At 63.0% G+C, this 224,882-nt stretch carries 221 protein-coding genes, 1 tRNA gene and 2 pseudogenes (1 of these 224 only partly in view); 106 read left to right on the forward strand and 118 right to left on the reverse strand.

Translation table 11 applies throughout. The features are described from left to right. Positions 1-945, forward strand: the 3' portion of a protein-coding gene (gene cysD / locus G6N78_RS00980; protein ID WP_165214705.1) for a sulfate adenylyltransferase subunit CysD. The gene continues 12 nt to the left of window position 1, outside the view; 945 of the gene's 957 nt are visible here — the last part of the coding sequence; its start codon lies off the left edge, out of view; its stop codon occupies positions 943-945. Further along, a complete protein-coding gene (gene cysN / locus G6N78_RS00985; protein ID WP_165214708.1) occupies positions 945-2,447 on the forward strand; it encodes a sulfate adenylyltransferase subunit CysN in 1,503 nt (500 codons plus the stop codon). The genes cysD and cysN overlap by 1 nt, the downstream gene beginning before the upstream one ends. A 75-nt stretch (positions 2,448-2,522) precedes the next feature. Here cysN and G6N78_RS00990 read toward each other — a convergent pair whose 3' ends face one another. Both G6N78_RS00990 and G6N78_RS00995 read right to left on the reverse strand, forming a co-directional pair. Then, positions 2,523-3,491: a LacI family DNA-binding transcriptional regulator gene (locus tag G6N78_RS00990; protein ID WP_234905846.1), complete on the reverse strand. Its 969-nt coding sequence runs from the start codon at positions 3,489-3,491 to the stop codon at positions 2,523-2,525. A 98-nt stretch (positions 3,492-3,589) separates the two neighbouring features. Continuing rightward, on the reverse strand, positions 3,590-4,000 hold the full coding sequence (locus G6N78_RS00995; protein WP_165214713.1) for a hypothetical protein: 411 nt from the start codon (positions 3,998-4,000) through the stop codon (positions 3,590-3,592). Between G6N78_RS00995 and G6N78_RS01000 the strand changes: the two genes are divergently transcribed. Beyond that, positions 3,969-4,322: a hypothetical protein gene (locus G6N78_RS01000; RefSeq protein WP_165214716.1), complete on the forward strand. Its 354-nt coding sequence runs from the start codon at positions 3,969-3,971 to the stop codon at positions 4,320-4,322. The genes G6N78_RS00995 and G6N78_RS01000 overlap by 32 nt on opposite strands. Positions 4,323-4,577: 255 nt before the next feature. On the opposite strand, the gene G6N78_RS01005 is transcribed toward G6N78_RS01000, so the two are convergent. Both G6N78_RS01005 and G6N78_RS01010 read right to left on the reverse strand, forming a co-directional pair. After that, entirely contained in the window at positions 4,578-4,895 is a 318-nt protein-coding gene (locus tag G6N78_RS01005) for a hypothetical protein (RefSeq protein WP_165214719.1), read from the reverse strand. 165 nt (positions 4,896-5,060) lie between these two features. After that, positions 5,061-5,135 (reverse strand) — tRNA-Gln (locus G6N78_RS01010). Between the two features lie 175 nt (positions 5,136-5,310). Between G6N78_RS01010 and G6N78_RS01015 the strand changes: the two genes are divergently transcribed. Both G6N78_RS01015 and G6N78_RS01020 read left to right on the forward strand, forming a co-directional pair. Continuing rightward, the gene (locus G6N78_RS01015; RefSeq protein ID WP_165214722.1) at positions 5,311-5,610 is read left to right on the forward strand and encodes a cupin domain-containing protein; all 300 of its coding nucleotides are present in this window, start codon (positions 5,311-5,313) and stop codon (positions 5,608-5,610) included. 62 nt (positions 5,611-5,672) lie between these two features. After that, positions 5,673-6,593 carry an MBL fold metallo-hydrolase gene (locus G6N78_RS01020; RefSeq protein ID WP_165214725.1) on the forward strand — a complete coding sequence of 307 codons (921 nt, stop codon included), beginning with the start codon at positions 5,673-5,675 and terminating at the stop codon, positions 6,591-6,593. Positions 6,594-6,629: 36 nt separating this feature from the next. Here the strand turns inward: G6N78_RS01020 and G6N78_RS01025 are convergent, their stop codons facing one another. Then, on the reverse strand, positions 6,630-7,559 hold the full coding sequence (locus G6N78_RS01025; protein ID WP_165214728.1) for a DUF1499 domain-containing protein: 930 nt from the start codon (positions 7,557-7,559) through the stop codon (positions 6,630-6,632). Positions 7,560-7,700: 141 nt separating this feature from the next. Between G6N78_RS01025 and G6N78_RS01030 the strand changes: the two genes are divergently transcribed. Beyond that, on the forward strand, positions 7,701-7,976 hold the full coding sequence (locus tag G6N78_RS01030; RefSeq protein WP_206531592.1) for a hypothetical protein: 276 nt from the start codon (positions 7,701-7,703) through the stop codon (positions 7,974-7,976). 30 nt (positions 7,977-8,006) lie between these two features. Then, a complete protein-coding gene (locus G6N78_RS01035; protein ID WP_165214731.1) occupies positions 8,007-9,056 on the forward strand; it encodes a glycosyltransferase family 4 protein in 1,050 nt (349 codons plus the stop codon). A 7-nt stretch (positions 9,057-9,063) separates the two neighbouring features. Here G6N78_RS01035 and ppdK read toward each other — a convergent pair whose 3' ends face one another. From ppdK to G6N78_RS01070, 7 genes are all read right to left on the reverse strand, one after another. Next, positions 9,064-11,739 (reverse strand): pyruvate, phosphate dikinase, encoded by a 2,676-nt coding sequence (gene ppdK / locus G6N78_RS01040; RefSeq protein ID WP_165214734.1) that lies wholly within the window; start codon positions 11,737-11,739, stop codon positions 9,064-9,066. A 600-nt stretch (positions 11,740-12,339) separates the two neighbouring features. Next, positions 12,340-12,753 (reverse strand): Ivy family c-type lysozyme inhibitor, encoded by a 414-nt coding sequence (locus tag G6N78_RS01045; protein ID WP_165214737.1) that lies wholly within the window; start codon positions 12,751-12,753, stop codon positions 12,340-12,342. A gap of 83 nt (positions 12,754-12,836) precedes the next feature. After that, positions 12,837-16,298, reverse strand: a complete 3,462-nt coding sequence (locus G6N78_RS01050; protein WP_165214740.1) for a chromosome segregation SMC family protein — start codon at positions 16,296-16,298, stop codon at positions 12,837-12,839. Between the two features lie 105 nt (positions 16,299-16,403). Then, on the reverse strand, positions 16,404-17,108 hold the full coding sequence (locus tag G6N78_RS01055; protein ID WP_165214743.1) for a DsbA family protein: 705 nt from the start codon (positions 17,106-17,108) through the stop codon (positions 16,404-16,406). Between the two features lie 144 nt (positions 17,109-17,252). After that, positions 17,253-17,756: a DUF721 domain-containing protein gene (locus G6N78_RS01060; RefSeq protein WP_165214746.1), complete on the reverse strand. Its 504-nt coding sequence runs from the start codon at positions 17,754-17,756 to the stop codon at positions 17,253-17,255. A 2-nt stretch (positions 17,757-17,758) separates the two neighbouring features. After that, a complete protein-coding gene (locus G6N78_RS01065; protein WP_165214749.1) occupies positions 17,759-18,973 on the reverse strand; it encodes an O-antigen ligase family protein in 1,215 nt (404 codons plus the stop codon). A 96-nt stretch (positions 18,974-19,069) separates the two neighbouring features. Further along, positions 19,070-19,822: a glycosyltransferase family 25 protein gene (locus G6N78_RS01070; RefSeq protein ID WP_165214752.1), complete on the reverse strand. Its 753-nt coding sequence runs from the start codon at positions 19,820-19,822 to the stop codon at positions 19,070-19,072. Between the two features lie 39 nt (positions 19,823-19,861). Between G6N78_RS01070 and mutY the strand changes: the two genes are divergently transcribed. The 3 genes from mutY to G6N78_RS01085 are packed head-to-tail and all read left to right on the forward strand — an operon-like array spanning position 19,862 to position 21,910. Continuing rightward, the gene (mutY, locus tag G6N78_RS01075; protein ID WP_234905847.1) at positions 19,862-20,956 is read left to right on the forward strand and encodes an A/G-specific adenine glycosylase; all 1,095 of its coding nucleotides are present in this window, start codon (positions 19,862-19,864) and stop codon (positions 20,954-20,956) included. 32 nt (positions 20,957-20,988) lie between these two features. Then, a complete protein-coding gene (locus tag G6N78_RS01080) occupies positions 20,989-21,603 on the forward strand; it encodes an HAD family hydrolase (protein ID WP_165214755.1) in 615 nt (204 codons plus the stop codon). A gap of 13 nt (positions 21,604-21,616) precedes the next feature. Next, entirely contained in the window at positions 21,617-21,910 is a 294-nt protein-coding gene (locus G6N78_RS01085; protein ID WP_165214758.1) for a putative quinol monooxygenase, read from the forward strand. A 228-nt stretch (positions 21,911-22,138) separates the two neighbouring features. Here the strand turns inward: G6N78_RS01085 and G6N78_RS01090 are convergent, their stop codons facing one another. Beyond that, a complete protein-coding gene (locus G6N78_RS01090; RefSeq protein WP_165214761.1) occupies positions 22,139-23,275 on the reverse strand; it encodes a site-specific DNA-methyltransferase in 1,137 nt (378 codons plus the stop codon). A gap of 146 nt (positions 23,276-23,421) precedes the next feature. Here G6N78_RS01090 and G6N78_RS01095 point away from each other — a divergent pair, with 146 nt between their 5' ends. Next, positions 23,422-23,718 (forward strand): nucleotidyltransferase family protein, encoded by a 297-nt coding sequence (locus G6N78_RS01095; RefSeq protein WP_165221109.1) that lies wholly within the window; start codon positions 23,422-23,424, stop codon positions 23,716-23,718. A 33-nt stretch (positions 23,719-23,751) separates the two neighbouring features. On the opposite strand, the pseudogene G6N78_RS01100 reads toward G6N78_RS01095, so the two are convergent. Both G6N78_RS01100 and G6N78_RS01105 read right to left on the reverse strand, forming a co-directional pair. Continuing rightward, positions 23,752-24,081 (reverse strand): annotated as a pseudogene (locus G6N78_RS01100) (antibiotic biosynthesis monooxygenase family protein); the annotation flags it as partial. After that, positions 24,078-24,407, reverse strand: coding sequence for an NIPSNAP family protein (locus G6N78_RS01105; RefSeq protein ID WP_165214764.1), 330 nt, complete (start codon positions 24,405-24,407; stop codon positions 24,078-24,080). The pseudogene G6N78_RS01100 and the gene G6N78_RS01105, both read right to left, overlap by 4 nt. Positions 24,408-24,480: 73 nt before the next feature. On the opposite strand from G6N78_RS01105, the gene G6N78_RS01110 reads away from it, so the two are divergent. Together G6N78_RS01110 and G6N78_RS01115 are read left to right on the forward strand one after the other, a co-directional pair. After that, on the forward strand, positions 24,481-25,173 hold the full coding sequence (locus G6N78_RS01110) for an ArsR/SmtB family transcription factor (RefSeq protein ID WP_165214767.1): 693 nt from the start codon (positions 24,481-24,483) through the stop codon (positions 25,171-25,173). A gap of 72 nt (positions 25,174-25,245) precedes the next feature. Next, a complete protein-coding gene (locus G6N78_RS01115; protein WP_165214770.1) occupies positions 25,246-25,935 on the forward strand; it encodes an HAD family hydrolase in 690 nt (229 codons plus the stop codon). A 144-nt stretch (positions 25,936-26,079) separates the two neighbouring features. Here G6N78_RS01115 and G6N78_RS01120 read toward each other — a convergent pair whose 3' ends face one another. Then, complete coding sequence (locus tag G6N78_RS01120) at positions 26,080-26,649, reverse strand: PilZ domain-containing protein (RefSeq protein ID WP_234905848.1); 570 nt, start codon at positions 26,647-26,649, stop codon at positions 26,080-26,082. 215 nt (positions 26,650-26,864) lie between these two features. Here G6N78_RS01120 and thrC point away from each other — a divergent pair, with 215 nt between their 5' ends. From thrC to G6N78_RS01140, 4 genes are read left to right on the forward strand one after another with little or no spacing between them, the layout of a single operon-like run. After that, the gene (thrC, locus tag G6N78_RS01125) at positions 26,865-28,271 is read left to right on the forward strand and encodes a threonine synthase (protein WP_206531626.1); all 1,407 of its coding nucleotides are present in this window, start codon (positions 26,865-26,867) and stop codon (positions 28,269-28,271) included. 29 nt (positions 28,272-28,300) lie between these two features. Then, positions 28,301-29,599, forward strand: a complete 1,299-nt coding sequence (locus G6N78_RS01130; RefSeq protein ID WP_165214777.1) for a M16 family metallopeptidase — start codon at positions 28,301-28,303, stop codon at positions 29,597-29,599. Positions 29,600-29,657: 58 nt separating this feature from the next. Further along, positions 29,658-30,281: a GNAT family N-acetyltransferase gene (locus G6N78_RS01135; protein ID WP_165214780.1), complete on the forward strand. Its 624-nt coding sequence runs from the start codon at positions 29,658-29,660 to the stop codon at positions 30,279-30,281. Then, positions 30,278-33,184 (forward strand): EAL domain-containing protein, encoded by a 2,907-nt coding sequence (locus tag G6N78_RS01140; protein ID WP_165214783.1) that lies wholly within the window; start codon positions 30,278-30,280, stop codon positions 33,182-33,184. Before G6N78_RS01135 ends, G6N78_RS01140 begins: the two co-directional genes overlap by 4 nt. Before the next feature lie 24 nt (positions 33,185-33,208). Here G6N78_RS01140 and G6N78_RS01145 read toward each other — a convergent pair whose 3' ends face one another. From G6N78_RS01145 to G6N78_RS01155, 3 genes are all read right to left on the reverse strand, one after another. Then, a complete protein-coding gene (locus G6N78_RS01145) occupies positions 33,209-34,270 on the reverse strand; it encodes a zinc-binding metallopeptidase family protein (protein ID WP_165214786.1) in 1,062 nt (353 codons plus the stop codon). 111 nt (positions 34,271-34,381) lie between these two features. Then, on the reverse strand, positions 34,382-34,573 hold the full coding sequence (locus G6N78_RS01150; RefSeq protein WP_165214789.1) for a CsbD family protein: 192 nt from the start codon (positions 34,571-34,573) through the stop codon (positions 34,382-34,384). Between the two features lie 82 nt (positions 34,574-34,655). Continuing rightward, entirely contained in the window at positions 34,656-35,276 is a 621-nt protein-coding gene (locus G6N78_RS01155) for a YqgE/AlgH family protein (protein ID WP_165214793.1), read from the reverse strand. A 162-nt stretch (positions 35,277-35,438) separates the two neighbouring features. On the opposite strand from G6N78_RS01155, the gene G6N78_RS01160 reads away from it, so the two are divergent. The 7 genes from G6N78_RS01160 to G6N78_RS01185 all read left to right on the forward strand — a co-directional run bounded on the left by G6N78_RS01160 (position 35,439) and on the right by G6N78_RS01185 (position 41,980). Then, positions 35,439-36,290, forward strand: coding sequence for a protein-disulfide reductase DsbD domain-containing protein (locus G6N78_RS01160; RefSeq protein WP_234905849.1), 852 nt, complete (start codon positions 35,439-35,441; stop codon positions 36,288-36,290). A gap of 58 nt (positions 36,291-36,348) precedes the next feature. Continuing rightward, the gene (locus tag G6N78_RS01165; protein ID WP_165214796.1) at positions 36,349-36,834 is read left to right on the forward strand and encodes a peroxiredoxin; all 486 of its coding nucleotides are present in this window, start codon (positions 36,349-36,351) and stop codon (positions 36,832-36,834) included. Positions 36,835-37,143: 309 nt separating this feature from the next. Next, the gene (locus tag G6N78_RS01170; RefSeq protein ID WP_165214799.1) at positions 37,144-39,075 is read left to right on the forward strand and encodes a methyl-accepting chemotaxis protein; all 1,932 of its coding nucleotides are present in this window, start codon (positions 37,144-37,146) and stop codon (positions 39,073-39,075) included. 235 nt (positions 39,076-39,310) lie between these two features. Continuing rightward, the gene (locus G6N78_RS25915; protein WP_272955620.1) at positions 39,311-39,433 is read left to right on the forward strand and encodes a hypothetical protein; all 123 of its coding nucleotides are present in this window, start codon (positions 39,311-39,313) and stop codon (positions 39,431-39,433) included. A 20-nt stretch (positions 39,434-39,453) separates the two neighbouring features. Continuing rightward, positions 39,454-40,194, forward strand: a complete 741-nt coding sequence (locus tag G6N78_RS01175) for a metal ABC transporter ATP-binding protein (protein ID WP_165214802.1) — start codon at positions 39,454-39,456, stop codon at positions 40,192-40,194. After that, entirely contained in the window at positions 40,191-41,063 is an 873-nt protein-coding gene (locus tag G6N78_RS01180) for a metal ABC transporter permease (protein ID WP_165214805.1), read from the forward strand. Before G6N78_RS01175 ends, G6N78_RS01180 begins: the two co-directional genes overlap by 4 nt. Before the next feature lie 17 nt (positions 41,064-41,080). After that, complete coding sequence (locus G6N78_RS01185) at positions 41,081-41,980, forward strand: metal ABC transporter substrate-binding protein (RefSeq protein WP_165214808.1); 900 nt, start codon at positions 41,081-41,083, stop codon at positions 41,978-41,980. A gap of 218 nt (positions 41,981-42,198) precedes the next feature. Here G6N78_RS01185 and G6N78_RS01190 read toward each other — a convergent pair whose 3' ends face one another. From G6N78_RS01190 to coxB, 15 genes are all read right to left on the reverse strand, one after another. Then, positions 42,199-42,507, reverse strand: a complete 309-nt coding sequence (locus G6N78_RS01190; protein WP_165214811.1) for a Dabb family protein — start codon at positions 42,505-42,507, stop codon at positions 42,199-42,201. A gap of 46 nt (positions 42,508-42,553) precedes the next feature. Continuing rightward, a complete protein-coding gene (rnhA, locus tag G6N78_RS01195) occupies positions 42,554-43,000 on the reverse strand; it encodes a ribonuclease HI (protein ID WP_165214814.1) in 447 nt (148 codons plus the stop codon). Then, entirely contained in the window at positions 42,997-43,968 is a 972-nt protein-coding gene (locus G6N78_RS01200) for a homoserine kinase (protein WP_165214817.1), read from the reverse strand. The genes rnhA and G6N78_RS01200 overlap by 4 nt, the downstream gene beginning before the upstream one ends. Before the next feature lie 189 nt (positions 43,969-44,157). Next, positions 44,158-44,559 (reverse strand): type II toxin-antitoxin system HicB family antitoxin, encoded by a 402-nt coding sequence (locus tag G6N78_RS01205; RefSeq protein WP_165214820.1) that lies wholly within the window; start codon positions 44,557-44,559, stop codon positions 44,158-44,160. A 4-nt stretch (positions 44,560-44,563) separates the two neighbouring features. Then, on the reverse strand, positions 44,564-44,752 hold the full coding sequence (locus G6N78_RS01210; protein ID WP_165214823.1) for a type II toxin-antitoxin system HicA family toxin: 189 nt from the start codon (positions 44,750-44,752) through the stop codon (positions 44,564-44,566). Between the two features lie 111 nt (positions 44,753-44,863). Further along, positions 44,864-45,868 carry a 4-hydroxy-3-methylbut-2-enyl diphosphate reductase gene (ispH, locus tag G6N78_RS01215; protein ID WP_165214826.1) on the reverse strand — a complete coding sequence of 335 codons (1,005 nt, stop codon included), beginning with the start codon at positions 45,866-45,868 and terminating at the stop codon, positions 44,864-44,866. Between the two features lie 4 nt (positions 45,869-45,872). Continuing rightward, entirely contained in the window at positions 45,873-46,238 is a 366-nt protein-coding gene (locus tag G6N78_RS01220) for a DUF1304 domain-containing protein (protein ID WP_165214829.1), read from the reverse strand. A 50-nt stretch (positions 46,239-46,288) separates the two neighbouring features. Continuing rightward, positions 46,289-47,008 (reverse strand): SURF1 family protein, encoded by a 720-nt coding sequence (locus G6N78_RS01225; protein WP_234905850.1) that lies wholly within the window; start codon positions 47,006-47,008, stop codon positions 46,289-46,291. A gap of 13 nt (positions 47,009-47,021) precedes the next feature. After that, positions 47,022-47,405, reverse strand: a complete 384-nt coding sequence (locus G6N78_RS01230; RefSeq protein ID WP_165214835.1) for a DUF983 domain-containing protein — start codon at positions 47,403-47,405, stop codon at positions 47,022-47,024. Positions 47,406-47,514: 109 nt separating this feature from the next. Continuing rightward, positions 47,515-48,390 carry a cytochrome c oxidase subunit 3 gene (locus tag G6N78_RS01235; RefSeq protein WP_165214838.1) on the reverse strand — a complete coding sequence of 292 codons (876 nt, stop codon included), beginning with the start codon at positions 48,388-48,390 and terminating at the stop codon, positions 47,515-47,517. Between the two features lie 62 nt (positions 48,391-48,452). Beyond that, entirely contained in the window at positions 48,453-49,076 is a 624-nt protein-coding gene (locus G6N78_RS01240; protein WP_165214841.1) for a cytochrome c oxidase assembly protein, read from the reverse strand. A gap of 21 nt (positions 49,077-49,097) precedes the next feature. Further along, positions 49,098-49,235 (reverse strand): cytochrome c oxidase system small membrane protein, encoded by a 138-nt coding sequence (locus G6N78_RS01245; protein WP_165214843.1) that lies wholly within the window; start codon positions 49,233-49,235, stop codon positions 49,098-49,100. Then, complete coding sequence (locus G6N78_RS01250; protein WP_165214846.1) at positions 49,232-50,188, reverse strand: heme o synthase; 957 nt, start codon at positions 50,186-50,188, stop codon at positions 49,232-49,234. Before G6N78_RS01250 ends, G6N78_RS01245 begins: the two co-directional genes overlap by 4 nt. 67 nt (positions 50,189-50,255) lie before the next feature. Then, a complete protein-coding gene (ctaD, locus tag G6N78_RS01255) occupies positions 50,256-51,950 on the reverse strand; it encodes a cytochrome c oxidase subunit I (RefSeq protein WP_165214849.1) in 1,695 nt (564 codons plus the stop codon). Between the two features lie 15 nt (positions 51,951-51,965). Beyond that, positions 51,966-52,844, reverse strand: a complete 879-nt coding sequence (gene coxB, locus G6N78_RS01260) for a cytochrome c oxidase subunit II (RefSeq protein ID WP_165214852.1) — start codon at positions 52,842-52,844, stop codon at positions 51,966-51,968. Positions 52,845-53,142: 298 nt separating this feature from the next. Here coxB and G6N78_RS01265 point away from each other — a divergent pair, with 298 nt between their 5' ends. From G6N78_RS01265 to G6N78_RS01275, 3 genes are all read left to right on the forward strand, one after another. Then, positions 53,143-53,745, forward strand: a complete 603-nt coding sequence (locus G6N78_RS01265; RefSeq protein ID WP_234905851.1) for an invasion associated locus B family protein — start codon at positions 53,143-53,145, stop codon at positions 53,743-53,745. Positions 53,746-53,836: 91 nt separating this feature from the next. Beyond that, positions 53,837-55,252, forward strand: coding sequence for a metalloprotease TldD (gene tldD / locus G6N78_RS01270; protein ID WP_165214855.1), 1,416 nt, complete (start codon positions 53,837-53,839; stop codon positions 55,250-55,252). Positions 55,253-55,561: 309 nt separating this feature from the next. After that, positions 55,562-56,248, forward strand: a complete 687-nt coding sequence (locus tag G6N78_RS01275) for an HAD family hydrolase (RefSeq protein ID WP_234905852.1) — start codon at positions 55,562-55,564, stop codon at positions 56,246-56,248. A gap of 11 nt (positions 56,249-56,259) precedes the next feature. Here the strand turns inward: G6N78_RS01275 and G6N78_RS01280 are convergent, their stop codons facing one another. After that, positions 56,260-56,679 (reverse strand): type II toxin-antitoxin system HicB family antitoxin, encoded by a 420-nt coding sequence (locus G6N78_RS01280; protein WP_165214858.1) that lies wholly within the window; start codon positions 56,677-56,679, stop codon positions 56,260-56,262. A 20-nt stretch (positions 56,680-56,699) separates the two neighbouring features. Continuing rightward, a complete protein-coding gene (locus G6N78_RS01285) occupies positions 56,700-56,804 on the reverse strand; it encodes a type II toxin-antitoxin system HicA family toxin (RefSeq protein ID WP_306416210.1) in 105 nt (34 codons plus the stop codon). A 248-nt stretch (positions 56,805-57,052) separates the two neighbouring features. Here G6N78_RS01285 and G6N78_RS01290 point away from each other — a divergent pair, with 248 nt between their 5' ends. Both G6N78_RS01290 and G6N78_RS01295 read left to right on the forward strand, forming a co-directional pair. After that, entirely contained in the window at positions 57,053-57,304 is a 252-nt protein-coding gene (locus G6N78_RS01290; RefSeq protein WP_165214861.1) for an AbrB/MazE/SpoVT family DNA-binding domain-containing protein, read from the forward strand. Next, positions 57,301-57,699 carry a type II toxin-antitoxin system VapC family toxin gene (locus G6N78_RS01295; RefSeq protein WP_165214864.1) on the forward strand — a complete coding sequence of 133 codons (399 nt, stop codon included), beginning with the start codon at positions 57,301-57,303 and terminating at the stop codon, positions 57,697-57,699. The genes G6N78_RS01290 and G6N78_RS01295 overlap by 4 nt, the downstream gene beginning before the upstream one ends. A gap of 6 nt (positions 57,700-57,705) precedes the next feature. Here G6N78_RS01295 and G6N78_RS01300 read toward each other — a convergent pair whose 3' ends face one another. Further along, positions 57,706-58,008 carry a MazG nucleotide pyrophosphohydrolase domain-containing protein gene (locus G6N78_RS01300; RefSeq protein ID WP_165221124.1) on the reverse strand — a complete coding sequence of 101 codons (303 nt, stop codon included), beginning with the start codon at positions 58,006-58,008 and terminating at the stop codon, positions 57,706-57,708. A gap of 162 nt (positions 58,009-58,170) precedes the next feature. On the opposite strand from G6N78_RS01300, the gene G6N78_RS01305 reads away from it, so the two are divergent. Both G6N78_RS01305 and G6N78_RS01310 read left to right on the forward strand, forming a co-directional pair. Next, on the forward strand, positions 58,171-58,962 hold the full coding sequence (locus G6N78_RS01305) for a sulfite exporter TauE/SafE family protein (RefSeq protein ID WP_165214867.1): 792 nt from the start codon (positions 58,171-58,173) through the stop codon (positions 58,960-58,962). Between the two features lie 92 nt (positions 58,963-59,054). After that, the gene (locus tag G6N78_RS01310; RefSeq protein ID WP_165214869.1) at positions 59,055-60,110 is read left to right on the forward strand and encodes a polysaccharide deacetylase family protein; all 1,056 of its coding nucleotides are present in this window, start codon (positions 59,055-59,057) and stop codon (positions 60,108-60,110) included. Between the two features lie 21 nt (positions 60,111-60,131). Here the strand turns inward: G6N78_RS01310 and pdxH are convergent, their stop codons facing one another. Next, complete coding sequence (gene pdxH / locus G6N78_RS01315) at positions 60,132-60,752, reverse strand: pyridoxamine 5'-phosphate oxidase (RefSeq protein WP_165214872.1); 621 nt, start codon at positions 60,750-60,752, stop codon at positions 60,132-60,134. Between the two features lie 71 nt (positions 60,753-60,823). Here pdxH and G6N78_RS01320 point away from each other — a divergent pair, with 71 nt between their 5' ends. The 4 genes from G6N78_RS01320 (at position 60,824) to G6N78_RS01335 (ending at position 64,212) form a co-directional block, all read left to right on the forward strand. Then, positions 60,824-61,273, forward strand: coding sequence for an RT0821/Lpp0805 family surface protein (locus tag G6N78_RS01320; protein WP_234905854.1), 450 nt, complete (start codon positions 60,824-60,826; stop codon positions 61,271-61,273). 211 nt (positions 61,274-61,484) lie between these two features. Beyond that, entirely contained in the window at positions 61,485-62,639 is a 1,155-nt protein-coding gene (locus G6N78_RS01325) for a J domain-containing protein (protein ID WP_165214875.1), read from the forward strand. 131 nt (positions 62,640-62,770) lie between these two features. Continuing rightward, positions 62,771-63,589 carry an enoyl-ACP reductase FabI gene (gene fabI / locus G6N78_RS01330; RefSeq protein ID WP_165214878.1) on the forward strand — a complete coding sequence of 273 codons (819 nt, stop codon included), beginning with the start codon at positions 62,771-62,773 and terminating at the stop codon, positions 63,587-63,589. A 26-nt stretch (positions 63,590-63,615) separates the two neighbouring features. Beyond that, positions 63,616-64,212, forward strand: a complete 597-nt coding sequence (locus G6N78_RS01335; RefSeq protein WP_165214881.1) for a histidine phosphatase family protein — start codon at positions 63,616-63,618, stop codon at positions 64,210-64,212. Positions 64,213-64,228: 16 nt separating this feature from the next. On the opposite strand, the gene G6N78_RS01340 is transcribed toward G6N78_RS01335, so the two are convergent. Continuing rightward, positions 64,229-64,489: a DUF1344 domain-containing protein gene (locus G6N78_RS01340; RefSeq protein ID WP_165214884.1), complete on the reverse strand. Its 261-nt coding sequence runs from the start codon at positions 64,487-64,489 to the stop codon at positions 64,229-64,231. 405 nt (positions 64,490-64,894) lie between these two features. Between G6N78_RS01340 and G6N78_RS01345 the strand changes: the two genes are divergently transcribed. The 3 genes from G6N78_RS01345 (at position 64,895) to ribB (ending at position 70,843) form a co-directional block, all read left to right on the forward strand. Then, positions 64,895-68,482: a bifunctional diguanylate cyclase/phosphodiesterase gene (locus G6N78_RS01345; protein WP_165214887.1), complete on the forward strand. Its 3,588-nt coding sequence runs from the start codon at positions 64,895-64,897 to the stop codon at positions 68,480-68,482. 136 nt (positions 68,483-68,618) lie between these two features. Continuing rightward, a complete protein-coding gene (aroC, locus tag G6N78_RS01350; protein ID WP_165214890.1) occupies positions 68,619-69,716 on the forward strand; it encodes a chorismate synthase in 1,098 nt (365 codons plus the stop codon). A 26-nt stretch (positions 69,717-69,742) separates the two neighbouring features. Then, the gene (gene ribB / locus G6N78_RS01355; RefSeq protein ID WP_165214893.1) at positions 69,743-70,843 is read left to right on the forward strand and encodes a 3,4-dihydroxy-2-butanone-4-phosphate synthase; all 1,101 of its coding nucleotides are present in this window, start codon (positions 69,743-69,745) and stop codon (positions 70,841-70,843) included. A 9-nt stretch (positions 70,844-70,852) separates the two neighbouring features. Here ribB and G6N78_RS01360 read toward each other — a convergent pair whose 3' ends face one another. The 5 genes from G6N78_RS01360 to G6N78_RS01380 form a co-directional block, all read right to left on the reverse strand. Further along, positions 70,853-71,551 carry an RES family NAD+ phosphorylase gene (locus tag G6N78_RS01360; protein ID WP_165214896.1) on the reverse strand — a complete coding sequence of 233 codons (699 nt, stop codon included), beginning with the start codon at positions 71,549-71,551 and terminating at the stop codon, positions 70,853-70,855. Next, positions 71,552-71,986 (reverse strand): antitoxin Xre-like helix-turn-helix domain-containing protein, encoded by a 435-nt coding sequence (locus tag G6N78_RS01365; protein WP_165214899.1) that lies wholly within the window; start codon positions 71,984-71,986, stop codon positions 71,552-71,554. It lies immediately after the preceding gene. Positions 71,987-72,060: 74 nt separating this feature from the next. Continuing rightward, positions 72,061-72,522: a DUF5680 domain-containing protein gene (locus G6N78_RS01370; protein WP_165214901.1), complete on the reverse strand. Its 462-nt coding sequence runs from the start codon at positions 72,520-72,522 to the stop codon at positions 72,061-72,063. Positions 72,523-72,535: 13 nt separating this feature from the next. Beyond that, positions 72,536-72,955 carry a GNAT family N-acetyltransferase gene (locus G6N78_RS01375; protein ID WP_234905855.1) on the reverse strand — a complete coding sequence of 140 codons (420 nt, stop codon included), beginning with the start codon at positions 72,953-72,955 and terminating at the stop codon, positions 72,536-72,538. Positions 72,956-72,977: 22 nt separating this feature from the next. Continuing rightward, positions 72,978-74,165, reverse strand: a complete 1,188-nt coding sequence (locus G6N78_RS01380; RefSeq protein WP_165214906.1) for a winged helix-turn-helix domain-containing protein — start codon at positions 74,163-74,165, stop codon at positions 72,978-72,980. Between the two features lie 211 nt (positions 74,166-74,376). Between G6N78_RS01380 and G6N78_RS01385 the strand changes: the two genes are divergently transcribed. The 7 genes from G6N78_RS01385 to G6N78_RS01415 all read left to right on the forward strand — a co-directional run bounded on the left by G6N78_RS01385 (position 74,377) and on the right by G6N78_RS01415 (position 78,549). After that, entirely contained in the window at positions 74,377-74,850 is a 474-nt protein-coding gene (locus G6N78_RS01385; RefSeq protein ID WP_165214909.1) for a hypothetical protein, read from the forward strand. A 106-nt stretch (positions 74,851-74,956) separates the two neighbouring features. Continuing rightward, positions 74,957-75,637: an energy-coupling factor ABC transporter ATP-binding protein gene (locus G6N78_RS01390; protein ID WP_165214911.1), complete on the forward strand. Its 681-nt coding sequence runs from the start codon at positions 74,957-74,959 to the stop codon at positions 75,635-75,637. Beyond that, the gene (locus tag G6N78_RS01395) at positions 75,631-76,236 is read left to right on the forward strand and encodes an energy-coupling factor transporter transmembrane component T family protein (protein ID WP_206531593.1); all 606 of its coding nucleotides are present in this window, start codon (positions 75,631-75,633) and stop codon (positions 76,234-76,236) included. Before G6N78_RS01390 ends, G6N78_RS01395 begins: the two co-directional genes overlap by 7 nt. 39 nt (positions 76,237-76,275) lie before the next feature. Beyond that, positions 76,276-76,839, forward strand: a complete 564-nt coding sequence (locus G6N78_RS01400; RefSeq protein WP_165214913.1) for a biotin transporter BioY — start codon at positions 76,276-76,278, stop codon at positions 76,837-76,839. A 229-nt stretch (positions 76,840-77,068) separates the two neighbouring features. Beyond that, complete coding sequence (locus G6N78_RS01405; protein WP_165214916.1) at positions 77,069-77,296, forward strand: hypothetical protein; 228 nt, start codon at positions 77,069-77,071, stop codon at positions 77,294-77,296. A gap of 44 nt (positions 77,297-77,340) precedes the next feature. Further along, entirely contained in the window at positions 77,341-77,568 is a 228-nt protein-coding gene (locus G6N78_RS01410) for a hypothetical protein (RefSeq protein WP_165214919.1), read from the forward strand. An 87-nt stretch (positions 77,569-77,655) separates the two neighbouring features. After that, positions 77,656-78,549 carry an SAM-dependent methyltransferase gene (locus G6N78_RS01415; protein WP_206531594.1) on the forward strand — a complete coding sequence of 298 codons (894 nt, stop codon included), beginning with the start codon at positions 77,656-77,658 and terminating at the stop codon, positions 78,547-78,549. A 21-nt stretch (positions 78,550-78,570) separates the two neighbouring features. On the opposite strand, the gene G6N78_RS01420 is transcribed toward G6N78_RS01415, so the two are convergent. Beyond that, the gene (locus G6N78_RS01420; RefSeq protein ID WP_165214921.1) at positions 78,571-78,963 is read right to left on the reverse strand and encodes an acyl-CoA thioesterase; all 393 of its coding nucleotides are present in this window, start codon (positions 78,961-78,963) and stop codon (positions 78,571-78,573) included. Between the two features lie 161 nt (positions 78,964-79,124). On the opposite strand from G6N78_RS01420, the gene G6N78_RS01425 reads away from it, so the two are divergent. From G6N78_RS01425 to G6N78_RS25920, 3 genes are read left to right on the forward strand one after another with little or no spacing between them, the layout of a single operon-like run. Beyond that, a complete protein-coding gene (locus G6N78_RS01425; RefSeq protein WP_165214924.1) occupies positions 79,125-80,060 on the forward strand; it encodes a histone deacetylase family protein in 936 nt (311 codons plus the stop codon). 2 nt (positions 80,061-80,062) lie between these two features. Next, a complete protein-coding gene (locus tag G6N78_RS01430) occupies positions 80,063-80,317 on the forward strand; it encodes an exodeoxyribonuclease VII small subunit (protein ID WP_165214926.1) in 255 nt (84 codons plus the stop codon). 37 nt (positions 80,318-80,354) lie between these two features. After that, positions 80,355-80,480 carry a hypothetical protein gene (locus G6N78_RS25920; protein ID WP_272955622.1) on the forward strand — a complete coding sequence of 42 codons (126 nt, stop codon included), beginning with the start codon at positions 80,355-80,357 and terminating at the stop codon, positions 80,478-80,480. 9 nt (positions 80,481-80,489) lie between these two features. Here G6N78_RS25920 and G6N78_RS01435 read toward each other — a convergent pair whose 3' ends face one another. Then, entirely contained in the window at positions 80,490-81,749 is a 1,260-nt protein-coding gene (locus G6N78_RS01435) for an ROK family protein (protein WP_165221136.1), read from the reverse strand. 184 nt (positions 81,750-81,933) lie between these two features. On the opposite strand from G6N78_RS01435, the gene xylF reads away from it, so the two are divergent. From xylF to G6N78_RS01465, 6 genes are all read left to right on the forward strand, one after another. After that, on the forward strand, positions 81,934-82,974 hold the full coding sequence (xylF, locus tag G6N78_RS01440) for a D-xylose ABC transporter substrate-binding protein (protein ID WP_165214949.1): 1,041 nt from the start codon (positions 81,934-81,936) through the stop codon (positions 82,972-82,974). Between the two features lie 98 nt (positions 82,975-83,072). Further along, positions 83,073-84,383 (forward strand): sugar ABC transporter permease, encoded by a 1,311-nt coding sequence (locus G6N78_RS01445; RefSeq protein WP_165214951.1) that lies wholly within the window; start codon positions 83,073-83,075, stop codon positions 84,381-84,383. A gap of 11 nt (positions 84,384-84,394) precedes the next feature. After that, on the forward strand, positions 84,395-85,180 hold the full coding sequence (locus G6N78_RS01450; protein WP_165214954.1) for an ATP-binding cassette domain-containing protein: 786 nt from the start codon (positions 84,395-84,397) through the stop codon (positions 85,178-85,180). Between the two features lie 142 nt (positions 85,181-85,322). Beyond that, positions 85,323-86,282 carry a TAXI family TRAP transporter solute-binding subunit gene (locus G6N78_RS01455; protein ID WP_165214955.1) on the forward strand — a complete coding sequence of 320 codons (960 nt, stop codon included), beginning with the start codon at positions 85,323-85,325 and terminating at the stop codon, positions 86,280-86,282. Positions 86,283-86,569: 287 nt separating this feature from the next. After that, a complete protein-coding gene (locus tag G6N78_RS01460; protein ID WP_165214958.1) occupies positions 86,570-88,687 on the forward strand; it encodes a TRAP transporter permease in 2,118 nt (705 codons plus the stop codon). Next, on the forward strand, positions 88,684-89,043 hold the full coding sequence (locus G6N78_RS01465) for a DUF1850 domain-containing protein (protein WP_165214960.1): 360 nt from the start codon (positions 88,684-88,686) through the stop codon (positions 89,041-89,043). The genes G6N78_RS01460 and G6N78_RS01465 overlap by 4 nt, the downstream gene beginning before the upstream one ends. A 2-nt stretch (positions 89,044-89,045) precedes the next feature. Here the strand turns inward: G6N78_RS01465 and G6N78_RS01470 are convergent, their stop codons facing one another. The 3 genes from G6N78_RS01470 to G6N78_RS01480 form a co-directional block, all read right to left on the reverse strand. Further along, on the reverse strand, positions 89,046-89,513 hold the full coding sequence (locus G6N78_RS01470; RefSeq protein WP_165214963.1) for a hypothetical protein: 468 nt from the start codon (positions 89,511-89,513) through the stop codon (positions 89,046-89,048). Between the two features lie 82 nt (positions 89,514-89,595). Then, positions 89,596-90,504, reverse strand: coding sequence for a homocysteine S-methyltransferase family protein (locus G6N78_RS01475; RefSeq protein ID WP_165214965.1), 909 nt, complete (start codon positions 90,502-90,504; stop codon positions 89,596-89,598). Between the two features lie 110 nt (positions 90,505-90,614). Beyond that, positions 90,615-92,738, reverse strand: coding sequence for a DEAD/DEAH box helicase (locus G6N78_RS01480; protein WP_165214967.1), 2,124 nt, complete (start codon positions 92,736-92,738; stop codon positions 90,615-90,617). A gap of 219 nt (positions 92,739-92,957) precedes the next feature. Here G6N78_RS01480 and G6N78_RS01485 point away from each other — a divergent pair, with 219 nt between their 5' ends. From G6N78_RS01485 to G6N78_RS01495, 3 genes are all read left to right on the forward strand, one after another. After that, on the forward strand, positions 92,958-93,875 hold the full coding sequence (locus G6N78_RS01485; protein WP_165214969.1) for a pirin family protein: 918 nt from the start codon (positions 92,958-92,960) through the stop codon (positions 93,873-93,875). Positions 93,876-93,983: 108 nt separating this feature from the next. Continuing rightward, positions 93,984-95,900, forward strand: coding sequence for a 1-deoxy-D-xylulose-5-phosphate synthase (dxs, locus tag G6N78_RS01490; RefSeq protein ID WP_165214972.1), 1,917 nt, complete (start codon positions 93,984-93,986; stop codon positions 95,898-95,900). Between the two features lie 234 nt (positions 95,901-96,134). Further along, on the forward strand, positions 96,135-97,433 hold the full coding sequence (locus tag G6N78_RS01495; RefSeq protein WP_165214974.1) for an ImmA/IrrE family metallo-endopeptidase: 1,299 nt from the start codon (positions 96,135-96,137) through the stop codon (positions 97,431-97,433). Positions 97,434-97,774: 341 nt separating this feature from the next. Here G6N78_RS01495 and G6N78_RS01500 read toward each other — a convergent pair whose 3' ends face one another. Both G6N78_RS01500 and G6N78_RS01505 read right to left on the reverse strand, forming a co-directional pair. Then, positions 97,775-98,782, reverse strand: coding sequence for a DUF4424 domain-containing protein (locus tag G6N78_RS01500; protein ID WP_165214977.1), 1,008 nt, complete (start codon positions 98,780-98,782; stop codon positions 97,775-97,777). Between the two features lie 123 nt (positions 98,783-98,905). Further along, a complete protein-coding gene (locus G6N78_RS01505) occupies positions 98,906-100,984 on the reverse strand; it encodes a methyl-accepting chemotaxis protein (RefSeq protein ID WP_165214979.1) in 2,079 nt (692 codons plus the stop codon). 228 nt (positions 100,985-101,212) lie between these two features. Between G6N78_RS01505 and G6N78_RS01510 the strand changes: the two genes are divergently transcribed. Next, positions 101,213-101,995 carry a TlyA family RNA methyltransferase gene (locus G6N78_RS01510; RefSeq protein ID WP_165214982.1) on the forward strand — a complete coding sequence of 261 codons (783 nt, stop codon included), beginning with the start codon at positions 101,213-101,215 and terminating at the stop codon, positions 101,993-101,995. After that, on the forward strand, positions 101,992-103,239 hold the full coding sequence (locus G6N78_RS01515; protein WP_165214984.1) for a class I SAM-dependent RNA methyltransferase: 1,248 nt from the start codon (positions 101,992-101,994) through the stop codon (positions 103,237-103,239). Before G6N78_RS01510 ends, G6N78_RS01515 begins: the two co-directional genes overlap by 4 nt. 26 nt (positions 103,240-103,265) lie before the next feature. On the opposite strand, the gene G6N78_RS01520 is transcribed toward G6N78_RS01515, so the two are convergent. The 3 genes from G6N78_RS01520 to G6N78_RS01530 all read right to left on the reverse strand — a co-directional run bounded on the left by G6N78_RS01520 (position 103,266) and on the right by G6N78_RS01530 (position 106,344). Next, a complete protein-coding gene (locus tag G6N78_RS01520; RefSeq protein WP_165214987.1) occupies positions 103,266-103,523 on the reverse strand; it encodes a hypothetical protein in 258 nt (85 codons plus the stop codon). Between the two features lie 90 nt (positions 103,524-103,613). Further along, positions 103,614-104,375 (reverse strand): crotonase/enoyl-CoA hydratase family protein, encoded by a 762-nt coding sequence (locus tag G6N78_RS01525; protein ID WP_165214989.1) that lies wholly within the window; start codon positions 104,373-104,375, stop codon positions 103,614-103,616. Between the two features lie 190 nt (positions 104,376-104,565). After that, positions 104,566-106,344: an acyl-CoA dehydrogenase gene (locus G6N78_RS01530; protein ID WP_165214992.1), complete on the reverse strand. Its 1,779-nt coding sequence runs from the start codon at positions 106,342-106,344 to the stop codon at positions 104,566-104,568. A gap of 237 nt (positions 106,345-106,581) precedes the next feature. Between G6N78_RS01530 and G6N78_RS01535 the strand changes: the two genes are divergently transcribed. Beyond that, positions 106,582-108,489, forward strand: a complete 1,908-nt coding sequence (locus G6N78_RS01535; protein ID WP_165214994.1) for a PhoX family protein — start codon at positions 106,582-106,584, stop codon at positions 108,487-108,489. Between the two features lie 139 nt (positions 108,490-108,628). After that, positions 108,629-109,627, forward strand: a complete 999-nt coding sequence (locus tag G6N78_RS01540; RefSeq protein WP_165214997.1) for a transporter — start codon at positions 108,629-108,631, stop codon at positions 109,625-109,627. Positions 109,628-109,704: 77 nt separating this feature from the next. On the opposite strand, the gene G6N78_RS01545 is transcribed toward G6N78_RS01540, so the two are convergent. The 4 genes from G6N78_RS01545 to G6N78_RS01560 all read right to left on the reverse strand — a co-directional run bounded on the left by G6N78_RS01545 (position 109,705) and on the right by G6N78_RS01560 (position 113,323). Continuing rightward, positions 109,705-110,166: a BA14K family protein gene (locus tag G6N78_RS01545; protein WP_165214999.1), complete on the reverse strand. Its 462-nt coding sequence runs from the start codon at positions 110,164-110,166 to the stop codon at positions 109,705-109,707. Between the two features lie 208 nt (positions 110,167-110,374). Then, a complete protein-coding gene (locus G6N78_RS01550) occupies positions 110,375-110,863 on the reverse strand; it encodes a BA14K family protein (protein ID WP_165215002.1) in 489 nt (162 codons plus the stop codon). Between the two features lie 128 nt (positions 110,864-110,991). Continuing rightward, the gene (locus tag G6N78_RS01555; protein WP_165215004.1) at positions 110,992-112,074 is read right to left on the reverse strand and encodes an FAD-binding oxidoreductase; all 1,083 of its coding nucleotides are present in this window, start codon (positions 112,072-112,074) and stop codon (positions 110,992-110,994) included. A gap of 4 nt (positions 112,075-112,078) precedes the next feature. Continuing rightward, on the reverse strand, positions 112,079-113,323 hold the full coding sequence (locus tag G6N78_RS01560) for an aromatic ring-hydroxylating oxygenase subunit alpha (protein WP_165215007.1): 1,245 nt from the start codon (positions 113,321-113,323) through the stop codon (positions 112,079-112,081). 480 nt (positions 113,324-113,803) lie between these two features. Here G6N78_RS01560 and G6N78_RS01565 point away from each other — a divergent pair, with 480 nt between their 5' ends. From G6N78_RS01565 to G6N78_RS01575, 3 genes are all read left to right on the forward strand, one after another. Beyond that, positions 113,804-114,415, forward strand: coding sequence for a DUF6656 family protein (locus G6N78_RS01565; protein ID WP_165215009.1), 612 nt, complete (start codon positions 113,804-113,806; stop codon positions 114,413-114,415). Between the two features lie 64 nt (positions 114,416-114,479). After that, positions 114,480-115,460, forward strand: coding sequence for an L-threonylcarbamoyladenylate synthase (locus G6N78_RS01570; protein WP_165215012.1), 981 nt, complete (start codon positions 114,480-114,482; stop codon positions 115,458-115,460). 40 nt (positions 115,461-115,500) lie between these two features. Continuing rightward, positions 115,501-116,934, forward strand: coding sequence for an FAD-binding oxidoreductase (locus tag G6N78_RS01575; RefSeq protein WP_165215014.1), 1,434 nt, complete (start codon positions 115,501-115,503; stop codon positions 116,932-116,934). An 8-nt stretch (positions 116,935-116,942) separates the two neighbouring features. Here the strand turns inward: G6N78_RS01575 and G6N78_RS01580 are convergent, their stop codons facing one another. After that, positions 116,943-119,243: a DUF1217 domain-containing protein gene (locus tag G6N78_RS01580; protein WP_165215017.1), complete on the reverse strand. Its 2,301-nt coding sequence runs from the start codon at positions 119,241-119,243 to the stop codon at positions 116,943-116,945. A 338-nt stretch (positions 119,244-119,581) separates the two neighbouring features. Here G6N78_RS01580 and G6N78_RS01585 point away from each other — a divergent pair, with 338 nt between their 5' ends. Beyond that, positions 119,582-120,148, forward strand: coding sequence for a DUF6101 family protein (locus G6N78_RS01585; protein WP_165215019.1), 567 nt, complete (start codon positions 119,582-119,584; stop codon positions 120,146-120,148). A gap of 101 nt (positions 120,149-120,249) precedes the next feature. Here the strand turns inward: G6N78_RS01585 and ubiA are convergent, their stop codons facing one another. The 3 genes from ubiA to G6N78_RS01600 form a co-directional block, all read right to left on the reverse strand. Beyond that, positions 120,250-121,209, reverse strand: coding sequence for a 4-hydroxybenzoate octaprenyltransferase (ubiA, locus tag G6N78_RS01590; RefSeq protein ID WP_165215022.1), 960 nt, complete (start codon positions 121,207-121,209; stop codon positions 120,250-120,252). A gap of 89 nt (positions 121,210-121,298) precedes the next feature. Continuing rightward, on the reverse strand, positions 121,299-122,555 hold the full coding sequence (locus G6N78_RS01595; RefSeq protein WP_165215024.1) for a cyclopropane fatty acid synthase: 1,257 nt from the start codon (positions 122,553-122,555) through the stop codon (positions 121,299-121,301). Between the two features lie 153 nt (positions 122,556-122,708). Next, complete coding sequence (locus G6N78_RS01600; protein WP_165215027.1) at positions 122,709-125,039, reverse strand: Tex family protein; 2,331 nt, start codon at positions 125,037-125,039, stop codon at positions 122,709-122,711. Positions 125,040-125,465: 426 nt separating this feature from the next. Here G6N78_RS01600 and purD point away from each other — a divergent pair, with 426 nt between their 5' ends. The 3 genes from purD to G6N78_RS01615 all read left to right on the forward strand — a co-directional run bounded on the left by purD (position 125,466) and on the right by G6N78_RS01615 (position 129,412). Continuing rightward, the gene (gene purD / locus G6N78_RS01605; RefSeq protein WP_165215030.1) at positions 125,466-126,731 is read left to right on the forward strand and encodes a phosphoribosylamine--glycine ligase; all 1,266 of its coding nucleotides are present in this window, start codon (positions 125,466-125,468) and stop codon (positions 126,729-126,731) included. Between the two features lie 122 nt (positions 126,732-126,853). Then, positions 126,854-127,345 carry a plant virulence effector HPE1-like domain-containing protein gene (locus G6N78_RS01610; RefSeq protein WP_165215032.1) on the forward strand — a complete coding sequence of 164 codons (492 nt, stop codon included), beginning with the start codon at positions 126,854-126,856 and terminating at the stop codon, positions 127,343-127,345. Positions 127,346-127,582: 237 nt separating this feature from the next. Then, the gene (locus G6N78_RS01615) at positions 127,583-129,412 is read left to right on the forward strand and encodes a methyl-accepting chemotaxis protein (protein ID WP_165215035.1); all 1,830 of its coding nucleotides are present in this window, start codon (positions 127,583-127,585) and stop codon (positions 129,410-129,412) included. 57 nt (positions 129,413-129,469) lie between these two features. Here the strand turns inward: G6N78_RS01615 and G6N78_RS01620 are convergent, their stop codons facing one another. From G6N78_RS01620 to G6N78_RS01650, 7 genes are all read right to left on the reverse strand, one after another. Continuing rightward, positions 129,470-129,958: a 2-thiouracil desulfurase family protein gene (locus G6N78_RS01620; RefSeq protein ID WP_165215037.1), complete on the reverse strand. Its 489-nt coding sequence runs from the start codon at positions 129,956-129,958 to the stop codon at positions 129,470-129,472. A gap of 4 nt (positions 129,959-129,962) precedes the next feature. Further along, entirely contained in the window at positions 129,963-130,262 is a 300-nt protein-coding gene (locus G6N78_RS01625; protein ID WP_165215040.1) for a type II toxin-antitoxin system RelE/ParE family toxin, read from the reverse strand. Beyond that, the gene (locus G6N78_RS01630) at positions 130,255-130,506 is read right to left on the reverse strand and encodes a type II toxin-antitoxin system ParD family antitoxin (RefSeq protein WP_165215042.1); all 252 of its coding nucleotides are present in this window, start codon (positions 130,504-130,506) and stop codon (positions 130,255-130,257) included. Before G6N78_RS01630 ends, G6N78_RS01625 begins: the two co-directional genes overlap by 8 nt. A gap of 102 nt (positions 130,507-130,608) precedes the next feature. Next, positions 130,609-133,179: a glycine--tRNA ligase subunit beta gene (gene glyS / locus G6N78_RS01635; protein ID WP_165215045.1), complete on the reverse strand. Its 2,571-nt coding sequence runs from the start codon at positions 133,177-133,179 to the stop codon at positions 130,609-130,611. Between the two features lie 161 nt (positions 133,180-133,340). Continuing rightward, positions 133,341-135,284 (reverse strand): DUF2207 domain-containing protein, encoded by a 1,944-nt coding sequence (locus G6N78_RS01640; RefSeq protein ID WP_165215047.1) that lies wholly within the window; start codon positions 135,282-135,284, stop codon positions 133,341-133,343. Positions 135,285-135,288: 4 nt separating this feature from the next. After that, positions 135,289-136,545 carry a 3-phosphoshikimate 1-carboxyvinyltransferase gene (locus G6N78_RS01645; RefSeq protein WP_165215050.1) on the reverse strand — a complete coding sequence of 419 codons (1,257 nt, stop codon included), beginning with the start codon at positions 136,543-136,545 and terminating at the stop codon, positions 135,289-135,291. Between the two features lie 38 nt (positions 136,546-136,583). Then, positions 136,584-137,135 carry a LemA family protein gene (locus tag G6N78_RS01650; protein ID WP_165215052.1) on the reverse strand — a complete coding sequence of 184 codons (552 nt, stop codon included), beginning with the start codon at positions 137,133-137,135 and terminating at the stop codon, positions 136,584-136,586. A gap of 202 nt (positions 137,136-137,337) precedes the next feature. Between G6N78_RS01650 and G6N78_RS01655 the strand changes: the two genes are divergently transcribed. Both G6N78_RS01655 and G6N78_RS01660 read left to right on the forward strand, forming a co-directional pair. Further along, complete coding sequence (locus tag G6N78_RS01655) at positions 137,338-139,362, forward strand: sensor histidine kinase (RefSeq protein WP_165215055.1); 2,025 nt, start codon at positions 137,338-137,340, stop codon at positions 139,360-139,362. A gap of 36 nt (positions 139,363-139,398) precedes the next feature. Further along, on the forward strand, positions 139,399-139,800 hold the full coding sequence (locus tag G6N78_RS01660) for a response regulator (RefSeq protein WP_165215057.1): 402 nt from the start codon (positions 139,399-139,401) through the stop codon (positions 139,798-139,800). Positions 139,801-139,821: 21 nt separating this feature from the next. On the opposite strand, the gene G6N78_RS01665 is transcribed toward G6N78_RS01660, so the two are convergent. Then, positions 139,822-140,757 (reverse strand): glycine--tRNA ligase subunit alpha, encoded by a 936-nt coding sequence (locus tag G6N78_RS01665; RefSeq protein ID WP_165221139.1) that lies wholly within the window; start codon positions 140,755-140,757, stop codon positions 139,822-139,824. Positions 140,758-140,874: 117 nt separating this feature from the next. Beyond that, positions 140,875-142,137 carry a flagellin N-terminal helical domain-containing protein gene (locus tag G6N78_RS01670; protein WP_165215060.1) on the reverse strand — a complete coding sequence of 421 codons (1,263 nt, stop codon included), beginning with the start codon at positions 142,135-142,137 and terminating at the stop codon, positions 140,875-140,877. Between the two features lie 308 nt (positions 142,138-142,445). On the opposite strand from G6N78_RS01670, the gene G6N78_RS01675 reads away from it, so the two are divergent. Next, on the forward strand, positions 142,446-142,847 hold the full coding sequence (locus tag G6N78_RS01675; protein WP_165215062.1) for a thioredoxin family protein: 402 nt from the start codon (positions 142,446-142,448) through the stop codon (positions 142,845-142,847). 3 nt (positions 142,848-142,850) lie between these two features. Beyond that, complete coding sequence (locus tag G6N78_RS01680; RefSeq protein ID WP_165215065.1) at positions 142,851-143,570, forward strand: cytochrome c biogenesis CcdA family protein; 720 nt, start codon at positions 142,851-142,853, stop codon at positions 143,568-143,570. Between the two features lie 125 nt (positions 143,571-143,695). Here G6N78_RS01680 and G6N78_RS01685 read toward each other — a convergent pair whose 3' ends face one another. The 4 genes from G6N78_RS01685 to G6N78_RS01700 form a co-directional block, all read right to left on the reverse strand. Continuing rightward, positions 143,696-143,899: a hypothetical protein gene (locus G6N78_RS01685; protein ID WP_165215068.1), complete on the reverse strand. Its 204-nt coding sequence runs from the start codon at positions 143,897-143,899 to the stop codon at positions 143,696-143,698. A gap of 12 nt (positions 143,900-143,911) precedes the next feature. Next, positions 143,912-144,778, reverse strand: coding sequence for a S49 family peptidase (locus G6N78_RS01690; RefSeq protein ID WP_165215071.1), 867 nt, complete (start codon positions 144,776-144,778; stop codon positions 143,912-143,914). 118 nt (positions 144,779-144,896) lie between these two features. Beyond that, a complete protein-coding gene (locus G6N78_RS01695) occupies positions 144,897-145,673 on the reverse strand; it encodes a tRNA1(Val) (adenine(37)-N6)-methyltransferase (RefSeq protein ID WP_165215074.1) in 777 nt (258 codons plus the stop codon). After that, positions 145,666-145,896, reverse strand: a complete 231-nt coding sequence (locus G6N78_RS01700) for a putative signal transducing protein (protein WP_165215076.1) — start codon at positions 145,894-145,896, stop codon at positions 145,666-145,668. Before G6N78_RS01700 ends, G6N78_RS01695 begins: the two co-directional genes overlap by 8 nt. 106 nt (positions 145,897-146,002) lie before the next feature. On the opposite strand from G6N78_RS01700, the gene G6N78_RS01705 reads away from it, so the two are divergent. From G6N78_RS01705 to moaB, 4 genes and pseudogenes are all read left to right on the forward strand, one after another. Continuing rightward, on the forward strand, positions 146,003-147,019 hold the full coding sequence (locus tag G6N78_RS01705) for a polyprenyl synthetase family protein (RefSeq protein ID WP_165215079.1): 1,017 nt from the start codon (positions 146,003-146,005) through the stop codon (positions 147,017-147,019). 143 nt (positions 147,020-147,162) lie between these two features. After that, positions 147,163-148,968, forward strand: a pseudogene (locus G6N78_RS01710) (tetratricopeptide repeat protein); the annotation flags it as partial. 210 nt (positions 148,969-149,178) lie between these two features. Beyond that, positions 149,179-150,057 (forward strand): 4-(cytidine 5'-diphospho)-2-C-methyl-D-erythritol kinase, encoded by an 879-nt coding sequence (locus tag G6N78_RS01715; RefSeq protein WP_165215084.1) that lies wholly within the window; start codon positions 149,179-149,181, stop codon positions 150,055-150,057. Continuing rightward, a complete protein-coding gene (gene moaB / locus G6N78_RS01720; protein WP_165215086.1) occupies positions 150,057-150,608 on the forward strand; it encodes a molybdenum cofactor biosynthesis protein B in 552 nt (183 codons plus the stop codon). Before G6N78_RS01715 ends, moaB begins: the two co-directional genes overlap by 1 nt. A 7-nt stretch (positions 150,609-150,615) precedes the next feature. On the opposite strand, the gene G6N78_RS01725 is transcribed toward moaB, so the two are convergent. Further along, complete coding sequence (locus G6N78_RS01725; protein ID WP_165215089.1) at positions 150,616-151,128, reverse strand: glycosyl transferase; 513 nt, start codon at positions 151,126-151,128, stop codon at positions 150,616-150,618. Between the two features lie 130 nt (positions 151,129-151,258). On the opposite strand from G6N78_RS01725, the gene G6N78_RS01730 reads away from it, so the two are divergent. Both G6N78_RS01730 and rnhB read left to right on the forward strand, forming a co-directional pair. After that, the gene (locus G6N78_RS01730) at positions 151,259-152,416 is read left to right on the forward strand and encodes a PA0069 family radical SAM protein (RefSeq protein WP_165215091.1); all 1,158 of its coding nucleotides are present in this window, start codon (positions 151,259-151,261) and stop codon (positions 152,414-152,416) included. Positions 152,417-152,595: 179 nt separating this feature from the next. Beyond that, positions 152,596-153,249, forward strand: coding sequence for a ribonuclease HII (gene rnhB / locus G6N78_RS01735; protein ID WP_165215094.1), 654 nt, complete (start codon positions 152,596-152,598; stop codon positions 153,247-153,249). Between the two features lie 120 nt (positions 153,250-153,369). Here the strand turns inward: rnhB and G6N78_RS01740 are convergent, their stop codons facing one another. The 11 genes from G6N78_RS01740 to G6N78_RS01790 all read right to left on the reverse strand — a co-directional run bounded on the left by G6N78_RS01740 (position 153,370) and on the right by G6N78_RS01790 (position 163,892). After that, entirely contained in the window at positions 153,370-153,855 is a 486-nt protein-coding gene (locus G6N78_RS01740) for a F0F1 ATP synthase subunit B (protein ID WP_165215096.1), read from the reverse strand. A gap of 5 nt (positions 153,856-153,860) precedes the next feature. Then, the gene (locus tag G6N78_RS01745) at positions 153,861-154,469 is read right to left on the reverse strand and encodes a F0F1 ATP synthase subunit B (protein ID WP_165215099.1); all 609 of its coding nucleotides are present in this window, start codon (positions 154,467-154,469) and stop codon (positions 153,861-153,863) included. Positions 154,470-154,551: 82 nt separating this feature from the next. Then, a complete protein-coding gene (locus tag G6N78_RS01750; protein ID WP_010026583.1) occupies positions 154,552-154,779 on the reverse strand; it encodes a F0F1 ATP synthase subunit C in 228 nt (75 codons plus the stop codon). Between the two features lie 67 nt (positions 154,780-154,846). Continuing rightward, complete coding sequence (locus G6N78_RS01755; protein WP_165215101.1) at positions 154,847-155,599, reverse strand: F0F1 ATP synthase subunit A; 753 nt, start codon at positions 155,597-155,599, stop codon at positions 154,847-154,849. 79 nt (positions 155,600-155,678) lie between these two features. Beyond that, entirely contained in the window at positions 155,679-156,035 is a 357-nt protein-coding gene (locus tag G6N78_RS01760; protein ID WP_165215104.1) for an AtpZ/AtpI family protein, read from the reverse strand. A 230-nt stretch (positions 156,036-156,265) separates the two neighbouring features. Continuing rightward, positions 156,266-157,399, reverse strand: a complete 1,134-nt coding sequence (locus tag G6N78_RS01765; RefSeq protein ID WP_165215106.1) for a cell wall hydrolase — start codon at positions 157,397-157,399, stop codon at positions 156,266-156,268. Positions 157,400-157,545: 146 nt separating this feature from the next. Beyond that, the gene (locus G6N78_RS01770; RefSeq protein WP_165215109.1) at positions 157,546-159,459 is read right to left on the reverse strand and encodes a potassium transporter Kup; all 1,914 of its coding nucleotides are present in this window, start codon (positions 159,457-159,459) and stop codon (positions 157,546-157,548) included. 17 nt (positions 159,460-159,476) lie between these two features. Continuing rightward, positions 159,477-160,448 carry a magnesium transporter CorA family protein gene (locus G6N78_RS01775; RefSeq protein WP_165215111.1) on the reverse strand — a complete coding sequence of 324 codons (972 nt, stop codon included), beginning with the start codon at positions 160,446-160,448 and terminating at the stop codon, positions 159,477-159,479. Positions 160,449-160,593: 145 nt separating this feature from the next. Continuing rightward, a complete protein-coding gene (locus G6N78_RS01780) occupies positions 160,594-161,757 on the reverse strand; it encodes an Mrp/NBP35 family ATP-binding protein (protein ID WP_165215114.1) in 1,164 nt (387 codons plus the stop codon). A 409-nt stretch (positions 161,758-162,166) separates the two neighbouring features. Continuing rightward, positions 162,167-162,889 carry a helix-turn-helix transcriptional regulator gene (locus tag G6N78_RS01785; protein ID WP_165215116.1) on the reverse strand — a complete coding sequence of 241 codons (723 nt, stop codon included), beginning with the start codon at positions 162,887-162,889 and terminating at the stop codon, positions 162,167-162,169. Between the two features lie 169 nt (positions 162,890-163,058). Continuing rightward, on the reverse strand, positions 163,059-163,892 hold the full coding sequence (locus G6N78_RS01790) for an IclR family transcriptional regulator (RefSeq protein ID WP_165215119.1): 834 nt from the start codon (positions 163,890-163,892) through the stop codon (positions 163,059-163,061). A gap of 104 nt (positions 163,893-163,996) precedes the next feature. Here G6N78_RS01790 and G6N78_RS01795 point away from each other — a divergent pair, with 104 nt between their 5' ends. The 5 genes from G6N78_RS01795 to G6N78_RS01815 all read left to right on the forward strand — a co-directional run bounded on the left by G6N78_RS01795 (position 163,997) and on the right by G6N78_RS01815 (position 168,035). Next, entirely contained in the window at positions 163,997-164,767 is a 771-nt protein-coding gene (locus G6N78_RS01795; protein WP_234905857.1) for an SDR family NAD(P)-dependent oxidoreductase, read from the forward strand. Beyond that, positions 164,768-165,691 carry a 2-dehydro-3-deoxygalactonokinase gene (locus G6N78_RS01800; protein WP_165215124.1) on the forward strand — a complete coding sequence of 308 codons (924 nt, stop codon included), beginning with the start codon at positions 164,768-164,770 and terminating at the stop codon, positions 165,689-165,691. It begins immediately after the preceding gene. A gap of 5 nt (positions 165,692-165,696) precedes the next feature. Then, positions 165,697-166,335, forward strand: a complete 639-nt coding sequence (locus G6N78_RS01805) for a 2-dehydro-3-deoxy-6-phosphogalactonate aldolase (protein WP_165215126.1) — start codon at positions 165,697-165,699, stop codon at positions 166,333-166,335. Next, positions 166,332-167,219: an SMP-30/gluconolactonase/LRE family protein gene (locus G6N78_RS01810; RefSeq protein ID WP_165215128.1), complete on the forward strand. Its 888-nt coding sequence runs from the start codon at positions 166,332-166,334 to the stop codon at positions 167,217-167,219. The genes G6N78_RS01805 and G6N78_RS01810 overlap by 4 nt, the downstream gene beginning before the upstream one ends. Before the next feature lie 195 nt (positions 167,220-167,414). Further along, positions 167,415-168,035 (forward strand): PRC-barrel domain-containing protein, encoded by a 621-nt coding sequence (locus G6N78_RS01815; protein ID WP_165215130.1) that lies wholly within the window; start codon positions 167,415-167,417, stop codon positions 168,033-168,035. Positions 168,036-168,128: 93 nt separating this feature from the next. Here the strand turns inward: G6N78_RS01815 and G6N78_RS01820 are convergent, their stop codons facing one another. Then, positions 168,129-169,490 carry a putative bifunctional diguanylate cyclase/phosphodiesterase gene (locus G6N78_RS01820; protein ID WP_165215132.1) on the reverse strand — a complete coding sequence of 454 codons (1,362 nt, stop codon included), beginning with the start codon at positions 169,488-169,490 and terminating at the stop codon, positions 168,129-168,131. Between the two features lie 82 nt (positions 169,491-169,572). Then, positions 169,573-171,255: a response regulator gene (locus G6N78_RS01825; protein ID WP_165215134.1), complete on the reverse strand. Its 1,683-nt coding sequence runs from the start codon at positions 171,253-171,255 to the stop codon at positions 169,573-169,575. Positions 171,256-171,546: 291 nt separating this feature from the next. On the opposite strand from G6N78_RS01825, the gene mutL reads away from it, so the two are divergent. Both mutL and G6N78_RS01835 read left to right on the forward strand, forming a co-directional pair. After that, positions 171,547-173,394 (forward strand): DNA mismatch repair endonuclease MutL, encoded by a 1,848-nt coding sequence (gene mutL, locus G6N78_RS01830; RefSeq protein ID WP_165215135.1) that lies wholly within the window; start codon positions 171,547-171,549, stop codon positions 173,392-173,394. A gap of 94 nt (positions 173,395-173,488) precedes the next feature. Continuing rightward, positions 173,489-173,722: a DUF2093 domain-containing protein gene (locus G6N78_RS01835; RefSeq protein WP_165215138.1), complete on the forward strand. Its 234-nt coding sequence runs from the start codon at positions 173,489-173,491 to the stop codon at positions 173,720-173,722. Positions 173,723-173,729: 7 nt separating this feature from the next. Here the strand turns inward: G6N78_RS01835 and lpxK are convergent, their stop codons facing one another. The 6 genes from lpxK to G6N78_RS01865 all read right to left on the reverse strand — a co-directional run bounded on the left by lpxK (position 173,730) and on the right by G6N78_RS01865 (position 179,456). After that, positions 173,730-174,770 (reverse strand): tetraacyldisaccharide 4'-kinase, encoded by a 1,041-nt coding sequence (lpxK, locus tag G6N78_RS01840; protein ID WP_165221142.1) that lies wholly within the window; start codon positions 174,768-174,770, stop codon positions 173,730-173,732. 77 nt (positions 174,771-174,847) lie between these two features. After that, positions 174,848-175,576 (reverse strand): HAD family hydrolase, encoded by a 729-nt coding sequence (locus G6N78_RS01845; protein ID WP_165215140.1) that lies wholly within the window; start codon positions 175,574-175,576, stop codon positions 174,848-174,850. Continuing rightward, entirely contained in the window at positions 175,576-176,862 is a 1,287-nt protein-coding gene (waaA, locus tag G6N78_RS01850; protein WP_234905858.1) for a lipid IV(A) 3-deoxy-D-manno-octulosonic acid transferase, read from the reverse strand. Before waaA ends, G6N78_RS01845 begins: the two co-directional genes overlap by 1 nt. A 145-nt stretch (positions 176,863-177,007) precedes the next feature. After that, positions 177,008-177,247, reverse strand: a complete 240-nt coding sequence (locus G6N78_RS01855) for a DUF4170 domain-containing protein (protein WP_165215145.1) — start codon at positions 177,245-177,247, stop codon at positions 177,008-177,010. Between the two features lie 59 nt (positions 177,248-177,306). Further along, a complete protein-coding gene (locus G6N78_RS01860; protein WP_165221145.1) occupies positions 177,307-178,098 on the reverse strand; it encodes a 3'(2'),5'-bisphosphate nucleotidase CysQ in 792 nt (263 codons plus the stop codon). Positions 178,099-178,109: 11 nt separating this feature from the next. Beyond that, entirely contained in the window at positions 178,110-179,456 is a 1,347-nt protein-coding gene (locus G6N78_RS01865; protein ID WP_165215148.1) for a TldD/PmbA family protein, read from the reverse strand. 102 nt (positions 179,457-179,558) lie between these two features. Here G6N78_RS01865 and G6N78_RS01870 point away from each other — a divergent pair, with 102 nt between their 5' ends. Next, positions 179,559-181,361: a monovalent cation:proton antiporter-2 (CPA2) family protein gene (locus tag G6N78_RS01870; protein ID WP_165215150.1), complete on the forward strand. Its 1,803-nt coding sequence runs from the start codon at positions 179,559-179,561 to the stop codon at positions 181,359-181,361. 11 nt (positions 181,362-181,372) lie between these two features. Here the strand turns inward: G6N78_RS01870 and G6N78_RS01875 are convergent, their stop codons facing one another. The 3 genes from G6N78_RS01875 to G6N78_RS01885 are packed head-to-tail and all read right to left on the reverse strand — an operon-like array spanning position 181,373 to position 184,866. Then, positions 181,373-182,257 (reverse strand): patatin-like phospholipase family protein, encoded by an 885-nt coding sequence (locus tag G6N78_RS01875; RefSeq protein WP_165215153.1) that lies wholly within the window; start codon positions 182,255-182,257, stop codon positions 181,373-181,375. Positions 182,258-182,268: 11 nt separating this feature from the next. Continuing rightward, positions 182,269-182,829, reverse strand: a complete 561-nt coding sequence (rsmD, locus tag G6N78_RS01880; RefSeq protein ID WP_165215155.1) for a 16S rRNA (guanine(966)-N(2))-methyltransferase RsmD — start codon at positions 182,827-182,829, stop codon at positions 182,269-182,271. 6 nt (positions 182,830-182,835) lie between these two features. Beyond that, positions 182,836-184,866 (reverse strand): pseudouridine synthase, encoded by a 2,031-nt coding sequence (locus tag G6N78_RS01885; RefSeq protein WP_165215158.1) that lies wholly within the window; start codon positions 184,864-184,866, stop codon positions 182,836-182,838. A gap of 158 nt (positions 184,867-185,024) precedes the next feature. On the opposite strand from G6N78_RS01885, the gene G6N78_RS01890 reads away from it, so the two are divergent. Then, on the forward strand, positions 185,025-185,477 hold the full coding sequence (locus tag G6N78_RS01890) for a nucleoside deaminase (protein WP_165215160.1): 453 nt from the start codon (positions 185,025-185,027) through the stop codon (positions 185,475-185,477). A gap of 6 nt (positions 185,478-185,483) precedes the next feature. On the opposite strand, the gene G6N78_RS01895 is transcribed toward G6N78_RS01890, so the two are convergent. Together G6N78_RS01895 and ileS are read right to left on the reverse strand one after the other, a co-directional pair. Beyond that, the gene (locus tag G6N78_RS01895) at positions 185,484-186,113 is read right to left on the reverse strand and encodes a hypothetical protein (RefSeq protein WP_165215163.1); all 630 of its coding nucleotides are present in this window, start codon (positions 186,111-186,113) and stop codon (positions 185,484-185,486) included. A 131-nt stretch (positions 186,114-186,244) separates the two neighbouring features. After that, a complete protein-coding gene (gene ileS, locus G6N78_RS01900) occupies positions 186,245-189,205 on the reverse strand; it encodes an isoleucine--tRNA ligase (protein ID WP_165215166.1) in 2,961 nt (986 codons plus the stop codon). Between the two features lie 170 nt (positions 189,206-189,375). On the opposite strand from ileS, the gene G6N78_RS01905 reads away from it, so the two are divergent. After that, positions 189,376-189,999, forward strand: coding sequence for a DUF1902 domain-containing protein (locus tag G6N78_RS01905; RefSeq protein ID WP_165215168.1), 624 nt, complete (start codon positions 189,376-189,378; stop codon positions 189,997-189,999). A 25-nt stretch (positions 190,000-190,024) separates the two neighbouring features. On the opposite strand, the gene G6N78_RS01910 is transcribed toward G6N78_RS01905, so the two are convergent. The 3 genes from G6N78_RS01910 to chrA all read right to left on the reverse strand — a co-directional run bounded on the left by G6N78_RS01910 (position 190,025) and on the right by chrA (position 193,340). Next, on the reverse strand, positions 190,025-191,005 hold the full coding sequence (locus tag G6N78_RS01910) for a bifunctional riboflavin kinase/FAD synthetase (protein WP_165215171.1): 981 nt from the start codon (positions 191,003-191,005) through the stop codon (positions 190,025-190,027). A gap of 13 nt (positions 191,006-191,018) precedes the next feature. Further along, positions 191,019-191,867, reverse strand: coding sequence for a TIGR01459 family HAD-type hydrolase (locus tag G6N78_RS01915; RefSeq protein ID WP_165221148.1), 849 nt, complete (start codon positions 191,865-191,867; stop codon positions 191,019-191,021). Between the two features lie 102 nt (positions 191,868-191,969). Continuing rightward, the gene (chrA, locus tag G6N78_RS01920) at positions 191,970-193,340 is read right to left on the reverse strand and encodes a chromate efflux transporter (protein ID WP_165215173.1); all 1,371 of its coding nucleotides are present in this window, start codon (positions 193,338-193,340) and stop codon (positions 191,970-191,972) included. Between the two features lie 139 nt (positions 193,341-193,479). On the opposite strand from chrA, the gene groES reads away from it, so the two are divergent. From groES to G6N78_RS01935, 3 genes are all read left to right on the forward strand, one after another. Then, positions 193,480-193,776, forward strand: a complete 297-nt coding sequence (gene groES / locus G6N78_RS01925) for a co-chaperone GroES (RefSeq protein WP_165215176.1) — start codon at positions 193,480-193,482, stop codon at positions 193,774-193,776. A 69-nt stretch (positions 193,777-193,845) separates the two neighbouring features. Continuing rightward, positions 193,846-195,486, forward strand: a complete 1,641-nt coding sequence (gene groL / locus G6N78_RS01930; RefSeq protein ID WP_165215178.1) for a chaperonin GroEL — start codon at positions 193,846-193,848, stop codon at positions 195,484-195,486. Positions 195,487-195,595: 109 nt separating this feature from the next. Then, complete coding sequence (locus tag G6N78_RS01935) at positions 195,596-196,624, forward strand: alpha/beta hydrolase family protein (protein ID WP_165215181.1); 1,029 nt, start codon at positions 195,596-195,598, stop codon at positions 196,622-196,624. 50 nt (positions 196,625-196,674) lie between these two features. On the opposite strand, the gene G6N78_RS01940 is transcribed toward G6N78_RS01935, so the two are convergent. Then, positions 196,675-196,989, reverse strand: coding sequence for a hypothetical protein (locus G6N78_RS01940; protein ID WP_165215184.1), 315 nt, complete (start codon positions 196,987-196,989; stop codon positions 196,675-196,677). 246 nt (positions 196,990-197,235) lie between these two features. Between G6N78_RS01940 and G6N78_RS01945 the strand changes: the two genes are divergently transcribed. Continuing rightward, positions 197,236-197,685: a DoxX family protein gene (locus tag G6N78_RS01945; RefSeq protein WP_165215186.1), complete on the forward strand. Its 450-nt coding sequence runs from the start codon at positions 197,236-197,238 to the stop codon at positions 197,683-197,685. A 332-nt stretch (positions 197,686-198,017) separates the two neighbouring features. On the opposite strand, the gene hisG is transcribed toward G6N78_RS01945, so the two are convergent. The 3 genes from hisG to hisS form a co-directional block, all read right to left on the reverse strand. Next, positions 198,018-198,713, reverse strand: a complete 696-nt coding sequence (hisG, locus tag G6N78_RS01950) for an ATP phosphoribosyltransferase (protein ID WP_165215189.1) — start codon at positions 198,711-198,713, stop codon at positions 198,018-198,020. Beyond that, the gene (locus G6N78_RS01955; RefSeq protein ID WP_165215191.1) at positions 198,710-199,834 is read right to left on the reverse strand and encodes an ATP phosphoribosyltransferase regulatory subunit; all 1,125 of its coding nucleotides are present in this window, start codon (positions 199,832-199,834) and stop codon (positions 198,710-198,712) included. Before G6N78_RS01955 ends, hisG begins: the two co-directional genes overlap by 4 nt. 189 nt (positions 199,835-200,023) lie before the next feature. Beyond that, positions 200,024-201,625 (reverse strand): histidine--tRNA ligase, encoded by a 1,602-nt coding sequence (gene hisS, locus G6N78_RS01960; RefSeq protein WP_165215194.1) that lies wholly within the window; start codon positions 201,623-201,625, stop codon positions 200,024-200,026. 147 nt (positions 201,626-201,772) lie between these two features. Here hisS and G6N78_RS01965 point away from each other — a divergent pair, with 147 nt between their 5' ends. The 6 genes from G6N78_RS01965 to G6N78_RS01990 all read left to right on the forward strand — a co-directional run bounded on the left by G6N78_RS01965 (position 201,773) and on the right by G6N78_RS01990 (position 205,249). Continuing rightward, positions 201,773-201,952: a hypothetical protein gene (locus tag G6N78_RS01965; RefSeq protein ID WP_165215196.1), complete on the forward strand. Its 180-nt coding sequence runs from the start codon at positions 201,773-201,775 to the stop codon at positions 201,950-201,952. A gap of 146 nt (positions 201,953-202,098) precedes the next feature. Next, positions 202,099-202,854 (forward strand): hypothetical protein, encoded by a 756-nt coding sequence (locus tag G6N78_RS01970; protein WP_165215198.1) that lies wholly within the window; start codon positions 202,099-202,101, stop codon positions 202,852-202,854. Between the two features lie 38 nt (positions 202,855-202,892). Beyond that, the gene (locus tag G6N78_RS01975; protein ID WP_165215200.1) at positions 202,893-203,315 is read left to right on the forward strand and encodes a hypothetical protein; all 423 of its coding nucleotides are present in this window, start codon (positions 202,893-202,895) and stop codon (positions 203,313-203,315) included. Between the two features lie 48 nt (positions 203,316-203,363). Then, positions 203,364-203,771, forward strand: coding sequence for a CopM family metallochaperone (gene copM / locus G6N78_RS01980; protein ID WP_165215203.1), 408 nt, complete (start codon positions 203,364-203,366; stop codon positions 203,769-203,771). A gap of 96 nt (positions 203,772-203,867) precedes the next feature. Continuing rightward, positions 203,868-204,584 carry an HAD family hydrolase gene (locus G6N78_RS01985; protein ID WP_165215205.1) on the forward strand — a complete coding sequence of 239 codons (717 nt, stop codon included), beginning with the start codon at positions 203,868-203,870 and terminating at the stop codon, positions 204,582-204,584. Then, complete coding sequence (locus G6N78_RS01990; protein WP_165215208.1) at positions 204,584-205,249, forward strand: DNA-3-methyladenine glycosylase I; 666 nt, start codon at positions 204,584-204,586, stop codon at positions 205,247-205,249. Before G6N78_RS01985 ends, G6N78_RS01990 begins: the two co-directional genes overlap by 1 nt. 10 nt (positions 205,250-205,259) lie before the next feature. Here the strand turns inward: G6N78_RS01990 and G6N78_RS01995 are convergent, their stop codons facing one another. Next, complete coding sequence (locus tag G6N78_RS01995) at positions 205,260-205,889, reverse strand: DNA-3-methyladenine glycosylase I (protein ID WP_165215210.1); 630 nt, start codon at positions 205,887-205,889, stop codon at positions 205,260-205,262. Positions 205,890-206,110: 221 nt separating this feature from the next. Between G6N78_RS01995 and G6N78_RS02000 the strand changes: the two genes are divergently transcribed. Continuing rightward, positions 206,111-206,935, forward strand: a complete 825-nt coding sequence (locus tag G6N78_RS02000; protein WP_165215213.1) for a L,D-transpeptidase family protein — start codon at positions 206,111-206,113, stop codon at positions 206,933-206,935. 120 nt (positions 206,936-207,055) lie between these two features. Then, positions 207,056-207,745 (forward strand): L,D-transpeptidase, encoded by a 690-nt coding sequence (locus G6N78_RS02005; RefSeq protein WP_370691470.1) that lies wholly within the window; start codon positions 207,056-207,058, stop codon positions 207,743-207,745. Between the two features lie 176 nt (positions 207,746-207,921). Here the strand turns inward: G6N78_RS02005 and glcF are convergent, their stop codons facing one another. From glcF to G6N78_RS02020, 3 genes are read right to left on the reverse strand one after another with little or no spacing between them, the layout of a single operon-like run. Then, positions 207,922-209,211: a glycolate oxidase subunit GlcF gene (gene glcF / locus G6N78_RS02010; RefSeq protein WP_165215216.1), complete on the reverse strand. Its 1,290-nt coding sequence runs from the start codon at positions 209,209-209,211 to the stop codon at positions 207,922-207,924. A gap of 3 nt (positions 209,212-209,214) precedes the next feature. Beyond that, positions 209,215-210,423, reverse strand: a complete 1,209-nt coding sequence (locus G6N78_RS02015) for an FAD-binding protein (protein WP_165215218.1) — start codon at positions 210,421-210,423, stop codon at positions 209,215-209,217. Beyond that, positions 210,420-211,859: an FAD-binding oxidoreductase gene (locus G6N78_RS02020; protein ID WP_165215221.1), complete on the reverse strand. Its 1,440-nt coding sequence runs from the start codon at positions 211,857-211,859 to the stop codon at positions 210,420-210,422. The genes G6N78_RS02015 and G6N78_RS02020 overlap by 4 nt, the downstream gene beginning before the upstream one ends. 261 nt (positions 211,860-212,120) lie before the next feature. On the opposite strand from G6N78_RS02020, the gene G6N78_RS02025 reads away from it, so the two are divergent. The 5 genes from G6N78_RS02025 (at position 212,121) to G6N78_RS02045 (ending at position 217,475) form a co-directional block, all read left to right on the forward strand. Further along, on the forward strand, positions 212,121-212,624 hold the full coding sequence (locus G6N78_RS02025) for an NUDIX hydrolase (RefSeq protein ID WP_234905859.1): 504 nt from the start codon (positions 212,121-212,123) through the stop codon (positions 212,622-212,624). A gap of 72 nt (positions 212,625-212,696) precedes the next feature. Next, positions 212,697-214,238, forward strand: a complete 1,542-nt coding sequence (locus tag G6N78_RS02030) for an inorganic phosphate transporter (RefSeq protein WP_234905860.1) — start codon at positions 212,697-212,699, stop codon at positions 214,236-214,238. 21 nt (positions 214,239-214,259) lie between these two features. After that, positions 214,260-214,997, forward strand: a complete 738-nt coding sequence (locus G6N78_RS02035) for a 16S rRNA (uracil(1498)-N(3))-methyltransferase (protein WP_165215224.1) — start codon at positions 214,260-214,262, stop codon at positions 214,995-214,997. Positions 214,998-215,125: 128 nt separating this feature from the next. Continuing rightward, positions 215,126-216,499, forward strand: coding sequence for a glutamate--cysteine ligase (locus G6N78_RS02040; RefSeq protein ID WP_165215226.1), 1,374 nt, complete (start codon positions 215,126-215,128; stop codon positions 216,497-216,499). A gap of 97 nt (positions 216,500-216,596) precedes the next feature. After that, positions 216,597-217,475 (forward strand): DUF937 domain-containing protein, encoded by an 879-nt coding sequence (locus tag G6N78_RS02045; protein WP_165215229.1) that lies wholly within the window; start codon positions 216,597-216,599, stop codon positions 217,473-217,475. A 91-nt stretch (positions 217,476-217,566) separates the two neighbouring features. On the opposite strand, the gene G6N78_RS02050 is transcribed toward G6N78_RS02045, so the two are convergent. Then, the gene (locus G6N78_RS02050; RefSeq protein WP_165215231.1) at positions 217,567-217,866 is read right to left on the reverse strand and encodes a YjiS-like domain-containing protein; all 300 of its coding nucleotides are present in this window, start codon (positions 217,864-217,866) and stop codon (positions 217,567-217,569) included. A 183-nt stretch (positions 217,867-218,049) separates the two neighbouring features. On the opposite strand from G6N78_RS02050, the gene G6N78_RS02055 reads away from it, so the two are divergent. Next, a complete protein-coding gene (locus G6N78_RS02055; RefSeq protein ID WP_165215234.1) occupies positions 218,050-219,003 on the forward strand; it encodes a LysR substrate-binding domain-containing protein in 954 nt (317 codons plus the stop codon). Positions 219,004-219,077: 74 nt separating this feature from the next. Here G6N78_RS02055 and G6N78_RS02060 read toward each other — a convergent pair whose 3' ends face one another. The 6 genes from G6N78_RS02060 to G6N78_RS02085 all read right to left on the reverse strand — a co-directional run bounded on the left by G6N78_RS02060 (position 219,078) and on the right by G6N78_RS02085 (position 224,807). Next, complete coding sequence (locus tag G6N78_RS02060; RefSeq protein WP_165215237.1) at positions 219,078-220,535, reverse strand: methyl-accepting chemotaxis protein; 1,458 nt, start codon at positions 220,533-220,535, stop codon at positions 219,078-219,080. Between the two features lie 118 nt (positions 220,536-220,653). Further along, positions 220,654-221,436, reverse strand: coding sequence for a 3-hydroxybutyrate dehydrogenase (locus tag G6N78_RS02065; protein WP_165215239.1), 783 nt, complete (start codon positions 221,434-221,436; stop codon positions 220,654-220,656). Between the two features lie 17 nt (positions 221,437-221,453). Continuing rightward, on the reverse strand, positions 221,454-222,617 hold the full coding sequence (locus G6N78_RS02070; RefSeq protein WP_165215242.1) for a patatin-like phospholipase family protein: 1,164 nt from the start codon (positions 222,615-222,617) through the stop codon (positions 221,454-221,456). 166 nt (positions 222,618-222,783) lie between these two features. Beyond that, entirely contained in the window at positions 222,784-223,812 is a 1,029-nt protein-coding gene (gene adhP / locus G6N78_RS02075; protein WP_165215245.1) for an alcohol dehydrogenase AdhP, read from the reverse strand. A 144-nt stretch (positions 223,813-223,956) separates the two neighbouring features. After that, positions 223,957-224,373 carry an MAPEG family protein gene (locus G6N78_RS02080; protein ID WP_165221160.1) on the reverse strand — a complete coding sequence of 139 codons (417 nt, stop codon included), beginning with the start codon at positions 224,371-224,373 and terminating at the stop codon, positions 223,957-223,959. Positions 224,374-224,444: 71 nt separating this feature from the next. Continuing rightward, positions 224,445-224,807, reverse strand: a complete 363-nt coding sequence (locus tag G6N78_RS02085; RefSeq protein ID WP_306416204.1) for a hypothetical protein — start codon at positions 224,805-224,807, stop codon at positions 224,445-224,447. Between the last annotated feature and the right edge of the window lie 75 nt (positions 224,808-224,882).

Below are 224,882 nucleotides of genomic sequence, written 5' to 3' on the forward strand. Positions count from 1 at the left end.
AACTCTGAATTCGACCCGCACCGGAACGACCCGGCCGTCAAGCCGCCGCTTGATCCGCACCTGAAGGCGCTGGAGAACGAGGCGATCCACATCTTCCGCGAGGTGGCGGCCGAGTTCGAGAACCCGGTGATGCTCTATTCGATCGGCAAGGATTCGTCCGTGCTGCTGCATCTGGCGCGCAAGGCCTTTTATCCTGGCCGCGTGCCCTTCCCTCTGCTGCACATCGACACCGGCTGGAAATTCCCCGAAATGATCGCGTTTCGCGACGAGATGGCGGAAAAGTTCGATCTCGACCTCGTCGTCTACACCAATCCGCGCGGTGCCACCGAAGGCATCTCGCCCTTCACCCACGGCTCCGCCTACCACACCGACGTGATGAAGACGGAGGCCCTTCGCCAGGCGCTCGACGCCGGCAAGTATGATGCGGCCTTCGGCGGTGCGCGGCGCGACGAGGAAGCCTCCCGCGCCAAGGAACGCATCTATTCCTTCCGCACGCCCGACCACACATGGGACCCGCGCAACCAGCGCCCGGAACTGTGGAACCTCTATAACGGTATGGTCCGCCGCGGCGAGAGCGTGCGCGCCTTCCCGCTGTCCAACTGGACGGAAGTCGATATCTGGCGCTACATCCAGGCGGAAAACATTCCTCTGCCGCCGCTCTACTATGCCAAGACGCGCAAGTTCGTGGAGCGCGACGGCATGCTGATGTGGGCGGAAGACCCGCGCTTCCAGGCGCTGCCCGGCGAGCAGGTGCAGGAAGGCCTGCTTCGGTTCCGCACGCTCGGCTGCTGGCCGCTGACCGGCGGCATCCGCTCCACCGCGGCGACCCTGGATGAGGTGATCGCCGAACTCGAAATCGCCACCGTCTCCGAACGCCAGGGCCGCGCCATCGACCGCGACCAGGCCGGATCGATGGAAAAGAAGAAGCGCGAAGGATATTTCTGATGACTGCTCCCTCCACCATCGCCGCCCAACATGATGTCAGCAATGACGTCAGCAACGTCGTGCCGATCACCGATGCGGTGAAGGCGGTGCGCGACACCCGGCCGCTGCGCCTCATCACCTGCGGTTCCGTCGATGACGGCAAGTCGACCCTGATCGGCCGGCTGCTCTGGGATACCAAGGCCGTGAAGGAAGACCAGGCGGCCGCCCTTTCGCGTGACAGCGGCAAGCAGAACGACCTCGGCCTGCCCGATTTCGCCCTTTTGCTCGACGGCCTGCAGGCCGAGCGCGAACAGGGCATCACCATCGATGTTGCCTATCGCTATTTCTCGACCGACCGCCGCTCCTTCATCGTCGCCGACACGCCCGGCCACGAACAATATACCCGCAACATGGCGACCGGCGCCTCGACCGCCGATCTCGCCGTGCTTCTGGTCGATGCGCGCTCCGGCCTCTTGGAACAGACGCGCCGGCACGCCACGATCGCCTCGCTGATGGGCATCAAGCAGTTCGTGCTGGCGGTCAACAAGTTCGACCTGGTCGCCTACGATAAGGCGGTCTTCGAAAAGATCTCGCATGATTTCAAGGAGCTGGCGCTGTCGCTTGGAGTGCGCCAGGTCACCGCCATCCCGATGTCGGCGCTGAAGGGTGAAAACGTCGTCTATGACGGCCGCGCCACGATGCCCTGGTATGAGGGCCCGACGCTGGTCGAGACGCTGGAGCTTGCCACTACCCGTACGGCGGCCGCCGGCGGTTTCCGCCTGCCGGTGCAGCGCGTCTCGCGCCCCGGCGAGAGTTTTCGCGGCTATCAGGGCACGGTGGCCGGTGGTTCGATCAAGCCGGGCGATTCCGTCGCCATCCTGCCCTCCGGCATGGTCGCCAACGTCAAGCAGATCGTCACCTTCGACCTGGTGCGCAATGCCGCCGTTGCGGGGGATGCCATCACGCTGGTGCTCGATCGCCAGGTGGACGTATCGCGCGGCGACATGATCGTTTCGCTCGATGCCCAGCCGATGACCGGCGTCTCTTTCGATGCACAGCTGGTGGCGCTGCAGCCGGGTGGCATCGAACCCGGCAAGCGCTACTGGCTGAAGGCAGGCTCCCGCCGCCAGCGCGTCACCGTGCAGCCGGTCTCGCAGCTCGATCTTGCCACCGCCAAGTGGAAGAACCATGCCGATGCCCTGCCGATGAATGCGATCGGCAAGGTGCGCCTCTCCTTCGACGAGGCGGCGATTTTCGACGCCTACGATCAGAACCGCAACACCGGAGCCTTCATCCTGATCGATCCGGACACGCTGAACACGGTGGCCGGCGGCATGGTCAGCGCCAAGCGGTCCGATCTCGGCGGCATTCACCGCGATCAGCAGCGGGTTCTTCTGTCGCTGCCGGCGGACCTCGCCGACGACCTGATGGCGACCGAACTGTTTGCCGCCCGCCGCGACGAGGCGGAGGTGCGCCGGGTGACATCCGCCAGGGCCGCCGAACTGTTCGGAGACATCGAATAATCCCTCCCGGGAGCAAAAGCCGGCGGCCTTCCGACGGAGGCGGCCGGCTTTTCGTTGTCGCCCCCGACGCAAGGATCAGGCGGGAATCCGACGCGTGGTTTTGCGTTCGATCAGCTCGAAACCGAGGTCGATCGTCTGGCGCTCCATGCGCTTGCCGGAGGCGGCGCGGATCATCAGGTCCGCCGAGCGGTAGCCCATCTCGAAGAGCGGCGTGCGGATGGTCGTCAGCGGCGGCTCCATCACCGAGGCGAAATCGAGATCGTTGTAGCCGCAGATGCCGAGATCTTCCGGCACGCGTTTGCCCATGCGCTGCGCTTCGAACAGCACGCCGAGCGCGATATCGTCGTTCTGGCAGAAAACGGCATCGATGTCCGGAACGGCCTTCAAGGCACGGCGCAGCAGCCGGCAGCCCATCTGGGTGCTGGTCGCGGCGTTTTCGTACTGGATCAGCGCCAGCTCGAAGAGGCCCGCCTCCTGCATCACCCGGCTGAAGCCTTCGATGCGGCGGCGGCTGCGCTCATCCGGCGAGCCGCCGAGGATGGCGATCCGGCGATAACCGCAGGCCAGCAGATGACGGGTGGCCGCCGCAGCCGCTTCGATATGGTTGAGCGCAATCGCCGTTCCGGCCGTTTCAAGGCCGACATCCACCACCTGCACGACCGGACAGGCGGCACGTTGCAGCAGTTGCGAGACCGCCTCGCGCCCTTCCATGCCGCCGAGCACGATGCCGGCCGTGTTTTGCGACAGGAGGAGCCGCACCTGGCGCTTCTCCTCCTCGATGCAGTTGTGGGTGTTGGCGTACTGGATGCGGAAGCTGGTATCGCGCACACGCTCTTCCACGCCCTGCATGAACCCGAGGAAGGCACGGTTGGTCAGCGAAGCAACCAGCACGCCGAAGGTCGAGTTGTGCCGGCTGGCGAGTGCCCGGGCCGCCTGGTCCGGCACGTAATCCATCTCTTCGATGATCTTGAGAATGCGGCTTCGCAGCTCAGCGGAAACTTTTTCGGGCTCACGCAGGACGCGGGATACGGTGATGGCGCTCACGCCTGCTTTGCTGGCTACATCGTGCAGCGTTGTCCGTTCGCCCCGCCCTCGTCTCAATCGCACCTACCCTTCAGCCCTGTTTTCGCGTGTCATGGTGATCATGAAAGCCGCCACCTCAACCAGGAGACTAAAGAGCAGCTCTCTTGCAGTCTATGGCAGCATAACCCGTCTTTGGAAGAAGTATAGCTGACTTTGGAAGCATTGGCCAAGCGGATGCTTGCCGACCACATTGCCGGCACAGTGGCGCCGTTGCTGCGCGGCCCGTGTTGCGTGGCAATGGGCTGCACGATAGCCGGTTGTGGCTGCGACAACAGTGTTACAATTTTTTTCGCCGGCGTGGCGCACCCCACTCGCGAAGATGCGGTGACTTCTGCTAGTGCGATGGTGCGGCGCACATCTTTCTCATCAGACGGGCGCGGCATTCGTTTCACGCGGTCAAAGGCCGCGATTTCCTCCAGGAAGGGCTTTGCAGATATCATGAACACCCGCTTGATTGCATTGGCGGCCATGGCCGGTCTCGTCTCGGGATGCACGACCACGGGCCCGGCATCCAACCCGATCGAAATGCGCTGGAACGGCAAGTCCGCCGGCGCGTTCTTTGCCCGCTACGCTCCGCCCTACAGCGACAGCCGGACCGGTTCGGAAACCGTCTACAACTGGCGCGGCGGTTTCAACCGCATCAAGACGAAGGACGGCCGCACGCTGAACGTGAGCTGCGCGGCGCAGCTCGTGACCGGCGAAGACTACCGCATCCGCTCCATCCGCATCGTCGCCGACCGGCCGGGCGCCAACGGCCCGAGCTATTGCGAGGAACTGTTGACGGCGGAGTGAGGCGGCGAGCGCCTGCCTTTCCCTAATCGTCACCGCAGGAACTGCCGCGATGGGCGGTTCTTGCGGGGAGATAGATCTCAGCGGTCACCGAAGCCGAGCCTCTTTCGGCCCTATCCCACACTCCACCGCGTGGTTGTCCTCGAACAAGCGATGCACGCAGAACCGCAGATGAGAGCGCATACGCGGGACAAGCGACCTTGTTGACCGCGATCCCTGTGGACAAGCCACTTCGGCTTGCCATGCGCCCTGTTCATGTCATGAGCCTAAGAACTGTAAAACATACTTGGCTGCGAAGAATGCAAGGACTGGACTTATGAACGCTGCCCATGCGAACGCATTAATGCTACCATCACTGCGACCGGTGATGATCTTTGTTAGCCCGCCAGCAAGCAACGCCATGCCTGCACCGATTACGATAGCAGCAGCGAACATGCCGACGATGATTAGAAGTGCGTGCTGCCACCACGGCAGATGAACTGCAGTGCTTGAGAACCAATTGTAATAGGCCAACCCGGCGAACCAGCCCACAATCGTCATCTTTGCTGCTTTAGTGTTGACGCTATCGACGTCCAAGATGATCGCCCTCGGTATCATCGCACCTCAACTCAATCTCGCATATTCTTACGGATTCGCAACGGAGAACCAGGCGACAAATGCCATCTATATAGCATCCATAAAGTGTAACACTAAGTGTTTTCTAACGTTATCGAAGCATCTGACTTTATCGAGAAAACCTCATGGCTGGGGCGCCTGGATTCGAACCAGGGGATGGCGGTACCAAAAACCGCTGCCTTACCGCTTGGCTACGCCCCACCAGAGACCGAGGGGTTATGCGACGCACCGGCCCCTCGAATGCGCTCTGCGTTTAGCAAAGCTGCCTGCACCTCACAATCTCTAAGTTTTCACTTGTGACAGTTTTTTGTGGCATCCGCGGGCGTGCGTGTTACGTCTTGCAGCGCAGACCAAAACACACAGAGACGAGATCCGCATGAGCCAGTTCCGTGCCCGTCCGCCTGCCGTTCCCACCACGCTCGTCGATGATGCCGTGGTGCGCATCATCCGCTGGGATTTCGAACCCGGGGCCGATACCGGCGTTCACACCCATGGCCTGGGTTACGTGGTCGTGCCGATGACCGATTGCGATTTCCTGATCGAAGAGGAAGACGGGACCGAACGGCGGGCAAAGATCGAAAAGGGCGCCGCCTATCGCCGCGAGGCGGGCACGACGCACAACGTGGTGAATGGCGGCTCGGCTGCAATGTCGTTCATCGAAATCGAATACAAATGACCCGTCCGTGTCCCGCACAAGCTTTGCGGGATGTCCGACGGCCTTGAGACGAGTGTGATGCCATGCGTGCTGCCCCCGATTTCGACCTTGCCTTCGAACCCGCGCATGGCGAGGCGGTACCGCTGGCCAGGGGTGTCTGGCGGGTGACCTGCAACAACCCCTCGCCCTTTACCTTTCACGGCACGAATTCCTACATTGTCGGGCAAGGCCGCGAGGTTGCCGTCATTGATCCGGGTCCGGACGATGACGCGCATTTCGAGGCGCTGATGCGGGCGCTGAAGGGCAAGGTGGTCAGTCATATCCTGATCAGCCATACGCACCGCGACCACTCGCCGCTGGCAAAACGGCTCCAGGCGGAAACCGGGGCGTTGACGGTAGCGGAAGGTCCGCACCGGGCCTCGCGTCCGCTGCACGAGGGCGAAGCCAATCCCTTCACCGAAAGCTGCGATTACGATTTCCGCGCCGACATCACGCTCAACGACGGCGCATCCGTGGAGGGCGATGGCTGGCGCCTCACCGGCATTCACACGCCCGGCCATGCGGCCAATCACACCGCCTTTGCGCTGGAAGGGACCGGCATCCTGTTTTCCGCCGATCACGTGATGGCCTGGGCGACGACGATCGTCGCGCCGCCGGATGGCTCCATGGCGGATTTCATGGGATCGGTCGACAAGCTGATTGCCCGCGAGGGCGAGGACAGGATCTTCTTTCCCGGCCATGGCGGGCCGGTGACCGATCCGCCGGCGTTTCTGCGCGGCCTTCGCACGCACAGGCGCATGCGCGAGCGGGCGATTTTCGAGCGGGTGAAGGCGGGCGATGCCGAGATCGACGCCATGGTGAAGGCGATCTACGCCCGAACCGACCCGCGGCTACACCCGGCAGCGGCGCTCTCCGTGCTGGCGCATCTGGAGGACCTGGTCGAGCGCGGCGAGATCGTCAGCGACGGCCCGCCCGGCTTGCTCAGCCAGTACCGCGTGGCGTAAGCAGCCAGCGGGTCATCTCGGTCGACGCATCCCGTACTATTGCTTGGCAATGCCCAGCATTTCGGCGTCCAGCGCCCGCAGGAAACCTTCCGCAAGCCCGGCACCGAAGCCGAGATCGTGGGCGCCGTAGCGGGCCGCAATCCGCAGATCGACGAGCGTCGTTTCCTCCTCCTCGCGCAGGCGCACCACCACATCGAAGGGAAGCCCGAGCGCAAATGTGCGGGTCGAGCCCTGCAGCAGCACATCGGACGGGGTTTCCAGGGCGGCGATCGCCACCTTTCGGTCGGGGCGCGGCAGGGGAACGGGCACGATCGCTGGCAGAGGCGTCGCCGACAGGGCACCGGCAGCGTCTTCGACCTGCGCGGCCGCCTGCACCTGGCGTTCTGCCGCCTTTTCCGCCCGCGCGATCGGACTGTCGCCCTGCGGCCGCAGATCCATGCGCTCGGCCTTGGCCACCTTCATCACCGCCTCGTAGATCCGGTCAGGCGCACCCTCGTAGCGGCGCCCGGAGAGCGCCGGATAGGCGGTCTTCTGCGTCTGCCGCTCCAGGGAGGTGACGAACATCGGACGTTTCAGCCAGATCTGGTCCGCCTGCGGCTGACGGACCCAGGTCGGCGGATCGGCCAGATCCGTCGTCAGGTCGAACAGCCGCGGCGTGGTCTCGAAACGCCAGAGGCAGAAGCCGACGAGCAGCAGCGGCGGCAGCGCGAGAAACAGCGCGCCGGCCGCAGCGACCCCGCCCCTCGCGCCAATCGCCCAAAGCTGCATCAGCCCGCGCAGGGCCAGAGGCACGCTGACAGCCGCGATGGCGGCCGAGAGAAGCACCAGGGCGGCGAGTTGCGGCGTCGGCAAGGGCCCGAACCGATGGGCGGCAACGGCAATGATGAGCAGCAGGAAGGCCGCGAGCGCCAGCCGGCGGGCCATGAAGGCTGCGGACGAAACGGGTCTGACGAAGCGGACGGCCATGTGTATCGGACTTGCCCCAGTCTCAGCGGTCGGCAGGTTTCTTCGGCGAAGGCGCGCGCGTGCCGATTTTTTGACTTGCCTTGCCGTTCCTCTTTTACGACATGCGGTATCCGTCGTCACCCTTGCGGGAGGAACCGCCTCATGAATATTTCACGCAACGCCGTTCTCTTGGGCATGGCCGTGCTGGCGGGCTTCCTGTCCGGCTGCCAGACGATGACACCGGAGGAACGGCGCGCCGCCGACACGCGCACCTGCATGGGTTACGGCTTCAAGCCGAATACCGATGGCATGGCCCAGTGCCTGCTGCAGCTCGACCTTGACCGGCGCGCCGACATGCGCGCCTTCGAGGCACGGTCGGCAGCCATGTGGAACCAGCCGGTGATCCTGGAACGGCGCGTGGTCGTAGAGCGGCAATAGCAGCTCTTCGCCATTCCAGGACGCCTTCCTTTGCCCGCTCCCATCGTGTTTCTTGCCAGCGCCGATTACGCGCGCCGCACCGGCGGCTATGTCTACAACATGCACCTGCTCGAGGCGCTGAAACGCCAGGGCGCCCGCATCGACATGCTGATGCTGGAGACGGGTTTTCCGACGGTGTCGCAGGCCGAACGCCGCTGGCTGCTGGAGGCGCTGAGGGGCCTGCCGGAGGATACGGTGCTGCTCACCGATCACATCTATCTCTGCGACCTGGCGGAGGTCTTCGCCGCCCTCCCCCTGCCCGTGGTCTCGATCTTCCATCATTCGCTGGTGGAGGAACAGGGTGACCCTTCGGATGACAGGGCGCTGATGCTGCGGCAGGCGGAAGGGCAGGCCATCGCCCGCTCTGCCGGCCTTCTCGTGACATCGGACGAGACGGGGCGGTACGTCGCCCGGCATTATGGCGCAAGCGCCGACAAGGTGCGCGTCGCGGTCCCCGGCAACAGGATCGTGCCGCGGGTCGCCGTCGGCACACGGCCCGCGCCGCTGTCGATCCTCTCCGTCGGGGCAATCATTCCGCGCAAGCGGTATGATTACATGCTGGCTGTCGCGACGCATCTGAAGGATCTCGACTGGCGCTGGCACATCGCCGGCGATCCGGAGCGTTATCCGGAGCATGCGGCGGCTCTCAAGGCGCAGGCCGACGCTGCCGGCCTTGCGGATCGTTTCGTCTTTCTAGGCGACGTGGCGGATGACGATTTGGAAGACCTGTTCCAGTCAAGCGACCTCTACGTCGCAACCTCGGCCTACGAAGGCTATGGCATGGCAGTGGCGGAAGCCTTCCGGCATGGCATGCCGGTGGTGACGACCGCCTCGGGAGCCGTCTCCACCTGGGCGGCCGGCGGCATGCTGGCTGCTCCCGCCGATGATGCGGCCGGCATGGCCGACCTCATCCGCCCGCTGCTGTCGGACCGCGCCCGCCTGCAGGCGCTCGCCGACCGCGCCTGGCGTTTTGGCAAGACGCTGCCGAGTTGGGAGGAGACATTTGACGGGATTGGGGAGTGGCTGGCCAAACCCAGCTGATGTCGTCTCAACTCCCCCGCCGCCGCTCGTCGATGGCCGCCTGTGCCGCGGCGAGTCGCGCGATGGGCACGCGGAAAGGGGAGCAGGAGACGTAGTCGAGCCCGACTTCCTCGCAGAAGCGGATGGAGGCCGGGTCGCCGCCGTGTTCGCCGCAGATGCCGAGCTTGAGGCTGGGTCTCGTCTTGCGGCCGCGTTCGGCGGCGATGCGGATCAGTTCGCCGACGCCATCGAAATCCAGCGAGATGAAGGGGTCATGCACGATGATGCCCTTGCGCTGATAGGTGGGGATGAAACTTGCCGCATCGTCGCGCGAAATCCCGAAGGTGGTCTGTGTCAGGTCATTGGTGCCGAAGGAGAAGAAATCCGCCGTTTCGGCAATCACATGGGCGCGGATTGCCGCGCGCGGCAGTTCGATCATCGTGCCGGCGAGGAAACCGATCTGCATGCCGGTCTCGGCGGAGACATCGGCCGCCACCTTGTCGATGCAGGCCTTCACGTAATCGAGTTCGGAGCGCAGGCCGACGAGCGGCACCATGATCTCCAGTTCGACCGCTTCACCGGTTTCGCGTGCGGCAGCAGCCGCCGCCTCGAAGATGGCGCGCGCCTGCATTTCGGCGATTTCCGGATAGGAGATCGCCAGGCGGCAGCCGCGATGGCCGAGCATCGGGTTGAACTCGTGCAGCGCCTCGACCCGGCGCGACAGTTGCGCCGGCTCCATCTCCATCGCTGCCGCCACCTCGATGATCTCCTCCTGGCTCTTCGGCAGGAATTCGTGCAGCGGCGGATCGAGCAGGCGGATCGTCACGGGCAAGCCCGACATGATGGTGAAGAGTTCGGTGAAATCCGAGCGCTGCATGGGTAAAAGCTTGTCGAGCGCCGCGCGCCGCCCCGCCTCGTCTTCGGCGAGGATCATCTCGCGCATCACATGGATGCGGCCGCCCTCGAAGAACATGTGTTCGGTGCGGCAAAGACCGATGCCTTCGGCGCCGAAGGAACGGGCGGCGCGGGCGTCGGCCGGCGTATCGGCATTGGTGCGCACCGTCATGCGACGCGCCTTGTCCGCCCACTGCATCAGCCGGCCGAAATCGCCGGAAAGTTCCGGCTGGATCATCGGCACGTCGCCCTTCAGCAGATGGCCGGAGGAGCCGTCGACCGTGACGATCTCGCCGCGCTTCAGCGTGAACCCGGGGCCGATCAGAAGTTCGTTGCGCATATCGACGCGCAGCGCCCCGGCGCCGACGACGCAGGGGATGCCCATGCCGCGCGCGACGACGGCGGCGTGGCTCGTCATGCCGCCGCGCGTCGTCAGGATCGCTTCAGCCACATGCATGCCGTGAATGTCTTCCGGGCTGGTCTCGATGCGGATCAGCACGACCTTGCGGCCTTCCGCTTCGGCGGCCACCGCATCTTCGGCGGTGAAGACGATTTCGCCGGATGCCGCCCCCGGCGAGGCGGGAAGGCCGGAGCCAAGCACCGTGCGCTCGACCCGCGGATCGATGGTCGGGTGCAGCAACTGGTCGAGCGACGGCGGCTCGATGCGGCAGATCGCCTCCTCTTCGGAAATCACGCCCTCATCCACCAGATCGACGGCGATCTTCATCGCCGCGCGCGTGGTCCGCTTGCCGGAGCGGGTCTGCAGCATCCACAGCTTGCCGCGTTCGACGGTGAATTCCACGTCCTGCATGTCGCCGTAATGGGCTTCCAGCCGCGTGCAGATCGCCTTGAACTCGGCAAAGGTCTCCGGCATCAGCTTTTCGAGCGAGGGCTTTTCCGAACCCGCGGCAAGCCTGCCCTCCTCCGTCAGCGATTGCGGCGTGCGGATGCCGGCGACCACATCCTCGCCTTGCGCGTTGATAAGGAATTCGCCGTAGAGGCTCTTCTCCCCGGTCGAGGGGTTGCGGGTGAAGGCAACGCCGGTGGCCGACGAGGAACCCAGATTGCCGAACACCATGGCCTGCACATTGACCGCCGTTCCCCAGTCATGCGGGATGCGGTGCAGCGTGCGATAGGTGACCGCGCGGGCATTGTTCCAGCTGGAAAAGACGGCGGCAATCGCCCGCCACAGCTGCACCCCGGCATCCTGCGGGAATTCCTCGTCCAGCTCCTCGGCGATCACCTGCTTGTAGAGGGAAACGACATGCTGCCATTCGACGGCGGAGAGTTCGGTGTCGTAATCATGGCCGAGGCGGGATTTTTCATCCTCCAGGATCTCTTCGAAGATCTCGTGGTCGAGGCCCATGACGACATCGCCGTACATCTGGATGAACCGGCGGTAGCTGTCCCAGGCAAAGCGCGCATCGCCGGCATCGTGGCCCAGCGCCTGGACCGTCTCGTCATTGAGGCCGAGATTGAGCACCGTATCCATCATGCCGGGCATGGAGGCGCGGGCGCCGGAGCGCACGGAGAGGAGCAGCGGATGGGCGGAGCCGCCGAAGGTGCGGCCGGTCAGCCGCTCCATCTCGGCGATTCCATCGAGAACCTGCCCCTTCAGATCGTCAGGCAGCTGCTTGCCGGAGGAAAAATAGGCAAGGCAGGCATCGGCGGTGATGGTCAGGCCCGGCGGCACCGGCAGGCCAAGCGAAGCCATTTCGGCAAGGTTTGCTCCCTTGCCGCCCAACAGCGCGACATCGGATGCCCGCCCCTCCGCCTCTCCGCCACCAAAGCGGTAGACCCATTTCGTCATCGTTCTCCTCCACCGAGCATAACTGCTTCTTGTTTTCTCAAGCATTTACAGGAGTTGAAGGCCCTTGAAAACCGGGGGTGTGCAGGATGATGCTGCAATGCAACAAAATTGCGGCACTTTCTCTGACGGAACGGCTGCGGGATGGAGGCGATGCGGACATGCTGGCGATCCATAAATGGGATCTGGAGAGCGTTCCGCCTGGAACGGCCTTATGAATATTTGCAGCCTGAGCGGGTAATTGCGCGTGGCCACAGGGAGGGTTCATCAAGATGATAACAGGCTTTGCGGGGCCGCCTGCTCCGGCCCCGCAAAGCCTTCCGGCAGGTACAGGAACCCTGCCGGGGGGTGCGAAACGCGCATACGCCAGAAAGAAACAGACGTATGGTTGTTGCGTAGCACAACATTCTGAGCTTCGATAGCAGTCATAATAGGGGGACAAGAAATTATAGGCACCCCTCAAAAGGGGTAGGGACGCGCGAAATTCCGCCAAAAATCCTGCTTTATCAAGCCATCGCCACCATCAGCTTCGTCGTTGACACCTGTCGTCGTATGACATGGCAGCATTGGGCTCAAAGCCGCAGCATGTCGCGACGTCGCGGCCTACAGTCCTTCCCGTCGCAATTGAGATAGCGCCTCGGCTGAAGGGTTGCCGAGCACAACTTCTCCGAGAATTTTGTCTGCCGCACGCAGTGCGACCACCTTGCCATCGGGCAGAAACAGAACCCGCATGTGGCTGTCAGGGCATTGCTTGGCAAGGCAGGCGGCAAAAAGCTCCATTGCCGTTCCATCAACGATGACGGCTTGCGAGGCACCCGAGACGTAGCGCGGCCGGGACAGCATGTTGCGGACCCAGGAGGGCAAACCCCGTTCCCCCTGCAGCAGCTGGCGCAGGCTCTGTTCGTGCGCCGTCGAGGAGGAGATCACCTCCTGCAGGAAACGGCCGGACTTTGCCTCCGCCGCAAACACCTGGAGCGGAAGGAGCAAAAGGAAAGCAAGGAGAAGGCGGGCGATCATGATGTTGCTCCCATGTCTTCCAAAGCGGGCGTGCATCGCGCTCGGGGCTGACGAGCCACGGGAGGCTGGGCACAAATACCGGCTCAGCTTGCCTCGCGCAGCAGTTCCGCGGTCTGCAGGTCGACGGAGACCAGCTGGGACACGCCCTGCTCCGCCATGGTCACCCCGAACAGCCGGTTCATCCGAGCCATGGTGATGGGGTTATGGGTGATGATGACGAACCGGGTTTCGGTCGAGGCCGCCATTTCGTCCATCAGGTTACAATAACGTTCGACATTGTGGTCGTCGAGCGGCGCGTCCACTTCGTCCAGCACGCAGATCGGCGCGGGATTGGTCAGGAACACCGCAAAGATCAGCGCCATGGCCGTCAGCGCCTGCTCGCCGCCGGACAGAAGCGTCATGGTCTGCGGCTTCTTGCCCGGCGGGCGGGCGAGGATTTCCAGCCCGGCTTCCAGCGGATCGTCGCTTTCGATCAGCTGCAATTCGGCGGTCCCGCCGTTGAAGAGGTGGGTGAACAGGCGCTGGAACTGCGCATTCACCACATCGAAGGCGGCGATCAGCCGCTCGCGTCCCTCGCGGTTGAGGCTCTGGATGGCAGAGCGCAGCTTCTTGATCGCATCGATGATGTCGTCGCGTTCCTTGATAAGGCTCGCGAGCTTTTCCGACAGCTCCTTCTGCTCCTCGTCGGCGCGCAGGTTGACGGCGCCCAGCCGCTCGCGCTCGATCTTCAGCCGGTCGACCTCCCGCTCCACCTGGACCGTATCGGGAAGCGCGGCACCCGGCTGGATGCCGGCATGACGGAACACGTCGTGCGGTTCGACGGAGAGCGCCTGACGGATGGCGTTTTCCGCATCGTGGCGGCGTTCTGCGGCAGACACCAGGCGTTCTTCGGCGCGGCCGCGCTTTTCGCGGGCTTCCGCCAGTTCGGCGAGTGCCGTTGCTGCCAGCCGGTCGGCCTCGCGCTGGCGCGTCTCCGCTTCAGCCAGACGATCGGCGGCCTCGCGCCGCGCTTCGTCCGCCTTCTGCAGTTCATTCAGCAAAGCGCGGCGTTTGTCCTCGAACTCCTCCGGTGCCTGATCGAGCTCGGCCACCTCGTCGCGGGCCTCTTCCTCACGCTCGCGCAGGGTGGCGATATGATCCTCGGCGCTCGCCGCACGGGCGACCCAGGTGCCGCGCTCCTGCGCGATGGCCGAGAGGCGGCGGCGCCGTGCATCCATCTCCCGCGACAATCCCTCGAAACGGGCACGCGCCTCCGCCAGTTCGGCGCGGTCGGTTGCCACCGCCATCTGCTGCGCGGCAAGCCGCCGATCGACATCCGAAAGGTCCGGCGCCTCGTCCAACTCGGCACGGGCGGTCTCGGCCTGTTCGTCGAGTTCCTCGCCCTGCCCGCGCAACTGATCCAGCGCGCTCTCGACAGCGGCGCGGCGGCGCATCAGGTCGCCGGCAGCCCGTTCGGCCTGGGAAAGTGCCTCGCGCGCATCCGACAGCGTGCGGGTGAGAATGCGGCTGCGCTCGCGCGCCTCGGCAAGGTTCGCTTCCTCGGCGCGGATCACCTCGCCGGCATCCGCCAGCAGGCTTTCGGCCTCCGACAGGATGATGCGGGCCTCGTCGATTTCGGCCTCCAACTCGGACAATCGGTTCTTCTGGGCAAGACGTAGGGCCGCCGCAGACGGCGCTTCCGAGCCGGTGACGTGGCCATCCCAGCGATAGACAGCACCGTCCTTCGTCACCAGCCGCTGGCCGGGCTTCAGTTGCGGCATCATTCGCTGAGCGTCGGCGGGCTCGATAATGCCGATCTGCCGCAGGGCCCGGTTGAGCTCCGGCGGCGCTGTCACATGGGCCGAGAGCGGCAGGACGCCAGCGGGAAGCGCCGGGTCGTCACGCCCGTCGCCATTTTTCAACCAGTGGGCCGGTGCCGAATTGTCGAGCGGGCTGTCGAGATCATCGCCCAGCGCCGCGCCAAGGGCTGCCTCAAACCCACGATCGACGCGGATCATCTCCGCAACCGGGGCGAAGCTGCCGCTCGCCGCGCCCGTTGCCAGCATCTTGCGGATGGTGCGGGCTTCCGTCTCAAGACCGTTCAGGCTGGCACGCGCGGCCTCCACCGGGCGGCGGGCCTCGATCTCGCGGGTGCGGGCGTCCGCCAGCCGCTCCTCGATCGCCTCGATCACCAGGGCCGCGTCCTCCAGCGCGCTTTCGGCCGCCTCGACCGCCTCGCGGCGCTCCTCCGGATCGGCAAGGCCCGCGAGCTTCTCGGTCAGGGCCTCGACCTCGCTCTCCGCCTCCGACAGCTGCCGGTCGAGGCGAAGACGGCGATCGGCAAGATCGCGGATCGTGCGGTCCAGCTGGGCGCGGTTTGCCGCCGCTTCCGCCCGCTCGGCGGTCACGGTGGCGAACTGGCGTTCACTTTCAGCCAGTTTGGCGGCGGCCACGTCAAAGGCGGTCTTGGTCTCGTCGGCTTCCTCGCCGGACTGGTCGAGCAGCGCGCGAAGCTCCTCCTCCTCCCCATCAAGCCGTGCCAGCACATCGGCATTGTCGGCCATCAGCTGTTCTTCGCGGCGAATATCCTCGCCCAGCTGGGCCAGCCGGCGCATCAGGTCGTCGCGGCGCCGCGACAGACGGTCGGCTTCGTCGTCGAGCTGGCTGCGGGCGATCTGCAGGCGCTGAAGGGCGGCACCGGCCTTGGCTTCGGCCTCGCGCAGTTCCGGCAGTTTCAGGCTGGCGATGCCTTGCGCCTTGGCCGCTTCCATCTGCGCCTGCGCCTTTTCCGCGACCAGAGAGGTGACGGCATTGAGCGCCATCGCCGCCTCGTTCTCCGCCTCGCGGGCCTGGACGTAACGAATATGCAGAAGCAGCGCTTCCCGCTGGCGGATATCGGCGGACAGCATCTTGAAGCGGTTCGCCTGGCGTGCCTGGCGTTTCAGGCTCTCGATCTGGCTTTCCAGCTGTGCGGTGATGTCTTCCAGGCGTTCCAGATTGGTTTCAGCGGCGCGCAGGCGAAGCTCCGCCTCGTGGCGGCGCGAATGCAGGCCGGAAATGCCGGCAGCCTCTTCCAGCAACTGGCGCCGCGCCTGGGGCTTGGCCTGGATCAGCTCGCCGATCCGCCCCTGCCCGACCATGGAGGGCGAGCGGGCACCGGTGGAAGCATCGGCGAACAGAAGCTGCACATCCTTGGCGCGCGCCTCCTTGCCATTGATGCGGTAGACAGACCCCTGCTCCCGCTCGATGCGGCGCGAAACCTGGATCTCGTCGCTGTCGTTGAAGGCGGCGGGCGCCGACCGGTCGGTATTATCAAGGAACAGCGCAACTTCCGCCGTATTACGCGCCGGGCGGTTGCCGGAACCGGAGAAGATCACGTCGTCCATGCCGGAGGCGCGCATGTTCTTGTAAGAGTTTTCCCCCATCACCCAGCGCAGCGCTTCGACGAGGTTCGACTTGCCGCAGCCGTTTGGGCCGACGACGCCGGTCAGGCCCGGTTCGATGATGAATTCGGTCTGTTCGACGAAGGACTTGAAGCCGGTGAGGCGCAGCTTGTTGAACTTCATGCGCATTGCCTCATGAGAGGCAGGCCAGCAGCCACGCCGTCAGCGGGCAGCAAAAAGGGCGCGCAGTAACGCCGCACGCCCTCATCCATTGCGGAAACGGTCGTCTCAGAGCATGCTGTCGATAAGGGCAGACATGGCTTCAACCGACATGTCTCCAGAATAGCGGTTGCCGTTGATCAGGAAGGTGGGCGTCGAATTCACGCCAAACTCCTCGGCGCCCCGCTTCATCGTGGCGTTCACATCATCGAGAAGCTTCTGGTTCGTCAAGCAGGCGGTGAAGCTCTCCTGTGTAAAACCAGCGAGTTTCGACTGCTGCAGCAAGGCCGCGCGGACATTGCCATCGGCCGGAGCCGCCCAGGCGCGCTGCTGCTTGAAGAGCATCGAGACCATGGCGTAATATTCCTTGGAGCCGGCAAGCTGCTTCGGGTCGGACGGATTGCAACGGGCCAGCATGAAGGCGGCCGTCGCGACCGGATCGAACGGGAACTCGCGCAGGATGAAGCGCACCTTGCCGGTGTCGATATATTTCGTCTTGATCGGATCGAAGGTCGTGGCGTGGAAATGAGCGCAATGCGGGCAGGTCATCGACATGTATTCGACGATCGTCACCGGCGCCTTCTCATCCCCGATCGACATTTCCGGCAGCGGACCCGGCTGCAGGACCTTGTCCATATCGACCTTGCCGGCGGATTCCGGCTTTTCCTGCGCGAAGGCTTCGGAGACCTGGCCGAGCAGCGTGAGGCTGAAGGCAGAGGCTGCGACACCGCCAAGAAGCTGGCGCCTGGAGATTGTCAACGCATTCATCGGCATTGGGACACCCATTGTTCAGAAATAAGCAGTTTCATGGTCAACTTCCGTATCGTGCCGTTAGGTGGAGAACAAGCACCAGCACGAAGGGTTTTCTCAAACAATCGTGACACGCGGAAGATGAACGGCGGCTGAGCAGCCGGTCCGTTACGGGCGGCGGCGCGCGCCCGGCTGCATGACCGCCGTGCCCAGACGCTCGACCGCCTTCTTCAGCGCCTCGTTCTCGATGCCGTCCATCATGTCGTGCAGGCGCCGCGCGGCGTCCCCCCGCAAGGGTTGCGGCTTTCGGCGTGACTTGACCGGCGCGGAGACCGGCTTCTGCACGATGCGCACCTGGCGAACAGCCGGAAAACCGAAAAAACCGTTGATCCGCTCGATCAGTTCGCCCTGGGCATGACTGAGAAACAGCGCACGCGCGCCCTCGCAGGCAATCGTCAGCGTGCCGGGCTGGTGGCCGCTCGGCCCCTCGCTGCCATCCCGGCGCGGCCAGGCGATCTTTTCCGGTCGCGTGCAATCGGCAAAATCCTCGCCGGCGATCTCGTCCCAGGAGCCGAGGAGCGCCGTGGTGATCCCGGCCCGGCGCGCCAGGACCGGGTCCATGATGCCGTTGGCGATCTCCGCGATCTGCAGTGGAACGCGCGGCTTTGCCATGGTCAGACCTTTCTTTCCGCCGTCAGCGTCAGCATGTTCCAGCGGCGGAACTGCGCCATGTGGCAGCCGAAGAACAGCATGCTCGTGGACAGGCACAACTCATGATAGAACGGATCGTGCAGCAGGCCAAACGTGGCCACGCTGCCATAAAAATAGACGGCGCAGCGGCGAATGCTCCCCTGCGATGTCTGGCGAAACACGGTCAGCAGAAGAGCGGTCGGGATCGCAAACAAAAGCACCAGGCCAACGACGCCGTTAGCCAGCAGTTCCTGAAGCACGAAATTATGCACGTGTTTGAAGCCGTCGATCATGCCGGCATGACTGCCGGCCTCGACCTTCATCAGGGCGAACATGTCCATCAGGCCGACGCCGGTAAAGGGGTGCTGCTTGATCACCGCGAGCGCCGAGGCCCACATGGTCAGACGGATATCCCCCGATTCCATGTTGTAGGTATTGGCGCCGGCCACATAATATTCGTAGACGCTATAAAAGCGGTCGATGAGCATGTCCTGCACCGGCGGCAACAGAAGCAGGGCGCCCATGCCGATCAGCAAGGCGGCATAACTGCGGTTGCGCACACGGGGCCGCCAGCCGAGGCTCCAGAAGAAGAATTCGGCGACGAACAGCACCGGCACCAGGATCAGGACCGCCCGCGTTTCGGTCAGGAAGATCGGGAAGCTGGCAAGCGCGATATACTGCAGGCCGTTCGGCAGGAAGCGCGGCGGCTGATCGAGACGGATCGTTGCGACAATCGCGCCCAAGAGAACCAGAAGCGCCACGATCGCAGCATTGCCGCCACCGCTGTAACGTTCCAGATCATGCCCGTGATACATCAACATGCCGAACGCGACGGCAAAGGCCGCAAGACTGCCGATGCGGGTGCTCAGCACGAAGGTTCTGAGCGGCCGGCGCACGAGACAGAGGCCGGGTCCGATGAAGGTTGCGCCGAACAGCAGAAGCATGAAACCGAGCTGACGGTTCCCCGTCTCGAGTTCACCCCGCATGGCAATCAGGAAGATCGACCAGGCACAATAGAGAACGACGACGCCATAAGCGGACAGCACGTAGGAGCGGGTTCGGCGCGGATTTGAGAAGACCACATAGAGGCCGCAGATCGCAAAGAAGCTCGCAATCCCGACAGGTCCCGGCAGATAGAGCGGAAACATGATGCCAGCAAGCCCGAGCACCCAAAGGTCTATCCGCCGGCGCGCAAGCATAAATCTCCTGAACGACATCATCAAACTCATCTGACCTTTTAATTCCTGCAAGAACACTCGAATCCCGGTCCGGTGGACCGGGTCAAAAACCGAGGTCTATCTGAGGAAGGCGTAAATTGCACGCCTGAACGCTTCAGCGACGCGAAACATATGGGTCGGCATCTTCTTCAGTCCGCGCAGCTTCAATCCGCGGTAATCCGCCCGGCTGGCAATCAGCGTCTCGTTGCGCAGCGCCCCGAAATCGATGATGTTATGCTCCGTCGTATAGACCGGCACACCGTGATCCCAGGAGCGCTCCAGCGCACTGTCGAGCGGCAGCGACTGCGGCAGCATGCGCTCCGCCAACCGCGCGGCGGCCTTGGCGGTCAAAAGATAACAGGCGGACGAGCCCTGCGGCCCGAAGCGTGACAGTCCGATGCGATCGCCCATGGCGCTGGTGAAGCGGTGCCGGAAGGCGACCGTGCGATGGTTGACCAACTTGACGACACAATCATCCGGCACGGCCTGCAGAATGGCCGCAGCCCGCTGCATCAGGTCCCGGCTAAGCGCCACATCATCCTCGATGACGAGCGCGGCCTTGCTGCCGCTTGCGACGAGATGATCGAACGCATTGATATGGCTGCGGTAACAGCCATATTCACCGGCCATCATCGGGCGGCCGTTGCGATTGCGGAAGAGATCGAGATCGACATCCGCCCAGTCATCCTGCGCAACCTGGCTGCCATCGACACCCTTGACCCGTTCCAGCGTGATGCCGAGTTCCGCCGCCTGCCCCTCGATCAACTGGCGTCGTGCCGCCGCGCGCTCGATATTAATGAGGAGGACCGGCAATTCCATCTCTACTGCCATTGGCTTCAACGTCACCGCGCTCTATCACTGGGGCCGACCATGACCCATTCTCCTGACCCGATGCTTGCACAGCCCCGCCTCTCCGAGACCCTGCTTTCCTGGTATGACCGGCACCATCGGGAACTCCCGTGGCGGGTGACACCGCGCGAGCGGGAGGCGGGTAGACGGGCCGAGCCATACCACGTCTGGCTTTCGGAAGTGATGCTCCAGCAGACAACGGTGCAGGCGGTCAAGCCCTATTTCCGTAAATTCCTCGATACCTGGCCCACCGTCAACGATCTGGCAGCCGCTCCGGTGGACGATGTCATGGCGGCCTGGGCGGGGCTCGGCTACTACGCCCGCGCCCGCAACCTGAAGAAATGCGCCGAGGCGGTGGCGGCGGAGCATGGCGGCATCTTTCCCGATACCGAAGACGGCCTGCGCTCGCTGCCGGGCATCGGCGATTATACGGCCGCCGCCGTGGCCGCCATCGCGTTTGACCGTCCGGCCGCCGTGATGGACGGCAATGTGGAGCGCGTCATCTCCAGGCTCTACGCGATCGATGCGCCGCTGCCGGGGTCGAAGCCCCTGATGAAGGCGAAGGTGCGGGATCTGACGCCCAGCGAGCGACCCGGCGACTTTGCGCAGGCGATGATGGATCTCGGCGCCACGATCTGCACGCCCAAACGCCCGGCCTGCGCGCTCTGTCCCTTCCGCGACGACTGTCTGGCGCTTTTGACCGACGAGCCGGAGCGTTTTCCGGTCAAGGCGGCAAAGAAGGAGAAGCCGGTGCGACTGGGCGCAGCCTTCGTGGCTGTGACGACAGACGGCGCCGTGCTCCTGCGTCGCCGCCCGGCATCCGGCCTGCTCGGCGGCATGACCGAGGTGCCGACGACCGACTGGACCTCCCGTGTCGATGGTGGCACGACGAGCGGGCATGCGCCCTTTGTCGCGGACTGGCAGACCTGCGGCGTGGTGACCCATGTCTTTACCCATTTCGAACTGCGATTGAGCGTGTTCCGTACGCAGGTAGAGGAACCGGAGAAGGTGGAGGGATGGTGGGAGCCGGTTGCGACGCTGGAGAGCCAGGCGCTGCCGACGGTCATGAAAAAAGTCATTACCCAAGCCCTTCCACTGGCATTCAAATCGATTTAAATCGACACAACATCTGAGGAGAGGACTGTTTTATGACCATTGAGATCAAGCACATCGTCTTCGATATCGGCAAGGTGCTGATCCATTACGACCCGAACATTCCCTTCAGCCGTATCATTCCGGACGAGGACGAACGCCGCTGGTTCTTCCAGAACGTCTGCACCCATGACTGGAACCTGGAGCAGGATCGCGGGCGCGCCTGGCCGGAGGCCGAAGCGCTGTTGATCAAAGAATACCCGGACCAGGAGGAGCGGATCCGCGCCTTCCGCAAACACTGGCACGAAATGGTGCCGCACGCCTACGACGAGAGCGTCGCGATCATGGAAGGGCTGATCGAGGCGGGGCACGACGTGACCATGCTGACGAATTTTGCCGCCGACACCTTCAAGCGTGCCCGCGAGATGTATCCCTTCCTGAACCGTACGCGCGGTGTCACGGTGTCCGGCGAGGTTTTTCTCATCAAGCCGGTTGTCGAGATCTACCATAAGCATACGCAGGATTTCGGCCTCGATCCCACGCATACGCTGTTCATCGACGATACGGCGGTGAACGTGGAGGGTGCCCGCGCGGCGGGCTGGCAGGCCGTACAGTTTACCGATGCCGCAACCTTGCGCCGCGATCTTGGCGCCTACGGCATCACAGTGTGAAGCGGAGGACAGCATGGCAGACGACAAGATCTATCTCGACGGACATATCGACGTTCCCTCGAGCCGACTGGAGGCGGTTCTCGCCGCACTGCCGGAGCATATCCGGCTGACGCGGGCCGAACCCGGATGCCTGAAGTTCGAGATCTCGCCCAGCAAGACGGTCGCCGGACGACTGATCGTTTCGGAAATCTTCATCGACGAAGCGGCCTTCGAAGCGCACCAGGCGCGCAACCGCGCCTCCGACTGGTTCCGCGTCACCGCCGGCATCGAGCGGCACTTCCGCATCCGAACCGGGGATGATGCCTGACCCGACCAGAAAAAATTGACGCCCGGATCTTCAGCAAGATCCGGGCGTCATATCCCTCTTCGGGACTGGAGAAAGGACCGAAAAAGGAAGCTCATCGACGGCGGCGGTGGATCATTGTCTCCGTGCAATGAGGAATGCCATTCCAATGTCATGCTGGCCAATGTCATGCTGGCCAAAATCACGCCGGACGGGGCGACCGTTCGCCCCTCCCCGATGTGAGACCTGCCTTCAATCGAGCGCCGCCATGTCCTTGCGCACAAGCGCGCGCAGGGCATCGATCGGCTTCAGAGCGCCTTCTTCCTCGAAATGCCAGAAGGTCCAGCCGTTGCAGGTATCAAAGCCCTGCACCTTTGCGCCGACCCGGTGGATCGATCCCGCCTCGCCGCCCGAGACCAGCGTGCCATCGGCGCGCACGATGGCGCTGACCTTTCGCTTGGCATCCGTCAGCACCTGGCCGGGCTTGACCATGCCGCTTTCCACCAGCGTGTTGAAAGCCACCCGCGGTTCTGCCTTCTTGCCGGAGAGCACGGTGAGTTCCACCTTGCCGAGCGGCTCGACGGCGGCAATGCGGGCAGACGCCGCATCGATGTAATCCTGTTCGCGCTCGATACCGACGAAGTTGCGACCAAGCCGCTTGGCCACCGCACCCGTGGTGCCGGAGCCGAAGAAGGGATCGAGGATGATATCGCCCGGCTTTGTGGAGGCCATGATGATGCGGGCGAGCAGGGCTTCGGGCTTCTGCGTCGGATGGATCTTCTTGCCACCGTCATCCTTCAGCCGCTCATGGCCGCTGCAGATCGGAAACAGCCAGTCGGAGCGCATCTGCACGTCGTCGTTTGACGCCTTCAGCGCATCATAATTGAAAGTGTAGGACTTTGCCTTCGCATCGCGGCTCGCCCAGATCAGCGTCTCATGGGCGTTCTGGAACCGGCGGCCCTTGAAGTTCGGCATCGGGTTCGTCTTGCGCCAAACGACATCGTTCAGCAGCCAGAAGCGCAGGTCCTGCAGCATCGAGCCGACGCGGAAGATGTTGTGGTAGGAGCCGATCACCCAGATCGTGCCGTTCGGCTTCAGGACGCGGCGGCAGGCCAGCAGCCAGGCGCGGGTGAAGGCATCATAGGCCTGGAAGCTTTCGAACTGGTCCCATTCGTCATCGACCGCATCGACCAGCGACTGGTCCGGACGGTGGAGCATGCCGCCAAGCTGCAGATTGTAGGGCGGATCGGCAAAGATCACGTCGACCGACTGGTCGGGAAGCGCGTCGAGGGCGGCAACGCAATCGCCCTTGATGATGGTATTCAGCCAGGTGTCGGGACGAAACTGAGCCTGGGACTTCAGATCCTGAAGCGGAAGAACGGATGCCATCTGATACTCGCTGAACGCTGACTCGGGAACACTGTTTACAGACTGTTATGGTTACCCAGTTTGGTTACCAAAGCCTGAAGAGCAGCCGGAAAGTGTGCGAAATAATCGCGATGGAAAGAACAACCGGTCCGTATTAGATTAACGGCATGAGGAAAGATGACGCGATCAGACAGTTGACGGAACGGGCCGACGCCATCCGGGCGCTCGGCGCGACATCGCTTTACCTGTTCGGCTCCGTCGTGCGTGACGAGGCGAAGGAGACGAGCGACCTCGACCTGTTCATCGATTATGATCCGAAGTCTCGCTTCAACGCACTTGACCTGGTTGGGATCAAGCTTTTCCTCGAAGAGGAATTGCTGCTGGACGTTGACGTCACCACTCGCGATAGTCTGCATCCGATCCTCAAAGATCGGATCCTCGCCTCCGCCGAGCAGATTTTCTGATGGCGAGAGACATCCGTATTTCCCGAGTTCATCTCGGCTCTCCACCGGCGCCTCGTCGCGCTCGAACATGCCGTAATCGCGCAGCACATGGCCGATGCGCAGGCGGTAGTCCGCGAAGATCGACGCCCGCCCTGCCCTTTGCGCCGCGCGGTGCGCCTCGACATTCCGCCAGGCCTTGACCGCCTCCTCGTCGCGCCAGAAGGAGAGCGACAGCAACTTGCCGCGCAGGGTGAGGCTCTCGAAGCGTTCGATCGAGATGAAGCCGTCGATCTTTTCCAGTTCGCAGCGCAGTTCGCCGGCGAGATCGAGATAGCGGTGGCGTTCGCCCATATAGGGCACCACCTCGAAGATAACGGCGATCATGGCGACACCTTCGGGCCGTGCGGCAGTGATACGTTGCGCAGGAAAATCCGGTCTTCCTTGAGGATGAAGCGCTCTCGGCTGGCAAAGGCATAGTTTTCGCGCCCGAGCGGATCTTCGGCAAGGCGGGCGCGATAGGCCTCGTAGGCGGCGAGGCTTTCGATGGAATAGACGCCGTAAGCGGTGGTGGAAGACCCCTCGTGCGGGGCGAAATAGCCGATGAGATTGGCCCCGCAGCGGGGAATAGCCTGGCCCCAGGCTTTGGCGTAGTCGCAGAACTGGCTCTTCTTGAAAGGGTCGATCTCGTAGCGGATGAAGCAGGTGATCATCGGTCTCTCTCCGGTTTCGGTGATCGCAGAGTGTACTATTGCAGAGCATCGATGCTTCGGTTACGATCGAAGTATGAAAGAAGGACCCGACATTGCCCGCATCGCCACGCTGATCGGCGATCCTGCCCGCGCCAACATGCTGACGGCCCTGATGGGCGGCCAGGCGCTGACCGCAACCGAACTTGCGGCAAGCGCCGGCGTGACGCTGGCAACGACAAGCGCGCATCTCTCCAAGCTGGAGGATGGAGGCCTTCTCATCCAGCGCCGCCAGGGGCGCCATCGATACTTCGCGCTGGCGGACCATGCGGTGGCCACCCTGCTGGAGGACCTGGCCGGCCTTGCCGCGACACGCGGCCATCTGCGCCATCGCCCCGGCCCGAAGGATCCGGCGCTGCGCCAGGCCCGCATCTGCTACGATCACCTGGCCGGCGATTACGGCGTGCGGATCCTCGACAGCCTCATGACACGCGGCGCGATCATCGCGTTCGAGGACACGCTGACCTTGACGGACCTTGGCCGGCAATTCGTCTGCGACATGGGCATCGACGTGGAGGCAACGCCGCGCCGGCCGCTCTGCCGGGCCTGCCTCGACTGGAGCGAGCGCCGTTCCCATCTGGGCGGCTCGCTCGGCAAGGCGATTTTCGCGCACATGCTCGCGAAGGGCTGGGCGAAACGCGACCCGGACAGCCGCGCCATCCGCTTCACCCGCGAGGGGACCCGCCGCTTTCTCGCCCTTTTCCCGGTCGAGAACGTCGACGCCGCCTGATTGTTATCAGAGCCCGTCTCGTGTAGGTCAGGCGCACTCCCCTTCCAAGACGTGACGAAAGAGCCTTTCTCCATGAGCGAATTCGACCTCATCATCTTCGACTGCGACGGCGTTCTGGTCGATTCCGAAATCATCGCCGCGCAGGTGGAATCCCGCCTCCTGACGGAAGCCGGCTATCCGATCAGCGTGGAAGAGATGGGCGAACGCTTTGCCGGCATGACCTGGAAGAACATCCTGCTTGCGATCGAGAAGGAGGTCGACATTCCGCTGTCCGCCTCATTGATCGACAAGTCGGAAAAGCTGCTCGATGCCAGGCTGGAGCGGGACGTGAAGGTGATCGAGGGCGTGAAGCTTGCGCTCTCCAGGATCACCACACAGGCCTGCATCTGCTCGAATTCATCAAGCCAGCGGCTCGACATGATGCTGACCAAGGTCGGCCTGAAGCCCTATTTCGCGCCGCACATCTTTTCGGCAAAAGATCTGGGACCCGACAAGGTCAAGCCGCGTCCGGACATTTTCCTGCACGCGATCGACACCTTCAAGGTGCATGCGTCCCGCACCGTGGTGATCGAGGATTCCGTACACGGCATTCACGGCGCGGTCGCCGCCGGCTGCCGGGTGATCGGCTTTACCGGCGCCTCGCACACCTATCCGAGTCATGCCGACCGCCTGACCGATGCCGGCGCCGAAACGGTGATAGCCCGCATGAGCGATTTGCCTGCGACGATTGCGGCGCTGGGGCAATGGGCGGGGGCTGTGTGAGGGGTAGCGGCTTCGCCACTGATAAAGCGGTGCCTTCACCTCTTTGCAGGCACCCTTCCATCCTTCAGGCATAACGGGCACACACTGAGGCCTGAAACCGCAGACACCTGTTCAGTGGCGTTTCCTGATGCCTGAAGAGACCGATCAGCGCGGGCGGCGTGTCGTCTTCTTGGCCGCCATGTCCTCGAAGCCGAGGCGCACGCGGGTGAAACGCGAGACGCCGCCGACGGTGTTGGGGATCGATACGTCGTTCTTGGCGAAGATGAACTGGGTCGAGCCTTCCGGCGGGACATCGATATTGAACTGCGTGGTCTGCGAATAGATCGCCTTGTCGCCTTCGAGCACTTCGACCACCACCGGCACCTTTGTCGGGCCGGGCTTGCCGGCCGGACCGAGCACGATGCGGCCCTGGGCCATCACGGTGATCGTCAGCGTCGTCTCGTTGGCCGTGCAGGCGCGCGTCGCATCGCCGAGAGAGGCGCGGTAGATGAGCTTCTCCGGATCCTCCTTGGCATTGCCGGCATAGGTGCTGCGGATGGCGGTATCGTCGCGCATCACCACATCCGGGCAATAGGCCTGCACCACCGGAGTTGCCGGCGGCTGGGCCGCCTGCTGGCCGATGTTCAGGCCGGCAACAGGTGAAGCGGAGTTGCAGCCGGCAAGAACTGCGAGAAGCGACAGCGGGAGAAACTTGAGCGACAACTTGCCAGACACGTGACTGCGACCCTTTTCTTCTGAACGGTCCCTGAATACTCATTCCGGGCTTTCACCGCAAATTCCGATGGTCTATACCAGCGGCGCACGGAAAAATCGATTGGCATTGCAGCTGAAATTTGTCCAGGCGGAACGATATCCTCCAGACGTCGATGACGCAAAGGTGGGCAGCGCTCCGAGGGACCGGCGGCGGGGCCAGCACAGTTCGTCTTGGGATACGCATCTTGGATTACATTTCGACACGCGGCGATGCGCCGGCCTTGAACTTTCGCGACGCACTTCTCGCCGGCCTCGCCACGGATGGCGGCCTTTACCTGCCCCGCGAATGGCCAACCCTGTCCAAGAAGCAAATCCGCGGCATGCGCGGCAAGACCTATCAGGAGATCGCCTTCCAGGTGATCTCGCTCTTCGTCGATGGAGAAATTCCAGACGAGGATCTGCGCCGGATGATCGACGAGGCCTATGCGACCTTCCGCCACCCGGCGGTCGTGCCGCTGGTGCAGACCGGCCCGAACGATTTCGTGCTCGAACTCTTCCACGGCACGACGCTCGCCTTCAAGGACGTGGCGATGCAGCTGCTTGCCCGCCTGATGGACTATGTGCTTGCCGAGCGCGGCGAACGCGCCACCATCGTCGGCGCCACCTCGGGTGATACCGGCGGGGCGGCGATCGATGCCTTCGGCGGTCGTGAACGCACCGACGTGTTCATCCTCTTCCCGCATGGCAAGGTCTCGCCGGTGCAGCAGCGCCAGATGACGACATCCGGCCACGCCAACGTGCATGCGCTGGCGCTGAAGGGCAATTTCGACGACTGCCAGGATCTGGTGAAGGCGATGTTCAACGACGTCGCCTTCCGCGACAGCGTCAAGCTTTCCGGCGTCAACTCGATCAACTGGGCCCGCATCATGGCGCAGGTGGTCTATTATTTCTCCGCAGCCGTTGCGCTGGGCAGCCCGGACCGCAAGGTCTCGTTCACGGTCCCGACCGGCAATTTCGGCGATATTTTCGCCGGTTACGTCGCCAAGCGCATGGGCCTGCCGATCGAACGGCTGGTGATCGCCACCAATGACAACGACATCCTGGCCCGCACGCTGAAGACCGGCCGCTACGAGATGAAGTCGGTCATTGCCACCACCTCGCCATCGATGGACATCCAGATCTCGTCCAACTTCGAACGGCTGCTGTTCGAGGCCTATGGCCGCGATCCCGCCGCCGTGCGCTCCGCCATGTCCGGGCTTCGCCAATCCGGCGCCTTCGAAATCCAGGCGGAGCCGCTGAAGGCGATCCGTAAGGAATTCCGCGCCGGCCGCGCGACGCAAAAGCAGGTAGCCCAGACGATCCGCGAGACGCTGGCAGAAACCGGTTATCTGCTCGATCCGCACACGGCGACCGGCGTTTTCGTTGCGAAAAAGCATGCCAAACCAACGAGCCCGATGGTGACGCTGGCCACCGCCCACCCGGCCAAGTTCCCGGCTTCGGTAGAATCCGCTTGCGGAATTCATCCGGCGCTTCCATCATGGCTCGCTGATCTGATGAGCAGGGAGGAGCGCTACGATCTGTTGGAGGCTGAGCTTAAGGCGGTCGAAACTTTCATCGGCCAGCATGCCCGCGCAAAAGCTTGAACAGGCATCGAGTGCCGGAAAGACCGACAATGAATGTTGAAATCACCCGGCTTGCCTCCGGGTTGACCGTCGTGACTCAGAACATGCCGCATCTGGAGAGTGTGGCGCTTGGTGTCTGGATCAAGTCGGGTTCGCGCAATGAAACGACCGAGGAGCATGGCATTGCCCACCTCCTCGAGCACATGGCCTTCAAGGGCACCGCGCGCCGCAGCGCCCGCGACATTGCCGAAGAGATCGAGAATGTCGGCGGCGAGCTGAATGCCGCCACCTCGACGGAAACCACGTCCTATTACGCGCGCGTCCTCAAAGACCACGTGCCGCTCGCCATCGACATCCTCGCCGACATCCTGACGGAATCGGCCTTTGACGAGGATGAGCTGCAGCGCGAAAAGCACGTGATCCTGCAGGAAATCGGTGCTGCCAACGACACGCCCGACGATGTCGTCTTCGATCGTTTCTCCGAAGTCGCCTATCGCGGCCAGACGATCGGCCGGGCGATCCTCGGCACGCCGGAGACGGTGCAGTCGTTCACGCCGGACCAGATCCGCGGATATCTGTCGCGCAACTACACGACCGATCGGATGTTCATCGTCGCCGCCGGCGCCGTGGACCACGACACGCTGGTCAAACAGGTCGAGGAGCGTTTCGCGCTCTTGCCGCTGCAGCCTTCTGCACCGCCCGTTTTCGAGGCGGCACGGTATCTCGGCGGCGAAGTGCGCGAGACGCGCGACCTCATGGATACGCAGTTGCTCCTCGGTTTCGAGGGCAAGGCGTATCACATGCGTGACTTCTACTGCTCGCAGATCCTTGCCAACATTCTCGGCGGCGGCATGTCCTCGCGCCTCTTCCAGGAGGTGCGCGAGCATCGCGGGCTCTGCTATTCGGTCTATGCCTTCCACTGGGGCTTTTCCGATACCGGCATTTTCGGCATTCATGCGGCAACCGGCGGCGAAGACCTGCCGGAACTCGTCCCGGTCATCCTGGACGAGCTGCGCAAGTCGTCCGAGGTCATCCACCAGCAGGAAATCGACCGCGCCCGGGCGCAGATCCGCGCCCAGCTGTTGATGGGTCAGGAAAGCCCTGCCGCCCGCGCCGGCCAGATCGCCCGTCAGATGATCCTCTACGGTCGCATCATCCCGAACCAGGAGATGATGGAACGGCTGGCGGGAATCACCACGCAGCGCCTGACCGATCTTGCCGGGCGGCTGTTTTTCGATACAGTTCCCACTCTGTCCGCCATTGGCCCGGTCGAAAAGCTGGCGCCCCTGTCGGACATCACGGCGGCACTCTCAATGCCGGGTTACAAGACGCAGAAGGCTCTCGGCTGAGCGCGGGTTTCCGCTCCGTTCAGCCTAGTCGCTTCGGACGGAGCGGAATGTTCTCAGCATGACGAGGTCGGTCTTTCGGTTTTTATCGCGTCAGCCGGATACGCCGGAACTGTACGGGGATCACCACCTCCTGCGCCTGCCGCGTTATTCCGACTATCGCCCGTGGTTTGCGGTGCGCGCCGAAAGCCGCGCCTTTCTGCAGCCGTGGGAGCCGACCTGGCGGCATGACGAACTGACGGAGGCCTCCTTCCGGGCCCGGGTGACCCGCAATTCACAGGAATTCTCCTCCGGCCTTGCCGTGCCGATGTTTCTCTTCCGCCGCGACGACATGGCGCTGCTCGGCGGCATTACCATCGGTTATATCCGCCGTGGCGCAGCCCAGAGCTGCATGATCGGCTACTGGATGGGCGAACGACATGCGGGCCAAGGTCATATGTTTGCCGCACTCCGGCTTGTAGTGCCTTATGTGTTTTCCGGGCTTCAGTTGCACCGTATCGAGGCAGCCTGTATTCCGGACAATTGGAAGAGCATACGGCTTTTGCAGAAGGCCGGCTTCGAGCGGGAAGGTCTGTTGCGCAAATATCTGAAAATCAACGGCGAATGGCGGGATCACATTCTCTATTCGCTGCTTGCGGGAGACGAGATGAGCGAGAGTGCGGACAAGGTGCGGACCGAACGATGACGATGGCCCGCTCCTTTATCGCGCTCGCCTGCAGCCGGCTGTCCGTGTTGCTGGCGCTTGTCATCCTGTCTCTGTCCACAGGTCAGGCGATGGCTTTCGAGCCGGTAAAAATCTCGCGCGACGACACCGCGCTGGATCTCACGGCGACCACCGACATCTATACCAATCAGGGCGAGGCCTTTCAGGTCTCGACCGCTGCCGGTGCCGATGGCATCCGCCGGCGCATCGAAGTGCGCGCCAGCACGCCCGGCCACCAGGGTGACTGGGCGGTCTTTGCGCTCGCCAACGTCTCCGAGGAGCAGCTCGAGCGCGTCATCGTCGCACCGCATTTCCGGCTGGTGGATTCCAAGCTGATCTGGCCGGATCTCGGCTCGCAGCGGATCAATGCCATCACGCCGTCGGAAGGTTTTGCGCTCGATCGCGTGTCGAGCCCGGATGCGGACGTCTTCCGCATCACGATCAATCCTGGCGCCGTCGTCACCTTCGTCGCCGAACTGACGACACCGGAGCTGCCGCAGCTCTATCTCTGGCAGCCGGATGCCTACAAGGATACCGTCAACTCCTTCACGCTCTATCGCGGCATCGTGCTCGGCATTGCCGGCCTGCTGGCGGTGTTCCTCACCATCCTGTTCGTCGTCAAGGGCACCTCGATGCTGCCGGCGGCGGCCGCGCTTGCCTGGGCAGTGCTTGCCTATATCTGCGTCGATTTCGGTTTTCTGGAAAAGCTGATCAGCATCACCTCCGGTGACGAGCGGGTGTGGCGTGCCTGTGCGGAAGTGGCGCTGGCCTCCTCGCTCAACATCTTCCTGTTTGCCTATCTCAACCTCAACCGTTGGCATGTGCATCTCGGTTACGCCACCTTCGCCTGGGTGATCGGGCTCGGCCTCCTCTTCGGGGTGGGCATCTACGACCCGTCGATTGCGTCCGGCATCGCCCGCATCTCGCTGGCGCTGACGGCGACCGCCGGCATCGTGTTGATCATCTATCTCGGCTTCAACCGCTACGACCGGGCGATCCTGCTGGTGCCGTCCTGGACGCTGATCCTCGTCTGGCTGTTCGGCGGCTGGCTGACGGTGACGGGCCAGCTCGACAACGACATTGTGCAGCCGGCACTCGGCGGCGGGCTGGTGCTGATCGTCCTCCTCATCGGCTTTACCGTGATGCAGCACGCCTTTGCCGGCGGTGCCTACCAGCAGGGCCTGTTCTCCGACCTGGAGCGTCAGTCGCTGGCGCTGATGGGCAGCGGCGATACGGTCTGGGACTGGGACGTGGCGCGCGACCGGCTGGTGACGACGCCCGACATCTCGCTGCGGCTGGGTCTTCAGCCGGGTTCCATGCACGGGCCGGTGCGCAACTGGCTGCCGCGCCTGCACCCGGACGACCGCGACCGCTTCAAGGCGACGCTCGACGTGCTGCTCGAACAGCGCAAGGGCCGGCTGAACCACGAATTCCGCATCCGCGCCGAAGACGGGCATTTCCACTGGCTGCAGATCCGGGCACGGCCCGTGCTCGGCTCGAACGGCGAGATCATCCGCTGCGTCGGCACCATCATCGACGTGACGGAACCGAAGAATTCCGTCGAGCGGCTGCTGTCGGATGCGCTGCACGACAATCTGACGGGCCTGCCCAACCGGCAGCTTTTCCTCGACCGCCTACAGGCCGTTCTCTCCATCGCCGCAGTCTCCGACAGTGTTCGTCCGACGGTGATGGCGATCGACATCGATCGCTACAAGCAGGTCAACGACGTGCTGGGCATTGCCGCCGGCGACAATATCCTGATTGCGCTGACGCGCCGCCTGCGCCGTCTCCTCAAGCCACAGGACACGCTGGCCCGCATTTCCGGCGACCAGTTCGGCCTCATCCTCGCCTCCGAGCGGGATCCGGCCAAGGTCGCGGATTTTGCCGAAGCGGTTGCGCAGGCCATTCGCGTGCCGATCAACTTCGCCAATCGCGAGGTGATCTTGACCGCTTCCATCGGGCTTTGCTCCTGGGTGGACCAGCAGGAGAGCGCAGCTGGATTGCTGAGCGATGCGGAGCTTGCGATGTATCGCGCCAAGCGCGGCGGCGGCAATCGGGTCGAACCCTTCCGTCCGGCCTTCCGCACCAATGGCGTGCCGGACCGCCTGCAGATCGAGACCGAACTGCGCCGCGCCATCGAGCGCAAGGAACTCTCGCTCGCCTATCAGCCGATCATCCGCCTGACCGACGGCGAGATTGCCGGCTTCGAGGCGCTGATGCGCTGGGAACACCCCAAACGCGGCACGATCCCGCCGAGCGAGTTCATCCCGATCGCCGAGGCCTGCGACCTGATCGAGCCGCTCGGCATGTTCGCGCTGGAATGCGCGACGGCCGATCTCATCAGCTGGGAAAAGCAGACGGGCGAAATCCCGATCTTCGTCTCGGTCAACCTGTCCAGCGCGCAGCTTTTGAACGCCGATCTCTTCAACGAGATCCGCTCGCTGCTTTCCCGCACCCAGTGCGATCCCGCCCGGCTGAAGCTGGAACTGACGGAATCCATGATGGTGGAAAATCCGGAGCAGGCGCGGCTCATCCTCTCGAAGCTGCGCGATCTCGGCATCAGCCTGGCGCTTGACGATTTCGGCACCGGCTATTCCTCGCTCGGCCACCTGACGCAGCTGCCGTTCGACACGATCAAGCTCGACAAGAGCCTGGTAACGGATACCTCCGATCGAGGGCTGGTTCTCTTGCGCTCGGTGATCGCCATGTCGCGGGCGATGGACATGGCGATCGTCGCGGAAGGCATCGAGACCGACGAGGATGCGGCGGCGCTCGTCAAGATGGGCTGCCAGTTCGGCCAGAGCTATCTCTTCGGCACGCCGATGCCGACGGACGCGGTGCAGCGGCTGCTGAAGGAGCGGTTTCCGCTGACCAAGCGGGCCTGACGTCGCGCGCGGTTCCGCCGCTCCTCACACCTTCCCGTGGACCACGCTGTGGATAAACTCCAGCTTGGTCACGACGGCGGGCGTCAGGATGAACGGGTAGAGATCCGGAACGCCCAGCGAGCGGTGGATGCTGTTCAGCGCTACGCTGAAGGGCACCCAGGCATCGACCAACTGCTCCGCATTGCGCGCCCTGTAGGGGTCAAACCGCACCTCGGATGTCAGGTCATCATGGCCGCGCGGATCGACCACCATGCCAAAGGCGCGCGCCGTCTCCAGCGTGTCGACGATGTGGATATAGTGGGCGAAACATTCGGCAAAATCCTCCCAGGGGTGGGAGGCGGCATAGGTGCTGATGAAATGCTCCTGCCAGTCGGGCGGCGGGCCTTCTTCGTAATTGCGCTTCAGCGCCTCGCCGTAATCGGCCCGTTCATCGCCGAACATTGCCCGGAACGGCTCCAGCCGATCCAGGTCACGCACCAGCTTGTCCCAGATGTAATGGCCGGTCTCGTGACGGAAATGGCCGAGCATGGTGCGATAGGGTTCGCTCATCGACACACGCACCTGCTCGCGCGTCACGTCGTCGGCTTCCGCCGCACGGATGGCAATCAGGCCGTCCTCGTGGCCGGTCATGGCGGGAACCACGGTGCCGTCCGGCTTCACCTCGTCCACCAGGAAATCGAAGACCAGGCCGCCGTCGGGATCCTCGTTGCGCGTGGTGCGCGGCAGGTTCCACTTCAGCAGGGAATAAAACAGATGCCGCTGCGCCTGGCTGATGCGGCGCCACTGCGACAGCCCCTCATCCGTTGCGGCATCCGGCACGAGGCGGTTGTGGCGGCAGGCGACGCAGAAGGTTTCCGTTCCTTCCGCCGGCACCGTCCAGTTGCAGATGTCGTTCGCCTCGTTGGCGCAGAGGCGCACCACATGCTCGGGCGCCGCCATCAGGTGCCATTCACCCGCCTGCCCCTCCGAAAGCGCATGCATGGCAAGCCTTTCCGGCACGAAGGCCAGCCGCTGGCCGCAATTGACGCAGGTGCGGTTGTCGAAATGGATGGTCTGGCCGCAATGATCACATTCGTAGAGGCGCATGGCATGATCCGCAAAGAGAGTTCGACATAAAAAGAGGGTTCGACATACAGAAAACCTGCCCCGCCGAAACGGCGGAACAGGCTCTCGAGGGAATGGTACCGGTGACTGGTCTCAGGCGCGATCGACGACGTTCTTCACGCCTTCCTTCGCTTCGCCCTTGGCATGCTGCATCTTGCCCTTGGCTTCCTGGCTATGACCATCGGCTTCCATGGAACGGTTGTCGGTGGCATCACCCACAGCCTGCTTCGCCTTGCCAGCCATTTCGTTGGCCTTGCCGGTCACCTTGTCGCTCATGCTACCCATGGTGTTTCTCCCTTGGCTTGGCGCTGCTTCGTGCAGCGTCTTCGGGAGGTTAACGCGGCACACCGTATCCGGTTCCTTGCGATCAGGCGTGACCTGCCTCGGTGGAGAGCATTTCCGGTCGCACGCCGAGAAGTGCCAGCGCGCGCTCGTATTTCAAATCGAGCGCGCGGTCGAAGATGAGTTCCTCGGAGGCGGGGCAGTTCAACCAGCCATTGGCGCCGATTTCGCTTTCCAGCTGGCCGGGGCCCCAGCCGGCATAGCCGAGCAGCATGGTGGCCCGGCGCGGTCCACGGCCATCGCAGATCGCCCGCACGATATCGAGCGTTGCGGTCATAGAGATGTCGTCGCTGACCGGGATGCTGCTTTCGCTGACATAATCATCCGAATGCAGCACGAAACCGCGTCCGGTTTCCACCGGTCCGCCGCTCAAGATCGGGAAGTCGCGCGTGGCGCCGGGCAGCATGATGGCTTCCGGCTGGTCCACCAGCTTCAGATGCAGCAGGATCTCGGTAAACGAGATGGACTGCGGGCGGTTGATGACGAAGCCCATCGCGCCGGCCGGCGAATGGGCGCAGATATAGACCACCGACCGGGCGAAATTGCCGTCCTGCATGCCGGGCATGGCAATCAGGAACTGGCCGTCCAGAAAACCGCGTTCGCGCGTGTTCAGATCGCGCTTATCCGTGAGTGTCGAAAATGACATCGTGCCTCCTGTTCCGGTAGGCCCGGCCCTCGGGCGGGCGGCTTTCCTGGAAAGCCTTCTTCAACGAAGATGGGGCAGTGTCTCTCATCAATCAACCGAAAATGATCTCGGCCCTGCGCTTGTGACTGGCCGCTGTTGAAAGGATGACTTAAAAAACCGCCCATGTTCAATTCTACTCCATTCTCTTTGGCCTGCCGACGCAGGGCTGCCGGTCTTGCCGCTCTGGCCGCCTCGCTCAGCCTGCTTGCCGGAACCGCTGACGCTGCGATGAGCCGTTGGGCGGAGAACGAGGGCGGGCGCATGCGAATCATCGCGCTTGCGCCGGAGGCGGACGGAACCGTGCAGGGCGCCCTGCAGATCGAGCCGAAGGACGGCTGGATCACCTATTGGAAGGAACCGGGCGAAGCGGGCATTCCGCCGCAGATCACGCTCTCGCCCGGGCATGGCATCACGCTGAAGGACATTTCCTTCCCGGTGCCGAAACCCTTCGAGACCGGCAATATCCGCGATCTCGGTTACGACCATCCGGTGACCCTGCCGTTTACGCTGACGCTTGCCGACCCGTCGCAGCCGCTGAAGCTCAACGCCTCGGCCTTCATCGGGCTCTGCCGCAATATCTGCATTCCCTTTCAGGCCGAATTCGAGCTGGAACTGTCCACGGCCAGGGGCCTGCCGCTCGAAGAGAACCTGATCCTCGACAAGGCGGCGCGCAGCCTTCCCGAACGGCCCACCCCGGATTTCGCCATTGCGCGGCACGGCCTGAGCGACGACCTGAAGACTCTGACGCTTGCGGTAAAACTGCCGCAAGCCTCCGAAGCGCCGAAGATCTACGTGGCGGGTCCGGACGGACATGTGCTGTTCGACCAGGAAAACGCGCGCAGGACCGGCGGCCTCTATGAGGTGGAGATGCCGGTCGGCAAGCTGCCGAAGGGCTATGATCCCAAGGGAAAGAGCTGGGACATCCTGGTGGTGGCGGGCAGCCGCGCCATGGAAACCTCGCTTGCCTTCGATTGACGCCGCTCTATAGTCGCGACGGAATTTTCGAACCACTTGTTCCATTAGGGAGATGAACATGACGATTGCCGTTGGCGATAGCCTGCCTGCTGCCACCTTCAAGGAAAAGACTGCAGACGGCCCGGTGGAAGTAACGACCGACGCCCTGTTCAAGGGCAAGAAGGTGGTGCTGTTTGCGGTGCCGGGCGCCTTTACCCCTACCTGCACGATGAACCACCTGCCGGGTTACCTGGAGAACCGGGATGCGCTTCTGGAGCGCGGCGTGGATGATATCGCCGTGGTTGCCGTCAACGACATGTTCGTGATGGGCGCCTGGGCGGAAAAGAGCGGCGGCATGGGCAAGATCCACTTCCTCTCCGATTGGGATGCCTCCTTCACCAAAGCGCTCGGCCTCGAGATCGACATTTCCGCCGCCGGACTTGGCGTGCGCTCCAAGCGCTATTCCATGCTGGTGGAAGACGGCGTGGTGAAGTCTCTGAACCTCGAGGAAAATCCGGGCCAGGCCACCGTTTCGGGTGCGGCCGCCATGCTGGAACAGCTCTGATCTGTTTCGTCGCACAACCGACGTCGAAAAGCGGTCCAGAGGGGCCGCTTTTTTTGTTTTCGAGCACCGAACATTCCAAGCAGAGCCTTTTTCTGCTTCGGGCCATTGAGCCCAAGATGTTTCATCTCGGGCTTACTTATCAATTAACTAATTATCGAAATTTTAGCCCTACATCTTGGGAGTCTAATGGAAAGCGTGCATCAGGCGCGCTTGACCATGGCGGTGATGGCCACTTTAGCCTCACGTGAACTGCATCCCAGGCAATGAATGCTTTCGGTTGCGCACCGCATTCAACATGAGGATGTTCCCATGAAGCATGTTCCCATTGTCGGGAAGTTCCTGATCATCATGATCACCTTCGGTCTGATGACGCTTGCGCTATCGATGTACGAAAGCCGGCAACTCTATACCGTGGACGAAGCCTATAGCGGCCTGCTTGACGAAGAGAGCACGGCAGCACTTTACCTGGCGCGGTCCAACCGCAGCCTGCAGGCCGTTCGTGCGACCATCGCCGAACTGATGATGGCCGATACCCCGGATCTCAAAGCCCGGGCAGAAGAAGGCCTGAAGGATGCACAGGCGGGTTTTGCAAAGTTCATGGACCAGGTGACCAAGGCCATGAACAAGCGTGCCGATCTGGTCCAATTGAAGACCGACGGTCTGAAGATATTCACCGACACTTGCGGAGCCGCCGTTGCCGCCGGTCGCAGCGCAACCTCGCCTGACGGTCTCCAGGCCGCGCAGAAGATCTATCGCGACACATGTCAGCCCGCCTTTTCCGCCATGTCGCCCCGCTTCACGGCGGTGACCACGGAAATGGTGGAGGCTGCCGCCAAGACGAGCAACGAACTGACGGAACATGTCGATGGCACCGCCAAGCAGACGATCCTCAGCGTTCTCATTGCCCTCGCTATCGTTCTGACCGCCGGCTTCCTGGCCATCCGCAGCTGGCTCGTGACACCGCTGCGCACCATGAGCGACACGATGAAGACGCTGGCGAACGGCGACCTCTCCGCTGTCGTCAATGGCACGGACCGTCGCGACGAAGTCGGCATCATGGCCAAGGCCGTGCAGATCTTCAAGGACAACGGCCTGCGCACGCGCGAGCTGGAACAGGAGGCGGAAGCCAATCGCGGCAAGAGCGAGGCCGAGCAGGCGCGCGCCGCAGAAGCCGAACGGCGCCGGGCGGCCGAGATGGCAAAGGCCACCTCCGGTCTTGCCGAAGGCCTGAAACACCTCTCCTCCGGCGACCTGACCTTCCGCCTCAACGAGCCCTTCGCCAGCGACTTCGAAGCGCTGCGGGCGGACTTCAACGCGGCGGTCAAACAGCTGGCCGACAGTCTGCGCTCGGTCGCAACGGCCACCGGATCGATCGACAGCGGCGCGCGTGAAATCAGCCAGAGCGCCGAAGACCTGTCGAAGCGCACCGAACAACAGGCGGCATCGCTTGAGGAAACCGCAGCCGCTCTCGATCAGATCACAACCAATGTGACGAACGCCTCCAAGCGGACGGAGGAAGCACGTCATGTGGCGATCGAGGCCAACAAGTCGGCCCGCCGCTCCGGCGAAGTCGTCTCCAATGCCGTCTCGGCGATGCAGCGCATCGAGCAGTCCTCCAACCAGATCTCCTCGATCATCGGCGTGATCGATGAAATCGCCTTCCAGACGAACCTGCTGGCGCTGAATGCCGGCGTGGAAGCGGCGCGTGCCGGGGAAGCCGGCAAGGGCTTTGCCGTCGTCGCGCAGGAAGTGCGCGAGCTGGCCCAGCGGTCTGCCCAGGCCGCCAAGGAGATCAAGGACCTCATCCGCAACTCCGTCGATGAAGTCTCGACCGGCGTGACGCTGGTGCAGGAGACCGGCGCCGTGCTGAAGGTGATCGAAGAGCAGGTCGTTGCCATCAATACGCAGCTCGATGCGATTGCCACGTCCGCCCGCGAACAGTCCGTGGGGCTGGCCGAGGTCAATACCGCCGTCAACCAGATGGACCAGACCACCCAGCAGAATGCGGCCATGGTGGAGGAATCCACCGCCGCCAGTTCTTCGCTCGCCGGCGAAGTCCGCAAGCTGCGCGAGATCATCGGCGAGTTCCGCATCGGCGGTTCGGAGGCGGGCTTCTCCGGCAGGCCCGAGGTGGCGAGAGCCAGCCATGCGCCTGCCGCCTCGCCGGCACGCCGCATGATGGCGAAGGTCGCCGGTGCCATGGGTGGCGGTGCGGCCGCGGAAAGCTGGGAAGAATTCTAAGAGCGCCCCCTCTTCACCGTCCTTGCGAAAGCGGTCCTTCGGGGCCGCTTTTTCGTTGGGGCGTCTGATCACCCCTGTCATCTCTTTGACGTGGAGCCTGCGAGTGCTTGCCGCATGGCGTCGAGTGGCTGCAGGCCTTACTGCACATCGCGCACAGCGCCCATCCAGCCTTGCCTTCTTGTCGCCGTATTCGTTATAACATAACCGTTATAGAGTTACACAACGAAAGCCCGCCATGCTCCGCTCCCCTCCCTCCTTCAGCCTGCTGCAGCAGGCGGCGCTGATCCGCGTGGCCGCCGCGCTTGTTCTGATCGCCGGCCTTTGGGCGGCGATTGCCTGGGCGGTCGCCTTGCCATGATACGGGAGATGAGTGGCATCATGAGCACGCCTGCCCTTTCCCTGCATGACCTGACGGTGACCTATGACCGGCATCCGGCGGTGCATCACCTCTCGGGAACGCTTACCACCGGCAGCCTGACGGCGATTGCCGGGCCGAACGGGGCGGGCAAATCCACGCTGCTGAAGGCGATCGTCGGCGAGCTTCGGCCTGCGGAAGGCCGGATCGAATACGCCTTTTCGCCACGCGACATCGGCTATCTGCCGCAGGCGGCCGAGATCAACCGGCGTTTTCCGATCAACGTGCTGGATACGGTGCTGCTCGGTGACTGGCACCGGAGCGGCGCCCTTGGCCGGATATCCTCGACCGCCCGCGATCAGGCCCGCGAGGCGCTGTCCGCGGTCGGGCTGGAGGGTTTCGAAAAACGACCGATCGGCTCGCTATCCGCCGGCCAGTTCCAGCGCGTGCTGTTTGCACGGCTTCTCTTGCAGAATGCCCGGCTGATCCTGCTCGACGAGCCGTTTACCGCGATCGATGCCCGCACCACGCATGACCTGCTCGAGATCGTGGCCCGCTGGCATGGCGAGGGCCGCACCGTGGTGGCGGTGCTGCATGACTTCGACCAGGTGCGCACGCATTTCCCGCAGACCCTATTGATCGCCCGCGAACTGATCGGCTGGGGACCGACCGAGGAGGTGATGGCACCGGCCAATCTCCTGAAGGCACGCGCCATGGCCGAGCGCTGGGACGATACCGCCGGCATTTGCGAGACGGCGGCATGACCCTCTACGACCTCTTTCTCGCCCCGCTTGCCGATTACGGTTTCATGCGCCGGGCGCTCGTCGCGTGCCTCTGCCTGTCCCTCGGCTGCGGGCCGATCGGCGTCTTCCTGATGATGCGGCGCATGAGCCTGATGGGCGACGCCTTGAGCCATGCGGTGCTGCCGGGGGCTGCGATCGGCTATCTGGTGGCGGGCTCGCTGTCGCTCACCGCCATGGGGATCGGCGGGCTAATTGCCGGGCTCTCGGTCGCGCTGCTCGCCGGTGCCGTGTCGCGCGCCACGAGCCTCGCGGAAGATGCCAGTTTTGCCAGTTTTTACCTCACGTCTCTCGCGCTCGGCGTGCTGATCGTCTCGCTGCGCGGCTCCAATATCGACCTGCTGCATGTGCTGTTCGGCACCATTCTGGCCATCGATTCCGAGGCGCTGACGCAGATCGGCGTGATCACCTCCGTGACGCTGGTGGCGCTTGCCATCATCTACCGGCCGCTGGTGGCGGAGTGCTTCGACCCCGGGTTCCTGCGTGCCGTCGGCGGGCGCGGGCCGCTCTATCACATCGCCTTCCTGGTGCTGGTGGTGCTGAACCTGGTGGCCAGTTTCCAGGCGCTCGGTACGCTGATGGCGGTTGGCCTGATGATGCTGCCGGCGGCGATCGCGCAGCTCTGGTCGCGCAACCTGCCCACCATGCTGGTGATCGCCTCCGGCACCGCGCTCGTTTCCGGTTATCTCGGGCTGATTGCCTCCTACCATCTGGAGCTTGCCTCCGGCCCGACGATCATCGTCACCGCCGCCCTCTTCTACGGCCTGTCCATCCTGTTTGCGCCCTCCGGGCTTGCCCGGCGCTATTTCCCCCGCCCGCATCTGACGGGCTAACCCGAAGGAGACGTTCCATGTCACTCCGCCCCCTGCTGCTTGCCGCTGCCGCCATTCCGGCGATCCTTGCCTTCAGCGCCCCGGTTTCCGCCGCCGAGCTGAAGGCGGTCGCCTCCTTCACCGTGCTTGCCGACGTGGTCCACCAGGTGGGCGGCGACAAGGTGCGCGTGGCGACGCTCGTCGGCCCCGATGGCGATCCCCATGAATTCGAACCCTCGCCGAGCGATGCGAAGAAGCTGAAGGAAGCCGATGTCGTCTTCGTCAGCGGTGAGGGCCTGGAAGGCTGGATGGACCGGCTGATTTCCGCCTCCGGCTTCAAGGGCAAGCCGGTCACCGTTTCGGAAGGCGTCAACACCCGCACCATGGAAGAGGACGGCAAGACGGTCACCGATCCGCATGTGTGGAACAGCCCGGTCAATGTGAAGGTCTGGGTCGCCAATATCGAAAAGGCGCTCTCCGCTGCCGATCCGGCCGATGCCGCCACCTTCAAGACCAATGCCGAGGCCTATACGAAGAAGCTCGACGCCATGGACGCCTATGCGCGCGACAAAATCGGCAAGATCCCGGAAGACCGCCGCAAGGTGCTGACCAGCCACGACGCCTTCGGTTACTTCGGCCGGGAATACAAGGTCACCTTCCTCGCACCGCTCGGCGTCTCCACCGAAAGTGAGGCGTCCGCCACCGATGTCGCCAAGCTGATCGACCAGATCAAGGCCGAACATGTGAAGGTGTATTTCTTCGAAAACTCCAACGATCCGCGCCTCGTCAAGCAGGTGGCAAAGGCAACCGGCGCCGAACCGGGCGGCGAACTCTACGTCGAATCGCTCTCCAAGCCGAAGGGCCCAACCCCGACCTATGAAAAGATGTTCCGCTTCAACGTGGATCAGCTGGCGGGCGCGATGAGCAAGGGCAGCTGAGGTTTCTCTGAGGGGGCACCCTCGGAGCGCTTTGCCCCTCACCCTCTGAAAGCCCAGCCCCTCACCCTAACCCTCTCCCCGCTAGGCGGGGAGAGGGGACCAGCCCCGTTGCAACGTCGCAACTGGTGGAAAACCGCGCGGCATATCCCTTCTCCCCGCTTGGCGGGGAGAAGGTGGCGGCAGCCGGATGAGGGGCTATGAGCCGAAACCGCCGTCTCTCACACCTCCAGATCGAACACCAGAAGCCCCGCAAGCCCGCCGTCGCAGGCGGCGACGATGCGGTCGCCGACGGCCATGTGGTCGGGATGGGCGAGGTAGGCGTCGCGGGCCGCCGCATCCTCGAAGGTGACGGCGAAACCATCGCGGAAGCCGCCGCTCAGGCCCTCCGGCGAGACATTCGGACCCGTCTTGATGCTGACGATGCCGGGGATGATCGCTTGGAGTTTTGCGAGATCCTCGAAGATCGATTGCTTGTCGGCGGCCGGCAGCGATGCCTTCAGCCTCAGAAATACGCAGTGCAGGATCATGGTCTTCCTCCCTCGCCTTGCCGTGCCCCTGAAGAGGTCACGGTCTTTATGATGCGCGCGTCTTGAACGGCGCCATGCCGAGACGCGCCAGCTCGTCGGCGCGTTCGTTTTCCGGATGGCCGGCATGGCCCTTGACCCAGTGCCATGTCACCTTGTGACGCTGGTTGGCTTGATCCAGTTGCTGCCACAGCTCGCCATTCTTCACCGGTTTCTTGTCGGATGTCTTCCAGCCGTTCTTCTTCCAGCCGAAAATCCACTTGGAAATGCCGTCCATCACATATTTGCTGTCGGTGTGCAGATCGACCTCACAGGGGGTTTTGAGGGCGTTCAGCGCCGTGATCGCCGCGAGCAGCTCCATGCGGTTGTTGGTGGTGTCCGCCTCGCCGCCATAGAGTTCCTTCTGCACCTCGCCATAGCGCAGGATGGCGCCCCAGCCGCCGGGGCCGGGATTGCCGGAACAGGCGCCGTCGGTGAAGATCTCCACCTGTTTCATGGGGCGATCTCCAGCCCGTATTCGGTGGGCGAGACGATGGCGCGGTGGAAGCGCAACTTCTTCAGGTATTCGAGCGGGTCCTTCTTGACCACCAGCGCGCCCTCCGGCGTCATCTGCCAGTCATAAAGGCGGGTGAGGAAGAACCGCAGCGCCGAGCCGCGGGCGAGAATCGGCAGCGCCGCCTGTTCATCCACTGAGAGCGGCCGCACCGCCTGGTAACCGGCGAGCATCGCCGCACCCTTGGCGAAATTGTACGAACCATCCGGCTGGAAACACCAGGCGTTCAGGCAGATCGCCACGTCATAGGCGAGCAGGTCATTGCAGGCGAAGTAGAAATCGATGAGTCCGGAAAGCCGGTCCCCGAGGAAAAACACGTTGTCCTGGAAGAGATCCGCGTGGATGACGCCGGCCGGCAGATGTCTGGGCCAATGGCCGGAGAGATAATCGAGCTCGTCGCCGATTTCCGCTTCCAGCCCCTCCTGCACCTCGTCGGCGCGGGCGGCGGCCTTCTGCCACAGCTCGATCCAGCCATCGAGCGAGAGCGCATTGGGGCGGCGGATGGCAAAATCGGCCGCGGCCAGATGCATTTCGGCGAGCGCGCGGCCCACCTGTTCGCAATGGGCAGCATCCGGTTTTCTGAGCCACATGCCTTCGAGAAAGGAGATGAGCGCTGCCGGACGGCCGGACAGCTCTCCCGTCAGCTTTCCGTCATGGCGCGGCAAAGGCAGCGGGCAGGACAGGCCCTTTTCCGCCAGATGCTGCATGAGGCCGAGGAAAAACGGCAGGTCGCCGGCATCCACCCGCTTTTCGTAGAGCGTCAGGATCAGCGGATCCTTCGTGGTGTGCAGCAGGAAGTTGGAGTTCTCCACCCCTTCGGCAATGCCCTTGTAGGAGGTGAGGTCTCCCACATCATACTGGGCGAGGAAGGCCCTCAGATCGGTCTCGCTGATATCGGTATAGACGGCCAATGGTCCTGCCCCTGCAACTGTGCGGCTGATCACCCAGCCAGTCTTGCACAAGGCATACACAGGGGGATGGCAGACTGGCTAGTCCCATGGAGGGGATGGGCACAGGATTTGCGGGAGCCTTCTATGATCACCGGTCGCCGCGGTCCAGGCATCTCTCCTCAAGTGCTTTCATTTCCGCTGCAGAAGCTGTCATTGAGGCATCTCGCTCATTTGACGCCGCGCAGCCTGCGCCAGGAAACCGGAGCGAGTCAGGCCATGGGCCTGCGCATAGGCATCGATCTTCTCCAGCACGTCCTCCGGCAGGGTGATGTTCAATCGGACCGCCTTTTTTGCCTGGTTTTTCAGCGGCACAAGCACGGCGACCGCATCCCTGTTGTCCTGCACCGACATGACCTCTTCCAGCGAAGACGGCTCGGGGATTGCCTCGCCATCCTCGATCATGCCCTCGACATGGAATGCAAGCGCCTCCTCCGCCATACGGCGGGCGTCATCGAGATCAGTGCCTGCCGTGATCACGCCGGGAAAATCGGGAAAGGATACGCCGTAATCGCTGTCCGGGTCCTTATGGATCAAGCCGATAAAGTTACGCATGGGGTTACCTCAGCTTCAATGCCGCCTGCTTCTCGATATTCTTCAATGTGCCGATCGGAATATCCCGCTTCGGATGGGGCACTGTCACGCGTCCCGGCTTCGTGTCATGCTTGAACTGGACATGACTGCCCCTGGTGGTCACCTCATACCACCCGTCTGCGCGCAGAGCGGCAATGACATCCGAGCTTCTCATGGCAGAACTATACACACGGAGTGTGCGTTTTCAATAAAGGACCGATTGCTTAGGCTTCGCCCGACCGTTCCCGGCTGCCGTCCTGGCCGCTCGCTCAGGCGCCGGCGCTGCTCACCCGTTCACCCAGGCCATGTCCTCGCGGGTGAGTTCGATGCTGCGCAGTTCGCGGTTGACGAGGAAGTGCTCGTTCTCTTCCGCCGTGATCGCGAGTTCCACCTTGGCGTCGAAACGCGCGCGGAAGGCTTCGATGATCTCGTCGACGATGACTTCCGGTGCGGACGCGCCGGCGGAGATGCCGAGCGTGCGGATATCGCCCACCTGGTCCCAGTCGATTTCGGAGGCGCGCTGGACGAGCAGGGAGCGGGTGGCACCGGCGCGCAGGGCCACTTCCACCAGCCGCTTGGAGTTGGAGGAATTCGGCGCGCCGACGACGATGAAGAGGTCACAGCCCGGTGCTGCCTGCTTGACCGCCTCCTGGCGGTTGGTCGTGGCGTAACAAATGCTGTCGGCCGCGGGTGCGGTGAGGTTCGGGAACCGTTCCTGCAGCTTGGCAATGACCCCGGCGGTATCATCCACCGAAAGCGTCGTCTGCGTGACATAGCCGAGATTGTCCGGATCGGCCGGCTGATAGGCCTCGGCATCCTCGACCGTCTCGATCAGCGAGACGGTGCCCTCCGGCAGTTGCCCCATGGTGCCGATCACTTCCGGATGGCCGGCATGGCCGATCAGCACCACGTGGCGGCCGAGGCGCTGGTGGCGCATGGCCTGCTTGTGCACCTTGGAGACCAGCGGACAGGTGGCATCGAGATAGAAAAGATTGCGCGATTGCGCGTCTTCCGGCACGGATTTCGGCACGCCATGGGCGGAAAAGACCACCGGCTGTTGGCGATGCTCTTCCGGGATCTCGTTCAGTTCCTCAACGAAGATCGCGCCCTTCGCCTCCAGGCCCTCGACCACATAGCGGTTGTGCACGATCTCGTGGCGTACATAGACCGGCGCGCCATAGGCTTTCAGCGCCAGAACGACGATCTGGATCGCCCGATCGACGCCGGCGCAAAAGCCGCGCGGTCCGCACAGGCGGATGGTCAGCGGCGGTCGGTTCACATGCATGTTCATTCAGTCAACCCGCAATCAGGACGGCAAGAAGGGCAAGCCCCGCCGGAAGCGCCTGAATGACGAAGATCTTCCGCGAGGCCGTTGCTCCCCCATATAGGCCAGCGACCAGCACGCAGCCAATAAAAAACAATTTGAGCTGGACGGCGAAGGCCGGATCGGGATGCAGGAGCGCCCAAATGAGGCCCGCCGCCAGAAACCCGTTGTAGAGGCCCTGGTTGGCAGCCATCACCTTCGTCATCTCCGCACGCTCCGGCGACAGGGCAAACGCCTTGCGACCCTGCGGTTTCGTCCAGAGAAACATTTCGAGCACGAGAATATAGATGTGCTCCAGTGCGACCAGCGCCACCAGCAGGTTCGAAACGACCGTCATCCATTCCCCCAACGGTTGAAGGGCGCGGCCGTCCACGCCGCCCCTTGCCTTTATGTCTTGCGCCTAAACAGCATCAGGCCGCTCACCGCCACCAGAGCGGCGGCCAGACCATACCAGGTCACCGCATATTGCAGGTGGTTGTTGGGCAGGTCGAACTGCGTCACACCCCCCTTCGGCAGCCCACCCGGATTGGCAACACGCGCATCCGCGTCGACGAAGAAGGGCAGCACCTCGGCGGGGGTGAGGCCCACGCTCGTCGTCATGACCTGCCAGTCCTTCCAGTAGAAGATGTTTTTTGCCGGTTCGTTGTCCGGCAAAAGCGAGGACGGCTTGGCCTCCAGGCGGGCGCGGACATAACCGGTGAGGGTGACTTCGCCGGGCACCTGCCCTGCGGCGCGCTTTCCCGCCTCCTTCAGGTCATAGGGCACGAAACCGCGATTGACCCAGAGCTGGCGGCCATCGGCGAGCGCGAGCGGCGTATAGATGTAAAAGCCGCTCTGTCCTTCGAAGGTGGCAAAGAAGTGCCGCTCGCGGCTGTGATCGAAGGTGCCGCTGACCCGCACATGCAGGTATTCGGCATCCTCGCCCTTCGCCATCACCTGTTCGGCCTCGGTCAGATCGAGGGGCTCTGCATTGCGGCGGCTGTCGATCTGGGCCAGCAGGCTTTCCTTCCAATGGAGTCGCTGCACCTGCCAGGTGCCGAGCGACAGGAGGATGGCGAGCATGACCAGCACGACCGCCCCGGTGACGAACGCCTTCGTTCTGCTCATCGACGCATCGGGCTTACTCGCGGTCAATCCGGCCCTCGCTGGCATTGTGCTTGTACTGCAGCGCAATCAGCAGGCCTTTCAGCGCCCGCAGGCTGCCGAGGCAGACGATGACCGCAAAGGGCAGCGTGACGAGAAAATGCAGCCAGACGGTCGGATGGAAGGTGAACTCGAACCAGAGCGCAAAACCGACCACCAGAAAACCGACGAGCAGCATGACGAAGACCGCCGGGCCATCGCCGGCATCGGCAAAACCATAGTCGAGCCCGCAGGCGGTGCAGCGCGGCTTCACCTTCAGCAGACCATCGAACAGCCGGCCCTGGCCGCAGCGGGGGCAATGGCCGCGAAGCCCCGTGGAGACGGCATCCTGCGGCGGATAATGGGCTTCGTCCTTCGGCATGCGGTCGATCCTTTCGGCGGGCGTGAGCGGGCACCTGATGGGAGGAGCCTAACGGAAAAGGGGCGGTTCCGGCCCGCCCCTCCCATTGTCAACGGTTCAGGTCGCCGGCTCAATGCGCCAGCGGCGCGCCCCAGCCACCCCAGATGTAGATGGCGAAGAAGAGGAAGAGCCAGACCACGTCCACGAAATGCCAGTACCAGGCAGCGGCTTCGAAGCCGAAATGTTTCTGCGGGGTGAAGCCGCCATTGACCGCGCGGATCAGGCAGACCAGCAGGAAGATGGTGCCGACGAAGACGTGGAACCCATGGAAACCGGTCGACATGAAGAAGGTCGCGCCATAGATCGAGTTCTTGAAGTCGAATGGCGCGTGCATGTATTCGTAGACCTGCACGAAGGAGAACAGCACGCCAAGCACCACCGTCAGCGCCAGGCCGTTCACCAGGCCCTTGCGGTCATTGTGCAGGAGCGCGTGGTGCGCCCAGGTGACACAGGTGCCGGAGAGAAGCAGGATCACCGTGTTGTAGAGCGGCAGGTGCCAGGGATCGAGAACCTCGATGCCCTTCGGCGGCCACTGACCACCGGTCGCGCCGACGCGGCTCGCCTGGATCGCTTCGTTGGCATAGAGGCTCGCATCGAAGAAGGCCCAGAACCAGGCGACGAAGAACATCACTTCGGAGGCGATGAACATGATCATGCCGTAACGCAGATGCAGCGACACGACACGGGTATGGTGGCCTTCGCGACCTTCCTTGATCGTATCGGCCCACCAGCCGACCATGGTGTAGATCAGGATGGCAAGGCCGATGAAGAAGAGCCACGGATGGGCGAAGTTCAGGCCGAACATGTGGAAGGTGCCGCCATGCAGGTACCGCATGTAACCGACACCGCCGAAGGTGACAATGAAGGCACCGACCGAGGCCATCAGCGGCCAGATGCTCGGGTCTATGATATGGTAGTCGTGGTTCTTTTGATGCGCTTCCGCCATGTGATCAGTCCCCGAAGTTTCTCCTCAAAGCCCGTCCGTCGAAAAAACGGACGAGCCCTCTCTCACAACCTGTTCGCGCCGTCCAACTTCTCGCCCTTCAAACCGGCAACCGGCTTGGCCCCCTGGCTGGGATAGAAGGTGTAGGACAGCGTGATATTCTTGATATTCCTTGTTTCTTCCGCCTTGACGATCTCCGGATCGATGAAGAACACGACGGGCATTTCCAAGGTTTCGCCGGGCTTCAGCGTCGTCTCCGTAAAGCAGAAGCACTGCACCTTGTTGAAATAGGCCCCGGCTTCCATCGGCGTCACGTTGAAGACGGCGGTCCCGGTCACCGGCACGGGCGAGCGGTTGGTCGCCATGTAGTTGATCTGCACCGTTTCGCCGATCCGCGGTTCCACCATCTTGTCGACAGGCTTGAACTCCCAGTTCAGGCCGGTCGAGGTGTTGGCATCGAAGCTGACGCGCATCGTCCGGTCGAGAATGGTCTCGGAATACTGCTCCACCCGCTGCGTGGTGCCGTTATAGCCGGTGACCTGACAGAACAGGCGGTAGAGCGGCACCGACGCATAGGCCGCGCCCACCATGCCGCCGACAAAGACCAGACACGCGACGAGAATGGTGCTGTTGCCCACCCGGCCCTGGTTTTTCGCCTGGCGATCGATCGTTCCCTGCTGATTGGCCATCCCGTTCTCCTCCCGTCCCGTTCAGCCCATTCCGCCCAGTTTGATGATGGTGACCACGTAAAACAGCAGCACCAGCGCCGCGAGCACAAGGCCGAGCGCGATGTTGCGACCCCGCCGCGATTTCTTCTGGGCCTCCGTCGGCTTCATCGTCTCGATCATGCCGAAGCTCCGACAAGGTCGAGGAGGTGCTGGCCGTAATGGCTGGCAATCAGCGCGGAGAAGATGGCGAAGAGATAGAGCACCGAATAGGCAAACATGCGCTTGGCCGGCATCATCTTCTCGTCGCCCTCCGGCATGCGCCGGACGGCGATGGAACAGTAAACGAAGATGGCGCCGAGCAAAGCGGCAAAGGCGCCGTAACCCCAGCCGACGAGACCGGTCATGGCGGGCACAACCGCGATGACCGCCGTCAGCACGGCATAGACCAGGATCTGGTTCTTGGTGGAGCTTTCGCCGGCCACGTTCGGCATCATCGGAATGCCGACCGAGCCGTAATCACGCATCTTAAAGAGGGCGAGCGCCCAGAAATGCGCCGGCGTCCACAGGAAAATGATGAGGAACAGAACAATGCTGTCGAGGGACACGCCACCGGTGACGCAGGCCCAGCCGATCATCGGCGGGAAGGCACCGGAGGCGCCGCCGATCACGATGTTCTGCGGCGTCGAACGCTTCAGCCACATCGTGTAGACGACGGCGTAGAAGAAGATCGTGAAGGCCAGCAGGCCGGCGGCAAACCAGTTGACCACCAGGCCGAGGATCGCCACGGAAAAGGTCGAGAGCGTCAGGCCGAAGGCCAGCGCCTCCTGCGGCATGATGCGGCCAGCCGGAATGGGGCGGCGCGCGGTGCGCGTCATCACCGCATCGATATCGGCATCGTACCACATGTTGAGCGCGCCGGAGGCACCCGCCCCCACGGCGATGCAGAGGATCGCAATCGCGCCAATGATCGGATTGATGGTGCCCGGCGCCAGAAGCAGGCCGGCAAAGGCCGTGAAGACCACCAGCGACATGACGCGCGGCTTCAGGAGTTCGAAGAAATCCCGCGCCCCGGCTTCGGAGAGGCGAACCTGCTCCTCTGTCAGCAGATCTGCGTGATCGTCGATCGTGGTCATTGTCATTCCTGTTTTGCAAAACGCCCGTTCGGCGCAAGCCCTTCGCCCGCGCCGAACGGTACTGGCATTACTTGATGCGGGGCAGCTGTTCCCACTGGTGGAACGGCGGCGGAGACGAGAGCTGCCATTCGAGCGTGGTTGCACCCTCACCCCACGGATTGTCACCGGCGACCCGCTTCTTGGCAAACGCTTCCCAGACGCTGAAGAGGAAGATCAGCACGCCGACAAACGAGATGTAGGAGCCGATGGACGACACGTAGTTCCAGCCGACATAGGCATCCGGATAGTCGATGTAACGGCGCGGCATGCCGGCCAGACCGAGGAAGTGCTGCGGGAAGAACACGAGGTTGACGCCGACGAACATGACCCAGAAATGCAGGTTGCCCAGCGTTTCGGAATACATGTAGCCGGTCATCTTCGGGAACCAGTAGTACCAGGCCGCGAAGATGGCGAAAACGGCGCCGAGCGACAGAACGTAGTGGAAGTGGGCCACCACGTAATAGGTGTCGTGCAGCGACCGGTCGAGGCCGGCATTGGCGAGCTGTACGCCCGTCACGCCACCGACGGTGAACAGGAAGATGAAGCCGATCGCCCAGATCATCGGCGTGCGGAAGGAGAGCGAACCGCCCCACATCGTCGCGATCCAGGAGAAGATCTTCACGCCCGTCGGAACCGCGATGACCATGGTCGCGAAGACGAAGTAGCGCTGAGCATCCAGCGACAGGCCGACCGTGTACATGTGGTGAGCCCAGACGATGAAGCCGACCGCGCCGATCGCCACCATCGCATAGGCCATGCCGAGGTAACCGAAGACCGGCTTCTTCGAGAAGGTCGAGATGATGTGGCTGATGATGCCGAAACCGGGCAGGATCAGGATGTAGACTTCCGGGTGACCGAAGAACCAGAACAGGTGCTGGTAGAGGATCGGGTCACCGCCGCCTTCCGGCGCAAAGAAGGTCGTGCCGAAGTTGCGGTCGGTCAGGAGCATGGTGATGCCGCCTGCCAGAACCGGCAGCGAGAGCAGCAGCAGGAAGGCCGTGACCAGCACCGCCCAGGCAAACAGCGGCATCTTGTGCAGCGTCATGCCCGGAGCGCGCATGTTGAGGATGGTGGTGATGAAGTTAATCGCGCCGAGGATCGACGAGGCACCGGCCACGTGCAGCGCAAAGATCGCCAGATCCACCGCCGGTCCCGGATGCCCGCTCGTCGCAAGCGGCGGATACATGGTCCAGCCACCGCCGACACCGTAAGCCCCCGCCGGGCCTTCCACGAACATGGAGAGCAGCAGCAGCAGGAAGGCCGGCACGATGAGCCAGAAGGAAATGTTGTTCAGACGCGGGAAGGCCATGTCCGGAGCGCCGATCATGATCGGGATCATCCAGTTGGCGAAACCGCCGATCATGGCCGGCATGACCATGAAGAAGATCATGATGAGCGCATGTGCGGTGGTGAACACATTATACATGTGCTTGCCGCCGTCGATCGCCGCATCACCTTCGAAACCGTAGACCATGGCGGCAAGGCCATGGAAGATCTGGATGCCCGGCTCCTGCAGCTCCATGCGCATGAAGACCGAGAGCAGACCGCCGACGATGCCGGCGAAGATCGCGAAGATCAGATAGAGCGTGCCGATATCCTTGTGGTTCGTCGACTTGAACCAGCGCTCGAAGAAAGTCAGCTTGTGATCGTGGTGATCGTCATGCGCATGCGCGCCGTCCGCAACGCGGGCGTGATGACCATCATGTGTCGAATGTCCAGCCATTGTCCTCAACTCCCCTTACTTGGACGCGACGTCGACGGCGCGAGCCGGCTGGTCGGTGGCGGCCATCAGCTGGCGGTTGGCGCCCGGAAGGTCGCTTCCGGCAGCGGCGAGCCAGGCCTGGTACTGCGCATCGGAGACGACGCGGATGGCGATCGGCATGAAGGCGTGGTCCTTACCGCAAAGCTCGGAACACTGGCCGTAATAAAGGCCTTCCTTCTCGGCGCGGAACCAGGTCTCGTTCAGACGGCCCGGCACGGCATCGATCTTGACGCCGAAGGCGGGCATGGCGAAGGCGTGGATGACATCGGTCGGCGCGGCCGTCACCAGCATGCGCACCGTCTTGTTCACCGGCAGGACCAGTTCGTTGTCGACGGCGAGCAGGCGCGGATAGCGCGTGCGGTCTTCCTTGCCGGCATCGGCGCGGTCCTTGTCCTGCAGCAGATAGCTGTCGAAACCAACCGGCGTCTGCAGGCCTTCGTATTCATAGCTCCACAGCCACTGTGTGGCCGTCGCCTTGACGGTCACGTCCGGGTTCTGCGGGATCGTCAGCTGCGCATTGAGCAGATTGAACGAGGGGATCGCCAGGAAGAGCAGGATGAGCACCGGCCCGAGCGTCCACACCACTTCGATCGTCGTGTTGTGGCTCGTGCGCGACGGTACCGGGTTGGCACTTGCGCGGTAACGCACGACCACCCAGATCAGAAGTGCCAGCACGAACAGGGTGATCGGCACGATGAACCACAAAGTGTAGTGCGAAAACCACTTGATCTCATGCATGATCGGCGTCACGGGCTGCTGGAGGTCCAGCTGCCACGGTACAGGCTGGTCTGCTGCCGCCCCCGAAGCGAACAGCAGACAGAGTGTTGCAGCCAAGGCTGCGCAGGCTCTGTTCATCACGATGTCTCTCCCCATGCGTTTGATCTAGATCAGATCGTCACGCGCATTCCCAATGCTATAGCCTATCGGTTGAACCACAGTTTAGCAGTTGTCGCAACATCCGGCCACGGCTTGACCCGTGCTCTTCGTGCGGCATTTTTGCGCGTTGTCAAATTGCGGTGCAAAACCTGCGAAAATTAAGCCTCCCGGCCGCTCCGCATTTTCGCCGCACTCGGCTGAAATGAGGTCAAGGGCTTTTCATTCGCGGTTGCGGGCGACAAGAATAGCCAGACTGATTCGAAAGACAGAGGTATCCATGCGTTTCCCCACCCTGTGCGCCGCCGCCCTGGCCGCCCTGATGCCGGTTGTGCTTCCGGCCGCGCCGGTGCTCGCCCAGGCGACTCAGCCGGCGGAAAAGCAGGCTCGCCCGGATGCGCAGCAGATACCGGCCCCGACCGCACCACAGCAGCCGGGTGGCGCGCCGCAGGCGGGAACGGTCAAGGGCAATCACGGCGCCTGGTCCATCCTCTGCGACAAGCCGGCCGGCTCCACTGCCGACCAGTGCGCCCTGATGCAGAACGTGATCGCCGAGGACCGGCCGGAAGTCGGCCTGTCGGTCGTCGTGCTGAAGACGGCCGACCGGAAAGCCCGCATCCTGCGCATCCTCGCGCCGCTCGGCGTGCTTTTAAAGGACGGCATGGACCTCTTCGTCGATGGCAACAATATCGGCCGCGCCTATTTCACGCGCTGCTTCTCCGAAGGCTGCTACGTGGAAGTGGAAATCGACGACGAGCTGATGAAGATCCTGCGTGCCGGAAAGCGGGCCGTCTTTGCGCTGCGCGAATCGGTCGATCAGGACCGCGTTGGCATTCCGATCGAGCTTTCGGGCTTCGCCACCGGTTACGACGCCCTCCCCTGACCCTCTCGCGAGGCTTGCTTCGGCCAGTCTTCGAACCTACATCGGCACAAGACGGCCGGGTCTTCATCTCATCGGCCAAAGGAGCCTGACGATGAACACCGACCTCATCAACCTGTTCGACTGCGACGAGAGCCGCCTGCGCCAGATTCTCGCCGACGCGCTTTCCGGCGCCGATGACGGCGAACTCTATCTCGAACACGCCCAGGCCGAATCGCTCACCTTCGACAATGGCCGCCTGAAGGGTGGCTCGTTCAACACCGACCAGGGTTTTGGCCTACGCGCCGTGGCGGGCGAGGCCGTCGGATACGCCCATTCGGGAGAACTCTCCGCGTCGGCGCTCACCCGTGCGGCCGATGCCGTGCAGGCCGTGACCCGCGGTTATTCCGGCTCCTATGCGGGCGCCCCCCAGCGGACCAACAAAAAGCTCTACGGCGACGAGAACCCGATCGGCCAGCCCTCTTTCGAGCAGAAGGTGGCGCTTCTGACAGAGATCGACGCCTATCTGCGCGCCAAGGATCCGAAGGTGCGCCAGGTAACGGCCTCGGTGGCGGCGAGCTGGCAGGTGGTCGATATCCTGCGCGCCGATGGTCACCGGGTGCAGGACATCCGGCCGATGACGCGCATAAACATTTCCGTCGTGGTGGGCGATGGCGACCGGCAGGAAAGCGGTTCGTTCGGCACCGGCGGCCGCATCGGTTTCGGTGATTTCGTCACCGGCAGCAACTGGCATACCGGAGCGGATGAGGCGCTACGCCAGGCGCTCGTCAACCTCGAGGCGATCGACGCGCCGGCCGGCACCATGGATGTGGTGCTCGGCAATGGTTGGCCGGGCGTGATGCTGCACGAGGCCGTGGGCCACGGACTGGAAGGCGATTTCAACCGCAAGAAGACCTCCGCCTTTGCCGGCTTGCTGGGCGAAATGGTCGCGGCTCCCGGTGTCACGGTCGTCGATGACGGCACGATCGACAACCGCCGCGGTTCGATCACCGTCGACGACGAAGGCACGCCATCCGCCTATAACGTCCTGATCGAGAACGGCAAACTCGTCGGTTACATGCAGGACCGGCAAAACGCCCGGCTGATGGGCATGAAGGCGACCGGCAACGGCCGCCGCCAGGGCTATGCCTACCAGCCGATGCCGCGGATGACCAATACCTACATGCTCTCCGGCGACAAGACCCCGGAGGAGATCATCGCGTCGGTCAAAAAGGGCGTCTATGCCGTTTCCTTCGGCGGCGGCCAGGTGGACATCACGTCCGGCAAATTCGTCTTCGGCTGCACCGAGGCCTACCTGATCGAGAACGGCAAGATCGGCGCGCCCATCAAGGGCGCCATGCTGATCGGCAACGGGCCGGATGCGATGAAACGCGTCTCAATGGTCGGCAACGACACCAAGCTCGATACCGGCATCGGCAATTGCGGCAAGGGTGGCCAATGGGTGCCCGTCGGCGTCGGCCAGCCGCATCTGAGGATGGATCAGGTGACGGTGGGCGGCACCAAGGCGTAAGCCGGGCTCGCGTTTCCGGGTTTACCCCCCTCTGCCCTGCCGGGCATCTCCCCCACACGGGGAGAGATCGGCAAGGCGCACCGGCTTCCCATCACGCACCTGCACCTAAAGCCTCGAGTTTAGGACGCAGCTTAAATTCTTTTGGGGCAAGAAGCGGGCCGCAATTCGATCTCCCCCCTTGTGGGGGAGATGGCCGGCAGGCCAGAGGGGGGCGACGCCGCACACGGGCGCTTTATGGACGGCCTGCACCGTTACCTCTTGCGACCGTTCCAGGATTTGGGTATCCGGCATTTTTGAAGGCGAGATCCAATGTCCATGCTGCCCCGTCCGCCCAAAGCCGTCGTCTTCGATATGGACGGCCTGTTGCTCGATACCGAAATCCTCTATCGCCAGTCGATCATCTCAGCCGCTGAAGACGCCGGGCTGCCGATCGGTCCGTCGATCTACGAAGGCATGCTGGGGCGCCCGTGGGTGAGCATTGCCGAACTGCTGCGGGAGCATTACGGGCAGGATTTTGATGCCGATCTCTTCCGCGCCGCCTGGCTTGCGCATTTCGACCGGCTGACGGAGACCGAGCTCAGGCTGAAGCCGGGCGTGGTCGCGCTCCTCGATCTGCTGGACGACCACGAGCTGCCGCGGGCGGTCTGCACCTCCTCGGCGCATTTTCAGGTCAAGCACCATCTCGGCGAACTCGGCATCCTCGATCGCTTCCACCACATTGTCGCTCACGGCGATTATCCGCGCGGCAAGCCGGCGCCGGACCCCTATCTGGCGGCCGCGGTCCGGCTCGGTATTGCGCCGTCCGATTGCCTGGCGCTGGAAGACAGTTTCAACGGCATCCGTAGTGCCGCCTCGGCCGGGATGATGGCGGTGATGGTGCCGGACATGCTGGCACCGACCGAGGAGATCCGGGCGCTCTGCGCCGTGGTAGCCGAGAGCCTTGATCACTGCTGCGCATTCTTCGATCGCAAGGTGGCGGATTTAGCGGCTCAATGATCGGCGGCGTCTCAGCCGGTCTTATCGAAGACCAGTTCCTCCAGCCGTCGGCGGGCGGCATCGGCGAGGAAGGCGGACCGGCTCTGGTTGATGCGGCCGGCCGCGCGATCGACGGCTTCGACAAGGCCTTCATCCATCGAGATGTTGATGCGGACGGCCTTGCGCGGAACGTCGTAGCGGGCGACGAAGATCGTGCCGTCCACCAGAGCCTCCTGCACGTCAGGGTCCAGCCGCAGGTCTTCCAGCGTCCGTGAGATCGGCAGCGCTTCGCCATCCTCGACCATTCCGGCGACATGGAAAGTCAGAACCTCATCCGCCTTGCGAAGCGCCTCCTCCTCGGTCGCTCCACCTGTCACGCAGCCGGGAAAATCGGGAAAGGAAACGCCGAAAGACTGGTTTTCGTGGTGCAAAATTCCGTATGTCGTCTGCATCTGGCTCTGTTCCTTGCCCATTACCAATCCCACCAGGCCTGCCGGAAAATGGAACGGAGCGTGCCTGTCGGGATCTCCCGGACACCCATGTCAAGCGAGACCCTCCGCAGTATCTGCGGATGCACATATTGGACGTGATCGCCAGGGCCATAACGCTTGATCAACCAGCCCTAATCTTTCAGGCGTCTGGCCACCTCGCGCGGCGTCATCGGGCTTCGCTTAGGTGTCATGCGCAGCTCCTTGTTGTGTAATTATACACAACTGTTGTGACATCTTCAAGCTCAAGACGTCCTGTCACTGCCGACCAGCCTGTACATCCGCCGCTTGCGCGAATGGAAATTTCCATTACCTTTGTTATCAAAGGAGATCCGCAATGACATCTCTGACCGTGACGATGAAGGGCCAGGTAACGCTGAAACGCGAGCTGCTGCAGCATCTCGGCATCAAACCCGGCGAGCGCATCGTGTTCGACAAACTGCCCGGCGGAGAACTGCGCGTCCGAGCGCCCCGCCCCAGCGGCAGTATCGACACGTTCATCGGTCGTCATACGGGGAAGGTGAAGACTGCGCTCACCATCGACGATATCAATGAGATCGCCCAGTCCGGCTGGGCCGGCGAGGAATGAAGATCACCGTCGATACGAATGTTCTGGTACGAGCTGTCCTGCAGGACGATCCCGCGCAAGGCGCTGCAGCGGCGCGAATCCTCAAGGAGGCGACATTGATTGCCGTGTCCCTTCCGGTACTTTGCGAACTCGTCTGGGTTCTGCGGCGCGGTGCGAAACTATCGCGAGGCGAGATTGCCCAGACGATCCGCGACCTTCTGGCAACCGACAAGGTGGCCATGAACCGATCCGCTGTTGAAGCGGGTCTTGCCATGCTCGAGGCCGGAGGGGATTTCGCTGACGGCGTCATTTCCCATGAGGGTTTGTGGCTGGGAGGAGAGGCCTTCGTTTCCTTCGACCATCAGGCGGTGGCATTATTGGCCGCGCAGGGAAAAACGGCCCGCCCTGCAAGCTAACAACCCTCACTCGGGCCGGAACCGCCACTTCCGCTCGATCGCTGCCTCGAGGTCGAGCCCGTTGGCATAGGCAAACAGCAGAACATGGCCAAGCACATCCGCCGTCTCATCGGCGAGTTCACGGGCGAGATCCTCGGGCGTGCGGCCTTTGGGAAGGCCGCGGCCAGTCTTGCGGTTGAAGGCCTGGGTCAGTTCGCCCACCTCCTCGTGCAGTTTCAGCAGGTACCAATCCGGGTCGCGCGTCATTCCGTTTGCGTCCACATAGCGCAAGGACGCGGCCTCGAACTGTTGCATCAGCGTGGCGAGCATTTCCATGTTCTCCATTTGTTTCGTTTCATCCCAAACCGATTCGCGACGCAAGGTCCAGCGAAACGGCGGGACCAGACGGCCATATTCAATCATTGACAGCCAAGCGGCTGCGGCTCACAAACCGTGCCTTGTCCGTCCCTCCGTCATCGGAACACCGTCCTGATGCCCCTTTCCGAAAGCCTGTCTGCAACCGCCGATCAGCTTCTCATCGCCCATCCGCCTCAGCAGATCGCGCTGCTTTTTGCTGTCGCGCTGGTTGCCGGGCTGGCACGCGGTTTTTCCGGTTTCGGCGGCGCGCTCATCTTCGTGCCGCTGGCAAGTGCACTTGCCGGACCCCGCATCGCCTCACCGCTGCTGCTGGTGATCGATGCGACGATGACGCTGGGGCTTCTGCCGGATGCGGTCAAACGGGCGAACCGGCGCGACGTGCTGACCATGCTGATCGGGGCGCTGTTCGGCGTGCCGCTCGGAACGGCAGCACTCGCCTTTGCCCCGCCGCTCATCCTGCGCTGGACGATTTCCGTCATCGTCCTTGGCCTTCTCTGCTTTCTCATCAGCGGCTGGCGCTACCACGGAAAACCGAAGGCCCCGCTCAGCATCGCGACCGGCGCGGTCTCTGGCGTCTTCGGCGGCGTGGCACAGATGTCCGGGCCGCCGGTCGTCGCCTACTGGCTGGGCGGCGCCATCCCGCGGGAAACGGTGCGTGCCAATCTCGTGACCTATTTCGCGCTGAGTTCAGTCATTTCCGCGACCTCCTATATCAGCGCCGGTCTTTTGACTCTCGAAAGCCTGCTTCTGCCGGTCGCAGTCGGCCCGGGTTATGCGATCGGCATCGCCATTGGCTCTGCCCTCTTCGGCAAAGCGAGCGAACAGACCTTCCGGCGCATCTGCTACGCTCTGATTGCCTCCTCTGCTCTGATCAGCCTGCCGCTCCTGGACAACCTGCTGCGGTAGAGCAGGAAACAGCACACGTCTTCAGCAAGACTTAACCTTCTAGGCGCTAGCGTGCGCTTTCTGTTGGGTGGAAGGCAGGTTCGGCGGCACGCATGAGCGTAAATCTCGATGCCATTTGGCGCCGTGGCGTCAAGCGCGGCTTGATTGCCGGGGGACTGGAGACCGCACATGTGCTGGCGCGGCTCGGCCTGATGCGCCGTGCGCGCGGGCGTGGCGCGATCTTCACGCTCCATCACGTTCGTCCGTTTAAGCCCCGCATCATCGAACCGAACGCGCATCTGGAAGTGACGCCGGAATTTCTGGATCTCGCCATCCGGCGGCTCAGGGAGGACGGATACGACTTCGTGCCGCTCATCGAGGTGCCGGACCGTCTGCGCGCGCCCAAGGACCGGCCTTTTGCCTGCTTCACGCTGGACGATGGCTATCGCAACAATGCCGAGCATGCGCTGCCGGTGTTCGAGCGGCATGGCGTACCCTTTACGATCTTCATCAATGAGGGCTTTGCCGATCGCACGCACAGCATCTGGTGGGAAACTCTGGCGGCGATCCTGAATGCCGAACAGAGCCTGCGTTTCGATTTCGGCGCGGGTGAAGAGATTGTTCCTTTGGCGATGGAAACCCAGAAGCTCGACGCGTTCGACCGCTTTGCGCTGTTCATCCAGAGCGGAGACGAAGCAGAAGCCGTGACCGCGCTTGATGCTCTGGCCCGCCGCCACGGGGTGGAGCCGTTGAAGATCACCCAGAAGCTGACCATGGGACGCGACGAACTGGTGCGACTGATCCGCCATCCGTTGGCCAGCTTCGGCGCCCATACCGTCAGCCATCGGGCGCTGAAACGGCTGTCCGACGATGAAGCACGGCGCGAGATGCTGCGCTCGGCCGATTGGCTGGAGGCCTTGACCGGCGAGCGTCCCGTCACCCTCGCCTATCCCTACGGCACCGATTCGGCCGTGTCCCAGCGCGACCGGACGCTTGCGGCAGAACTCGGTTTTCAGGTGGCCGTCACCACGCGGCCGGGCACGATCTGCGAACGGTTTTCCGATCACCTGACCGGTCTGCCGCGCATCTCGCTGAACGGATACTATCAAGAACCCCGCTATGTGGCGGCGCTGGCGTCCGGCATTCCCTTCGCGCTGCACGCCGCCTGACGGTTCTGCCTGATCTCGCCCTTACGGATACATCCGCGTCTTCGACCAGCCCTGCCCGCCCTCTGCATGGCGGAATTCCACGCGGTCGTGCAGGCGGAACGGCCGATCGTGCCAGAACTCGATCGACTGCGGCTCGATGCGGAAACCGGACCAGTGCGGCGGACGCGGGATCTCGCCGATCGCATAACGCGCGGTGTATTCGGCCACCGCCTTTTCCAGCGCGAATCGGCCTTCCAGCGGACGGGACTGCTTGGACGCCCAGGCGCCGATGCGGCTGCCGCGGGGACGCGAGGCGTAATAGGCATCCGCCTCGTCATCGGAAACGACGCTGACCGGACCGCGTACCCGCACCTGACGGCGCAGCGACTTCCAGTGGAAGCACATCGCCGCCTTCTTCTGGCCCAGGATTTCCCGGCCCTTCTGGCTCTCGAAATTGGTATAGAAGACGAAACCGCGCTCATCGAAGCCTTTCAGCAACACCATGCGCACATTCGGCAGCCCGTCGGCATCCACGGTTGCGAGCGCAACCGCGTTCGGATCATTGATCTCGGAGGCTTCCGCATCCTTCAACCACGTGGCAAAGAGGGCAAAGGGCTCGTTCTCTTCGGTGAAGTCACCAGCTGTTAACCGTTCTTCCGACATATTGACTAAAACGCTCCTGATCTGATCGAATGCAGCCGTAGGACCTTTTCCGGATTGGACGCAAGGTGGCAGTGACTGATACGACAAAAAACCGCATTGGACTGCCCCTGTCATTTCCGGTTCGGACATTCGCATTCATTTTCCTCGCAGCGGCCGTCTCCGGCTGCACCAGCGGCAGCCTCGACCTTTTCGAGGGCGCCAGCAAGGTGGATCGCAACATCTCGACCGCCACCGTGCCGAAGCCGCCGCAGGAAACCGTCGCCGACCAGATCACCATCCTGAATGCCGTCACCTCCACGGATCTTTCCAAGCTGGGTGATTCGCCGCTTCCCTGGGCCAATACGACAACCGGAAGCGCCGGCGTCGTCTCGTCGATCCACGAAGCGAGCCGCAACGGCACCACCTGCCGGGACTTCATCACCACCCGCCATGCCTTCGACGGCATTGCCCAATACCGGGGCAGCGCCTGCCTCGATCCTGCCGGTCGCTGGATGCTCGTCTCCTTTGCGGCGCGCTCCTGAGACGCTCCTGATCGCTCTTGGCGCTTACCTTCCGGTAAGCTTAATTTTAGATCCAGCTTTCGCGTAAAAGCATATTTACCGGTTCTGCCGCTACCGTTCCTCCCATCGACGCCTCGGCCGGTCAGCCGGAACCCGAGGCTCATTTTGGGAGTTCATGCGAGGCAGCCTGTCGCCATATCGGGACGGCGCCCTCTTTTGACCGGTGGCTTTGATGCGCGATCCTTATTCCATTCTCGGCGTACGACGGGACGCACCTGCAGACGAGATCAAAGCAGCATGGCGTACGAAAGCCAAGACGCTGCACCCGGACCATAACCAGGACGATCCAACCGCGGCACAGCGTTTTGCCGAGATGGGCCAGGCCTATGACGTGCTGAAGGATCCGGAGCGCAGGCGGCGTTATGACCGGGCGGTCGAAACGCAGCAAACGATCATGCAGCAGCGCGAGGTGCAGCGGCAGGCCGAGGAACGGGCCAAGGCGGCGCGCGCCAAGGCCGAACAGGTAATGGAAGAACTTGCCCGGGCCAACGTGCAGGCCGGCGGTCAGGCAAAGGCCAAGACCGGGACACAGGGTCAGGCCTCCGGCGCCAGCGCAGCCGAAACGCCGGAAGAAATGGTCGAACGCATCTTCGGCACCTCCGCCGAGGCAAGAGCCGCGGGTGCCAAGCTTCACGAGCAGCAGCAGGCCCAGGCAAAGGCCGACGGCGCATCACAGGACGGCGCAGATGCCGAACCCGGGGCGGAGGCCGGTGCTGCGTCCGACACGACACCGAAGCCGGCGCCTCCCCTGCCGCTTCAGGCGCTGGAACTGATCACCTCGCTGATGCGCCGCATTCGCGGCGAAGTACCGCCGCCGGAAAAGGCGCCCGACCTGCTGGCCACCGCCAAGGTGACGCTCGACGACATGCTGAAGCTGAACGTGGCGACGGTGGCACTCTCCGACGGTCGCGATGTACGCCTGCCGCTGGAGGCCGGCATGACCGACGGCCAGGAGATCCGGATGAAGGGACAGGGCTTGCGTCTTCAGGGCATGCAGCGCGGCGATCTCGTCGTCACGCTCAAGATGGCCCGCGACGAGCGCTTCCAGGTGGACGGTTACGATCTGCACACGGTTCTGTCGATCTCCCTCGAGGATGCCGTCCTCGGCGGCGAACATGAGGTGGAGACACCGGGCGGCAAGATCCCGATTTCGGTTCCGGCCTGGTCCGGTTCGGACCAAAGCGTTACCGTTCCGGGCCTCGGCCTCCTGAAGGAAGGCGGCGAACGCGGCGATCTGATCGTTGAACTGCGCGTCATCCTGTGGGAAAAACCGGACGCCAAGGTGGTCGACCTGATGCGCCACATGCGCCACGGCCTGTTTGTTTGAAACTTTTGCGACAGTTTCCAGCCCGCGCACCCTTTGTTACGCTGGCTTACAGGAGATGATCCCCGTCAAGCTTGAACGCGCTGGCGGGCTATGCCATAGGCATCCTTCGTTGATAGTTCAGAGGGACGAGTATGGCTCAGGCATCTGGCCTCATGGCAGGCAAACGTGGCATCATCATGGGTGTCGCGAACAATCGCTCTATCGCTTGGGGGATTGCTAAGGCCATTCATGCTCAGGGCGGCGAAGTGGCGTTCACCTATCAGGGCGACGCAATCAAGAAGCGTGTCGAACCGCTGGCCGCCGAACTCGGCGCGGTCCTCGCTGGAAATTGCGACGTCGCGGACGAAGCTTCGATCGATGCCGTCTTTGCCGATATCGAGCAGCGCTGGGGCAAGATCGACTTCCTGGTGCACGCGATCGGCTTTTCCGACAAGGACGAACTGACCGGCCGTTACGTGGATACCACGCCGGAAAACTTCGCCAAGACCATGCAGATCTCGGTCTACTCCTTCACCTCGGTTGCGCGCCGGGCGGAGAAGCTGATGACCGATGGCGGCTCCATGCTGACGCTCACCTATTACGGTGCCGAGAAGGTCATGCCGAACTACAACGTCATGGGCGTTGCGAAGGCGGCTCTCGAAGCGAGCGTAAAATATCTCGCCGTCGATCTCGGCCCGAAGAACATTCGCGTCAACGCGATCTCGGCCGGCCCGATCAAGACGCTGGCCGCTTCCGGCATCGGCGATTTCCGCTATATTCTGAAGTGGAACGAATACAACGCACCGCTGCGCCGCACCGTGTCGATCGAGGAAGTGGGTGATGTTGGGCTCTACATGCTCTCCGACCTGTCCCGTTCGGTGACCGGCGAAGTGCATCACGCCGACAGCGGCTACCATGTCATCGGCATGAAGGCCGTGGACGCACCGGACATTTCGGTCGTCAAAGATTGATCTGAACGCATCCGAAGGCAGGCACCGTGCTCATCTACATGATCCGCCACGGGCAGACCGACTGGAATGCCGAAGGCAGGCTTCAGGGCCAGAAGGACATCGGGCTGAACGACAAGGGGCGCGCGCAGGCGCGCCACAATGGCGCGACGCTTCGCATGCTGGTCGGCGACCGTGTGGGGGCGTTCGATTTCGTCGCCTCTCCCCTCTCCCGCACCCGCGAGACGATGCAGCTCGCACGCGGGGAAATGGGGCTCGACCCGCTCGACTACCGCACCGACGACCGGCTGGTCGAACTGTCCTTCGGGGACTGGGAGGGCCATACGCTGGACGAGATCCGGGCTGTGGCGCCGGATCGTCTCAAGATGCGCTCCCGGCAAAAATGGGCTTTCATTCCGCCCGGCCCCGATGCCGAAAGCTATGAGATCCTGTCATGGCGGGTGGGCGCCTGGCTACAATCGGTGGAGAAACCCACCGTCTGCGTCAGCCATGGCGGCGTCATCCGGTCGGTGCTGAAGCTCGTCGGCGGGTGGGATGAACTTGAGGCGGCCCGCTGCGATATCCCGCAGGACCGCGTGCTGGTCATCGAGCGCGACAAGGATCGCGCCGAGTGGCACCAGATCTAAGACCTCTTTTTTCGTCTTATTGCATGACCTGCAGGTCATCCACCATGCGGTTGCCATCGACCACCGTATAGAAGACGACAACCTTCACACCCGCGCTCAGGCCGTCGAAGTTGAACTCCTCCGGCACCTTGTAGACCTTCCCGTCATCGAGGGTGAGGTTGAGCTTCTTGGTGTCCACTGCCTTAATGGTCGCCTCCACGTCCATGCTCTGCGAGAAGGCAGACAGGGGAGACAGCAGGCTTGCCGTGGCCAGAAGGGCGGAAATCAGGATGCGCATCTGTGGAACTCTCATGAATCAAGCAAGCCTTACAGAGAACCGTTTTCTCGTTCGAATGTGGCGAAATTTGCCCGCTATGGCGACAATTTTATTATAATAGGACGCATTGTCCCCACGGACTGGGCGAGAAAGCCATTCTGGCGCAATCGCGCCTTTCAGGCAAATGCGCACCCGGACAGACAAGATCGTATCCTTCCCCCGAGTCTTGCTGTCATCCGCTGTAAAACGCTCTCTTGACCGGAAGGTCTGGCGGAGGGGTTAAGCGCAAACCACTAGAAATCCCCCTCAAGTTTATGGGCCCAAGCGCAATCGGATGTTAACTGGCGGGCCGTAACTTCCTTGAAAAGCTCGGTAATACAGGGAAGGTCCAGGCGCTTGCTCTCCAGGCTCATGATGAACAGGCACATGGACCATGCGTATCGACGGTATCGTGGCCCGATCGCCATTGCCGTTGCCATCGCCTTGATGGTCATCTGTGGCGGCGTCGTCATGGATTACCAACGGACGAAAAGCCATCAGCTTGCCCTCAAGGAAGCGGCCGACCTCAACGTCAATGTCATCCTGAAGCAGTTGATCGAGCGGCTGGACAACCAGTTGTTTGCCGCCGACGGTCTTGCGCATACGTTGAAGGAGCATGGCAGCTTCGCCGTGCAATCCATTGATGAGCCGGTTCGCCATGAGCTGGAGCGCAGTCCTGCCTTGCTGGCCGTTGTCATCGCACCGAACAATCAGCTCGCGCGGCTCATCACCAGGACCACGGCCATCGGCGACGGCACGCATCCTCTGAACGGCACCGTCGCCGGCATCAATGTGGACAACCTTGCACGGCAGCTTCGCGACTTCGATGCGTCCGACCGCAGCCTGCTTGTGGAAAGCGCCGAAGACACGACGCTGACGCTGGCGGTGCCGCTGACGGATGCCAAGGGACGCGATTGGGGAACGCTCGCCCTGTTGATCGACGAGCATCAGTTCCTGCTCGACGCGGGCATCAGCCCCTCGACCTCCACCATGAACATTCAGGAGACCACCAAGACCGGCTGGATGCATGTCTCCATCCAGCACCTGGGCTCTACGGGCACAACCCGGCTGACGGGGACGGATCTGTCCGACCTGGCGCCGATCGTCTCGTCCATTCCGGTCCCAGGCGGTGCCTGGGAGATTGCCGCCGCACCGCATGGCGGCTGGGATGCCGCACCGGACGATCAGGGATCCTTCCGGCTGCTTCTTGCCTTCGGCGGCTTTGCAACCATCATCCCCGTCTTCGTGGCGAGCGTGCTGGTGGCCGAACGCAACCGGCACATCACGATGTTGAAGTCGCGGGAATCGAAGCTCGTCGAGTTGTCGCAGCGTTTCAGCCTCGCCATGGAAACGTCCAATATCGGCATCTGGGAAGTCACGGGCGACAACCATCTCTCCTGGGATGCGCGCGCCGCCGCTCTTCACGGCCATTTCGGCGAGGTGGCGGACAACCGCCTCGAGGAATGGCTTCAGTCGGTCTATCCCGAGGATCTCGATGCCGCCGAGGCGCATTTCTTTACCTGCATCTGCTCGACCGGCCCCTGTTCGCAGGTCTATCGCGTGCAAACGCCAGAAGGAGATGTCCGTTATCTGAGATCCGCGGGTGCCAGCTACCGCAATGCCGATGGCACGACGCGCACCACCGGCATCGTCTGGGACATCACCTCCGACATGATGGTGAACCAGACGCTGCGCAGCGCCAAGGAAGACAGCGACATCAAAAACGCCGAGCTGGAACTGGCGCTTGAGGAACTTTCGAACCGCGAGCAGGAACTGGAAGAACTGTCCAGCCGCCTTGACCTGGCGCTCGCCTCCTACAATTGCGGGATCTGGGAATCGAACCTCGAGACGGGGAAGGAAATCTGGGACGCTCGCATGTGCCAGCTCTACAACGTCCCGTACACGGACGGCGTCATTGCCAGCGACAAGTGGATCAGCCTCATCCATCCCGATGACCGCCCCCGGGCTGAAGAGATACGCCCGAAGTTTCCGCGCGGCGACCAGAACTCTCTCACCGTGCGCGTTCCCCTGCCCGACGGCAGCATCCGCTACGTCCGCTCGTTCGGCAAAAGCCACGTGATGCGGGACGGCGCCCGCAAGATTGTCGGTATTGCCTTCGATGCGACCGAAGACATGCGGATGACCCAGGAGATCGAGGCCGCCAAGCACGAGGCGGAAGCCAAGAACATCGAGCTGGAGCTGGCGCTGGACGAGCTGTCGAACCGCGAACAGGATCTCGAGGAACTCTCCAGCCGTCTCGACCTGGCACTGGCTTCCTATAATTGCGGAATCTGGGAAGCCACGCCGCAAGACCGCACGGAAGTGTGGGATGCCCGCATGTGCCAGCTTTACGGCATTGCCTCGACGGGTCGGACCGTCACGAACGAACAATGGCTTGCCATGGTTCACCCCGATGACCGGGAAATGGCACTGCACATCTCGCCCAACCTGCCCGTTTCCATGAAGGAACCGCTGACAGTGCGCGTGCCGCAGCCGGATGGCAGCATCCGTTACGTGCGCTCCTTCGGCAAGGCACACAGCATGCGCGACGGGACGGTGAAGATCGTCGGCATCGCGTTCGACGTGACGCAGGACATGCGCCTCACCCAGCAGCTGCAGATCGCCAAGCGGGATGCCGAGGCCAAGAACGTCGAGCTGGAACTGGCGAAACAGAGCATCGAGCACAACGCGCTGCACGATCCGCTGACCTTGCTCGGCAACCGCCGCAAGCTCGATCTGGAGCTCGACGCCTTGTCGCGGGACAGCCAGAGCTCCCGCCTGAGCGCGACGATCCTGCATCTCGACCTCGACCGCTTCAAGCAGATCAACGACACGCTGGGCCACGCCGCCGGTGACGCGATGCTGACGCATACGGCGACGATCCTGCGCAACGTCGTGGGCGCCGGGGCCGTCGTTGCCCGCATCGGCGGCGACGAATTCGTCATTCTCCTGCGCCATACCGCCGATACGGCGGAGGTCTCGGAGCTTGCCAACCGCATCATCAGCGAGTTCCGCCAGCCGATGGATTTCGACGGTTTCTCCTGTCGCTGCGGTGTCTCCATCGGGATTGCCCAGGCCAACGGCATGCGCATCGATGCCCGTCGCCTGCTGATCAATGCCGACATTGCGCTTTACCGGGCCAAGGCCGAGGGGCGTAACCGCTTCGAGTTCTTCACCCAGAACCTGCAGGCGGAGATCATCACGCACAAGCGCACGGCCGACGAGTTGCTGAGCGCGATCGAAAACGGAGAATTCACAGCCTGGTACCAGCCACAGTTCTGCGCCGATTCCCGCGAAATGGTTGGCGTCGAAGCGCTTGTGCGCTGGAACCATCCCTATCGCGGCATCGTCGCGCCGGATGCCTTCCTGCCGATTGCCGAGGACCTTAATGTTTCGGCGGTGATCGACCAGATCGTTTTGGAAACCGTGCTGAAGGACCAGATGCGCTGGGCCGCCGCCGGCATCAGCGTACCGCGCGTCTCCGTCAACGTCTCCTCCAAGCGCCTGCATGATGAAAGCCTGGTCTCGACGCTGGAGACGCTGTCCATCACGCCCGGCCGGATTGCCTTCGAACTCGTTGAATCCATCTTCCTGGACGAGAGCGAAGACATCGTCACGCACAATCTGGAGCGCATCAAGGCGCTCGGGATCGACATCGAGATCGACGATTTCGGCACCGGCCACACCTCCATCGTCAGTCTTCTCAAGCTGAAGCCGAAGCGACTGAAGATCGATCGCCAGCTGGTGATGCCGATCATCACCTCGCCGCAGGAGCGCTCGCTGGTGCGCTCGATCATCGAAATCGCCAAGTCGCTCGGGGTCGAGACCGTGGCCGAGGGCGTCGAGACGATGGAACATGCCGCACTGCTGCGCAACCTCGGCTGCGACCTCCTGCAGGGTTACGCCTTTGCCCGTCCCCTGCCCTTCGCGGACTTTGTCGATGGCGCCCGCAATGGTTTCCGCAAGGTCGCCTGAACCGGCGACACAGCGTTCATCAGTCGAGACGGAAAGCTGCGCAAAAAGACTTTCCACCTCAAGCGCTTTTCCACTATGACAGAGCCGCTCCACGTCACGGCGCCTCGGGGAAGACGGCGCGCAACGGTCAGGTCTCATGTCGCATAATACATTCGGTCATCTCTTCCGCGTCACCACCTGGGGTGAAAGTCACGGGCCGGCTCTCGGATGTGTCGTGGATGGCTGCCCTCCGGGCCTCACCTTCACGCTCGACGAGATCCAGTCCTTCATGGACAAACGCAAGCCCGGCCAGTCGCGCTTCGTGACGCAGCGGCGCGAGGACGACCTCGTCAAGGTTCTCTCCGGCGTGATGCTGGCCGAAGACGGCGTGACGATGACGACGACCGGCACGCCGATCTCGATGCTGATCGAAAACACCGACCAGCGCTCCAAGGATTACGGCGAGATCGCCAAACGTTTCCGCCCCGGCCATGCGGATTTCACCTACGACCTGAAATACGGCATTCGCGATTATCGTGGCGGCGGACGCTCGTCTGCGCGCGAGACGGCAGCCCGCGTGGCGGCCGGCGTGCTGGCCCGCAAGGTGGTGCCGCAGGCAACGATCCGCGGTGCCCTGGTGCAGATCGGCAAGCACAAGATCAACCGCGCCAACTGGGACTGGACGCAGGTCGACCAGAACCCGTTCTTCTGCCCGGATGCCGCGATGGTGCCGGTGTGGGAAGAGTATCTCGACGGCATCCGCAAGGCGGGCTCCTCCATCGGCGCCGTGATCGAGGTGGTGGCCGAAAACGTGCCGGCCGGGCTCGGCGCGCCGATCTATGCCAAGCTCGACCAGGACATCGCCTCGCTTCTGATGTCCATCAATGCCGTCAAGGGCGTGGAAATCGGTGACGGTTTTGCTGCAGCCGAACTCTCCGGCGAAGACAATGCCGACGAGATGCGCATGGGCAATGACGGCACGCCGCTGTTCTTGTCCAACCATGCGGGCGGCATCCTCGGCGGCATCTCGACCGGCCAGCCGATCGTCGCCCGCTTCGCCGTCAAGCCCACCTCGTCGATCCTGACCGAACGCCAGTCGATCGATTCCGACGGCAACAATGTCGATGTCCGCACCAAGGGACGGCATGATCCGTGCGTCGGCATTCGGGCCGCACCAATTGGCGAAGCCATGGTTGCCTGCGCGATCGCCGACCATTATCTGCGGGATCGCGGCCAGACCGGCCGCCTCAAATAATCCGGCTTTCCAAGGGGATGAATGCCATGCCTTTCGACCAGAAACGCGTCGTCGACGCCATCCGCGCCTTTGAAGCCGGGCAGATCGTCGTCGTCACCGATGACGACGATCGCGAGAACGAAGGGGATCTCATCGTCGCCGCCGTTCACTGCACCGCCGACAAGATGGCCTTCATCGTGCGCCACACCTCCGGCATCGTCTGCACGCCGATGCCGCGCGAGGAAGCCAAGCGCCTGAACCTCAACGCCATGGTGGCGGAAAACGACAGCGCGCATACCACGGCCTTCACCGTGACCGTCGATTTCAAACACGGCACGACCACCGGCATTTCGGCGGAAGACCGGACGCTGACGGTGCGCAACCTCGCCAATCCGAATGTCGGCCCCACCGATTTCGTTCGTCCCGGCCACATCTTCCCGCTGATTGCCCGCGAAGGCGGTGTCTTGATGCGCTCCGGCCATACGGAAGCGGCCGTCGATCTCTGCAAGCTTGCCGGCCTGCCGCCGGTCGGCGTCATTTGCGAACTGGTGAACGACGACGGCACCGTGATGCGCGGCCCGCAGGTTTCGGCCTTCGCCGAAAAGCACGGCCTGCTGCAGGTCTCGGTCGCCGATCTCATCGCCTACCGCCAGCGCAAGGAAACGCTGATCGAGTTGCAGTCGAGCTTCGAGATCGCCACCCCCGTCGGTCCGGCGAAGGCGCATGCCTATTCGCTGCCCTGGGACCCGATGCAGCATCTCGCCGTCGTCTTCGGCGATATCCGTGACGGCGAGGACATTCCGGTGCGCCTGCATCTGGAAAACGTCGCCCGCGACGTCTTCGGCACCGATCGGTCCGTCTCCCGCTACATGCAGAAGATCAGCGAAGCCGGCCGCGGCATCATCATCTACCTGCGCGAAGGCTCCGTGGGTGTCGGCCAGTCCGGCACGGGACGACGTGCACGCAAAGGCGCGGAAGATCACGAGCAGGCGCAGAGCCGCGAAAGCGAGTGGCTGGAAATCGGGCTCGGCGCGCAGATCCTGAAAGATCTCGGCGTCACCTCGATCAAGCTCTACTCGTCCCGCGAGCGCCATTATGTCGGCCTCGAAGGGTTCGGCATCAAGATCACGGCGACCGAGATCGTTTGAGCATGACGTTCAGCCGGCGAGCGGTCCTGTGACGACCGGCGCCGGCTCTCCATTCCAGACAAGCCGCCAGACGTCTGCCTGCCGGACCGATTGCACGGCAGCCGGGCGCAGGATCGCCAGGCAGGTCCCGCCTGGATGGCGCACCGACGGATAGATGATGCCGTTCGTGCCGGCATGGCGGGCGTCATCCGCCAGCCGATTGCCCGCCGGATAACCGCTGGCCTTGTCCGCTGCGAGCGACGGATGATCCGGCCTCTCGCGCAGATCGACGAAGTCGCCAGACACGCTGCACAGCATTTCCGCATAATCGACCGTCGCATGGAAATCGCCGGCCTTCTCTAGAAAATCCGTCATGTGGAAGGTGATTTCGGCGAGGCACGTCTCCACCGCAAGCGCCGCATACCAGGCACCACGCGTCTCGCCGTTGAACCGGTTCGGCTCGCGCGGCTTGGCATAGGCGAAGCTGGCATTGATGAAATGGCCATGCGGTACGTCATAGACGAGGTCCTGGGGAACGAGGCCGGACAACCCGATCGTCTCCGCCTGAAGGCGGCCCGAGGTGGCACCCTCGATCTCCGCCAGGTCCTGCAGTTCGCGCTCGCTATCCACGAGCGCTTCCAGGACAGAGGCCCTCAGCCGCGCCGTCGAGACGAGCCTCACGGTGCGCGGATAGGCAATCACCGTCACCGGAACGCCGGCCACCTGCACTCAGAGCCCCCCGCGCACGGCATCGACGTATCGGCGCACTTCCAGCATGTGTGGAATGCCGCCGGACATCATCGCCTCGACCGGTGTGCGGCGATCAAAGAGGACGCCGCTGTTGGAAAGCTGCGGCCAGCGGTCGGCCATGTCATCGACGAACAGCAGATGCAGGCCCTTGTAGATGCCGGTGAGCGCCGAGATCCGCGTCATCTGATCCTGGCTCAGCATCTTTCCAGCCGGTCCGGCCTTCATCCGCTCCCAGGTGCTGACGGAGACCCCGAGCAGAGCTGCGGCCTGCTGCGCGGTAAGGCCCCACGCAGCCACCAGCCGCCCGTACGCCTTCAGCGCCGTCTGCGACAGACGCGCCCGTTCGCCCTCATCGGCAAAGCCGCGCCGCTCGATGATGCCCGGTTGGCGCGTTGCACTCGGTATGGCGACCATAAGTCTCTCCGTCAAATGACGTGGGTATCATACGTCATTTGATGGTTCGTTCCAACATTGTCCGTTTGTGCGGCTTACGGGACGACCAGACCGCCGTGATAATTCATCCGATAGACCTCGCGGCCATCGGCGAGGATGCGTTCGAGGCCGACGAAGCTTTGATGATCTCCCTCGCTCTCATCGGCATAACGATAGAGGTCGACCTCCATGGAAAAGCCGCCGAGGAACCGGCCCTCACGATACATGGCAGGCAGTGCCGTGCGGATGACATGGCCGGCCCGCGCGCCATCGATCGCTGACGGATCCAGCACACGGCCATAATAGTTCATCACCCAGACCGGTTCATCGTGCCACCAGACGATCTCCTGTCCGAGAAAATCCGTGCCGCCGAAATAGCTGTCGCGATAGGCCCAGTCGCCGCGCCGATACTGAAGATCGTGCGAACCGGTGCGTGACGAGGGCGCCGTTGCCCCGCCGCCGACATAGGTGGCAGCCTTGGCTTCGACGATGAACTCGTGCAGTTCCGCGTGATCCATCGCCTTCTTTCCCCTAGCGCCCAACAACCCGCGACATGCCGACCGAGCGCGGCGCCGTTTCAGCGAAACCGAACTGGGCGTAAAGCCGGTTGGCCGGCACGTCGGCGATCAGACTGACATAGGCGGTCGCGGGGAGATGGATTTCGATATAATCGCTGAGCGCCTGCATGATCCATTTCGCAAGCCCGCGGCCCTGATGCTCCGGCTGGATGGCGATGTCGGTGACCTGAAAGAAGCAGCCGCCATCGCCGATGATGCGGCCCATGCCGACCGTCTCGTCACCCCGCATCAGGCAGACGGCGAAGATCGTGTTCGGCAGACCCTTTTCCGCTGCTTCGCGGGAAAAGGGCGTGAGGCCGGAGACCAGCCGCAGCCGCATGTAATCCTCGACATGCGGCGTGCGGGCTTCGATCCGGTAATCGTCATTCGTCATCAAAATTCAGCCTTTGCTTTTTTCAACCCTGCCAATCGGCCAAGAACTCGACCCTCTCGACACCCGAAAAGCGGGCGAGGCGCTGCAATTCCGCTTCCAGCTTTTCCAGCCGGCCGGCGCTTGCACGGATAGCCGGTTCCCACCAGAGGCGCTTGACGATCAGGGCTCCCGCCTTGCGATCGGCCTTCATGTCGATGCGACCGACCATGCGGTCGCCTTCCAGCAGGGGAAAGACGTAATAACCGTATTGCCGCTTCGGCTCCGGCACGAAAACCTCGATCCGGTAGTTGAAGCCGAACAGGCGTTCGGCGCGATCACGATCCCGCAGCAGCGGATCGAAGGGGCTGAGCACCCTCAGACGCGCCGGCGGTTCGGGTGCTTCCAAGAGGGACGGCAGTTGTTCGGCAAAGGCGAAGGAGGGACGCTTTCGCCCCTCCACCGTCTGCAATTCGACCTCTGCCAGCTCCTCGCGATGGTCGGCCACCCAGACCTTCGCCTCCTGCGGCGTCACGAGATCGAAGAAGGCGGCGATTTCGCCGGAGGTGGCAAAGCCGAGCCGGGTCAGTGCAGCACGGCAAGCCCAATCGACGAAATCGGCATATTCGACCTCCGCCGAAAAATGGTCGGGCGGGATCACCCGTTCGGCGAGATCATAGACCTTCTGGAAGTTTTCGCGGCGGGCGATGGCGAGCTTGCCGGTGTGCCAGAGGAATTCCAGCGCCGTTTTCGAGGGATGCCAGTTCCACCAGCCGCCAGACTTGTGATCCTCCGCCTTCACCTCCCGCGCCAGCACCGGGCCATGATCGCGGATGCGCCGAAAGGTTTCCTCGACAGCGGAATCATACCCTTCCCCCTGCCACTTTCCCCAGTTTTCACGGATGCGGGCCTCGCGGCGCACGAACCGGTGCTTCCAGAAGGGAAAGAAGGCGGACGGGATGATCGAGGCATCATGCGTCCAGTGCTCGAACAGGCTGCGGTGGTCTTCGAGAAGGGCTGCCAGATGTTCCCGGAGATAGGTCTGGTTGCGGGAAAACAGGATCTGGTGATGCGCCCGCTCGACCGTCTGGATGCTGTCGACCTGCACGAAACCGAGATCATGGATCAGCTCCAGCAACCCGTCCCGCCCCAGCAGCCGGTTGGGCGGCCGGGAGAGCCCCTGCCGTTCGAGAAAGATGTGCCGGGCCTGCCGGTTGTCGATCAGAATCGTCATACCTACGACGCTAGCGGATGTTCGTGTTTTGTTCAACAGGTGTACGGTTGCAGCCGAAAAATTCCTGCGTCAGATATCGCGACCCTTGAGGGAACCTTCGCGGATCGCCCAGCTTGCTGTCTCTCTGGGACAACCAGGTTGCAATTTGCAGTTTGCGGCGCAATTCTGGGCGGTGTTGTTCGAGGTCCAGTGAGGAAACATGCATGCGAGTGTGAAAGCCACGATCATTGGGGTGGCCTGCCTCATCGCGCTTTGGGCACCACAGGCACGCTTCGATCGGGCAAGCCTGGAAAGCACTTGGGGGCAAATGACAGCAGACTACGTCCACGGTCAATGTGATCCCTCATTCCGGGCATTCGTACACCGAGACCGCACAACGCTTGCGCCAGGCGAGCAGATCAGCAACCGCTTTGTGAAAAGCGGGTCCCTGTCGGGAATTTATCCCGTTCTGAAAGAAGAGGAGGCGCAGGTAATTTTGGCCATTGAACGGGCTTTCGCCTGGGATTCAGCAAATGCGCTCCTCCAAGTTTGGCGGCGGGAGAACGGCAATGTTACCTTTCAGCCTGTCAGCCCCTCCGGTGGGCATTTGATGGATGGCATTACGCTGGACGATTGTGGTTATTTGGTCGGAGATGATAACCGAACGCGCCAGCGGCTTGCGATCGCTGACCACGAACGCGGATGATCGTGGGTCTGGCAAAGCCATCTCATGTCAAACAATATCGAGCGTTTCCCTGCGGCGAAGCACGGTCTATAGAGGCGGCAGTTTCTGGTAACGAGTGGCCCACCACGTGCACATTCTCTTCGATCAGGCGGAGTTGCGATATGGCGAGCGGATCGCGCTTCATCCGCTGAGCCTTGACCTGAGCGAGCAACGCATTGGCGTCATCGGGCTGAACGGCTCCGGCAAGACGAGTTTTGCCCGGCTCGTGAACGGGCTTGCCAAGCCGAGCCGTGGTCGCGTGACGCTGGATGGGCTCGATACGGTTGCAGACGACAAGGCGGTGATGGCGGCGACCGGTTTCATCTTCCAGAATCCGGGCCACCAGATCATCCTGCCGATCATCCGCGACGATATTGCGCTCGGACCGAAGAGCCGCGGACGGAAGGGTGCTGCACTCGAAGAGGCGGTGGATGCCGTGCTTGCCCGCTTCGGGATTGCCGATCTCGCCGACCGGCGGCCGCACGAGCTTTCCGGCGGGCAATTGCAGCTCGCAGCGCTGGCCGCCGTGGTGGTGACGAAGCCAAAACTGATCCTGTTCGACGAGCCGACCAACCAGCTCGATCTCAAGAACCGTGCGCTGGTGAAGGCGGCGATCGAGAGCCTAGACGAGCAGGCCATCGTCATCAGCCATGACCTCGACCTGGTACAGGATTTCGAGCGGGTGCTGGTGTTTCATGAGGGCGCGCTCGCCTTCGATGGCGCGGGCGGGGCCGCGGTCGCCCGTTACCGGGAGATCGCCGCATGCTGAACAGCCTGCATGTGGAGGGTCGCACGTGGCTGCACCGGCTGCCGGCGGCGCCGAAACTTTTTCTGTTGGCGGCGGTCAGCCTCGTCCTGTTCTTTGTCCAGAGCCCGGTTGTTCTTGCGCTGGTGCTGCTGCTCGCAGGCGGCGTCTATACAAGCCTCGGCCTTCCGGCCCGCGAGGCGCTCAAGCGCATCCGGCCGGTGCTGATCACCATCCTGTTGTTTGCCCTTATCAATCTCGTGCTGGTCTCGCCGCAGGAGGCGCTGACGACGACGCTCAGGCTTCTCTCGGTGCTGCTGCTGGCGGCGAGTGTCACGGCAACCACCACGATTGCCGCCTTCATGGATGTGCTGGCGAAACTGTTTCTGCCACTGGAACGTCTCGGCCTTTTGAAGGCCGCCGATATCAGCCTTGCCGTCGGGCTCGTGCTGCGGTTCGTGCCGGAGATCGCCGCGCGATACGAGGGCTTGAAGGAGGCGCACCGCGCGCGCGGCCTGCCGTTGCGCATCCACCGGGTTCTCGGGCCGCTGATCATATCGACGCTGAAGGATGCCGATACCATTGCCGAGGCGATTGACGCCCGCGGCATTCGGGGCCAGTAAACACGGCATGACCCGTGTCACGTTCTTGAGGAGATTTTCATGACGACCAGAGATTTGGTGCTTGCCGCCCTCTTCACTGCCATCATCATCGTGCTGGGCCTCATCCCGCCGGTCACGCTTGGCTTCATCCCGGTACCGATCACCGCCCAGTCGATGGGCGTCATGCTGGCGGGCACCATTATCGGCGCCCGGCGCGGCGCGCTTGCCTATGGCCTGCTGGTGCTTCTGGTGGCGATCGGACTGCCGGTGCTTTCCGGCGGCCGCGGCGGCCTCGGCATCCTGATGGGCCCGACCGCCGGTTACATCGCCGGCTGGATCATCGGCGCCTTCGTGGTGGGGATGATTGCCGAACGGTTCGTACGTGAGGGCCAGTCGACCGTTCGCCAGATGGCCGGTTTCTTCATCGCCAGCGTCATCGGCGGCATCGTGGTGGTCTATGCGATCGGCATGCCCGTCGTTTCGCTGATCGCCGGCACGCCCTTTTCCAAGGTGATCATGGGTTCGCTCGCCTTCCTGCCGGGCGACCTGCTGAAGGCCGCGATTGCAACGCTGGCCGCGCGCGCGGTGATGGTGGGCTACCCGCTTCTGCCGCAGAAGGCCTAAAAGGCAAACATCATCGGCGACGATGTCAGGGGCGTGCGGAGCGATCCGCGCGCCCCTTTTCTTTGCCGGATGTCACACGCGAATACATCTTTTACGAGCATAATACTTTTGTAATAACTTTTACGTTTACAACTTATGAGAAGTATAAGATATTCAATCCCGCATAGGTAAGCGACCCCGACAGCAAATGTCCGGGCCTCATCACAGCACTCACAGCGGGAGATTTCACATGAGCAGCAAGGAAGTAGCCCGATTCATGGTCGGGATGTCGATGGATGCCGCCGCTCTGCAGCGGTTCCACGCAAACCCGGATGCGGAGCTGAAGCGCTTCGGCATCTCGGATGCAGCCTCCAAGGTCATCAAAAGCAAGGATGCGCCGGCCATTCATAAGGCGATCAAGGACAATTTCGCCAGTGCCGCCTCCGATGTCGTCAACGTCGTCGTCGTCGTTCTCTAACGCCGCCTCCAACCGAAACCGGAAAGGGTAAGACCATGCCAGCCATGGATAAACTTCTTGTCGATATTGCCACCAATGGCGCAACGGCCAAGCGGTTCCGGGACAATCCGGCCGCCGTGATTGCCGCCGCCAATCTCTCTGCCGTCGAGGAATCCGTGCTTCTGTCGCGCGATCCGAAGATGATCCAGTCGGCGCTGCATTCGGCGGCACTGAAGAACAGCCTGAAGGCCGCGAGCGACGACACGGTCTGGACCGTGATCGTGGTGCTTTAGACGGGCGCGGCATCCGTCTCATCCCGGATGCCGCCCCGCGCGCCGCAGTCATCTGCCACCGAACAGGTCATCAACGGAGGAATGGGTATGACCCTGATGGAACAGACAAGGCCCGCCACATCGCCCGAAGGCGTGTCCGCCGCCGCATCGTCTCAAGGTTTTCTGGCCGTGGTCGGCGTCGGCATCAAGCTTGCGGCGCAGACGAGCCTGGAGGCCAAGGCCCAGATCGAGGCCGCCGACCGCGTTTTTTATCTGGTGACCGATCCCGGCACCGAATACTGGCTGCAGACGCTCAACCCCACATCGGAATCGCTGCAGCCCTTTTATGACGGGCGCGACAGCCGGCTGACCACCTATCTCGACATCACCGACTATCTGCTCGACCATGTCCGGCAGGGCCTGCATGTCTGTGCCGTCTTTTACGGCCATCCGGGCATTTTCGTGTTTCCCTCGCACCGGGCGGTGGCGCGGGCCCGCAGCGAGGGTTTCCAGGCCGTCATGCTGCCCGGCATTTCGGCGGAGGACTGCCTGTTTGCCGATCTCGGCATCGATCCGGCCCGCAAGGGCTGCCAGACTTTCGAGGCGACCGACTTCCTGATCTTCCACCGCACCTTTGATCCGCGCAATGCGCTGGTTCTCTGGCAGGTCGGCGTTCTCGGTGAAGTCGGCTACAAGATCTCGCTGTCGCCGCAGAAGCTCGCCGTTCTGGTCGAGAGGCTTCTGGAGGCCTATCCGCCCGATCATCCGGTGGTGGTCTACGAGGCGGCACGCTATCCGGTCTGTGATCCGCTGATCATCCGCACCACCCTCGCCGGGCTCGATGTCAGCATGATCAGCTCGATCACGACGCTCTACATTCCGCCGCTTTCCCAACGCAAGCCGGATCTCGAGGTCGCAGCGCGGCTCGGCATCCCGGCGGATTTCATTAAACGCCGCTTCGAGATGAGCGACGAAGAGATCGAACGCCTCGGCCTCGACTGAGCGCCGAAGAAGACCGACGGCTTACTCCAGATACTGGTAAAGCCAGTCGCGCAATTCCTCCGGCAGCGGCACCGGTTCGCCGCTGTCGGGATTGCAGGCGCTCCAGACGATCTCGGCCTCTGCCACCAGGTCCTCGCCGCGAACCATCAGGACGGCAAAACCCGCCGTCCTGCCGCCGATCTTGCTGGCGCGCACGGATGTCTTCACCTCATCACCGAAATGCAGCGCCTTGTGCAACTGGCAGCTGACCTTGGAGACACAGAAGGCCGGATCGGAGGGCTGCGGCGCACGCGCTGCCCAGAACTGGCCGAGCGCCTCTTCCGCATAGGCCAGATAGGCGGAAGAATGCATTTCGCCCCGCATGCCGACATCCCGGAACGGTACGCTGAACACGTAAGGATTCGCCTGGCTCACGGTCTGCCCATCTCCCCTGCCCCCGCAATGGTCTCTCGTCGCGCGCCATTAAAGACGACAGTGCTGCGGCGAACAAGCTACCCAAGCGCAGGCACCTTGAAAAATGCGGGTTTTTGCGCCATCTCGGCAGGGCTTTCCTCGCGCGGCAGGAGCTTGCCCGAATGACCACCCGCCTTTACGAGCACTCAATCTTCCTTGAACACAACACACCCAAGGGCCATCCGGAGCGCGCCGACCGGCTGCGCTCCCTGGCGCTGGCCCTGGAGCACCCGAATTTTGCCCGGCTGGAGCGGGTCAAGGCGCCGCAGGCGAACGAGGACGCGGTGATGCTGGCGCATCCCGAACGCCACTTCATGTCGGTCATGCGCGAGATCCCGGAAGAGGAAGACCTGATCCGCCAGATCGAGGCGGATACGCATGTGAGTTCGAAAAGCCTGCAGGCGGCGCTGACCGGCATCGGCGGCGCGATGGCCGCGGTGGACGACGTCTTCACCGGCAAGGCCGACAATGCCTTCGTCGCCTCGCGCCCGCCCGGCCACCATGCGGAAAAGACGAAAGCCATGGGCTTCTGTCTGTTCAACAATGTCGCAATTGCCGCCCGCCATGCGCAGAAAACCTATGGCGTCGAGCGGGTCGCGATCGTCGATTGGGACGTGCATCACGGCAACGGGACGCAGGATATTTTCTGGGACGATCCGTCCGTGCTGTTCTGCTCCACCCACCAGATGCCGCTCTATCCCTGGACCGGCGAAAAGGATGAAACGGGCGCGCATCGCAACGTCGTCAACGCGCCGCTGGAGCCGAACGCGGCGGGCGATCATTTCCGTGAGGCCTTTGCCGATCGCGTGCTGCCGGCGCTTCACAATTTCCGGCCGGACTTCATCCTGATCTCCGCCGGTTTCGACGCCCACCACCGCGATCCGCTGGCGCAGATCAACCTCGTCGGCGATGATTTCGACTGGGCGACGGGACGGATCATGGAAATTGCCGGGAAATACGCCGGCAACCGGGTCGTCAGCCTTCTGGAAGGCGGCTATGATCTCGAAGGCCTCGCCGAATCGGCAGGCATGCATATCCTGAGACTGATGAAGGGTTGAGTATGGCGGAGAGCGCAACAGTCCACGACCTGAGCGGCTACACCTTCGAAAAGGCCGTTGCGGAACTGGAAAGCATCGTGGCACGCCTGGAACGCGGCGACGTGGCGCTGGACGAATCCATCGCCATCTACGAGCGTGGCGAGGCCCTCAAGAAGCATTGCGAGCAACTGCTCTCGGCGGCGGAGAACCGCATCGAAAAGATCCGCCTCGACCGCTCCGGCAAGCCGCAGGGCGTAGAGCCGCTCGACGGCGACTAAGTCCGGAACCGTTTCTGCCGGCGCGCGTTGAGGGCGCATGGCAAAAGACACCGGACACAAGGCCCGCAGCGGCATGATCACCTTCGTTCTCACCATTTTCGCGCTGGCACTGGTGCTGGCGGGAATCTACATGTTCGGCTTCACGCCCGGCGAGACCAATTGAGGCTGGGCATCACCGCAGCGCCGCAACCTTCAGATCCACCGCGGCCAAGGTTCGGTCCACATGGCCGTCGAAGACCAGTTCGGCCTCGTTCGACACCACTTCGATCTTCGGCAGGCCGCTCAGGCGCACGTGCAGCGACTGGCGCAAGCCTTCTTCCATCCCACCTGCGAGCAGATCGTAGAAGCGCGTTCCGGGGCCTGTGACGGTGATCGGCATCGTCTCGTTGAGGCTGAGAACCCGCGAGAGGCCCTGCCCCAATGCCAGCCCCGCCTGGCGGAAGGCATATTGTGCCATGCGCGCGCCCTGGCGGGCGGAGAGCGCGATCTTTTCGATTTCCGCCAGCGGCACGAATTTGGCAGGAATGGTGTTCGGCGGCACCTGGAAGGCGAGCCGCAGGATCCCGTAGAAGCCCGCCGTCGCCTCGATGCATCCGCGCGAGCCGCAGCGACAGAGGCGATCGTCCACCGCATTCAGCATATGGCCAAAATTCGGGGCGCTGACATTGAGCCTTCCGCCCTCCACCCTGGCGATGCCAAGCCCGATGCTGTGGCCGAGCGACAGCGCCAACAGCCCGCCAAACCCGCCGTCTGACCTCTGCGCCATCGCCTTGCGGGCGGCCGCATGCGCCACCAGCAGCGTTTCGTTGCTGACGAAGAGGTCTGCCGCCGGATAGGCCCCGATGAGCGAGGAGAATTCCACCGTCTTTTCGCCGAACACCGGCGACCAGACGAGCCTGCCAGCGTCCGGATCGACAATGCCCTTGCTCGACAGGGAGATCGCACCGATCGACGCGGGCGAAAGTTTCGAGCGGCTGACCAGACGGGCAAAAGCGTCCGCCATCTCGCCCAGCAGGCTGTCCGGCGTGCCCGAAACGAGATCGCGCGGACGGCTGAAGCGGTCGATCATCGTGCCGCCGTAATCGGCCAGGCCGTAATGCACCTGGTCGGAAGAAATCTGCACCGCGATGACGTGGGAGAACGTGCGGCGACGGACAAACAGCACGCGCGGGCGTCCGCGTCCGCCCGACGCCGCCTGTTCCAGCCGCTCGATTGCGCCGGCACGCTCCAGATCGGCGGTGACCGCGGTGACGGTGGCCGATGCCAGCCCCGTACGCTCCGAAAGATCCGTATGCGACAGGCGGCCCGCCTGCCGCAGGGCCGCAAGAACGGCCGCCACATTCACCCGGCGCAGGTGTTCCGCCCCAGGCTTGAGCACCTGCGGCGAACCAAAACCGGCATTGTGAGGGTGGAGCGGATCGGCAGCGGCCATGTTTTGGACGAGGGTTCGCAAATACTGAATTTCGTGCTGTTGACAGGCTGAAAATCATCTGACAGATATTTTCTCGACTGTCGAGAAAAACAATCTCCCTCAGGGGTAGCGGGGTTCATCGACGGTAGGTCCAGCGGGAGAGGCAGACGAGGAGGTCGGCCACCGCGTCAATCGGGAGGTTCCTATGAAATCAGTTTTGAAGCTGATGGCCTGCGCGGCTGTCATCACGGCCGTTCACGCTCCGGCCTTCGCCAAGGACAAGATCATCGGCGTATCGTGGTCCAACTTCCAGGAAGAACGCTGGAAGACGGACGAAGCAGCGATCAAGAAGGCACTCGCCGCCTCTGGCGACAAATACATCTCGGCTGACGCCCAGTCGTCTGCCGCCAAGCAGCTGACCGACATCGAAAGCCTGATCGCCCAGGGCGCCAACGCGCTGATCGTTCTGGCGCAGGATTCGTCCGCCATCGGCCCGGCCATTGAAAAGGCGACCGCAGAAGGCATCCCGGTCGTCGGGTATGACCGCCTGATCGAGAACCCGAAGGCCTTCTACATCACTTTCGACAACAAGGAAGTCGGTCGCCTGCAGGCCAAGGAAGTGTTCAAGGCGAAGCCGGAAGGCAATTACGTCTTCATCAAGGGCTCATCGTCCGACCCGAACGCCGACTTCCTGTTCGCCGGCCAGATGGAAGTGCTGAAGGCTGCGATCGACTCCGGCAAGATCAAGAATGTCGGGGAAGCCTATACCGACGGCTGGAAGCCGGAAAATGCCCAGAAGAACATGGAGCAGTTCCTCACCAAGAACAACAACAAGGTCGACGCCGTTGTTGCCTCGAACGACGGCACCGCCGGCGGCGCGATCGCAGCACTGACGGCGCAGGGCCTTGCCGGCTCCGTTCCGGTCTCCGGCCAGGATGGTGACGCCGCCGCTCTTAACCGCGTGGCGCTCGGCACGCAGACCGTCTCGGTCTGGAAGGACGCCCGTGAACTCGGCAAGAACGCGGCCGAAATCGCCGTTGCTCTCGCCGATGGCAAGAAGATGGACGAAATCAAGGGCGTCCAGACGTTCAGCGGCGGCCCGAAGAAGGTGCCGATGAAGTCGGTCTTCCTCACCCCGATGGCGATCACCAAGGACAACCTGAACGTCGTGATCGACGCCGGCTGGATCACCAAGGCTGCTGCCTGCCAGGGCGTGAAGGCCGGCACGACCAAGGCCTGCAACTGATCTGAAACACTCACGGCTGGCGCGTCGCGGATAAAGCGGCGCGCCTTTCGCCCGTCCAGGGATGGACCGGCACCAAGAACAGGGAGAACGGCAAGGGCATGGCCGAAGCAACCAATGTCAACCGGGCGGCGGTCAGCACCCCCGCCGAAAACCCGATGAAGCGCCTGCTGCGCGCGACCGAACTGGATACGCGCCTGCTCGGCATGATCGGCGCCATGCTGATCATCTGGATCGGCTTCGATATCTTTACCGGCGGTCTGTTCCTGACCCCGCGCAACCTGTGGAACCTCTCGGTCCAGACGGCCTCCGTGGCGGTCATGGCGACCGGCATGGTGCTCGTCATCGTCACCCGCAACATCGATCTCTCCGTTGGCTCGATCCTCGGTTTCGTCGGTATGATCATGGGCGTGCTGCAGGCGGAAATCCTGCCGCAGATCCTCGGCTTCGAACATCCGCTGATCTGGGTGATCGCACTGGCCGCCGGGCTTCTTCTCGGCGCCGCGATCGGCGCTCTGCACGGCGCCATCATCGCCTTCCTCAACGTGCCCTCCTTCATCGTGACGCTCGGTGGCCTGCTCGTCTGGCGCGGCGCGACCTGGTTCGTCACCAGCGGCCGCACCGTGGCCCCGATGGACGCGACCTTCCGGCTGATGGGCGGCGGCACCAACGGTTCGATCGGCGCCACCTGGAGCTGGATCGTCGGCCTTCTGGCCTGCGTTGCGATCGTCGCGATCATTCTCAATTCGCGCCGCCAGCGTTACCGGTTCGGCTTCCCGCTGCGCCCGGTCTGGGCGGAAGTCTTCCTCTCCGGTGTCGGCTGCGCGCTCGTGCTCGTCGCCATCTGGGTGGTCAACAGCTATCCCTGGCCGATCAACATCGCCCGCAACTATGCCGAAGCCAATGGCATTGCCTGGCCGGAGGGCGGCCTCTTCATCGCGCATGGCATTGCGGTTCCGGTGCTTGTGGCACTTGCCGTCGGCATCGTGATGACCTTCATCTCGACCCGCCTGCGCTTCGGCCGCTACGTCTTTGCCATCGGCGGCAATCCGGAAGCCGCCGAACTTGCCGGCATCAAGACCCGCTGGGTCACCGTCAAGATCTTCGCGCTGATGGGGGCGCTTTGCGCCATCGCCGCGGCAATCTCCACCGCCCGCCTCAACGCTGCCACCAATGCGCAAGGGGAGCTGGACGAACTCTACACCATCGCCGCAGCCGTGATCGGCGGCACGTCGCTTGCCGGTGGCACGGGCACCATTGCCGGTGCCATGCTCGGCGCCCTCGTCATGCAATCGCTGCAATCCGGCATGGTGCTGCTCGGGATCGATACGCCCTTCCAGCGCATCGTGGTCGGCATCGTCCTGGTGGTGGCCGTCTGGCTCGACACCATCTATCGCGGCCGCAGCCGGTAACGGAGGACATCATGTCAGATACAAACACTCCGCTTGTCGAGATGCGCAATATCTCGATCTCCTTCGGCGGCATCCATGCCGTGGACAATGCCTCGGTGGATCTTCACGCCGGCGAAGTCGTGGCCCTGCTCGGCCACAACGGGGCGGGCAAATCCACCCTCATCAAGATCCTCTCCGGCGCCTATCGCCGGGATGCGGGCGAGATCCTGATCAACGGCGAACCGGCCGAGATCAGCAATCCGCGCGACGCCAAGCAATATGGCATCGAGACGATCTACCAGACGCTCGCCGTCGCCGATAACGTCGATGCCGCCGCCAACCTTTATCTCGGCCGCGAGCTGCGCACCCCCTGGGGCACACTCGACGACGTGGCGATGGAGGCGAAGGCGCGCGAAGTCATGGGGCGGCTCAACCCCAACTTCCGCCGCTTCAAGGAGCCGGTGAAGGCGCTCTCCGGTGGCCAGCGGCAATCGGTGGCGATCGCGCGTGCGATCCTGTTCGATGCGCGCATCCTGATCATGGACGAGCCGACCGCAGCGCTTGGGCCTCAGGAAACCGCGCAGGTGGGCGAGCTGATCACCCAGCTGAAGCGCGAAGGCATCGGCATCTTCCTGATTTCCCACGACATCCACGACGTGTTCGACCTCGCCGACCGGGTGTTCGTGATGAAGAACGGCAAGGTGGTCGGCCATGCGCGCACCGAGGACGTGACCAAGGACGAGGTGCTCGGCATGATCATCCTCGGCAAGGTTCCGCCGGGTGCGGTGCCGGGTCCGGGCGCCATGCAGGAAGCGTAATACCTGCGAAGACGAGCAACGGCAGCGCTTATCGGCGCTGCCGTCTAAGACAATAGTCCAATAGTCGAAGCAGACGGCGATTGACCACCCTTCCCCCGCACTCCATGATGGACGGGAGTGAACACGACTTGGGAGGGTCATCATGAATCACATCACACGCCGCGCCGTTCTTGCCACCGCCATTGCCGCCGGTCTTTCGGCTGCCGCTCCTTCGGCCAAGGCTGCGGAATTCATCAACCTTCTGACCGGCGGCACATCCGGTGTCTATTACCCGCTCGGTGTTGCACTGTCGGAAATCTACGGCCAGAACATCAAGGATGCCCGCACGCAGGTGCAGGCGACCAAGGCTTCCGTCGAAAACCTGAACCTCTTACAGGCCGGCCGCGGCGAAATCGGCTTCGCGCTCGGCGATTCCGTCAAGATGGCCTGGGACGGCAACAAGGAAGCCGGTTTCCCCGGCAAGCTCGACAAGCTGCGCGGCATTGCCGGCATCTATTCCAACTATGTGCAGATCGTGGCCTCGAAGGAGTCCGGCGTGACCTCGCTGGCAGAGCTGAAGGGCAAGAGCCTTTCGGTCGGCGCGCCGAAATCCGGCACAGAGCTGAACGCCAGGCAGATCTTTGAGGCTGCCGGCATGTCCTACAAGGATCTCGGCAAGACCGAATACCTGCCCTTTGCCGAATCCGTCGAACTGATCAAGAACCGCCAGTTGGACGGGACCCTGCAATCGGCCGGCCTCGGCGTTGCCTCGATCCGCGATCTCGCCAGCTCCCTGCCGATCAACGTGGTGGCGGTGCCGGCTGACGTGGTGACGAAGATCGGCGCGCCCTATACGGCTGCCACCATTCCCGCCGGCACCTATGACGGCCAGACGGCCGATGTGCCGACCGCTGCCGTCGGCAACTTCCTCATCACCCATTCCGGCGTGTCCGACGAAACTGCCTACCAGATGACGAAGCTTCTCTTCGAAAACCTGCCGAAGCTGACCGCCGCGCACGCCGCCGCCAAGGCGATCGACGTGAAGAAGGCGCTGGACGGCATGCCGGTGCCGCTGCATCCGGGTGCCGAGCGCTATTACAAGGAAGTCGGGCTGATCAAGTAAGGGACAATGGGGGGCCGCTCGCCTTCGGCAAAGCATCAGCAAGAGTGTGGGAAAAGCCCCTCATCCGGCTGCCGCCACCTTCTCCCCGCATGGCGGGGAGAAGGGCTATGCCGAGCCGTCGCCTCTTCCTTCGGACCTGTCGCGGGGCACGTCCCCTCTCCCCGCAAGCGGGGAGAGGGTTAGGGTGAGGGGCTCCCTGCAGGACAACCCAGGAAACGTGTGGCAGCCGTTAACGGCCGTCGTCCAACGAACCCTGCACGAACAAGACCAATGAGTGTGAGACACGCATGACACAAACCCTGGCGGAACAGGAAGCAGCGGCCGAGATCGAAGAGACCCATACGGAGGGCCTGCCATCCGGCTTTGGCGAGGGGGTGATGGGCCGCGTCGCCTTCTGGATCGCCTTCTCCTTTTCGCTGTTCCAGCTGTGGACCGCCGCCTATGGCACGATGCCGAGCCAGGTGGTTCGGGCCATGCATGTGGGTTTCCTGCTGCTGCTGGGCTTTGGGCTGATCGGCAATCTGGTGGCGAAAACCCAGGCGGGGCGCTTCTGGTTCTGGGGTCTCGGCCTCCTCGGTTTTTCGACCGGGCTCTACAACTGGGTCTTCTACGAGGACCTGATCCTGCGCAGCGGCTTCCTCACCCATCTCGATCTCGTGGTCGGCAGCGTCGTCATCGTGCTCGTCTTTGAAGGCGCGCGCCGCCTGATGGGCCTGCCGCTGACGATCATTTCCGGCATCTTCCTCGCCTACTGTTTCTTCGGCCAGTATTTTCCCGATCCCTTCGTGCATCGCGGCTATGATTTCGAGCAGATCATCGAGCATTTCGGCTTCGGCACCGAGGGCATCTACGGCACGCCGATCTATGTCTCGGCGGCCTATATCTTCATCTTCGTCGTGTTCGCCTCCTTCCTGGAGCGCGGCGGGATGCTCGGCCTGTTCAATGATTTCGCGCTCGGCCTCGTCGGCTCCTGGAAGGGCGGTCCGGCGCAGGTCTGCGTCATGTCCTCGGCGCTGATGGGCACGATTTCCGGCTCCGGCGTCGCCAATGTGGTGGCGAGCGGCCAGTTCACCATTCCGCTGATGAAGCGCTTCGGCTTCCGCTCCGCCTTTGCCGGCGGGGTGGAGGCAACCTCCTCCATGGGCGGGCAGATCATGCCGCCGGTGATGGGGGCCGTCGCCTTCATCATGGCCGAGACGCTGAACGTGCCCTACGCGGATATCGTCAAGGCAGCGCTGATCCCCGCCATCCTCTATTTCGGCGTCTGCTTCTGGATGGTCTATCTGGAAGCCGGCAAGGCGGGGCTTGCGGGCCTTGCGAAGGCAGACCTGCCGAACCCGTGGGCCGCGGTCAAGGAACACTGGCCGTTGATCCTGCCGCTTGCCGCGCTCGTCTACCTGCTGTTTGCCGGTTACACGCCGATTTTCGCCGGCACGATGGGCCTCGCGCTCGTCGTCGTGCTTTTGCTCGGCATGCCGCTCGCGGCACGCATCGGGCCGCTCGCCTTCCGCATCGTCTTTTGGCTTGCGATCGGTTTCGCCGCGAGCGCCTTCCTCAAATTCGGCGTCAACATCCTTGTCCTCATCATCCTTGGCATGATGACCGCCTGCTTCTTCGTCAAGGGCGGGCGGGAGACGCTGATCATCTGCCGCGATGCCATGGCGGAGGGTGCCAAGAACGCCCTTCCCGTCGGCATTGCCTGCGCCATCGTCGGCATCGTCATCGGCACGCTGACGCTGACCGGCATCGCCTCCACCTTCATCGGTGCGATCATCCGCATCGGTGAGCAGCATCTCTTCCTGTCGCTGGTGCTGACGATGATCACCTGCCTGATCCTCGGCATGGGCATTCCGACGATCCCGAACTACATCATCACCTCGTCGCTCGCCGGCCCGGCGCTGCTGGAACTCGGCGTGCCGCTGATCGTCAGCCACATGTTCGTCTTCTATTTCGGCATCATGGCGGACCTGACGCCGCCGGTGGCGCTTGCCTGTTTTGCCGCGGCCCCCATGGCGAAGACCTCCGGCCTCAAGATCTCGATCGAGGCGACCAAGCTTGCCACCGCCGGCTTCGTGGTGCCGTTCATGGCGGTCTATGCACCGGCACTGATGCTGCAGGATGCCGGGCCGATCGCGGCCGCCTGGGGCTATCCGGTGGAGGTTGCCTATGTCTTCCTGAAAGCCTGCTTCGGCATCGGGCTCTGGGGTGCGGCGGTGGTGGGTTATCTGTTTGCCCGCCTCAACCTGCTGGAACGCGCTGTGGCGCTTATCGCCGGCGCCTGCATGGTGCTCGCTCTGCCCTTGACCGACGAGATCGGTTTTGCGCTGGGCTTTGCCTTCATTGCCTATCACTACCTGACAGTGCGGCGCGCCAAGGCCACCGGTTCGCTCACCGGTGCACCATGAGCCTTTGTGTGCTGGCGGCAGGCAAGGTGGCGGTGATTGCCGCCACCAGCTTCACGCTCAGCTGGACCCATTCGGTGGAAAAGGTGGAATGGCGCGAGACCTACCAGGTGACCGGGGCCGGTCTTCGTCTGGAACAGGCGGCCGTCAAGGGCTCCGGCGCCGGCATGGAACCGGGGCCGGATGCGGTGCTACAAAATGGCTGGTGGGTGTGGCAGCCGAAGATAGAGCCGCTCCCGCGTCTATCCCTCGCCGCTTCGGGCGCGACCGTGAGCGGCTGGCGCCTCTGCCATCAAGACGGATGCCTGACGCTGGGCGAACAGGCCGGCGACGGGGTGGTGGTGGAGCCGTGCGGGTGAGATCAACTGCGCCCGACGCGCCGCTCCAGCGCTTCGATGCGTTCGACCAGATCTTCGAGCGAAATCTTGTTCTGCAATCCGCCCTGGACGGCATTCAGGATCTCGTTGGAGTGGCTCGCAACATCCAGACTGAGCGCCTTGATCTGGCGTGAATTGTCGCTGACGGCGGTTTCCAGTTCATCAATGCGATGAAACAGGGAGTCCATCCGCGTGCGTGTTTCATCGCGGAACTGCTCGAATTCGGCCCGCAGTTGAGCAACTTCGCCCCGCACCTGCGCCAATTCGGACTTCAGGTCGATCATGTCCAGGCGGAACTGGTTGTTGTGGCGTGAAATCTTGGCAAACTCGACGTCGAAACGATCCGTCATGGTCATCGTTTCCATCAGGCGACGATTGACCCCCTGCATGGCGTCGATCAACGACGACATCTGGTTGTAGAGGCCCCTCTGGAATTCGGCATCCGATGACATGACCGTCTCCCGACAAACACACACCGAAGGATACAGTGCGAACGGAGTAGATACAACTGCCGAAAAGCCCGGGTTTCTTCGGTTATCTGGCCCTTAGAACACCCGCGAGTGTGTGGATGTGGGATGCACCAATGCCGCAGCAGCCGCCGATCATCGTGGCGCCGGCATCCGCCCAGCGGCAGGCAAACCGCGAATAGGCGTCACTCGTCAGGTCTTTCCGCGTCTCGTGCAGGCCTTCATTGGCGGCCGTTTCATCCGTATCGCTGTCGAAGGCATTGGCGTAGACGCCGATCGGCATCGAAACGCCCTTGGCGCGCATGGCTTCCTTGGCCACCTTGACGGCCGCCTCCATGACTTCCGGACGGGCACAGTTGAAGAGGAGCGCCTCGGCACCGGAGCCCGCCGCCCACAGCGCCGCATCCGCCACCGTCTCGCCGGAGCGCAGCTTCGGCTTGGCGCCGGCCACCTGCGCCGCATCGTCGGCCAGCGTGAAGGAAATCCAGAAGGGTTTGCCGGTGTTTTCCACGGCGACCCGCACCGCCTCGCCCTCGGCAATCAGGGACAGCGTTTCGCCCAGCCAGACATCAACGAAGGGCGACAGGTTCTCGACCAGGACGGAGAGATAATCCTGCACCCGCGCCGGATCGAAGTTCTGCGGTTCGTAGGACCCGAAGATCGGCGGCAGACCGCCCGTGACCGTCACCGGACGCCCCGCCGCATCAGCCGCCTCGCGCGCCAGGCGACCGGAAAGGGCGATCAGCGCCGCTCCCTCCTGGGCGAAACGCTCCTCGCCGATATGGAAGGGCACCAGCGCATAGGAATTGGTGGTGATCACATCGGCGCCGGCGGCGATGAATTCCTCATGCACCTGGCGGACGATCTGAGGACTATCGATCAAGGCGAGCGCCGACCATTCCGGCTGCTTCAACTGCGCTCCGAGGCGCAGAAGCTCGCGGCTCATGCCGCCATCCAGTATGCGAAGCGTGCTCATGCGGAAAATCCTCTATCCCTGCCTGTGCTGCCGATAGCGCATCGGGAGAGGAAGCGGAACAGGTTTTTCGGGCGAGCCACCTATGTGACCCGCCCCTCATCATGAAACCGTCAGTTCCAGCGGTCCTTGCCGTTGGCCTTTTTCGGCTTGCCCTTGCCGGCGGCGGGTTTTGCCGGCTTGCCGGCAAACTTGGCGCCATCCTTGAAGGCGGGCTTGCCGTCCTTCTTGAACGGCTTGTCCTTGAACGGACGGTCGCCTGCCGGCTTGTCGCCATAGGACCGTTCGCCATAGGCGCGTTCACCGGTCGGGCGGTCGCCGGCCGGCTTTTCACGGAAAGGCTTGTCGCGGAAGGGTTTGTCACCCGATGGCTTGTCGCGGAAGGGCTTGTCGAAGCTTTTCGTCTCGCGCGCCTCGCCACCGGCATAGGCCGGCTTTGCCTTCGGCTTGCCCTTGCTCCAGTCGTCACGGCCACCTTCGCGCGGAGCATCGTTGAACTCGCGGCGCGGCGGGCGGTCTTCAAAGCTGCGCTTCTCGAAACTGCGCGGCTCGGACTGGCGGGAAAGGTCCGGCACGCCGTCCAGCACGGTCACGCGCACACCGCGTTCCAGCATGCGGTTGGGGCCGATCGCACCGAGGAAGGTATCGGCCACATCGGCGGACAGTTCCACATAGGTTTCCATCTGCTGCATCTTGATCGCGCCGATGCCCGACTTGGTGATGTTGCCGTTGCGGCAGAGCATCGGGATCAGCCAGCGCGGTTCGGCATTCTGCTTGCGGCCGACCGACAGCGACAGCCAGATGGCCGGGCCGAAATCGCCACGCGGCGTGCGCGGGGTGGACGGAAAGCTTTCGCCCGCCTCGCCGCGCGCGTCAAAACGATCATTCGTGCGCTCGCGCGGCTTGCGGGGACCGTCGATCGAGATTTCGATCAGGTCTTCCGGGGCTGCATTGTTGTTGCGGTGCAAGTTGACGAAGGCGGCGGCGAGCTTTTCGGCGCCATAGGTTTCGACCAGCCGTGCGACGAGATCCTGTTCCTCTTCACGGATTTCCTCGGAAAACACCGGATCGGCCAGAAGACGTTCCTGGTCGCGCACGATGACCTCTTCGGCAGAGGGCGGCAGCACCCAGGCGGGCGTGACGCTGGCGCCCATCAACAGGCGCTCGGCCTTGCGGCGCTGGTTGACCGGCACGATGAAGGCGCTGATGCCCTTGTTGCCGGCGCGGCCCGTGCGGCCCGAGCGGTGCAGCAGGGTTTCCGAATTGGTCGGCAGATCGGCGTGGATGACGAGTTCGAGGCCCGGCAGGTCGATGCCGCGGGCGGCGACATCGGTTGCGATGCAAACGCGGGCGCGACCATCGCGCATGGCCTGTAGCGCATGGGTGCGTTCGTTCTGCGTCAGTTCGCCGGAAAGCGCCACGACGGAGAAATTGCGGTTGCTGAGACGGGCCGTCAGGTGGTTGACGTTGGCGCGCGTCGAGCAGAAGACGATGGCGTTCTTCGCCTCGTAGAAACGCAGCACGTTGACGATCGCGTTTTCGCGGTCGGACGGGGAGACCATCAGCGCACGGTATTCGATATCCGCATGCTGCTTTTCCTCCGACGCCACCTCGATGCGCACCGCATCGCGCTGATACTGCTTCGCAAGCCGGGCAATGCCCGACGGAACCGTGGCGGAGAACATCAGCGTGCGACGATCATCCGGTGCCTGTTCCAGGATATATTCAAGATCCTCGCGGAAGCCGAGATCGAGCATCTCGTCGGCCTCGTCCAGCACGCAGACGCGGACTTCCGACATGTCGAGCGCATTGCGGCGGATGTGGTCGCAGATACGGCCCGGGGTGCCGACGACGATATGGGCGCCGCGTTCCAGCACCCGGCGTTCGCTACGGATATCCATGCCGCCAACGCAGCTGGCGATTACCGCGCCGGTCATTTCATAGAGCCATTCGAATTCGCGCTTCACCTGCATGGCAAGCTCGCGGGTCGGCGCGATCACCAGCGCCAGCGGCGCCTCGGCGCGGCCGAAACGCTCCTCGCCTTCCGGCAGCAGCGTGGAGGCCATGGCCATGCCGAAGGCAACGGTTTTGCCGGAGCCGGTCTTGGCAGAGACCAGCGCATCGGAATCCGCCAGATCCGGGTTCAGCATCGCCTGCTGTACAGGGGTGAGGGTTTCATAGCCGCGTTTCGACAACGCCTTGGCAATCGCCGGAACGGCGTTATTCAGTTCGGACATTTCAAGGTCTTTCGGAGCAAGGCGCATTTTCGCGCGAAAAGGCCGCGACGGAACGCAGCAGTCATGGCGCTCGCTGTAGCGATTTGCGGGCGAAATGTCAAAGCGGATGCGCGGGCGGAGCTTCCCGGTTCGGGACAGGGTAAATGAACAAGACGGAACGGATGGGCGATGGCATAGTGCCGTCGGCCAAAGCGACCGCAATCGACAGGAGAAAGCCCGATGTCCTTTTTTCCCGGAACCGATCCCGAAGCGGGCGATGCCTTTGCCTGTGATGCCATCGAGAACCTGATCATTCCGCGTTCCAGCGATATCGGCGGCTTTTCCGTGCGCCGGGCGCTGCCGACACGCCAGCGGCGGCTTGTCGGGCCGTTCATCTTCTTCGACCGCATGGGGCCGGCGATCCTCAAGGCCGGCGAGGCGCTGGATGTGAAACCGCATCCGCATATCGGGCTTTCCACCGTTACCTATCTCTTCGACGGCGAGATCAAGCATCGCGACAGTCTCGGCACTGAACTCGTCATTCGCCCCGGCGACGTGAACCTGATGACGGCGGGGCGCGGCATCGTGCATTCCGAACGCACGCCGGAAAACCTGCGCGGCCATCCGCTCTCCATGTCCGGCCTGCAGACCTGGCTGGCGCTGCCAGACGAGAAGGAAGAGATCGACCCGGCCTTTGCCCATACCGCCAAGGAAAACATGCCGATCATCGATCTGGCCGGCGTGACCGGACGGGTGGTGATGGGCGCGCTCGACGGCGTGACCTCGCCGGTCGAGACCTTCACCGATACACTCTACGCGGATCTCGCACTTGCCGCCGGGCGACGTTTTCCCTTTTCCGCCGCGCATGAAGAGAGGGCGATCTACATCCTGTCCGGCTCGCTGATCGTCGCTGGCGACCATTTCGCAGCCGACCAGTTGCTGGTGTTTCGTCCGGGCGACGAGATCACGCTGGAAGGCGGGCCGGAGGGCTGTCATCTGATGCTGTTCGGCGGCGCGGCGCTGAATTCCAGACGCTATATCTGGTGGAACTTCGTCTCCTCCTCGAAGGAACGGATCGAGCAGGCGAAGGAAGAATGGCGCACGGCGCGTTTCGACATCGTGCCGGGGGATGAAGAAGAGTTCGTCCCTTTGCCTTGAGAGGGTTTTCGGCTAGAAGCGCGGCTTTGTGACACTTGAAAAAGCCGCGTTTCTGCTCATGTTGGGAAGAAACACAGGCTCCGCGAGAGCAGAAAAGGCATTCCCATCGTGACCTCCATGCCCAAGACGCCGCTTCTGGACCAGGTGACCTGGCCGGCCGACCTGCGCCAGATCGAAGACCGCGAGCTGCCGCAACTGGCGCGTGAAGTGCGCGACGAGATGATCGACGCCGTGTCCAAGACCGGCGGGCATCTGGGTGCCGGCCTTGGCGTGGTGGAACTGACGATTGCCATCCACAAGGTGTTCAACACGCCGGACGACCGGCTGATCTTCGATGTCGGCCACCAATGCTATCCGCACAAGATCCTGACTGGCCGGCGCGACCGCATCCGCACACTGCGCCAGGAAGACGGGCTTTCGGGTTTCACCAAGCGCACCGAGAGCGAATACGACCCCTTTGGGGCGGCGCATTCCTCCACCTCGATTTCTGCCGGGCTTGGCATGGCGGTGGCGGCAGACCTTTCCGGCCATCCGCGCAATGTGATCGCGGTGATCGGCGATGGTGCGATGTCGGCCGGCATGGCCTATGAGGCGATGAACAATGCCGGCGCGCTGGATGCCCGCCTCATCGTCATCCTCAACGACAACGACATGTCGATTGCGCCGCCGACCGGCGCGATGAGCGCCTATCTCGCCCGCCTTGCTTCCGGGCGCACCTATATGGGCGTGCGCGAAATCGGCAAGAAGCTCACCGCCTATCTCGGCAAGAATGTCGACCGCGCGATTACGCGAGCCGTGGAACATGCCCGCGGTTACGTGACCGGCGGCACCATGTTCGAAGAGATGGGCTTCTACCATATCGGCCCGATCGACGGGCATTCCTTCGAGCATCTTCTGCCAGTGCTGCGCAACGTGCGTGACAATGCCAAGGGCCCGGTGCTGATCCATGTGGTGACGCAGAAGGGCAAGGGCTATGCGCCGGCGGAAGCCGCCGCCGACAAATATCACGGCGTCAACAAGTTCGACGTCATCACCGGCGCGCAGGCCAAGGCGAAACCGAACGCGCCGAGCTACACAAACGTGTTTGCCGAAGCGCTGGTGCAGGAAGCAGCGCTCGACGACAAGATCGTCGGCATTACCGCGGCCATGCCGAATGGCACGGGGCTCGACAAGCTGCAGAACCTCTATCCCGCCCGCACCTTCGATGTGGGCATTGCCGAACAACATGCGGTGACCTTTGCGGCCGGCCTCGCGTCTGAAGGCTACAAGCCCTTCTGCGCACTCTATTCCACCTTCCTGCAGCGCGGTTATGACCAGGTGGTGCATGACGTGGCGATCCAGGGGCTACCGGTGCGCTTTCCCATCGACCGCGCCGGTTTCGTCGGCGCCGACGGGCCGACGCATGCGGGCTCCTTCGACACCGGCTTCCTCGCCTCCCTCCCCGGCTTCGTGGTGATGGCGGCGGCCGACGAGGCGGAACTGAAGCACATGGTGCGCACCGCCGCGGCTTATGACGACGGGCCGATCTCCTTCCGTTATCCGCGCGGCGAAGGCGTCGGCGTCGACCTGCCGGAGCGCGGCGACATTCTGGAAATCGGCAAGGGCCGTGTGATGAAGCAGGGCGCCAAGGTGGCGCTGCTCTCCTTCGGAACCCGACTTGCCGAGTGTCTGCTGGCCGCCGAAGATCTCGATGCCGCGGGCCTTTCCACGACCGTTGCCGATGCGCGGTTTGCCAAACCGCTCGACCACGACCTCATCCGCCAGCTTGCCCGCCACCACGAGATCGTGCTGACCGTGGAAGAAGGCGCTGCCGGCGGGTTCGGGTCGCAGGTCATGCATTTCCTCGCCAACGACGGCCTCCTCGACAACGGCCTCAAAATCCGCTCGCTGGTGCTGCCGGATCTCTGGATGGACCAGGCGAAACCCGAAGTGATGTACGCCAAAGCCGGCCTCGACCGCGCCGGGATCGTGAAAACGGTGTTCACGGCACTGGGGCGTGGGGTTCAGGTGGGCGCGGCTGGGTGATGGGTGGATGCTGGTTGCCGAAGGCTGCTATCGGCCTGAGGCGGTCATAGCAGATTTAATCTGGGCCAGAGCGCCCTGAGGATTATCTTCCGGCGCAAACTTGAAAAATGCTAGAGTATTGATCGCAGCCGAACAAACTGTTTACTGGCTGGGCCCGTGGGAACAATTGGCTTTGCAAATGCCGTTTGCAAACTAAAATGAATATTCATCAGCCCTACACCATTGAGGCGAGTCGTGAATTCGACAAGCAGAGGCAATAGCCTGGAGGATGTTTTTTACCAGTATCTCCTCGATCAACGAGATCGTGGAGAGCTCATCTTCGGGCTGTACCCGTCAGAAAACTGCAGAATTTATAAGAAAAAGAAATATTACTGCCGCGATCGTGAAGCAGATGTCGAATTCGATATCGTTTTAGAGTTGTATCGTACGGGGCGAAATGCCCCTCACCTGTACGTTATTTTCGAGTGCAAGAACCATGACGCAAACGTCTCCGAAATTTACGTAAACGATTTCTCCTCGAAAATTGGTCGCATGTTCCCTTGCGCAGTCAAGGGCGTCATCATTGTCACCTCACGATTGCAGTCTGGAGCTGAGAAAGTTGCTAGAAATGCCCATATGGGCATCGTTAAATACGATGATAAGGGCCTTGAGATCATTGCCGATCGCAGGGGCTCGTGTGTCGAGCGTGGGTTTGTCCAATCTCAAATTTTCCGCGATGATAACTCTACCAAGTCGCTTAAGTTTTCAGCCTATCATGACGGGGATTATTTTGGCTCGATCCGTCAGTTTCTGGATAGCCTTGATCCCGACTCTGCCGAGAGCACTCAACAAGAGAATGAACGCATCCGTCTGTCGGTACCATTCCTATCAATAGAACAGATAAAGGCGGCCGCACGTGAAATTCTCGAATTAGCCAGCTATGAGTCAGGCGCAGTCGACTTAGTACAGATTTGCCGAAGCCTATCCATCGAACTGCGGTTCGCCGATCGGGCTGTGTTCGATGCGGACGGTGTCACCATTCTAGGCTCAGCGAACTTCGGACGAAAGCTCATTGAGATCAATTCGCACTCGAGGGAAACGCGAGAGCGATTCACCATTGCTCATGAAATTGGGCATTTTTGTCTGAGCCACGAGCATTATTTGCATTCCGAAACGATTATTGAACGAGACCTTTTCATTACCCGTGAAAGGGACGAAATCTTCAACTATGAGCGACTCGAGTATCAGGCCAACGCATTCGCAGCCGAACTCCTGCTCCCTGATGTGGAATTCTTCAAAAAGACAGCTCATTTCCGCTGCGACCTGGACATCCGCGACCGTGGGCATGGGTACATATTTGTCGACAACCAGCCCTGCAACTACACGCCCTATGAGGAATTGCTGTCGCGTCTTTCGACATATTTCGAGGTATCGAAACAAGCTATTGAGGTTAAATTTAGAAAGTCCAAAATGCTGACCGATCACAGGACGCGCAGTGAGCAATCGCCTATATCTGGCGTGTTATCGAATTTGATTTCTTCGCGGCACATTTAAGTTAAACGGCAGTTTCTCCTCATAGCTATCGCGCCAGATTAAAGAACCTCTACAACTACCAACTCAGTTTCTGTCGCCGGTCAGCACCTTTGCCGACATAGCGCCCGCCGATATCACCTATTCTGCGCCGAATTTGGCGACGGCCCTCGCCCTTCGCGTCACTCGGCCTTCGCGGCAGCCCCCCTGGCCTGCCGGCCATCTCCCCCACACGGAGGGGGGGAGATCGACCCGCGGCACTGTCGTGCCTCAAGGACGCGCTGTCGTCTGTGGTGAAACATTTTCTAACGCAACTGCCCCTGCCTGCAGCGTGCGACTAGACGCCGGGTTCAGACGCCACCCCCTCAATTCCCGCTCGGCGCCACCAGAAACAGAATATCCAGATCCTTTTCCGGCCAGAAATCGGTCTTTTCCATCACGAACGTTGTCGGGCCGGTTTTCTTGATGCCGTCGGCGCAGAGGCTCACGTAGTTTTCCGGTTTGCCCTTGTCGATCGTCAGCTTGAACTTCGCAATGTTGCCGCCCCAGTTGGCGCCGGTCTTCAGCACGTAGGAGAGCCAGGCTTCCGTATAGGTCGGGCCGTCCGGCGGGGCGGCCTTTTCCAGCTTGGCGGCCGTTTTCATGAAGGCATCGTCCAGGCAGTAGCGGGTCTTGTAGCTGTCATAGTTGAAGCCCGGCTTGCCGTGGTCGATGAAGCTCAAGGCCACCGTGCCGCCGACGCTCGGTTTGTACCGGTGGCTGACGCGCACCGTCTTGCCGGCCGGAAACGTGGTCTTCCACCAGTAGACCGATTGCAGCGTCCAGAGCGGCCGGTAGACGGTCTGCCATCCCTGCCCCGCATCGAAGGTATCGGGATAAAGAAGGCCGCGGCCCGCCCAGTCCTTCAGGGTCTCGGGCGGCAGCGTCTTCAGGTCCTCGGCCGCCTTGTCGCTATAGGGCAGGAGCGAGATGTTTCGGCTGCGCAACTCGTCCGTCCAGTCGATCGAGAGGGCGCTCACCCGCTGCTGCAGTTGCGGCTGGATCGGCTTGCCGTCCTGCGTCACGGTAAAGCCCAAAAAATTGTCGGCCTCGAAATCCGGAACCGCGACATTGCTCTCCGGCTGGGTGACGATGTCCGGCATCGGGAAGGCGATGATGCTCGTCACATCCTTGTCGCTGGTGTTCTTGAACACGTAATCGACACGCACCTCGTCCATCGAGAGAAAGAGGTTTTCCTCGACCATCGAGACGTCTTCGGTGACAACATAGGCAAGCCCGCCGGTGCGCAGCTCCGCCATCGAATCGTTCGCCAAGGCCGGAACGGCGGTTGCGCAGAGAAGGCCGGCTGCCGCCAGGCTCAAAAGTTTATGCATGATCTTACCCCACCCGAAATCGCGCGAAAGGTAGCACGCGGGCCGCGGGACGGAAGGGGGATAAACAAAAAAGAGGCGGGGTTGCGGCCCGCCTCTTGATCCTTGTCTCTCCGATGGAAGAGATCAAAACTCTTCCCAATTGTCTTGCGCCGGCTTGCCGCCGCCAAAGGCCTGGGCGAGCTTGCCGTGCAGCGCGTTTGCAGGTGAAGCCGCCGGGCGGGCGGAGGCCGTGGCGGCAACCGGGCCACGACCGATGGCCGGTCTTGCCACTGCGGTGGCCGCGGGCTGGGCTGCCGGTTTTGCCGCAGGCTTTGCCATGGGGCGCGCCATCGGCTGAGGTGCCGTTGCTGCAGAGACCGGGCTTGCCGCCGGGGCGGCGGGCCGCGGTGCCTGCGGCCGCTGGATGGCGGCACCCGCTCCGAGCTTGAACTGGCGCAGGAGTTCGTCCAGTTCGCCGGCCTCGCGGGCAAGCGTATGGCTGGCGGCCGTCTGTTCCTCCACCATCGCGGCATTCTGCTGCGTGTTGTGGTCCATGGCGGCAATCGCGGTGTTGATTTCCTGCAGGCCGATCGACTGTTCGCGCGAGGAGGTGACGATCGCCTTGATGTTATCGTTGATCTGCTGGACCTCGACGACGATCGCTTCCAGCGCCTCGCCCGTCTCGCCGACCAGCGCCACACCGGCATCCACCTGCTGACTGGAGGTGGTGAGCAGCGTCTTGATCTCGCGGGCCGCATTGGCGGAGCGCTGGGCGAGTTCGCGCACTTCCTGGGCGACGACCGCAAAACCCTTGCCGGCTTCCCCGGCGCGGGCGGCTTCGACACCGGCATTCAGCGCCAGAAGGTTGGTCTGGAAGGCGATGTCATCAATGACGCTGATGATGTTGATGATCTCGCCGGAGGACTTGGAAATGCCTTCCATGGCGGCGACCGCACGGCGCACCACTTCGCCGGATTTTTCCGCCCCGAGGCGAGCCCGCTCGACGCGCTGGCCGACATCTTCCGCCCGCTTGGCGGCGTCCTTCACGGTGGTCGTCACCTCTTCGACGGCCGCCGCCGTCTGCTCGACGGAAGCCGCCTGGCGCTCGGTGCGCTTGGCGAGATCATCGGTTGCGGACTGGATCTCGACGGCGCCGGCATTGATGGCGGACGCATTGCGGCCAACGCTCTCCAGCGCGGACTGCAGCTTCTCCACCGCCACGTTGAAATCGCCCCGCACCCGGTCCAGGTGCTCGGCAAAGGGACGGTCCAGACGGTAGGCGACATCGCCATCGGCCAGTTTCGACAGGCCGTCGGCCAGCGAATTCATGGCGAACTCGATTTCCGCGGCCTCGCGCGCCTTGCGGGCGTCGTTGGCCTGGCGCTCCTCTTCGCTCGTCAGGCGCAGTTCCTCGGTCTGCTTCGACAGCCGGACCTTTTCGATGGCCGCATCCTTGAACACCGCGACGGCCTTGGCCATCTGGCCCACTTCGTCCGTGCGGTCGAGGGCCGGCACGGCAATATCGTTGTTGCCGGCCGCCAACGCGCTCATGGCGCGGGTCATGCCGACGATGGGGGTGACGATCGCCTGCGACAGCAGCCAGATGAGGCCGATGGAGATGACGCCGGCCACGGCGCCGCCGATCACCAGCGTCCACAGGACGACGGCATGCGCCTGCTCCTGTTCATGCACCTTGGCGGTGGTGAGGCTGTTGAGATTGCCCTTCAGCTGTGCGGCGAGCCCCCGGAAGCGCTCCAGCTCCGGCGAGGCCTCGCCGGCGGCCTTGACGACGGCTTCGATGGATGCCGGATCCTTGGCCGCCTGACGCGCCTTCAGCTGCGGCTCGACCACGGATGCGAAGAAGCTCTCGGAGGCGCTCTTCAGGTCGGTCAGCGTGCGCGCGATCGCGGCATCGTCGGCGGCCGGTTTCAGCGCGGCGTCCAGGGCTGCGACCGTCTCTTTCTGCTTGGCATAGACGCCGTTCAGCAGGTCCGGATTGCCCGTCAGCATGTAGCCGCGCTGGTTGAAGGCGAGTTCCAGCTGCGATTCCGCCGTATCGGCGACAGCCGCCTGGATCTCCTGGGCAATCGTCAACCCGCGCGAGGCATCCGCCGAACGCAGAGCCTGGAGGAAGACAACCGCCGATGCCAGAAGGCAGACGGACATCAGCGCCAGGAAGGTGCTGATCAGCTTCTTATTGAGGGAGAGATTTTTCAGGAACATCACACACCGCACTCAGAGATTCGGTTCACACCGTTGCCGACAGAGAATCCGATGGATGTTAAAATTGCGTTGCCCCGGCGCTTCAACTCCCGCGTATCCCGACCGAAGCTCAACTTTTCTGGCCCTGGTCCAGGCTCGACTTCGCCAGACCTGACAATCGTCAAGTCTTGTGCGCGGCTCCTCGCCTTTTTCCTTGCGCCGGGACCCAAGGACCGGCATTGACGGCAGATGACCTCCAAGACCTCCGAAAGACTGGACCAGCTGCTCGTCAGCCGCGGTCTGTTTGCCAGCCGCTCGCGTGCCCGCGATGCGGTTTTACGCGGCACCGTGCGCGTCAATGGCGCCGTCGTTGAAAAGCCAGGCCAGGTGATCACCGGCGATGCAGAGCTTGCCATCGATGACCCGGCGCAGGCCTATGTTTCGCGCGCGGCGCTGAAGCTGACGGCCGCCCTCGATCATTTCGGCCTCGATCCGGCGGGCCAGACCTGTCTCGATATCGGCGCCTCCACCGGCGGCTTCACGCAGGTGCTTTTGGAGCGGGGCGCCTCGCATGTGGTGGCCGTCGATGTCGGGCACGGGCAAATGCACCCGATGATCGCCAGCGACCGGCGCGTCACCAATCTCGAAGGACTGAACGCCCGGCATATGGAGCAAGAGGATATTGGCGATGTGGCGGTGACGCTCGTCGTGTCGGACGTCTCCTTCATCTCGCTGAAACTCGCGCTGCCGCCGGCGCTTGAGCTCGCGGAAGAGGGCGCCCATTGCGTGCTTCTCGTCAAGCCGCAGTTCGAAGCAGGACGCGAAGCAATCGGCAAGGGCGGGCTGCTGCGCGATCCGGAGAGCGCGCCGGATGTCGCCGCCGAACTGGAACGCTGGCTGGTGGACGACCTGGGCTGGACCAGCCTTGGCCTCATCCCCTCGCCGATCGCCGGCGGCGATGGCAACCAGGAATATCTGCTGGCGGGACGCAAGGACGCCGCCCATCAGGATGCCGACGAGGATCAGGAATGAGTACGCAAACCGTCAAGATCGCAAGCCTCGGCGCCAAGGGCGATGGCGTAGCGCATACGGTCGAGGGGCCGGTGTTCGTGCCTTACGCGCTGCCGGGGGAAACGGTCGCGATTGCACAGGTCAAGAACCAGGGCACGATCATGTCGATCGCCACCGCCTCGCCGGACCGGGTGGAGCCGCCCTGCCGGCATTTCGGACCGGATGGCGTCGGCGGCACCTGCGGCGGCTGCGTGCTGCAGCACCAGGCAAAGGCGCCCTACAATGCCTTCAAGCGGCAGCTCCTCATCGACGCGCTGAAATCGCAGGGCATCGATGTCGCCGTGGGCGAGACGGTGGAATCCCATCCCCACCAGCGCCGCCGCATGGTGCTGACGGTGCGCCGGCGCGAGAAGGAGATCGTCATCGGCATCAACCAGGCCGAGACGCACCATGTGGTGCCGATGGTGGAATGTCCCATCGCATCCGTCGGCATCATTGGTCGGCTGGATGCGCTGAAGGCCATTTCGCGGGCCACCGGCTGCGATGCCTTCCGCATCGTCGTGACCGAAACCGTGACCGGCCTCGACATCTCGCTGGAAGGCGTACGAGGCGGCCTCAAGGAACAGGAACGTCGGGCCGTCACCAATGTCGTGCTGAAACTCTCCGGCATTGCGCGGGTGTCGATCAATGGCGAGATCCTGATCGAACCGGAAAAGCCGCTGCTCGATTTCGGTGGCGCGCGTGTGGTGTTGCCACCCGGCGGCTTTACCCAGGCCACCCGCGAGGCGGAAGAGGCGATGGCTGCGATGGCAATCGCCCATCTCGGCAAGGCGAAACGCGTCGCGGACCTGTTTTCCGGCATCGGCACGTTTGCACTCCGGATCGCCCGCAAGAGCGGCGTGCATGCGGTGGAATCGGACGAGAAGGCGGTGAAGGCGCTCGACCAGGCGGCGCGCACGACGCAAGGGCTGAAGCCGGTGACTGTCGAGCGGCGCGATCTCTTTCGCCGGCCGATGACGCCGCAGGACCTGAAGGTGTATGACGCCGTGGTGTTCGACCCGCCACGCGCGGGCGCCGAGGCACAGTGTCGGGAGCTGGCGCTGTCACCCGTCAGGAAGATCGTCGCGGTCAGTTGCAACCCGCTGACGCTGGCGCGCGACCTGTCGATCCTGATTAAGGGCGGCTACAAAGTGGTTTCGGTGACCCCTGTCGACCAGTTCCTCTGGTCGTCGCATGTGGAAGCGGTGGCCCTGCTCGAACGGTAAGGCTCAACCGCCCGCTGCTGCCCCGCTTAACCGCCGAGTTGCAGCGTGCCGTTGCCGACGACGCCATCACACCGGCAGCGCCCGCCGACCCGGCCTTCCTGCGCACGGCAGACATTCGGGTATTTCTGCTTGGCACTGTCCTGCGGCGGCACGACGCAGACATAACGCTGGCGGGGCTTGTAATCGTTCTCGTTGATGACGCGGGTGTTGGGACCCGTGGACTGGGCCATGGCCGCCGCTGATGTCACGAGCAGCACAACGAGGCCTGCACCGAGCCTGATCATCCTCATTCCTCCGATCAATCCTTGCTGACTGCAGACCATCGGCCCGCAGCCGTTAACGGAGGATGAACGGCAGGTCGGGCCACTGCCCGTTTATTTGCCCCGCCTCATGAAAGCCTCGAAGGCGGCGCGGGCTTCGGCGCTGCGCAATTGGGCCGAAAAGTGCAGCATTTCGGCATCGATACGGGCGAGCACCTCTTCGGTCGAACCCCGGACCAGATCGCGGGCGATCTTCAGCGCCCCTGCGGGTTTGGCGGCAAGTGCGGCGGCGAGTTTCAGCGTTTCCATCTCCACCTCCTCCGGTGCCACCACCTTCCAGATGAGGCCCGCTTCGCGTGCCTGTTCGGCGGAGAAGCCCTCGCCGGCGGCGAGGAGCGCAAAGGCGCGCTGGTGGCCCATCATGCGCGGGGCGAGCAGGCTGGAAGCGGCTTCCGGCACCAGCGCCAGATCGACGAAGGGCGTCTTGAACAGGCTGCGTGTCGAGGCCACCGTCATGTCGCAATGCATGTGAAGCGTGGTGCCGATGCCGATCGCAAGGCCATCAACGCCGGAAACGAGCGGCTTGCCGTAGCTTGCGAGCACCTTCAAGAGATCGACCGCCGCCGGGGGTTCCGACGAGCCGGACATGGCAAAGCTGAGAAAATCCGCCATGTCGTTGCCGGCGGAAAAACAGCCCTCGGTGCCAAGAAAGGCGACCGCCTTGATCGACGCATCCTGGCCCGCCTCATGCAGACCGGCGACCATGGCGCGGTACATGGCCGACGTGATGGCATTCTTCTTGTCCGGCCGGTTGAAGCGGATCACGAGCACGCCGGGATGGGTCTCGGGGCGTTCGATCAGGATGTGGTCGGTCATGGATTGTCCTCGTTCAATACGATCCGTCGCGGAGAGTGCCCCTCACCCCGCCTCCGCTGCGCTCGGCGCTCCCTCTCCCCGTAAACGGGGCGAGGGGGAACGGAGGCGGCGCGGCCTTTCCCCTTCTCCCCGCGGGCGGGGAGAAGGTGCCGGCAGGCGGATGAGGGGCCACCTTGCCCGGTGCGGAGCCTTAGCCAAACAACATCCGCGCGGCGGCAAGGCTGTCGGCGCCGCGGATGACGCGGTCCTTCAGTGCGGCCGTCTCGGCGATCAGGTTTTCGGCGGCAAAGCGGCAGAGGGCCAAACGTTCCGGCCGGCCGTGGTCCTCGTCGGCGAGCGCTCCCTTGGCGAGGTAGGCGCCGGTGAGCGTCAGGCCGAACAGGCGCTGGTAGGGTGTCGCACCGGAGAGTGCGGCCTCGGCTTCACCGGCGGCCAGACGGGCGAGCAGCCAGTCTGTCGCCTCTTCGAGATCCGCCAGGCTTGCCGAGAGGCGTTCCGCCGTCTCGCCGAAACCGTCGAGATTGGAGGCGCGCACCTGTTCGGCGATCTCTTTCAGCTCGGCGATGAAACCGCGCACCTGCGCACCGCCGGAGAGCGGTAGCTTGCGGGTGACGAGATCGGCGGCCTGGATGCCGTTGGTGCCCTCGTAGATCGGGGCGATGCGCGCATCGCGCCACAGGCGGGCGGCACCGGTTTCCTCGATGAAGCCCATGCCGCCATGCACCTGGATGCCGAGGGACGCAACATCCACGCCGGCATCGGTGGCAAAGCTCTTGGCAATCGGCGTCAGAAGCGCAGCCCGTTCGGCAAAATGGCGCGCCTCGTCGCCTTCGGCGGTATGGGCAATGTCGGTCGCATGGGCGCAGGCATAACAAATGGCGCGTGCGCCCTGCGTCAGCGCCTTCATGGTCACCAGCATGCGCGCGACATCCGGGTGCTCGATGATCGGCGACATGCCGGATCCCGTCCAGCCGGGCGCCTTGCCCTGCGTGCGGTCCTTGGCATACTGGATCGCCTTCTGGGTCGCCGCCTCGCAGATGGCCACACCCTGCATGCCGACGGCCAGGCGCGCATTGTTCATCATGGTGAACATGCAGGCCAGCCCCTTGTTCTCCTCGCCGACCAGGTAGCCGATGGCACCCGGTTCGTCGCCGAACTTGCCGTCGCCATAGATCATCGTGCAGGTGGGCGAACCGTGGATGCCGAGCTTGTGCTCGATGGAATGACAATGCAGGTCGTTGCGGGCCCCAAGCGATCCATCCGCGTTCACCAGGAATTTCGGCACGAGGAAGAGCGAGATGCCGCGGGTTCCGGCCGGTGCATCCGGCAGGCGGGCGAGCACCAGATGGATGATGTTGTCGGTGATGTCGTGCTCACCCCAGGTGATGTAGATCTTCTGGCCGAAAATGCGGTAGGTACCGTCGTCGCGGCGTTCCGCGCGGCTCTTCATCACGCCGAGATCGGAGCCGGCATGCGGCTCGGTGAGGTTCATGGTGCCGGTCCATTCGCCGGAGACCATTTTGGGCAGATAGGTCGCCTTCAGCGCCTCGGAACCATGCGCCGTCAGGGCATCGACCGCGCCCATGGTCAGCGTCGGGCCGAGCGCGAAGGCCATCGAGCCGGAATTCCACATTTCGAGCGCCGCGACGTTCAGCATATGCGGAAGCCCCTGCCCGCCGAAATCCGGCGAGGCGGTCAGTGAGTTCCAGCCTCCTTCAGCCCAGGCGCGGTAGAGTGTGTCCCAGCCTTCCGGCACGATGACCTTGCCATCGACCAGTCTCGCGCCCTGCCGGTCGCCGATTTCGGCCAGCGGGGCCACTTCCTCGGTCGCGAACCGACCGGCCTCGGACAGGATGGCATCGACCAGATCGTCGCTCAGATCTCCAAGCCGCCCTTCGGCCAGTGCCGGCGCCAGGCCCGCCACGTGTTTCAGGGTAAACGCGATGTCTTCAACCGGCGCCTTGTACATGGCATGCTCCTCCGCAATCCTGTATCCTGACCGGCGCCATCTCCACCCAGACGTTGGCCGATCCTCCCTCTATCGGCTAATTGATTTTTACGTAAACGTCAAATGTTTTGCCGGTTTTGCGCGCTTCCGTCGCAGTGTGGTCAACTCTTGGACGGCTGTGGTTTTCGTCATCAGCCTGTCATGGCTTGCGGGGTAACCCCGTTTGGAACCCTTCTAAACCAACTTGGGGAGACGACCATGACTGAGATCGACACAAGCAAGCTGTCCTGGGACGAATGGGACGAGCTGCAGAACCCGCCGCCGGCCGAAACCGACTTCGACCGGGTCGTTGCCTCGGCCATTTCGCGCCGCGGTTTCCTCGGCAGCGTTCTCGCCTTCGGTTCGGCCGCCGCCGCCATGGGCACGCTCGGCAACCTGATGAGTTCGACCTCGGCCCAGGCACAGGAGGCCTCGCGCTTCCCGTTCAAGCCGGTACCGATCGCCACCGACAACACGATCCACGTACCGGAAGGCTATTCCTGGAAGCCGCTCGCCAAGTGGGGCCAGCCGCTGTTCAAGGGCGTGCCGGATGTCGATCCGGCGAAGGGCGTCAGCCTTGAAAACTCCGACAAGGTATTTGGTGAAAACACCGACGGCATGGAACTCTTCGTCGTCGGCGAGCACCAGCTGATCGCCGTCAACCACGAATACGTCAACCCGGAAATCAACCTGCCGCATCGCGAGAAGGGCAATCCGGCCAATCTCGATGACGTGCGCATCCTGCAGAACATGCAGGGCGTGACGGTGATGGAAGTGGCCGAAGGGGCCAATGGCTGGGAGATCGTTGTCGACAGCCCGTTCAACCGCCGCATCCACCACAACACGCCGATGAAGATTTCCGGTCCGGCCGCCGGCTCCGATCTTCTCAAGACCGCCGCCGATCCGAACGGCACCGACTGTCTCGGCACCTTCAACAACTGCGGCGCCGGCAAAACGCCGTGGGGCACCTACCTCACCTGCGAAGAGAACTTCAACGGCTACTTCGGCACCACCAATGCCGAGTTCAAGATGCCGGCCGACTACAAGCGCTACGGCATTGCCGCCGAAACGCGCTATGCCTACGAGAAGTTCGATGAGCGCTTCGACGTGGCGAAGAACCCGAACGAACCGCGCCGCGCCGGTTATGTCGTCGAAATCGATCCCTCGAATGCCAAGTCGGTTCCGGTGAAGCGCACCGCGCTCGGCCGCATCAAGCACGAAAACGCTGCTGTCGTGATTGCCCGTGACGGTCGCGTGGTCGTCTACATGGGCGACGACGAGCGCGGCGAGTTCCTCTACAAGTTCGTCTCGAACGGCATCTACGTTCCGGGCGGCGAGACCTCGAATCTGCTCGACGAAGGCACGCTCTTCGTTGCCAAGTTCACCGATGACGGCACCGGCGAGTGGCTGGCCCTGACGCCGGACACGACCGGCATGACGATGGACGAGATCTGCGTCTTCACCCGCCAGGCCGCCTCCAAGGTGGGCGCCACCACCATGGACCGTCCGGAATGGGTGGCGATCAACCCGGTTGCCATCGAAGCCTACTGCGCGCTCACCAACAACAGCCGCCGTGGCGAGGTCAAGGACGGCAAGCTGCGCACCAATGCCGGTGGCGATGCCATGGCGATCAGCGCCGTCAACCCGCGCGAGAAGAACGAATACGGCCAGATCGTGCGCTGGTACCCGGAAGGCGACGACCACGCGAACGGCACGTTCAAGTGGGACCTGTTCTGCATGGCCGGCAACCCGGCTGTTCACAAGGACGCCTATGCCGGCTCGTCGAACATCAACGAAGGCAACATGTTCAACTCACCGGACGGCATGATGTTCGATTCAACCGGTCTTCTGTGGATCCAGACGGACGGGGAAGACAGCAACGAAGGCAACTTCGCCGGCCAGGGCAACAACCAGATGCTGGCAGGCGATCCGGCCACCGGCCGCATCGAGCGCTTCCTGACGGCACCGAAGGGTGCGGAAGTCACCGGCCAGACCTGGTCTGCCGACAAGCGCACGCATTTCGTCGGCATCCAGCATCCCGACGCGCCGTTCCCGGATGGCGAAGGCAAGCTGCCGCGTTCGACGGTGATTGCCGTCAAGCGCAACGACAATGCCATGATCGGCTGATCCCGATCTCGGGCGAACCATCACCAACGGGGCGCGTCGGTTTTCCGGCGCGCCTTTTTCATCTGCGCCTCCGGTGTGTCTTGATGCCGTTTCATCGTCATGGCTAGATGCTATGCTGCAGCCGCGAAGGAGCCCTCCCATGCTGTCCATCGTCCAGTCCATTCCCGGGCTCGTCTGGGCCTATACCTTCGACCAGGAGCAGCGCAGTTGCCGCCGCCTGCCGCCGGATGCCACCCGCGCCGACCTGAGTTTTGTCGGCAACGGCTTCCGCTGGCTGCATCTGAACCTGGCCGATCAGCGTGTCGCCGCTTTCCTGGAAGAGTTTCCCGAACTGCCCTCCGCGGTGGTGTCGGCGCTGACGACGCATGAAACGCACGCCTCGATCACCCTGGAAGACGGGATGATCTATGGCACGCTTGTGGATTTCCAGCGCGAGTTCGACGAGGAGACCCGCGATATCGGCTGGCTGCACTTTGCCGTCTGCGACAATCTGCTGATCACCACCCGGCTGCAGCCTTTACGTTCCATTGACCGGGTGCGGGCGGCGGTGGAGAAGAACCCGGCGCGCTATCGCCAGCCGATCGACATCTTCGAACTGATCGTCGCGGAATTCCAGCGCACGCTGATCTCACTGGTGATCGAGCTGACGGAAGAGCTGAACCAGATCGAGGATGTCGTCTATGGCGCAACCACGCAGGACGAGCGTCGCCGGCTGGCCCCCGTGCGTCGAACGGTGGTGCGCCTGCACCGGCATCTGCGCACCGTGCTGACGCTGCTGCGCCGGGCTGCGGCCGCAGACGACGACGAGATGCCGCATGGTTTCGATGATGTGGCCGGCCGCCTGACAAGCCGGCTGGAAGCGGTGGATCACGACGTCTATGCGCTGCAGGACCGGGCCCGGCTGCTGCACGAAGAAATCGATTCAAAACTCTCGTCTGAAACGAACCGCCACCTCTACATCCTGTCGCTGATGACGGCCTTCCTGCTGCCGCCCTCGCTGGTGACCGGCTTTTTCGGCATGAATACCTCCGCCCTGCCCTTTTCCGATGGCGAACATGGCACGGCGCTCGCCTTCGGCCTGATGGCGCTCTCGGTTTTCGGCGCGTGGTGGCTGCTCAAACGGGCCGGGATTCTCTGAGCGCCAAAGCGCTGCCCCCAAACGCAAAAACCGCCCGGCAGGACCGGACGGTTCTCGTTCTTCCGACATGCTTCGGTTCAATAATAGGGCGACAGGCACTGCTGGCGCGGGCCGCCATAGGGCTGGAAGGTGTTCGAATAGCTGTCATAGGACCGATAGCGGGCCGAGCACCATTCGTAATGCTGCGGGTTGATGCCGGCGCGGCTCGGGGCCGGTGCATAGCGCGGCTGCGAGGCGGCGGAACCGGCAATCAGGGCGCCTGCAATCAGCGCACCGGCAGCCAGCGGCACCCAGGCATTGCCACTTGAATGATGACGGCGCTCATGGCGGTCCCAACGGCGGTCGTAACGGTCGTACCGGCGGTCCCAACGGTCGCCGCGACGGTCCCAGTAGCGGTCGTCGCGATACTGAACCTCGACAACCTGCTTTTCCACGTGCGGCGCGGAAACGAGCGGCATGGCCTGGCTCGGCAGCACGGATGCGGTCAGGATGGAGGCCGAGAGGCCTGCAATCGTCAGTTTCTTCAAGAAGTCCTTCATCATCGATCTCCACTCCCTCGCCGGACACCCTGCAGGCTGGACCTGATGTCCCCCGGTCCCTCTTCTCTGCAGTTCTGGTGCATCTTAGGATCTTCTACCTGAACCGCTCATTAACGCTTCGTTCATAAGCAGCAACTGCACTTGCCATCAGGCCGTCCGGACGAAGGAAATCCGGCCACTCGAACGGAATGGCCGGACCTCGATCGCATCAATAGGGCGAGTTGCAGAAGCGGCGATCGCCGCGGCTGTTCGCCACATAGGTGTTGTCATAGGCGCGGTAGGTCTTGTAGCGCTGCTGGCACCAGGAATAATGCGCGGTGGTGTAACGGCCTGGACGCACGGGAGCGACCGCCCGCGGCTGCGACATGGCACCGCCGATGATCGCGCCGGCCGCGAAGGCACCCAGCGGGAACCAGAAGCCGTTGTGGTAGCGATAGCCCTGGCGACGATCCCGATAGCCGCGATAGCCGTTATAGTAGCCATCGCCGCGTCGATCGAAGCGGTGATAGCTGCGCGGCTCCCAGCGACGGGGCATGTTGTCGCCGTATTCATGGTGGCCCTGGACGCGGATGACCGGCGCCGGAGCCGTCACGACGCCGCCCGGCAAGGTCGGCATCGAGAAGGCTGGAGAAAAACCGGTCGCCGTTACTGCGAACGCTGTCGCAATAACGGCCAGTTTCTTGGTAAACCTGTTCATGGGAACTTCCTCTTCCTGCTTTATTGAAGCAGAAACGCTGATGCTGCGCCAGAGGTTCCGTGTCAGGCACCGCACCACGAGGTCGTGATGCGTCCGCCCCACGCGCATCGGTTCGGTGGTCCTTCGCGTCAGACCTCGACCTCGATATCCGTCTTCGGACGCGAGCAGCAGGCGAGGATATAGCCCTCCTCGATCTCGTCATCGAGGATGCCGCCATTGTGGTTCATGTCCACCTCGCCCGAGAGAAGCATGACACGGCAGGTGCCGCAGAGGCCGGATTCGCAGGCCGCCCCGATGCGCACGCCGGCGGCCCTTGCCGTCTGCAGCACGGTGAAGCCCGGCTCACAGGTGGCTTCCTTGCCGGCCATGGCAAACCGCACCTTGTGGGCGGGAGCCCCCTCCTCGCCCTCATGGACCACGACAGGCGCGACCGGTGCGACGGGCTGGAAGGTTTCCTCGTGGTACCGGCCCATGTCGAAGCCGGCGCCGGCCAGCGATTCCCGGACCGTTGCCATGAACGGGTCCGGTCCGCAGCAGAAGACGGTGCGATCAAGGAAATCCGGGGCCAGAAGCGCGATCTTCGCCTTGTCGATGAAGCCGCGCAGGCCGCTCCAGAGCTGCGAGCGGCCGACGTTCTCGACGATGAAGCCCGGCTGGAAATGCGGCAGGTGCCGGGCGAGATATTCGAGCTCCCAGCGGAAGATGATGTCGTCCGGGGAACGCGCGCAGTGGATGAAGGAAATCTGGCTGTCCGGCTGGCGGTCGGCCATGTCGCGCGTCATCGACATCATCGGCGTGATGCCGGAACCGGCGGAGATGAAGAGATATTTCTCGCCCGGATGCTTCACATAGGAGAAATCGCCGAGCGGCCCGATGGCGCGGATCTTCATGCCCGGCTTCAGGTTCTCGAACATCCAGCGGGTGCCGATGGAGTTCTTCTGTGCCTTGACCGTGACCGCCACCGTGTAGGGCCGCGAGGGTGTGGACGACAGAGTATAGGTGCGCAGCAGCGGTTCCGGACCGACGGGCAGTTCCAGCGTGATGAACTGCCCCGGCATATACCGGAACCAGTGCCCCGGCCGATCCGCCTTGAAGGTGAAGGTCATGACATCCGGGGCTTCCGGCGTCCAGGCGACACATTCGAGGAGATGCGTCCGGTCGGACCAGGGCCGCATCTCATCGACATGCTTGTAGGCGAGATCCACTGTCATTCGGTTATGCTACGACTGCAAGCTTGGCCTGATCACCCTGAAGCCGGTTGATCATGAAATTGCGATACCACTCGACGAACTGCATGACACCGCCTTCATGGTCCGGCGAATAGGGGCCGGGTTCATAGGCGGGCGAACGGATGCCGAAGGCGTTTTCCTCGACGATCGACCGGTCCTGGTCATTGGTCATGTTCCAGACATGGGTCAGTTCTTCGAGATCGTAATCGACGCCTTCCACCGCATCCTTGTGCACGAGCCAGGTGGTGGTGACGGCGGTTTCCTCCGCCGAAATCGGCAGCACCCGGAAGGAGATCGCGTGGTCGCCCAGCATGTGGTTCCAGGTGGTCGGGTAATGGAAGAGCAGCATGGTGCCGATATGGCTGATCGTCACGTCATCCGACAGCGGGCGCTTGACGGCGCGCTGTCCGGACATGGTGTAGCTTTCGGCATCCTGGATCAGCGGCATGCGGGCCACACGGAACTGGCCGCTCTGGTGCATGTTGAAGCTGCTCGGCAGGCCGGCACCCTCGCAACGCTCCCAATGCTCGGAAATGAACGGATCGTCGGCGGCACCCTGCACGCCGGTCGCCGTCGGCGCCTCCGGATAGGTGCGGCAGAGTTCCGGGTGGTTGCCGGCGCAATGGTAGCATTCGCGGTTGTTTTCCCAGACGAGCTTCCAGTTGCCCTTTTCGATGATGGTGTTCTTGTGAGCGACCTTCGCTTCCGAGAGGCGGTGCGGCGCCATGTAAGGCTCGACGGTGGCGCGCACGGGGGCGAAATCCGGCGCCTCGTTGGCCAGACAGATGAAGATGTAACCGCCGACGGTCTCACAATGGACCGGCTTCATGCCGAATTGCGACTTGTCGAAATCCTCGCCCATCTGGCGGGCGAAGACGAGCGAACCATCGAGATCATAGGTCCATTGGTGGTAGGGGCAGACGAGCTTGGCGGACGCGCCCTTGTCCTGCGTGCAGACCCGGTGGCCACGGTGGCGGCAGGTGTTGTGGAAGGCGCGGATCAGCTTGTCGCGGCCGCGCACCACGACGACCGGGTAATCGCCGATCTGAACCGTGAAATAGTTGCCCGCCTTCGGAATTTCGCAGTCGTGGCCAAGGAACAGCCAGTCGCGATACCAGATCATCTCCAGATCGAGGCGATAGTAATCCGGATCGATATAGAAGGGCTGCTCAAGGCTGAAGCCTTCGCGCTGGTTCTTGAGCTGCCGCAGCACCGTGTTGCGAATATCCATGGTCTACATTCCTGTCGAAGACGGCGGAGACGGAGGGATTTTCGCCACAAGCGCAAAACCCGCACCTTCGCCCGCCACGTGGGCCAAGCGTCAACTCTCAAGAACCCGGTTCGGGAAGACCGCAACAAGTGGCAGGTTCGCCACCGGCAGCGTTCCGCCGTTGCTGGAGGCACAGCGCCGGCTTCGACCGGCCTTGCTCTTCACCGCCCGCGGGAGACGGGGTTTTCGAGTCTGCCTCACTATATCCGAGCCGCTGATCCGCCTCACAGTGGACAATGCGACATACGCTTCCGCATTGACGACAAAATGCGACATCCATACCAAACGCGACACCCATGCCGCAGGAAGCGTATCAGGGGCGGGATTTTGCTGCCTCCCGCACGTTTGCGCCCACCACAAAACGACAAGTCTCGGGAACGGCGCAAGCCACCGTTAAGGAAGCCGTCATAAACTGGCGCGGCCCACGGGAGTTGATCGGCTGTGACCACCAAACCGAAGCTCAGATATTTCGAGGCCAAACCGTTCAGGCCCTCGGTTCCGAAGCTGAAGCCGGCCGCGCATTCGGAATTTCTGCGCACGGGCAAGATTTCGCGCGACAGCCGGGACTGGCTGCCGGAGGAGAAACGCTACCTCACCTATCAGGAAGTGGCGGCCCGCACAGAAAAGAAGCTGACGTCTGCCGGCGAAAAGACGCATGAGCGGCTGAACAGCGTTCACCGGTCGATCCGGTTTCCCAAGGTGATCTTCTCGCGCTCGCTCGAGGAACAGCCGCATCTCGGCTACTGCCATGTGACGGCAGCGCGGACGATCTTCGGGCGCGACACGCCGATCGACTGGTCCTTCTACATCTGCAACTTCGTTGCCAGCATCGGCGACGAGACGGACTTTTTCCAGAATATTCGTACCGATTACGGGCGGATGTACTTCGCCGTCGCGATCGAGGCGGACGACGAAAGCGGAACACGGATCAACCGTCGGGTCCGCGGCAACGGGCTTCTGTTCCGCACCGGCGATCCGGGCGATGCGCTGCGCAACGTGCTGCTGCTTGGCGCCCGCGACGAGACGCTGCGCGAGATCATCAAGACGCTCTGAGCCGCCGGCCTCCCCGAAAAGAATTTGCGCCGTCTTGCCGTTTGGGTCTATGGAAACGGCCATCATGACGGCGCGCATCATCGACATTTCCTGGGAACCGGAGCAGGCTTTGGCCGAGGCTTCCGCGCGTCTGGCCGAGGGCCTTCCCGTCGCCATTCCGACGGAGACCGTCTACGGTCTTGCCGCGGATGCGACCAATCCCGCCGCCATCACCCGCATCTACGAGACCAAGGGACGACCGCGCTTCAACCCGCTGATCTGCCATATGGCGGATCTCGCCATGGCCGAACGCTACGCGCTCTTCGATCCCTTGTCGCGGCGGCTGGCGGAAAGCTTCTGGCCGGGCCCGTTGACGCTGGTGCTGCCGCTCAAAACCGATTGCGGCATCCATGCGCTTGCCACCGCCGGACTGGACAGCGTCGGCGTGCGGGTGCCGAAGGGTTTTGCCGGCGATCTCATCCGCCGTTTCGACCGGCCGCTTGCAGCGCCCAGCGCCAATACCTCCGGCCGCATCAGCCCGACCAGCGCCGAGCATGTGGCCGAGGATCTGGGGGACAAGCTTGCCCTGATCCTGGATGGCGGCCAGGCCGATGTCGGCGTCGAATCCACCATCGTCAAGGTCGAGGGCGAGCGCATCCGGCTGTTGCGACCCGGCGGGATTGCGGCAGAGGACATTGAGCGCGTGGCGAGGCGGACCGTCGAGCGGCAGGCCTCTCCTGCCCCGACCATCGAAGCGCCCGGCATGCTCGCCTCTCACTATGCGCCGAATGCATCCGTGCGCCTCAACGCAACCGCTGTCAGGCCGGGCGAGGTGTTGATCCGCTTCGGCGGGAAGCCCGTCTCGGGAGCGGATATCGCCTCTGCGGTGTTCGACCTCAGTGCAAGCGGCGACCTGGCGGAAGCGGCGAGCAATCTCTTCGACATGCTGCATGCCGCCGATGCGATGGGCGCAGGCCGTATCGCCATCGCCGCCATTCCCGACCAGGGACTTGGCGAAGCGATCAATGACCGTCTCATCCGCGCCGCAGCGCCCAGGGACCACTAGCCAGACACGCGACTTACAGACCAGCAGGAAGGCAATCGCCATGGATCTCCGCAGCCCCTCCTCCGAACTGCTCGCCCGCTTCGCAGCCCTCGTGGGACCGGCGAACGCGATGACGGAGGCGGCGGAGATCGCGCCGCGGCTGGTCGAAAATCGCGGCCTCTACCATGGCAAATCCTCGATGATCCTGAAGCCGGGCTCGACCGAGGAGGTCTCGGCCATCCTGACGCTTGCCAGCGAAACGAAAACCCCGATCGTGCCGCAGACCGGCAATACGGGCCTTGTTGGCGGGCAGACGCCGAGCGAGGACGGCACCGCCATCATCCTGTCGCTCGAGCGCATGAACCGCATCCGCGACATCGATCCGTTGGCGAACGTCATGGTGGTCGATGCCGGTTGCATTCTGGCGGATGTGCAGAAGGCGGCGGAGAGCGGGCACCGGCTGTTTCCGCTGTCGCTCGGCTCGGAGGGTTCGTGCCGGATCGGCGGAAACCTCTCGACCAATGCTGGCGGCACGGCGGTTCTCGCCTATGGAAATATGCGCCAGCTCTGCCTGGGGCTGGAGGTCGTGCTGCCGACCGGCGAAATCTGGGACGGACTTCGCCGGCTGAAGAAGGACAATACCGGTTACGACCTGCGCGACCTCTTCATCGGCGCGGAAGGCACGCTCGGCGTGATCACCGGGGCGGTGCTGAAGCTATTCCCGCAGCCGGCCGGCCATCAGGTGGCGTTCGTCGGACTGCCCTCCCCCGATCACGCGCTGTCCCTGTTCGAGAAGGCCTCCAACCTCTGCGGCACGGCGCTGACCGGTTACGAACTGATGCCGCGCATCGGCATCGATTTTACCACCCGCCATATCGCCAATGTCCGCGATCCGCTGCCGACCGCGCATGCGTGGTACGTGCTGGTCGACATCTCAACGAACGATTCCGCCGAGACGGCGGAGGCGATGATGCACAATCTGCTCGAACAGGGGCTGGAAGCCGGCCTGATCGAGGATGCGGTGATCGCGAGTTCCGTGGCACAGCAGAAGGCGCTCTGGCACATGCGCGAAAGCATGTCGGATGCGCAGAAGCCGGAAGGCGGATCGATCAAGCACGATGTCTCCGTACCGGTGTCGAAGATCCCGAGCTTCATGGCGGAGGCGGAAAAACGCGTGCTCGATGCCATGCCCGGCGCGCGTGTCTGCGCCTTCGGCCATCTCGGCGACGGCAATATCCACTACAACATCTCGCAGCCGGTCGGTGCCGACAAGGCGGCCTTCCTCGCCCGCTGGCGGGAGATGAATGCGATCGTGCATGGGCTGGTGCTGGAGGCCGGTGGGTCGATTTCCGCCGAGCACGGCATCGGCCAGTTGAAACGCGACGAACTGGCCTTAATCCGCTCCGACATCGAGATCGACCTGATGCGCCGCATCAAGCGGAGCTTCGACCCCGCCGGGATCATGAACCCCGGAAAGGTCATCTCACTGCCGTAGGAACGACCTTATTTCTGCGCGAGCGAGGTCAGCAGGTCAGCGCTGATGCCAATGCTGCTTGACGTGCTGGTCAGAATGGACAGGGCCGACGAGGAGGCTTCGCCGTTCTGCAGATCGTACATCACGGTGAATTTATCGACCATTTTGCCGACCTTGTCCGGATCTTTCAGATCCTCAAGGTTCATGTACTTCTTGACCAGTTCTGCCTGCTTGTCGACGTCGAGGTTGCTGAAGCTGTCCGGCAACTGGAAGCTGACGCGGAAGAATTCCAGCAAGGCGGAATCGCTCAGCATGTCGTAGGCGCTGGTCATGGTCGGTGCCATGCGCTCGAAGTAAAGCGCCAGTCGAACGCCGTTGTTCGTCTCGCCCTGTTCCTCTTCCAGCGTCTGGCGCGTGTATTTGTTCTGCGTCTCGATGATCTTGCCGCGCGACTGCGTGCCGTTGTTGAAATCGTCCGTCAGGTTGCCACGCGCATCGAAATTGAACGTGCCGAGGATTTCCGCCCAGACGGAATTTTCCTGCTTGTTGACGAAACTGTTCGGGTCGCCCAGATCGGAGGAGAAGACCTGCTTCAGGAAGTTCTTATCGACGGTGCCGGGATCAATGCCATAGGCGGTCAGAACAATATTCGTTAGCCGGTCGTCGTTGATGAATTCCGAGGCGGTCTGGATGCTGAGCATCTTTTCCGAATAGTAGCTCACCTCGGCCTTTGCATCCTCCTTGGCCTTCGTCGTCGCGTCCTTGTCGAGGAAACGCGTCTTCATCACCGTATAGTCGGAGGCGATCGAGGTGATCGTGCCCTGCGACTGCGCCGTCAGCGGCACCGTGACATTGCCGTCCTTGCCGAAGTTGAAGGCCTTGGCAAGCGTCAGGTAGCGTTCGTCCTTCAGCCCGTAGACATAGCTCTTCTTGTCTTCCAGATCGCTCTTCAGGACCTGGCTGATCGTGAATTTCGACACCTCGTCCGGATCGATGCCGACCGCTTTCAGGGCGAAGCTATAGACATCGGACTTGGCCAGGAACTCATCGACCGTATCGATCTCGGAGATGGCCGCCTTGTAGAGGCTGATCGCCTTTTCGTCGGCTTTGTCCTGCACATCGTCGTAGGTGTTGTAATAGAGGTTCTTGGTGGCCTCGGTCTGCGCTGCCGTTTGCGCGCTGCCAACCGCAACCGTGCCATCGGTGTTGAAATTGAAGGCCTGAGCGAGCTTCAGATATTCCGGACGACTTTTGCCAAAGGTGTTGGCATAGCTGGTCGGATCGTTGAGGTCGCTGGTCAGGATCTGTTCGATCGTCGAACTCACGACCGTGGCGCCCGTGAGACCGTAGGCGGTCTTGATGAACTTATAGAGCCGGGTATCCGCGATGATATCGGATACATTGTCGACGGTCGCAATCTTCTGCTCGAAATAGGTCGCATCGGCCAGCGCCGTGGCGGTCGAGACACGTTCCTGCTGGCTCACATAGAGGCTGTTGACCGTCGCCTTCTGGTCGGCCGTCTGCGCGCCCGTGGAAGGCGCCGAGCCATCGGCGTTGAACTGGAAGGCGTCGGCCATGTCGTAATATTTCTGGATCGTCGCCAGCGAGGCGTCATACCCTGCGATCTCCGCCTTGATCGCTTTCTTCTCGTTGTCCGTCGTCGCCGCATCCAGGCGGGTATTGGCATCCGACAGCTTGGCGTTCAGATCGTCGCGCTGGGGTCCAAGCGTCTGGTTGATGTAGCTGGAGGAATCGCTCGTGTCGCTCGACAGTACGCCGCGGATCAGCGAGCGGGAATAATAGCGCTGATCGATACCGTAGGAGGTCAAAAGATAGTCGCGCAGGCGGTTGTTGTTGAGGACATCGTCGACGCCGCCGACCTCGTCCATCATGGCGTTGAAGTAGTTCGTCTCCGTGGTGACGTTGTCACCCTGGCTGACCATGGTCTCCGTATAGAGGTCCACCATCGCACCGACCTGGGTGGACGATTGCGCGGTCTTTTCCGCCGAAGAAAAATTGAAGGCGGTGGCAAAATCGCGATACCGATCGTCCGCCACGAGATTTGCAAAGCTGTTGTCGTCCGACAGATCGCTTTCCAGGACCTTGCGCATGAAGGCCTTGGCGTAGGTCATGTCCTCCAGGCCGTGGGCCTTCATGGCATAGGAGTAGAGGCGGTAATCATCAAGGAATTCATCGACGGACGTAACCTTGCCGATGTTCTCCTTGTAATATTCCGCTTCACGGGAGACGGTCGATTGGTTTGAGACGCGCTTCAGGCTCGCGGAAAGATCCCGCGTGACAAGATCGTAGCTCAGGTAAGTTGATACCATTTCGACGCCTCTTTATCTCCTGTGCGCACAGATGACGTGCGCGAATGATACATCAACGAAACTTAAAGAATTGCTGTCCTGCCTTCGCACGGCAGGCTTGTCCCGACCTTTCGCGAAGCTGATCTTGTGCTGTGACAGAACACGACGGATCTTTTTCACGAAACGGAAACCCTGACGGCTTGGTTTTTGCTAACCATCGGAAGACGCTAGAATTTCTTAACCGCAATTTTTAAGCGCTTCTGGAAGTGCGCCGCCTATGTTGAGCCCATCAGAGGACGACAAAGTCCCGACAGAAGACCGGCAAACGGCTCTCAGGTAAAACAAGGGTAAGTTTCGAGATGACAAATACGGTTCTGAAACCCTCATGGGCAGGTGCAACGCTTCGGCTCGATCCGGCGCGGTTTCCCCAGCAGATCACGTACGGGCTGCATGATGCTGCCGGCGATGTCTCCATCACCATCGACGAGCGCGGCGCCGTACTCCGCAAAATCCTTCCCGGCAGCGGGCTTCCGCTGTCGTTCGCACTGCCGGCGCGCGCCTTCAAGGGTGTTGCCGCCCGCGCCATCGATCACGGAAACGGCGACGTGACCGTGACGCTGGAACTGCATCACGACGATCCGGACCTGTGCATTCCGCTGCTTGTCGCCCATGATCTCTGCGACATCGCCGCCGACTGGCGCAGCTGGTCGGAAGCCTTCCGCATTCCGATGCTGATGGTGGAAGCCGATGGCGTGGCACGCCCGCTGGAAAACCATCTCGGCGACCTGCGCACCCAGGCTGCACGTCCGCGCCGCCGCCATTCCTACTTCGCCGCCCGCCGCCCCCGCTTCCTGGTCCGCCGCACGACCGGCAGCCTCGGCGTGGCGATGAAGATCGAAGGCAAGGAAATCATTGCCCGCCGCTGAACGGGCAATCCTCGCAAATCCGACCATACCTCCAGCGACACAGGCCCGGTTTCCCTGCCGGGCCTGTGTCGTTGTGCGTCACGGGCGGGCCGCTTGACCGGTCAGTTATAGCTGGCGAGCGAGACGACAAGCGCCAGGAAGATCACCGCGCCGATGCGCCCGTTGAACTTGAAGAGGCGCAGGCATTGGTCCGGGTTGTCGATATCGATGATCAGAACCTGCCAGGCGAACATCAAAATGGCGATGGCAAGACCGATAAAGCCGAGAATGCCAACATCGGCGAGGGCAAAGGCGATGATGAAGCACAGCGTGGCGAGGCCGTAGATAGCGCTCAGCCAAGCCTTGGTATGCTCACCGAACAGGCGCGCCGTGGAGCGCACGCCGACCAGCGCGTCGTCTTCCTTGTCCTGGTGGGCATAGATCGTATCGTAGCCGATGGTCCAGAGGATCGCGGCGAGATAGAGCCAGATCGCCGCCCCGTCGAGCCGGCCGAAGAGGGCTGCCCAGCCCATCAGCGCGCCCCAGGAAAAGGCGAGGCCTAAGAAAAACTGCGGCCAGTCGGTAAAGCGCTTGGCAAACGGATAGATCGCCACCACCAGCAGCGAGGCAAAACCGAGCCCGATGGTGAAGGTGTTGAACTGCAGGAGCACGACAAGACCGGCCAGCGCCTGCATCACCAGGAAGATCTTGGCACCGAGGCGGCTGACCCGGCCCGACGGCAGCGGCCGCGAGCGGGTGCGGGCGACCGCCATATCGATCTTATGATCGACGAGATCGTTATAGGTGCAGCCGGCCCCGCGCATGGCGACCGCGCCGATAAAGAAATAGAAGAGATGCGCGAGCTTCAGCTCCAGCGAAAAACCGCCGTCGGGGGCGACATCGGCATTGGCGGCAAGCGCTGCGGACCAGAAACACGGCCACATCAGGAGCTCCCAGCCGATCGGCCTGTCCCAGCGCGCCAATTGCGCATACGGCCAGAGCGGGCGCGGAAGGACCCGATAGACGAAGTTGTCGGAAGGCGCGTCGGAGACGCGATCGCTCATGTCCTGTGTGGTGCTCATGCCTGCGAGTTCTAAAAGCTTCGCGAGCAAAAGCAACGTCTTCCATCACGGATGACGGCAAAGTTCATCGAGCCGTTGCCGCACATCGCTCAAACCGCGATCTGGTCCAGTGGCGCGCGGGCCTGCTCGAAGGACCGCAGCGCGGCTTCGCGCTTGCCGATGTAATCGCGATGATGCGGCACCGCATCGCGCTTCTTCTTGAGCTGCACCTGGAAGATGAAGAAGTTTTCGTGGGTAAAGGCCATTTCAGAGCCGGCCAGATAGAATTCCCACATGCGGAAGAAGCGTTCGTCATAGAGCGCCAAAACCTCGGCCTTGCGGGCCAGAAACCGTTCCCGCCAGTGGCGAAGGGTATGGGCGTAATGCATCGGCAGGATTTCGAGGTCGGACACCAGAAGCCCGGCCTTTTCGATATGCGGCAGCACTTCCGACAAGGCCGGAATATAGCCACCCGGAAAGATGTATTTCTCGATGAAGGGATTGGTGACGTAAGGGATGGTCGGCTGGCCGATCGAATGCAGGATCATCACCCCGTCCTCGGCGAGCACCTCGTTCACCTTGCGGAAGAAGTTCGCATAGTTGGTGCGGCCGACATGTTCAAACATGCCGACCGAGACGATGCGGTCAAACGTCACTTCAGGTTTCAGCGTGCGGTAGTCCTGCAGCTGGAACCGCACCTTGCCGTGCAGGCCGCGATTTTCGACCCGCTGGCGCGACACCTTCAGCTGCTCTTCGCTGAGCGTGATACCGGTGACGTCAACGCCGGAGGTTTCCGCGAGATAAAGCGCCATGCCACCCCAGCCGGAGCCGATTTCCAGCACCCGCTGGCCGGGTTCCGGCATCAACTTGGCGGCGATGTGGCGTTTCTTGGCAAGCTGCGCCTCATCGAGCGTAATGCCCGGCGGGTTGAAATAGGCGCAGGAATATTGCCAGTCCTGATCGAGAAACAGCGAGAAGAGACGGCCGTCGAGATCGTAATGATGGGCGACATTGCGCCGGTTGTGGTTGATCGGCACACGATTGCGGAACAGCGACGCGCCGATGCGCAACAAGCCGCGCCAGACCATGCCGAAGGTCAGGCCTTCGCTCAGCGTGTTATCCTTCACCAGCGCGAGGAATTCGTAGATGTCCCCCTCGTCGATGAGGAGCCGGCCCTCCATGTAGAGCTCGCCGAGCTTCAAGGCCGGATCGGCGGCAAGTTCCTCTTCGGCTTGCGTGTCGGTGAAGCGGATGGTGACCGTGCGGCCTCCACCTCTGCCGAAGGTCTCCTCTCCTGACGGTCCTCGGACCGTCAGCGAGCCGATCTTGATGATTTTGGCAACCAGAGTACGAAGCGACGAGGCCATATCCACCTTCCGCAATACTAAGCTTGACTTACTAAACCAAATTTAACGCCTTCGCCGCGGCTGGCAAGTCCAATTCGACTGAAAAAATGCACAAGGAAAAGCCCTGCCGAACCGGGTTCGACAGGGCTTTTGTCACCACAGCAAAGAGAGATCTCAGCGCTTCTTCATGGCTTCTGCGAGCGCTGCCCCGAGGCCGCCCAGCTGGCTGCCACCATCCGACTTCTGCGGTTTGGCCTGCGCATGGCGCATGGGATTGCCGGCGCCCGGTGCACGGCTTTCCCGCATCGAGGCAGGCGCCGCTTCGCCGCCATCCTTGCGCATGGTGAGCCCGATGCGCTTGCGCTTCACATCGACTTCGACGACGCGGACCTTCACCACATCGCCGGCCTTCACCACCTCATGCGGGTCCTTGACGAAACGATCCGCAAGCTGGGAAACGTGGACGAGGCCGTCCTGGTGGACGCCGATATCAACGAAGGCGCCGAAAGCGGCGACGTTCGTGACCGTGCCTTCCAAAAGCATGCCGACCTTCAAATCGCTGATCTCGTCCACCCCGTCGGCAAAGGTCGCGGTCTTGAAGCTCGGACGCGGGTCACGGCCCGGTTTTTCGAGCTCGGCGAGAATATCCTTCACCGTCGGCAGGCCGAACTGCTCGTCGACGAACTGCCTGGGATCAAGCCGCTTCAGGGCGGCACTGTCACCCATCAGGTCGCGCAGGTCACGACCGCAGGCGGCGACGATCTTCTTCGCCACGCCATAGGCTTCCGGGTGAACGGCGGAGGCATCGAGCGGCTCCTTGCCGTTCGGGATGCGCAGGAAGCCGGCGCATTGTTCGAAGGTGCGGGCGCCAAGGCGCGCCACTTTCAAGAGTTCCTTGCGGCTGGCAAACGGACCGTTCTGGTCGCGATGGATGACGATCGCATCGGCAATCGAGCGGCTGAGGCCGGCGACGCGTGCCAGAAGCGGCGAGGAGGCCGTGTTGAGATCGACGCCGACCGCGTTCACCGCATCTTCGACCACGGCGTCCAGCGAGCGCGACAATTTTCCCTGATCCACATCGTGCTGGTACTGGCCGACGCCGATCGACTTCGGCTCGATCTTGACGAGTTCGGCCAGCGGATCCTGAAGGCGGCGGGCGATGGAGACGGCACCGCGCAACGAGACATCGAGGTTCGGGAATTCGGCAGCGGCCAGTTCCGAGGCGGAATAAACGGACGCGCCGGCTTCCGAGACGATGACCTTGGTCGGTTTCGTGCCGCCGGCGGGGGCGGGAAGCTGGGCCAGCATGTCGGCCACCAGCTTTTCCGTCTCTCGGCTGCCGGTGCCGTTGCCGATAGCGATCAGGTCCACCTTGTGCTTGCGGATGAGGCTTGCAAGCTCCGCCTGCGTTCCGCGCACATCGTTCTTCGGCGGGAAGGGATAGACGGTCGTCGTCTCGACCAGCTTGCCGGTGCCATCGACGACGGCCACCTTGACGCCGGTGCGGATGCCGGGATCAAGGCCCATGGTGGCCCGCGAACCGGCGGGTGCTGCGAGCAGCAGGTCCTTCAGGTTACGGGCAAAGACGCGGATCGCCTCTTCTTCCGAGCGCTCGCGCAGTTCGCGCATCAGGTCGAGCGACAGCGACATGGAAAGCTTCACGCGCCAGGTCCAGCCCGCGACTTCCATCAGCCAGCGGTCGGCCAGACCCTTCTCGCCGATCTGGAAGGCGCCTGCGATCATCCGGTGCGTCGGCTTGATCGGTGACGGATCGTCCTGGTCCACCTCGATCGTCAGCGTCAGCACTTCCTCGTTCCAGCCGCGCAGCATGGCAAGCGCCCGGTGGCCCGGGGTCGTGGCCCAGCGTTCGGAATGGTCGAAATAGTCGGAAAACTTGGCGCCGGCCTCCTGCTTGCCATCCACCACTTTGGCCCGCAGCGTTGCGGTGTCGCGCATATACTGGCGCAGGCGGCCGAGAAGATCGGCGTTTTCGGTGATGGTTTCGGCCACGATGTCACGCGCGCCCTCGAGGGCGGCCTTCACATCCGCCACTTCGGCGGAGAGATAGGTGTCCGCGAGTTTCGCCGGATCGGCGGCGCGATCGGCCCAGAGCGCATCGGCCAGAGGGCCGAGACCGCGCTCGCGGGCGATCTCCGCCTTGGTGCGGCGCTTCGGCTTGTAGGGCAGATAGAGATCTTCGAGTTCCGCCTTGGTGGTGGCGCGGGCGATCTTCAGCGACAGCTCGTCGGTCATCTTGCCCTGGCCGGCAATGCTGTCAACGATGGAGGTGCGGCGGGCCTCCAGTTCGCGCAGATAGACGAGCCGTTCGGAAAGATTGCGCAACTGCGTGTCATCCAGCCCGCCGGTGACTTCCTTGCGGTAGCGCGCAACGAAGGGAACGGTTGCGCCTTCGTCCAGAAGACCGATCGCGGCAACGGCCTGCTCCGGCCGTGCATTGATCTCGGCGGCGATGGTTGCGGCAATGGATTTGATGTCGGCGGCCATGGATCGTCCTGCTTTGCTGTTTGCCCGGACCATAACGGCAGATCGTGGCAAGGCAACGCCGCAAGCGGCGATTCCACAGGCTTGGGCGTGCTGAGTAGCAGTCCAACCAACAAAAAACCCCGCCGAAGCGAGGTTTTTCAGACACTTCATCCAGTTTGCGATCACCAGATAAAGTGGCCGCCCAAGGGCGGACTTAATTGCCGGAGCGACCGGCGACAGACCTAATATGGGTTGTCTTCGAACATATGTCGATTAGCGTTGCCGGAATGAGCTTCTTTTTCCAATAACGAGAAACTTAGTTTAGTTGCTACCGCTTGCGAGAACGCTCACAGCAAGGGCGATCAACACGGTATTGCGGCTTGACCTTTTGGCTCCCTCCCCTTAACCGCGCAGGCATTCCACTCTGCGACAACAAAGGGGCGAGACGTGAAGGTTCTTCTGATTGGGTCCGGCGGCCGTGAGCATGCGCTGGCCTGGAAACTGGCACAGTCCCCCCTGCTCTCCAAGCTCTATGCGGCGCCAGGCAATCCCGGCATTGCCGAAGAGGCGGAACTTGTCTCGCTGAATGTCGAGGATCATCAGGCCGTGATTGCCTTCTGCCGCGACAAGGCGATCGATCTCGTCGTCGTTGGCCCGGAGGCACCGCTGGTGGCGGGGCTTGCGGATGATCTGCGTGCGGCGGGTTTTGCCGTCTTTGGCCCCTCCAAGGCGGCCGCCCAGCTGGAAGGCTCCAAGGGTTTCACCAAGGATATCTGCGCGCGCTACAACATTCCGACCGGCGCCTATCAGCGGTTCACGGCTGCCGAGCCGGCGAAAGCCTATATCCGCGCTGAGGGCGCGCCGATCGTCGTCAAGGCCGATGGGCTTGCCGCCGGCAAGGGCGTGACGGTGGCGATGACGCTCGACGAGGCGCTTGCTGCCGTCGATGACTGTTTTGCCGGCGCCTTTGGTGCAGCCGGTGCCGAAGTGGTGGTGGAGGCCTTTCTGGACGGCGAGGAGGCAAGCTTCTTCTGCCTTTCCGACGGCAAGACGGCGCTTGCCCTCGCCACCGCCCAGGACCACAAGCGCGTCGGCGATGGCGATACCGGCCCGAACACCGGCGGCATGGGCGCCTATTCTCCAGCCCCGGTGATGACGCCCGACATGGTGGAGCGCACGATGAAGGAGATCATCGAGCCGACCATCCGCGGCATGGCAGAGAGCGGTCATCCCTTCACCGGCGTCTTCTTCGCCGGGCTGATGATCACCGCCAAGGGGCCGGAACTCATCGAATACAATGTCCGCTTCGGCGATCCGGAATGCCAGGTGCTGATGATGCGGCTGAAGAGCGACCTTCTGCCGATCCTTCACGCGGCCGCCACCGGCACGCTCAATCAGGTGAGCGCCGAATGGCGCGACGAGACGGCGCTCACCGTCGTGATGGCCTCCAAGGGCTATCCCGGCTCTTACAACAAGGGGACGCCGATCGCCCATCTGCCGGACGCGACCGATGGCGCCAAGGTTTTCCATGCCGGCACGGCGCTGAAAGACGGGCAGTTGGTGGCAACCGGCGGCCGTGTGCTGAACCTGACCGCCATGGCGCCGACCGCAGCCGAAGCCCAGGCGAAGGCCTATGCCCTGGTGGACCAGGTGGAATGGGACAACGGCTTTTGCCGCCGCGACATCGGCTGGCGCGCGATCGACCGCCACTGAGGGCCCGCGAAAACGGGACATTTAACCCTTCGTTAACCCCGTCCCCTGACCGGTTGGAAAGGAAGCTGGCGTAACATCATGGTCTGACCGACTGGCTCCAACCCATGTGGGGAGTGGATACGATGTACAGCCAACTTCTGACGATCCTCGTCCTCGCCGCCGCCTCGCCGGCCGCGGCCTCTTCGATCGAGAAACTGTCGACGATCCCGATTGCCAACCCGGAGAGCGTGGTGGAGATCCGCTGCGCGGCTTGCGACGAGATACCCCGCACCATCAAGGAGCCGACTTACAAGGTGCCGGAGCTGCAGGGCGAGGAGCAAAGGCTGGAACTTCAGGTGCGCAACGGAAAACCGGCCCTGCTGCGCACCGAAGCCTTGATGGGCGGTTCGCCGGTCACCTTCGTCAGCCTGAATCCGGTGTTCATCGAGAACGAGCGCAGCGCCATTGCGGGCCGCAGCGGAGCGCCGATGAAGGGTGATGGTGTCGATATGCAGGCCACCACATCGGCGGTCAGTTCCGAAACCGCGGCGGATCCGGCGCTTCCGAAACTGCTACCCGCCGACGCGGCGCCACCGCCGGATTTTTCCGGGCTTGACCTGCGCCCCGGCCACTGAGGCCAAGAGAAGGCCGTTGATCGCCGTTCGGTCAACGGCATCTTCAAGGTGTATTTTTCAACTCGCCTCAATCAATACTACCTTAATTAGAGAATTATAAAAATATTTAGTATTTTTGCCCATAATCACGAATGGGATGCGCTGTAGTATCCGTCTAGCGCAGGATGCGCCGTTCATTCACGCAGCACCATCACACGGGACACGGTCCAACGCGATGGCACAATCGGCGGTGACCCTATGAGAAACATGAAGATTTCCCTCCAGCTGTTCCTGCTGGTCGGCGCGATGATGGCGGTCTTTGCCGCCATGACCTATTACCAAGTCCGCTCCTCGACGGCTGCCATCTACCATGAGCGCTACGAGATGCTGCGGACGCAGGTGGAAACGGCGCTTTCCGTTCTGAAGGACTACAACGACCGTGCCGCGAAGGGCGAGTTCAGCCAGGAGGACGCACAAAAGCGTGCCTACGACATGCTGAACAAGATGCGCTTCGAGCCGGACGGTTATTTCTTCGGCTATGACTACGACGTCAAGATGATCTTCCACCCGACGTCTCCGGATGTCGGCAAGAGCAACAAGGGCAAGCCCGATGCGAATGGCTTTGCTTATCGCGACGAGCTGGTCCGGCTCGGCCAGATTGGCGGCGGTTATGTGGAGTTCCTCGGCCCGAAACCCGGCAAGGACCCGAATGACCGCACGTATCCGAAAGCCTCCTATGCCAAGGCGTTCGAGCCGTGGAAGATCATTATCGTCACCGGCCTCTATACCGATGACCTCAGGGCCGAGGTGCGCGACACGATCATCAAGACCGTCGGCGCTTCTGTAGCGCTGTTCCTGGCGGCGCTGGCCGGCGCCTATTTCGTCATCCGCGGTATTACCAGACCGCTGAACGCCATTCACGATGCTCTGGGTGCCGTGGCCGACGAGAACACGACGATCGCCATTCCGCATACCGACATGCGCAACGAGATCGGCAAGATGGCAAAGGCCACCGCGGCGCTGCAGGACAAGGTGCGTGAACGCCACGCCATGGCCGCCCGCGAAAAGGAGCAGGAAGCCCAGCTGAATGCCGAGCGCGAGCAACGCGCGGAGCGGGACCACCAGGAGGCGCAAGCCCAGGCGCATGTGGTGGCCACCATCGGCCAGGCGCTGGAACGGTTGTCGCAGGGCGATCTGACCGTCCGGTGCGCGGATCTCGGGGCGAAATATGCCGGCCTGCGGCACAATTTCGACGACGCCCTCTCCCGCCTCGAACAGGCGATGAGCCGCGTGAACCTGAAGGGCAACGACATCGGCGTATCCAAGGAAGAAATCCGCCGCGCTTCGAGCGAGCTTGCCCAGCGTACCGAACGCCAGGCGGCCAATCTGGAGGAAACCTCCGCCGCGCTCGACGAGCTGACGGTTGCGGTGCGCCAGACGGCGGATGGCGCCAAGGAAGCCGCCCAGCGGGTGCAGTCCATCAGCGGCGAAGCCCGGCAGAGCGATACGATCGTTGAACAGGCAATCGGCGCGATGAGCGGCATCGAGCAGTCCTCGGCCGAGATCACCAAGATCATCGGCGTCATCGACGAGATTGCCTTCCAGACGAACCTCCTGGCGCTGAACGCCGGCGTGGAAGCGGCGCGTGCCGGCGAAAGCGGCAAGGGTTTTGCCGTCGTGGCGCAGGAAGTGCGTGAACTCGCCCAGCGCTCCGCGGCCGCCGCCAAGGAGATCAAGGACCAGATTTCCCGCTCCTCCGGCCAGGTGGAGCAGGGCGTGCAACTGGTGGCCCAGGCCGGCGAGGCGCTGAAGCGCATCTCCAGCCAGATCGAAAGCGCCAACCAGGTCGTCTCCCGCATCGCCCACAGCGCGCAAGAGCAGGACACGACGCTGCGGTCCATCTCGTCTTCGCTGAACCAACTGGACCAGGCGACGCAGCAGAATGCCGCGATGGCCGAGGAAACCACCGCTTCGGCAGAAGTGCTGGCCAACGATACCGGCGACCTTTTGGACCTGATCCGCGGTTTCCGCACGGCGGACGCCGGCGGGCTCGCCGGCATGGCCCAGCAGATGCGCCGGGCCGGCTGAGACAACCATCCCCCGACACCCAGAACGCCGGCTCGACAAGGGCCGGCGTTTTGCGTTTCAGGAGGCGAGATGTGCTGCCAGCGCCTCGATCTCAGACGGCGCGTAGACGACGATGCCGTGCCGTTTCAGCAGCGCTGCGGTGACACCGTGGCCGGCGTGTTTCACACCGCCAAATGACCCGTCATAGATGGAGAGCGACCCGCAGGAGGGGCTGCCGTCAATCAGCAGCGCAACCGTGCAGCCGTTTGCCTCAGCCAGACCCAGCGCCTTCTCCGCACCGGCGACAAAGGCCGCGGTCACATCGCCACCCGTGACTTCGAGCACGCGGGCATGACCCGCCAGCACATCATGCCCGTTCATGCCCTTTTCGATCTCGGCCGGCGGGCGCGGCACGCTCATGCCGCCGGCAAGCTCCGGACAGAAAGGCACAAGCCACCCCTCGCCTTTCCACGCCTCGATCCACGGATGGACGAGCGGTTTTCCCTTGCCGTCATAGCGCACGGGCTGGCCGAGCAGACAGGCGCTGATGAGAATTTTGGGAGGCATGGGGTTATTCGTCCAGATGGCGGGGGACGTCGGCGCGCTCGTGGAGAATGCGGACAACTTCGACCGTGCCGTCATCGAGAATGGCATAAAAGATCAAGTGCGAACCGGCGCGGCGTCGGCGATAGTCCGACCGTATTGATGGGACGTCGATCCCCGCGAAGGGGTGACGGCCAATCTCGGCGATCATCTCCAGGATCTGCTTCAGGTAGCGCTCTGCCTGGGCTTCGGACCATCGATCCCGTGTCTGGTCGCCAATATCGACGAAATCTCGTTGCGCAGACGGGCGAAGACGAACCTCAACCACGGCTCGTCCATCTGGCGCGAACGGATCTCATCAGCTCTTCCGGGTCGAAAGGAACTGAAGGTCCGCTATTCTCCCCCTCGATCAAGGCATTGCGCAGCCATTCCAGCTTTCGCTGATCCTCTTCCAAGAGCCGCAGCCCTGCTTCGACGACATCCTGCGGCGAGGAAAAGCGTCCGCTTTCCACCTGTTCCTCGACAAAGCGGTCGAGCGGTTCAACCAAAGTGACTTGAAACGGCTTGTTCATGCAAAGCCTCCAGCGCTGAGCCTGATGGCCTCAGTCTATCACAGATATCGGACAGGCTGGAAGTGGATAGGAAAGACCCCGCCGGAGCGGGGTCTGGAAGGATCAGCCAGAGATCTTGGAGAAATCCGCGACCGTGCCGGTCGCTTCGCGGATTGCCTTCAAGAGCGCCAGGCGGTTGGCGCGGATGGCCAGATCCTCGTCATTGACGAGAACGGCTTCGAAGAAGGCATCGACGGGGGCGCGCAGCTTCGACAACGCTTCCATGGCGGAGCGGAAATCTTCCGTGGCGACCGCGGCGGCGGCCTCGGAAGTTGCGGCCTTGATCGCGGCATAGAGTGCCTTTTCGGCGTCGAGCGTCAGCAAATCTTCCGACACGCCATCGGCCACCACCGTGCCCTTCTTTTCTTCGGCAGCAAGCAGCTGCGTGGCACGCTTGGTGCCGGCCAGCAGGTTCTTGCCGTCTTCCGAGGAGATGAAGGCGGTGAGCGCTTCGGCACGCCGCGCAATCAGCAGCAGGTCATCGGCGTCGGGCGTCAGTACCGCATCGATGATGTCGTGGCGGGCGCCCATGTCGCGCAGATAGACTTTCAGGCGGTCGTGGAAGAAGGACAAGAGATCGAATCGAATTTGATTTAAAGCTTTGACAAGCCAAGTAATCTTAGCAGCTGCCGCTGCGTACGCATCAAGCCCCTGAAGAGCTTGAGGATCTTCGAGATTTTCAAAAGCCATATGGACTGAGAGGTTATCCAATTGCTTTAGTCTTTGCGTCAGGGCTTCATAAGCATCTGCGCGAGTTTTGTATTCATCAGCATCTTCGTCACCAAATAAGTCTGGACTTCCGATCTGGTAGGCGCCCAGAAAACCTTCGCTTTGATCGATGAATCCATCCCCGTTAAGTAGGGTTCTATAGGGCTCTTTGCTCCAATCAAGAGCCGGCTTCTCTTCATTTGCAGGATCATATGTATAAGCCAAGGTCTCAAAACCGTGGAAATACCGGCTGTCCGGTGTGAACGAATAATACAGCGCAGCGCAGAGTTGGAACCAGAACAACTCAAGCAGCGACAACCGTACCTTCCGCTCCAGCACAACACGCACCACACCGAGCGCCGCGCGGCGCAGGGCATAGGGGTCCTTAGAACCGGTCGGCTTTTCTTCGATCGCCCAGAAACCCACGAGCGTATCCAGCTTGTCCGCCAGCGCCACGGTGATCGCTACCTTGTCGTCCGGCACACGGTCGGAGGGGCCCTGCGGCTTGTAATGGTCCTCGATCGCGGCGGCAACGGACGGGTTTTCGCCCTGCAGGACCGCATATTTGCGGCCCATCAGGCCCTGCAGTTCCGGGAACTCACCGACAGCTTCCGTGCGCAGATCCGCCTTGGCCAGCACCACGGCGCGGTCAACGAGGGCCTCGTCCGCACCGACAACCGGCGCAATCTGCTTCGCCAGTGCCCGGATGCGTTCCACCCGCTCACCCTGCGTGCCGAGCTTGGCGTGGAAGGTGACGTTCAGCTGGTCGAGCTTCGCCATGCGCTGGTCGAGAGGCTTTGCGAGATCGAGGCCGAATTTCTCCGCCGAGGCCTTCAGCGTCTCGAGATCCGGCAGGTTGCCCTGGTCGCGGGTAAAGAAATGCTTGGCATCCGAGAGACGCGCCCGCACGACCTTGCCATTGCCGTGCATGATCTCCTTGCCGCCATCCTTTGCCTCGATATTCGAGACGAGGATGAAGCGGTTGGAGAGGCTGTCGCTCTCGCCCTGCGGGCGGGTGACGAAACACTTCTGGTTCGTCTTGATGGTCAGCCGGATGATTTCCGCCGGGATGGCCAGATATTCGTCCTCGAACGTGCCCATCAGCACATGCGGCCATTCCACGAGGCCGGAGACCTCTTCCAGCAGGCCCTCGTCTTCCACAAGGTCGAGGCCGTTGGCGAAGGCGAGATCGCGCGCATCGTGCAGGATCACGTCCTTGCGACGCTCGGCATCCAGCATCACCTTCGCCTTTTCGAGGCTTGCGACGTAATCATCGAAGCGGCGGACAGTGATCGCGCCCGGTGCATGGAAACGGTGGCCGTAGGTGACGTTCGACGCCACAATGCCATCCACCGTGAAGGGGATGACCTGGGTCTCCTCGTGCTCGGGGCCGAATAGGCAGACGATCGACTGCAGCGGGCGCACCCAGCGCAGGCTTTCCGAGCCCTTGCCCTCGATGCCACCGTAAGCCATGCCCTTCGGCATGGAGGCGGCACCGGAGCGCATCGATTTCGGCCAGGGGAAGGTGCGGATGATGCCCGGCATCACGTCGGCAATGATCTCTTCCGCCGCGCGACCCGGTTTCGAGACGACCGCCACATAAAAATCGCCCTTCTTCGGATCGGACACGACCTGCGCTTCCGAGACCGAGGAGAGGCCCGCCTTGCGCAGAAAACCCTGCACGGCCTGTTCCGGCGCCTTGGTGGAGGGACCCTTGATCTCCTCGCGCTGATCGGCCGAGCGGGCGGTGAGGCCACGGATATCCAGCGTCAGGCGGCGCGGCGTCCAGTATTCGCGCGCACCCTCATAGGTCAGGCCCGCCTCGACCAGCGCATCGGTGACGAGCTTCTTCAGGTCGCCGGCCGCCTTGCGCTGCATGCGGGCAGGAATTTCCTCGGAGCGGAGTTCGAGCAGTAAATCGGGCATGGTACTCGGCTTTGTCTTGGGGTTCTGGGCTTTGCGCCGGACTTAGCAAGGCATGCACCAAAAGTCATCTGCCGAGTGGGGTAAAATGAAGGTCCGTGAAGGCAGGGTGGCCATGGAGCACGCTTGCCCCTGTGGCTCGACGTGCAGCGAACGAAGAAAATCTACCACCCTCCCCCGCCGCCCCCGCCGCCGCCGCCGCCGGAGAAGCCGCCGCTGGAGGAGAAGCCGGAAGAAGACGAGGATTTCGGTTCCGGGATGGTGGAAGCGATAGTGGACGCCATGGAGGAGGAAAAGCCGCCGATGCTGGTGCCGAAATCGGAGAAAGACCCGCCGTGGTACCAGGCCGGCTGATAGGCGGCCGCCGCAGCCCCCGCCGCGGCGGTTGCCAACCAGGTCTCGAAGGTATCGCTCCAGGGCCGCTCGACGCCGAGCGCCACCGCATAGGGGAGCAGCGTCTCGAAATGCTGCGGCGACATTTTCGGCGCGCCGGCCATGTTCAGCCGGTCGCGTTCGGCCAGCGTCAGATAGGTCTTCAGCCCTTCGATGCCGGCCATCAGCTTGGCGCCGAGCGGGGTGGGCGCTCCCATCAGCACGAAGAAGACGACATTGACGAGCGCCAGCCCTCCGACCGCCGCAAAGACCGGCCATTCGCCGGTATCGATGCTGTCGATGATGCTGATGACGAAAAAGCCGAGGACGCAAAACAGGATGAAGCCGACGATGGAAAAGCCGATTGCCGCGAGGATGCGTTTGACGAGCGTGCGGCGGCGCAGGAAGGCGCGTGCGGCACTCACCGCCGCACGCCCCCAGATCACGCCGCCCACGGCCGGGACGATGAGTGCCACCACGCTGTCCGGGTGGACATCGCCGAAACCGATCAGGGCACCGAGCACCAGGAGGCTTAAGACAGCACCGCCGATCGTATAGCCGAGATTGCTCTTGTAATATTTGCCGCGATGTTCCTTCTCGATGGCGGAGCGGAAATTGCCGGCCACCTTCTGAACTTTTTCGCCGTTGTCCCGGTCGATCACGAGGTCGTCGCCGGGCGTTCCCAGTTCGCGCATCAGCGCCGCCTGGCCGCTCGGCAGCTTGTCCGACAGCCGTTTGTCGGTGCGGCGCACGACGATGCGGTTTTCCAGATCGTCCAGCGTCACATAGCCCTTCACCGCAAGATCGATGAAGCTGGCCGAGAGCGCTTCCCAGCCGGCACCCGAAAATCCCTTGTTGTGCACGTAGTTGACGAGCGCCGGGGAAAGGCCCTCCGGCGCATCCCAGCGCGGCACCACCACGCCGCCATCCGGATCGCGGCCCACGCGGCGCCAGAACCAGACATAATAGAGAATGACGAGCAGCAGCCCGCCGCCGCCGATGATCAGATTGATATTGTCGCGCAGGAACCAGTCGCGCTGCTGATCGGCGGAGGGCGGCGCAATCGAGCCTTTCGGCATCGAGATCGCGATCGTCAGCCCTTCCTGCGGTCGCAGCGGGCGGGTGGTCTCGAAAGCCGGGGCCGAACGGCTGCCGGTGGCGCGGGCGTTCTTCGCGGTCGAGCCTTCCGCGCCGGTGAAGAAGGTGGTTGCCGTCGCCGTCACGCTGCCCGGAAGGCTCACCACGGCAGAGGCCCGGTTGATCGGAAACAGCCAGCCATTGCCGGTGACGTTCCAGTAGAACTCGTCGTGATCGTCAAAATAGCGGATCTGGCGGTCGGTGCGATAGGTCAGTTCATAGGTGTGGCGGCCGGGGTCCAGCAGGGTCTCCGACGATCCCATATAAATGCGGATGCCGCCGGAGATCGTCTCCGTATGCCAGTCTTCATCGGAGCCATCGCGGGCAACGGAGAGGATCTCGAAACCGACCTTCTGCCGGCGCCCGTTCGCATCCAGCATGTAGAGGGGGAAATCGCGGAAAATGCCGCGGCGAATTTCGCGGCCTTCGGCATTCACCGTGATGATTTCCGTGACGGTCACCGCGCCATCGGCGGCAATGTCGATCTCGGAACGGTAGCTGTCGATCACTTCGGCAGCACGGGCCGCTCCCGACGCGAAGAGCACCGGCAGGAGAACGGCCAGAACCAGACGTGCTGCGCGCCAAAAGCCTGCCGTCATTTGCTTATCCCCTGTCGATGCCGACACCGAGCGAGGCCATGGCATTCCAGTAGTCCGGATAGGTTTTGCCGACGCAATCGGGATCGAGAATGGTGATGCCGTCGATCTTCAGGCCGGCGAGCGCAAAGCTCATGGCGATGCGGTGATCGGCAAAGCTGTCGATGTCTGCCGGCAGATGCTGGCCGGCAAGCGCCGGATCGGATGCGACGAGCAGGTCGTCCCCCTCCTCCGTCGCGAGACCTTCGCGGATGTTGTTGAGGCCGGTCGAGAGCGCCCGGATGCGGTCGCATTCCTTGACGCGCAGATTGGCGATGCCGACGAAGCGCACCGGCGTTTCGTTGAAGGCGGCGAGCACCGCAATCGTCGGGATGGCATCCTGCATCTGGCTGCCGTCGATCACCGCCGGCATATGCGGGAAGGCGGCAATCACCTCATAGGCTTTTGCATCCGGCTGGGTGAAGGTGGAAGCCTTCGTGCCGATATCGATCTGCCCGCCGGTCAGCACTTCCGCGCCCCAGAGATAGGTGGCGGCAGACGCATCTGGCTCGATGTGGAAACCGGTCGCGGTGTAGCCGGTCGGCTCGATGCGCCAGACGGCGGGCGACGGCTGATCCACGGTCGCGCCGAAGGCCCTCATGGCGGCAAGCGTCAGATCGATATAGCCGCGCGCGCCGATCTCGGCACCGGCCAGCTCGATCTCGAAGGGTTCGGAGGCGCAAGCCGCCGCCATCAGGAGAGCCGACACATACTGGCTGGAGAGACCGGCATCGATCACCACGCGGTTTTTCTTGAACGTTCCGTTGGCATCGATCGCAACCGGCGGGCAACCGGACGGGGCGGCAATGGCAACGCCGAGCGACTGCAGCGCATCGACGAGCGGCTGGATCGGACGCTTGCGCATGTGCTGGTCGCCATCGACCACAAAACGTCCGTGGCCGAGTGCCACCGCCGCCGTCAGAAACCGCGTGGCGGTGCCGGCATTGCCGAGAAACAGCGGCTGATCCGGCGCTTTCAGCTCACCGGTGCCGGTGACGACGAAGGTGGTCGCATCCGGCTCTTCCACCGTCACGCCCATAGCCCGCAAGGCTTCGGCCATATAGCGGGTGTCATCGCTTTTCAGCGCGCCGGTGAGACGGCTCGTTCCCCTGGCAAGGCCCGCCAGCAGAAGCGCCCGGTTGGTGATGGATTTCGACCCCGGAGGGCTCACCCGGCCGACGAGAGGGGTTTTGGTCGGGCGGATGGTCAGTCTGTCAGTCGTCATGTCGGTCTCGGCTGGCGCCTCGTATGGCGCAGAAAATGTCAGAACTTGACGGTCGGTACCGCACGGTCCGCCTCGTTGGCAATCTCGAAATAGGGCTTCTTGGCGAAACCGAACTGGCCGGCCACCAGATTGGAGGGAAAGCTTTCGACCTTGACGTTCAGGTCGCGCGCCGCACCGTTATAATACCGGCGTGACATCTGGATTTCACCCTCGACGGTTTCCAGCGAGCGCTGCAGTTCGAGGAAGTTCTCGTTGGCCTTCAGATCCGGATAGGCTTCGGCGAGCGCCACGACGCGGCCAAGCGCCTGGCCGAGCAGGCCTTCGGCGGCGGCGCGACCCGCCACATCGCCGCTTGGCACGGCCTGCGCCTTGTTGCGCAGCGCCACGACCTCCTCCAGCGTCGACTTCTCGTGACCGGCATAGCCTTTCACGGTCTCGATCAGGTTGGGAATGAGATCGGCGCGGCGCTTCAGCTGCACGTCGATGCCGGACCAGGCTTCCTCCGCCATGTTCCGCGACTTCACCAGCCCGTTATAGATAAAGACGACATACAGTGCGACGGCCGCAAGTGCGACGAGTGCGATTTCCATCAGAGCGCTCCCCCAGAATGATCGTGAGGCGGAACCTAGCCATTCCCGCGATGCCTGTCATGGCCCCCGGCTGCAAAAAGTGGGATCCGCGCATTGCAAATGGGTTAACGGCGGCTGTCAAATACCTGTGCGCGCATGAAACGGGGATTAAAATCTTGGCGGTATTGTACTCCTCGTGATCCTTCAACGTGGAGGCGTGGCAATGCGAAAGATGACCTGGTCCACCCTGCCTCCCTGGGCACTGACGGCCTGCCGGGACATCTTGCGGGCCGCGACATCCAACCGGCGCCTCAGCTGCATTCTCGACGAGGTGCTCGATATCGTGGTCGGCATCACGGAACTGGACCTCGGGCGCAATGCCGCAATCTATGTTGCGGATTGCAGCACCGATGGCCACAAGCTCCTGCATCACCGGCAGAGCGAGGACGTGACCCTGCCCCGGATGATCGACCCCTCCGACGTTGCCGGCAGCTTCCCGGACGGGTTCGGGCGTACCAGCCTCTACGCCATTCCGCTGTGCACCGATGATGACCAGCCGGCGACAGGCGCGGTTCTCCTGTTCGGCCGCACGGCAAAGCGGCTGAGCGCGGAGAAGATCGCCGCTCTGCATGTCCTCTGCCAGGAGATTGCACGCATCATCGTCAACCGCAGCGGTCAGGGCGGAAGCCTTCTGAACGTGGTGGAGCTGTCGACCGACGAAATCTACATCTTCGATCCGCGCAGCCTCGGCATCATCCGCTCGAATGCCACCGCGAGCATTCGCACCGGCCACACCCAGCAGGCGCTCTCCGCCATGACGACCGTCGGGCTGAAGGTGGATATCAGCGAAGCCGATTACCGCGACCGGCTGAAGCCGCTGATGAGTGGCCGCTGCCCCAGCGTCACGTTCGATGCCTGCCAGCGCCGGCGCAACGGCACCGTCTATCCCGTCAAGGTGCATGTCTGGCGCATCCGCGGCGAGGAAACCGATCTGTTTGCCGAGGTGGCGGTGGCCACTGCCGACCAGCGCAAGGCCTTCGGCCTGCTGGAACAGGTATTCGACGCGATCCCCGGCGGCATCGGCGTCTTCGACAACCGCTCCCGGCTGCTGATGGCAAACCGCAGGCTCTATGATCTGATGAACATTCCGCCCGAGCGGTTTCCGCCCGGCTCCCGTTTCGAAGACATTCTGCGCTACAATGCCGAGCGGGGCGAATGGGGCGATGGCGACCTCGATACGATGATCCGCGAGCGGGTCGAACAGGCCGAACTTGGCCTGCCCTACAGTTTCGAGCGCGAACGGGCGAGCGGCAAGGTGCTGGCGGTGCGTTCCGAACCGCTGTCCCAGGGCGGCTACGTGCTGAGTTATACCGACATCACGCTGCGCAAGCGGGCGGAGAAGGAACTCATCCGCAACCGCGACGAACTGGAGGAAACGGTGCGCCAGCGCACCGCCGAGATCGAGGCACAGGCGGCAGCGCTGGAAGAGGCGCTGAAGCAGGAAAAGAACATCAATGCCATGCAGCGGCAGTTCGTCGCCATGACCAGCCACGAGTTCCGCACGCCGCTTGCGATCATCGATGGCGCCGCCCAGCGCCTCATCCGCAAGCGCGGCGGGATCGAGCCGGAATTCCTGGCCGACAAGACGCACCAGATCCGCGCGGCCGTTGCCCGCATGGTGGAACTGATGGAGAGCTTCCTGTCCGCCGGCCGCATCGATACCGGCAAGGTGGAACTGGCGCTCTCCTCCTGCTCGCTTCGCAAGCTGATCGACCAGGCGATCACGCGGCAGAAGATCTTTTCGCAGAGCCATCGGTTCGAGTGCGACATGACGGATCTTCCGCCGGTGGTGCGCTGCGATGCGCTAGCAGTGTCCCAGGTCATCACCAATCTTTTGTCCAATGCGGTGAAATACGCGCCCCGTGCGCCGGACATCCTCATCCGCGGCTGGGAAGAAGATGGCTGTGCGGTCGTCTCCGTCCGCGACGAAGGCGTCGGCATCGATGCGGACGACATTCCGAAGATGTTCCAGACATATTTCCGCGCCCGGACATCGACCGGCATTGCCGGCACCGGCATTGGCCTGTCGCTGGTCAAACAGGTGGTCTCCCTGCATGGCGGCGAGATCAAGGTGGAAAGCCAGCGCGGCAAGGGCAGCACCTTCATCTTTCGCCTGCCGGTGCGTGGCCCGGCGCGGGAGGACATTCCAGCCATAGTGGACGAGCCGGACGCGGCAACCGCCGCGTGAGGACCAGAGTTTCGAAGTCAACAGGAGGAGCAGGATATGATCACGGTTCTATGCGTCGAAGACGAAAGAGATGTCCGCGAACTGATCGTCGAAGAGCTTCAGGATGCGGGCCTTCGGGTCATCCAGGCCGAAAACGGCAAGGAGGGGCTGGACGTGATCCTGACCCAGCGGCCGGATATCGTGATCTCCGACATCACCATGCCGGAGATGGACGGGATCGCCATGCTCGGCGAATTGCAGATCAACCATCCGCAGCTCGCCAACATGCCCTTCGTGTTCCTGACCGCCCTGTCGGACAAGGAAAAGATGATCGAGGGGCTGGGCGCCGGCGCCGAAAGCTATCTCACCAAGCCGATCGATTTTGACGTGCTGATGGCCAAGATCAACGGGCTCGTCGTGCGGATCGAAAACCGGGTGGCGGCGGGGCTGGAGTTCTAAGACTGTCCCGCCAAGGATCGATCAGGCCGCCGCAGTGGCGAGGTTGATGCCGCCGGCATCGGTCAGCAGGAAGGCCTCGCCGCAGGCTTTGGCCAGCGTGCGGACGCGCAGGATATAGCTCTGGCGTTCGGTGACGGAGATCACGCCGCGGGCATCGAGCAGGTTGAAGACGTGGGAAGCCTTGATGCACTGGTCATAGGCCGGGAAGACGCACTTGTGCAGGCGCTGATTGGCATTGTCACCGGGCGCACCGGCGGCGAGAAGCGCCTGGCACTCCTTCTCCGCATCGATGAAATGCCGGTGCAGCATCTCGGTATTGGCGAATTCAAAGTTGTGGCGCGAATATTCCTGCTCTGCCTGCAAGAAGACATCGCCGTAGGAGATCTTTTCCTCGCCCTCGCGGCCGTTGAAGTTGAGGTCGTAGACATTGTCGACGCCCTGCACATACATGGCCAGACGCTCCAGGCCATAGGTCAGTTCACCGGCGACCGGCGAGCACTCGATGCCGCAGACCTGCTGGAAATACGTGAACTGCGAGACTTCCATGCCGTCGCACCAGCATTCCCAGCCAAGGCCCCAGGCGCCGAGCGTCGGGCTTTCCCAGTCGTCCTCGACAAAACGGATGTCATGCAGCAGCGGGTCAAGACCGATCGCCGCCAGCGAGCCGAGATAAAGCTCCTGCAGGTTGGACGGGTTCGGCTTCAGGATCACCTGATACTGGTAATAATGCTGCAGGCGGTTGGGGTTTTCACCATAACGGCCATCGGACGGGCGGCGCGAGGGCTGCACGTAAGCAGCCTTCCAGGGCTTGGGGCCGAGTGCGCGCAAGGTCGTTGCCGGGTGGAAGGTACCGGCGCCCACTTCCATGTCGTAGGGCTGCAGAACGGCGCAGCCCTTGTCGGCCCAGTAGGCGTGCAGCGTCAGGATCAGCGCCTGGAAGGAGCGCTTCGGGTCCATATGCGGGGCAAGAGGCGTGGTCATGGGCATGTCCGGACTTCAGTTCACATTCGTGGCCGTCTGGTGCCATGACCGGGGCGGAGGGTCAAGCTTTCTCGCGCACCCGCTCCTCTCCGTTTACTGGAAGAGCTGCATCAGCGACTGGCTGGAGGCGTTGGCGATCGACAGAGCCTGGATCGACAGCTGCTGCTGGGTCTGCAAGGCCTTCAACCGCGTGGAACTCTCGTTCATGTCGGCATCGACCAGCGTGCCGATGCCCTTGTCGAGCGAGTCCATCAGGTCGTTGGTGAAGGCCGTCTGGCGCTCCAGCCGCGACTGGATGGCACCGAGATCGGCTGCCGCATCCGTCGTCGATTGCAGCATGGTTTCGATCAGGCCGATCTGGCCTTGGAGCGAGCCACTGGAGCCGGCAATCGTCATGTCCATGATCGAGACCTTTTCGTTGACCCCGGAATTGGTGATCTGGGCAGCCTGGAACGTGTCGTATTGCCCCGACGCACTGCCGTTGACGAATGTGGTGCCGCCCGTGACATAGACCTGTGCGTCATCCAGACTGCCGCCCGCATCGACAATGGCGCGGTTGACGACGGCGGCCATGTCGGAAACACCGAAGATGGTGCCGTTTGCCGCCGTTCCGAGGGCGGCATCGACGGTAGTCCGGTTGATGGTCACGGTGATCGGGGCAATGAGCGGGCCGCTCATGTCAAAGGACAGACTGTCGCCGGCCGCGACCTTGAAAGCCCCGGTAAAGGTTCCCGGACTGAAGAAACCTTGACTATTGTAGGCAGCGACGAAACCGCCGAAATCATCGAAGGATCCGTCGCCGAACTGCAGCAGGCCGCCGCCGGAACCGTTCAGCAGCACGGTATCGGCGAGATCCACGTCGAGCGCCTGCAGGGCGACATTGCCCTCCTTATCGCGGGTAAAGCCCGAGACGATGGTGGTCGACAGGACATCCGCACCGGTGCCGTTCGCCTTCAACCAGTTCTCGCCGTTGAAGCTCGCGGAATCGATGACGCTTTGCAGCTGATCCTGCAGCTGATCAATTTCCTTCTGGATCTTGCCCCGATCCACCCCGGGCTCCGAGGCGGCCACCAGCTTGGACTTGATCTCGTCGAGAATATCGACCGTCGATTCCATCGCCGCATAGGCGACATCGACGGTGGCGGAGCCGAGATTCATGGCATCGACCACGGCCCCAAGCGCTTTGTTATCGGAGCGCATGGTGGTGCCGATCGACCAATAGGCGGCATTGTCGGCGGCTGTCTCGACGCGCAGGCCGCTCGAGATCTGCGCCTGCGTATCGCTCATCGCTGCATTGATGGCGCGCAGAGACGACAAGGCTGAAATTGCCGCGGTATTGGTGACAAGCGACGTCATGTGAGAAACTCGACAAGAAATTATTAACTATAAAAAATCTATTCCGCGACAGTTAAAACGAACTTAAAGAGGAGATCACTGTACTTATATTCTGTTTACTGCATAAATTTACAACTGATTAAGACCAGGAAGACCGGAGTAGACGTTCAGGACCTGCAAGTCTCCTGCCAGCTCTCGACGGCGCGGCTCCGTTTTCCACCCAACTGCACGCGGTGAAATTTTGCGTGATCGCCTGTAACGGTCCTCGGCGAATTTGCGTATCGGCGGTATGGCTTGCTGTGCGCAAGCTCAAACCGGGAGACATGTCGATGAAACCTTCTTCTGCCGTTCTGACCCTGATCGCCGCCGCCGCCCTGTCGCTGGCATCTGCCGTTTCAGCCTTTTCCGCCGAGATCAAGCCATTCCAGCAGGAAGCGTTTGCTGCCGCCCAGAAGGCCGGCCAGCCGATCGTGGTGGACATTACCGCCAGCTGGTGCCCGACCTGCAAGGCCCAGAAGCCGATCATCGACACGCTGGCCAAGAGCGGCGACTTCAAGGACCTGACGATCTTCCAGGTGGATTTCGATTCGCAGAAGGACGTGGTGCGGGCACTCGGCGCCAACATGCAGTCCACCCTGATCGGCTATCGCGGCACGAAGGAAACCGCGCGTTCGGTCGGCGATACGAAGGCCGCGTCGATCGAAAAGCTGTTCCAGTCGACGGCGATGTGAGCCATGCTGTCTGCCCTCACCTTCGCAACGCTGGCCGGCATGCTGTCGATCCTGTCGCCCTGCGTGCTGCCACTGGTGCCGATCGTGCTGTCGACCGCGGCAAGCCGCCACCGGTTCGGCCCGGCGGCGCTCGCCGGCGGGCTTGCCGTCTCCTTCGTGGCGGTCGGCCTGTTCGTCGCCCTGGTGGGATTTGGCCTGGGGCTGGATCTCGGCGTCTTCCGTTCGACAGGCGCCGTCATCATGATCCTCATCGGCACCGTGATGATCCTGCCATCGCTGCAGGCGCGCGTGGCGCTGGCAGCCGGTCCCATCGGCAACTGGACCGAACGGCGCTTCGGCGGGTTCGACGATGCCGGCTGGCAGGGTCAGTTCGGGGTCGGGCTGCTGCTCGGCACCGTCTGGAGCCCCTGCGTGGGGCCGACACTTGGCGCAGCCTCGCTGATGGCGGCGCGTGGCGAGAACCTCGGTCAGGTCGTCGTGACCATGCTTGCCTTCGGCATTGGCGCCGCTCTGCCGCTTTTGGTGCTGGGGTCGCTGTCCCGCGACATGTTCAATCGCAATCGCGATCGCATGCTGGGCGCCGGCAAGTGGCTGAAGAGCGTCTTCGGCGGTATTCTCATCGTCATCGGACTGCTGATCCTGACCGGCATCGACAAGCAGCTGGAAGCGAGACTGGTCGAGATGTCACCGGCCTGGCTGACGGCACTCACCACGCGGTTCTGACATATCGGGCCGCGTGGTCTCAGGCATCAACGGAACAGCGGATGCGGGTTGTCGCCGTTGGAGTGGGCGATCGAGCCTTGGCGAGCGCTACAGCAAGCCGGTTCGATCCGCTTCAACGAAACGCGTCATCGGCACTCTTCGTCTTCGTCCTTGCGGACACGATATTCGCCCGTTTCCGGATCCTGGATCAGCGTGCCGTTGGCGCCGGTCTGGCGTTCGCGCTCCTGCTCGCGCCGACGGCGCGAGAGCTTTTCCGCGTCGGCCACGAACTTGCGATAGAATAGCCATCCCCCGCCGATGAGAAGGGCGAGAAACAGAAGCTGCGCCATGATTGATCCCCGTCAGAGCCCGTAACGGCCCCACAATGCCCGCTCTTCCAGCGTCTCGGCAAGACCCGATGCAGCGGATGCGGCCATCGCCTGCCCGTGATCACTGCCGAAAATGACGCCCGGCACACGCCGGCCAAACAGGCCGCGCCCGCCGCCAACCAGCTCCAGCTTGGTTTGCGGCCCGAAACGGCGTTTCAGCACCTCACGCATCTCGCCGACACCATCGACCAGGCCGAGATCGACACCGCGCACACCGGTCCAGAACAGGCCGGAAAAGATCGTCGCATCATCGGCCAACCGCTCGCCGCGGCGCAGCTTCACCATGTCGATGAAGACCTTGTGGATTTCCAACTGCAGCGTCTTCAGATACTCGATGTCGCCTTCCTTTTCCGGCTGGAACGGATCGAGGATCACCTTGTTCTCGCCGGCGGTATAGACCCGGCGCTCGACGCCGATCTTCTTCAGGAGTTCCGGAAAACCGAAGCCGCCCGAGACGACGCCAATCGAACCGACGATGGATGTAGGATCGACGAGAATCTCGTCGCCGGCGAGCGCGATCATGTAGCCGCCGGAGGCTGCCACATCCTCGACGAAGACCAGAACACGCTTCTTCTTTTCGTCCGCCAGTGCACGGATGCGCTGGTAGATCAGCCGCGACTGGACAGGCGAACCGCCCGGCGAATTGATGGAGATGGCAACGACCGGCGCATCCTTCTTCGAAAAGGCCTTTTCCAGCGCACCGGCAACGTTGGCGAGGTTCAGCGCTGGCCGGAACTGGCTGCCGCCGGACATGATGGCCCCGTGCAGACGGACCACGGGGATCGTGACCCCTTCCTTGCGCAACCGTTTCGGTATCCACCGCGTCCAGAACCCAGCCATTTCCACTCCTTGTTCAACCTGTTTGCCGAGATGTATGCAGCGGAATGGCCGGCGCAATGGTTTGTTTCCATAAATTCCGCGTCATACGGAGGAAAGCGGCGGAAAGCAGCACCGCGCCTCACCGGCGGGGATAGGCGGCGCGGCCATTGTTCAGGTCATCGACGAAGGGGGCAAAGGCATGACCGACATCATCATGCATGACCAGGGGCGCCCGCCATTTGAGCCTGGCGCGCGATCCCTTGATCGCGGTGACGAGCAGGCGGATCGCGTCCTCGCCGGAGCGCGGATGGATCGCGGTCAGCTCCAGCCCGCCGAAGCGGCGGCCACAGGCGGCGACGATCTCGGCGACCGATTCCGGCCGAGCGATCAAGGAGAGCTGGCCGCCTGGAATCATGATCGCACCCGCGGTGCGGATCCAGGCCTCGAACAGATCCTCCGGCATGGCATGCGCTTCTGCCTTCAGCGCATCCGGCGTGCGGCGATCGCGGCCATCGTTGAAGGGCGGGTTCATGATGACGTGGTGGAAATGATCGTCGAGCAGCCCGGCTTCGACGCGGGGTTTGCCGCGCAGCGTCACGTCCGCTTCCACCACCCGCACACGCGGCGCCAGGGCGGCATTGTCCGGTAGCGCCAGCGTGCGGCGGGCATAGTCCGCCATCTGCGCCGAGCGCTCGAACAGCGTGACGTGCGCCTGATCCAGTCGTGCGGCCACCGCCAGACCCGCAGCGCCGGCGCCGGCGCCGAGATCGGCGACCCGTATCGGCCCCTCGCCCACCACGAGCGCGGCGAGCATCATGGCATCCATGCCGGCCCGATGGCCACCGCTCTTCGGCTGCACGAGATGGAAACGGCCGCGGTGGAAGGCGTCGATCGTGTCGGTGGTCGGATCAGTCATCGGCATCCTTCAGCTCTGCGCCGAGCCCCGCATCGATCAGCAGACGGCGTGCTTCCTCCGCGCGATCGGTCTCCACCAGAAGCCGGCGTGGCAGGAGCCCGAGGGAACCTTCGAGGATGCTCATGGATTGGTCGGCAACCAGGCAATGGATGCCGGCATCGTTGAGGAGGCTTGTCGCAAAGGACAGGACAACCGCATCATTGGAGCGGATCAATTCTTTCATTTGCGTAAAACCATATCAAATCTCAGAGTTAACGGGATTTGCCCCTTGCCGCAGGCGATGCCCCTTTCTATTGTCCGGCGCAAAATTTGAACAGGAGGCCAGGTCATTGGGCGTCGTTATTCCGCTCGACGAGGGCAAAAGCAAGCAGGCATCCGTCCAACCGCTTGTCGATCTGACAAAGGCGGACATGAACCGGGTGAACCAGCTGATCCTCTCCAAGGCTGGCTCGGACGTCGAGATGATTCCCGAGGTGGCCAACCACCTCATTTCATCCGGCGGCAAACGTCTGCGCCCGATGCTGACGCTCGCGGCAGCCGAAATGTTCGGCTATCAGGGCGAAGGCCATATCAAGCTCGCCACCAGCGTCGAGTTCATGCACACCGCAACACTTCTGCATGACGATGTGGTGGACGAGAGCGACATGCGGCGCGGCAAATCCACGGCACGGATGATCTGGGGCAACCAGGCGAGCGTGCTTGTGGGCGATTTCCTGCTCGGCCAGGCCTTCAAGATGATGGTCGAGGTCGGCTCGCTCGAAGCACTCGACGTTCTGGCAACGGCGGCTTCCGTGATTGCCGAGGGCGAGGTGCTGCAGCTGTCGGTCGCCAAGAACATGGAAACGACGGAAGACGACTATCTCTCCGTCATCCGCGCCAAGACGGCGGCCCTGTTTGCCGCGGCAGCCGAAGTCGGCCCGATCATTGCCAATACCGACAAGGCGAGCCGCGCGGCGCTGAAATCCTACGGCATGAACCTTGGCCTTGCCTTCCAGCTGGTCGATGACGCGCTCGATTACGGCGGCAAGGCTGCCGATCTCGGCAAGAATGTCGGCGACGATTTCCGCGAGGGCAAGATCACGCTTCCGGTCATTCTCTCCTATCGCCGCGGCAGCGAGGAAGACCGGGCCTTCTGGAAAACCGCCATCGAACAGGGTGAAAGCACCGATGCCAACCTGGAGCGGGCGCTTGGCCTGATCTCCAAGTACAGCGGGCTCACCGACACCATTGCACGGGCCAAGCACTACGGTGCGATTGCCCGCGACGCACTGTCGCCGCTTCCGGCGTCTCCTCACAAGGCGGCGCTGATGGAGGTGATCGATTTCTGCATCGAACGCGTCAACTAAGCGTGAGGGTGTGAATGCACCCTCATTGCAGGCCTTCAGATTCTTGCGGTCCTGCTCCAAAAAAGCCATTCTGTCGTGAATCATCGGTTCAGGATTCATGACGGCCACCCTGCCGTCCCATGCTCTTCATGAAAGGCACCTTCATGCGGCAGAAATTTGCCCTTCGTCTGCTCTCCGGCGCGGCGCTCGGGGCTCTCATGCTTCTCGGCTCGGCTCATACCGAGCTTGCAGTGGCAGCGGATAATCCCGTTACCGAAGACATCACCTTTTCCTCCAACGCGGTGAACACCTTCTCCGGCGCCTTTCTGGCGGCACGCACCGCCGATGTGGACCATGACTACCCGACCGCCATCGCGCTCTACCAGAAGGCGCTCGTGTTCGAGCCCGCCAATGTGGACATCCGCGAACGGCTGATGATCTCGCTTCTGATGAACGGGCAGTTCGACGAGGGCCTGAAGCAGGCCGAGGCGCTGAAGGAAGACGATGCCGTTGAGCGTGTCACCACCATCGTGCGCGGTCTCGATGCCATTCGCAGTGGCAATTATCCGCAGGCCGAAAAGCTGCTGGCCTATACCGGCAACAATGATCTCGACCGCCTCACCCACCAGCTGATGGCCGGGTGGGCGAAGGTCGGCGCCGGCAAGGGCGCCGATGCGATCAAGGGCATCCGCAACCTGAAGGGCCCGGACTGGTTCAAGGCCTTTACCGAATACCACATGGGCGCGATGGCGCTGGTGTCCGGCGACAATGCCGCGGCGCGGCGTCATCTGACGGCGGCCATCACCAGCGAAGAGGCGATTGCCACGACGCCGGATACCTTCATGCGCGCCGTGATGGCGCTCGCCCGGCTGGAGGCCTCCGAAGGCAACCAGCGCAAGGCGCTGGATGCGATTGCGGTGGCGGAGCGCCAGATCACCAATTACGCGCCGCTGAAGGCGCTGCGCGACAGCATCGAGAAGGGCGAAAAGCCGGAGCAGCAGATCACCACGGCCACCGCCGGTGCCGCCTCGGTTCTGTTTTCCATCGGCAGCGCGCTCAACCGTCAGGGCGCCGAGGAAATGGTCTCGCTCTACCTGCAGATCTCGCATGCCCTGGACCCGAAGAGCGCCGATACGCTGATCCTGCTCGGCGGTATTGCCGAAAAGCTGGAGATGCCGAAACAGGCGATCGAGCTTTACGGCCGCGTGCCGGCAGATTCGCCGATGCGGCGGATTTCGGAGCTGCAGCTGGGCCTGACGCTCGCCCAGACCGGTGACGTGACGGGCGCCCGTGAACACCTGAAGTCGCTGATCGAGTCCGATCCGAGCGACATTCGCAGCTACATCGCCTATGGCAGCGTGCTGTCGGATGCCAAGGACTATGCGGCGATGGCCCGCAATTACGACAAGGCCGTCGAGGTGATCGGTCCCGTGCCGCGCGCCACCGACTGGTCGGTCTTCTTCCAGCGCGGCATTGCCTATGAGCGGCTGAAGGAATGGGACAAGGCGGAACCGAACTTCCGCAAGGCGCTGGAGCTCAATCCGGACCAGCCGCAGGTTCTGAACTATCTCGGTTATTCCTGGGTGGACATGAACCGCAATCTGGACGAAGGCCTGCAGATGATCCGCAAGGCCGTCGAACTGCGCCCCGATGACGGCTACATCGTCGATTCGCTCGGCTGGGCCTATTATCGCCTGGGTCGGTATGACGATGCGGTGGAAGAGCTGGAGCGGGCGGTGCAGCTACGCGCCGGCGATGCGACCATCAACGACCATTTGGGCGATGCCTATTGGCGCGTCGGCCGCAAGCTGGAAGCCGGTTTCCAGTGGCAGCGGGCGCTGACCATGAAGCCGGAGCTGACCGAGATCCCCAAGATCGAGCAGAAGATCCGCGAAGGGCTGACGGAGGCGCCGACGCCGCCGGTCAACACCGCGATGGCAGCCCCCGGCGCCACCGTGCCGCAGGCGGCAACGGATGCGGCAAAGACCACCAAGACCGCGCCCGAACCGCTGGACTATATCGTCAATGCCGGCGACACGCTCTGGAAGATCGCGGCCGATCAACTAGGTGACCGGGACCGGGCACAGGAGATCATCGATCTCAACCCGGACCTGAAGCGCAATCCGAACCGGCTGCAGCCGGGCCAGGTGCTGAAGCTTCCCGCCCTCAAAGACTGATCGATGGATCCGTCCATTCAGGAAACAGCGCGGGCGAAGATAAATCTCGCGCTGCATGTGACCGGTCGGCGGGCAGATGGCTATCATCTGCTCGACAGCCTGGTGACTTTTGCCGACACTGGCGACGAACTGACCTTCTCCCCCGCGGACGTTGACCGGCTGACGCTGGGCGGACGTTTCGGTGTGCATCTCGATGCCGAGGGCGACAACCTCGTTCTCAAGGCGCGCGACCTGTTGCGGCAGGTGCTGCGGGAGCGCGGCCATGCGGCCCCGCCGGTGCACATCCATCTGGACAAGGACCTCCCCATTGCCGCCGGCATCGGCGGCGGGTCTGCGGATGCGGCGGCGACCCTGCGCGGTCTGCAAAGGGTCTGGAACGCCACCCTGGCGGATGCGGACCTTTCGCCGCTTGCCCTTCGACTGGGCGCCGATGTGCCCATGTGCCTGGTGAGCCGGCCACTGTTGGCACGTGGCATCGGCGAGGCGCTGACGCCGGTGGCCTTGCCGGCCTTTTCCATGGTGCTCGTCAACCCGCTGGTCGGCGTATGGACGCCTGAGATTTTTCGCCGCCTGGAGCGGCGCGACAATGCACCCCTGCCTCCCCTGCCCTCGCTCGCGGATGCCCCCGTGTGGATGGATTACCTCAAGGAGCAGCGCAACGATCTGGAGCTGCCGGCCCGAAGCCTCGTCGCCATCATCGGTGATCTGATCATGGCGCTGGAAGAGAGCGGTGCCCGCCTTGCCCGCATGTCCGGCTCCGGCGCCACCTGTTTCGGCCTCTATGCCGATGAGGCCACGGCCACTGCGGCAACGCAGAGACTGGCGACCCGCTTTCCCGAGGCCTATATCCAGGCGACACACACGCTGCCGGGAGACGCATGATGGACCGTATTGATGAAAGCCGCCCCTTCATTCCGGTCGGCATTGCCGTTCTGACCGTGTCGGATACCCGCCGCCTGGATAATGACAAATCCGGCGACACGCTGGTGCAACGCATTACCGAAGCGGGCCACAAGCTGGTTTCCCGCGTCATCGTGCCCGATGAGCGCGAGGCGATCTTCGAACAGGTGCGCAGCTGGACCCTGCATGACGAGATCGACGTGGTGATCACCACCGGCGGCACGGGCTTTACCGGCCGCGACGTGACGCCCGAGGCGCTGGAGCCGCTGTTCGAAAAGCGCATGGACGGGTTTTCGGAAGTCTTCCACCGCATTTCCTACGACAAGATCGGCACCTCGACGATCCAGTCTCGCGCGACCGGCGGGGTGGCCAATGCCACCTTCATCTTCGTGCTGCCCGGCTCTCCCGGCGCCTGCAAGGATGCCTGGGACGGCATCCTGCGCGCACAGCTCGACTACCGGCACATGCCCTGCAATTTTGTGGAAATCATGCCGCGGCTGGACGAACATCTGAAGCGCGGCGGAAAAGGCTGATTGCGCGTCAGGGGCGCGTCGCCCAGGCGGGCACGATCTCGCTCGTCAGCTGGAACGGTTTTTGGCCGCCGGCCAGATCCACAAGCCGCATGCCGGGTTTAGCCACCGCAAACGCTTCCGCCTTGCGCAGGATCAGCCCCTGTTCGAGCGGTGGGACCGGCGACACCAGCCGTCGAAACAGCGGTCGGCGATGGTTGCGCGACGGAGAAAACCGGGCCGGCTGGCGGTTCATGGCAATGTGTTCCATCACCTCCTCCACCCAGCCGATCTGCGGTCGCGCACCGGGCTCGATGAGGAACAGCCATTCGCCGCGGGCCGCCTGCAGCACCTCGCGCAGGTCCCAATCCTGATGGAACCGGCAGCCGGCGGCATCGGCCACACGCGGCGAGGCGTCGCTGGAGCCGCAATCGAGCACGGCGACATCGCTCACGAGCCCCTCGACGGCGCCCGTGACCAGCACCGACAGGGTCTGTGCCAGCTCCGATTCCTGATCGCGGCATTCCAGTAAAACAGTCAGCATGATGCATGCTTATCGCATCGCAGCAGGAAATGCCACAAAGGTGTCATACGGATTTTGTTCTTGCAATGTTCTCATGCCTGCGGTAGTAATCTTTTCACGGTGGGCGGGGCGTTCACCGCTGGAGTTTCCCATGAACGAGCTGACCCAGTTGCGGCAGGACGCATTCGCGCCTGCTCATACGGCTGATATTGCCGATCACCTGGTCGAAGCCTCCGGTCTTCGGATCGAGGTCGATCGGCGACGTGGTCGCGGCGCGGGCTTGAACCCGAGTGGGCGGTTCGAGGACCAGCGCCGGGAGGTGTTCGACGATGGCTGGCAGACGCTGGAGGAGCTCGAACCCTTCAAAACCGAGGTGCAGGTGGAGAAGCCGAAGACGGCGATCACCCGCAATGAATCGCCCGATATCCCATTCGACCGTTCCGTGAACCCTTATCGCGGCTGCGAACATGGCTGCATCTATTGTTTCGCCCGGCCGAGCCACAGCTATATGGGGCTGTCCGCCGGTCTCGATTTCGAGGCGAAACTGTTTGCCAAGCCGGATGCGCCGCGGCTTCTGGAGCGCGAGCTCAGCCGACGCGAATACAAGGTGAAGCCAATCGCGATCGGCACCAACACCGACCCCTACCAGCCGATCGAGAAGGAATGGCGGATCATGCGCCAGCTTCTCGAGGTGCTGGCCAAGGCCAACCACCCGGTGATGATCGTCACCAAGTCGGCGCTGGTCACGCGTGACATCGACATCCTGTCCGAGATGGCGGCCAAGGGGCTGGCCAAGGTAGCGCTGTCGGTGACGACGCTCGACCGCAAGCTTGCCCGCACCATGGAACCGAGGGCGTCCACGCCTGCACGGCGGCTGGAAGCAGTCCAGCAGCTGAGTGCGGCGGGTATACCGGTGAGCGTCCTCGCCTCGCCGATCATTCCGGCGCTGAACGATCACGAGTTGGAGCGGATCCTGGAGGCCGCGCAGGCGGCGGGCGCAACGACGGCGAGCTACATCCTGCTGCGTCTGCCGCTGGAAGTCAGCCCGCTTTTCCGGGACTGGCTGCTGCGCCATTATCCCGACCGCTACCGGCATGTGATGTCGCTGATCCGCTCGATGCGCGGCGGCAAGGATTATGACGCGGAATTCGGCAAGCGCATGAAGGGCGCCGGCCCCTATGCCTGGCAGATTTCCCGCCGCTTCGAGATTGCCACCAAGCGTCTTGGCCTTGCGCGGCGCGGCGTGGCGCTGCGCGACGATCTGTTCATCCCGCCGGCGGGCGGCGGTGTGCAGCTCTCGCTCTTGTGAGTGATCCGCTCGGCGACCGCCGACGTTTTGAGTTCTGAAGCTTTCGGTCAGGTCCGCCGCCTCGGCCTGCCGGAGAGCCCTGTAGTCCCCCCTGTCCCCTTGGGTGGCAGGAAGCGTTGCCGCCTCACCGCTTCCTCAGGGCTTGCAGGAGATCGGGTGCGCGTGCGAGTGAATGCCGCATGTTAAAACGCACGCCACCCGATTCTCCGAGCCTTTTCGACGCCGCACCATTGGCGCCCGATTTTTCGCTGGAGCTTGCCGCGCGCGCTGCCGGCCACTGGCCGGTCGCCGGTACGGATGAAGCTGGGCGTGGCCCCCTCGCAGGCCCGGTGGTGGCAGCAGCCGTCATCCTCGATCCGGATCATATTCCCGGCGGCCTCAACGATTCCAAGCAGCTGACGGCCAAGCAGCGCGAGCGGCTGTTCGAGGAGATCCTAGCGACGGCGCATGTTTCGATCGCAAGTTCGGGCCCTGCCCTCATAGACGAACGCAACATTCTGCGCGCAAGCCTCGATGCCATGCGGCGCGCCGTGCTCGGGCTCTGCGTCGCACCGGCCTATGTGCTCACCGATGGTCGCGATACCCCGCCCGGCCTCACCTGCGGCGCCAAGGCGGTCATCCAGGGCGATGCCCGGTCCGTTTCGATTGCCGCCGCCTCGATCGTCGCCAAAGTCACCCGCGACCGGATGATGGAGCGAGCGCACGAGGTTTATCCCGCCTATGGTTTTGCCAACCACGCCGGTTACGGCACCGCCCAGCACCGGCGTGCGATCGAGGCGGAAGGCCCCTGCCCGCTGCACCGCATGAGCTTTCGGCCGCTGCGCAAGGACTGAGGGTTCCCTCCGCGCACGCGGCGGAATGACAGCGGATTCAAAGCCGGACTTCACAGATCGATCCAACGCAAAAAGGCCGGGCGAACCCGGCCTTCGAACGATGCACGTAGGTGCGAGATATCAGTTCAGGCGCGCCTTGACCTGGCCGATCGACTGGCTGAACAGGGCCTGCTGCGTCGCGCCATCGGCCTTCGCGGCGATGACCTTTTCGGCAGCGGCAACAGCGAGATCGACGGCGGCGGAGCGCACGGCGCCAATCGCATCGGCTTCGGCCTGGCGGATCTTCTGCTCCGAGAGAGCGTTGCGGCGAGCCACGAACTCCTCGGTCTTCTGACGGGCATCCTCGGTGATCATCGCGGCTTCACGCTCGGCAGAGGCCACGATGTTGGCGGCTTCCGCTTCGGCTTCCTTGCGCTTGCGCTGGTATTCGGCGAGCAGGGCCTGGGCCTCCTCGCGCAGGCGCTTGGCCTGTTCCAGCTCATCACGGATGTTGTCGGCGCGCTTGTCGAGCGCCTGCGCCATCATGCCCGGAACCTTGAGGTAGGCGATCAGGACGAAGAAGAGAACGAGGCCGACGAAGGCAAAGAAAGTTGCATCAAATGCCATGACGATCAGGCTCCCACTTTGGCGGCGGCAACGGCAGCAGCAACCTCGTCAGAGCTGGCCTTGGGGCCGATCAGCTGTTCGACGATGGCAGAGGCCGTTTCTTCGGCAATGGCGCCCACTTCGGCGAAAGCCTTCGCCTTGATGTCACCGATGCGGGTTTCGGCGGCGGCAAGCTTTTCCGACAGTTCCGCTTCGATGGCGGCGCGGTCGGCATTGGCCTTTGCCTTGGCAGCTTCGCGGGCGGTCTCGGCAATGGTGCCGGCCTTGCCGCGTGCGGCTGCGAGTTCCTTTTCATAGGTCTCGACGGCGGCATCGGCTTCCGCCTTCAGGCGGGATGCTTCGTCAAGATCCTGAGCAATGCGGTCGTGGCGGTGTTCGAGAATGCCACCGATCCGGGGCACGATCACCTTCTGCATGACCAGGTAGAAGAAACCGAACGTGATGACCAGCCACAGAAGCTGGGACGGATAGGTCGACTGGTCAAACGGCGGAAATACGCCGGTGCCATGTTCGCCATGGGCCACACCGGTTTCCGTATGCACGTTGCCAGCAGCTCCATGCGTATCGCCATTGGCCGGCGCGCCTTCTTGCGCGAATGCCGGTGTCACGAACATCATCACCTCCAGGGGGTATTCAATGTAAAAGGATCACGGCCAAACAAAGGTACGGCCGTGATCCCAGTCCGGTTGCCGACGATTAGACGGCGAACAGCAGGAGGAGAGCTACGAGCAGCGAGAAGATGCCCAGAGCTTCCGTAACGGCGAAGCCGAATACCAGACGGCCGAACTGGCTGTCAGCGGCAGACGGGTTGCGCAGAGCGCCGGAGAGGTAGTTGCCGAAGATGTTGCCGAGGCCGAGAGCCGTGCCGGCCATGCCAAAGCAAGCCAGACCTGCGCCGATGAACTTTGCTGCTTCCGCTTCCATGTGAATGCTCCTTCGAATGGGGTTGTTGCGGCGGATGACTGACGCTTCAATACGCCAATGTCGCTCCTCAGTGGCCGCCCGGATGGACTGCGTCGTTGAGGTACATGCACGTCAGTACCGCAAAGACGTAGGCCTGCAGGAAGGCTACGAGGAATTCGAGACCGGTCAGAGCGACCGTCATGATCAGGGGCAGGATCGCGCCACCGATTCCGATTGCGCCGAGGGTTCCAAGCGAGGCAACGAAGCCTGCGAACACCTTCAGCGTGATGTGACCCGCCAGCATGTTGGCGAAAAGACGAACCGACAGCGAGATCGGGCGGGACAGGAAAGAGATGATTTCGATCGCGACGACGAGCGGCAGAAGCACGCCCGGAACACCGCTTGGAACGAAGACGTTCAGGAAGTGGAAGCCGTGCTTGTAAAAGCCGTAGACCACGACCGTGCCGATGACGAAGACCGCCAGCGCAAAGGTCACGATGATCTGGCTCGTCACGGTGAAGAAGTAAGGGAACATGCCGAGCAGGTTCGCGGTCAGCACGAACATGAACAGCGTGAACACCATGGGGAAGAATTTCATGCCATGGCTGCCGGCGCCTTCGCGCAGCATGGAGGCGATGAATTCATAGGACATTTCCGCAACCGACTGCGAGCGGTTCGGGATCAGCCCGCGGTTGGCGGTCGAGAAATACAGGAAGCCGGCTGCGCAGGCGACCGTTGCGACCATGAACAGGGACGCATTGGTGAACGAGAAATCCATACCGCCGATCTCAATCGGGACGATCTTCGAGATCTGGAACTGATGGGTCGGATCGTTTGCCACCGCTCTACCTTCTTTCTTGCCTATGATCTGCCAAAACGACAGATCGTTCTCATGGGTCTATCCGGGTTTTGCCCGGCACTCAGTGCGCGTCCTGGTCATCCTTCACACCGGGCCGCAAAGGCTCGGGCTTGGCGACCATGCCGACGGCACGGAGCACATTCAAAATTCCGGCACAAAAACCGAGAAGAAGAAGAATGATCATCCCCCACGGCGCAGTGCCGACAAAACGGTCGATCAGATAACCCAGCATGGCACCAACGGCCACCGCGGCTATGAATTCGGAAGATATCTTCAACCCGAGGGCCATGCCTTTGCGGCTTTCCTCGGATTGCATCTCCCTGGCTCGCTCCGCAGCCTCGCCCTGTTTTCGTCCGGCCAGCTTGGCAGACAAATTCTTCCGGCGTTGCTCCAGACTATCGTCCCGGTCTTCCGTCATCAGCGCATCCTCCAGGCCCCGTCCGAACCACCCCGGTCCGAACCACTCTCTAAGCCCTGGAAATTAGCGCCTTCAGGCCCGTTTTGAAGTCGCGCGCACCATAGTTTTGCGCGCATCCATAGTCAAGGCGTCGCAAGACGCTCATCCAGAACAAATTAACCGATAAATTTCAGCGCTTTAAGCCACAACCGACGAAAGTTGCGACACACCGCCCGGGGAATCGGTGGCGTTTAGCTCCAGCCACCGCCATAGGTGCGATAAAAGACGTGCAGGCCAATGCGTCCGACCTTCTTCATGGTCCGGGCCCAGTTCGGCCGCACATAGACGGCATGATAGTGGGTGGAGGAACCGACCTCCTTCAGCCAGATCTTTCCCGCCGTCACCGCAAGCGCCACTTCGCGGGCCATCGCCCAGTGCTCCTTCGAGCGGATACGATCCCGGATATTGTCGCAGGCAAAGGAGAACTGGCAGCGGTTGCGCCAGTCCTCGTTCTGGTAGACCACGCCGCAGATCGTGTCGGGATAGGCCGGGTTGCGCACGCGGTTGAGAATGACCTGGGCAACGGCCGCCTGGCCCTTCACCGATTCTCCGCGCGCTTCGAAATAGATGCCGGAGGCAAGGCACTGCTGCTCCTTGGCGGAAAACACCGCCGGCGGCAGCGGGGTCGCCGCCCAGGCATGATCCTCCGGGCTGATCTCCGGCACGAAGCGGCCATTGTCCTTCTTCTCCGTCAAAATCGCATCGAAGGGCGACTGGCGGGCGAAATCGGGCTTCGACGGCGCATAGGCGGTTGCCAGCACATCCGCATGGTCATTGGTCACCAGGCTTGCCACCATGGGCGAGAGCGGAATGTCCGGCGTCTTCTTTTCCTCGCGACGGAAATAGAAGGAGGCAAGCTGCACCTGTTCAGCGCTCTTCGGTGCCTTGGCAAAGGCCACCAGCTCCGTCTTCTTCGCAGGCGGATCGAGCAGCGAACTGGAGCGCTGGAGAATGGAGCCAGCCGAAAAGGCCTTTGGCGGCTGCATGGGTTCGACGGCGACCACCCTGCCCTTCTTCTCCGTCCGGCGCACGCGATCCTCATCCGGCGTCTGGTCGGCATTCTTCTCCGGTGCGTTGAAGGCAATCTTGCGGCCATCGGGCAAGGACATGCCGGCATTGGCAATCAGCCGCGCCTCGCCTTCCGGAAAGTTCAGTTCGGCCGCATGCAGGGAACCGGCGGGCGAATTGGTCAGCACCATCCGCCATTGCATGCCGGACCGGTCGAAACCGGCCAGCAGGTCGGCCAGATCCCCCTGCGCCGGAATGGACGGGAAGATCAGCCAGGCGGCCAGACCGAAGATGACGGGGGATGCCCAGCGGTCCATGACGGACGGGCGGGACTTTCTGCTACTCCGCGAACGCACAGACGCAACTCCAAGACACTTTCACTCTTGGAGGAAAACAATGTGGGATTAACCTAAATGGAGGGTTAACGCCCGGAAATCCGGGCGCTTGCGGCATCAGATTTTGCTTAAATAATAACGTGGGACCCCAGTTCCACCACGCGGTTCGCCGGCAGGTGGAAATAATCGGACGGATCGATCGCCGTGTTGGCAAGCGCGATGAACAGCCGGTCCTGCCACATGGGCATGCCCGATTCCGCATCCGGCACCAGTTTGCGGCGGCCGAGATAGAAGGAGGTCGACATGATATCGAATTTCAGGCCGCATTTCCGCAGGTAACCGAGCGCCTGCGAGACGTTCTGCGACTGCATGAAACCGAAGCGCAGTTCGATCAGCGTGAATCGGTCCGTCAGCTTGGTAATCGTGAACGAATTTTCCGCCGCAACGCGCGGCTTGTTTACCGTGCGGATCGTCAGGATGACGTTCTTTTCATGCAGGACGTGATTGTGCTTGAGGTTGTGCATCAGGGCGGCGGGCGCCGATTCCGGATCGCTGGTCAGGAAGATGGCGGTTCCCGGCACGTTGACCGGCGCGTGTGCGCTCCGGGCCTCGATCGACCGTTCGATCGAGGCGGCAAAGGTCGCGAGCGGCACATCCGCCCGGCGGGTCTTTTCTGCCAGAATGCTGGTGCCGCGCTTCCAGGTCCACATGACGATGGTAAAGACGATCGCGATCAGCACCGGCACGTAGCCGCCATCATGGATCTTCAGGAGGTTGGCACCGAGGAAGACGAATTCAAGCGAGAGCAGCGGTAAAAGCGTGATGAAGGCGACGCTGCGCGGCCAGTTCCAGCGCTTGCGCACGAATTCGAACGCCATCAGCGTGGTGACGACCATCGCGCCGGTCACCGATATGCCGTAGGCGGTGGCGAGCGCATCGGAGCTTTCAAAGCCAAGCACAAGGGCGAGAACACCGATCAGCAGGACAATATTGACGCCCGGCAGAAAAATCTGCCCCGTATTGGTCTCCGAGGTGAACAGGATCTCCATGCGCGGCAGGTAGCCGAGATGGATTGCCTGGCGCACCAGCGAAAAGGCACCGGTGATCACCGCCTGGCTGGCAATGATGGTGGCGGCCGTCGCCAGGATGACCATCGGCAACAACGCCCAGGAGGGGAACATCAGGAAGAAGGGGTTCTGCATCGCGTCCGGCTGTTTCAGCACGAAGGCGCCCTGCCCCAGATAATTCAGCGTGAGGGCCGGAAACACCAGCACCAGCCAGGCCCACTGGATCGGCTTGCGGCCGAAGTGCCCGAGATCGGCATACAATGCTTCGGCACCGGTTACCGTGAGGAACACCGCCCCCAGCACGACGATGCCCACGAAACGTTCCTGCACCATGAAGGCGATCGCATAATAGGGGTTAAACGCCAGCAGGATCGTTGGATCATCAAAGATGTGCGAGGCGCCGGCAACCGCCATGGCGACAAACCAGACGGCGGTGATCGGTCCGAAAAAGCGCGCCACCATGCCGGTGCCCTGGGACTGGATGGCAAACAGCGCAATCAGGATCACCATCGAGATCGGCAGCACCGCTTCATCGAAGGCCGGCGTGACGAGCTTCAAACCTTCCACCGCCGACATGACCGAGAGCGCCGGCGTGATCATCGCATCACCCATGAAGAGTGCGGCGCCGATCAGACCCAGCACCATCAGCGTCGCCCTGTGGCCGCCGGCGGTCTTCATCAGCATGGCGAGCAGCGAGAGCGTGCCGCCTTCGCCATCGTTATCGGCGCGCAACAGAAAAAGGACGTATTTCAGCGTGACGATGATCGTCAGCGTCCAGATCATCAGGGAAATAATGCCGATGATTTCGTATTGCGTGACGCCATCGGCGGAAACCGGCCGCAACGCTTCGCGAAACGCATAGAGCGGGCTGGTGCCGATATCGCCGTAGACGACGCCGACCGAGCCGAGCGCAAGGCCGAGGAATTTCTTCAGGCTTTTCTCGTCATGCGCATGTTCATGATGGATTTCGGACATCCCGGCCATCTGGCTCGTCAGAGCCAGCCTTTCCAGCGGAAGAAAAAGAAGGGCACGACCGCGGAAATGATCATCGCGACGAGTGCCATGGGATAACCGAAGCTCCAGCCGAGCTCCGGCATGTGTTGAAAGTTCATGCCATAGATCGAGGCGACCAGGGTCGGCGGCAGGAAGACCACCGAGGCAATCGAGAAGATCTTGATGATGGCATTCTGCTCGACATTGATCAGCCCGAGCGAGGCATCCAGCAGAAACGAAATATTGGCCGCGACAAACCCGACATGCTCGGAGAGCGACGCGACGTCGCGCGCCACCGTCTTGCAGAGCTTCGCGGTCTCCTTGTCACTCGTCACGGCATGGGTGTTCATGAGAAAGGTGAGCACCCGCGACAGGGAGCCCAGACTATCGCGCACCTTGCCGATCAGCCGATGACACTCGGCGATCTCCGCGAGCTTACCTTCGAGGAATTTTGGCGGACGGCGTTTGCCGCGGTCGCGGAAGATTTCGGAGGACAGCGTATCGATCCGGCCGATGGCCGTCTCGAGGATTTCCGCGGTGCGGTCGGCAATCGTCTCCAGGAGATGGGCGAGCACAGCACAGCCATTCGCCATGTCTTCCGGCACGCGCCCGAAGGCTGCGACGAACAGATGGAACGACTTCGGCTCCGCATACCGCACGGTGAGCAGCCGGTCGCGCGCCAGGATGAAGGCGACGTCCGTCAACTGCGGATCATCGGTATCGGCACGCCAGACCAGCGAGGCGGTCATGAAGACGCTCGCTTTTTCCACGTAGAGACGGCTCGAGGGTTCGATGTCCTTCAGTTCGTCACGGGTCGGCACGGAAATATCCAGCAAGCCTTCGACGAAACGATCCTCTTCCGGCGTCGGGTGCAGAAGGTCGATCCAGACGATATCATCGGCAAGCGGTGGCGAGGAATGATCCGGAGTGAGGACCGTCTCAGACCCGTTGGCGCGGTAGGCTTTGATCACGCAGCGTCTCCGTGCCGGCGCCCGATTAACCGACACAATTGAACGTTAGGGCCAGACATCAGTTCCCTCGTCCCAAGCGGGATGCGCCTATACGCCTCGCCGTGACCGAATGCAAGCGACACCCCGATTCGCCTCGTGCAGAGGGTTAATCGAAAACGATGGCGGGTGCTGCCCGCAACGGGCGGCCCGTGAGTTCCTGCCACACGCGGGCGGCGATCTCGCGGTAGATACGCGCAGCCGGACCGGAGGGATCTGAGACGACGACCGGCGTGCCGGCATCCGATTTTTCGCGGATATCCATGGTGAGCGGCACCTCGCCGAGGAACGGCACCTTGATGCGCTCGGCTTCCGCCTTTGCCCCGCCATGACCGAAGATATCGTAGCGCGTGCCGGTATCGGGCGCGAGGAAGTAGCTCATATTTTCGATGATGCCGAGGAGCGGCACCTCGACCTTGCGGAACATGGCAATGCCCTTGCGCGCATCGATGAGCGCCAGATCCTGCGGGGTGGAGACGATGACGGCGCCGGCGAGCGGCACTTGCTGCGCCATCGTCAGTTGCGCATCTCCCGTGCCGGGCGGCATATCAACCACCAGAACGTCGAGTTCGCCCCAGGCGACTTCGCGCAGCATCTGCAGGATGGCGGACTGGACCATCGGCCCGCGCCAGATCATCGCCGCCTCTTCCTCGACCAGGAAGCCCATGGACATGGCCTTCAGGCCATAGTTTTCCATCGGCACGATGATCCTGTTCTCGATCTGCTGCGGCCGGCCGGAAATCTTCAGGAGCCGCGGCACCGACGGACCGTAGATATCGGCATCCAGCAGGCCGACCTTCAAGCCGTTGGCGATGAGGCCGAGCGCGAGGTTGACCGCAGTCGTGGACTTGCCGACGCCGCCCTTGCCGGAGGCGACCGCGATGATGGCGCCGACACCCGGCACGCCGGCCTTCTGCGGCCGCTGGCCCTGTCCGGGAGGGGCGGCATGCGTGTGGCCATGCCCCTGCTGCGGGCGGGGCGGCTGAGGTGCGGCGGCGCGCGGTGGCGGCGCGCTGCCAGCCTTGCGGTCTGCCGTCAGCGTCACGAGCGCGCCCTTGACCCCCGGGATATCCTTGACCGTGCGCTCGGCGGCCATGCGCAGCGGTTCCAGTTCCTGTGCCCGTTCGGAGGGCACGGAGATCGAGAAATAGACCTTGCCATCGGCAATGAACACATCGGAAACCATGTTTCTCGACACGATATCGCCTTCCAGATCCGGACCGCGCACCCGGCGCAATGCCTCGATCACGGTTTCCTTCGTCACGTCGGCCATGGTCACTCCCTGCCATCTGTCAGTCTGCTGCTGCACGTCAGGCAGCGGCGGCTTCTGCTGGAAAGACATATAGGTGCTGGCGCAGGGAAGGAGCAACAGGTTTCGGCCCCCAGTGACGCAGCGCCGCCCCCTCCCCCGGTGCCGAACTGCGGGAAAACGGCACAGAAAGAAGCCGCCGTTCAGACCTGCTGCGACACAATCGCGCGCATGGGCTGAACGGCGGCTTTTCTTTTGTCGCGCCTCTTGGGACGCTTTTTTTAAGTCCCCTCTGGACCTGCCATTCAAGATGCAGGATGCGTGCCAAGTGGTTTGGGGCGGAGAAACCGTCAAAAAGCCAAGAATACAAACTGTATAGCCAAGAAGTGCGCCGCAAATTTATGCAGCGCATCAAAAAGCAGCAGCAAGACCGCTACTTTACCAGCCCCAGCCGGAAACCCTTGGCCACCGCCTGGGTGCGGTTAACGGCATCCAGCTTGCGTGTCGCACGGTTCAGATAGTGATTGACCGTGTGTTCGGACAGGTTGAGGATTTCAGCGATTTCGGCGCTGGTCTTGCCGGCAGCGGTCCAGTTCAGACAATCCAGCTCCCGCTCACTGAGCGCTTCTGTCGTGCGCACATCGATGGCGCAGATGGACGACAGCTTCTCGTAAACATGCGCGGCCAGATGCGCGAGCTCCATGACTTCCTGCGGCACCAAAGGCGCCCGGCTGCCGAGAAAGCCCACCACACCACGCTTTCCGCGAACGTCATGAACGGGGATGGCAATCCCGCCGGTGAGAGAGAATTGCGCAAAGACATCCAGCGCATGGGGCAGACTTGGCTCTTTTTCAATCTCATAGCAGATCGGCAAGGTCGTTTCGCGCAACCTATGAAGCAAAGGACTGGACTGCAACAATTTATACTTGTCGAAGAGCGCAATGAACTCTGCCGGAAGATTGGTTACGATCGTACTCGCGGCAAGATCAAGAACCGTGCGCGGCGGCAGTGTAAAGACGACGAAATATCGGAAACCATATTCTTCCGCAACACTCCGCATCAGACGCAGGATGTCGAATTGTGTATCCATCCTGCGAATATCTGAAATGGCGTCATGCAACGAAAATTTTTTCTTCAGCGAGGACCGGAGATCCATTTCAAGAGCCTTTTATTAAACCAGCCAATTCTATCAATCCTCGGTTTAGAGGAGCTGGTTCTTGCGCAGTTCACGCGATTTGACTTATTTTGAAACACAGTATCGGAATTTCTTCTCACAAAACAGTTGGTTATTTGATCTATGAAAACTTGTAGGAACGGCTGAGGGATCAGCGTGGCGCCAGAGCCACATCCAGTTCCGCTTCGATCGATGCTGCGATGGAGCAAAGCGGTCTCACCCATTCCTGCATCTGCTCCTCCTGCGCGCGAAAGGCCGGCGCGGTGACAGAAATCCCGCCGACAAAACCGCGCGAGGCCGCACAGACGGATGCCGCCACGCAGCGGATGCCAGCCTGGTGCTCCTCCCGATCGAAGGCAAAACCCTGGACCCGGATAGTCCCGATTTCCGCCAACAGGATTTTCGGATCTGTGAGGGTCTGCGGCGTGAAGCGGACAAACCGTATGGCCTCCGCCATGCGCTGGAGCTTATCATCCTCGAGCGTCGAGAGCGCTGCCTTGCCGATGCCGGTACAATAGACGGGCGAGGCGTTGCCGACCTGCGAGTGCATCCGCACGGCCTGGCGACTTTCAAGCTTGTCGAGATAAATGATATCCGTGCCGCGCAGGACACCGAAATGGACGGTCTCTCCGGTCAGTTCCTGCAGGCGGCGCAGATGCGGTTCCGCAATCTTGCGGGCGGAGTTCCTGGCCCAGACCTGCGACGCGAAACTGAGAAGGCGCAGTCCACCCGTGTACGTGCCATCCGGGGAAAGATCGAGCAGCCCCTCCAGAACGAGATGCCGCAACTGGCGGTGCAGACTGCCGCGCGGCTGGTCCGTCAGGCGCAGGATATCGCTGAAGCGCAGCGGCTGCTGCGCCGAGCAGACGAGTTCGACCAGCGCAATGGCTTTGCCCAGCGTTCCAGTCTCAGCCGCCGATGCCACCTGTTCCGCAGGTTTCGGATCATCCGCAGTGTCCGCGGGCGTTTCACGGCGCTTGGTCATGGTGGCCTCTGCAGCGGCATGGTTGACGCTTGACAGAGAACAGGATTAATCGCTTTATTCCAGATAGTCAAACATAGTTCCAAATAATGGAACAGGAGCCTGCAATGGCTGATTTCACACCCTCTTTTCCGGACCTGCGCGACCGCGGTGTCCTCATTACCGGCGGCGGCTCGGGCATTGGCGCCGCCTTCGTCCGCGCCTTTTGCGGCCAGGGAGCAAAGGTCGCCTTCATCGACATTTCCGAGACGGCAAGCCGGGCGCTTGTCGAATCGCTGAGCGAAACGGCGCGCCATCCTGTCCTCTATCTGAAGGCGGACCTGCGCGATGTGGACGCGATCAAGCATTCCGTCGAAACGGCGGCTTTAGCCTTCGGTGGCCTCGGCGTTCTCGTCAACAATGCGGGCTGGGACGATCGCCACGAGCTTTCTGCCGTGACCGAGGATTACTGGGACGACAACCAGGCGATCAACCTGAAACAGATGTTCTTTGCGGCGCAGGCCGCCGCCCCGCATCTCATTCGCGACGGGCGCGGTGCCATCGTCAACCTGTCGTCGATCGCCTTTCTGCTCAACATGGGCAGCCTGCCGAGCTATGCCGCGGCCAAGGCCGGCATTCTGGGGTTGACGAAAAGTCTCGCCGGGCGGCTTGGGCCGGAGGGTGTGCGGGTGAACGCGATCCTGCCCGGCATGGTCGTGACCGAACGGCAGAAGGAACTCTGGCTGACGGAGGAGAGCATCGCCGCCATGCTTGACCGCCAGTGCCTGAAACGTACCCTTCTGGCGGAAGACATGGTCGGCCCGTGTCTTTTCCTCGCCTCGTCCGCCTCGGCCGGCATGACGGCCCAATCGATCATCGTTGATGGAGGAACCCTGTAAATGAGTGAAGCCGCTTACGTGGCCGTGGACTGGGGTACCTCCAGTTTCCGGCTCTGGCTGATGAGCGCCGATGATACGGTGCTCGCCGAACGCCGCAGCGGCGAAGGCATGACGACGGCTGCGACGATCGGCTTTGCCGAGGTGCTGAACGGGCATCTTGGCGCCGTCTCCGCGCCCTCCTCGCTGCCGGTCATCATCTGCGGCATGGCCGGCGCCCGGCAGGGCTGGGTGGAAGCCGGTTATGTGGATGTGCCGGCCAAGCTGTCCGCCGTCCTCACCGGTGCCGTCTCCGTCGAAGGACAGGGGCGCGACATCCGCATCCTGCCGGGCATTGCCCAGCGACAGGACACGGCACCGGACGTGATGCGCGGTGAAGAAACGCAATTGCTCGGCTCGGCAGACACCGCGCTGTCCGAACGGCTGGTCTGCATGCCGGGCACCCATTCCAAATGGGTGAACGTGCGCGACGAGACCGTGACCGCCTTCTCCTCCTTCATGACGGGCGAAGTGTTTGACGTGCTGGCCAAGCAGTCGATCCTCAAGCACGCGGTTGCGGAGGCCGGCAGCTTCGACGGCGATCATCCGAGCTTTGAGGCCGCCGTGCGGGCCGCGAGCGCCAATCCCGCCATGCTGACCAACCTGATTTTCACCGTGCGCTCCGGCCAGTTGCTGCACGGACTGGACGCGACCGGGGCTGCGGCACGCCTCTCCGGCACGCTGATTGGCGCGGAAATCGCCGGCGGGCTGTCGATTGCCGGTCCCGATGCAACGGTGCAACTGGTGGCGTCCGGACGGCTGCAGGGCCTTTATGAGGCGGCTCTTCGCGCCAAGGGGCTTGCCTATCAGACGGTAGATGCCGATCTTGCCGTTCGTCGTGGCCTTTCCGCCGCCGCCCAATCCCTTTTCTTCTCAAGCGAAAGATGAACGGCATGACCCGCATTCCCTTTCCTCCGATGCAGCGCCCCCTCGTCGCGATCCTGCGCGGTTTGAAACCCGAGGAAACCGAGGCAGTCGTCGGCGGCCTGATCGAAACCGGCTTCACCGCCATCGAAATTCCGCTGAACTCGCCCGACCCGTTCCGGTCGATCGAGATCGCCGCGAAACTGGCGCCGGCCGACTGCCTGATCGGCGCCGGAACCGTGCTGACGGTCGAGGATGTCACCTCGCTTGACGCCGCCGGCGGGCGGCTGATGGTGAGCCCGAATGTCGAACCCGCCGTCATCGAGGCGGCTGCCGCGCGCGGTATGGTGACGCTGCCCGGCTGCTTCACGGCCACGGAAGCGCTGGCCGCGGCGCGTGCCGGCGCCACGGGGCTGAAATTCTTTCCCGCCAGCGTGCTTGGCCCCTCCGGCATCAATGCCATCCGCGCCGTTTTGCCGAAGGATCTGGTGATTGCCGCCGTCGGTGGCGTCTCGGAAACCAATTTCGCCGATTACATCAAGGGCGGCATCACCGCCTTCGGTCTCGGCTCCAGCCTTTACAAGCCCGGCATGAGCGCCAAGGACGTTGTTGCCCGCGGCATGGTGACCATCGAGGCCTATGATCGTGCGATGGGAGAAGCGGCATGACGGAAACGATCGCATTCCAGGGCAAGGCGCTCTGCCCGTCGAGATCCGAGCTCGGCGAAGGCCCGACCTACGATCCGCACACGGATACGCTCTACTGGTTCAATATTCTGGGCAAGGAACTGCACGAACTGTCGCTGTCCAGCGGTCAGAAGACAGTGCACGCCCTTCCCTTCAAGGCGAGCGTGCTGGCCCGCATCGACGGCGACCGGCAACTGATCGCCTCCGAACGGGGCCTGATGATCCGCGACGTCCGGACCGGCGCGTTTGACCTTCACGTCGAACTGGAACCCGCCCATATGGGCAACCGCTCCAATGACGGACGCGTGCACCCCTCCGGTGCCTTGTGGATCGGCACGATGGGGCTGAAGGCCCAGGATGGCGCGGGCTCGATCTATCACGTGGCGCAGGGCACGGTGACGCGCCTCTTCACCGGCATCAGCATTCCAAACGCCATCTGCTTCTCCGCCGACGGGACGACCGGTTATTTCACCGATACCCGCGTCAACAGAATCATGCGGGTATCGCTTGATCCCGCGACCGGCCTGCCCGCCGGCGAGGCACAAGTCTTTGCCGATACGAGCGGTCGGCCGGGAGGCTCGGATGGCGCCGTGTGCGACAACGAGGGCAACGTCTGGAATGCCCGCTGGGGACAGTCCTGCATCGAGCGCTATGCGCCGGACGGGGAATTGATCGCCCGTTATGCCCTGCCGACAAGCCGCGTCTCCTGCCCGGCCTTTGTCGGCGCGAAGGCCGACCGCCTGGTGGCCACCACCGCCTTCGAAGGCGCAACGGCCGAAGAGAGGCAGTCCGATACGCTGGCCGGTACGCTGTTCGACCTCGGGATCACCGTCTCCGGTCGGCATGAACCGGCCTATCGCCTCTGAATCTGCTCGCCTTTTCCCTCGCGTGGAGGGGCGCACCTAACTGATGATAGGCGGAAATGTTCCGGCATTTTCCGCCTATTTTTTCACCACACTGCCTCGGAACCAACCTCCATCGGCTCGCATTGAAGGCTCGAACCGGCGCGGCAAACACCTAGCGCCGCGCTTCGAAAGCAACCGAAGAAAGGTAGGTTCGAGATGAAGAAGACATTTGGCACCCTGGCAGCCGCCGCTGTTCTCATGGCTTCCACTGCAGCTGCTCCGGCACTGGCACAGACGAGCACGACGAACCCGGCCACGCCGGCAGCACCCTCTGCCCAGACGGACACGATGAAGCCGAACGCTACCGGCTCGATGAACTCCACCACCGGCGCTTCCGGCACGATGGGCACGACCGACAGCGCAAGCACCACCGGCGCCGCGTCGGGCGAGTATCTGACCATGCAGTCTGAAACGCAGGTCAGCGCCAATGATTACATTGGCAAGGCCATTTACAACGGTGAAAACAACTCGATCGGTGACGTCAACGACCTCATCCTCGAAGAAAACGGCGGCATTGCTGCTGTTGTCGTCGGCGTGGGTGGTTTCCTCGGCATCGGCGAAAAGAACGTCGCCTTGCCGATGAGCAAGGTCAACATGACCCGTGACGACAACAATCAGGTTCGCCTGACGACGACGGAAACGGCCGAAATGCTGAAGTCCGCGCCGGAATTCAAGACGCTGGACGACCAGGCATCGATGGATGGCACCACGACATCCTCGACCACGGCTCCGGCTGCTGGCGGCGCAACCGCTCCGGCAACCACGACCCGTCCGTAACGGTCGATCCCTCTCTCGGGATGCTGAAGGGTGGCGTAATCGCGCCGCCCTTTAGTGCGTTTGAGGGGCGGACGCAACGACTGCGCTTGGCGTTCAGGCGCGCTTGTGTTCGAGGAAACCGACGTCGCAGTACTGGCGTTCGAGGTAGCGGAGCGTCGCTGCCGCATCGACCGGGCGCCCGTAGAAATAGCCCTGCCCCATGGTGCAGCCGAGCGCCTTCAGCTTGTCGGCATCCGCCTTTTCCTCGATGCCTTCGGCAACCACCTGCAGGTCGAGGCCATCACACATGGCAATGATCGCCTTGACGATATGCTCCGAGGTGCGGTCGGTCGTGATGCGCGAGACGAAGGCGCGGTCGATCTTCACCTTGTCGAAGGTGAAGTCACGCAGGCGGCCGAGACTGGATTGGCCCGTGCCGAAATCATCCAGGGAAATTTTCACGCCCGCATGGCGCAACTCGCAGATGATGCGCTCCGCGGTATCGGCCGAGGTCATGACCGCCGTCTCGGTGATCTCCAGCTCGACACGGTTCGGATCAAGCCCGACCCGCCCGAGCGTCGCCAGGATCGACGGCGCCGTGCCGGGATCCATCAGCTGGGCGGATGACAGGTTAAACGACAGAAACAGTTCGCGCGGCCAGGACAATGCGGCTTCCGCGGCCTTCCGCAGCAGTGTGTCGGACAGGGCGTCGATGAAACCGCGCTCTTCCGCGAGCGGCACGAAGACGGCCGGCGAGACGAAGCCGAGATCGGCATCGATCCAGCGGGCCAGCGCCTCGAAACCGACCACCGCCTCATCCCTTATGCGCACGATCGGCTGGAAATGCACCTCGACCGTATCGGCGATGATGGCGTTGCGCAGCGCCTGCTCAAGCTGCGTCGAGCGCTTCATTTCCTGGGCGATCTCGCGGGAGTAGACGGTGATCTGGCCGCGACCGCGGCGTTTGGAGCGGTAGAGTGCGGTCTCTGCGCTCTTCAGCAGCTCCTCGAATTCCTCGCCGGCAAACGGGTAGATGGCAAAACCGAAGGAGGCGGAGAGGCGCACGTTCCGGTCCCCCAGATCATAGGGCGCCGAGAGCACCTCCTTGATCATCTGGCCGAGCCGTTCGGCGCCGTTTTTCTCAAACACGAGAGGCAGGAGGAAGGCAAATTCGTCGCCGTCGTGCCGCGTTACGGTTGCCCCGTCCGGAATACACGCCTTCAGACGATGCGCCACCTGGCAGAGGATTTCGTCTCCGGCCTGCGAGCCGAACAGGTCGTTGATGGGTTTGAAGCCGTCGAGATTGGCAATGCCGATGGTAAAAGGTGCGGGATCTTCTGCCCGTTCGGCCGCAACGGCCATGACCTTCTCGCGCATGCGGTGCCGATTGCCCAGGCCGGTCAACGGATCACGATAGGCCATGGCCTTCAATTCGTTCTCTGTGACCTGTGGCAACGGTTGACCCGCCGATATCATGTAATGCCCCGCCGCATCTTTGGGTTTGGCGCAAGCATGCGACTGAAAGATTAAGAAAATTATAGCGTTGCGATGATGCTTTTCAGTTGCCGATGCTATGGCGCCACTTGCGGAAGTCTTCCCCCATGAACTGCCGGAACTTTTCCTCCAGTGCATCGGGACTGAGCGGCTTCATCACGACATCATTCATGCCGGCTGCCCAGCAGGCATCCCGATCCCCTTCAATGGCGGGAGAGAGCACGCCGATGATCGGCGTCCTGCCGGCCACCTCTTCCGTCTCGCGGATCTTGGAGGCCGCCTCGAAGCCGTTGAGGACCGGCAGCGTGATATCCATCAGGATCAGGCGCGGGTTGAGTTCCCGCCAGAGACGCACCGCCTCCTCACCGTCGGATGCGATGACATAGCGATAGCCGAACCCTTCCAGTATCTGCGAGAAGACAACCTGATTGACCGGATTATCCTCGGCGACCAGCACGTCGATCGACGCCGTCTGCGCGATCTGCCAGTCGGCCTCCTCGTCTGTCGGCGGTGAGGACGGATCCCGTTTCTGCAGGTGGCGGGTCACCAGCTTCACCAGCTCGGTTTCCAGCTGGAAGGCTTCGATGATGGCGCAATCAATGCCGGTGTCCTGGGCCGCCTCAAGGCAGGCGACGTCCATCTCGCCGTCCACCACGATCAGGTCGATCCGCACGTCGCGCTCTTCGGCGATCTGCACGATGGCATTCATTTCGTCGATGCTGCGCGCGGCAGTCGCATCAAGGCCCGCATCGGTGAGAAGCGCGACGCCGGTTTCCTCCGTGGCCTGCATCGCCGTCACCAACAGAACCTTGCAGCCGGCAATATCGCGCGCGCGCGATTTCGGTGCGTTGCGGTCCGGGTCCTTGATGACGTGACGCATGTCCGAATGGACAAAATCGAGACCTTCCAGACCGGCGAACAGGCGCTGCGGCTCGAAACCCGCTTCGACCGCATCCGACAGATCCTCCATCGCCGTCACCACGAGATAGCGGCCGGGCTTGCCGATCCGGAACTTGCGGGTGATCAGGATGCCGGCGGAGCCGTCCGGACGGGTGACATTCTCGGCGATCTGCGACGGAACGCCGGTTTCCAGCACTTTGCGATCCGCCTCATCGACCCGGAGCGCAAAATCTTCCACATGCAGATCGATCGTGTTGTGGCCGAGGATCGCTTCCGGCGCCAGATCGTAAAGGCTGCAGGCAGCCTGGTTGATGGCGACATAGGTGAGCTTGCGATCCTTGACGATGACCGGGAACGGCAGGTGATCGAGGATTTCCTCAGTGACCTGGACCCGCTCCAGATCTGCCCGCCACTGCTCCTCGCGTTTGCGGACATCGGACACGTCGCGGAAGATGCAGATGCCGAAACCGGATGGCAGGCGGCGTTTGGCAAGACTCATCCAGCGGTCGCCGCCGCGATGGACGAGGGTCTCGGCCCGTTCCTTCCACAGCGAGGCGATCTCGCCGGCGACCCAATCCTCCCGGCTCGCCGGATGACGATGGTCCGTTGCCGTGCTGGACTTCGGCGCATAACCGCCATTGTCGAAGATCACGCCAAAGATATCGCGAAGCCGGGTGCCGCGGGCAGGAATGACGGGAAGCGCGGGCAGGAAATTGCGCAGTTGCGCACTCGCAAACACAATCGTGTCGTTGCGATCATACAGCAGGACCGCGCCGGAAATCGTTTCGGAAATGATATCCAGCAGATGGGTCTCGGTGAATTCGCCCAAGGGCAGGCCCTCACCCATGGCTGCACTTTCGGGTGCAGGATGAGATCCCCGACAGGCCGGGCCGGCTGTTCACCAGTGCCGGTCGCATATCTTCAACCCCTTTTCGCCATACGGCTACGCATAACCGCTCGAACCCCACTGCTCTTCTACCGCAGAACCATACACCGGCCACACTGGCGTGGAGCTGCCCTCAACGTTGCAAAATGAACAATTATCGGTTTCACGTTAAGTTGTACTTAACGGTCGGAAAACTGGGCATACCGCATACCCGGCCCTTTCAACGCCGCCCCGGATGCGAGAGAATGGGCGATGCCCGTTAAACAGCTTCCTGAAACGCTCATCAACCAGATCGCCGCCGGCGAGGTCATCGAACGACCGGCCAGCGCGGTGAAGGAACTCGTCGAAAACGCCATCGATGCCGGCGCGACCCGCATCGAGATCGCCACCGCCGGCGGCGGCAAGAGCCTCATTCGCATCACCGACAATGGCTGCGGCATGGATGCCGGCGATCTGGAACTCGCGGTGCGTCGCCACTGCACCTCGAAGATCGACCAGTCGCTCGACGACATCCGCACGCTTGGTTTCCGCGGCGAAGCACTGCCTTCCATCGGGTCCGTGGCAAAACTGTCGATCACCAGCCGCCCGCGCGGTGCCGAGACCGGCGTCGAGATTGCCGTCACCGGCGGGCGGATGACGCCGGTGCGTCCGGCCGCCGCCAACCAGGGCACGGTGGTGGAGGTGCGCGACATCTTCTTTGCCACGCCGGCGCGGCTGAAATTCATGAAAACAGAACGGGCCGAGGCGGGCGCGATCACCGAGATCGTCAAACGCATGGCGATCGCCTTTCCGCATGTGCGCTTCGTGCTGTCGGGCGCCGACCGCTCGACGCTGGAATTTCCGGCGACCCCTGGCGATCCGCTCGCCCGTATGGCGCAGGTGCTGGGTGCCGATTTCAGGGACAATGCGATCGAGATCGACGCGCTGCGCGAGGACGTGGGCCTCAAAGGCTTTGCCGGCGTGCCGACCTTCAACCGCGGCAATTCAGGGCATCAATATGCCTTTGTCAACGGGCGACCGGTGCAGGACAAGCTGATTCTGTCGGCAATCCGCGGCGCCTATGCGGAGACTATTCCGGCGGGCCGTTACCCCGTCGCCGTGCTATCCCTGACGCTCGATCCGGCGCTGGTGGATGTCAACGTGCATCCGGCGAAAGCCGATGTCCGGTTCCGCGATCCGGGCCTCGTGCGGGGCCTGATCGTCGGCGCCATCCGCGAGGCACTGTCGCGCGACGGCGACCGGGCGGCCACCACCAGCGCCAGCGGCCTCATCGGCGCCTTCCGGCCCGGCTTCGGAGGGAACGGCCCGCGACCGGCTTCCAACCTCAACTGGAATGCCGCCGCCTCGCCCTTTCGCCCGGTCGCCATGCCTGCCGCCTCGTCGAATCATGGCTTTGCCGAACAGCGGCAGGCGGCGTTCGAGCCGCTGATGACGCCGACCGCACGGGCCGATGCCATGCCGGCCGGCGTTCGCCCGGACCACATCGAAACCGCCGCCGAGCCGGTGGAGCTTGCCACCCGCTTTCGGCTGGGGGCAGCGCGTGCACAGCTGCACGAAAACTATATCGTCGCCCAGACGGAGGACGGACTCGTGATTGTCGATCAGCACGCCGCCCACGAGCGGCTGGTCTTCGAAGCCATGCGCAAGGCGCTGGAGGCCGACCGCCTGCCCTCGCAGGTGCTGCTGATCCCGGAGATCATCGACCTGCCGGAAGAGGATTGCGACCGGCTGATGGTGCATGCGCGGGATCTGGAAAAGCTTGGTCTTGTCATCGAGCGCTTCGGGCCGGGCGCGGTTGCCGTGCGCGAAACGCCATCGATGCTGGGCGAGGTGGATGCGAACCAGCTGGTGCGCGATCTCGCCGACGAGGTGAGCGAATGGAACACGGCATCCGGCCTCAAAAGCCGGCTGGAGCATATTGCCGCCACCATGGCCTGCCACGGCTCGGTGCGGTCCGGTCGAAGACTGCGCCCCGAAGAGATGAATGCGCTGTTGCGCGAGATGGAGGCGACGTCCGGATCCGGCCAGTGCAATCATGGGCGCCCGACCTATATCGAGCTGAAACTGAGCGATATCGAACGCCTGTTCGGTCGCAGCTGACAGTTTTCTGTCTCCCGACCGGCCGAGAGGTCTGGCCATCCGCGCGTGCCGACGATAGAGCAGAACCGAGATGATATTCCGCAGGAGACGCACAATGAACCGGTTCGAAGGCGGTGGCCATCGGGAAGCCAAGATCCGTTACCTGGATGGCGACTACCAGATCCTGTCGCCGGGCGCCTTCGTCACCTGCGCGATCACCGGCGCGACGATCCCGGTGGATGAGCTGCGCTACTGGAGCGTGGCGCGCCAGGAGGCCTATGCCGATTGCGCCGCCTCGCTGGAAGCCGACAAGCGCGCCGGCATTCTGCCCAACCAGAGCCGCGCCTGAGGCAGGCCTATCCGTTTCGCTTTTCCGTCAGCAGCCGCGCCCTGCAGCGGGCGATCGCCTCATCGATCATCTTGGCCGGCGCCTGCGGATCGTCGAAGACCATCTCGACCTCCACCACCGTCAGCCGTGACCGCAACGTCTCGGCGGCACCATGATGGCCGGCAAGGCGCGCGGCGTCCTTGGCGGTGGTGACCAGCGTCAGACCGTCCTTGTCGGCATCCGCCATCAGGTCGGTCAGTTCGTCCTCGCTGAAATAATGATGGTCGGGAAAATCCCGCCGCAGCGCGATCTGTCCGCCGAGGCTTTCCACCGTGCGGTAGAATTTGGCCGGATCTGCAATGCCGGCAAAGGCGAGGAGCGGCTTCTCCTTGATCTCCGGCGCCGGGCCCGGCTTGAGGCTCGCGACGCGCACCGGCTTTCCGGCGCGTGCGGCCTGGCGCACCAGCGGATCGGCGGCCTCCCCCTCACCCACCCGCAGCAGCGAGGACATCTGCAGCATCTGCTGGCGCAGCGGCGCGCGCACCGGGCCTGCCGGCACGATATGGCCATTGCCGATACCGCGGCCGGAATCGACCACCACCAGGGCAAAGTCGATATGGAGCCGGGCGCTCTGGAAACCATCATCCATGATGATGAAATCGACGCCCTCCGCCACCAGCCGCTCCGCACCCTGATGGCGGCGGCGCGAAATCACCGTGATCGCCTCGCGGGCGAGCAGCAACGGTTCGTCACCGACGGCATCGGCGCGGTGGTGGTGCGGATCGACGAGGGTGGTGACGTCGAGAGAGCCGCCATAACCGCGGCTGAGGAAACCGGGCGTCAGGCCTTTGGCCCTGGCGGCCTTGGCAATCGCCAGTGCCGTCGGCGTCTTGCCGGCACCGCCCACGGTAAAATTGCCGACGCAGAAGACGGGAACGGGGACGCTCGGCGGTTTGGCGCGGGCCATGCGCCGGCCGGCAATGCCGCCATAGACGAGCGAGACCGGCCAGAGGCTCCAAGCCCGCCAGTCGGCTTTCGTCCACCAGAAGGGCGGCGCATCCGAAACCATCTTGTCCATCCCTCCAGCCGCACCGGCTTTGCGGCCCATGCCCGCCTGTGGCCCGATGGCCATCGGACCGGCTTTCGTCAGGCCGGCAATGGCGTGGGCAACAGCGTTTCCAGGCCGGTAATATCCTCCAGCACGTGATCGGCGGCAGCCTCCAGCGAGGCGACCGAGCCGGTACCGGTCAGAACCGCCACCTTCAGGCCGGCCTTCGCGGCGGCGGCCATGTGCAGATCATGATTGTTGTCGCCGATCACCGCAACCTCAGACGGGTCGAGCCCCGTCAGCCGGCAGAACCCCATCACCATGCCCGGCTCCGGCTTGCAGCCGAAACCGCTATCGTAGCCGGCGATGTAATCGAGATGATCGAGGAACCCGAATCGGCGCGCGGTCTCGCGGATCGACCGTTCGTTGTCGCTGGATGCGACACCGAGGACAAAACCGCGGGACTTCAGCCGCCCGAAATAGGCGCCGAGATCCGTCACCGCGACGGAGAAATCCGATGCCCGCACGAAGAGATCATCGAGTTCGATCGTCAGGCTTCCCACCTCGCGCAGCGAGCCGGCGGCAACGAACCCGGCGGCAATCTGCGCGGCAGTGCCGGCGGCAAACAGGCTGTCGGCCTTCGTCTTGCCGGTGACGGGATCCATGCCGCAGGCGCGCAGGAGCTGCTCTTCGAATTCCGGAGCACCACCGGCGGCGGCAATCCGTGCCGCCTCGCGGTTCACCGGTCCCCAGCTTTCATCGTAGCGGAGAAGCGTGCCATCCTTGTCGAACAGGAGACCGCGGATCGAGGAGAGGGACGACGCCATCAGCCGTCCGTTCCGGCCGGACGCAGCCGTGCGGTCACGGTCAGCGGGTTGATATAGGGTTCGAGCGCCTTGATGGTGGTGGACAGCGCGCCGCGCATGTCCTGCACCGCCTCATGGCCGCAATCGATCATCTTGCGGCGGGCGATATCGTTGGTCATCAGGTAATGCACGGCCTTGGCCAGCATTTCCACATCACGGATCATCCGGGCGCCGCCCTTGCGTATGATGTGCTGGTAGGTCTCCCGGAAGTTCTGGACATTCGGGCCGGAGAGGACAGCGCAGCCGATCATCGAGGATTCCATCGGGTTCTGCCCGCCCTCCTCCGTCAGCGAACGACCGACAAAGGAGATTTCCGTCAGGCGCAGGTAAAGCCCCATTTCGCCGATCGTATCCCCGAGGAAGATATCCGTTTCCGGGGTGATCTCGTCATTGCGCGAGCGGCGCGCGACCTTCAGGCCCTTTTCGGTGAGCATCGCCTCAATCTCGTCGCCCCGCTCCGGATGGCGTGGCACGATGATGGTGAGCTGCTGGTTGCGCGGCTTCAGCGCCCGGTGGACAAAAGCCGCCGCCGCCTCTTCCCCATCGAAGGTGCAGACCGCGGCCCAGGTGCGGCGCTCGCCGATCTGGGCGCGATACAGCGAGAGCAGCTCCGGATCGACCGGCGGCGGATCGGTGTCGCCCTTCAGATTGCCGGAAATCACGACGGGCCAGGAGCCGAGATCGAGAAAACGCTCGGCATCGAGGTCCGAGCGTGCCACGACCAGCGACAGCTTGCCGAACAGAAGTTCGGCCACCTTGCTGTTGCGCTGCCAGCGATCATAGGAGCGATCGGAGAGGCGGCCGTTCACCCGGATCTGCGGAATGTTGCGGCGGGCAAGCTCTGCCATCGTCGTCGGCCACATCTCCGATTCGGCGGTGATCGCCGCATCCGGATGCCAGTAGGCGATGAACCGCTTGATCGGGAATTTCAGGTCGAGCGGCACATACTGGTGGATGACATCGTCGCCCAGGCGGTTGGCGACCACTTCGGCGGAGGTCACCGTCCCGGTCGTCAGCAGAACATGGATTTCGCGGCGCAGCAGTTCGCGGATGAGCGGAATGACGGCATTCGTTTCGCCGACGCTTGCCGCGTGCACCCAGACCAGCGGTCCGTGCGGCCGCGGCTGGCTGGCAAAGCCGAACCGCTCCAGCCGGCGCTTGCGGTCTTCCTTGCCCTTCAGGGCACGATAGGTGAGATAAGGTGACATCAGCGGATAGGCGCAGATGCCCGCGACACGGTATCCCATAAGGGCTATGCGCGCCAAGCCGCTCACCGTTTCTCGATCCTTACGTTCACCGTCCGCCTCACTGCCCGCCGTGGGCCCCTGTTCAGCAGGCCCTAAGTCATAAATGCGTCAAAAACGCGCCGCCCCGCGCGCTTCCCCCGCACCCTCAATCGTTGGAATTGGGGTCCAGAAGACGGTGCATGTGAACGATGAAGTAGCGCATATGCGCATTGTCGACGGTCGCCTGCGCCTTGGACTTCCAGGCCGTCAGGGCGCTTGCGTAATCCGGATAGATGCCGACGATATCGAGCGCCTTCAGATCCTTGAACTCGACACCTTGCAGGCTTTCAAGCTCGCCCCCGAACACCAGGTGAAGAAGTTGCTTTTTGCCGCTCTGGTCGGTCATTGTCAGCCTCGTCTATGCTTGAAAAAGAGTACTTTTCCTGCGGCATTCCGCGGCAAAGGTCAACCCGCGCGAAGCCCGTGGACCAGGCTATCCAGCACATGTTCCGCACCGCCGCACAAAATGTCGTGCTGCACCTCGCGGCGGTTGTAGATCAGGCGGTTTTCGTCAAGATCGACCAGGCGCCCGCCGGCCCGCTCCAGAATGAGATCGGCGGCAGCCAGATCCCAGTCATGGCTGTTGCGCTTGACCACCGTGCCATCGATCCGGCCATCCGCGACCATGGCCAGACGATAGGCGAGCGAGGGCACGTGCCGGATCCGGTTCAGCGTTGCGCGGAAGTCCGACGAGAAGCGCCCGAGCATGTCTTCGGCGACCGCGATCTGCCGGACAGCACCGGGTTTTGCGGACGAGACCGAGATTGCGACATCGTTCTTATAGGCCTGGGCGCCCGCAACGGCATAAAATTCCTCGGCGAGCGCCGGGGCATAAAGCACGCCGGCAACGGGGCTGCCGCGATGAACCACGGCGACGCTGACGCACCAGGTCTTTTCGCCGTTGATGAAGGCGCGGGTGCCGTCGATCGGATCAACGACGAAGAGGGTCTCGACATTGAGCCTTGCCGCATCGTCATCGGTTTCTTCCGACAACCAGCCGTAATTCGGACGGGCGTTCAAAAGCAGGCTCTGCAGACGGTCATTCGAAGCAAAATCCGCCGCACTGACCGGCGAGCGCCCCTCGTTCTTCCACCAGACCTCCGGCGATTTGCCGAAGAAACCGAGCGCGATCTCGCCGGCTTGGCGCGCCGCGTCGCGGATCAGCGCCAGGTCTTGCGTCCAGTCTGCATCTGGCATCCCGCTCAAGGTCAGCGTCCCGCCAGCGTCATGCCTTCGATCGCGATCGTCGGCGCGGCGACGCCGTATTTGCGATCGATGTCGTTGGCGGGGGTGACACGCATGAACATGTCCTTGAGGTTGGAGGCGATCGTGACTTCCGAGACCGGATAGGCGAGTTCGCCGTTTTCGATCCAGAAGCCGGTCGCGCCGCGGCTGTATTCGCCGGTAATCATGTTGACGCCCTGGCCGATGAGTTCGGTGACGTAAAAACCGGTGCCGATGCTGCGGATCAGGTCTTGCGGCGCAATCTCGCCCGGCTCCAGCGCGAGATTGGTCGACGCCGGCGTGACGGCAGTTCCACCGCGCACGCCGCGGCCATTGGTCGGCAGGCCCAGCTCGCGACCAGTGGAGGTCGAGAGGAACCAGTGCTTCAGCACGCCGTCCTCGATCATCACCATGCGTTCGCCCTTCACGCCTTCGCCATCGAAGGGCCGCGAGGAGGAGCCGCGCACGACGAGCGGATCATCGGTGATGTTGAGGCCGGACTTCAGCACCTGCTGACCCATCTTGTCGCGCAGGAAACTCGTCTTGCGGGCGACCGAGGCGCCGTTGATCGCGCCGGCGATATGGCCGACGAAGCCGCGGGCGACCCGTGGATCGAAGACGACGGTGAGATTGCTGCCGGTCGGCACCTGCCGCGGATTGATGCGTTTGACCACCCGCTCGCCGGCGCGACGGCCGATCAGCTCTGCGGCATCGAGATCGGCGGCATAGAGGCGGCTGTCGAAATCATAGTCGCGCTCCATCTTCGTGCCTTCGCCGGCAATCACGCTGACGGAACGGCCGAAGCGGCTGGCCATATAACTGCCGGAAAAGCCGTTGGAGGTGACGAGAACCAGACCGCCGATTCCGGCGGAGGCGCCCGCGCCGGAGGAGTTGGTGACACCGGCGACCGAAAGGGCCGCCTGCTCCATGGCAAGGGCGGCGTCCGTCATCTCGACGGTCGACATCTCCGTTGCGTCATAAAGCTCGAGGTCCGGATAGAAGCGGGCAAGATCCACCTCGTCCGCCAGGCAGGCGAAGGGATCTTCCGGCGAGACCTTCGCCATGGCGACGGCGCGTTCGGCCAGCGCCTTCAGGTCGAAACCCGGATTGGCGGAGACGCTTGCCACCTGACGCCCGACGAAGACGCGCAGCGAAAAATCGTCGCTTTCGGAGGCTTCGGTGCTTTCCACCTTGCCGAGCCGCACGCTGACGGAGCGGGAACGGGAGCGGACGACCACCGCATCGGCCTGATCGGCACCCGCCTTTTGTGCAAGATCGATGAGCTCGCTTGCGCGAGAGAGGAGGGCACCGGAATCGATTTCAGACGACATGGGATGAGCCTTTCATTCCCGAACCATGTATTGTGCACTAGAGAAAGCATCAAGGGCGGAGTTCGATTCTTCGCTGCAATCCTCCAGAACCCGAGAGAACGCATGGCAACAACAGACCCGATGCTGAACGAGACGCTGCTGCTTCTGGGAGGTGCGGTGCTGGCCGCTCCCATTTTCAAGAAACTGGGGCTCGGCACCGTGCTCGGCTATCTCGCCGCCGGCATCGTCATTGGCCCGATCCTCAGGCTGATCAACGATCCGCAGGAAGTGCTGCACGTTTCGGAACTCGGCGTCGTTTTCCTGCTCTTCATCATCGGACTGGAGCTGAAACCCTCGCGTCTGTGGCAGATGCGCGGCGATATCTTCGTGCTCGGAACGGCGCAGGTGGTGCTTTCCGGTTTTGCGCTGACGGGCCTTGCCTGGCTGGCCGGCCTCTCCTCCTGGCAGGGCAGCATCATTGCAGGCTTCGGCCTGGCGCTTTCCTCCACCGCTTTCGCGCTGCAGATCCTGGCCGATAACGGCGAAGCCAATACCGCCTATGGACGGCGATCCTTCTCCGTGCTGCTGTTCCAGGATCTCGCCATCGTGCCGCTTCTGGCGCTCGTCACGCTGCTCGGCTCGGGAGAAACGGAAACCAGCTCCTTCTTCCGCGATTTCGCCGTGGCGGCAGCGGCCGTCGCGCTGCTGGTGCTCGCCGGTCGTTACCTGCTGACGCCGATGTTCCAGGTGATTGCCCGCACCGGCGCGCGCGAGGTGATGCTGGCAGCGGCGCTGCTGGTGGTCCTTGGATCGGCAATCATCATGCAGCTTGCCGGTCTCTCCATGGCCATGGGCGCCTTCCTCGCCGGCGTGATGCTGGCCGAATCCTCCTACCGGCACGAGCTGGAGGCGGATATCGAGCCGTTCCGCGGCCTTCTGCTTGCGATGTTCTTCATCGCCGTGGGTCTCTCGCTGGAACTCGGCGCGATCCTCGACAACCTCCTGCTGATCCTGCTCGGCGTGCCGGCCTTCATGATCGTCAAGGCGATGGTGCTCTATGGGTTGAGCCGTCTTTGGGGCTCGACGCATGAGGATGCCGCCAGCATCGCCGCGCTTCTGCCGCAGGGCGGCGAATTCGGCTTCGTGCTCTTCACCACGGCGGTGGCCGCCGGCCTTTTGACGCCCGCCACCTCCTCGCTGCTGATTGCGAGCGTCACGCTGTCGATGGCGCTGACGCCGCTCGGTGCTGCGCTGACAAGGCGTTTTCTGGTGCGCGAAGAGCGCGAGGAACTGGCCGAAGACTTCGACGGTGCCGGCGCCGACGTGCTGATGGTGGGCTTTTCCCGCTTCGGCCAGATCGCCGCGCAGATCCTGCTTGCCGGCGGCAGCGACGTGACGGTGATCGACGATTCCGCCGACCGTATCCGCCAGGCCTCCACCTTCGGTTTCCGCATCTATTTCGGCGACGGCACGCGGCGCGAGGTGCTGGTGGCAGCCGGCATCGAGCGGGCCAAGATCGTCGCGGTCTGCACGCAGAAGCCGGAGATCACTGACAAGGTCGTCAACATGATCCGGACCGAGTTTCCGGATGTGCGGCTCTTCGTGCGCTCCTATGACCGCATCCACTCGCTGTCGCTCCGGGCGCGCGAGGTGGAATACGAACTGCGCGAGACCCTCGAGTCCGGTCTCCTGTTCGGCCGCAAGATGCTGGAGGGCCTTGGCACTGCGGAATCGCAGGCGTCGGAAATCGGCGACGACATTCGCAGGCGCGACGAAGAGAGGCTGCAGATCCAGGCGGCGGAAGGTATCTCGGCCGGTCAGCACATGCTGCACACCCGCCCCGTTCGTCCGGAACCGCTGATGAAGCCGAAGCGGGCGCCGGTTCTCGATCCGCGCGATGCGGCAGAACAGGCCGACACGCTCTGACCTTTGCGAGATCAGGCGCGGGCGGAGGCCTTCATCAGGCTCTCCAGCCCGCGTTTCAGCTCATCCTTGACGCCCTCGGTTTCGCTGAGGATCTCGCGCACCTTCAGAAAATCCAGAACACCGAAGCGGTTGACCGGCGGGCGCAGGAACAGCTGCGGCGGATGCAGCTTGAGCTTCAGCGCGATGCAGGCCTGCATCATCAGCTGGCTGGCGCCGAACATGCTTTCGATGCGGTTCGGCGCATGGGTGCCGTCGCCTTCCGGGCCACCGACCACATCCACACCGATGACGATATCGGCCCCGTCTGCCACATGTTCATAGGGGATCGGATTGAAGATGCCGCCATCCACCATGATGCGGCCGTTGATGCGCACCGGCATGAAGAGGCCGGGAATGGCAGCCGAGGCGGCAATCGCCGGAGCAAGGTCGCCTTCTTCGAGGATCACTTCCGACTGCCCGTAATAATCCGTTACCGCGACCTTCAGCGGGATGGCGAGATCCTCGAAGCGTGCGGGGATTTGCGGTGGCAGGAAGGCAGTGAGGATGCGTTCGAGGTTGAAGTGGCCGAGCCGGAAGCCGCCGACCATGTCGCGCATGGAGGCAGGGCCGAGCGACCAGAGGCGGTTCAGCACCGTGCCGCGATTGCCGAGCGTTTCGATGGTGAAGTCGCGGATGTCGCCCCCCGACATGCCGGCGGCCATGCCCGCGCCGAAGATGGCGCCGATCGAGGAACCGGCGATCGCCACCGGGCGGATCCCCATCTCGTCCAGCGCCTCGATGACAGCAATATGCGCGATGCCGCGGGCGCCGCCTCCACCAAGCGCCAGTGCCACCCGCGGGCCATCGCCGGGCCTGGATGCAACGGGGGCCTCGGGAAGCGATAGCCGCGTGTTCATCCGGTATCCCTTCAGGCGGGCTGGTATCGGAAGAAATGGATGCGGGTATCGCCGAACAGTCGCTGCTCGAGGGAGACGAAAACCGGATCGACCGACAGCGTCACGTCGGCCCGTTCCTCGACCACCACCAAAGCTCCGGGCAGCAGCCAGCCGCCCTCGTGCGCGGCAGCAAGCGCGGCCTCGCCCAAGCCCTCACCATAGGGCGGATCGGCGAACAGGAAATGGAAGGGCTCGATCGTGCCAACGCCGCCGAGCTTGGTCGCGTCGCGTCTCAGAATGCGGGCGCGGCCGTGCAGGCCGAACTGCTCGATGTTTTCCCAGAGAAGGCCCCTGCCCTCGACGCTGTTTTCGACAAAGAGCGCGCTGCGACAGCCCCGCGACAGGGCTTCGAGCCCCACCGCGCCGGTGCCGGCGAAGAGATCGATGACGCGGGCATCCTCGATCGCTTCGGGATAGACATGGCCGATGATGTTGAACAGGCTTTCGCGCGTCCGGTCGATGGTCGGCCGGATCGCGTTGGATTTGGGCGTGGCCAGCGTGCGGCCACGAAACTCACCACCTACGATCCGCACGTCACATTACCCTCTCGGTGTTCTCGAACGCGGCGCACCGCCTCTGGGGCCGGACCCGGAACCCGGACCGCGACCACCCGAAGGCTTGCCGCCGGCGGGACGCCCGCCGGGCTTGCCACCACCCGGCTTTCCACCGGAAGGCTTGCCGCCAAAACTCTTGCCGCCGCCGGGCTTTCCGCCGAATGGCTTGCCACCGCCAGAGCGCTCACCGCCCGGTTTACCACCGAAGCCACCGCGGCCACCCTCGGACCGTTTGCCGTCCGGACGATCGCCGGTGGGGCGGCTGAAGGCGCGTTCGGCATTTTCCCGCGCCGAGCGGCCCGGGCCGGAACCCGATCCGTACGGCTTGGAGCGCGGACGATCGCCCTCTTCGCGCGGCTTGAAGTCACCGCGCGGGCGATCGCCGCGGGGGCGATCGGAAAAGCCGCGGTCGCTGCGTTCGGCCCTGTCGGGACGCTCGGAGCGTTCAGGGCGGTCAAACCGCGCCGGACGCTCTCCACGTTCGGGCCGGTCGCTGCGTTCGCCGCGCGCCGGACGGTCGCCACGATCCGGGCGGTCTCCACGGGCCGGACGGTCACCGCGCGGCGGGCGGTCGCCGCCCCGTTCCGGACGATCGCGACGGCCGAAACCCTCCTCCTCGTCTCGCGAACGACGCGGCGGTGCTTCGGCGCGGATCCAGTCGCTGTCGCCTTCGACACGATTGATCGGGACGCTGGAGGTGCGGCGCTGCGGCTCCGGCTCCTTGTGGAACAGGCGCTCGGCCTCGGCACGGGCCGACTTCTTGGTGCCGGCATCGGCCGTCGGGCGGGCGCCCGGCGCCATCCAGACATTGGTCGTGCGCGAGGTGCCCATCGGCAGGCGCTTCTTCGGCTTCTCGTCACCGAACTTGCCCTCGCCCGGCTTGGCCCCGCGCTTGTCGAAATCCTTCGGCCCACGGCCGGAATCGCGACCCTGATCCTTGCCGCGCGGGCGATCACGGCCTTCGCCGCCGAAACGATCGCCGCCGCGGTCGGGCCGGGTTTCGAGACGGCCCTTCGGCCGATCCTGACGCTCTTCGGCCCCCCAGGGACGTTCCTCGCGGGAGGAGGCCGCCTTCGGCTGCGGCTTCTCATCATCGGCCACCGGATTGCTGTAGATCGGCGCGTCGAAATTCGCCTTCGATTCCTCGATGAGGCGGGGACCGAGCTGATCGCGCAGCATGCGGCCGCGGACTTCCACCACATGGCCTTCCGGCAGGTCGCCGAGCTGGAAGGGACCGTAGGAAATGCGGATCAGGCGGTTGACCTCGAGGCCAAGCGCGCCGAGCACGTTCTTGATCTCGCGGTTCTTGCCTTCGCGCAGGCCCATGGTGATCCACACATTGTGGCCCTGGGTGCGGTCCAGCGTCGCATCGATCGCGCCATAGAGCACGCCATCGACGGCAATGCCGTCCTTCAGCTTGTCGAGATCTTCCTGGCTCACCTCGCCATAGGCGCGCACGCGGTAACGGCGCAGCCAGCCGGTGGTCGGCAGTTCGAGGACGCGCGACAGGCCGCCATCATTGGTCAGCAGCAGCAGGCCTTCGGTGTTGATGTCGAGGCGGCCGACGGACATGACGCGCGGCAGGTCTTCCGGCAGGTTGTCGAACACCGTCGGGCGGCCTTCCGGATCGGAATTGGTGGTCACCAGGCCTGCCGGCTTGTGGTAGAGCCACAGGCGGGTGCGCTCGATACCGCGGATCGGCTGGCCATCGACCTCGATTGCATCGGCAAGCGTGGCATTGACCACCGGCGTATCCAGCACCTGGCCGTTCAGCCGCACGCGGCCTTCCATGATCATCCGCTCCACATCGCGGCGGGATGCCACGCCGGCACGGGCCAGGATCTTGGAAATGCGTTCCGGCTTGCCTTCGGTGGAGGCAGCCGCCGCCGTGCGCTCTGCCGCCGGCTTGCGGGCGGGTTTGGCTGGGCCGTCACTGCGCTTGGCGGTATCGGTCTTCTTCGTCTCGCGCTCGAAGGGCTTGCGGCCCTCGCGCTTCGGCTTGTCTTTGAAGCTCATTTGTTGTTTGCCTGGGGCGTGTGTCGGACGAAAGCCGTCCAGGACATCACTGTTTGACTGAATTTATCGTCTGGTCGCGATGCAGATGACCTGCGCGCGACACGAGGTTGGACCGTTGCTAGCACTTCGCGTCCGTTGGGTTAAGAGGAAATCGCGGCATGGGCGGGACAAATCGTTTCATGGTTGCTGCGCTTGAAGAGGCGCGGAAGGCGGCAGACCGCGACGAAGTGCCGATCGGCGCCGTGATCGTGCTCGACGGCGAGATCATCGCCCGCGCCGGCAACATGACCCGGCAGAACAACGACGTGACGGCGCATGCCGAAATTGCCGCCATCCGCTATGCCTGCGAGGCGCTTGGCCAGGAGCGGCTGGCAGGTGCGGATCTCTACGTGACGCTGGAGCCCTGCACCATGTGCGCGGCAGCGATCTCGTTTGCCCGCATCCGGCGGCTCTACTACGGCGCACAGGATCCGAAGGGTGGTGCGGTGGAAAGCGGCGTGCGCTTCTTCAACCAGCCGACCTGCCACCACGCGCCGGACGTCTATTCCGGCATTGCAGAAACCGATGCGGGACAGATCCTCACCGACTTCTTTCACGCCAAAAGAGGCTGAGACCCCTTACTTGAAGGGGTTCCACCAGGACGAGGTGTTGGCCGAAGCGGCGGCGGCGGATTTCTTGCGCTCGCGCTCCTTCTTGGCTTCCGGTTCGCCGAGATCGGTCAATGCGGCATCATCCGCTACACGATACTGCACCGGCGGCTCCGTCAGGGTGCGGCGCTGGCCGGCAATGCCGGGGCTTTCCGCATTGGCCTTGGCCTGACGGAAGGCTTCCCACTTCTGGGATTCGGTCAGCGTGCCGGCCGTGCCGTTGCCGGCCAGAAGCGGCGAACGGTAGTTCGGGTTGTTTCTGTTGTCTTCCGCTTCCTGGCGAAGGCGCGCACGGGTTTCTTCCGGCGATTCGATCCAGTTCGGATTGTTCTCGCGACCGGCCAGCGATGCCTGCGGCGGGGGAAGCACGCTTTCCGTCTTCTTGTTGACGACGAGCTGCGGACGCGGATTGTAGCGCGTGTCCTTGTTGGCCGGCTCCTGCTGGAAGGCCAGCGACTGGCCGAGGTCATCCATCAGTTGCTCGCCCGAGGTCTTGCTGGTGCCGTAGGTGGGACCTCCAACGCAGCCCGACAGGCCGATAGCAGCTGCGGTCACGGCAAATAAGCCTGCGCGCACGCGAATTCCCTGCATCGTCTTCATTCAACCCCTTCCAGCGGCGCAACACAAACGCCAGCGAGACTACAAGAACGCCCCCATTGGCCGAAAAATTCGGCCAATTTCAGGCAGACTTACCGGATGACGCGGCAAAGCGCAATCATCCGGCAAGCATGTCACTTGAGCGCAGCAAGCTCCCGGAGCGCCTGCGCATCGCGGGCCGACACATCCGGATACTCCGGATCCGACCCCACATCCTTCGTGATCTTCCAGGAGCGGGCGCAACGGGTGCCTTCGGCGAGTTTCGGCTCGACGGCGACCTTCGTTCCATCCTCCAGACGGAAGGCGTCGGCTGGTCCCTCGCCTGCCACGACGGAAATATCCGAGGTGATGCAGATTTCGGCGAAATCGAGACCCTCAAGCGCCGCCAGAAGCTCCGGATCGGCGACATGCACGACCGGGGCCGCTTCGAGCGAGGAGCCGATGCGCTTTTCCTTGCGCTCCACTTCCAGCGCGCCGGTGACGGCACGGCGGACGGTGCGGACATGTTTCCACTTCTCCGCCACGGCCTCGTTTTCCCAATCCGCCGGGATGAGCGGGAACTGTTCGAGATGCACCGAGGTGGCAGACGGATCACGCGACAGCCAGGCCTCTTCCGTGGTGAACGGCATCATCGGCGCAAACCACAGCACCAGGCAATCGAAGAGCTTGCGGATGACGTAAAGGGCTGCACGGCGCTTCAGGCTCGACGGCGCCTCGCAATAGAGTGTGTCCTTGCGGATGTCGAAATAGAAGGCCGACAGTTCCACATTGGCGAAATCCGACAGGGCGCGGACGATGCGCTTGAAATCGAACTCGTCATAACCCTTGCGCACCAGCTGATCGAGCTCGGAGAGACGATGCAGCATCAGCTTTTCGAGTTCCGGCAGTTCGGCATAGGCAATCTCTTCGCCCTTGTCGTGGGCGAGCGTGCCGAGCATCCAGCGGACCGTGTTGCGGATCTTGCGATAAGCATCGATGTTGGTCTGGATGATCGTCTTGCCGAGGCGCTGGTCCTCAGCATAATCCGTCGACATGACCCAGAGGCGCAGGATATCGGCGCCGGATTCCTTCATCACATCCTGCGGCGTCACCGTGTTGCCGAGCGATTTCGACATTTTCCGGCCGTCTTCGGCCATGGTGAAGCCATGGGTGATGACGGCGTTGTAAGGCGCACGGCCGCGCGTGGCGCAGCTTTCGAGCAGCGAGGAATGGAACCAGCCGCGATGCTGGTCAGACCCTTCCAGATAGACATCCGCCGGCCATTTCAGGTCCGGGCGGTCTTCCAGCGTAAACGTGTGGGTCGAGCCTGAATCGAACCAGACATCGAGGATGTCGGTGACCATCTGCCACTTCTCGCCGTCATGCTCGTTGCCGAGGAAGCGTTCCTTGGCACCCTCGGCGAACCAGGCATCGGCGCCTTCCTTCTCGAAGGCTTCGAGAATGCGGGCGTTGACCTTTTCGTCCTTCAGCACATTGCCGTCCTTGTCGGCGAAGACGCAGATCGGCACGCCCCAGGCTCTTTGACGGGACAGCACCCAGTCCGGGCGCTGCTCGATCATGGCGCGCAGGCGGTTCTGGCCTCCAGCCGGGACGAAGCGGGTCTGGTCGATGGCGGAGAGCGCGCGGGTGCGCAGCGTCGTGCCATCGGACAAATCCTTGTCCATGTAGACGAACCACTGCGGCGTGTTGCGGAAGATCACCGGCTTCTTGGAGCGCCAGGAATGCGGGTAATCATGCTTGATGCGGCCACGGGCAAACAGGTTGTTGGCGGCGATCAGCGCCTCGATGACGCGCTTGTTGGCATCGCCCTTCTTGCCGTTGTCATCGATGACGCGCGCGGCGCCACCTTCGGCGGACGGGCCGAAACCGGGGGCTTCCTCGGTGTAGAAACCGGCGTCATCGACGGTAAACGGGATCTTGGTCGAGATGCCGCGGGCTTCCAGTTCGCGCGACTGCGCCATCCAGGCGTCAAAGTCTTCGCGACCGTGACCGGGGGCGGTGTGCACGAAGCCGGTACCGGCGTCATCAGTGACGTGGTCGCCGTCGAGCATGGGGACTTTGAAATCGTAGCCGAGCGATGCCAGCGGATGGGCGCAGGTGATGGCCGCGAGTTCCCTTGCAGCGACGTCAGACAGACGCTTCCACTCAAGCTTGGCCTTAGCGAAGGCATCCGCCGCCAGCTTGTCGGCAAAGATTAGCTTTTCACCCGGCTGCGGACCAAAGTCGTTGGTAGCCGCAGTCACTTCGTAAAGGCCATACTGGATTTTGGACGAATATGAGATCGCGCGATTGCCGGGGATGGTCCAGGGCGTCGTCGTCCAGATGACAACAGAGGCGTTTTCCAGATCGCGCAATTGACTGCCGGCGCTTCCCTGATTGTCCGCAGACTCGCCGTCGAGGCGATCGTGTGCGAATCTCACAGACGTCACCGGGAACTTCACCCAGATCGTGTCGCTCTCGACCTCGTGATACTCCACCTCGGCTTCCGCCAGCGCCGTGCGCTCGACGACCGACCACATGATCGGCTTGGAGCCGCGGTAGAGCTGGCCGCTCATGGCGATCTTCAAGAGTTCGCCGGCGATGCGGGCTTCCGAGTGGAAGGCCATGGTGGTGTAGGGGTTGTCGAAATCGCCCTCAATGCCGAGGCGGCGGAATTCCTCCGACTGGATATTGATCCAGCCTTGCGCGAAGTCGCGGCATTCCTGGCGGAATTCGTTGATCGGGACCTCGTTCTTGTCCTTGCCCTTGGCGCGGTAGGCTTCTTCGATCTTCCATTCGATCGGAAGACCGTGGCAATCCCAGCCCGGAACGTAGTTCGAGTCAAAGCCGCGCATCTGGAACGAGCGGGTGATGACGTCCTTCAGCACCTTGTTCAGCGCATGGCCGATATGGATGTTGCCGTTGGCATAAGGAGGGCCATCGTGCAGCACGAATTTTTCGCGGCCGGCGGCGGAGGCGCGGAGCTTTTTGTAGAGCCCCATCTCTTTCCATTTCGCTGCCATTTCCGGCTCCTTCTGGGGGAGGCCGGCGCGCATGGGAAACTCGGTCTGCGGCAGGTAGAGGGTCGAGGAATAATCGGTCTTGGTGTCGGTCATGGATCAACCATCGGAAAGGGCGACCGGTCGCGGTCGCGGATGTGTCATGGAATGGCGGCGAGCGCCCGAGCGGAACCCGAGCAGCAAAATCCCGGACCTTCCCGCGCGGTCACGCAGCGAGGAAGGCCGGGCCAATAATTCGAAGGATGCGGGCCGCCCGAAAATTCATCATGGTGCCGCGTCTTTACGGGTTTTTGGCGCCGAAAGGAAGGGGCAAGATGGGGGTGAATTGGACAGGGGGCGTTAGACTTCGATTGTCACGGGGAGACTGTGGTATCGCGGCTTCAGCGCGCCGATATGGCACGCTGAAGCAAGCCGTGTTACCGTTCGCCTATCAGATACGGGAGCAACCGATGGCCAGACGCATCTACTCGGTCAAGGCACTCTGGGACGACGAGGCGAAGGTTTTCTACAGCGAAAGCGATATTGAGGGCCTGCACATCGAGGCTCCCACCATCGAAGCCTTCGAAGAGGTTCTGTTCGATGCCGCCGTTGAACTGATCGTCGCCAACCACATATCGGCGGATGAATTGGAGGGCGTGACGGGGCGCTCCCGTCTGCCATTGGTCTCATTTCTGGAGAGCCTTGACCTTGACGATCTGCCGCTCGAAAGGGAGGTAGATACGGAGCGCGAAACGGTTCCGATTTACATGGACCGGCCGAAATTGGACAATGAATACCGCTGTTTCCTGGAAACCAAGGTGTCTCGCGCACGTGACGATATAGCCGCCGGCAGGGTTATGTCCGCGGAGGAAACCGAGAAGTTGTTTGCGGAACGCGCCCTGTCCCGCTGATCACGAGCCGATCCTACAGCGCAACTCAAAACGCAATCGTCGCATCCAACTCGCCGAGCGGCGTGACGCCGGAGAGGAGCGCGCGGGCTTCCGCCTCGTCCTGCTGCATCTGGGCGACCAGCGGGTCCAGTCCGTCGAACTTCAGCTCCGGACGCAGGTAGCCGAAGAAGGAGACGGACGAGACTTCGCCGTAAAGATTGCCCGAGAAATCGAAGAGGAAGGTTTCAAGCAGCGGTGCGCCGTTGTCGGTCACCGTTGGGCGGCGGCCGTAGCTTGCGACGCCATCGTGCAGCGAACCATCCGGGCGGCGGAAGCGCACGGCATAGATGCCGGCCCTCAGTTCGGTTTCCGGGGCGAGCCGCATGTTGGCGGTCGGATAGCCCAAGGTGCGGCCAAGCTGTTCGCCACCGATCACCTCGGCTTCCACTGTATAGCGATAGCCGAGCAGGCCCGCAGCCTGCGCCACGTCACCCTCGCCCAAAAGGGCGCGGATGCGGCTGGACGAAATCACCTCGGCGCCTTCGTCGCGGAAGGCATCGATGAGGGAGACGTCGAACCCATGCCGGCGGCCAGCTTCCATCAGATAGGCCGGGCCACCCTCGCGGCCACGACCGAAATGGAAATCGAAACCGGTGACGACGGCGCTGGCTTTCAGCCAGTCGGCCAGGATCGAGGTGACGAAATCCTCGGCGGAACGCTGGGAGAACTCCCGGTCGAAGGGATATTCGATGACGGAGCGGAAACCCATGGCTTCCAGCAGCCGTGCCTTCAGAGGCGCCGGCGTGAGGCGGAAGACCGGTTGGTCCGGCTTGAAGACGGTGCGCGGATGCGGCTCGAAGGTCAGCACCAGGGCCGGCACGCCGCGCGCTTCAGCCAGCGACAGCGCCCGCTCCAGCACGCTGCGGTGACCGCGATGCACGCCGTCGAAATTGCCGATCGCCACCACGCCGCCCTTCAGTTCGGGCGGCAGCGGTTCCTTCTGCTCATTGCGGTAAAATACGGTCATCGGGCGTTATCCGTCAGGCGAGGCGCGGCATCCACCATTTGGGCGTGGCACCCTCGCGCTTCAGATAGGCATTCAGGATCGCTTCGTCCGTCTCGCCGTTGATCGTATATTCCGCCGCATGGATGCCGCCGGAGATGTAGAGAAGGTCGAGGCCGTAGCTGAGCGCGCCCTTCACGTCCGTCGGCATGCCGTCGCCGACCGCAATCACCTTGGCAAGGTCGATCTCGCCCTTCACCTCGCGGGCCGCGGCAAGCGCTGCCTCGTAGATCGGCTTGTGCGGCTTGCCGGCAATGCGGGTCGAACCGCCGAGTTGCTCATAATAGGCGGCCACGGCGCCGGCGCAGGGGATGATGCGATGGCCGCGCTCGACCACCAGATCCGGATTGGCGCAGATGAACGGCGCACCCTTTTCGGCAAAACGCACCAGCATGTCGTGATAATCTTCCGGCACTTCCTTTTCGTCGTCGAAAAAGCCAGTGCAGACGATGGCTTCGGCCTGCTCTTCGCCGGTGACGGTCACGTCCAGTCCGTCGAACAGCGGCATGTCGCGTTCGGGGCCGAGCAGGAAGACCTTCTTCGGGCCTTCGGCGATCAGGGTGCGGGTCACGTCGCCGGAGGTGACGATGCGGTCATAGGCCTCGTCCGGCACGCCGATGGCGCGCAGCTGATCGATGACACCCGGCGCCGGGCGCGGGGAATTGGTGATCAGCACCACGGCCAGGCCTGCCTTGCGGGCTTCGGACAGCGCCACGCAGGCGGCGGGGAAGGCATCGATACCGTTGTGCAAAACGCCCCATACATCGGACAGCACGAGTTCATAGCCAGAGGTGATTGCGCCAAGCGTCTGAATGCGGTGTGCCATGGTCATCCAATGCGGTTCCGGGACATATCTGGCGCTGACATGGCAAAGCTCGGCCCGGATGGCAAGGAGTTTCGTTTGACCTTTGTCGTGGCGGTCCAGTGATCAGAAGCCCGCAAGGCGCCAGAGAAGGCCTGCCAGCGCGCAAGCCAGCAGCACCTTCACCAGGTCGATCTTCAGCCGCAGCAGGAGAAGAGCGGAGACGAGGAAAAGCGCCAGCGCCGCCGGATCAAGCGTCGCAACTGTCGGCCACCAGAGGCCGGGGGAGCCCTCGCCCGTCCATCCGGGCACCAGCGGCAGACGGCGCACCTCTGCGAACAGAACGTGCAGGCCGAACCAAAGCGCCAGATTGGCAATGACGCCAACCACCGCCGCGGTGATGGCGGACAGGGCGGCGGCAATTTGCGGCCTACCGCGCAGCCGCTCGATGTAAGGCGCGCCGGCGAAGATCCAGATGAAGCTCGGCACGAAGGTGGCCCAGGCAGTGAGACAAGCTCCCAGAATGCCGCCGACAACCGGATCGAGGCCGGGCACGGTGCGGAAGCCGACGAGATAACCGACATAGGAGAGCACCAGCACCAGCGGCCCCGGCGTGGTCTCGGCGAGCGCCAGCCCGTCCAGCATCTCGCCGGGCATCAGCCAGCGGTAATCCTGCACGGCCACCTGCGCCACATAGGCGAGCACCGCATAGGCACCGCCGAAGGTGACAAGCGCCATCTTGGAGAAGAAGGCGAACATGGCAGCAAGGTTTTCCGCGCCGGCCATGGCCAGAAGAACGAGGAAGGGCAGCTGCCAGACAAAGATCCAGAAGGCGAGCGACAGAAGCGAGCGGCCAAGCGAGACGCGCCGGCTCTCCGCCGAAACCGGCTCCGGGGTCTCCGTTGGGGCCGGCAGCCGGCGCGCGTGGATGAACCCGGCAAGAGTGGCGACCAGCACCACCAGCGGGAACGGCAGGCCGAGCACGAAGAGCGCGACGAAGGCAGCGATGGCCAGCCCCAGCAGGAACCGTGTCTTCAGTGTGCGGCGCGCCAGCCGGATCACCGCTTCCAGCACGATGGTGAGCACCGCCGCCTTGAGGCCGAAGAACAGGCCGGCCAGCCAGCCGGCATCCTGGAAAAGGGCATAGAGGGTGGAGAGACCGATGATGACGAAGAGGCCTGGCAGCACGAAGAGCAGGCCGGCGACGATGCCGCCGCGCACGCCATGTTTGAGCCAGCCGATATAGGTGGCAAGCTGCTGCGCTTCCGGCCCCGGCAGCAGCATGCAGTAGCTCAACGCGTGGAGGAAGCGCTCCTCGGCTAACCATTTGCGCTCGTCCACCACCGCCTTGTGCATCAGCGCGATCTGCGCCGCCGGCCCGCCGAAGGAAAGGCAGCCGATGCGGGCGAACACGCGGACGAGGTCAAAGAAGGCGGCGGTCTCTTCGGGGCTCTCTGAGCGGGACGCACCGGCGCGCGCGTTAACCGAACCGGACATATTTTCTTGTTTCCCGTTCTTGACTCGTCCGCCGGTCGATCTTATCTCAGCCTCGCTAGCACTCGCCAACAGGGAGTGCTAACAGCAGGATCACGGGCCCTAGAGACCCGTCTATGTCATTTGATCGAGGGATTAGACAATGGCAAGCACCAATTTCCGCCCGCTGCACGACCGCGTCGTCGTTCGTCGCGTCGAGTCTGAAGAAAAGACCAAGGGCGGCATCATCATTCCCGACACCGCCAAGGAAAAGCCGGCTGAAGGCGAAATCATCGCTGTTGGCCCGGGCGCCCGTAAGGAAAACGGCGAACTCGTCGCGCTCGACGTCAAGGTTGGCGATCGCGTTCTGTTCGGCAAGTGGTCCGGTACGGAAGTCAAGCTCGACGGCGTCGACCTTCTGATCATGAAGGAATCCGACATCATGGGCATCATCGGCTGATTTCAGCCGACGGTTCTTCCACAACAAGATTGAACGACAGCGGGCAGAACGCCCCAAGGAGTTTTCAAAATGGCTGCTAAGGAAGTCAAATTCGGCCGCACCGCGCGCGAAAAGATGCTGCGTGGCGTCGACATTCTCGCAGATGCCGTCAAGGTTACGCTCGGCCCGAAGGGTCGTAACGTCGTGATCGACAAGTCCTTCGGCGCTCCGCGCATCACCAAGGACGGTGTCTCGGTTGCCAAGGAAATCGAACTGGAAGACAAGTTCGAGAACATGGGCGCCCAGATGGTCCGCGAAGTTGCGTCGAAGACCAACGACATCGCAGGCGACGGCACCACGACCGCAACCGTTCTCGCCCAGGCCATCGTTCGCGAAGGCCAGAAGGCTGTTGCTGCCGGCATGAACCCGATGGATCTGAAGCGCGGCATCGATCTCGCCGTTGCTGAAGTCGTGAAGGATCTCCAGGCCAAGGCCAAGAAGATCAACACATCGGAAGAAGTTGCCCAGGTCGGCACGATCTCCGCAAACGGCGACACGCAGGTTGGCCGCGACATCGCGGAAGCCATGCAGAAGGTCGGCAACGAAGGCGTCATCACGGTTGAAGAAGCCAAGACCGCCGAGACCGAACTCGAAGTCGTCGAAGGCATGCAGTTCGACCGCGGTTACCTGTCGCCCTACTTCGTCACCAACCCGGAAAAGATGGTTGCTGACCTGGAAGACGCCTTCATTCTCCTGCACGAGAAGAAGCTTTCGAACCTCCAGGCCATGCTGCCGGTTCTCGAAGCCGTTGTTCAGACCGGCAAGCCGCTCGTCATCATCGCTGAAGACGTCGAAGGCGAAGCCCTTGCAACGCTCGTCGTCAACAAGCTGCGTGGCGGCCTGAAGATTGCTGCCGTCAAGGCTCCGGGCTTCGGCGATCGCCGCAAGGCCATGCTGGAAGACATCGCAATCCTGACCGGCGGTACCGTGATCTCCGAAGATCTCGGCATCAAGCTCGAGAATGTCACCCTCGACATGCTCGGCCGCTCGAAGAAGGTTTCGATCTCCAAGGAAAACACCACGATCGTTGACGGGGCCGGCCAGAAGGCTGACATCGAAGGCCGTGTTGCCCAGATCAAGGCCCAGATCGAAGAAACCACCTCCGACTACGACCGCGAAAAGCTGCAGGAACGTCTTGCCAAGCTCGCTGGCGGCGTTGCCGTGATCCGCGTTGGCGGTGCAACGGAAGTCGAAGTGAAGGAGCGCAAGGACCGCATCGACGACGCTCTGAACGCAACCCGCGCGGCCGTTCAGGAAGGCATCGTACCGGGCGGCGGTACCGCTCTCCTGCGTTCCTCCACGAAGATCACCGTCAAGGGTGTGAACGACGACCAGGAAGCCGGCATCAACATCGTTCGCCGCGCTCTGCAGTCGCTGGTTCGCCAGATCGCAGACAACGCCGGTGACGAAGCTTCGATCGTTGTTGGCAAGATCCTCGAAAAGAACGACGACAACTTCGGCTACAACGCTCAGACCTCTGAGTATGGCGACATGATCGCCATGGGTATCGTTGACCCGGTCAAGGTTGTTCGTACCGCTCTGCAGAACGCCGCTTCGGTTGCTTCGCTGCTGATCACGACGGAAGCCATGATCGCCGAACTGCCGAAGAAGGATGCTCCGGCCGGCATGCCGGGCGGAATGGGCGGAATGGGCGGCATGGACATGATGTAAGACCTTCGGGTCTGACATCTGGACCATCCGGTTCGGACTACGGAAAGGGCGGCTCGCAAGGCCGCCCTTTCTGCGTTATGCAGCGGCGCAAAGCTTTTTGGGGGTGGAGATGACGGGTCACAGTATCGGGTTTCGAAGCGGGCTGCTGCTGGACGAGGCGCGGTCCAACTGGACGGGAGACGGCGCGCGACCGGTGCGCTGGTCCGCCTGGTATCCGGCAGCGCCGAACAGCCCGACGGTGGAGATCGGCATCCCGCCCGGCCGTGCGCTCTATTCCCTCGGGCTGCTGGCGCCGGAGGCCGACCTTTCCCCGGACCGTGACCGCTTTCCCGTGGTGCTGATCTCGCACGGCACCGGCGGCTCCGCCTCGGGCCTTGGCTGGCTCGCCTCGTCGCTGGCGGCACGGGGATACGTCGTGCTGGGGGTCGATCACCACGGCAATACGGGTGTGGAGGCCTATCGCCCGGAAGGTTTTCTCTGCTGGTGGGAGCGCGCGCAGGACCTGAGTTTTCTGCTGGACGGCCTCTCGGCTGACGGCGCCTTTGCCGGGCGCCTCGATCTGTCCGATGTCTCTGCGGCAGGGTTTTCGCTGGGTGGCTACACGGCACTGGCGCTTGCCGGGGCGATCACGGAAACCGAGCGGATGATGGCCTTTGTCAAGGAGCATCCAGCCACCGCCGGCCCCCAGGAAATGCCGGATCTTGCCGACCAGATCGAACCGCTTCTCACCTCCAGCGCCGTGTTTCGCCGGTCGTGGGACAGGCAGTCGCAGAGCTATCGCGACAAACGGGTGCGGGCTGTCGTCGCCATCTCGCCCGCGCCCCCCGTGCGGGGATTCACCGACGACAGCCTCAGCGCCATCCACCTGCCGGTTTCCATCCTCTGCGGCGAGGCGGACGAGGAAGCCCCTTATGATCTGTGTTCGGTATGGCTGCACGAGCGCCTGCCGCAAAGCACGCTCACCAGCCTTGGCACGACCGTCGGCCACTACACACTGCTGCCGGTGGGAACGCAGACGGCGGTCCGTTCGAATGCGCAATACTGGAAGGATGCGCCCGGCGTGGACCGGGCGGCGGTGCATGCCACCGCCGCGGAACTGACACTGGCCGCCCTCAACGCCCAGCGTCTCCTTCGATGAGCCTCTCCGTAGCGGCCTGACGCGGCGGCCTTTGCCACCGCGTCCCGGCGTCAATAATAGCCGTAACCGTTGTGGCTCTTGCGGTGGATGTTGCGCGATGCGCGGTCCTGCATGCGCTCGATCTGGCGGCGTTCCTGGCGGGAGATATACCCGTCACGTCCGGCGCGCGCCTGCGCCCGGTCGATGCGATGCTGCTGCCGAGACAACTGGCGTGCCTCGCGCGGGGTGAGTTCGCCCTGACGCAGGGAGCGATGGATCCGATATTCCTGCCGGTTCTCCCGTGCCTCGCTTCGGTGGGTCTGGGAAAACACCGGGCCTGACGAGGCCATGACGAGTGCCAGGGCTCCAATGAGAATGGTCTTCATGAGGTTTCCTTCCATGTCCATTCGAAGTTGCGAATACACACTGTGTCCGCACACCTGAATGTGAGATGAAGTCAGCATTCAGGTCCGAAGCGCCCAACGCGCCGGGCCCCGCCGCTGTTCCCTTCGCCCATCGTTCACAATTTCAGAACAATTTGTCTCCTACCGTTCATCTTTCGCGGCGCGACGATCTGGCGCATATCTTCCTTCAGACAAACACCCTGCCACGGCACATTCTGGAGACTTCCCATGTCGACCACCAACAACGCAGTCCTTCTCGTTGCCCGCATTCTGCTCTCGTTCATCTTCATCCTGTCCGGCTTCGGCAAGCTGACCGATCCGTCCGCCACCGCCGGCATGATCACCGGCGCCGGCCTGCCGGCCGCGACCGCGCTTGCCTATCTCGCCGGCCTGTTCGAACTCGTGACCGGCCTTGCCGTCCTCGTAGGCTTCCAGACGAAGATCGTCGGCTGGGCGCTCGCCCTCTTCTGCATCTTCACCGGCGCCGTCTTCCATTCCGGCACGGTTGTCGTCCCGGGCTGGCCGGACGCCGCACTCGGCTGGATCAACGCACTCAACAGCATCATGATGATGAAGAATTTTACGCTGGCCGGCGCCTATATCCTGCTCGCCACCGTCGGCGCCGGCGCCTATTCGCTGGATGCCCGCCGCGGCGCAACCTCTGCGGTTGCCGCCTGAGATCCACCGCCTCCCAAGGCAAAAACAAACCCGCCGGAGCGATCCGGCGGGTTTTGTGTGTTTTGGGGTACGGTTCTATGCGACAGTCGCGCCGTTTCGCCCCCTCATCCGCCTGCCGGCACCTTCTCCCCAAGGGGAGAAGAGGAAAGCCGCGAAGGCTTCCCTCAAAGTCGATCCTCAGCGCGTGAAACGAGAGCAAAAACAGACGACGGCCCCTTGCCACGACACCCAGGGGCCGTTCGCACCACGGCCGCGGCCCGTCTTCTCCCCTTGGGGAGAAGGTGCCCGAAGGGCGGATGAGGGGTCTCGCGTGCGGCAGACGGAACGTTCGCTCAGACCGCCCCGCGAACAGCCTCGATGATCCTGGCCACCGTCGCATTGCCCGCGTGCTCCGGCTTTTTCGCGCGCACGAGACAGGCTTCCGAGCGCAGGATGACGCCGTCCGAGAGCACCTTCAGGTGGTTAGCGACGAGCGTGGAACCGGTGGAGGTGATGTCGACGATGATATCCGCCTGCCCCGCCGCCGGCGCGCCTTCGGTGGCACCGAGGCTTTCGACGATGCGGTAGAGCTGGATGCCGTGGCTTCCCGAAAAATGCTGCTGGGTAAGGCGCCAGTATTTGGTGGCAATTGCCAGGCGCCGGCCATGGCGGGCGCGGAATTCCGCCGCCACGTCCCCGAGATCGGCCATGGTTTCCACGTCGAGCCAGATCTCCGGCACGGCGACCACCACATCCGCGCGGCCGAAGCCGAGGCGGGCGGCAATCTCAACGCGGGCATCGGCATCCGCCAGCCCCTCGCGCACCAGATCCTCGCCGGTGACGCCGAAATCCACCGTGCCATTGCCGATCTCGCGCGAGATTTCAGACGCCGACAGGAAGGCGATCTCGATATCCTCGACCCCTTCGACACGGCCGCGATAGGAGCGGTCATTGCCAACGGCGACGATCTTCATGCCGGCCTTCTCGAAGATGGCGGAGGCATCGTCCTTCATGCGGCCCTTGGAGGGAAGCCCGATGGTAATCGTCATCGTCTTGCCTCCTTGGCCTTCTGGATGCGGTCCAGCCACATGGAAAAGCCGACGGCCGGAATGTGATCCTTCGCGCCGAGCAGGGTCAGCATGCGGTCATAGCGTCCGCCGCCGACCAGCACGTCGTGTTCGCCACGCACGGTCACCTCGAAGACAAGGCCGGTGTAATAATCGAGCGGACGACCGAAGGCGGCCCGCCAGGTGATATCGGCCAGCGACGCCCCGGCATCGCGAAGGGCTGCGACGCGTGCATCGAACCCGGCGATGGCCGCCTCCAGTGGAAGGGCCGCCGAGCGGGCGAAATCGGCCAGCACGCCCGGCGCATAGCGCAGCGAGACGTTGATGGAGAGAAACTCCTTCAGCGCATCCAGCTTGGCGGCATCCAGCGAGGCGCCGGCGAGCAGCCGCTTTTCCTTCAGCCGCCGGACGATTTCCTGCGGCGCACGGCTGGCATTGGTGAGGTAGCCGGTGCGCTCCATCTCGTCGCGCAGATGGTTTTCGAGGCCGGCATCATCACCCGCCTCCAGCATGCGTTCCACCTCAGGGGACAGGCCGGCGACCGGTTCGGGTTTGGCGAGACGCGCAATGATCGCCTCCAGCACATCCGTCTGGCCGAAAGCACGCACGAGGCGGCGCTGCCAGCCGGCGGGAAGGCCGAGTGCTGCCACGACCGCCTCGAACACCGCCTGGTCGCCGATGGTGACGGCAAAGGCATGGCCGGGCAGTACGGTCTGCAGGCAGGCCAGCGCATCGGCGACGATCCGCGCATCGGCATTCGCCGCATCCGTATCGCCCAGATCCTCCAGCCCCGCCTGATAGAACTCGTTCGAGCCCTCGCGGCGCTGGCGGAACACTTCACCGAGATAGGCATAGCGCTTCGGCGTGCCGGTGGCGGTTTCGATGTGGCGCAGGCAGACGGGAATGGTGAATTCCGGCCTGAGGCAAAGGCTTTCCCCCCGTTCGTTCTCGGTCAGAAAGATCCGCCGGCGCAGGTCTTCGCCCGCCATGTCGAGAAACGGTTCCGCCGGCTGGATGACCGGCGTATCGACGCGGGTGGTGTTGCGGCGCGCAAATTCGTCCAGGATCGCCGGGGCGAAATCGGGCATGTCGATCAGGGGCATGGGGGTGCTCCTGCTAAGGGGGCGTCATTGCCCCTCATCCGGCTGCCGCCACCTTCTCCCCGTCTGGACGGGGAGAAGGGGAATGCCGCACCGTCTCCGCCATCAACCGAGGTCGCACCGGGCACGTCCCCTCTCCCCGCCTGCGGGGAGAGGGTTAGGGTGAGGGGCCAAAACTGCGAGCCGCTCACATCAAGCACCCTTTGCCCGGCGGCGGTCTTCGGCCTGGTGGGCAAGGATCTCCTTGACCTTGTCCACCAGTTCCGCCTCCGGCACGACGACCTGCGCGACGCGGGCCTCGCGCCATTCGGCATTGTCGGTGATCTCGCCGGAGAGGCGCTTGCCCTCGATCAGGTCCTTGATCTGCACGACGCCCTCAGCCCGCTCGTCGCCGCCCTGGATGATGGCAATCGGCGAGCCGCGACGGTCGGCATATTTCAGCTGGTTGCCGAATTTCTTCCAGTTGCCCTGGTACATTTCGGCGCGGATGCCTTCGTTGCGAAGCGCCTGGGTGAACCGCTGGTAACGGCCCATGGCCTCGACATCGCCATCCATGACGGTGACGAGAACCGGCGCGAGGATTTCGTCCTGACCGAGCTTGCCGAGGTTTTTCAGCGCCGTCATCAGGCGCGAGACGCCGATGGAAAAACCGGTGGCCGGCACCGGCTGACCCATGAAGCGCGAGACAAGGCCATCATACCGGCCGCCGCCGCCGACCGAGCCGAACTGGACAATTTCGCCCTTCTCGTTTGGAATCTTCGCAGTCAGCTCAGCTTCGTAGACGGGGCCGGTGTAATATTCGAGGCCGCGAACACATGAGGTGTCGATTCGAATACGATCGACGAAATATCCAGATCGGGCAAAAAGCAGCCGTAGCTGCTCCAGCTCGCGTGCTCCTTCATAGAACAAGTCGAGATTTTCCGCTGTGTCAGAAAATTCATTTAGAACTTTCTCAAAGATGGCGTTAGTCGTCTGAGTGTTGCTGAACTCACCTTCGCCGGTCGGAGTACCGTCCGGGTTCTGGTAATTTATGAAGAATGTGCCGACGTCGCAAAATCTAATAATCGCGGCCGCTTGTTCCTCGTTCAACCCAGCACCCTTGGTGAAGTCGCCGCTCTCATCCTTGCGACCTTCGCCCAGCAGAAGCTTCACACCTTCCGGGCCGAACTTGTCGAGCTTGTCGATGGCGCGCAGCACGTTCAGCCGTCGCGCGGCATTCTCCTCGCCGCCCAGCCCGATGGCTTCCATCACGCCATCCAGAACCTTGCGGTTGTTCACCCGGATCACATAGTCGCCGCGCTGGATGCCGAGGGCTTCCAGTGTATCGGCCATCATCATGCACATTTCGGCATCGGCGTTCACGCCCGGCGCGCCGACCGAATCCGCATCGAACTGCATGAACTGGCGGAAGCGGCCCGGGCCTGGCTTTTCGTTGCGGAACACATAACCGGCGCGGTAGGTGCGGTAGGGAAGCTGGATCTCGTTGAAATTTTCCGCCACGTGGCGGGCAAGCGGCGCGGTCAGATCGTAGCGCAGGCTCATCCACTGGTCGTCATCATCGGTCAGCGAAAACACGCCCTCGTTCGGGCGGTCGCTGTCCGGCAGGAACTTGCCCAGCGCATCGGTATATTCGAACAGCGGCGTTTCGATCGGGTCGAAACCGTAACGCTCGTAGACCTCGCGGATTTTCGCGACCATTTCGTTGGTGGCATGGATATCGGCGGCAGTGCGATCGACAAAGCCGCGCGGCAGGCGGGCTTTCAGTTTCTGGGGCTTTTTCTGCTTGTCGCTCATGATGATCTTCCTTGCCGCCGGCGCCTCACAAAAAAGGCCGGAATTTTGAGCGGTTTCTTAGAGGATCACGCCAGACGCGGCAAGGGTGAAGGCTGGCGACGTTCATGCTCACCTGATAAGATGGCGGCATGGTGGAGTGTGCGCACCATGAACCACCAATTTACCTTCGAGATGCCTGACCACGCCTATGCGCTGGTTAACAAGGCCGCTGAACAGGCAGGCATGAATGTCGAAGACTATATCCTCGACACGATCCGCGAATCTTTGGCCCGCCACCCTCACTTACAGGACATGGCGGAAGGTCGCGAAGAGCAGTTGAGCGGTTGATATTGACTGCCTATCCAGGTTGGAGTTTGAGCCAGTTCGCCCCCCTCTGCCCTGCCGGGCTTTGGGGGCGAGACGCGTGGCTCGCCCCCAAAGCCCGGCAGGGCAGAGGGGGGCTGCAATTGTCAATGCCGGTGGACCGATAGCCCATGATCCTCGAAGCCCTCAATTACGCCGCAAGCGTGCCGCTGACGCCCGCCGCCTTCCGCCCGCACATTGCCTCCTCCGTCAGCCTCTCGGCCCGCGCCAGACGGTGCGCCAAAGCCTGGGCAGCGCATGAGGCCAACAGCCAGGCGCAGGTGGTGGAAACGGTGAAAACGCTGAAAGAACGGCGCACCGCCGTGGTGCTGGGCTCCGGCCTTTTGCGCGACGTGCCGATCCGGGCGCTCTCGAAGGCGTTCGATACGGTGGTGCTGGTCGATCTGGTGCATCTTGCCAGCGCCCGGCTGTGGCTCACTGCAAAGGGCTTGCGCAACACACGACTGATCCACCGCGACCTTTCCGGTTTCGAAGAGGCGATGGCCGGCAAACCGATAGAGCCGCTCGGTTTCCTGCGCCAGGTGCCGTATCTCGATCTCGTCGTCTCGGCCAACATCCTGTCGCAGATCGGTGTCGGCTGCCGGCGGCGGCTGGAGCGTGAGGGCCAGGCGGAGCGGGCGGACGATATCGTGCCGGGCCTGATTGCCGCGCATCTGGAAGGGCTCAAAGGCCTGCCCTGCCGCACCTGCCTGATCACCGACGTGTCGTACAGGGTCAGCGACCGGCAGGGCGCGGTACTGGAGGAAGACGATCTTCTCGCCGGCGTGACCGTGCCCGCCCATAGCACAGGCTGGGACTGGCCGGTCATTCCGTTCGGCGAAGGAAACGGGGATTACCAGGCCGTGCACCGGGTGATCGCAGATTAACGGAATTTCACTGGATTTTTCGCCGCTGCATCATCATCTTGTTCGTCATGCGCCGTTTCGCCCTGCCCATTGCCGTCATCGCCTGGCTGTTTTCCAGCCTGATGCCGGCCTTTGCGCTCGCTTCGGCGCATGTCCATGGCGCGGCCATCTCCGTCCTGGAGGCGATGCCGAAGGCGACTGCTGCTATGGATGCGCACCCTGGCCATGAACACGCCAAGGCCCATCCGCATACAGTGTCGCAAATGGCGTCTGCCTCACACTGTCCGGACTGCACCGGCACGCCGGCCAAGCACGAAAAGACCGCCTGTGCCATGAGCCTCTGCGCGGCCTGCACTTCGCTGGTGCCGGACTTGATGCTCGCCACGGTCCGGCCGGCCATGGCCGGTCGCCTGATCGCGCTTGCCATCCCGCCGCTTGCCGGCATGGCACCCGGCCCTGCCGATCCCCCTCCCCGCGTTTGACGCGCAAGACGACCGTTCCTTTCATTCGCGTCACAACGGGAGAGACCCATGAACGCCAAAACCCTTTCGGCTGCCCTTCTGGCTGCCACCTTTCTTGCCCTGCCCGCCCATGCCCAGGACAACAGCATGCACAAGGGCATGCACCAGGGCATGCAGGGCGGTGCCCACCAGATGCACGGCACACAGGCCCGTACGACCGCGTCACCTTCGACACGGGAGTTCGAAGCCGCCAATGCCAAGATGCATACCGACATGGCGATCGCCTATTCCGGCAATCCGGATGTCGATTTCGTCCGCTCGATGATCCCGCATCACCAGGGCGCGATCGACATGGCAAAGGTCCAGTTGCAGCACGGCCAGGATCCGGAGATCCGCACGCTGGCGGAAGAGGTGATCCGCGCCCAGGAGGGTGAGATTGCCATGATGCGGGCCTGGCTTGCCAAGCACGGGCAGTGAGCCGGCAATCAGCCGGATGCAATGGCGCGCAGGCGCCATTGCATTGCCGCATCATGAGGTTAGGGTAGAGGCGGCAAACCAGGAATGAGGCCCGCCATGACCATGCGCCCGCTGACGGTGATCGGTTTTGATGCCGACGACACGCTCTGGCAGAACGAGCAGTATTACAAGCTGACGGAGAGCCATTTTCGCGAGCTTCTGGCCGAGTTTGCCGAGGGCGAACACGTGTCCGAACGGCTGCTGGAGGCGGAGCGGCGCAACCTTGCCTATTACGGTTTCGGCATCAAGGGGTTTACGCTCTCGATGATCGAGACGGCGCTGGAGGTGACCGAGGGCAAGGCGCCGGCGGAGGTGGTGAGCAAGATCCTTGCGATCGGCCGGGAACTGCTGTCGCATCCGGTGGAATGTCTGCCACATGCGCGTGAGGCGCTGGAGGCGCTCTGCGGCCAGTATTTCCTCGTGCTGATTACCAAGGGCGACCTGTTCGACCAGGAGCGCAAGCTGGCGCAATCCGGGCTCGGCGATTATTTCGACGCGGTCGAGATCGTCTCGGACAAGAGTGCCACCACCTATCGCCGCATTTTCGGCAAACATGGCGAGGGACCGGAACGGGCGATGATGATCGGCAATTCGCTGAAATCCGACGTGGTGCCGGCGATTGCGGCGGGCGCCTGGGGCGTCTTTGTGCCGCATGAACTGACCTGGGTGCTGGAGCATGTGGACAAGCCGGCGGAAGCACCGCGGTTTCGCGAGATCGCCACGCTGGGTGAACTGAAACCCCTGATCGATGAGATCTGCAGCGAGGGTCTTTGATGCGCAGCTTTCAGGACATCTGGTCGCTTGCGGTTGATCGCAAGGGCGAAGCGGCGGTGGTGGAGGGCCTGCAGTTTCCGAAACCGGCGGACGAGATTGCCGCGGTGCCGAATGACCGTTTTCTCTCGCTGATGACCCGCTGCATCTTCCAGTCCGGCTTCAACTGGAAGGTCGTGGATGCCATGTGGTCGGGTTTCGAAGCCGCCTTCGAGGGGTTTGACATCGGCCATTGCATGATGCTGCACGACGAGGATTTCGGCCGGCTGGTCTCCGATACGCGGATCGTCAGGCACGGGCAGAAGATCAAGTCCGTGCAGGAAAACGCCGTCTTTCTGGCGGATCTTGCCCGCGAGCACGGCTCCGTCGGCGCCTTTTTCGCCCGCTGGCCGGCGGAGAACTATGTCCGCCTTCTGGATCTCCTGCAGAAGAAGGGATCGCGGCTCGGCGGCAACACCGGCCAGTATTTCCTCCGCTTTTCCGGGCTCGAAAGCTTCATCCTGTCGCAAAGCGTGGTGAACCGCTTGGTGGCGGAAGGCATCGTTACGAAGGCGCCCACTTCGGCGCGCGACAAGGCGGCGGTTCAGGCGGCCTTCAACACCTGGAAGGCGCAATCGGGTCGGTCACTGACGGAAATCAGCCGCGTGCTGGCGCTCAGCATCGACTGAGGCCGCCCAATCAGGGCCGTGTGAAAGCCTGGCGTTCCGCCTCCACCACCGGCTGCAGATAACAGCCGTCCAGATGATCGTTGACCAGACCCATGGCCTGCATGAAGGCATAGACGGTGGTCGGGCCGACAAAGGTCCAGCCGCGTTTCTTCAGATCCTTCGACAGGCGGACGGAGACGGCGGTCGTCGGGTTGGCGCGCAGCGTCTCCAGATCCATCACCGCCGGGCGCTCCTCCGGTTTCGGCTCGTAGGACCAGAAGAAGCGGGCGAGCGAACCGAATTCATCGCGCAGCTCCACGGCCCGGCGGGCATTGTTGATGGTCGAGACGATCTTGCCACGGTGGCGGATGATTCCGGCATCGACAACGCAACGCTCGACATCCGCTTCGGAAAATCCCGCAACCTTTTCGAAGTCGAACCCGGCAAAGGCGGCGCGGAAATTCTCGCGCTTGCGCAAAATGGTGAGCCAGGAGAGGCCGGACTGGAAGCCTTCCAAACAGATCTTTTCGAACAGGCGGATATCGTCGGTCACTGGCCTGCCCCATTCGGCGTCATGATAGCGTTCGTAATCGGCAAGGCCCTGGTGCCAGGCGCAGCGGCAGCGGCCATCCTCGCCCTCGATAGTCCCCGGTTTTACCATCCTGCCCTCCCGTTAACCGCCTCTCGGTTCGCATTCAGCGGTCATCAACCATGTCTTCGAAGAGAGCATTAACCTTGCGAAAAGCTTTCCCGCAAGCCGCGCATTTGATCGCCCGCGCATTTACCTTTCGCTTGCGAGTTCCGCCGCACGGTCGTTGCAACGGAGTGCCGTTTCGCACCTCCGATGACTTGCGACGCGAATTGTATGGAGTGGAGCCGTCGATGAAAAAGATGCTGCTTGTCACCGCTGGCCTTCTGGCCGCCCTCACCGGTCCGACGCTGGCCAATGACCGGTACGGACAACGCCCGCCGGTGATCGTCAGCCCGGATCTGACCGCCCCCTGGATCATGCAGCTCGGCGGCCAGCCGCGCCCTGCCCCCGGCTACCGCGTGCAGCCCAGCCAGCAGCCGCGAGTGATCTACCGCAACCAGGTGGCGCCGCAGGGTTATCAGCGCCAGGCCTATCAGCCGCGTTATGCGCCGGCCCGCCAGCCGCTGCTGGCCCCGCGCACACAATCCACGCAGATCCGTCCGGCCCAGCCGGTGCAGGCAGCCGCCGTGCGTCCGGCGCCGGTGATCCGCAACCAGCTGGAGCCGCAGTTCCTGCCGCAGATGGTGGATTACCAGACCGAACAGGCACCGGGCACGATCGTGATCGATACCAACAACCGCTTCCTCTATCTGGTGATGGACGGCGGCAAGGCGAAGCGCTACGGCGTCGGCGTCGGCAAGCCGGGCTTCGAATGGGCGGGCGAGCACAAGGTGACCCGCAAGGCCGAGTGGCCGAGCTGGCATCCGCCGAAGGAAATGATCGACCGTGAGGCGGCCAAGGGCCATTTCCTGCCGGTGAAGATGGAAGGGGGGCCGGAAAACCCGCTCGGCGCCCGTGCGCTCTACCTCGGCTCGACGCTTTACCGCATTCACGGCACCAATGCTCCCTGGACGATCGGCAGCGCCGTTTCTTCCGGCTGTATCCGCATGCGCAACGAGGACGTGACCGATCTCTACGGCCGCGTGAATGTCGGCACCAAGGTCATCGTGATGTAATTCGCGCACGGTTTCGCCGCACTGGCGGCGGAACCGTCTATTCTTTCCCGCGCATAGACTTGCATTGGCGGCGTTTTGCGGAAAAACTCCCGTCTTGTCATTTTACAAGAGGGGGCATGAATGACGCGGGGAAAAATGGTTCTTCTGAGCCTGACGGCTGCAGCATTGACGCTGGCCAGCATGGCGCCGGCCGAGGCGTTCCAGCGCACGACGGCGCCGACGGCCGGCCGCAGCGACGTGACCTTTGTGGCGCAGCGCAAGGAACCGGACGAAAAATTCCAGCGCCGGGTGGTACGCTTCCGCAGCAATGAGGCACCCGGCACCATCATCATCGATACCAACAACAAGTTCCTCTATTACATCACCGGCGACACCAGCGCGATCCGCTACGGCGTCGGCGTCGGGCGCGAGGGGTTCGGCTGGTCCGGCGTCGTCTCGATCGGCCGCAAGCAGGAATGGCCGGAATGGCGCCCGCCGGCAGAAATGCGCCGCCGCGAGGCCGCCAAGGGGCATATCCTGCCGGTGGTGCAGGAGGGCGGCATCGACAACCCGCTCGGCGCCCGCGCCATGTATCTCTACCGGAACGGCCATGACACGATCTTCCGCATCCACGGCACCAACCAGCCCTGGACGATCGGCCTCAACATGTCGTCCGGCTGCATCCGCATGATGAACAAGGATGTCGAGCATCTCTACAAGCGCGCGGCGATCGGCGCCAAGGTGATCGTCATCGGCCCCGGCAACCGCCAGGGCAATGTGGCCTTCGAGGACCGCGGCCTGGACTTCTTCGGCTCGATTTTCGGGGGATAGGTTGGGGACAGTAGGCAGTAGGCAGTAGGCAGTAGGCAGTAGGCAGTAGGCAGTAGGCAGTAGGCAGTAGGCAGTAGGAAAGAGAATTTCCGTTCATCGCCTCTGTAAAGGGCCACGCAAGCCCTACTCCATTCTATTGGCTACTGCCTATTGCCTATTGCCTACTGCCTAAACCCTCACCCCAGCTTGGCCGGCTTCTCCCCGCCATAGGCCCAGTCGAGAAGTTCCACCGTGTGCACGACGGGAATGTCAGTGCCGGAGCCGATCTGGGTCATGCAGCCGATATTGCCGGTGGCGATCAGGTCCGGTTTGGTCGCCTCGATGTTTTTCACCTTGCGCGCCTTGAGCTTGGCGGAAATTTCCGGCTGCAGGATGTTGTAGGTGCCGGCTGAACCGCAACAGAGATGGCCTTCCGCCGGATCCTTCACCAAAAATCCCGCCGCCTTCAGCAAAAGTTTCGGCTGGAGCGTGATCTTCTGGCCGTGCTGCATCGAACAGGCGGAATGATAGGCGACCGTCAGCCCCTGTGATGGCTGCTGCGGCAGGTCGAGCGTTGCCAGATATTCCGTCACGTCCTTGGCGAGTGCCGAAACCCGCGCGGCCTTCTCCGCATAGGCGGGATCGAGGCGCAGCATATGGCCGTAATCCTTGATCGTCGTGCCGCAACCGGAGGCGGTGATCAGGATCGCGTCGAGCCCCTCGCCCTCGATCTCGCGCATCCAGGCATCGACATTCTGCCGGGCGAAATTCAGCGCCTTCTCCTCACGGCCCATGTGATGCACGAGCGCGCCGCAACAGCCCTCCCCCTTCGGCGTGGCGATCTCGACACCAAGCCGGCCCAGCAGCCGGACGGTGGCAGCATTGATGCCCGGATCCAGCACCGGCTGGGCGCAGCCGGTGAGGATCGCGACACGGCCACGGCGCGGTGCGGCAAGCGGCACAGACACGGGCTTTGAGGCCGGCGGCACGCTCTTCGGCGCGAGATCCAGCATGGCCCCGAGCGGGCGCAGCGCCTCGACCTTCTTCAGAAGCGGCGCGAAGGGGCGTCCCAGCCTCGCGAGCGTCAGCGCCGCCCGGAACCGCGCCGGATAGGGCAGCACGGCCACCAGCAGCGCACGGATCATCCGGTCGATCAGCGGCCGGCGGTAGGTCTCTTCGATATGCGCGCGGGCGTGGTCCACCAGATGCATATAGTCCACGCCGGAGGGACAGGTGGTGGTGCAGGCGAGGCAGGAGAGACAGCGATCGATATGCTTGACCACCTCGGCATCGGCGGGCCGGCCATTCTCCAGCATGTCCTTGATCAGGTAGATCCGCCCCCGCGGACTGTCCAGTTCGTTGCCGAGCGTCACATAGGTGGGACAGGTGGCGGTGCAGAAGCCGCAATGCACGCAGCGCCTGAGAATGCTTTCGGAAAAGGCGACATGCGGATCGGCGAGTTGGTCGGGGGAGAAGTTGGTTTGCATGGATCAGGCCTCTCCCATCATGCCGGAGGCAAAAACACCCGCCGGGTCGAGCGAGGCGCGGACACGCTCGCTGAGCATCGCCACCTGCGCCGGCTGCGGTTCGAAGGTTGGCGTTGCGGCCCGTGCCGCGTCACTTCCGCGCAAAAGCGTGGCGTGGCCGCCGCCGTGTTTGCGGATCATGCTGCGCAGGAGATCGGCTTCCGGATCGGCCTCCATGCGCATCCACACAAGCCCGCCCTGCCAGTCGTAAAAGGCATCGATACCGGCTTCGAGGCGCAGATCGGCCACGAGGCGGGCGCCGGCGGCGGGTGCCACCGAGACGCGCCAGAGCGGTCGTTTCGTGCCGTCCGCATAAGGCGCGACATCCCGGATCTCGCGCCACAGCCTGCGGCTGCCCTCCGTGTCCAGTCTGACCAGCGGCCCGAGGCGGCAGAGCGCTGCCACCAGTTTTTCCGCCCTGACCGGCACCGAGGCGGGCAGGCCTTCGAGACGCAGCACGGTCGCCGGTCCCTCCGGCAGACCGCCGGCGAGAAAACGGCCGCGCACACTTTCCGGCAGGTGGGCGGCGCCGGAGACATCAAGCGGCAGGGCCATGGCCAGCGCCATGGCCTGCGCAGCGGCCTCGTCGTCCAGGCCGGAGACGATGATGGTTTCCTCCGTCTGCGGCCGCGGCAGGACGCGGAAGGTGACCTCGGTCAGAAACCCCAGCGTGCCGAAGGACCCGGCGAGCAGCTTGACCAGATCGAGCCCGGTGACGTTCTTCATCACCCGCCCACCCGCGCGGACCGCCTCGCCCTTGCCATTGACGAAGCGGATGCCGAGCAGGCTGTCGCGCGCCGCGCCCGCCGAGATCCGCCGCGGACCGGAGGCATTGGCGGCGAACACGCCGCCAATGGTGGGCTCTCCTTCTGTTCCCATGAGAGGGCGATGATCGATCGGTTCGAAGGCCAGCATCTGCTTGTTGCCGGAGAGCGCCGCCTCGATCTCGGCGACCGGCGTCCCCGTGCGCGCCGTCATCACCATTTCCGCCGGATCATAGGTGACGATGCCGGAGAGGCCGGTCGAGCGGAGCACCGCATCGGCCTCGCGCCCGGCGGCAAAGCCCGAGCGCGTTTGGCCGCCGGCAATTGACAGCCGGCGGCCAGCGGCGGCGGCAGCGCGCACCATGTCTTGGGCTTCGTTTTCGGTGGCGGGGATCAAGACTGCGGTCATGCGACAGGCCTCTCCTCAAGGGGGAACACCTTCGACGGATTGAGCAGCCATTGCGGATCGAAGGCGGCGCGCACCGCCATCTGCTGGTCGAGGTCCTGCTTGCCATACTGATGGCGCATCAGGTCGCGTTTTTCGATGCCGACACCATGTTCACCGGTGAGACACCCACCCGCATCCACGCAAAGCTTCAGGATCTCGTTGCCGGCGGCTTCGGCTTTTTCCGCCTCCTCGGGATCATTGGCGTTGAAGAGGATCAGCGGGTGCATGTTGCCATCGCCAGCGTGAAAGACGTTGGCGACCCTCAGCCCAAACCCCTTGACGATCTCGTCGGTGCGTTTCAGCACGTAGGAGAGCTGGCTGAGCGGCACCGTGCCATCCATGCAGATATAATCGGCGATGCGGCCGGTGGCGCCGAAGGCGGATTTGCGGCCTTTCCAGATGAGTGCCGCCTCGGTTGCCGACTGGCATTCCTTGACGCGCTTGACGCCGTGGCGGCGGGCGATCTCGACGATCGCGGCGAGCATGGCGTCCATCTCCGCCTGGGAGCCCTCCACCTCGACGATCAGCAGCGCACCGACATCGAGCGGATAGCCGGCCTTGGCAAACGCCTCGCAGATCTCGATCGCCGGCTTGTCCATGAATTCGATCGCCACCGGAATGATGCCGGCGCCGATGACATCGGCGACGCAGGCGCCCGCCTCTTCCGAGGTCTCGAAGCCGAAAAGCACCGGACGCGCCCCTTCCGGCTTGGCGATCAGCCGCACCGTTGCCTCCGTCACGATGCCGAGCTGGCCTTCCGAGCCGCAGACGAGGCCGAGCAGGTCGTAACCGCCGGCATCCAGATGCTTGCCGCCGAGTTCGATCACCGTGCCATCCACCAGCACCAGCTTGACGCCGAGCAGATTGTTGGTGGTGACGCCGTATTTGAGACAGTGGGCACCGCCGGAATTCATGCCGATATTGCCGCCGATGGTACAGGCCAGCTGCGAACTGGGGTCCGGCGCATAGAAGAAGCCGTCGGCACCGACCGCATCGGAAATCGCGAGATTGGTGACGCCTGCCTGGACCACGGCGCAGCGATTGGCAAAATCGACCTCCAGGATCTTCGCCATTTTCGACAGGCCGATCACCACCGCATCTTCCTGCGGGATCGCGCCGCCGCAGAGCGAGGTGCCGGCACCGCGCGGTACCACCGGCACGCCGTAACGATGGCAATATTTCAGGACCGCGGAAACCTGCGCCGTGGTTTCCGGCAGGGCAACCGCCAGCGGCAGGCGGCGATAGGCGACGAAGGCATCGGTCTCGAAGGGCACCAGCTCTCGCGCCTCATGCACCAGACAGTCCGGCGGCAGAAGCTCCCTCAGGTCGGCAATGATCATCTGACGACGCGACAGGATGTCCTGTCGCGGTTTCAGGAACTGGATGTTTGTCGACACGGCGGCTCCTCCACTGGCCCTTTCTTCCTCCCATGCCTGGCGACAGCCTTCAAGCGCTCCCTATGTCGCATGCCCATGCCATCTGCCTGCACTCTCGTATAGAACTGTCCGCTTATATTAAGCCAGACGCAACTTCCCCGTGCCATGCTTGTTGCATGGTGATCGAAGAGACTGCACAATCCGCAAAATTGTCTCAATTGAACAGCTGTGCAACATCGGAATCATGCTATCTGTCAATCCAGAGAAGGAGTCGTACATTCGTTGAGCCTGCTTGATCGCATCACTGCCAATCTCACCCTCCTGCTGCGGCGCCCACCGGAACAGCAATATGCCGCCTTGTGCTATCGCAAAGATGGTCTGGCCGGCGTCGAGGTGCTGCTGTTGACCAGCCGTGAAACGCGGCGCTGGGTGATTCCGAAGGGCTGGCCGATGAAGAAGAAAAAGCCGCATGCGGTGGCAGAACGCGAGGCCTATGAAGAGGCCGGCGTGCGCGGCAAGGCCGAAAAGGAGCCGCTTGGTTTCTTCACCTATCTGAAGCGCCTGAAGAGCGGCCTGACGGTCCCGGTGCGGGTGCAGGTGCATGCGCTGGCGGTGGAGAGCATGCTGGACGAATTTCCCGAAAAGGGCAGCCGGCAGCTCGAATGGGTTGCGTGCGAAGAAGCGGCCAAGCGCGTTCGCGAAACCGAACTGCGCGATCTGATCCTTGCCTTTTCCCACCGTTTCCCAAATCCTGTGGAGACGAAGGCAAGGGCCGTTGGCCGCTGACATGAGTGTCGCATTTGAGGTTTATGGTGATTTGCGTGGACACCCTCATCTGCGGGAAAGACGCAAAGCCACGTGAACGCCACCCCTGAAGACGTGCAGAAAAAGAGCCGGGAGGCCAAGGCCCGCCGCAAGGATACGCTCGACAAGGATCTCGAGAAGATCACCCATCTCGAATATGCTTCGCAAAATGTCTCGCGCGGCATCCTGGTCCCCAGCCTCGTCTTCCTGCTGCTGACGGTCTTCGCGCTTTTGGTCGTCGTCTCACTGCTCGGCCATACCGCGCTCATCATCCCGATCTTCGCCTGCCTGGTGGCGGCCTACATGGCCATGAACATCGGCGCGAACGACGTTGCCAACAATATCGGCGCGGCGGTGGGTGCGCGCGCCTTCAGCCTCGGGCTTGGCCTCACCATCGCCGCCGTCTGCGAAGTTGCCGGGGCCCTGATTGCCGGCGGCCGGGTGGTCGATACGATTGCCAACGCCATTCTACGGCCCGCTGCGTTCACCCATCCGGACTATCTGGTGTGGAGCATGATGGCGGCCCTTCTGGCCGCCGCGATCTGGATCAACATCGCCACCTGGATGAGCGCGCCGATCTCCACCACCCATTCGATCGTCGGCAGCGTGATGGGCGCCGGCCTTGCCGCCGCCGGGTTTTCCGCCGTCAACTGGACCCTGCTCGTCGGCATCACCGTCAGCTGGCTGATGTCACCGCTGCTCGGCGCGGTGATCGCCATCGCCGTCCTCGCCTTCATCAAGACGACGATCATCTACACGCCGGACAAGATCGCGGCCGCCAGGCGCTGGGTGCCGATCCTGATCGGCCTGATGTTCGGCGCCTTTACCGTCTACCTTGCCCTGCAGCTGACAGGCGAGCCCGCGCGTGCGCCCTTTGCAGCCCTGCTGGCAACGGGCTGCGTGGTCGGCCTGGTGACGTGGGGGCTGTCCGTCCCGCTCGTGCGCCGGCAGTCCGAGGGCTTGGAAAACCGCAACCAGTCGCTGCGCCATCTGTTTCGCGTGCCGCTGATCTTTTCGGCGGCCCTTTTATCCTTCGCCCATGGCGCCAACGATGTGGCCAATGCCGTCGGTCCGCTGGCGGCGATCGTCAACCTGACCCACGGTCAGGCAAGCGGCGGCTCAAGCGAGGTTCCGGTCTGGGAACTGCTGATTGGCGGGCTTGGCATTTCGCTCGGCCTTCTGCTGTTCGGCCCGAAGCTGGTGCATCTGGTCGGCAAGGAAATCACCAAGCTCAACCCGCTGCGCGCCTACTGCGTAGCGCTGTCTGCCGCCGTGACGGTGATCCTCGCCTCGGCGATCGGCATGCCGGTCAGCTCCACCCATGTGGCGGTCGGCTCGATCTTCGGGGTCGGGCTGTTTCGCGAATGGTACATTCGTAATTCGAGGCGCCGGCAAGCCTATCTGAGGATGAAGGCCGGCGGCGAACTTCCCCCGCCGAAGGACGAGACCGAAGCCAATCTCGACGAAGCCCGGCGACGTTATCTCGTTAGGCGTTCCCATCTCCTGACCATCGTCGCCGCCTGGACGATCACCGTTCCGGCATCGGCTGCCCTTGCAGCGGCGCTCGCCTTCATTATGTTCCGGCTCTTCATCTAGGCATTTCTTCAGGACGGACGAATGCGCGCCAATTTCCGCATGCAGCGGCTTTACATCGACGCCCCCCTGGCGGAAGGACTGACGCACGAGACCGCCAGCGAGCAGTTCAACTACCTTATCAACGTGCTGCGCATGCAGGAGAGCGACGAGGTTCTCGTCTTCAACGGTCGTGACGGCGAGTGGAAGGCGGCGCTTCGCCTGCCGAGCCGCAAGAAACTGATGCTCGAAATGCTTGAGCAGACCCGTGCGCAATCCCCCCTGCCCGACCTGCATTACCTGTTTGCGCCGCTCAAGGTGGGGCGGCTGGATTATCTGGTGCAGAAGGCGGTGGAAATGGGTGCCGGGCTGTTGCAGCCGGTGATGACCCAGCACGTGCAGGGCAAGATCACCAGCCTGGAGCGGCTGCAGGCGAACGTCATCGAGGCGGCGGAACAGTGCGGCGTGCTGGCGGTGCCGGAGGTGCGGGCACCGGTGAAGCTCAAGGATCTCCTGGAGCGCTGGCCGGCCGAGCGGCGCATCATCTTCTGCGACGAGGGTGACGAAAGCCACAATCCGCTGCCGATCCTGACAAGCATTTCCGAGCGGTCGCTGGCACTTCTGATCGGGCCGGAGGGTGGTTTTTCCGAAGAGGAGCGGCACTTGCTGCACAGCCTGCCTTTCGTCACCGCCATTCCGCTTGGACCGCGCATCCTGCGCGCCGATACGGCCGCCGTGGCCGCACTGGCCGTGGTTCAGGCAAGCCTCGGCGACTGGCGGTGAGCCTGTCGTGCAACGGGCGCTGACAGTGCTTTAAAAGAAATTCACTTGCGCCCCAGAGTGATCCGGTACAAGCAGCATCTCCCGAAGTTGCACCTTCGGACAGGTATTTTGAGGACAAGGTCAACTTCATGGCCCGCGACACCACCGATCACACCCCTCTCGGTTCCGTTTCCGAACTGACGGCCTATATCGCCAAGGGCTGCAAGCCGAAGGACGAGTTCCGCATCGGCACCGAGCATGAGAAATTCGCCTTCTTCCAGGCGGACCATGCGCCTGTGCCCTATTTTGGTGATCGCAGCATCTCGGCACTCCTGCACGGCATGCAGGAGAAGCTCGGCTGGGAGCCGATCATGGATGGCGAGAATATCATCGGGCTTGGCGAACATGGCGGCATGGGCGCCATCTCGATCGAGCCCGGCGGCCAGTTCGAACTCTCCGGCGCGCCGCTCGAAACGCTTCACGAGACCTGTCGCGAATCCAACCAGCATCTGGCCGTCCTGCGCCAGATCGCCGAACCGATGGGCATCCGTTTCCTCGGCATTGGCGGCAGCCCGAAGTGGACGCTGGCGGAGACGCCGCGCATGCCGAAATCACGCTACGAGATCATGACCCGCTACATGCCCAAGGTCGGCAGCCACGGTCTCGACATGATGTACCGCACCTGCACGATCCAGGTGAACCTCGACTTCTCCTCCGAAGCCGACATGGCGCGCAAGATGCAGCTGTCCTTAAAGCTGCAGCCGCTGGCGACGGCACTGTTTGCTTCCTCCCCCTTCACCGAGGGCAAGCCGAACGGGCTGCTTTCCTGGCGCGGCGAGATCTGGCGCGACACGGACAACCAGCGCGCCGGGCTTTTGCCGCAAGCCTTCGAACCGGGCTTCGGTTTCGAGCAGTATGTGGAATGGGCGCTCGACGTGCCGATGTATTTCATCGTCCGCGACGGCCGCTACCATGACTGCACGCATGTGACCTTCCGGCAATTCATGAACGGGGCGCTGAAGGGCGAGGTCAAGGACTTTGAACCGACGCTCGGCGACTGGACCAACCATCTCGGCACGCTGTTTCCCGATGTGCGGCTGAAGCGTTACCTCGAAATGCGCGGCGCCGATGGCGGCCCTTGGCGGCGTATCTGCGCGCTTCCGGCCTTCTGGGTCGGGCTGCTCTACGATGACGGCGCGATGACGGCAGTCGAAGAGCTGACCCGCGACTGGACCTATGCCGACGTGCTGTCCCTGCGCAACGAGGTGCCCGCCAAGGCACTGTCGGCGGAGATTGCCGGCCGTTCGCTTCTCGATGTGGCGCGCGAGGTGATCAACATCTCCACCGAGGGCCTCAAGGCACGCGCGCGGACGAATGGCGATGGGCAGGATGAATCGATCTTCCTGCAGACGCTTGAAGAGATCCTGGCGAAGAAGCGCACGCTGGCCGAAGACCTGCTGTCTCTCTACAACGGCCGCTGGAACGGCAGCGTGGAGCCCGTCTTCGACGAGTTTCAATATTGAAATCAATGTGAGCAGGGGTTGAACAAACCGGTTTCGCGGGGATCTTTTCCGGCTATAGTGGCGGGACAACAAGAGATTCCAGAGAGGAGCCGACCGGATGTTGCCCCTGTTCGACATGATGCTGAAAGCGCAGAACGGCGCTGCTATGGACACCCTGGCAAAGCAGTTCAATTTGGCCCAGGAACAGGCAGCGCAGGCCATGGCGGCGCTGCTGCCGGCCTTCTCCTCCGGCTTCAAGCGGACGGCGAACAACCCTTACGACTTCATGACCCTGATGCAGGGCGCCTCGTCCGGCAGTTATGCGAAATATTTCGAGGACATGACCAAGGCATTCACGCCGCAGGGCATGGCGGACGGTAATGCGGTGCTGGACAAGCTGTTCGGCTCCCAGGATGTGACGCGGGCGATTGCCAACAATGCCGCCCAGTTGACGGGCGTTGGCCAGGACATCCTGATGCGCATGATGCCGGCCATGGCCGACACGCTGATGGGCGGCCTGTTCAAGCAGATGACCGGCCAGATGAATGCTGCGCCGTTTTCGGCGGAAGCCATGGGGCAGATGACCCAGCAATGGCTGCAGGCGATCGGCTTTGCGCCAAAACCCAAGCCGCAGCCGATCCCCTTCGACAACCCGATGTTCCAGGCCATGCGGGTGATGTGGGGGCTGGAAAAGCCGGCAGAACCGCAGCAGGCCGCCAATCCCTTTCTCGACAATCCCTTCACCAAGGCCTTCCAGGAGATGATGAGCGGCGCCTTCGCCCAGAAACCAGCCGCCCCGGAGCAGCAGGCACCCAAGGCGCCGGAGCCGGCGCCAGAGGCGGCAAAACCGGAAATCGATACGCTGCAGACGATGCTGAACAGCATGTTCGACAGCGGCGTCGAAGTGCAGAAGGCCTATCAGAAGAACATGGAAGCGATCTTCGAAAGCTACATGCGCGGCGCCTCGTCGGACACGGGCAAACCTGCTTCTAACTGATGGCGCAAAACGAAAAGGCCCGGCGCGGTGAAGACCGGCCGGGCAAGAAGCAGGGCTTATTGGCGTTACCCTGCGGGGAAAACTGGTAAGGTCAGCTCCGGCGCGGCAAGACGGCGGAGCGTGAACCGCGCAGGCGCGCCTGCCGCGGCAGAAGCTTGAAGGGATCATCCATCAGGCCGGAGCGGTTGACGGCCACATCCACATCGCGGCGCGTCAGGCCGATATCCTGCAACTGATAATCCTCGAGATCATTCAGCGCGTTCATGGCCTTGCGGTTGCGCAGTGCACGCAGAACGGATTTGACGAAGGCGGTCACTTCGGCAACGAGGCGCGTCTCCGTGGTCCGGGCGGCGGACAGGGCGCGGGCGGTCATCCGTTCGGTCGTGCTCATGATGCAATTCCTTTCTGCAGGCACGCGAAAACCATCCCTTCCGGGGCGGCCGGAAGGGGGACAGCAGGGGCGGTGGGAAACCCGTTGTGGTCTTTGCTGACCCTTGCGTTATGCGAAATCTCTATTGATCAGTCCAACGAATGTTTCTAATGATATGCATCAAACACACTGATGGATCTTCTCATGTCCGCTCCGCTTGATATCGACCAGTTGCAGACCTTCATTGCCATCGTGGATACCGGCAGCTTCACCAAGGCTGCAGACCGCGTGTTCAAGACGCAGAGTGCCGTCTCCATGCAGATGCGACGCCTGGAAGAACGGGTCGGCAAGCAGCTGTTCGCCAAGGATGGACGCGGCAACCGCCTGACGGCGGAGGGCGAGAAGCTTCTCAACTACGCCCGGCGCATCATCCGGCTGAACAACGAGGCGATTGCCGCCTTCGACGATAACCGGCTGGAAGGCACGCTCCGGATCGGCACGCCGGACGATTATGCCGACCGCTACATGCCGGAGATCATCGGGCGTTTTGCGAAGACGCACCCGAACGTGGAGCTTTACATCGTCTGCGAACCTTCGGTCGATCTGGCCGAAAAAATGTCGCGCGGCGAACTGGATATCGCGCTCGTGACCCACAATCCCCGCGCCCGCCAATCGGATGTGGTGCGCACCGAACCGCTCTGCTGGGTGGCCTCCGCCAACCACCCCTTGCGCGACGATGCGCCGGTGCCGCTTGCAGTTGGCCGGCGTGACTGCAACTGGCGCCAGCTTGCCTGTTCGGCACTCGATGCGGACGGCCGCGAGTATCAGGTGCTGTTCACCAGCTGGTCGTCCACGGTCGTGGCGGCGGCGGTGCTCGCCGGCATGGCGGTGTCGGTTCTGCCGGAATCGGCGCTGCGGCCCGGCATGAAGGTGCTCAGCCAGTCGGACGGTTTCCCGCCGCTTCCGCCGGTCCAGATCGGGCTCATGAAACGGCCGGGTCTATCCACCTCGCTGATGACGGCGATTACCGATCACATCACCGCCTGCCTCGACAACATTTCACCGGCCGTCGCGCCGGATGACCTCGATGGCGACATGAAGGCCTATGGCCGCTCGGCCACCCGCATGCGCGCGCCGCAGCTGATGCCGGGCTGGTAAGGTCACCGATCACCATTGAAAAAGGGCGCGCGCCGTGTGGACGCGCGCCCTTGTCGTTTCGCGTGTGCGTCCGCTCAGGCAGCGGCGCGCGTGCTGGCGCCACGCCGGATGGCAGCGTTGTGTGGCTGATCGGAAAGGGTGAAATCCGCGACAAGATCGGACAACTGCCGTGACTTTGCCCGCATCACCGCCGAGGCCGCCGTGGTTTCCTCGACCATGGCCGCGTTCTGCTGTGTCGTGCGGTCCATCTGAGACACGGCTTCGTTGATGTCCTGGATGCCGCTGGCCTGCTCGCGCGCCGAACTTGCAATGGCGGCGATGACCTCGTCGATCTCTGCCACCTTGCGGACGATGCCGTTCAGGGTCTGGCTGGTGCTTTCCACCAGCGCCACCCCGTGCTTGACCTGATCCGAGCTGGTCGAGATCAGGTTGCGGATGTCCTTGGCCGCGTCCGCGGAGCGCTGTGCCAAAGCGCGGACTTCGGAAGCGACAACGGCAAAGCCCTTGCCGGCATCGCCCGCCCTTGCCGCTTCCACCCCGGCGTTCAGCGCCAGCAGATTGGTCTGGAAGGCGATCTCGTCGATCACCGAGACGATGCGGGCGATCTCCTGCGAGCTGGAGGCGATCTGGTCCATCGCCGCCTCGGCTTCCGTCATGATCTGGCCGGTGCGGCCGACCTCGTCGCGGGTAAGCGTCGCGACGCGGCTTGCGGTCGCCGCGCCTTCGGAGGTTTTCCGAACCGTGGTCGTCAGTTCGTGAAGGGCGGTCGCGGTTTCTTCCAGCGCCTGCGCCTGCTGCTCAGTCCGGCGTGACAGGTCCTCACTGGCAACGGACACCTCCTCCACCACGTTTCGCAGATCACCGACGGTGTGGACGATCGTCGTCATGACGCCGTCGAGGGCCTCGGTGGCGCGGTTGAAGTCCTGCCGCGCACCTTCATTCTTCTGCGGCAGCACCTGTGTCATCCGAACGGCCAGATTGCCGCCCGCAAGTTCGTTCAAGGCATCGCCCAAAACCTGCATGGCATGGCGGTCGGCTTCGGCGTCGGCGGCTCTCTCGCGCTCGAAGGCGTCCCGCTGCGAGGCCGCCTCGCCGTTGATATCCTCCGTCAGCACGTGAACAGCGACGGCGATATCGGTAAAAATCGATTCCATGAGACTGCGCAGATAGGCCTCACGCTTGCGCGGCGACCATTTCGTTTCCTGCAGAACCACCAGCGCCCATTCTGCGGCATAGACGGAAGCGGCCTTAACGATGAAATTGGTAAAACCGGTTTTTTCCGCGATCGACCGGATGACTGGGGCCTGAGCGGCAAAATAGCGAGTGTTGAAGTTGCCTTCGCAGAGATGCTGGAACTTGACCCTCTCTCGCTCCACCACATCGTCCGAGAGAACAGTGATAGATGGATCGAATGACTGATAACAACGCAGGCTGACGTCTTTAATATGTTTTTCTAATATCTGAAACAAATCCTGGCCAATGGCTTGACGTTCGCCTGACCAAGGCTTGATATCCTCTTCGATTTTGCTCATTTTGGCCCACCCCAATCTTAATAGGCCAAAATCCGGAAACAACGTTAATTTTTGTATTTCGTTGCATTGCAAGATCTAAGAGGGCCGGACGTGCTTCCGGCCCTGCTGATGGTGACGATCAGCCCATGTGCCAGCCGTGGCTGACGGTCAAGGACTGGCCGGTCAGCGCATTCGTCTCGAAGCCTGCGAGGAACAGCGCCACCTCCGCGACATCCTCGACGGTGGTGAATTCGCCATCCACCGTTTCGCCCAGCATCACCTTCTTGACGACCTCTTCCTCGGAAATGCCGAGCGTTGCCGCCTGTTCCGGGATCTGCTTGTCGACGAGCGGCGTGCGGACGAACCCGGGGCAGATGACATTGGCGCGGATGCCGTGCTGGCCACCTTCCTTGGCCAGAACACGGGCCAGGCCGAGCAGACCGTGCTTGGCGGTCACATAGGCGGATTTGAGCGGCGAGGCCTCATGCGAATGCACCGACCCCATATAGATCACCGCGCCGCCACCTTGCGCCTTCATGTGCGGCACGCAGGCCTTGGTGGTGAGGAAGGCGCCGTCCAGATGGATGGCCAGCATCTTCTTCCAGTCGGCAAAGGGGAAATCCTCGATGCGGTGGACGATCTGGATGCCGGCATTCGAGACGAGGATATCCACGCGCCCGAAGACTTCAACGGTCTTGGCGACGCCGGCATTGACCGCGCCTTCGTTGGTCACGTCCATCTCGACGCCGATCGCCTTGCCGGGACCGATGCTCGACAATTCGCTTGCCTTCGCCTCGGCTGCGTCGAGTTTCAGGTCGGCGATCACCACATGGGCCCCCGCCTCGACATACCGTTTGGCGATGGTGGCGCCAATGCCGCTGGCGGCACCGGTGATGATGGCGACTTTTCCGTTGAGTGTCATGGTACAGGCTCCTTGGTTCAGGCCGAGCGGCGGGCCGGATGGGCCGGTGCCGTCTCGACCGCTTCGTCGCGATCGCGCTCCTTGTCCTGAGCGAGGTCGAAGATCTGAATGCCGTTCTTGGGCCGCCCGCGTCTTGTCCATTTCGGGTGCGTCAGCGTGCGCACGGCATCGTCGTAACCGGCCTTCCAGTTCTCCTCGACCGTGGCGCGCGAGAACTCGGCGTCCATAGCGTGGGAATCATAGGTGGCGGCACGATGGATGAGGTGGACGATCGTCACGTCGTACTCGACGCCGAGCGAGCGCAGCAGGGCGGCATCCTCATCCTCGCGCAGGTCGGGCGGCAGTTTCTCGAGCAGACGGCGAGCGGCGCGGCGGATCATCTGCTTCTTGGCAAATTCATCGGTGTTCATGCGGGTCCGGCTGGAATAGCGGATCTCCTTGACGCGGGCATCCACCTCCAGCATGTCGCGCGGCATGCAGCCGCGGGCGGAAAACAGATCCACCTGGAAGATGCACAGGTCCGACTCGCCGTGATCGGCGCCCAGCACGTATTGCAGCGGCGTGTTGGAGACGAGGCCACCGTCCCAGTAAAACTCCCCGTCGATCTCGATGGGTGGGAAGCCGGGCGGCAGCGCACCGGAGGCGGCGACATGATGCGCGGTGAGCTTTGTCTTGCGCGTATCGAAATAGGCGAAATTGCCCGTCTTGACGTTCACCGCTCCGAGACTGACGCGAATATTGCCGCGCTGGATCCGGTCGAAATCGACCAGACGGTCGAGGGTCTTGATGAGCGGTTCGGTGTCGTAATGGCTGATCCGGTAATCGGAATTGAGCAGCATCTGGTAGGGCGTCGGCAGGCGGGGCGAGAAGAAGCCCGGCACGCCTGTCATGGTGCCGGCCAGCACCGACCAGTCCTTCATCATGCGTCGACCAAGATGATCGTCGGGCACAAAGCCGTAATCGAGGCCGGAGGAGACCATGTGCCAGAAGTCCCTCAGGTTGCGAACACGGTGTTCCGGTGCACTTCCGGCAATGATGGTGGAGTTGATGGCACCGATGGAAATCCCGGCCAGCCAGTCCGGCTCGATCCCGTGGTTATGAAGGGCCTCGAAGGTTCCGGCCTGGTAGGCGCCGAGCGCCCCACCGCCCTGGAAGACAAGAATATTCTGCGTATCCCGCATGGTTGAAAACTCCGTGACCTGCCGTTTCGCACTGCAGCATAGTCTTCAACATAGGTGATCGCAGTTATTTTTCATCTCTCGGGAGCATTAAACTTCCGTCACAAATGCAACGCCTGAAGCCGCCCCTTTTGAGGGACGGCCTGGTTTGCGGACGGCACGAGAGGCTTTATGCCGCGAGATCGAGCACGATGCGCCCGTCGATCTTGCCTTCTTCCATGCGGTGGAAGATCTCGTTGATGTTCTCGATCTTGTCCCAGGAGAAGTGCGAGGCGACCTTGCCTTCGCCGGCGAACATCAGGCTTTCCTCGAGATCCTGGCGGGTGCCGACGATGGAGCCGCGCACCGTGATGCGCTTCAGAACCGTGTCGAAAACCGGCAGCGAGATGAAGCCCGGCGGCAGGCCGACCAGCGACATCGTGCCCTTGGCGCGCAGGAAGCCATAGGCCTGCTCCATCGCCTTTGGCGAGACGGCGGTCACAAGCGCGCCATGCACGCCGCCCGTTACCTTCTGCACCTGCTCGATCGCATCCGCTGCCCGGCCGTTGACCGTCACATCGGCACCCAGCTTCTTTGCAAGCTCCAGCTTGTCGTCAAAAATATCGGCCGCCACCACATGCATGCCCATGGCCTTGGCATATTGCACGGCCATGTGGCCGAGGCCGCCGATGCCGGAGATGACCACCCACTCACCGGGGCGCACTTCGGTTTCCTTCAGGCCCTTGTAGACGGTGACACCGGCGCAGAGTACCGGAGCAGCGGGGCCGAATGCCAGATTGTCCGGCAGGCGCCCGACATAGTCCGGATCGGCGAGGCCGTATTGCGCGAAGGTGCCGTTGACCGAATAGCCGGTGTTCTGCTGCGAACCGCACAAGGTTTCCCAGCCGGTGCGGCAGGGATTGCAGCAGCCGCAGGCGGTGTGCAGCCACGGCACGCCGACACGATCACCTTCCTTGATGCGGGACACGCCTGAACCGAGCTTGGCCACATAGCCGACGCCCTCGTGCCCTGGAATGAAAGGCGGCTTGGGCTTGACGGGCCAGTCGCCATTGGCGGCATGCAGATCGGTATGGCAGACGCCCGTCGCCTCGTATTTGACCAGGATCTGGCCGGGACCCGGTTCCGGGATCGGCATGTCCTCGATCACCAGCGGCTTGCCGAATTCGCGCACCACTGCTGCCTTCATCATCTGCGCCATGATCTTCTCCTTGTCGAACACTGGGTCGGAACACCGGCGCCCCCGTGACGCCGCGGAAACCCGTTTCGGGCAATCCCTCGCCCGGTTCGATATCTAAAGGAGATGATGACCCGTCAGTTTGATTTGCCGCAAAGGCGGCGCGGATCAGTTGAAGACCAGCCAGACGCCGAGCCAGATCCACAGCAGCATAAGGCAGATCACGCCGGCGATGAAGGCCGGGCGGCGATGGCGGATGCGGTTGGTCGTCACATGGATATAGGCGTGGACATAGCGCGAGACGACAAAACCCCAGGCCAGTGCGACCGTTGCGATATTATCGCCCTGCACCACGTAGAGCGTGACGCAGACGATGTGGAAGAAGAGCGGCAGTTCGAACTGGTTCTTCAGGTTGTTGTGCACGAAGAGGCTGTCTTCCGGCTCCTTCAGGTTCTCGCGGAACTGCGAGACCGTGGCACGGCCTGCCTTGACCGCGGCCACACGACGGCGCGACAAGAGCACATAGAGGGTGAAGACCAGCACCGCATGGGCAATCATCGGCCAGATCATGGCTTCGTTGGTGATCATGGATGCGATGTCTCCCCCGTATAAATCGATGACCGCGGGCAGAGCGCCCGCGGCTTCTTATGGCCCGTTTACTTGCGCAGACGCAAGACTTCCGTTCCCGCACCGTCTTCGCCGGAGATGGTCCAGACGCCATCCAGCACACCCCCGCGCTTCACCTGGTAGATGACGAGACCAACGCTATCGCCCAGGACATAACCGGCGGCGAAGGCATCTTCATGCAGCATGCAGATGCCGACCGATTCGGTCGAACCGGTCTTCCACTCGATCGAGCAGGTGGTCTCGCTCGTCAGCTTGATCCGTGCGGTTCCGCTGTATTTCGAGCCGTCCAGGTTGGTGCCGGACACGTCGTAGAGCCCCGCTTCCACCGTCTGCGCCTGTGCCTGGGCGAGAGACGCTACGGCAAACAGAGCGCACGCAAACAATCGTTTCATGATTTCCCCCGAAGATGCCGGCAGAATTGCCGGCACGGGGAGAATAACCGAGCGCGGGCGGCTGGCAATGGGCCG

Source organism: Allorhizobium pseudoryzae, assembly GCF_011046245.1.
Classification (GTDB): Bacteria; Pseudomonadota; Alphaproteobacteria; order Rhizobiales; family Rhizobiaceae; genus Neorhizobium; species Neorhizobium pseudoryzae.

Excerpts from the sequence above, each read along its gene's own strand:
- cysN (WP_165214708.1), top strand. The coding sequence starts at position 945 with ATGACTGCTCCCTCCACCATCGCCGCCCAACATGATGTCAGCAATGAC.
- G6N78_RS01000 (WP_165214716.1), top strand. The coding sequence starts at position 3,969 with ATGAACACCCGCTTGATTGCATTGGCGGCCATGGCCGGTCTCGTCTCG.
- G6N78_RS00995 (WP_165214713.1), bottom strand. The coding sequence starts at position 4,000 with ATGGCCGCCAATGCAATCAAGCGGGTGTTCATGATATCTGCAAAGCCC.
- G6N78_RS01015 (WP_165214722.1), top strand. The coding sequence starts at position 5,311 with ATGAGCCAGTTCCGTGCCCGTCCGCCTGCCGTTCCCACCACGCTCGTC.
- G6N78_RS01020 (WP_165214725.1), top strand. The coding sequence starts at position 5,673 with ATGCGTGCTGCCCCCGATTTCGACCTTGCCTTCGAACCCGCGCATGGC.
- G6N78_RS01025 (WP_165214728.1), bottom strand. The coding sequence starts at position 7,559 with ATGGCCGTCCGCTTCGTCAGACCCGTTTCGTCCGCAGCCTTCATGGCC.
- G6N78_RS01030 (WP_206531592.1), top strand. The coding sequence starts at position 7,701 with ATGAATATTTCACGCAACGCCGTTCTCTTGGGCATGGCCGTGCTGGCG.
- ppdK (WP_165214734.1), bottom strand. The coding sequence starts at position 11,739 with ATGACGAAATGGGTCTACCGCTTTGGTGGCGGAGAGGCGGAGGGGCGG.
- G6N78_RS01045 (WP_165214737.1), bottom strand. The coding sequence starts at position 12,753 with ATGATCGCCCGCCTTCTCCTTGCTTTCCTTTTGCTCCTTCCGCTCCAG.
- G6N78_RS01050 (WP_165214740.1), bottom strand. The coding sequence starts at position 16,298 with ATGAAGTTCAACAAGCTGCGCCTCACCGGCTTCAAGTCCTTCGTCGAA.
- G6N78_RS01055 (WP_165214743.1), bottom strand. The coding sequence starts at position 17,108 with ATGCCGATGAATGCGTTGACAATCTCCAGGCGCCAGCTTCTTGGCGGT.
- G6N78_RS01060 (WP_165214746.1), bottom strand. The coding sequence starts at position 17,756 with ATGGCAAAGCCGCGCGTTCCACTGCAGATCGCGGAGATCGCCAACGGC.
- G6N78_RS01065 (WP_165214749.1), bottom strand. The coding sequence starts at position 18,973 with ATGCTTGCGCGCCGGCGGATAGACCTTTGGGTGCTCGGGCTTGCTGGC.
- G6N78_RS01070 (WP_165214752.1), bottom strand. The coding sequence starts at position 19,822 with ATGGCAGTAGAGATGGAATTGCCGGTCCTCCTCATTAATATCGAGCGC.
- mutY (WP_234905847.1), top strand. The coding sequence starts at position 19,862 with ATGACCCATTCTCCTGACCCGATGCTTGCACAGCCCCGCCTCTCCGAG.
- G6N78_RS01080 (WP_165214755.1), top strand. The coding sequence starts at position 20,989 with ATGACCATTGAGATCAAGCACATCGTCTTCGATATCGGCAAGGTGCTG.
- G6N78_RS01085 (WP_165214758.1), top strand. The coding sequence starts at position 21,617 with ATGGCAGACGACAAGATCTATCTCGACGGACATATCGACGTTCCCTCG.
- G6N78_RS01090 (WP_165214761.1), bottom strand. The coding sequence starts at position 23,275 with ATGGCATCCGTTCTTCCGCTTCAGGATCTGAAGTCCCAGGCTCAGTTT.
- G6N78_RS01095 (WP_165221109.1), top strand. The coding sequence starts at position 23,422 with ATGAGGAAAGATGACGCGATCAGACAGTTGACGGAACGGGCCGACGCC.
- G6N78_RS01105 (WP_165214764.1), bottom strand. The coding sequence starts at position 24,407 with ATGATCACCTGCTTCATCCGCTACGAGATCGACCCTTTCAAGAAGAGC.
- G6N78_RS01110 (WP_165214767.1), top strand. The coding sequence starts at position 24,481 with ATGAAAGAAGGACCCGACATTGCCCGCATCGCCACGCTGATCGGCGAT.
- G6N78_RS01115 (WP_165214770.1), top strand. The coding sequence starts at position 25,246 with ATGAGCGAATTCGACCTCATCATCTTCGACTGCGACGGCGTTCTGGTC.
- G6N78_RS01130 (WP_165214777.1), top strand. The coding sequence starts at position 28,301 with ATGAATGTTGAAATCACCCGGCTTGCCTCCGGGTTGACCGTCGTGACT.
- G6N78_RS01135 (WP_165214780.1), top strand. The coding sequence starts at position 29,658 with ATGACGAGGTCGGTCTTTCGGTTTTTATCGCGTCAGCCGGATACGCCG.
- G6N78_RS01140 (WP_165214783.1), top strand. The coding sequence starts at position 30,278 with ATGACGATGGCCCGCTCCTTTATCGCGCTCGCCTGCAGCCGGCTGTCC.
- G6N78_RS01145 (WP_165214786.1), bottom strand. The coding sequence starts at position 34,270 with ATGCGCCTCTACGAATGTGATCATTGCGGCCAGACCATCCATTTCGAC.
- G6N78_RS01150 (WP_165214789.1), bottom strand. The coding sequence starts at position 34,573 with ATGGGTAGCATGAGCGACAAGGTGACCGGCAAGGCCAACGAAATGGCT.
- G6N78_RS01155 (WP_165214793.1), bottom strand. The coding sequence starts at position 35,276 with ATGTCATTTTCGACACTCACGGATAAGCGCGATCTGAACACGCGCGAA.
- G6N78_RS01160 (WP_234905849.1), top strand. The coding sequence starts at position 35,439 with ATGTTCAATTCTACTCCATTCTCTTTGGCCTGCCGACGCAGGGCTGCC.
- G6N78_RS01165 (WP_165214796.1), top strand. The coding sequence starts at position 36,349 with ATGACGATTGCCGTTGGCGATAGCCTGCCTGCTGCCACCTTCAAGGAA.
- G6N78_RS01170 (WP_165214799.1), top strand. The coding sequence starts at position 37,144 with ATGAAGCATGTTCCCATTGTCGGGAAGTTCCTGATCATCATGATCACC.
- G6N78_RS25915 (WP_272955620.1), top strand. The coding sequence starts at position 39,311 with ATGCTCCGCTCCCCTCCCTCCTTCAGCCTGCTGCAGCAGGCGGCGCTG.
- G6N78_RS01175 (WP_165214802.1), top strand. The coding sequence starts at position 39,454 with ATGAGCACGCCTGCCCTTTCCCTGCATGACCTGACGGTGACCTATGAC.
- G6N78_RS01180 (WP_165214805.1), top strand. The coding sequence starts at position 40,191 with ATGACCCTCTACGACCTCTTTCTCGCCCCGCTTGCCGATTACGGTTTC.
- G6N78_RS01185 (WP_165214808.1), top strand. The coding sequence starts at position 41,081 with ATGTCACTCCGCCCCCTGCTGCTTGCCGCTGCCGCCATTCCGGCGATC.
- G6N78_RS01190 (WP_165214811.1), bottom strand. The coding sequence starts at position 42,507 with ATGATCCTGCACTGCGTATTTCTGAGGCTGAAGGCATCGCTGCCGGCC.
- rnhA (WP_165214814.1), bottom strand. The coding sequence starts at position 43,000 with ATGAAACAGGTGGAGATCTTCACCGACGGCGCCTGTTCCGGCAATCCC.
- G6N78_RS01205 (WP_165214820.1), bottom strand. The coding sequence starts at position 44,559 with ATGCGTAACTTTATCGGCTTGATCCATAAGGACCCGGACAGCGATTAC.
- G6N78_RS01210 (WP_165214823.1), bottom strand. The coding sequence starts at position 44,752 with ATGAGAAGCTCGGATGTCATTGCCGCTCTGCGCGCAGACGGGTGGTAT.
- ispH (WP_165214826.1), bottom strand. The coding sequence starts at position 45,868 with ATGAACATGCATGTGAACCGACCGCCGCTGACCATCCGCCTGTGCGGA.
- G6N78_RS01220 (WP_165214829.1), bottom strand. The coding sequence starts at position 46,238 with ATGACGGTCGTTTCGAACCTGCTGGTGGCGCTGGTCGCACTGGAGCAC.
- G6N78_RS01225 (WP_234905850.1), bottom strand. The coding sequence starts at position 47,008 with ATGAGCAGAACGAAGGCGTTCGTCACCGGGGCGGTCGTGCTGGTCATG.
- G6N78_RS01230 (WP_165214835.1), bottom strand. The coding sequence starts at position 47,405 with ATGCCGAAGGACGAAGCCCATTATCCGCCGCAGGATGCCGTCTCCACG.
- G6N78_RS01235 (WP_165214838.1), bottom strand. The coding sequence starts at position 48,390 with ATGGCGGAAGCGCATCAAAAGAACCACGACTACCATATCATAGACCCG.
- G6N78_RS01240 (WP_165214841.1), bottom strand. The coding sequence starts at position 49,076 with ATGGCCAATCAGCAGGGAACGATCGATCGCCAGGCGAAAAACCAGGGC.
- G6N78_RS01245 (WP_165214843.1), bottom strand. The coding sequence starts at position 49,235 with ATGATCGAGACGATGAAGCCGACGGAGGCCCAGAAGAAATCGCGGCGG.
- G6N78_RS01250 (WP_165214846.1), bottom strand. The coding sequence starts at position 50,188 with ATGACCACGATCGACGATCACGCAGATCTGCTGACAGAGGAGCAGGTT.
- ctaD (WP_165214849.1), bottom strand. The coding sequence starts at position 51,950 with ATGGCTGGACATTCGACACATGATGGTCATCACGCCCGCGTTGCGGAC.
- coxB (WP_165214852.1), bottom strand. The coding sequence starts at position 52,844 with ATGAACAGAGCCTGCGCAGCCTTGGCTGCAACACTCTGTCTGCTGTTC.
- G6N78_RS01265 (WP_234905851.1), top strand. The coding sequence starts at position 53,143 with ATGCGTTTCCCCACCCTGTGCGCCGCCGCCCTGGCCGCCCTGATGCCG.
- tldD (WP_165214855.1), top strand. The coding sequence starts at position 53,837 with ATGAACACCGACCTCATCAACCTGTTCGACTGCGACGAGAGCCGCCTG.
- G6N78_RS01275 (WP_234905852.1), top strand. The coding sequence starts at position 55,562 with ATGTCCATGCTGCCCCGTCCGCCCAAAGCCGTCGTCTTCGATATGGAC.
- G6N78_RS01280 (WP_165214858.1), bottom strand. The coding sequence starts at position 56,679 with ATGCAGACGACATACGGAATTTTGCACCACGAAAACCAGTCTTTCGGC.
- G6N78_RS01290 (WP_165214861.1), top strand. The coding sequence starts at position 57,053 with ATGACATCTCTGACCGTGACGATGAAGGGCCAGGTAACGCTGAAACGC.
- G6N78_RS01295 (WP_165214864.1), top strand. The coding sequence starts at position 57,301 with ATGAAGATCACCGTCGATACGAATGTTCTGGTACGAGCTGTCCTGCAG.
- G6N78_RS01300 (WP_165221124.1), bottom strand. The coding sequence starts at position 58,008 with ATGCTCGCCACGCTGATGCAACAGTTCGAGGCCGCGTCCTTGCGCTAT.
- G6N78_RS01305 (WP_165214867.1), top strand. The coding sequence starts at position 58,171 with ATGCCCCTTTCCGAAAGCCTGTCTGCAACCGCCGATCAGCTTCTCATC.
- G6N78_RS01310 (WP_165214869.1), top strand. The coding sequence starts at position 59,055 with ATGAGCGTAAATCTCGATGCCATTTGGCGCCGTGGCGTCAAGCGCGGC.
- pdxH (WP_165214872.1), bottom strand. The coding sequence starts at position 60,752 with ATGTCGGAAGAACGGTTAACAGCTGGTGACTTCACCGAAGAGAACGAG.
- G6N78_RS01325 (WP_165214875.1), top strand. The coding sequence starts at position 61,485 with ATGCGCGATCCTTATTCCATTCTCGGCGTACGACGGGACGCACCTGCA.
- fabI (WP_165214878.1), top strand. The coding sequence starts at position 62,771 with ATGGCTCAGGCATCTGGCCTCATGGCAGGCAAACGTGGCATCATCATG.
- G6N78_RS01340 (WP_165214884.1), bottom strand. The coding sequence starts at position 64,489 with ATGCGCATCCTGATTTCCGCCCTTCTGGCCACGGCAAGCCTGCTGTCT.
- G6N78_RS01345 (WP_165214887.1), top strand. The coding sequence starts at position 64,895 with ATGGACCATGCGTATCGACGGTATCGTGGCCCGATCGCCATTGCCGTT.
- aroC (WP_165214890.1), top strand. The coding sequence starts at position 68,619 with ATGTCGCATAATACATTCGGTCATCTCTTCCGCGTCACCACCTGGGGT.
- ribB (WP_165214893.1), top strand. The coding sequence starts at position 69,743 with ATGCCTTTCGACCAGAAACGCGTCGTCGACGCCATCCGCGCCTTTGAA.
- G6N78_RS01365 (WP_165214899.1), bottom strand. The coding sequence starts at position 71,986 with ATGGTCGCCATACCGAGTGCAACGCGCCAACCGGGCATCATCGAGCGG.
- G6N78_RS01370 (WP_165214901.1), bottom strand. The coding sequence starts at position 72,522 with ATGGATCACGCGGAACTGCACGAGTTCATCGTCGAAGCCAAGGCTGCC.
- G6N78_RS01375 (WP_234905855.1), bottom strand. The coding sequence starts at position 72,955 with ATGACGAATGACGATTACCGGATCGAAGCCCGCACGCCGCATGTCGAG.
- G6N78_RS01380 (WP_165214906.1), bottom strand. The coding sequence starts at position 74,165 with ATGACGATTCTGATCGACAACCGGCAGGCCCGGCACATCTTTCTCGAA.
- G6N78_RS01395 (WP_206531593.1), top strand. The coding sequence starts at position 75,631 with ATGCTGAACAGCCTGCATGTGGAGGGTCGCACGTGGCTGCACCGGCTG.
- G6N78_RS01400 (WP_165214913.1), top strand. The coding sequence starts at position 76,276 with ATGACGACCAGAGATTTGGTGCTTGCCGCCCTCTTCACTGCCATCATC.
- G6N78_RS01405 (WP_165214916.1), top strand. The coding sequence starts at position 77,069 with ATGAGCAGCAAGGAAGTAGCCCGATTCATGGTCGGGATGTCGATGGAT.
- G6N78_RS01410 (WP_165214919.1), top strand. The coding sequence starts at position 77,341 with ATGGATAAACTTCTTGTCGATATTGCCACCAATGGCGCAACGGCCAAG.
- G6N78_RS01415 (WP_206531594.1), top strand. The coding sequence starts at position 77,656 with ATGACCCTGATGGAACAGACAAGGCCCGCCACATCGCCCGAAGGCGTG.
- G6N78_RS01425 (WP_165214924.1), top strand. The coding sequence starts at position 79,125 with ATGACCACCCGCCTTTACGAGCACTCAATCTTCCTTGAACACAACACA.
- G6N78_RS01430 (WP_165214926.1), top strand. The coding sequence starts at position 80,063 with ATGGCGGAGAGCGCAACAGTCCACGACCTGAGCGGCTACACCTTCGAA.
- G6N78_RS25920 (WP_272955622.1), top strand. The coding sequence starts at position 80,355 with ATGGCAAAAGACACCGGACACAAGGCCCGCAGCGGCATGATCACCTTC.
- G6N78_RS01435 (WP_165221136.1), bottom strand. The coding sequence starts at position 81,749 with ATGGCCGCTGCCGATCCGCTCCACCCTCACAATGCCGGTTTTGGTTCG.
- xylF (WP_165214949.1), top strand. The coding sequence starts at position 81,934 with ATGAAATCAGTTTTGAAGCTGATGGCCTGCGCGGCTGTCATCACGGCC.
- G6N78_RS01445 (WP_165214951.1), top strand. The coding sequence starts at position 83,073 with ATGGCCGAAGCAACCAATGTCAACCGGGCGGCGGTCAGCACCCCCGCC.
- G6N78_RS01450 (WP_165214954.1), top strand. The coding sequence starts at position 84,395 with ATGTCAGATACAAACACTCCGCTTGTCGAGATGCGCAATATCTCGATC.
- G6N78_RS01455 (WP_165214955.1), top strand. The coding sequence starts at position 85,323 with ATGAATCACATCACACGCCGCGCCGTTCTTGCCACCGCCATTGCCGCC.
- G6N78_RS01460 (WP_165214958.1), top strand. The coding sequence starts at position 86,570 with ATGACACAAACCCTGGCGGAACAGGAAGCAGCGGCCGAGATCGAAGAG.
- G6N78_RS01465 (WP_165214960.1), top strand. The coding sequence starts at position 88,684 with ATGAGCCTTTGTGTGCTGGCGGCAGGCAAGGTGGCGGTGATTGCCGCC.
- G6N78_RS01470 (WP_165214963.1), bottom strand. The coding sequence starts at position 89,513 with ATGTCATCGGATGCCGAATTCCAGAGGGGCCTCTACAACCAGATGTCG.
- G6N78_RS01475 (WP_165214965.1), bottom strand. The coding sequence starts at position 90,504 with ATGAGCACGCTTCGCATACTGGATGGCGGCATGAGCCGCGAGCTTCTG.
- G6N78_RS01480 (WP_165214967.1), bottom strand. The coding sequence starts at position 92,738 with ATGTCCGAACTGAATAACGCCGTTCCGGCGATTGCCAAGGCGTTGTCG.
- G6N78_RS01485 (WP_165214969.1), top strand. The coding sequence starts at position 92,958 with ATGTCCTTTTTTCCCGGAACCGATCCCGAAGCGGGCGATGCCTTTGCC.
- G6N78_RS01500 (WP_165214977.1), bottom strand. The coding sequence starts at position 98,782 with ATGCATAAACTTTTGAGCCTGGCGGCAGCCGGCCTTCTCTGCGCAACC.
- G6N78_RS01505 (WP_165214979.1), bottom strand. The coding sequence starts at position 100,984 with ATGTTCCTGAAAAATCTCTCCCTCAATAAGAAGCTGATCAGCACCTTC.
- G6N78_RS01510 (WP_165214982.1), top strand. The coding sequence starts at position 101,213 with ATGACCTCCAAGACCTCCGAAAGACTGGACCAGCTGCTCGTCAGCCGC.
- G6N78_RS01515 (WP_165214984.1), top strand. The coding sequence starts at position 101,992 with ATGAGTACGCAAACCGTCAAGATCGCAAGCCTCGGCGCCAAGGGCGAT.
- G6N78_RS01520 (WP_165214987.1), bottom strand. The coding sequence starts at position 103,523 with ATGATCAGGCTCGGTGCAGGCCTCGTTGTGCTGCTCGTGACATCAGCG.
- G6N78_RS01525 (WP_165214989.1), bottom strand. The coding sequence starts at position 104,375 with ATGACCGACCACATCCTGATCGAACGCCCCGAGACCCATCCCGGCGTG.
- G6N78_RS01530 (WP_165214992.1), bottom strand. The coding sequence starts at position 106,344 with ATGTACAAGGCGCCGGTTGAAGACATCGCGTTTACCCTGAAACACGTG.
- G6N78_RS01535 (WP_165214994.1), top strand. The coding sequence starts at position 106,582 with ATGACTGAGATCGACACAAGCAAGCTGTCCTGGGACGAATGGGACGAG.
- G6N78_RS01540 (WP_165214997.1), top strand. The coding sequence starts at position 108,629 with ATGCTGTCCATCGTCCAGTCCATTCCCGGGCTCGTCTGGGCCTATACC.
- G6N78_RS01545 (WP_165214999.1), bottom strand. The coding sequence starts at position 110,166 with ATGAAGGACTTCTTGAAGAAACTGACGATTGCAGGCCTCTCGGCCTCC.
- G6N78_RS01550 (WP_165215002.1), bottom strand. The coding sequence starts at position 110,863 with ATGAACAGGTTTACCAAGAAACTGGCCGTTATTGCGACAGCGTTCGCA.
- G6N78_RS01555 (WP_165215004.1), bottom strand. The coding sequence starts at position 112,074 with ATGACAGTGGATCTCGCCTACAAGCATGTCGATGAGATGCGGCCCTGG.
- G6N78_RS01560 (WP_165215007.1), bottom strand. The coding sequence starts at position 113,323 with ATGGATATTCGCAACACGGTGCTGCGGCAGCTCAAGAACCAGCGCGAA.
- G6N78_RS01570 (WP_165215012.1), top strand. The coding sequence starts at position 114,480 with ATGACGGCGCGCATCATCGACATTTCCTGGGAACCGGAGCAGGCTTTG.
- G6N78_RS01575 (WP_165215014.1), top strand. The coding sequence starts at position 115,501 with ATGGATCTCCGCAGCCCCTCCTCCGAACTGCTCGCCCGCTTCGCAGCC.
- G6N78_RS01580 (WP_165215017.1), bottom strand. The coding sequence starts at position 119,243 with ATGGTATCAACTTACCTGAGCTACGATCTTGTCACGCGGGATCTTTCC.
- G6N78_RS01585 (WP_165215019.1), top strand. The coding sequence starts at position 119,582 with ATGACAAATACGGTTCTGAAACCCTCATGGGCAGGTGCAACGCTTCGG.
- ubiA (WP_165215022.1), bottom strand. The coding sequence starts at position 121,209 with ATGAGCACCACACAGGACATGAGCGATCGCGTCTCCGACGCGCCTTCC.
- G6N78_RS01595 (WP_165215024.1), bottom strand. The coding sequence starts at position 122,555 with ATGGCCTCGTCGCTTCGTACTCTGGTTGCCAAAATCATCAAGATCGGC.
- G6N78_RS01600 (WP_165215027.1), bottom strand. The coding sequence starts at position 125,039 with ATGGCCGCCGACATCAAATCCATTGCCGCAACCATCGCCGCCGAGATC.
- G6N78_RS01610 (WP_165215032.1), top strand. The coding sequence starts at position 126,854 with ATGTACAGCCAACTTCTGACGATCCTCGTCCTCGCCGCCGCCTCGCCG.
- G6N78_RS01615 (WP_165215035.1), top strand. The coding sequence starts at position 127,583 with ATGAGAAACATGAAGATTTCCCTCCAGCTGTTCCTGCTGGTCGGCGCG.
- G6N78_RS01620 (WP_165215037.1), bottom strand. The coding sequence starts at position 129,958 with ATGCCTCCCAAAATTCTCATCAGCGCCTGTCTGCTCGGCCAGCCCGTG.
- G6N78_RS01630 (WP_165215042.1), bottom strand. The coding sequence starts at position 130,506 with ATGAACAAGCCGTTTCAAGTCACTTTGGTTGAACCGCTCGACCGCTTT.
- glyS (WP_165215045.1), bottom strand. The coding sequence starts at position 133,179 with ATGCCCGATTTACTGCTCGAACTCCGCTCCGAGGAAATTCCTGCCCGC.
- G6N78_RS01640 (WP_165215047.1), bottom strand. The coding sequence starts at position 135,284 with ATGACGGCAGGCTTTTGGCGCGCAGCACGTCTGGTTCTGGCCGTTCTC.
- G6N78_RS01645 (WP_165215050.1), bottom strand. The coding sequence starts at position 136,545 with ATGACGACTGACAGACTGACCATCCGCCCGACCAAAACCCCTCTCGTC.
- G6N78_RS01650 (WP_165215052.1), bottom strand. The coding sequence starts at position 137,135 with ATGGAAATCGCACTCGTCGCACTTGCGGCCGTCGCACTGTATGTCGTC.
- G6N78_RS01655 (WP_165215055.1), top strand. The coding sequence starts at position 137,338 with ATGCGAAAGATGACCTGGTCCACCCTGCCTCCCTGGGCACTGACGGCC.
- G6N78_RS01660 (WP_165215057.1), top strand. The coding sequence starts at position 139,399 with ATGATCACGGTTCTATGCGTCGAAGACGAAAGAGATGTCCGCGAACTG.
- G6N78_RS01665 (WP_165221139.1), bottom strand. The coding sequence starts at position 140,757 with ATGGACCCGAAGCGCTCCTTCCAGGCGCTGATCCTGACGCTGCACGCC.
- G6N78_RS01670 (WP_165215060.1), bottom strand. The coding sequence starts at position 142,137 with ATGACGTCGCTTGTCACCAATACCGCGGCAATTTCAGCCTTGTCGTCT.
- G6N78_RS01675 (WP_165215062.1), top strand. The coding sequence starts at position 142,446 with ATGAAACCTTCTTCTGCCGTTCTGACCCTGATCGCCGCCGCCGCCCTG.
- G6N78_RS01680 (WP_165215065.1), top strand. The coding sequence starts at position 142,851 with ATGCTGTCTGCCCTCACCTTCGCAACGCTGGCCGGCATGCTGTCGATC.
- G6N78_RS01685 (WP_165215068.1), bottom strand. The coding sequence starts at position 143,899 with ATGGCGCAGCTTCTGTTTCTCGCCCTTCTCATCGGCGGGGGATGGCTA.
- G6N78_RS01690 (WP_165215071.1), bottom strand. The coding sequence starts at position 144,778 with ATGGCTGGGTTCTGGACGCGGTGGATACCGAAACGGTTGCGCAAGGAA.
- G6N78_RS01695 (WP_165215074.1), bottom strand. The coding sequence starts at position 145,673 with ATGACTGATCCGACCACCGACACGATCGACGCCTTCCACCGCGGCCGT.
- G6N78_RS01700 (WP_165215076.1), bottom strand. The coding sequence starts at position 145,896 with ATGAAAGAATTGATCCGCTCCAATGATGCGGTTGTCCTGTCCTTTGCG.
- G6N78_RS01715 (WP_165215084.1), top strand. The coding sequence starts at position 149,179 with ATGGATCCGTCCATTCAGGAAACAGCGCGGGCGAAGATAAATCTCGCG.
- moaB (WP_165215086.1), top strand. The coding sequence starts at position 150,057 with ATGGACCGTATTGATGAAAGCCGCCCCTTCATTCCGGTCGGCATTGCC.
- G6N78_RS01725 (WP_165215089.1), bottom strand. The coding sequence starts at position 151,128 with ATGCTGACTGTTTTACTGGAATGCCGCGATCAGGAATCGGAGCTGGCA.
- G6N78_RS01730 (WP_165215091.1), top strand. The coding sequence starts at position 151,259 with ATGAACGAGCTGACCCAGTTGCGGCAGGACGCATTCGCGCCTGCTCAT.
- rnhB (WP_165215094.1), top strand. The coding sequence starts at position 152,596 with ATGTTAAAACGCACGCCACCCGATTCTCCGAGCCTTTTCGACGCCGCA.
- G6N78_RS01740 (WP_165215096.1), bottom strand. The coding sequence starts at position 153,855 with ATGGCATTTGATGCAACTTTCTTTGCCTTCGTCGGCCTCGTTCTCTTC.
- G6N78_RS01745 (WP_165215099.1), bottom strand. The coding sequence starts at position 154,469 with ATGTTCGTGACACCGGCATTCGCGCAAGAAGGCGCGCCGGCCAATGGC.
- G6N78_RS01750 (WP_010026583.1), bottom strand. The coding sequence starts at position 154,779 with ATGGAAGCGGAAGCAGCAAAGTTCATCGGCGCAGGTCTGGCTTGCTTT.
- G6N78_RS01760 (WP_165215104.1), bottom strand. The coding sequence starts at position 156,035 with ATGACGGAAGACCGGGACGATAGTCTGGAGCAACGCCGGAAGAATTTG.
- G6N78_RS01765 (WP_165215106.1), bottom strand. The coding sequence starts at position 157,399 with ATGGACCGCTGGGCATCCCCCGTCATCTTCGGTCTGGCCGCCTGGCTG.
- G6N78_RS01770 (WP_165215109.1), bottom strand. The coding sequence starts at position 159,459 with ATGTCCGAAATCCATCATGAACATGCGCATGACGAGAAAAGCCTGAAG.
- G6N78_RS01780 (WP_165215114.1), bottom strand. The coding sequence starts at position 161,757 with ATGGCCGACGTGACGAAGGAAACCGTGATCGAGGCATTGCGCCGGGTG.
- G6N78_RS01785 (WP_165215116.1), bottom strand. The coding sequence starts at position 162,889 with ATGGATCTCCGGTCCTCGCTGAAGAAAAAATTTTCGTTGCATGACGCC.
- G6N78_RS01790 (WP_165215119.1), bottom strand. The coding sequence starts at position 163,892 with ATGACCAAGCGCCGTGAAACGCCCGCGGACACTGCGGATGATCCGAAA.
- G6N78_RS01795 (WP_234905857.1), top strand. The coding sequence starts at position 163,997 with ATGGCTGATTTCACACCCTCTTTTCCGGACCTGCGCGACCGCGGTGTC.
- G6N78_RS01800 (WP_165215124.1), top strand. The coding sequence starts at position 164,768 with ATGAGTGAAGCCGCTTACGTGGCCGTGGACTGGGGTACCTCCAGTTTC.
- G6N78_RS01805 (WP_165215126.1), top strand. The coding sequence starts at position 165,697 with ATGACCCGCATTCCCTTTCCTCCGATGCAGCGCCCCCTCGTCGCGATC.
- G6N78_RS01810 (WP_165215128.1), top strand. The coding sequence starts at position 166,332 with ATGACGGAAACGATCGCATTCCAGGGCAAGGCGCTCTGCCCGTCGAGA.
- G6N78_RS01815 (WP_165215130.1), top strand. The coding sequence starts at position 167,415 with ATGAAGAAGACATTTGGCACCCTGGCAGCCGCCGCTGTTCTCATGGCT.
- G6N78_RS01820 (WP_165215132.1), bottom strand. The coding sequence starts at position 169,490 with ATGATATCGGCGGGTCAACCGTTGCCACAGGTCACAGAGAACGAATTG.
- G6N78_RS01825 (WP_165215134.1), bottom strand. The coding sequence starts at position 171,255 with ATGGGTGAGGGCCTGCCCTTGGGCGAATTCACCGAGACCCATCTGCTG.
- mutL (WP_165215135.1), top strand. The coding sequence starts at position 171,547 with ATGCCCGTTAAACAGCTTCCTGAAACGCTCATCAACCAGATCGCCGCC.
- G6N78_RS01835 (WP_165215138.1), top strand. The coding sequence starts at position 173,489 with ATGAACCGGTTCGAAGGCGGTGGCCATCGGGAAGCCAAGATCCGTTAC.
- lpxK (WP_165221142.1), bottom strand. The coding sequence starts at position 174,770 with ATGGTTTCGGATGCGCCGCCCTTCTGGTGGACGAAAGCCGACTGGCGG.
- G6N78_RS01845 (WP_165215140.1), bottom strand. The coding sequence starts at position 175,576 with ATGGCGTCGTCCCTCTCCTCGATCCGCGGTCTCCTGTTCGACAAGGAT.
- waaA (WP_234905858.1), bottom strand. The coding sequence starts at position 176,862 with ATGGGATACCGTGTCGCGGGCATCTGCGCCTATCCGCTGATGTCACCT.
- G6N78_RS01855 (WP_165215145.1), bottom strand. The coding sequence starts at position 177,247 with ATGACCGACCAGAGCGGCAAAAAGCAACTTCTTCACCTGGTGTTCGGG.
- G6N78_RS01860 (WP_165221145.1), bottom strand. The coding sequence starts at position 178,098 with ATGCCAGATGCAGACTGGACGCAAGACCTGGCGCTGATCCGCGACGCG.
- G6N78_RS01865 (WP_165215148.1), bottom strand. The coding sequence starts at position 179,456 with ATGTCGTCTGAAATCGATTCCGGTGCCCTCCTCTCTCGCGCAAGCGAG.
- G6N78_RS01870 (WP_165215150.1), top strand. The coding sequence starts at position 179,559 with ATGGCAACAACAGACCCGATGCTGAACGAGACGCTGCTGCTTCTGGGA.
- G6N78_RS01875 (WP_165215153.1), bottom strand. The coding sequence starts at position 182,257 with ATGAACACGCGGCTATCGCTTCCCGAGGCCCCCGTTGCATCCAGGCCC.
- G6N78_RS01885 (WP_165215158.1), bottom strand. The coding sequence starts at position 184,866 with ATGAGCTTCAAAGACAAGCCGAAGCGCGAGGGCCGCAAGCCCTTCGAG.
- G6N78_RS01890 (WP_165215160.1), top strand. The coding sequence starts at position 185,025 with ATGGGCGGGACAAATCGTTTCATGGTTGCTGCGCTTGAAGAGGCGCGG.
- G6N78_RS01895 (WP_165215163.1), bottom strand. The coding sequence starts at position 186,113 with ATGAAGACGATGCAGGGAATTCGCGTGCGCGCAGGCTTATTTGCCGTG.
- ileS (WP_165215166.1), bottom strand. The coding sequence starts at position 189,205 with ATGACCGACACCAAGACCGATTATTCCTCGACCCTCTACCTGCCGCAG.
- G6N78_RS01905 (WP_165215168.1), top strand. The coding sequence starts at position 189,376 with ATGGTGCCGCGTCTTTACGGGTTTTTGGCGCCGAAAGGAAGGGGCAAG.
- G6N78_RS01910 (WP_165215171.1), bottom strand. The coding sequence starts at position 191,005 with ATGACCGTATTTTACCGCAATGAGCAGAAGGAACCGCTGCCGCCCGAA.
- G6N78_RS01915 (WP_165221148.1), bottom strand. The coding sequence starts at position 191,867 with ATGGCACACCGCATTCAGACGCTTGGCGCAATCACCTCTGGCTATGAA.
- chrA (WP_165215173.1), bottom strand. The coding sequence starts at position 193,340 with ATGTCCGGTTCGGTTAACGCGCGCGCCGGTGCGTCCCGCTCAGAGAGC.
- groES (WP_165215176.1), top strand. The coding sequence starts at position 193,480 with ATGGCAAGCACCAATTTCCGCCCGCTGCACGACCGCGTCGTCGTTCGT.
- groL (WP_165215178.1), top strand. The coding sequence starts at position 193,846 with ATGGCTGCTAAGGAAGTCAAATTCGGCCGCACCGCGCGCGAAAAGATG.
- G6N78_RS01935 (WP_165215181.1), top strand. The coding sequence starts at position 195,596 with ATGACGGGTCACAGTATCGGGTTTCGAAGCGGGCTGCTGCTGGACGAG.
- G6N78_RS01940 (WP_165215184.1), bottom strand. The coding sequence starts at position 196,989 with ATGAAGACCATTCTCATTGGAGCCCTGGCACTCGTCATGGCCTCGTCA.
- G6N78_RS01945 (WP_165215186.1), top strand. The coding sequence starts at position 197,236 with ATGTCGACCACCAACAACGCAGTCCTTCTCGTTGCCCGCATTCTGCTC.
- hisG (WP_165215189.1), bottom strand. The coding sequence starts at position 198,713 with ATGACGATTACCATCGGGCTTCCCTCCAAGGGCCGCATGAAGGACGAT.
- G6N78_RS01955 (WP_165215191.1), bottom strand. The coding sequence starts at position 199,834 with ATGCCCCTGATCGACATGCCCGATTTCGCCCCGGCGATCCTGGACGAA.
- hisS (WP_165215194.1), bottom strand. The coding sequence starts at position 201,625 with ATGAGCGACAAGCAGAAAAAGCCCCAGAAACTGAAAGCCCGCCTGCCG.
- G6N78_RS01965 (WP_165215196.1), top strand. The coding sequence starts at position 201,773 with ATGAACCACCAATTTACCTTCGAGATGCCTGACCACGCCTATGCGCTG.
- G6N78_RS01970 (WP_165215198.1), top strand. The coding sequence starts at position 202,099 with ATGATCCTCGAAGCCCTCAATTACGCCGCAAGCGTGCCGCTGACGCCC.
- copM (WP_165215203.1), top strand. The coding sequence starts at position 203,364 with ATGAACGCCAAAACCCTTTCGGCTGCCCTTCTGGCTGCCACCTTTCTT.
- G6N78_RS01985 (WP_165215205.1), top strand. The coding sequence starts at position 203,868 with ATGACCATGCGCCCGCTGACGGTGATCGGTTTTGATGCCGACGACACG.
- G6N78_RS01990 (WP_165215208.1), top strand. The coding sequence starts at position 204,584 with ATGCGCAGCTTTCAGGACATCTGGTCGCTTGCGGTTGATCGCAAGGGC.
- G6N78_RS01995 (WP_165215210.1), bottom strand. The coding sequence starts at position 205,889 with ATGGTAAAACCGGGGACTATCGAGGGCGAGGATGGCCGCTGCCGCTGC.
- G6N78_RS02000 (WP_165215213.1), top strand. The coding sequence starts at position 206,111 with ATGAAAAAGATGCTGCTTGTCACCGCTGGCCTTCTGGCCGCCCTCACC.
- G6N78_RS02005 (WP_370691470.1), top strand. The coding sequence starts at position 207,056 with ATGACGCGGGGAAAAATGGTTCTTCTGAGCCTGACGGCTGCAGCATTG.
- glcF (WP_165215216.1), bottom strand. The coding sequence starts at position 209,211 with ATGCAAACCAACTTCTCCCCCGACCAACTCGCCGATCCGCATGTCGCC.
- G6N78_RS02015 (WP_165215218.1), bottom strand. The coding sequence starts at position 210,423 with ATGACCGCAGTCTTGATCCCCGCCACCGAAAACGAAGCCCAAGACATG.
- G6N78_RS02035 (WP_165215224.1), top strand. The coding sequence starts at position 214,260 with ATGCGCGCCAATTTCCGCATGCAGCGGCTTTACATCGACGCCCCCCTG.
- G6N78_RS02040 (WP_165215226.1), top strand. The coding sequence starts at position 215,126 with ATGGCCCGCGACACCACCGATCACACCCCTCTCGGTTCCGTTTCCGAA.
- G6N78_RS02045 (WP_165215229.1), top strand. The coding sequence starts at position 216,597 with ATGTTGCCCCTGTTCGACATGATGCTGAAAGCGCAGAACGGCGCTGCT.
- G6N78_RS02050 (WP_165215231.1), bottom strand. The coding sequence starts at position 217,866 with ATGAGCACGACCGAACGGATGACCGCCCGCGCCCTGTCCGCCGCCCGG.
- G6N78_RS02055 (WP_165215234.1), top strand. The coding sequence starts at position 218,050 with ATGTCCGCTCCGCTTGATATCGACCAGTTGCAGACCTTCATTGCCATC.
- G6N78_RS02060 (WP_165215237.1), bottom strand. The coding sequence starts at position 220,535 with ATGAGCAAAATCGAAGAGGATATCAAGCCTTGGTCAGGCGAACGTCAA.
- G6N78_RS02065 (WP_165215239.1), bottom strand. The coding sequence starts at position 221,436 with ATGACACTCAACGGAAAAGTCGCCATCATCACCGGTGCCGCCAGCGGC.
- G6N78_RS02070 (WP_165215242.1), bottom strand. The coding sequence starts at position 222,617 with ATGCGGGATACGCAGAATATTCTTGTCTTCCAGGGCGGTGGGGCGCTC.
- adhP (WP_165215245.1), bottom strand. The coding sequence starts at position 223,812 with ATGGCGCAGATGATGAAGGCAGCAGTGGTGCGCGAATTCGGCAAGCCG.
- G6N78_RS02085 (WP_306416204.1), bottom strand. The coding sequence starts at position 224,807 with ATGAAACGATTGTTTGCGTGCGCTCTGTTTGCCGTAGCGTCTCTCGCC.